Here is a 230,686-nt window from a genome sequence, read left to right as displayed (position 1 = left end):
GGGGCCGCGGCGACAGCACCGACACCGCGCCCTACGCCGTGCAGCGTGAGGTGGAGGACATCGAGGCGGTCATCGAGGCGGTGCGCCCGGGCGGCCGCGCGGTGCTGGCGGGCTTCTCCTCCGGGGCCGCGCTGGCCCTGCAGGCAACGGCGGCGGGTGCTCCGGTCAGCGGTGTGGCCCCCTTCGAGCCGCCCTACCGGCTGGCCGACTCACCGCCCCTGCCCGCGGACTACACCACCACGCTGGAGCGCCTCACCGCGGCCGGCGACAACGACGGCGCCTTCGAGTACTTCCAGCTCAAGGCCGTGGGCCTGCCCCAGGAGACCGTCGCGGAGTTCCGGGCCGGCCCGATGTGGGCGCGCTTCGCCGCCGTGGCCCCCACCCTCGCCTACGACGGACACTGCCTCGGCGGTGACGACCAGTCGTTGCCGACCGAGCTGATCGGCCGGATCGGCGTGCCCCTCCTGGCCCTGGCCAGCACCGGCAGCCCGCCGTTCCTGCGCAGGCCCGCCGCGGCAGTGGCCGAGGCCGCCGCGCAGGGATCGTTCGAACTGCTCGAGGGCGAGTTCCACACCGCCCCCGACGCGACCATCGCGGCCCGGCTGGCCACGTTCGTCACCGGACTCCCCGGATAGGTCTCAGAACGGGAAGGGCCCGCGCGGCGTGTGGGTGCGGCAGATCAGCGCCCACTCGTCCAGGCCCAGCATGTAGACCGAGGTCACGAAGGCCTGGTAGCCGGGCAGCCACTCGGCGTCCAGGCCGACCTCGTAGTGGATCACCAGGTTGCCGCCCTCCATCAGGGTGAAGGCGGGCTCCGAGAGCGTCCAGGTGCGGATGGCCGGACGGTCCTTCCAGCCGCTGATCAGGTCGTCGCGGGAGGCCACCCGGTTCGGCAGCACGATGAACCCGTCCGACGCCATGTACTTGGCGAACCACCCCCGCACGTCACCGTTCGCCGAGTTCTCCCAGAACTCCTGCTCGATCTGCCAAGCGCGGTCCATCGATCGCCCATCGTCGTGAGAGACATCCGTCCTGTCCCGGGGCATGCTAGCCAGATCGGGGCCTTCGGGACGCGAGTGTCCACGGCGGCCCCCGGCCCACCCCTCAGGCGACCCCGGTGAGCAGGAACGCCGGAGCCGACCAGTAGTCGTACAGCGCACGCACCTGCACGTCCCGGAAGCCGGCCGCCGAGACCTGCTCCTGCCAGCGTCCGCTGCTCTGTTCCCAGGTGACCCGCGGCGCGCCCGGACGCAGCTGCCCCACCAGCACAGGCATCAGGAAGCCCTGGGCCACCAGGTCGAACTGCTCGGCGTCGTGCACGTACTCGGCCAGGCCCTGTTCGTAGGTGCGGGCCAGGCGGGTCAGCTGCTCCGGGCCACCAGGAACCTCGTCCGGCACGTCGAACTCGACGATGGCCAGGCGGTCCACGCGGGTGCGGAGCCGGGCCAGGGCCTCCGAACGTTCGTCTGGAGGCAGCGTGTGCAGGGCGAACGTGGACTCGGCCAGCGACCACCGCACACCCTCGGGAAGGCCGGCGAGCGCGGCCTGGAGCGAACTGGGGTGGGTGTGCACCTCCACTGCGGCGGGCACCTGCGGCAGCACCTGCTCCAGCAGGGCCGCCGAGGGTTCCACCAGGTCCAGCCGGGAGGGCCGGTGCCAGGACTGCTGCAGCGCCGGGAGCAGGGCCCGGCCGTTGCCGCAGCCGATGTCCACCAGCGAATCCGGCCGGTGCTGCTCGTACAGCCCGGCCAGAGCGGCACTGGTCTTCTCGTAGAGCGGGAGGTTGCCGCCGCCGGAGATGAAGGCCTCGAAGCCCGCCGGGGTGGCGTAAACCCCGCCCTGTGCACCGCTCTCGAGGTAACGGGTCAGGGCGGGGCCGAGCAGGCTCCCGCCCTGGGCCGCCACCACCGCCCGGAAGGCCTCGACGGTCACGACTGCGAGCCCAGGAGTTCGGCCATGTCCGGCAGGTCGAAGAACTCGGCGATCTGCACCGCCGAGGGATCCCCGGCATGCGGGTCGGCCCCCGCCGCGAGCAGCGTCTGCACGATCGCCACTTCGCGGCGGAACGTGGCTGCGCCCAGCGCGGTCTGACCCCGGTCGTTGACCCGAGCCGGGTCGGCCCCACGCTCCAGCAACAGCTCCACCGTCGCCGGCTGCTTGTAGTAGGCAGCCAGGATCAGCAGGGTGTCGCCCGAGCCGTTGGTCAGGTTCACCGGCACTCCGGCCGCCAGCCGCTCGCCCAGGGCGCCGGTGTCGCCGCTGCGGGCCAGGTCGAAGGTCGCCTGCAGGAACTCCAGCTCGGCCTCGGTCAGGGCGCTGCCTACCGATGTCACGGGCTCACCTCCGTCGCGATGACGGGCCGTCCCCGTCCGGACCGACCGTAGCCAATCGCCGGAAGTTCGCACCGGCACCGGGCCACCCGATCCGGCCTACGCACTACACCTCGGCCCCCGACCGGCCGATGGGCAGGCACAGGAACCCGGGGGGAGCGTGCGGTGCCAGAGTCACGGGGGTGGCAGCGGTACACGGCGATCTGCGCCGTGGCCGCGCTCGTCTACCTGCTCATCCCCTGGCCGGTGGTGCAGGCCGTCTACTCCACCCTGCTGCACACCTCCGCGTTCGTCGCGATCGTCGTCGGCGTGCACCGCCACCGGCCGTCGGTGCGCTGGCCCTGGTACCTGCTGGCCGCCCGGGTGGGCCTGTTCGCAGCCGGTGACGTCGTGTACTGGGTGCAGACGGTCTGGTTCGAGGAGGACGTGTTCCCCTCGATCGCCGACGCCCTGTTCGTGCCCTCCAACCTGGCCATCATCGCCGCCCTGATCGGCTTCACGATGGCCCGGCACACCGGCTGGGACCGCCCCGGCATGCTCGACGCCGCCGTCCTGTCGATCGGCGCCGGCATGCTGTTCTGGCTCTACCTGATCGCTCCCTCCGCCGACGACTCCCTGTCCCTGTTCGCCCAGGTCGTCTCGCTGGCCTACCCCGTGCTGGACCTGCTGGCGCTGGCCGTGCTGGTGCGCCTGACCATCACCGCCGGCGACCGCTCGACCGCCTACCGCCTGCTGGTCGGCGGGGTCGCCTGCCTGCTGGTCACCGACGTCCTCTACACGTTCATGGAACTGGAGGGCATCTACCTGTCCGGCAGCCCGCTGGACGTCGGCTGGATGGCCAATCACGTGCTCCTGGCGGCCGCCGCCCTGCACCCCTCCATGCCCGCGATCTCCCAGTCCGCCGAGCCCGCCCGGGTCTCGGTGATCGGCCGTCGCCGCCTCTACGGCCTGGCCGCCGCCAGCCTGATGGCGCCGCTGGTCCTGCTGATCGAGTGGCTGCGCGGCGGCCCGATCGACGCCCCACTGATCGCCTTCGGCTGCATCGCCCTGTACCTGCTGGTCCTGGCCCGGCTGCAGGGAGTGGTGGGGCAGCTGGGCGAACTGCTGCAGACGGCCCAGTCGCAGGCCAACACCGACCAGCTCACCGGTCTGGCCAACCGCCGGCTCTTCCACAACCACTGGGAGAAGAACCTCACCGACCGCCCCGGACCGACCGCCCTGCTGTACGTCGACCTGGACGGCTTCAAGGCGATCAACGACACCCTCGGCCACGAGAGCGGCGACGCGGTGCTGCGCACCGTAGCCCAGCGGATCGTCGCGGTGGTGCGCTCCGGGGACGTGGTCGCCCGGCTCGGCGGCGACGAGTTCGCGGTGATCCTGCCGGGTGCCAGCGACGACCAGGCCGACGACATCGCGGCCCGCATCCTGGCCACGGTCAGCCGCCCGATCGACATCGACGGCAACCGGGTCGGGGTGGGCGCCAGCATCGGCGTGGTCCTGGCCCCGCAGGGCGCCGACCCCGAGCAGGAGATCAAACGCGCCGATACAGCCATGTACGCCGCCAAAACCGGCGGCCGGGGGCAGGTCCGACGGGTCTGAGAGGGGGTGTAGCCCGCCCCGGAGTGCTTACTTGCCAACCTTTGGCAATAAGGTGCGGCGGGTGACCTCGAGCCCGCCGATCCGCACCCCCACCCCGCTGGAGGGGCTGCGGCTGATGTGGCCCCTGGCCCGCCACGGCCGCCGCTACTTCCTCGCCTCGGCGGCACTCGCGCTGGCCGGCACGCTCTGCCAGCTGGTGCCCTACTGGGCCGTCTACCACGCGCTCGAGGCCGTGGTCGCCGGCACCACCGACTCCAGAGCAGTGCTTTTGGACGGGGTACTCGCCTTGGTCGGTGTCGTCGGGATGGCCGGGTTGCTGGGTGCGTCGACCTGGACCTCCCACCGGGCCGCCTTCGCCACCCTGGAGCACCTGCGCCTGAAGATCGGCGAGCGGCTGGGACAGGTGCCCCTGGGGCATCTCACCCGCCGCCGCTCCGGGGAGATCCAGCGCATCCTCAACGACGACGTGGAACGGCTGGAGTCCTACCTCGCCCACGCCGTACCCGACCTGATCTCCACCGCCGGCGTCCTGTTCGGCACCACGGCCTGGCTGCTGTGGGTGGACTGGCGGATGGGCCTGGTCTCCCTGTCGGTGGTGGTCGTCTCCCTGCCGCTGATGCTGCGCGGCGCTGCCCTGGGGGCCGAGCAGACCCAGGACTACGGCGCCGCGATGGCCACCATGAACGGCTCGATGGTCGAGTTCGTGCGGGGTCTGCCGGTGATCCGGACCTTCCACCGACGCGGCGACGACGCCGACCCGTTCGCCGAGACATCTGCCGCGATCCGGGCCGCCACCGGATTCCAGGCCGAGTGGGGACGCCGGCTGGTGCCCACCTACACGCTCTTCTACACGTTGCTGGCCAGCAACGTGGTGGTGATCCTGCCGGCCGGGCTGCTGCTGTGGCAGGGCGGCCGCCTGGGCACTGCCGACCTGCTGTTCTTCCTGGTGGTCGGGCTCGGCTACACCTCGTCGCTGATGAAGCTCATGCAGCTGACCACCCAGCTGGGCCGGCTCGGCCTGGGCGCCGCCCAGATCGTCGACCTGGGCCGCACGCCGGTGCTGCCGCAGCCGGAGCAGGACGCCGACCTGGGCGAGCCCTCGGTGCAGATGCACGACGTCCACTTCGCCCACACCGACCTGGACGGCCGCGCGCACCCGGCGCTCTCCGGCGTCTCGTTCCGCGCCCTTCCGGGAACGATGACCGCGGTCGTCGGCCCCTCCGGCGCCGGCAAGTCCACCCTGGCCTCGCTGATCTGCCGCTTCTGGGACGTGGACGAAGGACGCGTGGAGGTCGGCGGGGTGGACGTGCACCGGATGCTTTTCCGGCAGCTGATGTCGCAGGTCGCCTTCGTCCTGCAGGACACCTTCCTGTTCGACGACACGATCGAGGCCAACCTGCGCCTGGCCCGCCCCGACGCCACCACCGAGGAACTGCACGCCGCCGCCCGCGCGGCCCGCGCCCACGAGTTCGTCAGCGCCCTGCCCGAGGGCTACCACACCCGCATCGGCACCCGCGGGGCCCGGCTGTCCGGCGGTGAGCAGCAGCGCCTGTCGATCGCCCGGGCCCTGCTGAAGAACGCCCCGATCATCGTGCTCGACGAGGCCACCGCCTACGTCGACCCGGAGAACGAGGCCGCCCTGCAGGACGCCCTGTCCAGCCTGGTGCGCGGGCGCACCCTGATCGTGGTCGCGCACCGGCTCTCCACCGTGGTCGGCGCCGACCAGATCCTGGTGCTCGACCAGGGCCGGATCGCCGAGCGCGGCCGGCACAGCGAACTCCTCGCCGCCGACGGGCTCTACGCCCGCCTCTGGACCGCCTTCGAAGGCGGGCCCGACCTGCCCTCGGCCGAACTCCAGGAGCAGGCCCGATGAGCGCCCTCGGCACCCACGAGCACCGCCACATCTCCCCCACGCCAGAGACTGCCGAGGCGCCCGGAGTCTCCCCGATCCGGGCCCTCTGGTCCGTCTTCGGTGACCGCCGGCGTCCATTGGTTCTGGCGGTCGTCCTGCGCGCCCTGGCCGCCGCCTGCATGGGTGTGCCGGTGGCGGTGATCGCCTGGAGCGTCGAGCAGATCCGCACCGAAAACCTCACCCAGAACGACGCACTCGGCGCGAGCGCGGTGGTGGTCGCCGCCGTGGCCGGGCAGTACCTGCTCTGGTTCGGGGCCAACCACCTGGCCTGGGTGAGCACCTTCCACGCGGTCGGCGAGGGCCGCATCGACGCCCTGCGCCACGTGGAGCGACTACCGGTCGGCACGGTGGCCGCCCGTGGCTCGGGCGACATCAGCGCGGTGCTGGGCGCCGACCACGAGCAGATCGCCCTGTTCGCCCACGCCGGCCTGATGAACCTGGTCGGCGGGGCCGCCCTGCCGGTGGCCACCCTGGCCGGGCTGGCCGTGGTCGACCCCCTGCTGGCCGGGGTGACGGCGCTCAGCATCGTCGCCGCCGCCCCGGTGTTCGTCCTGGTCAACCGCGCCTTCGCCGAGCAGTCGCTGAGCCGCGCCGACACCCTGGCCGAGGCCAACGGCCGGATCGTCGAGTACGTCCAGGGCATCGCCACCGCCCGCTCCTTCCACCAGGTCGGGCCCCGGCTGATCTGGTACCGCGAGGCGGTGGCCCGGATGCGCGCGGTCAACGACGCGCTCGCGGTGAGGATCACCCCGCTGGCCTACGTCTCGATCGGGGTGGTGTTCCTGGGCGTGCCGCTGGTCGTCGCCGGGTGCGGGTACGGCTTGCTCGGCGGTCAGGTGGACGCCTTCACCGCCGTGGTCTTCCTGGTCGTGGTGCTGCGCGTGTACACCCCGCTGGTGCAGGTGGCCGTGGAGGCCGAGGCCCTCCGGCTGACCGATGCCTCGCTGCAGCGCATCGCCCGGCTGCGATCCCTGGCCCCGCAGTCTTTTCCCGCCCGCGAGACGGCCTGGCCGGTGGGTCACGAACTGACCTTCGAAAAGGTGCGTTTCGGCTACCGCGCCGACCAGCCGGTGCTCAGCGACATCGATTTCGCCGCCGCTCCCGGCACCACCACGGCCCTGGTCGGGCCCTCCGGCGCCGGGAAGTCCACGCTGCTGGCCCTGGCCGCGCGGTTCCACGACCCGGACGCCGGCACCGTGCGCCTGGGCGGCGTACCGCTGACCGACCTCACCCAGGACCAGCTGTTCGACGCGGTCACCGTGGTGTTCCAGGACGTGTACCTGTTCCAGGGCACCATCCGCGACAACATCGCCCTGGGCCGGCCCGAGGCCACCGACGAGGAGGTTCAGGCGGCGGCCCGGGCGGCCCGCTGCCACGACTTCGTCAGCGCCCTGCCCGACGGCTACGCCACCCGGATCGGCGAAGGCGGGCAGACCCTTTCCGGCGGCGAACGTCAGCGTCTGTCGATCGCCCGGGCCATCCTCAAGAACGCGCCGGTGGTGCTGCTGGACGAGCCCACCTCCGCCCTGGACCCCCTGAACGAGCAGGCGATCCAGGCTGCGCTCGGTGAACTGACCGCCGGGCGAACGGTTCTGGTGGTGGCGCACCGGCTGAGCACGATCCGCGACGCGGACCAGATCCTGGTGCTCGACTCCGGCCGGATCGCCCAGCGCGGCCGCCACGAGCACCTGCTGAGCCGGCCGGGGATGTACCGGCGGTTGTGGAGCGAACGTGAGCGGGCAGCCAACTGGCGGCTGAACACCTAGGCCGAACTCAGTGTGAGCTCTCCGGGGTGCGCGCCGCCCGGGGGCCCGGCACCGTGGGTCCTTCCCCCGGCCTCTCGGCGGGCCCGAGCACGGTCTGGGCGTACTGTCCGGCGGTCAGCGGGCGCGAGAACAGGTACCCCTGGCCGTAGTGAATACCCAGCTCCAGCAACTGGTCCCGCTGATCGGGGGTCTCGATGCCCTCGGCCAGGATCTCCAGGTCCAGGGTGGCCGCCATCGCGCTGACCGCGGCCACCAGCTGCACCTGACCGCTGTCCAGCGAGGTCACCACCGAGCGGTCGAGCTTGAGCATGTGCACCGGGAAGCGGTGCAGGTAGTCCAGCGAGGTGTAGCCGGTGCCGTAGTCGTCCAGGTAGACCAGCACCCCGGCGGCGTCGAGCACCGCCAGCGTGTGCTGGGCCGGGGTCTCCGCCGAGAGCTGGTCGTGCTCGGTGATCTCCAGGCGCAGCGCGCTGGTGGGCAGGCCGAGCGCCGACAGGGCGGCCAGCACCCGGTCGGCCAGGCGCGGGTCCTCCAGGCTGTCGCGGGTCAGGTTCACGCTGATCGGCAGGATCGGCAGCCCCTGATCGCGCCAGCGGGCCAGCTGGGTGAGCACGTCGTGCAGCACCGCGGCGTCGAGTTCGGCGTCCAGGTTGTTGCTGTTCACCAGCCCCAGGAAGGCGTCCGGAGCCAGCAGCCCGTGGTCGGGGTGCTGCCAGCGCACCAGCGCCTCACCACCGACCATCTCCCCCGTGCGCAGGTCCACCAGCGGCTGGTACTTGATCTCCAGCCGTCCCACATCGGGGTTGTCGTTGCCCAGCAGCTGGCGGATCTGGCTGCTCAGGGTGAAGCACCGGGCCACCTCGATCCGCATCTGCGGATGGAACACCATGGCCCGGGAACCACCGGCGGCCTTGGCCGCGTACATCGCCACGTCGGCGTGGGTGAGCAGCTCGGCCAGGGGCATGTCCTCGCTCGCCTCGGCGATACCGACGCTGGCTCCGGTGCGCAGCACCAGACCCTCGACCACCACCGGGTCCTGCAGCGAGTTCAGGAACCGCTCGGCCACCCCGGCCGCCTCGGAGGCCGGCGCCAGCACCACGAACTCGTCCCCGCCCAGCCGGGCGGCCAGACCCGAGCTGCCGGTGGCCCGCACCAGCCGGTCGCGCAGCTGCAGCAGCAGCGCATCCCCTACGTCGTGCCCGTGGGTGTCGTTGACCTGCTTGAACTCGTCGATGTCGATCAGCAGCAGGCTCAGGTCGCGGCCGGCCGGCGTCTCCTCGAACGCCCGGGCCAGCCCGCGCCGGTTGGCCAGATCGGTCAGCGGATCGTGCTCGGCCAGGTACTCGCTGGAGCGCAGCGCATCACTGCCGCGCAGCAGGCACAGTCCCGCGATCACCGCCCCGGCCCCCGGCACCATCCACGGCGGCAGATTCTCCGCCCCGCTGGCGTCCGCCACCCAGGCCACGCCCGAGGGCACCAGCACGAGCGGCAGCAGACCCAGAAGAGCCGTCGAAGGACGTCGGCGGCGGGCGAACGTACCTGAGCCGAACGCGTCCACCATCGACGGGTGGAGCGCGGCCGCCCCGAACATGAGCATGAACACGACCGCCAGGATCTGGCTGGTCTCCCCGGGCAGGGCCACCCGCCGCCCCTGCACGGCCGAGCTCAGGTCGTAGACGATCGCGACGAACGCGGCCGCCAGCACCAGCAGACTGGCCGGGCCCATCACCCGGCGCGACACCGCGAACCGCACCAGCATGCTCATCAGCGCGACGTCGACGCTGGCCACCACCACCGTGGTCCAGTTCGTGCTCCCGATCGTCTCCGCCGCCACGATCTGCACGCCCACCAGCAGGCCCACCGTGGCGATCAGGACCCCGTCCAGCCACGCCGTCGACGACCGCCCGGTCTGCTTCTCCCCGGTCACCACCGCGTGCACGGTGACCGCGGCGGCAATGGCCTGACCGAACCACACCAGCGCCACCGCCGGTGTCTCGATGCGTCCCTGCGCGTAGACCAGGACCGCGCTCACCGTCCAGGCCGCGATCATCAGGGCCAGGAAGGGCCAGGCCAGGGCCTTCGGACGGTGCCAGGCCACCCCGAGCAGGATCGCGCCGACCGACAGCACCCCCGCGGTCACGGTCGCCACCGAACGCAGCTGCGGCTGCAGGGCCAGCACGACGGCGGTGGCCAGGGTGAGGGCCAGGAGCAGCCACGCCGCGCCCGTGCGGGATGCAACGGGGCCCGAGGTCACCCTTCTGAGTCGGCCGCCGCAGCGGCCTTCTTGAGCCGTGGCACTCGTCCACAATGGGCGGATGGTCACGCTGCCGGAAGAACTGCTGAAGACCGCTGCCAACGCTGACGAGAAGTTCCGGGCCTGGGCCCTGGACCTGCCGTCGGTGGTGGCCGGCTACGCGGCCCGGTGGGACCTGCGGCTGGGCGAGCCCTACCAGCCGGGTGGGGCGAACTCGTGGGTCGCGCCGGCCAGTGACCAGAACGACCGGGCGCTGGTGCTGAAGGTCAGCTGGCGGCACTACGAAGCAGAGGACGAGGCCGCGGCCCTGGGTGCCTGGGCGGGCCGTGGGGCGGTGCGCGTGTTTGCACACGACACCTCGGCCACCACCACCGCGCTCCTGCTCGAACGCTGCGACCCGGGCACCCCGCTACGGGAACTGCCCGAGCCCGAGCAGGACGAGGTGCTGACCGGGGTGCTGCGGCAGCTGTGGCAGATGCCCACCGGCGAGCACGAGTTCCGGCCTTTGAGCCAGATGTGCCAGGCCTGGACCGCCGGCAGCGAGGCCAAGTTCGCCCGGACGCCGGGCCTGCTCGACGCCGGACTGGTCCGGGACGGTCTGGCCCTTTTCCGCCAGTTGCCCGCCGAACCCGTCGAATCCGTCTTGCTGTGCACCGACCTGCACGCCGGCAACGTGCTGGCCGCGCAACGCCGGCCGTGGCTGGTGATCGACCCCAAGCCGTACCGGGGCGACCCCTGCTACGACGTGCTGCAGCACCTGCTCAACTGCGAACGGCTGTTCACCGACCCCCGCGAACTGGTCCGCCGGGTGGCCGGGTTGGCCGGGCTCGACGCCGACCGGGTACAGACCTGGTTGTTCGCCCGCTGCGTGCACGAAGCAGCCGAACAACCGGCCCTGCGCCCGGTCGCCGCCGAACTGGCGCCCTAGCCCTCCAGCGGGGGCAACTCACCGCTCTTGACCACCTGGCTGTACCACTGGCCGGAGTCCTTCACCGTGCGCACCTGCGTGTCGTAGTCGACGTGCACCAGCCCGAAACGCTTGCCGTAGCCGTAGGACCACTCGAAGTTGTCCATCAGCGACCAGGCGAAGTAGCCGCGCACGTTCGCCCCCGCGTCCAGGGCCCGGCCCACCGCCTCGAGGTGGGAGTGCAGGTACGCCGTGCGGCGCTCGTCGTGCACCGCACCGTCCGCGCTGACCACGTCGTCGATCGCCGCCCCGTTCTCGGTGATGTACAGCGGCAGGCCGGGCCGGCGCTGGTGGATCTCCAGCAGCAGGTCGGTCAGGCCCTGCGGGTCGACCAGCCAGCCCATCTCGGTGTACTCGCCCTCCGGCCGCACCCGCATCACGCCGTCGACCAGGGTGGGCTGGAACGGGTCGCGGTCCGGGTCGTTCCCGGCCCGCACGGTGGCGGTGGAGTAGTAGTTCAGGCCGAGCGCGTCGAGCGGGGCGCTGATGATCTCCAGGTCGCCGTCCTGCACGAACGACCAGTCGGTGAACGCGGCCGTGGCCTCGAACAGGCCCTCGGGGTAGGCGCCGTCGAGCTGCGGGCCGAGCAGGATCTCGTTGTTGACCAGGTCGAGCTTGTGCTTCACGGCGACGTCTTCGGGCGCGTCGGTGTACGCCTTGTTCACCTGGAGGTTGTGCGAGATGGCGACCTTCGCCTGGCTGCCGGCCTTCTCGCGGATCGCGGCCGCGCCCAGGCCGTGGGCCAGGTTGAGGGTGTGCACCGAGGCCAGGGCCTGGGCCGGGTCCTTGATGCCGGGGGCGTGCTCACCCGAGAGGTAGCCGAGGTAGGCCGCGCACCAGGTCTCGTTCAGGGTGATCCAGAGGTCGATCCGGTCGCCCAGGGCCTCGGCCACCAGCCCGGAGTACTCGGCGAAACGGTAGGCGGTGTCGCGGTTCGGCCAGCCCCCGGCGTCCTGCAGCGGCTGCGGCAGGTCCCAGTGGTAGAGCGTGAGCGCCGGGGCGATCCCGGCGTCGAGCAGCTGGTCGGTCAGGCGCTTGTAGAAGTCCAGACCGGCCTGGTTGGCCGGGCCCGAGCCGGTCGGCTGGATGCGGGGCCAGGCCACCGAGAACCGGTAGGCGTTCAGCCCCAGGCCGGCCATCAGCTTCACGTCGTCGGCGAGGCGGTTGTAGTGGTCGATCGCGACGTCGCCGTTCTCACCGTTCACCACGGCGCCGGGCACGCGGGAGAACGTGTCCCAGATGGACGGCCCGCGGCCGTCCGCGTCGACCGCCCCCTCGATCTGGTACGACGAAGTCGCGGCACCCCAGAGGAAGTCGGCGGGAAAGTTCCGGGTCATGAGTTCTCCTGAACAGCATCGGTCGGGGTAGCTGGTGTCGCTGGTGCAGCAGTCGGGTCGGTCGCGGGGTTGCCGCTCGGCCGGATCGGCGCGGCCGGCCGGACGCCCACCGCGCGAAGGTCGTTGGCCGAACGCAGCACTCGGGCGCTGGTCAGCTCGGCCGGGTCGAGCTCGGCCGTGGTGCTGACGAAGAAGCTGACCTGGGCGCCGGCGGGCAGGCTGACCACGCCGTCGTCCACCGTGGCGTCGGGCGCCAGGCGGTCGGGGTGCACCGTGACGTCGGCGGCGAAGCTGCGGGCCCGCACGTCGAGCCGGTAGCCCCCCTCGGTCTTCTCCACCGTTGCCTCCAGCGGAGCCGGGTCCAGCTGCAGGGCAACGTCTTCGGCGAAGGTGTGCACGGCCCTCAGCCCGTCGGACTCGGCCACCAGCACCTCGGCGGACGCGTCCTTGGCCGTGCTCAGGTCGGCCTCCAGCGGCACGACCTGGACCGACCGGGCGGGCACCTCGAGCGCCGGGGAGGACTCGGCGTAGCGCTCACCGGCGAAGGTCTCGCGGCGCACCTCAGCGGTGGCACCCCAGATCTCGTCGGTGTCGTTGACCGCGACCAGGCTGAGCACACCGTCTCGCGGGGCCAGGTACAGGGCCCGCGGAGCCGAGGCGCGGCGCAGGGCGAACCAGACCGGCTTGGGACGCTCGGCGTGGTCGACCAGGGCCCAGGAGACCACCGGCCAGCAGTCGTTCAGCTGCCAGACGATCCAGCCCGCGGTACGGGGCCACCAGGAGCGGTAGTGCTGCACGGCGTGGCGCACGGCCCGGGCCTGGTTGAGCTGGGCCGCCCAGTGCCAGTCCTCGAAGTCGCGGGGCACACCGGTGTGCGGCTCCATGCCGCGGTCGAGCTTGCCGGTGCCGTCGTCGGCCTTCTGGTGGATCAGGAAGACCGGGTCGGCGCAGGGCTCCTCGAGCGCGGTCAGCGGACCGCCGTCGGCCGCGTGCACGTGATCGGTCAGCGTGCGCCAGGCCGGCGGGCCCTGGAAGCCGAACTCCGAGCAGAACCGCGGGATCTCGTTGCTGTAGGCGCTCCAGTCGATCCGGTTCCACACGTCCCACTGGTGGTGGGTGCCGCGGTCGGCGTCGTTGGGGTGCGCCTGCTCGGGCGTGCGCCGGGGCGTGAACGGGCTGTTGGCCGAGTAGGGACGAGTGGGGTCGAGTTCGGCGACGATGTCGGCAAACAGCTTCTCGGCGTACTCCTGACCCCAGGTGAGCTCGCCCAGCCGCTCCTTCCAGCCCCAGTCCTCGTGGCCCCAGAGGTTCTCGTTGCCGCCGTTCCACAGCACCAGCGAGGGGTGCGTCATCAACCGCACCACGTTCTCGCGGGCCTCGGCCTCGAACTCGGAGCGCAGCGGCTCCTCCTCGGCGTAGGCGGCGCAGGCCAGCAGGAAGTCCTGCCAGACCAGAAGGCCGCGCTCGTCGGCCAGTTCGTAGAAGTCGTCGGACTCGTAGATGCCGCCGCCCCAGACCCGCAACAGGTTCAGGTTCGCCCCGAGCGCCTGGTCGAACCGGCGCCCGAGCCGCTCGCGGGTGATCCGGGTGAGGAAGTGGTCGTCGGGGATCCAGTTCGCCCCCCGCACCTCGATCGGCCGGCCGTTGACCACGATCGTGAACTTGCTGCCGTGCTCGTCGTCGCCGGTGTCGATCTCGACGGTGCGGAAACCGATCCGGCGACTCCACCCGTCCAGAAGCTGTTCTTCGTGGCGCAGTTCCACGCTCAGCTCGGCCAGCGGCTGCTCGCCGTGCCCGACCGGCCACCACAGCGGGGCGTCGGGCACGCGCAGGGTGAGCACCGCGCCGTCCTCGTCGGCCGGAATGATCGCCGTGCCTTCGACTCCCAGAACCGAGGCGCGAATCTGCACGGGAGTGGCGGACTCTCGGCCGGAGCGCTCGATGTTTACATGTACGGCAGCGGTTCCGGCGCCGTCGGCAGCCACCCCGACCAGAGGACGTACCTGGGCCAGCCGGGCGGTGGTCCAGCGCTCGATCCGCACCGGCTTCCACAGCCCGACGGTACGCAGGTCGGGACCCCAGTCCCAGCCGAACGAACAGGCCATCTTGCGAACGAAGTTGAACGGGCGCGGCGAGTAGGCGCCGGGCCGGTCGCCGAGCCGGTCGCGCAGGGCCTCGGCCCAGGTGGTGGCCGAGGTGAGGTCCACCGTCAACGGCAGCTCGGAGCCGGCGAGAAGGTCGGTGACGTCGAACCGGTAACCGCGGTGCATGTTCGCGGTCTCGCCCAGCAGCGTCTCGCCCAGCCGGATCGCGGCGACCGTGTCCACGCCCTCGAACACCAGGTCCACCCGCTCACCCGGCGCCGCCGGGGCGGCCTGGGCCGGGGTGATCGTGGTGGCGTAACGCCAGTCGGTGCGGTGGAACCACTCCAGAGCGCTCTCGTTGGCGTCGTCGTACGGGTCGTCGATGGCGCCGACGGCCAGCAGATCCGTATGGACGCTTCCGGGCACCGTTGCAGCGAAGGTTCCCTGGGCGGTCACCGGCACCGAGCCGGCCGTCGCGGTGACCGTCCAGCCGGCGGTCACACTCTCGTGCTTCACAAAGCCCTCCCAGGCGTGATGGTTTGGTTCTCGCGCACGACCAGCACTCCCCCGGCGGGCACGGTCGCAGTCGGGCCGACCTTCTCGTCGGTCAGCAGGTCCACCCCGGCGGCCTCGACGTCTACCGCGTCGTCCCGGTGGTTGATCAGGAACAGGTACGACGCCTCCGGGCCGATGCGGCGCACGGCCTCCAGACCCGGCGGCGCCACAACGGTGCGCGGCAGCCCGGTCTCGTCGATCAGCCGGTCGACGATCGTCTCGATGCTGCTCTCCGGCAGGGCGGCCGACACGTACCAGGCCGCTCCGGAGCCCACCGCTCTCCGGGTCACGGCCGGGCCACCCGCCAGCGAACTCGTGGTGTAACTGAGCACCGTCTCGGCCCCGTCCAGAAACACCCGCTCCGTCCAGTCCCGAACGAGACCACCGTCGTCCAAAAGCACGTGTTCGTCGCTCTGGAGGGGGTAGAACTCGTCGGTCCAGGCGCCCAGGACGTCGCGGAAGGCGCCCGGGTAGCCACCGGTACGCACCCGCCCGGTCGGTTCACAGATGCCCGAGAGGTAGGTGACCAGCAGCGTGCCGCCCCGCGCGGGCACCGCCGAAAGGTGTTCGGCCACCTCGTCCTCGACCAGCATCAGCGTGGGCGCCAGCACCAGGTCGTACCCGTCCAGCTCGGCGTGCGGCGGAACCAGGTCGAGCAGCACCTGACGCTGCCACAGCGCCTTGTGCCAGGCCCGCAGCTCCCGCCCGTAACGCAGCCCCCGGTGCGGCTTCAGGCCGTGCTGCAGGTACCAGCCCGACTCGTCGTCCACCACCATCGCCGCCCGGGCCGGCTCCACCGGCGAGCCGGCCACCTCGCCCAGCGCCCTCAGGTGCCCACCGAGCTCGACCACCTCCCGCCAGATACGCGAACGCTTCCCGCTGTGCGGCAGCATCGCCGAGTGGAACTGCTCGGCCCCGGCGGTGGAGGCCCGCCACTGGAAGAACATCGCCCCGTCCGAACCCCGCGCCACGTGGGCCAGGGCGTTACGGGCGATCTCCCCCGGATCCTTGGCCCGGTTGCGCTGCTGCCAGCTCGGCCCGCCGGTGGAGTGCTCCATCAGCAGCCAGGGCCGGCGCCCGGCCGACATCCCGCGCATCCGGTCGCCCGCGCAGGCCAGCTCGATCGCCCGGTCCGGGTCGTCGACCAGGGTGTAGTGGTCGTTGGCGACGATGTCGGTGTGCGGGGCCCAGCGGGCGTAGTCGACGATCTGGGCGCCCGGCCCGACCATCAGGTTCGTGGTGACCGGACGGTCCGAGAACTGCTGCACCACCTGACGTTCGGCCTGGTAGTGCTTCAGCAGGGCATCGGAGGAGTAGCGCTCGTAGTCGAGGAACAGGCCCGGGTTGGGTGCGCCGTGCTTGCCGCGCGGGGGCAGAATTTCAGCCCACTCGCCGAACCGGTGACCCCAGAAGGCGCTTCCCCACGCCTGGTTCACCGCCTCGACGGTGCCGTACCGCTCGGCCAGCCACTCCCGGAAGGCCTGGGCCGAGACGTCGCAGTAGCAGCGGGCATTGCCGCCACCCAGCTCGTTACCCACATGCCACAGCCGCACCGCCGGGTGCCGGCCGTAGCGCTGGGCCAGCTGCTCGGCGATGCGCAGGGCGTAGAAGCGGAACACCGGTGAGCTCGGGCACCAGGCGTTGCGCCCGCCGGGTGGCTCCTGGTAGAGGTCGGCCAGGCGCGGCAGGATCTCCGGGTGGGCGGTGTGCAGCCAGCTCGGCGGTGACGCGGTCGGGGTGGCCAGGTTGATCCCGATGCCGTTCTCGTGCAGCAGCCCGACGATCTCGTCGAGCCAGCCGAAGTCGAACACACCGTCGGCCGTCTCGATCAGCCCCCAGGAGAACACCCCGAGCGTGACCAGGTTGACCCCGGCCTCGCGCATGAGCTCCACGTCCTCGAGCCAGGTCTGGCGCGTCCACTGCTCGGGGTTGTAGTCACCCCCGTAGACCAGCCCTTCGGCCAGATTCATGCGGCCGCCTCCTGGGTGCCGGTGGGCACCCATTCGCCCAGATGGTGGTCGTAGCCCACCGAGTCGTCGATCGAGTCGCGGTCGGGGGCGGTGGAGCGCACCACCCCGCCCACCCGGTTGGGGTCGGGGGCGGACAGGGCGAGCAGCTTGGTGTAGTCGTGGTGCGGGTCGAGGATGACCGCGTCGGACGGACCGCGTTCCACCACCCGGCCGTGGTGCAGCACCAGGATCTCGTCGGAGAAGTGCCGGGCGGTGGCCAGGTCGTGGGTGATGTACAGCACGGCGAGCTGGCTTTCACGCTGCAGCCGGCCCAGCAGGTTCAGCACGCCCAGCCGGATCGAGACGTCCAGCATGGAAACCGGTTCGTCGGCGATCAGCACCTGCGCCCCCGGAGCCAGGGCCCGGGCGATGGCCACCCGCTGGCGCTGACCGCCGGACAGCTCGTGCGGCCGGCGCTCGGCCATGTCCTCGGCCGGGGTGAGGTTGACCCGCTCGAGCATGGCCAGAACCTCGTTGTGCGTGGCCGCAGCGCCTTTCGTGCGGCGGTGCAGGCGCAACGGGCGGGCGATGTGATGGGCGACCGAGTGGAACGGGTTCAGCGAGGCGAACGGGTCCTGGAAGACCATCTGCACCTCGCGGCGGTAGGCCGAACCCTCGACCAGGTTCCCGTCGTCGGTACGCACCTCGATCCGGCCCGACGTCGGGCTCTCCAGCTTGTTGAGAAGCTTGGCGATGGTCGACTTCCCGGAGCCGGACTCGCCCACCAGGGCCACCGTGCGCCCCGGCGTCAGGTCGAAACTCACGTTGTTGACCGCCCGCAGCCGGCGCCGGCGCAGACCGTCGCGGATCAGGTAGTCCTTGGTCAGGTCGGTGACGTGCACGCTGCTCACGCGGCGCCCTCCTCGGTGCGGCCCATCCGGACGAAGTCGCTGCGCTCACCGGTCAGGCTCGGGAAGGAGCCGAGGAGCTTGCGCGTGTAGGGGTGCTGCGCGCCCTTGTGCACCTGCTCGGCGGTGTCCAGCTCGACGATCTCACCGCGGTACATCACCGCGATCCGGTCGGCGATCTCCAGCAGCAGCGGCAGGTCGTGGGTGATGAAGACGACGGCGAAGTCGAGTTCGTCGCGCAGCCGGACGATCTCGCGCAGGATCTCGCGCTGCACCACCACGTCCAGGGCGGTGGTCGGCTCATCCATGATCATGATCTGCGGCTGCAGCAGCATGGCCATCGCGATCATCACCCGCTGCCGCATACCGCCGGACAGCTCGTGCGGGTAGGAGCGCAGCCGCACCGGGTCGACCCCGACCCGGGTGAGCACCTCGGCCGAGCGCTCGCGGCGCCGGGCCTTCGACATCTTGGAATCGTGCGCCTTCAGCGTGTCGTCGAGCTGGTAGCCGATCGTGCGCACCGGGTTCAGCGAGTTCATCGCCCCCTGGAACACCATCGACAACTGCGACCAGCGGAACTGGCGCAGCTCCTCGTTCTGCAGGGCCAGCAGGTCGATGTCGCCGCCGTCGCGGTCGTGGAAGACCACCGAGCCCCCGGCGATCCGGGCCGGCGGCTGGTGCAGCCGGTTGATCGCGTAGGCCAGGGTGGTCTTGCCGCAGCCGGACTCGCCGGCCAGGCCGAGGATCTCGCCCCGGCCCAGCTGCAGCGAGGCGGAACGGACCGCGGTGACCGGCTGCTCGGTCTCGTAGACGACGGTCAGGTCGGTGACGGTGAGAACCGGACGCCGGTCGGTCGCCTTCGCGGCCGCCTGGTCGGCAGTGATCGTCATCAGGCTTCCTTCCTGAGCCGGGCGGCCGCCTTGCGGGCCCGCTTCCGGGCGGTGCGGGCGTTCTTCAGCCGGGGGTCGATGATCTCGTCGATCGAGAAGTTGATCAGCGACAGGCCCATCCCGAACAGGGCGATGATCAGGCCCGGCGGCACGAACCACCACCAGGCGCCGACCGGCAGCGCGAAACCGTTCTGGGCGTAGAACAACATGGTGCCCAGGGTGGAGGAGTTCGAGGCGCCCAGGCCGAGGAACGACAGGCCGGCCTCGCCCAGGATGGCGGCGATCACCGCGTAGACGAACTGCGAGGCCAGCACCGGCAGCAGGTTCGGCAGGATCTCCACCCCGATCACCCGCCAGGGCCGCTCCCCCGACAGCTGCGCGGCCGCCACGTAGTCGCGGTTGCGCACCGAGAGCGTCTGCGCCCGCAGCACCCGGGCCGAGGCGGCCCAGCTGGTCAGGGCCAGCACCAGGGCGATGGTCCACAGGCCCCGGCTCTCCGGCGGCACGAACCCGGAGATCACGATCACCAGCGGCAGGCCGGGGATGACCAGGAACACGTTGGACAGCAGGGAGAACGCCTCGTCGGCGAACCCGCCCAGATAGGCGCCGTAGATGCCGAAGAACGCCGACAGCACGGTGGCCAGGACCCCGACCAGCAGCCCGATCTGCAGCGAGCCGCGGGTGGCGTAGGCCAGCTGGGCCAGCACGTCCTGACCGGTCTGGGTGGTGCCCAGGAGGAAGTCGCCGGACGGGCCGGACAGGCCGATGTTGTTGATCGCGTCCGGGTCACCGACCAGGAACGGGCCGAACAACCCGAAAAGGCTGATCGCGGCGACCAGTCCGAGGCCCACCGCCAGCCAGGGGGTCATCGTCGGCAGCAGGGCCCGCCAGCCGCGACGGCGGGGCTGGGCGGCCGGGACGGCGGCCGGGGTGGGCGGCGGCGAGGCCAGCGGCCCGCCCGGGCCGGTGGCCGCGGCCGGCGCGGCGGGAGTCTCCTGGACGATCAGGGCCGCATCGGTGGTGGAACCCCCGGTGGGCCGGGCCTGCTCGGCCGGCGCCGGGGGCTGGACTCCTGCGGAGGCCGGGGTCTCGGAGTGCGAGGTACTCATCCGGTACTCCTCTCAGGCGTTCGCGCGGGTGCGCGGATCGATCAGGCCGTAGAGCAGGTCGACGACCAGGTTGGCGCCGAGCACGGCCAGGGTGATGTACAGGAAGATGCCCTGCATCAGGGCGTAGTCGTTGTTCTGCACCGCCGAGAGCAGTTTCGAGCCGATGCCCGGGTAGGAGAACACCTGCTCGGTGACCACCGAGCCGGAGACCACGAAGCCCAGCGAGATGGCGAAACCGGCGATCGAGGGCAGGACCGCGTTGCGGGCGGCGTAGTTGCGCAGGATCGTGCGCTCCGGCAGGCCCTTGGCCCGGGCGGTCAGCACGTAGTCCTCGGACAGCGTGGAGACCATCATGTTGCGCATCCCCAGCAGCCAGCCGCCGACCGAGGCCAGCACGATGGTCAGCGCCGGAACGAAGCCGTAGCGGATCGCCGACTCGATGAACGGGGCGTTGAAGCCGGGGTTGAGCACCACGTCGTAGCCGCCCTGGGAGGGGAACCAGCCCAGCACCCGGGCCAGGAAGTAGACCAGCACCAGGGCCAGCCAGAAGTACGGCACCGCGGCCAGGATGGTGGTGGCCGGAACGGCCGAGTCCAGCCAGGTCCCGGGCTTCCAGCCGACGATCGCGCCCAGCCCCACGCCGAGCACGGCCGCGATCACGGTGGCGATGCCGACCAGGGCGATGGTCCACGGCATCGAGGTGGAGATGACCTCGGTGACCGGCGCCGGGAAGTAGGTCACCGACGCCCCCAGGTCACCGTGCACCAGGTTGACCAGGTAGTCCCAGTACTGCACCAGCAGCGGGTCCTTGTTGTCGCCGCCGAGCAGGGCCACGAACGCGGCCCGCGACTCGGGGGTGACGGTGCCGCCCCGGGCCTGCAGCTTGTTCAGCAGGATGTCGACCGGGTTGCCGGGCAGCAGACGCGGGATCGCGAAGTTCAGGGTGATCGCGGCCCAGACTGCCACCGCGTAGAAGAGCAGCTTGCGCAGGACGTAGTTCATCTCGGAGGAACCGCCTTCCGGTGGACGAGGGGGGTCGCCCGGGCCCGGTGCTCAGGTCAGCACCGGGCCCGGGCCGCGAAAGGCGTTCTCAGGAGACCGGCTTGAGGTTCTTCAGGATGATGGTGAAGTCGTTGCGCGACCACACCGCCGGCACCGCGTACAGGTTGTCCTGGGTGGGCCAGCCGGTGAACTTCTTGACGTTCCACTCACTGGTGGTGCCACCGGTCAGGATCGGGATGTAGGGCATGTCCTCGACGATCGCCTTCTGGATCACGTCCAGGTGCGGCTGCCGGGCGGCCGTGTCGTCCAGGGCCAGACCGCGCAGGGCCTTGATCGCCTTGTCCACGTCCGGGTTCGAGAACCGGGAGACGTTGTTGCCCGCCATCTTCCCGACCTTGGCCGTGCCGGCCGAGTCGAAGAAGTTGTTGTACACGTAGTACGGGTCGGGCGCCGAGCCCTGGTAGAGCGAGTCGATGGCCAGCTGGAACTTGCCCTGGGCCTTCTTCTCGGTCCACTCGTTCCAGGACGACTGGGCCACCTTCAGGTCGATCCCGGCCGGCTTGAGCTGCTGGGCCATGGTCTGCACCGCGGTGATGTAGTCGGTCCAGCCGGTGACCACCTCGACCGTGACCGAGAGCTTGTCGCCACCCTTGGCGTAGATGCCGTCGCTGCCCTTGGCCCAGCCCGCACCCTCGAGCTCGGCGGAGGCGGCCGCCAGGTCCGGGGTGTTGGCGGTGACCGGCTCGGACACCGAGGAGGAGATCATCTCCTTCTGGTTGGTGGGCAGGGCGAAGGTCGGCGAGATCTCGCTGGCCGTGCCCTGGAACGCCAGCGCGTTCAGCTGCTCGCGGTCGAGGGCGCGGTAGATCGCCCGGCGCACGGCCGGGTCGGTCTGCGGCCCGGTGCACCCCAGCTCCTCGTTGGAGCAGGTGAGCAGCGCCATCTGGCTCTGGTTGACGGTGACCGCGTCGTAGCCGGGGTAGGTCTCGGGCACGTTCTGGATGTTCGGCACCGGGCCGGTCTGCCAGTCGATCGTGCCGGCCGAGATGCCGTCGGCGCCGGCCTGGTTGCCCGACAGCGACAGGAACCGGACGGTCTTGATCGCCGGGACCTCGCCCCAGTAGTCCTCGTTGGCGACGTAGGTGAACGCCTGGGCCTTGAACTCACCGAGCTTGTAGGGCCCGGTGCCGACCGGCTTCTCGTTGACGAAGGTCTCCGGGTCCACGTCGGCCCACAGGTGCTCGGGCACCATGTAGGTGTTGCCGAGGATGTCCGGGCCGAGGGTGAAGGCCGGCTCGGCGAAGGTGAACTTCACGGTGCCGTCGTCGACCGCCTCGGCCTCACCGTCGTAGCCGATGTTGTTGTACGCGGTGGTCTTCTTCAGCAGGTCGAAGGTGAAGGCGACGTCCTTGGCCGTGAACGGCTTGCCGTCGGTCCACTTCACGTCGGTGCGGAGCTTGACGGTGAGCTCGGTGCCCTCGTCGTTCCACTCGTACTCGGTGCCCAGCAACGGTTCCGGATCACCGGAACCGGCCTTGTTGATGAAGAACAGCTGTTCGTAGACCGCCCCACCGCCGCCGATCTGCGAAGGCGAGAAGGGGTTGAAGTTGATCTGGTAGTCACCGGCCTGACCGGTGTAGGCGACCAGGGTAGTGGTTCCCCCGCCGCCCGATCCCTCGCTGCTGCCACTGCTGCCGGAGCAGCCCGCCACCAGCATCCCCAGGGCGACCATTCCGGCCGACACCTGCAGCACCCGGGCCCGCTTCGACTGAGAGCGAGCCCTTTTCGCCGTAAGGAACATCCTTGGTCCTTCCCGTTGACCGCCTGCCTGACCGGCGGCTCGTCTCCCGCAACTTTGCGGTGGCGCAATTCTTACGTTGCTAAATTTAGTGTGTCAATATAGTCCTGGGACATCGCGACGGTGCTTGTTCACAGGCCTGGCCGTGCTCCCTGACCTGCGCCTTTGAACTCACTGACTGCGAGGGAGCGCTTTGGCGACACCGACACTCGCCCTCGTCCTCGACCTGATCCGGACCGCCGGCCCGATCAGCCGGGTGGAGCTGGCGGCCCACACCGGGCTCACCCCCGCGACCATCACCAACACCGTGCGCGACCTGCTGGCCGGGGGTCTCGTACGGGAGACCGGGCGCCGGCCGGTGGCGGTCGGCTCCCCCCGTCGGCTGCTGGATCTGGACCCGGACGCCTGGTACGCCGTGGGCGTCCAGCTGTCCCGTTCCGCCATCACCACGGTGGTCACCGACTTCACCGGCCGCCGTCTGGTCAGCGCCCAGTCGCCCGGGGTCGGCGACGGAACGCCCCAGGCCACCCTGACCACGCTGGCCGCGCACGTGGAGCACCTCCTGGCCTCGGCCGCCGTGCCCCGCGAGCGGGTGCTCGGCCTGGGCCTGGTCAGTCACGGGCCTCAGGACCGGGAACGCGGAATGATCCTCACCGCGCAACCGACCCCGGCCTGGCAACGTTTCCCCCTCACCTCCACCCTGGCCGAACTGCTGGCCCTGCCCGTGCTTCTGGAGAACGACGCCACTGCGGCGGCGGTCAGTGAGCAGTGGACAGGAGCGCTGGACGTGGACACGTTCGGCGTGGTCTGGGTGGGTGGGGGTATCGGCGGCGGCGTAGTGGTCGGCGGGGAGACCTTCGGCGGGCCGATCGCCAATCCCGTGGAGATCGGTCACGTGCCCCTCGACCCCGCCTCGACCGTGTGCGCCTGCGGAAATCGGGGCTGCGTGGAGGTCACCGCCGGGCCCGGCGCGGTGGTGGCCCAGGCCATGACCGAGCCGCTGGAGCGCGGGCGGCTGCGCCTCTCCGGCCGCCCTGAGGACACGCTGAACGACTTCGAGCGGCTGGCGGTGGCGGCCGACCGGGGCGACCGCTGGGCGAAAAGTCTGCTCGTAAGCTCGGCGGAGCGTCTGGCCGACGCGGTGGTGACCCTGATGAACCTGTTCGACCTGGACACCGTGGTGCTGTCCGGGCCGGCCATGGTGACCGCCGGGCCGCTCTACGCCGAAGCCGCCACCCGGGCCGCCGGGCGCGGGGCCCTGGCCCGATTACTGCGCCCGGTGCGGGTCCTGGTGTCTCCGGACGCCGGTACCGCCGCAGCCGTGGGCGGGGCGCTGGTCGTGCTGCGTTCCCCGTTGGCCCATGCGGAACCGGTCACCGCGGCCGGCACCAAGGTCGCACCCCTGACCGCCACCTGAACCCTGCCGCACCACCAGCCGAACCGCGGCATCGCCAGGCGAACCCGCGCGGCACCGCCAACCAAACCCGCAGCACCGCCAATCAAACCCGAGGCACCGCGAGCCGAACCCGCAGCACCACCAACCAATCCCGAAGCACCGCGAGCCCAACCCGCGGCACCGCCAACTAAACCCGCGGCGTCGCTGGCCGAACCCGCGGCACCGCTAGCTGAACCCCCGCTGCGCGCCGGCCCACCGAGCCGGCCGCACCCGACATCCCGTCAAGGAGCACCGTGGCTCTCTCACCCACCCGGCCCGCCGTCGAGACCGAGTTCGCCCCGGCGTCCGTGATCCGGCGCGACGGAGTCGCCGTCGTGGTGCGGCACCCCGCCGACGCACCGCCGATCGTGCAGCACTGGGGCGCCGACCTAGGTCCGCTCGACCCCGACGACCTGCTTGCCCTGACCGATGCCGACGAGCGCCAGACCCGGCCGGGCACCCTGGACGCCGCCTGGCGTCCAGGGGTGCTGCCGACCGAACCGGACGGCTGGCCGGGCCGCCCCGGTCTGCTGCTGGTGCGGGCCGGGGTGCCCCTGGTCCCCCGCTGGCAGGCGGTCGACGTCACCGTCACCGACCACGCAATGGTCTCGGAAGTGGCCGACGCCGAGGCCGGGCTGGTCCTGACCACCCGGCTGCACCTGGAACCCGGCGGCCTGCTGGGCGTGAAGCACACGCTCACGGCCGAGCACGAAACGGTCGAGGTGCACTGGCTGGAAGCCGTTCTCCCGGTACCCACCCGGGCCGACGACGTCACCACCTTCTCGGGCCGCTGGACCCGCGAGAAGGCGCCGCAGACCTCACCTCTGGGCCGCGGCTCCCTGGCCCGCCAGACCCGCCGCGGGCGGCCGGGCCACGACCAGCCCTGGCTGCTGGCGCTGTCCGAGGGCACCGCGAAGGCCCGCACGGGCGAGGTCTGGGCCGTTCACCTGGCCTGGAGCGCCGACGTCACCTACCGCACCGACCGCCTGCCGGACAATCCCACCCTGCTGGGAACCGGGGAACTGCTGCGCCCGGGCGAGATCGTGCTAGGGGCGGGCGAGTCCTACTCCTCCCCGACCGCCTGGTTCGCCTGGTCCCCGGCCGGTCTGGACGGGGTGAGCGCAAAGTTCCACACCTACCTACGTTCCCGTCCCCACCATCCCGGCACCCCTCGTCCTCTGGTTCTGAACACTTGGGAGGCGGTCTACTTCAACCACGACCCGGCCACGGTGGAGCGCCTGGCCGAGCGGGCGGCCGCCATCGGGGTGGAGCGGTTCGTCCTCGACGACGGCTGGTTCCTGGCCCGGCGGGACGACACCCGGGGTCTGGGCGACTGGGAGGTGGACCGCAGCGTCTGGCCGGAGGGCCTGCAGCCGCTGGCCGAGCGGGTGCGCGCGCTGGGGATGCAGTTCGGCCTGTGGTTCGAGCCCGAAATGGTCAGCCTGGACTCCGATCTGGCCCGCGCCCACCCGGACTGGCTGCTGCACGACGCGGCCCAGGTGCCCTCTCCGGCCGACCTCTCCTGGCGCACCCAGTTCGTGCTCGACCTGGCCCGTCCCGGGGCGTACGAGCACGTGCTGAACCAGATGAGCACCCTCGTGGCGGATCTCGGCCTGGCCTTCATCAAGTGGGACCACAACCGTGACCTGGTCGACGCCCGGCACGAGGGCCGGCCGGGGGTCCACGCCCAGACCCTGGGCGCCCTGCGGCTGATGGCCGAGCTCAAGGCCCGCCATCCCGGGCTGGAGATCGAGTCCTGTTCCTCCGGCGGGGCCCGCAGCGACCTGGGCGTGCTCGAGGTGGCCGACCGGGTCTGGGCCAGCGACTCCAACGACGCCCTGGAACGGCAGGACATCCAGCGCTGGACCGAACTGCTGCTGCCGCCCGAGCTGATCGGCGCCCACGTGGGCCCGCCGACCGCGCACAGCTCGGGGCGCACCCTGGACCTGTCCTACCGTCTAGCCACGAGCCTGACCGGGTCGTCCGGATTCGAGTGGGACATCCTGCAGTGCGACGATCAGGAGACCGAGCAGTTGCGCCGGTTCGGCGAGCTCTACCGGGAACTGCGGGGCCTGCTGCATTCCGGCACGGTGGTGCACGGCGACGTGCGTGATCCGGCGTTGCGGGTGCGGGGCGTGGTGGCGAACGATCTGAGCGCCGGGGTGTGGACGGTGGCCACGGTGGCCTCGCTGGAAGACGCACGGCCCGAACCGGTCCGCCTGCAGGGTCTGGCTCCCGAGCGCCGTTACCGGGTGCGGGTGCGCGAGGAGGTGGGGCAGGCTCGCTGGGGCTGGATCACGCCGGGCTGGCTCTCCAAGGGCGAAGTTGTGCTGCCCGGAAAGGTTCTCGAGACGGTCGGGCTGCAGCTGCCCGCGCTCTGGCCGCAGCAGGCGCTGGTGCTGCACGCCACCGCGGTCTAACTGGTGGGTGAACTGGGCGAACTCAGCGCACCGAGGTGAGCGGGGGGCCGGTGGAGGCGCGGGCGACGACCTGGGCGCCGGGCGAGGTCTGCACCACCGGCTCTTCCCCCCGCACGGCCCGCAGCAGCACCCCGGCGGTGATCACGCCCAGCTCGTGCACGTCCCGGCTGACCACTGACAGGGGCGGGTGGCAGATCCGGCTGTTCGCCGAGTCGTCCCAGGCCAGGATCGAAAGGTCTTGTGGCACAGCCAGACCCTGCTCCTGGGCGGCGGCCAGGCCGGCCACCGCCATCAGGTCGTTGTCGTACACCAGGGCGGTGGGCCGGGGGTCGAGGGCGAGCAGCTCGACGGTCAGGCCGCTGCCGGAGGCCGCGCCGTAGTCGCCCTCGCGCCGCACCCCCTCTCCCCCGGCTGCGGTGACGGTTTCGGTGAACGCGCCGGCCCGGGCCTGGGTGTGGCGGTAACGGTCGGGCCCGGAGACCCAGCCGATGTGCTGATGGCCCAGCCGGGTGAGGTATTCCACGGCCGAGCGCATCGCTGCGGCGTTGTCGTAGTCGACCACCCACGCCCCCGAGCCGGCCTCACCGCCGATGTGCACGGCGGGCAGCCCGAGCTCGGCGCACACCGCCGGCCGCGGGTCGCCCTCCACCAGGTCGGAGACCACCACCACGTCGACCAGGCCCTCGGCCACCCAGCGCCGGTAGGCCAGGATCTCGGCCTCCAGGTCGGGCACGATCTGCAGGAACACGGTGCCGCCGAAGCGGTCCAGCTCCTCCTCCAGCCCGGCCAGCAGACTGGCGTAGAAGGGCTCCAGGCCACCACCGTCGTCCATCGACAGGAGAGCCATCCCGACCCGTGGGCCTCCGCGGGGCGCCACCGCTGCAGTCATACCGTCCGGCATCCCGCCAATATGGCACGCGCCGGAAACCGGTGCGTCGGTGGACCGGCCGCGTGCCATGCTTGCCTGCGTGCACGGAGCGGATGCGGGACCTGAGACGCAGAAACGAGCGCGCCGGGCCCTGCGCACGCCGACCCGGCGGCTGGTGCTCGACCTGATCCGGACCCGGGCCCCGATCAGCCGGGTCCAGCTCGCCGAGATCACCGGTCTCACTCCGGCCTCGATCACCCACGCGGTGCGTTCGCTGCTCGACGAGGGGCTGGTGCAGGAGAGCGGCCTGCGCGAGCAGACCGGCGGCAAACCCCGGGTGATGCTGACCATCTCGGCCCGGGCCCGGTGCACGGTGGGGGTCCAGCTGGGCGCCGACTGGATCGTGGTGGTCCTCACCGACGCCCGCGGAGCGGTGATCGGGCGGATCCGGGTGCGCGGCGCCCGGCAGGACGAGCCGGCCGAGGTGATCGGGGTGGTCGCCGTGCACGTCGGCACCCTGCTGCGGGCCACCGCGATCGGCCCCGACCAGCTGATCGGGGCCGGCCTGGCGGTGCCGGGAACGATAGATCCGGAACTGGGGACGATCCGGGTGTCGCCGTCCCTGCCCCGCTGGAGCGGTTTTCCGGTGCGCACGGCGTTGTCCGAGGCGTTGGGTGTGCCGGTGGTGATGGACACCGACGCCACTGCGGCCGCCGTGGGCGAGTACTGGAGCGGGCGCCTGGCCGGGGCCGACGCGCACTGCACCCTCTACATGGGGGCCGGCATCGGGGCCGGGTTCGTCCTGGCCGGGGTGGTGCACCGCGGCGCCGGTGGCAATCCCGGCCCGCTGGGGCGACTGCACCTGCACCGCACCGGAAGGGAGCCCGGTCCGGCCCTGGAAGACCTGGCCGCACCGCATGCGGTGGCCCGGCGGGCCCGGCGGGCCCTGGATGACGGACGGGTGTCGGCCATCGCGCTGACCGAGGACGAGGATCCCTTCCGGGACTTCGGGACGATCGCCTCGGCCGCCGTGCACGACGACCCCCTGGCGCTGGAACTGGTCGAGGAGTCGGCGCACTACCTCGCCGATGCCGTGGTCACGGTGGCCGACCTGCTCGACATCGACTCCCTGGCACTGGCCGGGCCGTCGTTCAGCACGGCCGGTGCTCTCTACGTGGCGGTGCTCGAGCAACGGCTGCAGCCCGGGCGCGACCGGGTGAACGTCACCCTGGCCGCGCACGTGGCCGATGCGGCCGCGGTCGGCGCGGCCGCCCTGGTCTTCCACGAAGACCCGGTGAGCGCTCCCCCGTCGGTGCCCACCGACGTCCGTAATGTGCCGTCGGTCTACCAGGTACCTACGTCCTGATCCCCGCAAGAGCCTGCGCGATGATCTGCGCCGCCTCGGGGAAGCGCTCCGGATCGGGACCGCAGTAGTTGAGTCGTACGTAGGCGCCGGACGGCTCGGCGGGAAACCACTCGTCCCCCGAAGCGATGACCACTCCCCGCACCTCGCACGCCCGCACCAGCTCGTTCGGATCAGTCCCGTCGGGCAGACGCAGCCACAGGGACAGTCCGCCCAGCGGCACCTGCTCGAGGTGGGCGTCCGGAATGTGTTTATGGACGACCGCGGCCAGCTGGTCACGCCGGTGCCGCAGTTGTTGGCGCATCTGCCGTAAATGAGTACGCCAGGAAGGCTGAGTCACCACGTCCAGGGCCGCGTTCTGCAGAAGCCCACTGACGTACATGGTTTCGGTTCCCCGGTCGGCCGTGATCCGACCGTAGGCAGGACCCCGGGCTATGAGCGCGGCCACCCGTAACGCCGGGGAGACGCTTTTGGTCAGCGAGCGCAGGTAGATGACGTGTCCCGCGTCGTCCTGGGCGGCCAACGGGCTGGGGTCGGCGTCGATGGCCAGGTCATGGGCCCAGTCGTCCTCGATCAGGAAGGCGTTGTAGGTATGCATCAGCTCCAGCACCGTGCGGCGCAGTTCGCCGGACCACTGCCCGCCGGTGGGATTGGCGAACGTGGGCTGTGCATAGAAAGCCTTGGCACCCGTGCGTTGTAGCGCCTCCTCGATCTCCGCCGGGTCCGGACCGTGGGGACCGACGGCAACCGGTACCAACTGCACGCCGGTCTGGGCGGCAGCGACGATTGCCCCCCAGTAGGTCGGGGACTCGATCAGCATCGGCTCCCCCGTCCCCACCACCGCCCGGAAGATGGAGCTCAGGCCGCTCTGACTGCCGGGCAGGATCAGGACGTCACGCGCGCGGGGCGGCTGTACCCCGGGCGGGGTGTGCTGGGCCACCTCTCCCGCGAACCAGGCCTGAAGGGCGGGTTCTCCGTGCGCGTGCGAACGGGTGACCGCAGCCTCCGACCGGGCAGCACGGGTGATCGCCGCGCGCACCTGCCGTTCGGGGAGCAGTTCACGGTCGGGGTAGCCGGAATGCAGGATGATCGCGTCCGGGGCTGCCGCCCGCTGCGTCGACGACGTCAGCGGCAGACGGCGTTGCAGAGCACCAAGAGTGGACGTTTGCCAGCTGTAGTCGGCGGGTGGGTGTTCGCGTGCCATCCTCACGAACGTGCCTACCCCCGGGCGGCTCTCGATCAGCCCGGCCGAGGTCAGCGCGCGCATGGCCTTCTGCACCGTCAGGGGGCTGGCCGCATGCTGGGCACACAGGGCCCGGCTGGAGGGCACCCGGGTCCCCGGGGGCACGGTGGCGATCCATGCGCGCAGGTCGGCGACGATGCGCTCGCTGCTATCCTGACTCATGTCAGCAGACAGTAGCGTTATCGCTTCCCCGGCCCCGGTGCTATTGCCGGTGAGCGGCCTGCGGTGGGGGTTCGCCGGGGTGGTCGCGTTCTCCTTCACGGTGATCTTCACCCGGATAGCCGTGCGCGGGCTGCCGCCGCTGTTCATCGGGGCGGGCCGGGCCGTGGTCGCCGCCGTCCTGGCCGCCCTGGTCCTGTCCATCGCTACGCGTTACCAGCCCCGTTCCCAGTCTCGTTCCCGGCCACGTGGTCGGCAGTGGGCGCAGCTGGCGGTGGTCGCCGCCGGGGTGGTCCTGGGCTTCCCGGTACTCACCTCGTACGCGCTCAGCGAGGTCCCGGCCGGGCACGGAGCGGTGGTGATCGCGATCCTGCCGGCCGCCACCGCCGTGGCCGTGGTGGTGCGGACGGGTGAGCGGCCGGCCCGCTCGTTCTGGGTCTTCGCCCTGGTCGGGGCGGTCGCGGCGATCGGATTCGCCGCGCTGGGTTCCGGCGGGCTGGGCGAGCTGCACGGGGCCGACCTGCTGCTGTTCGGGGCGGTGGTGGCCGGAGCAGTCGGTTACGCCGAGGGCGGGCTGCTCTCGCGCCGGCTCGGCTCGTGGCAGACCATCTCGTGGGCCCTGGTGGTGGCGGCGCCGGTGATGCTCGCCCTGACCGGTCTGTCGATCGCCCAGCAGGACCCGCAGGCCCAGCAGATCACGCAGGCCACGGCCGGGCAGTGGGCGGCCTTTGGCTACCTCAGCGTGGTCAGCATGTTCCTGGGCTTCTTCGCCTGGTACCGGGGGCTCGCGATCGGGCCCATGGCGCAGGTGAGTCAGGTGCAGCTGGCGCAACCGGTGCTCACCCTGGCCTGGGCGGCCCTGCTGCTGGGCGAGACCCTGACCGCTCCGACCCTGGCCGGCGGCCTGGCCGTGGTGGGCTGTGCGGCGCTGGCCGTGCGCACCCGCCTTTCTCCCTCTTCCGGGTGACTGCGGCCGCAAGGTCTCGCCTGGTCCCGGCTCCGGCCGACAGCAGACGGGGTGCAGAAGCCGCCCACGTTGTGCCGGTGCGGCTCGAGAGACGGTTGACTGATGGTTGTCGGATGGGGGCTTCTGGCCACCGCGCTGTTGTTGTGCACGGCTCCCGTGCGCAGCAGTCGGGCGCGGCGGGAGGACTTCCAGCGCTGGCTCACGGCCGGCGCCGCCACGATCGTCGTCTCGGTCCTGCTCGCCTGTGTCCTCACCGGCCTGGTGGACTCCCGCCGGGCCGCGCTGGTGCTCTCGGTGGGCACCGGGCTGGCCTGCGGACTGCTGTACCAGGCGATGATCTCCTGGCTGCTGGCCCGCACCGGGATGCGGGCCAGCACCGAGAACGCCAACACGGCCGGCGCCCTGCTGGTGCTGATGGCGATCGGCAACCTTGTCCACGACCACCCCGCGGGGCCCTCGTCGCTGGCGTTCTGGCAGTTGCAGGCCGACATGTTCGCCGGCGGAACGGCCGTGACCGCCCTGGGCACCGCTCTGTGGATCGCCGTGCTGGCCCGTCTGGGCCGCGAGCGGCGGATGCGGCTCACGGTCTGGACCCTGACCTTCCTCAGCACCGTGAGCACCGTCAATCTGCTCTCGCCCGGCTTCGATCCGGTGCGGGCCGCGCCGGCCTGGCTGCTGGCCGCGGCCCTGCTCCTGATCGCCGCCCGGATGAAGGCCCCCGCCTGCTCGGCCGAGCCGGCCGTACCGCTGACCCGCTCCTCGATCTTCGGCTCGCTGATCGTGCTCTTCGCCGGAACCCTCACCCTGGCCGCGCAGATCGTGGTGGGCGGCGACGCCGGAGTGGCCGTGATCGTCCTCGTGGTCGGTGGCACCCTGCTGGCCGGGCAGCGCATGGTCGCGATGGTCGGCGAACTGACCGACCTCACCCGATCCCGCCACCAGGCCCTGACCGACGAGCTCACCGGCATCGCCAACCGGCGTTCGCTGCTGGCCGCGGTGGACGAGGCGGTCGAGCAGGGCGGCGCGGTGGCGCTGATGATCATCGACCTGGACCGGTTCAAGGAGGTGAACGACCGCTACGGGCACGCCACCGGCGACCAGGTCCTGCGGCACGCCACCCAGACCTTCGAACGCCGCCTGCCGCCGGAGGCGCTACTGGCCCGACTCGGAGGCGACGAGTTCGCGGTGCTCGTACCCGACACCCACCTGACCCCGGCCGTCGAGGTGGCCGAGCAGCTGCTCGCCGCGCTGACCCCGCTGCAGGACGACGGGCGACTGCTGGAGGTGGGCGCCAGCATCGGGGTGGCCCGCCTGGAGCCGGGCCTGATGAGCGGCGGAGAACTGCTGCGGCGGGCCGACGTGGCGATGTACCAGGCCAAGGTCTCGGGCCTGGGCGTGCGCGCCTACGACCGCGGGCTCGACGCCGCCGCCCGCGAGCGCCGCGAACTCCTGGAAGACCTGGGCGTGGCCCTGCGCGGCCCCGCCGACAACGGGCAGATCGTGCTGCACTTCCAGCCCCAGATGGACGTCTGGACGGGAGCGGTCGTCGGGGTCGAGGCCCTGGTGCGCTGGCAGCACCCCCGGCTCGGCCTGCTGTCACCGGACCGGTTCCTGGACATCGTCGAGAACAACGACCTCATGCCCGCCCTGACCGGCCGGGTGATGCGGATGGCGGTCGAGCACGGCCGTCACTGGCAGCAGGACGGCCGCCAGCTACGGATCTCGGTCAACCTCTCGGCCAGCTGCCTGACCGAGCCGGCCCTGCTGCCCACCGTCGACGAGATCCTCCTGGCCGGTCACGTCCGCCCCCAGGACCTGCTGATCGAGGTCACGGAGACCTCGCTGATGACCAACCGCGAGGACGCCCTGGCCGCCCTGCAGGCGATCAGCGCCCGCGGGGTGGGCCTGAGCATCGACGACTACGGCACCGGCTACTCCTCACTGAGCTACATGAACATCCTGCCCGCCACCGAACTCAAGATCGACCGCTCCTTCACCCGCAGGGTGGTCGAGGACGAGCGCACAGCGGCAATCGTCGCCGGCACCGCCGAACTGGCCCACCGCCTGGGCATGCGGCTGGTGGCCGAGGGTACGGAGGACGAGGCCGCACTGCGCCGGGTCCGGGAACTGGGCTGCGACATCAGCCAGGGCTACCTCCACAGCCGCCCCCTCCCACCAGAGGCCTTCGGCCAGTGGCTGACCGACCAGTCCAACCTCACCCAGGCCGCCGCCTACCCCAACGCAATAGCCCAGTAGCACGCTCGCACCAGCCACCAGCCACCAGCCATCAGCGACGAGCACCAGCCACCAGCCACGAGCCCCAGCGACGAGCACCCAGCCACCAGCAACGAGCCCCAGCGACGAGCACCCAGCCACCAGCACCAGTTACCAGCACCAGCCACCAGTTACCAGCACCAGTTACCGGCACCAGCACCAGCACCAGCACCAGCACCAGCACCAGCACCAGCCACGAGCTACCAGCCGACAAACCGCCGACGTCGAAGCAGTCGCGACCCCCACGCTGCCATTACGTTCTGCAACGGGGGTAATCCTGGGTGATCGCAGCCAAGACAACGGGAAGGATTTGCGAGGACGGTACGATCCGTAATGTGCAGTGGGGGATGTTTTATGGATCGTCCAGCCCAGCGCCAATGCTTGGCCCTTGTGATCCCGTGACCGGCACGATGAGCTTGCTCCGGCCCCGATCGGAGGTCTATCCGGGGTTCCGGGCGGCCGGGTCCTGGGCACTGCGCTTCGAGGCGTTCGATCACGTGCAGATCTGGGCCGTGGAGCGGGGCGAGTGCTGGCTGGAGTTCGAGGACGACCACGGGATCGCGCTCCTGAACGAGGGCGATGTCTTCCTGCTGGTCAACCCTCCGGCGTATCGGCTGTCCAGTTCTCTGACCGTGGAATCACTGCCGACGCAGGCTGTGTGGGAGAGCGCAGCGAACGGCCAGGTGTGTATCGGGTCCGAGGCGGATGTGGATTTCGGCCTGTTCGGTGGGCAGATCCGGTTCGACGAGGCCAATGCCGCAGTGCTGACCAACGTGCTGCCCCGACTGGTACACGTCCGGGCCGACGACGGGCGCAATGAGCAACTCGCCCAAGTGGCCGAGCTGTTCAGCACCGAAGTGAAGAACTGCAGCGTCGGTAGCCCTTTCCTGCTGGATCACTTGGTGCAGGTCCTCTTCGTGCACATGCTGCGCGCCCACGTCGGCCAGACCGAACATCCCCTCGGCTGGCTCGGAGCGCTCTGCGACGACGGCGTCGGTGCGGCCCTGCGCGCCCTGCACGGTGACGTGTCGCACCGCTGGTCCCTTCAGGAGCTGGCCGCCGTTGCCGGGATGTCCCGCTCCACGTTCGCGTCTGCTTTCAGGAAGCAGCTCGGCACAACGCCTTTGGAGTACCTGATCCAGTGGCGCATGAACCTGGCCCGCGACGCCCTACGCCGCAACACCCACTCCATCTCCGAACTCGCCGTCGCCACCGGCTACGAGTCCGAGAGCGCCTTCAGTACGGCTTTCCGGCGGGTGGTCGGCTCCTCACCCAAGCAGTACCGCGATGCCGCGTCCCGCCGGGAACCCGCCGGCTCACGGGCGGCCGGTTCAGGATGAACAGCCGCCGCTGTTCGACAGTCTCGGCGGTCTCGGCCGTCGGCGGTCTCGGCCGTCGGCGGTCTCGGCCGTCGGCAGTCTCGGCCGTCGGCAGTCTCGGCCGTCGGCAGTCTCGGCCGTCGGCAGTCTCGGCCGTCGGCAGTCTCGGCCGTCGGCAGTCTCGGCCGTCGGCAGTCTCGGCCGTCGGCAGTCTCGGCCGTCTCGGTGGCCGGCCGTCTCGGTGGCAGGCAGTCTCGGCGTCTCCGTGGCCGGCAGTCTCGGCGGCCGGCAGTCATCGGTCATTGGTCGGCTGTCGGCTGTCGGGGACAACCGCTCGGCGGTCAGCTCAGGCTGAGCAGCCGCAGCCGCTCGGCGGACACGTCGTCGGCCGGGGAGATGAAGTTGACTCGCTGCCCGGCGCCGTCGGGCACCCGCAGGCTCTCGTCGTTCAGGGTAAGCCGGCCTACCACCGGGTGGTCGAGCACGTGGACGCCGGCGGCGCACTCGGCCACCGGGTGCCGGGCCCAGATCCGGACGAAGTCCGGGCTCTTGATGCTGAGTTCGCCGATGATCGCCGCCAGGGCCGGGTCGTCCGGGTGCTCGCCGGTGGCCGTGCGCAGGTAGGAGGCCAGCTCGGTGGCCGCGCGCTCCCAGTCCACGTGCAGGTCGCGCATCGCCGGGTCGAGGAACATCCGCAGCACGCCGTTGGTGCGCCGGTCCGGGCGGAGGCCGAAAAGGGCGTTCCAGAGCCGGTTGCCGCCCAGATTGTCGAGGTGGCGGCCGATGATGCCGACCGCCTGCTCGGTGTTGGCCTCGACCATCGCCCGCAACGAGTCGCGCACCGTCTCGGGGCCGGTCTCGGAATCCGGGTCGCGGCGGGTGAACTGGGAGGGCCAGGCCAGCCGCTCCAGGTGCCGGCGCTCCCCCTCGGCCAGGCGCAGGGCCCGGGCCAGGGCGTCCAGGACGGAGTCGGACATCTGGTGGCTCTCGCCCTGTTCCAGCCGCGTGTAGTAGTTCACGCTCACCCCGGCGAGCATGGCCACTTCCTCGCGGCGCAGCCCCGGCACCCGCCGAGGCGTGCCGTAGGTGGGCACACCCGTCTCTTCCGGGCTCAGGGATGCCCGCCGGGTACGCAGAAAGTCGCCGAGGTCGTTCCTGAGTTCCGCCACCCGACCAGTATCGGCCGCCCCGCGGGCCCCAGCCATCCTCAGCCATCCCCTGCTGTTGGTACCCACCGGCTGGTGAGGTGCCGTCCCTGGTCGAAGGCGCAGGCTCGTCACCGCACCAGCAGGGCCAGCACAGCACGGCGCCGCACGGCCCGGCGCCGACGAGACCAGAGAAGAGCTGATCGAAGTGACCGACAAGAAGATCATTGCCGTGGTGGGGGCGACCGGGGCGCAGGGTGGGGGCCTGGCGCGGGCCGTCCTGGAGGCACCGGACGGGCCGTTCGTCCTTCGGGCAATCACCCGCAACCCCTCCTCGGCCAAGGCCCGGGCTCTGGCCGACGCGGGGGCCGAGGTGGTCGCGGCCGACCTCGGTGACGAGGCGAGCCTGCGGGCGGCCTTCGAGGGGGCCTACGGTGCGTTCGTCGTGACCAACTACTGGGATCCGGACGTCGCTCCCGGCCAGTCCCGCTCCAAGCTCGAACTGACGCAGGCCGCGAACGCGGCCCGGGCCGCCCGCGAGGCGGGGCTGAAGCACGTGGTCTGGTCGACCCTCGAGGACACCCGTCCCTATTTCCGGCACCTGGGGACCGACGTGCCGGTGCTGGAAGACGGTTACACGGTGCCTCACTTCGACGCCAAGGCCGAGGCGAACGCGTACTTCAACGAACAGGGCGTGCCCACCACGTTCCTGGAGACCACCTTCTTCTACGAGGCCTTCACGAGTGGGCAGGGGCCGCAGCGCGGGCCGGACGGCCGGCTGGTGCTTGCGTTGGCCATGGACGAGGCCGCGCTGTCCGCAGTGGCCGCCGAGGACATCGGCCGCACCGCGTACGGCATCTTCGCCGCCGGCCAGCGCTACGTCGGCCGGACGGTCGGCCTGGCCGGCACCCACGCCACCGGTGCCGAGATCGCCGGGCTGCTGGCCAAGGTGATCGGTGAACCGGTGGACTACCGGCCGCTGACCTTCGACCAGTTGCGCGCAGCCGGTTTTCCCGCCGCGGAGGAACTGGGCAACATGTTCCAGTTCTACGCCGAGGCCTCCGAGTCGTTCGTCGCGCACCGCGACCTGGAGCACCTGCGCACGCTCAACCCCCGGCTGCAGTCGCTGGAGGACTGGCTGCTGGCCCATCAGGAGGAACTCAGGGCCACGCTCTGACCTGGCCCCTGACCTGGGCCCGTACGCCACAGCACGGGCCGCATGATCGGTTCGCGCAGCAGAGCCGGCGGCACCAGGGTGTCGGTCATGGTCAAGCCAACGGATTCCACGGACAGCACCGACCCCATCGACCCCACCGACGCTGACGGGCAGGTGATCGACCCGGACAGCGACCCGGGCAACCTCAACCCGCGCGACACCCGGGACGAGGAGGCCTACGAGGGCGATCCCGACGGGGACCCGGGCAACCTCAATCCCCGCGACACCGGCGCCTGAGCGCTACCGCACGAAACGGCGATACAGGAGCAGCCCTACGACGACCACGACGATCAGGATCAGAAGCATGCGCATCGGGGCACCCAACGTAGAAGGCTGACGTCCGACCATCGTCACGGGCGGCCCGTCTTTCGGCAAGACGGGCAGCCCGTGGCCGGATCGTGCGGGATCGTGCGGGATCAGTGCATGGGGGTGAAACCGGTGCGGTCGGCGTCGGTCACCGGCCGTAACACCCGGGCCGGGTTGCCGGCCACGATCGTCCGGGAGGGGACGTCCTTGGTCACCACCGCGGCGGCGGCCACCACGGCCCCGTCCCCGACGGTGACTCCGGGCAGAATCGTTGCGCCGCCGCCGATCCAGACCTCGTTCCCGATCGTGATCGGCCGCGCTGTGCACGCGCCCGCCCGCCGCTCGGCCGGGTCGAGGGCATGGTTGGAGGTGTAGAGACCGACCTTGGGGCCGAGCAGGACGTGGTCGCCGATCCGGATCGGGGCGCCGTCGAGCATCACGCAGTCGAAGTTGGCGAAGAAGTTCTGCCCGAGGTGGATGTTCCGGCCGAACTCGCAGCGGAACACCGGCTCGAAGTTCGCTCCCTCACCGACCGAGCCCACCACCGAACGCAACAGTTCCTCGCGCTCGGCGGGCAAACGTCCATAAGAATCGTTGTAGGCACTGGTCGCCCTCACCGCCTCGATCCGGGCCTGGATCAGCTCGGGGGTGAGGTCGTCGTAGACGGCGCCGGTGGCCATGTGGGCGAACTGCTGCTCCAGGTTCACGAGCGGTCATCCTAGGTGAAAGTCGAACTCTCCTCGGCCCCGGAATCGGCCACCTGGGAAGTCTCTTCGCTGCGCCGGGGCCACGGGATGCGGGCCACCGCCGGAAGCTCACCCCGGCCGTCCGCGACCACCCGATTACGACCGTCGGCCTTCGCCCGGTAGAGCGCCTCGTCCGCCCGCTGGACCACGGCCGCAGGTCTCTCACCAGCCTCGGCGCAGGCCACTCCCGCGCTGATCGTCATCACGTCGTAGGGGTCGTTGCCGGGGTGGGCCAGCCGCTCCTGTTCCAGCACCTGACGCAGCCGGTCCACCACGGCGTGCGCCTGAGTCACGTCCACCCCGCGCAACAACAGCAGCAGCTCTTCGCCGCCGTAACGGTAGATCCGGTCCTGCCCCCGGCTGTTGCCGTCCAGCAGCAGCGCCAGCGACTTCAGGGCCAGGTCACCGGCCTGGTGCCCGAGGCGGTCGTTGTAGACCTTGAACCGGTCCAGGTCGAACAGCGCCACCGCGTACGTCTCCTCCCCCGCCTCGGACCGTTCGAAGGCCTCGCGCAGGTCGTCCTCCATCTGCAGCCGGTTCGCGATGCCCATCAGGGGGTCGGTGCGCGAGTCGTGCCGCAGCTCGCTGTTGGCCCGGCGCAGCACCGCTTCCCGGATGCCCAGCAACCCACCCACGATCGCGACACCACCGCTGAGCATGGCCAGGCGCAGGTCGCCGCTGGTGCCGATGAACAGCACCACGGCCAGCATCAGCAGCGAGGCGGTGGGCAGCACGACGCCCCGGTTACGCACCCCGCCCAGGTCGGCCCGGGCCTGTACGGGACGGACCGCCCAGCTGCCGACCCCGATCATCAGCATGCCCACGGCCCAGAACGCGTCGAGAACGCTCTCGCCCGCGACATAGGTGTTGTCCAGCAACGGCGGGGCCCAGGCGATGAAGGCGGCGGCCTCCACCATCAGCCCGAGCATGAGCGCCCCCAGGCCCCAGTTGTGGCGCAGCCGCAGCGAACCAGAAACAACCGCCTGCAGCATCACCGCCGCGGTGGCGACGTAGATGATGGGATACGCCAGGGCCGCCGCGACGGCCGGAGGGGCGGAGGTCGAGGCCTCGATGTCGCGCCAGAACAGCACCGGCAGGAGCACGGCGATCGCGGTCCACAGCGGTGCCAGCTCGAGCCAGGAGAGATCACGCCGCCGGGTCCGGCCATGCCCCAGACGGGTGATGCCCACCGCGGAGACGACCCCGGCGCTCAGCCAGCTGATGTCCGAGACGCTCGGCGAGGGCGGGTACGCGCCGGCCAGCGCGTCCTCGGAGTAGATCGTCACCGCCGCCAGCCAGAGCACGGCCCCGGCCAGCAGCAGTCGCCAGCCCTCACGATCGGAGGGACTGGTGGCGGCCGTGCACGCCAGCGCGGCGCCCGCCACCGCCACGATCCCCGAGGTCACCCAGTACCCGCAGGTCACCCACACGTCCAGGCGCCCGGAGACCCAGACGTCAGCCGCCAGGAGGGCCACGCTCAGCAACAGGCACAGAACGAGGGCGGCCGAAATCGCACGCCGCCCCCGTGTGCTGCGCCCACGTGCCCCTGCGCTCACCCGCGCCCCCTCAGGCCGGCCGACTCCTGCCACAAGATCGGCGATCATCGCCCGCCCCTTGAGCCACTTGCCCGGATCGACGGGTTCTCACTTCTCCAGCCGGCGGGTACCGGCCAGGGCAGCCACCAGGGTCAGCCCCGCGCAGGTGGCCAGCACGGCCGAAAGCGCCACCCACGGGACGGTGAACGGCTGCTGGGCCACGTCGGCCGCAGTGGCACTGCGGATGGTCCAGCCCACCACCACGGTGATGGTGGCGCCGGCCAGCAGCGCCGCCGACCCGATCAGCCCCGCCTCCCAGATCACCATCCGGCGCAGCTGCGCCCGGGTGGCCCCGAGCAGCCCGGCCAGGCGGGTCTGCGCGCGACGCTGGGAGGCGCCCATCAGCACCGAGTTCACGATGGCGATCGCGGCGTACAGCCCGGCCGGGCCGAGCAGCACCCACAACGCCAGGTTGTTGTTGGCCCGGACCTCGGCGTCGAGTTCGGCCAGGTAGGCGTCGGAGGTGAGCACCCGGGCACCGGTGCCGGACAGCTCTGCGGACAGGTCGTGATCGCCCGGGTCGACGAACCACACTGTGGGCTCCACGTCGCGCTGGCGCGGCGGGACCAGGTCCTTGCCGATCATCACGTCGCTGTAGAGGCCGGGAGCCTCCTGCACCACCGCGACCACCCGGCCGCCGAGCAGCCGGTCTCCCAGGCCGATCCCGGCGTCGGCCGACCAGCCGTCGGTGACCACCACCGCCTTGTCCACCCTCTTCAGCGACCCCTTCAGCACCGGCAGACTCCGCGCCGCAGCGGTGGTTTCCGGGTCGATGACGTCGATCGGCTCCGGCTCACGTTCGAGCCCGACCGGCAGAACGACCGTGACCCGGGGATCGACCAGGGGCAGACCGTCCAACCGGGCGGAGATATCCTCTCCAGCAGCATTTTCCACAACGTACGGGGTGTTGAGCTGCTCGCCGTCCAGCGCCGTCGTCCAGTCGGCGGTGAAGCTGAGGGTGACGATCAGCGAACCTGCGACGGCGGAGATGGCCAGGATCGGGGCGGCGATCGCGACGGGCGTGCGCACGGCGGTGCGGACGTGGTCGCGGGCCAGCCGGGCCGAGACGTCGCGTTCGGCGAATGGGCGGCCCAGCAGACCACTCAGAGCCGGAAACACCCACCCGCCGAAGCAGTACAGCCCCAGTACGATGATTTCGGGCAAGAGGACGCCCGCCACCAGCGCGAAGATCGGGTTCAGTTGGTGGGCGGCCAGCAGGGCGGCGGCCGAGCCGCCCAGGCAGGCCGTGCCGATCAGCAACTGCCATACGGTGGGACGGCGCCGCTCGACCCCGGCCTCCTGAAAAACCGCCACCGGCGAAACCTTTGCGGCTCGGCGGGAGGAACGCCAGGCTCCCAGGAGAGCAACCGTCATCGCACACGGCACGGCGATCGCCCAGGGCTGCCAGAGAGCGGGCATCACCAGATCGACGGTCAGTACACCGCGCCACTTCAGCAGGGCCAGGAAGGCCGGGGTGGCGATCGATCCGAGCAGACCACCGAGAACCGCTGCGAGCAGGGCCACCACCGTCGACTCCCCCAGCACCATCAGCCGGACCTGCCGGGGAGTGGCCCCCACCAGGCGCAGCAGTCCGAGCTGGCGCTGACGGGTGGCCACCACGAAGCCGAAGGTGCTGCCCACCACGAACACGGCCATGAAGAGCGCCACCGCGGCCATGATCCCGAACAGCGTGGAGAGACCCGAGATCTGCTCCCGTTCGTCCGCTCTCAACTCCGCGAGCTGCGCCGTTCCCTCCACCGCGGATCCGACGGTCACCGCGACGACCAGCAGGGCCACACCGAAGGTGAGTGCCACCAGCGCTCCGACGTACGGGGGCCAGGACCGGCGAACCGTCTGCCGGCTGAGCGTCAGCATGGTCATCATCGCTCCAGCTCGCTCATCGTGGCGGCGATCTGGGTGGCGTCCGCGCGGTCGAGACGGCCGACCACCCGGCCGTCCCCGAGGAACAGCGTGGAATGGGCGTAGGAGGCCGCGAGCGGATCGTGGGTCACCATCACCACGGTCTGGCCCCGGGTGTCCGACGCCTCGCGGAGCAGCTCCAGCACCCGCCGGCCCGAGGCCCGGTCGAGCGCGCCGGTCGGCTCGTCGGCGAAAAGCACGTCGGGCCGCAGATGCAGGGCCCGGGCGATGGCCACCCGCTGCTGCTGGCCACCGGACAGCTCCGGCGGCCGGTGCCGGGCCTTCTCCTCCAGCCCGACCTCGCGCAGGGCCTCCAGCACGGCGCCCTTGTCCACCCGGCGCCCGGCCAGCCGGGCCGGCAGGGCGACGTTCTCGGTCGCGGTGAGCGCGTCGAGCAGGTTGTAGGCCTGGAAGACGAAGGCCATCGAGGTACGCCGCAGCTTGGTCAGCTGGGTCTGGCTGAGCCGGCCGATCGGCACCTCGCCGATCCTGACCTCGCCCTGGGTGGGCCGGTCCAGCCCGGCCGCGATCTGCAGCAGGGTGGACTTGCCGGAGCCGGAGGGCCCCATCACCGCGGTGAAGGTGCCGCGCAGGAACGTGTGGGTCACCCCGCGCAGGGCGTCTACTTGTCCGGCCCGGGACCGGTAGGTGCGGGAGATGCCGTCGAGGGTGACGGCGACCGGGGGAAACGGAGCCGGCTGGTTCACCGGGCTGGTGATCGGGATCGTCATGGTTCGATCCCACCGCTCGCGGCGGGCTTTTTCAGTGGCCCGCACGCGAGAACGGGGTAGCGCCGACGCTACCCCGCACCAATCGTCCAACCTCTATTCTCGGGATCATGACTGACGCGGGAACGGCGCTCCGCCGCCACCCTGCGCGCTTTCTCGGCTCGTCCTGGCCGTGGCGCTCGATCGCCTACCTGGCCACCACCGTGGTCGCCGGCCTCGCGGTCTGGCCCCTGCTGGTGGTTTCGGCGCTGCTCGGCGGGGTGCCGGCCACGCTGGCCGGGGCGGTGGAACGCAGCCGCCTGCGGCTGGTGCAGCAGCGTCCGCCCGAGCCGATCGGGCTGCGGGCCCGGCTGCGCGCGCGGCAGCGGATGCCGGTCGACTGGCTGGAGATCGCCTACCTGCTCCTGCTCGGCACCGTGCTGTGGCTGGTCGACACCGTCGCACTGCTGTTCGCAATCATCACCCCGGCAGCCATGCTGGCCGCACCCTGGCTCGCCACCCGGGAGCAGATACAGGTCATCGGCTGGCAGGTCAGTTCCGGGGGCGAGGCCTGGCTGGCCTCCGGGCTGGGTGTGCTGCTCGCGGCCGCGGCGGCCTACCTGCTCACCCTCCTCGCCGCCGGTCAGTCACGGCTGGCCCGGGCCCTGCTCGACTCCCGGGCCGGCGACCTGGCCGCGACCGTGGCCGACCTGCGGCGTTCCCGGGTGGACCTGGTCGACGCCTTCGAGACCGAACGGCGGCGGATCGAACGGGATCTGCACGACGGCGTCCAGCAGCGGCTGGTCGCGCTGACCATGACGCTGGGCCGGGCCGAGCTCGACGTGCCCGAGGGCCCGGGCCTGGAGGCGCTGCACGACGCCCAGCGTCAGGCCGAGGCCGCTCTCGCCGACCTGCGCAGCACGATCCGCGGTATCCACCCCCGGGTGCTGGTCGACCACGGTCTGGCCGCAGCCGTGCACGAGATCGCCGACCGCTCGCCGGTTCCGGCCACCGTCGACGTCCGGCTCGAGGGACGGCTGCCCCCACCGGTCGAGCAGGCGGCCTACTTCGTGGTCAGCGAGGCCCTGACCAACGTGGCCCGGCACTCCCGGGCCCGCCGGGTCGGGGTGCACGCCTGGCGGCAGGGCCAGACCTTCGTGCTGACGGTGGAGGACGACGGGGTGGGAGGAGCCACCGCCCACGGCCCCGGCACCGGGCTGGCCGGGCTGCGGGTCCGGCTCGACGCCCTGGGTGGCACGCTGCGAGTGACCAGCCCGCCCGGCGGCCCTACGGAAATGAGGATGGAATGCCCGGTCTGAGGATCGTGCTCGCCGAGGACGCGGCTCTGCTGCGCGAGGGCCTGGTCGGCATCCTCGAGCGCACCGGCCACGAGGTCGTCGCGGCCGTCGAGAACGCCGAGGCTCTGCTCGCTTTCACCGCCCGGCACCAGCCCGACCTGGTGATCACCGATATCCGGATGCCGCCCACGCACACCGACGAGGGCCTGCGCGCCGCCGGCCGGATCCGCGCCGAGCACCCCGGCATCGCGATCCTGGTGCTCTCGGCCTACGTGGCCGAGGCCTACGTGCCCGAACTGCTCGACGCCACCGCCGGGCGGGGCGCGGCCGGGGTCGGCTACCTGCTGAAAGACAGGGTGGGCCACGTCCGGGAGTTCCTCGCCGCCCTCGAGCGGGTGGCCGCCGGCGAGACGGTGGTCGACCCCGAGGTGGTGCGGCAACTCCTCGGCCGCCGCCGCGACGACGGCCCCCTCGCCTCCCTCACCGAACGCGAGCGCGAGGTCCTGGGCCTGATGGCCGAGGGCCGGACCAACGCCTCGATCGCCCAGGCGCTGGTGGTCAGCGAGGCCGCCGTGCGCAAACACGTCGGCGGCATCTTCGCCAAGCTGTCCTTCGACCCGGCCTCCGACCGCCGGGTCTCGGCCGTGCTGGCGTATCTGCGAGGCTGATCCCTTCTGAAACCGCTCAGGGCAGACCGGAGCGGATCAGTGAGTCGACAACGAAGTCGACGTGATGTGCGGTTCCCAGTTCATTCCAGCGGGAGGCGCCACCCGGTCCGTCGAAATGGCTTCTGGGATCGGCGATGCACTGGTCGGCCGGGCCGAGGTCGGAGCAGAACTCCGGATGGTCACCGATCTCCTGGCAGATGTCGAAGAACTGCCCATTCCGCCGGGGGTCGCCCTTCTGCCGGCCCCGGAGAACCAGCCAGCTCCCCGTCGTGGTGTACCGCAGCTGAGGCGACGGCCTCACCCACGGTGGCCGAGGCGGCCTGGGGCCGGGATGGCTGATGGCGTAGTCGCCGTAGACGGGCAGCCGACCCGGCTGCGTGGACTTCAGGCATTCCCAGACGGCCGCGTCCGCTCGCGGAAGCCGGGTCAGTGACCAGGACCGGACCCGGCCCAGATCGGCCGGAAAGGCACCGGCCACCAGAACGAGACGGCGGTAGCTGTCCAGGCCCACCAGCCCGCCCAGGGCGCGACTCAGACGACTGCCGGCCGAGTGCGCATCGGCGTCGGTGGCCACGTAGGCGAGGTCGATGATCAGATCTACCTCGTCGGGCCGGGCGCCGACATCGCCCAGAAGGGCGCGCAGGCGGCCGGACACTGCCCCGCCGCGGGTGTCCAGGTCGTCCAGGTCGGCGCGAGTGAGCATGATCCGGACGGCCAGTCCGTTGCCCTGCTCGGAGAGGGCCTGAGCCGCATCGGCCCGGACCGCAGCGTGCGCGTCGAGTCTGATGACCGGGACCATGACCCGGAACAGACCGCGGGCCTCCTGTACCAGAGCCCGTAACGCGGTCCGGCCGCCGGTCTCTCGGACCGAGAGATGGGCACCGTCCACCATCACCGGCTTCGGCCAGCATTGGTCAAGTTTCGCGAACCAGCGCATCAGCCCGCCCGGCTCGTGCAGCCGGTAACCCTGGTCCGGCATGACTTCCAGGAGCGGGTAGCTACGTCTGCGCGCCTGCTGACCCATCCGGGCCAGGGCTGCGAGCTCACCTGCGTGCGCCTTCAGGACAGGAACGTAGACGGGTGGCGCCGGCCGGGCGCCCGGCGGGTCCTCGTCCAGGTCGAAAAATTCCACGCCACCTCCGGTGTCGGCACCGCACGACTTCCAGTGGGCGCCGAGGACGGGGTCGCGTCCAGCCCCTGTGCGACATCAAGACCGTGGTCGGCAACGATCCGTCTGTCAGGCTGAGGGCATGGAGGTGAACCGGGCAGCGGCGCGTGTGCAGATCGGGCTGATCGCCGTGGTCCAGGTGCTGGCCCTGGCGGTCTGGTTCTCCGCCACCGCTGTCGCCCCCACCCTGCGCGGTGAGTGGGGTCTGAGTTCGGCGGAGGCGGTGTGGCTGACCGCGACCGTGCAGATCGGGTTCGCGGTGGGCGCGGTGCTTTCCAGCGGGTTGGGCCTGGCCGACCGGTTCCCGCCCCAACTGCTTATGGCGGGCTCGGCGGTGGGGGCCGGGGCCTGCACGGCTCTGCTGGCGCTGACTGCGGACGGGCTGGCGCAGGCGGTGCCGTTGCGGGCGCTCACCGGGGTGTTCCTGGCCGGGGTGTATCCGGTGGGGATGAAGCTGACCGCCTCGTGGACGGCTCCAGCCGACCGGGGGCGGGCGTTCGGCATCCTGATCGGGGCACTCACCCTGGGCTCGGCCCTGCCCCAGGTCATTCTGGGCACCGCCACCCTGCCCTGGCGGGGCGTGATGCTGACTGCCGCGGCTCTGGCGCTGGTGGCGTCCGTAGTTGCCGCTCTGGCCGTGAAGCCGGGCCCGCTGTTGGCCGGCGGTTCCAGGCCGCAACTGCGGCATGTTTTCGACGGCTTCCGCCGGCCCCTGCCTCGTCTGGCCAATCTCGGCTACTTCGGGCACATGTGGGAGCTGTATGCGCTCTGGACGTGGCTGCCGACCTTCGTCCTGGCCAGTCAGGCCGCCCACGCCGGGCGGGAAACCCTGGGCTCGGTGCGCGATGTGGGCCTCACCTCGTTCGCGGCCATCGGCCTGGCCGGGGTGGTGGGCTGTCTGCTGGGCGGCTGGGCCTCGGACCGGTTCGGGCGGGCCACCGCGGCCGGTGCGGCTCTGGCGGTCAGTGGTCTGTGCTGTGTGCTCTCGCCCTTGGCCTTCGGGCGCTCACCGGCTCTGCTGCTGGTGTTCGTCTGCGTGTGGGGCGCTGCGGTGATTGCTGATTCGGGGGTCTTTTCCACTGCCCTGAGTGAGACGGCCGACCAGCGCTATGTCGGCACCTCGCTGACGGTGCAGACGGCCTGCGGCTTCTCGCTCACGGTGGTGACGATCCAGCTGGTGCCGGTGCTCGCCGCGGCCGTGGGCTGGCAGTACGCGCTGGCCGGGCTCGGATTCGGCCCGCTCGTCGGGGTGGTGGCCATGGTCCGGTTCGGTCGGCTGCAGCAACCGAGCCGCTGACCTTGCGGCTCCGGCGCTCAGGACCCGACCCGGCGGCCCGCTTCCAGACGCACCACCAGATCGGCGGTCTCGATGGCCTCGTCGTCATGGGTGACGCAGGCCACCGCCGCCCCGCGGGCGGCCTCCTGCGCGAGCATGGCCCGGGTGCGGGCCCGGCTGGCGGCGTCGAGCCCGGCCGCCGGTTCGTCGAGCAGGAAGATGCGGGCCTGGCGGGCGATGCCCTGGGCCAGCAGCGCGCGCTGACGCTGCCCTCCGGAGAGGGCCGAGAAGGGCCGATCGGCGAGATCATTCAGGTGCACGCGGTGCAGGGCCTCCTCGACCCGGCCCCGCCGCTGCACCTGGCCCGGCCGCAGAGCCCGCGGTGTGCGTGTGTGCCAGGTGCCCATCGTGACCACCTCTCGCACGGTGAGCGGCAGCGCCTCGGGAGCGGCCGGGCGCTGCACCACCAGCGCCACCTGATCTGCGCGTTCGACCGAGCCTGAGCCGGGCCGGAGCACCCCGGCGAGGATCTCGACCAGCGTGGACTTGCCGGCCCCGTTGGGACCGGCGATCGCGGTGAGCACCCCCCAGGGCAGGTCGAGGTCGACACCTCGCAGGACCGGGGTGTCGTCGTAGGAGAAGTGCAGGCTGCGCGCGCGGACGGCGGGGTCGGTGGTCATCTCCCTCACTCTAACCGAGATTGAGAACGGTTATCATTCGTGTGTAGTGTGCGGATCGTGCACTGGTTGACCGATCCGTTCAGCGTGGGCTTCGTCCTGCGGGCCCTTCTGGGGGGCTCCCTCGTCGCAGTGATCTGCGGCGTGGTGGGCACCTGGGTGGTGATCCGCGGGATGGCCTTCCTGGGCGAGGCGGTCGGCCACGGCATGCTGCCCGGGGTGGCCCTGGCCACCGTGGCCGGGGCGCCGGTGATGCTGGGCGGCGCGATCAGCGCGATCACCATGAGCGCGCTGATCGGGGTGCTGCAACGGCGCGGCCGGCTCTCGTACGACACCAGCATCGGGCTGCTGTTCGTGGGCATGCTCTCGCTGGGCGTGATCATCGTCTCGCACTCACGCTCGTTCGCCACCGACGCCACCGCCATGCTGTTCGGCGACATCCTGGCCATCGACCAGGGCGACCTGATGGTCCTCCTGGTCTCCACCGCCCTCACCCTGGCGATCGCGACCGGCTTCCACCGCAGCTTCGTCGCGGCCGCCTTCGACCCCCGTATCGCCCAGACCCTGGGCCTGCGCCCCCAGCTGGCCCAGCTGGCCCTGGTCGGGCTCGTCACCCTCGCCGTGGTCTCCTCGTTCCAGGCCGTCGGCAGCCTCCTGGTGGTGGGCCTGCTCCTGGCCCCCGCCGTGGCCGCCGGCCCCTGGACCAGAACGATCCCCACTCGCATGGTCCTGGCCACCGCCTTCGGCGTCCTCGCCGTGGCCACCGGCCTGCTCTGCTCCTGGTACGCCGGCACCGCCGCCGGCGCCTCCATCGCCGCCGCGGCCATCGCCTTCGCCCCGATCTCCGGCGTCCTCGCCCAGCTCAGCCGCCGGCGCCGCCCGGCACCCGTCGCCGAGCCGGCGGCCCCCGCCGCCTTCGCTCTCGACTCCCCCTCCGGAAAGTGAACATGCACCGCCGAACTCGACCAGCACTGCTAGCCGTCCTGACCATCCTGGCTCTGGCCGCCTGCTCCAACGAAACTCCCCCCACACCCACACCCACACCCGAATCGAGTGAAGGGCACGGCGCCGTCGCCGGCGCCGCCGAGGTGGCCGAACCGCAACTGCATCTCGTTGCGGTCGACGCCGAGGGCAAGAGCGCGATGCTCGATCTGCTCAACGGCACCGAAACCCCCCTCGACACCGTCGGCGCGGCCGAAACGGTCACCACCGAGGGCCGATACGTCTTCGCCGCCGACGAGTCCGGAATCAGCATCATCGACAGCGGCGTCTGGACGTGGGACCACGTGGACCACTTCCACTACTACCGAGCCGAACCACGCACCATCGGGAAGCTTTCCGGCCAGGGCGTGGCCACCGTCTCAACCGGCCCGCTCTCCACCGCCGGCACCACCGGCGTCTTCTTCCCCGACTCCGGCGAAGCCGTCCTCCTCGACAACAAGGCGCTCTCCGAGGGAAAGATCAGCAAATCCCTTCGTCTGAAGACCACCCCGCACGCCGGGCTCATCGCCCCACTCCCCGCGGGCGCACTGGTCAGCGAAGAGGCCACCCGACTGAACCTGATCGACCTCGAGGGCAAGAAGCTCGACTCGGTCGACTGCGAGAACCCGTCGGGCACCATCACCACTCGGGTGGGCCTGGTCGTGGGCTGCGCCGACGGCGCCGTCCTGGCCACCACCGAAGGCGAGAACACCGAACTGCAGCACATCCCCTACCCGTCCGGAGCAGCGGCTCCCGCCACCTCTTTCGAAGCCCGTAAGGGCCGCCCCACCGTGGCCGGGATCGGCGACGGTAAGGGGATCTGGTTGCTCGACACCCGTGAGAGCAGTTGGCAGTGGCTGAAGACCACCACCCCCGTGGTCGCCGCCGCTGCCGTGGATGACGCAGACCAGCACGTGGTGGCCGTGGGAGAGGACGGCACCGTGCAGGTGTACGACGCGGAGTCGGGTAAGCAGCTCGCCGTCACCGAGCCACTGCTGGCGAAGACCCTGGCCGACCCGGCCCTGTCCGGCAGCGTGCGGGTCACGGTCGACGGGCAGCGCGCCTACGTGAACGCCGCCGCCGGCGGTGTCGTGCACGAGATCGACTACGCCGACTCGGCCAGAGTTGCGCGATCCCTCGAACTTCCCGCCCAGCCGGTTCATCTCGTGGAGGTCGGCCGATGAGGCGCGGCGCACTGCTCACCCTGGCCCTGACCTTCGCCCTGAGCGGGTGTTCCCAGGCCTCGGGCAGCGACCGGCCCCAGGTGGTGGTCACCACGAACATCCTCGGCGACGTGGTCGAGCAGGTGCTCGGCGACCAGGCCGAGGTGACCACCCTGATGCAGCCGAACGCCGACCCGCACTCGTTCGAGATCTCCGCCCGGCAGGCCGCCGAGATGGACCGGGCCGACCTGGTCGTCTCCAACGGCCTGGGCCTGGAAGAGGGCCTGCAGCAGCATCTCGACCGGGCGGCCGAGGCCGGCGCCCCCACCCTGGTGGCCGGAGACGTGATCGAGGTGGTCCCCTACGCCTCCGGGGAGGCGGCCGGCGCGCCCGACCCGCACTTCTGGACCGATCCGGCCACGATGACCGCCGTGGTCGACGCCCTGGAGTCGTCGGCCGCCGAGATCGACGGTATCGACTCCGAGAAGCTGGCCGCCTCGGCCGAGGCCTACCGCGCCGAACTGGCCGCGCTCGACGCGGAGATGACCGAGGCGTTCGCCGCGATCCCCGCCCAGAGGCGCGCCCTCGTCACCAATCACCATGTCTTCGGTTACCTGGCCGAGCGTTTCGGCTTCCGCCTGATCGGGGCGGTGATTCCGGGCGGCACCACCCTGGCCGCCCCCAGTGCGGCCGACCTACGCGATCTGAGCAGCGCGATCGAACAGGCCGCGGTGCCCACCATCTTCGCCGAGTCCTCCCAGCCCGACCGGCTGGTGCAGGTTCTCGCCAGCGAGGCGAAGGTCCAGGTCGACGTGGTCGAGCTGTTCACCGAGTCGCTGACCGCTCCCGGCGAGGGCGCCGACAGCTACCTGCAGATGATGCGCGCCAACACCCAGCGCATCGCCGACGGCCTGAACCCCTGATTTTCAAGCAGTTCCGACAGAAAGAAGATTCACGATGACTGCGCCCCGCAAACTGCGTCTCGGCGGCCTGGCCGCCCTGGTCGGCCTCACCCTGATCGCCACCGGCTGCGGCTCGGACGACTCGTCCGTCTCCGCCGCCGCGGAGACCTCACCGGCAAAGACCACGGGCACCGAAAAGGGACGGGTGGCCGTCTCGTACGAGGGTGGCATCGCCGTTCTCGACGCGACGTCGCTCGAGATCGTCGAGCAGTTCGAGACCGAGGAGTTCACCCGGCTGAACGCCGCCGGTGACGGCAAGCACGTCTTCGTCACCACCTCCAAGGGTTTCCAGCTGCTCGACACCGTCACCCCGGCGCTGACCGGCCTGACCTCCGAGGCCACCACGGCCGGCCACGTGGTGCGCCACGCCGGCAACACGGTGCTGTTCGACGACGGCACCGGCAAGACGTCGATCCTGAAGACCGACGAACTGGCCGCGGCCACCGACGCGTTGCCCGAGGCGCAGACCTACACAGCCGAGAAGCCGCACCACGGCGTCTCGATCGTGTTGGAAGACGGCACCCTGGTCACCACCGTCGGCGACGAGACCACGCGCACCGGCGCCGTCGCTCTCGAGGCCGACGGCGAGAACTGGAAAGAACTGGCCACCAGCGCCGAGTGCCCAGGCATCCACGGCGAGGGCACCGCGGCCGACGAGGCCGTGATCTTCGGCTGCGAGAACGGCGCCCTGCTGTTCCAGGACGGCAAGTTCGAGAAGTTCACCGCCCCCGACGAGTTCGGCCGGATGGGCAACGCCTTCGTCTCCGAGACCAGCCCGGTCGTGGTCGGCGACTACAAGGACGACCCGGACGCCGAGGGCTACCTGCTGAACTCGGTGGCGCTGATCGACACCGAGAAGCGCGACTACAAGGTCGTCGAGCTCCCGGAGAACGTGCAGTACACCTTCCGCGACGTGGCGCGCGGCCCGGGCGATCTGGCCTACATCCTGTCCACCGACGGCTCGATCCACGTGCTCGACCCGGAGACCGGCAAGATCGAGAAGGAGTTCCCGGTCGTCGACGCCTGGGAGGGCCCGGTGGAGTGGCAGGACGCGCACCCGGCGATCATCGCCAACGGTGACGTCGCCTACGTCACCGAGCCGGCCAAGAAGACGGTGCACGCGGTCGACCTGAACACCGGCGAGACCACCGCCTCGGTCACGCTGGAGGGCACCCCGAACGAGATCGCCGCCACCCTCGGCGCACACTGATCCGAGCCGAGAGGCCGCACCGCCCCTCGGGCGGTGCGGCCTCTCGGTCACAGACCCACGGACTGTGCCGCCGCATCGACCGCGGCCCGCTGGTGCGGCTGCAGGGCCTGCCCGCCGAACCCGCCGACCAGCTGAAGATAGGGGTCGGCGAGAGTGGTCCGGCCGGAGAGCTGCTCAAGGATGGCCAACCCGCAGAACGGCACGTAACCCGCCGCGTAGCCACCCTCGTGGACCATCGCGATCCGCCCTTCGCACAGCTGCTCCGCCACCTGCATGAGGGTGCTGGTCAGCTGACGGAAGCCAGCCGACGAGAGCATCTGACGGGCCAGTGGATCCATGGCGTTGGCGTCCAGACCGGAGGCCACCACGATGAGTTCGGGCCCGAACCGCTGCAGCGCGGGCATCACCGCCCGTTCCATGGCGTAGGCGTACCCGCCGTCTCCGGTACCGGCCGGCAGCGGGACGTTGAGGATGCCCTCGGCGTTCTCGGCCAGGGATCCGCTGCCGGGCGGGAACACGTTGTCCTGGTGAAGCGAGATGGTCAGCACGTCGGGGTCGGCCGCGAACATGTGCTGAGCCCCGTTACCGTGGTGGGCGTCCCAGTCCACCACGGCGATCCGCGAGACCGCCCGGGTGCGCCTGACCTCGGTGATCGCGATCGCGATGTTGTTCAGATAGGCCATGCCCATCCCGGCGCCGGGCAGCGCGTGGTGACCCGAAGGCCGCACCAGCGCATACCCGTTCGTGACCCGCCCGGTGACCACCGCGTCCACTGTCGTGATCGCTGCCCCGGCCGCGCGCAGGAGGATGTCGAAGCCGCCCTTGCCCAGCGGCGAGATGCCGTCTCCGGCGTCGCCACCCGTGCCCGCACTGGCCGAGCGTAACCGCTCGAGGTAGGCCGGCTCGTGCACCCGCTCCACCTGAGCGAGGTCTGCGGGTTCGGAGGGCAGCCGGTGCAGATGGTCCACCAGGCCCGACACGACGATCAGCTCGTGGATGCGGCGTTTGGTGTCCGGCGAGTCGAGGTGCCCGAACGGCTGCAGGCCGGCTCCGGGGTCGGAGGGCAGCAGGGGTGCCGCGGTTCCGGTGTCGTGCCAGGCGAAGGCCTCGTGGTACAGGTACCCCGTGGTCATGCGTACGAACCTCCCAGAGGACGGCGCGGACAGGTAGCGCTCAGGACGGGTCGTCCTGGAACACGTCCGGCACGCCGTCCTGGTTCACGTCCACCCTCTCCTGTTCCGCCAGGCGGCGGTAGGTGCGGTTACGCAGCCGCAGCACCACCGCGGCGAGACCGGCGGCGATCAGCGAACCGGTGAGCACCCCGACCTTCACGTGCTCGTCCCGCACCGAACCGGCCCCGAACGCCAGCTCCCCGATCAGCAGCGACACGGTGAACCCGATGCCGCCCAGCAGGCACATCCCGAACACGTCCCACCAGGACAGGCTCTGGTCCAGTTCGGCCCGGGTGAACCGGGAGACGAGCGCGGTCGCGGCCAGGATGCCGACCGCCTTGCCCACGACCAGGCCGACGATGATGCCCAGGGCCACCCGGTCCTGCAGTGAGGTGGCCAGCCCGTCGAGCCCGCCCACGGTGACGCCGGCCGAGAAGAACGCGAACATCGGCACCGCGAACCCGGCCGAGAGCGGGCGCCACCGGTGCTCGAAGTGCTCGGCCAGCCCCGGCCCGGCCTCCGGGCCACCCTCGGCCGGCGACCGCAGCACCGGCACGGTGAAGCCGAGCAGCACCCCGGCGACCGTGGCGTGGATACCCGAGGCGTGCATCAGGGCCCAGGCCAGCACGGCCAGCGGGACCAGCAGCCAGCCGGAGCGCACACGCCGCTGCACCAGGGCCCCGAACACCGCAATCGCCCCGACGGAACCCAGCAGCGGCAGAACGGACAGGCCGCTGGTGTAGAAGAGCGCGATGACCACGATCGCCAGCAGGTCGTCGACCACCGCCAGGGTGAGCAGGAACGTCCTGAGCGCGGCCGGAAGATGGGTGCCGAGCACGGCCAGGACGGCCACCGCGAAGGCGATGTCGGTGGCGGTCGGGATGGCCCAGCCCTGCAGCGCACCGTCTCCGGTACCCAGATTGATCGCCACGAAGATCAGGGCCGGCACCACCATGCCCCCGACCGCGGCCACCACCGGCACCAGCGCCCGGCGCGGGTCCCGCAGGTCCCCGGCCACGAACTCCCGTTTGAGTTCCAGGCCGGCCAGGAAGAAGAAGATCGCCAGCAGACCGTCGGCGGCCCACTGGCCGAGGGAGAGGTCCAGGTGCAGGGCGTGCGGCCCGACCACCGTGTCGCGCAGCCCGGTGTAGGCCGCCGACCACGGAGAATTGGCCCAGACCAGGGCAATCACGGTGGCCACGAGCAGGAGGGCGCCGCCCACCGTCTCTTTGCGCAGCACCTGGGTGACGCGCTGGGTCTCGGGCCAGGAGCCCCGGCTGAACAGGCGGCGGGGCGGGACCGGAGAGCTGGTGTTCACGGGGATCTTCTTTCTGGTCGGGCGAATCAGGGGTCCCCGAAGGAACCGCCGACCAGACTTCCCGGCACACCAGGGGTCAATTTATCCGCTCGCCAGGTCTTCGGCAACAGCGGCCGCACCGGACCGGCGAAGCTCGGCCGTCACCTCGAGCACCTGGGCTCGGAACCACGCGTGCCCGGCGTCCCGCTCCCGGGAGGCGTGCCACCACATCGCCATCCGGGTGTTCATCGGACCACCCCACGGCGTGAGCACGCGGGCACCGCCCAGCGCGCCGAGACGCTCGGCGATGCGTCGTGGGATCAGCGCGACGTGCTGGGCGGAGCCGGCGAGAAGCATCGGCACCACGGCGTAACTGGGCAGCACGACCCGCACCCGGGGCTGGATGCCCCTGGCCTCCAGGGACGCGATCACCGAGGGGGCGTGGAACGAGCTGATCCAGTGCATCTCGCCGAGTCGCTGCGGCGTAGCATCTTCTGAGCTCAAGAACGTGTCATTGCCTGCCACGAGGACGATTTCGTCTTCCCAGAGATCGACTGCCGGATGCCCGGCCAGCTGCCCTCGGGGCATCAGGAGCACGTCGACGGCCCGCAGCGTGGCGTCGACGTCGTGCAGCGCGGCGTCGGTCAGCGCCACCAGCTCCAGGCCGAGGCCCGGAGTGTGCCCCAGCCGTGGGAGCAGCCGCTCGCCCAGCAGCACCATGGCTTCGTCGGCAGCCATCACGGTGAACACCCGGCGCGAGGTGGAAGGATGGAAAGTGCTGGCCAGAAGCACGGATTCGACAGCGGCCAAGGCCTCCTCCACTGCCGGCCGCAGGCCTGCGGCCAAGGGTGACAGCTCGTAGGCGGTGCCGTTGCGCACCAGCAGCGGATCGCCGAAGTGGGCCCGCAGACGACGCAGGGCCGCGCTGGCCCCGGACTGCCCCAGGGAGAGACGGGCCGCGGCCTGGGTGACGCTGCGCTCGCGCAGTAGGGCCCGCAGGGCGGTGAGCAGGTTGAGGTCGAGCGCGGCCAGTGCGTCGGGGCTTTCATCGCTGCCGGTGATGCCGCCATGCCCGGAATTCATGCCTTCTCCGTCCTTGCCGCATCGTCGCGGGCCCGCCTAACGTGCCTGCACCGGGCCCGCTTCCGCAAGAGGCCAGGAACGCCCTCGCACCCTATATGAAACGATTCACCCATCGTCTCTGGAGGATCCTCCGATGAGAGCGCGACAAAGACGTCAAGCGCCCGCCCGCCGCCGACTGGGCACGGCCGGTGCCCTGACGGCCAGCACGACCCTGGCGCTCGCCCTGTTCGGCCTTCCGGCCGAGGCCGCCGACCATCGTTCCCCCGCACATGATTTCGTGGCGGGCTTCAAGGCCGCCGACTCCTCCTACGGGGCGATGTTCCGCTGGTGGTGGCCCTCCTCGGTAGAGGCCTCGACCGCGGTCGAGCAACTGCGCGAGGTGGCCGAGGCCGGCTACAAGGGCGTCGAGATCGCCATGGTGATGGACGGCACCGACTACGTGGTCGACCCGGGTGAGCACGAGTACGGCGACGCGAACTGGCGGGCCGCCGTCCAGGCCGTGCTGACCGAGGCCCAGCGCCTCGACGTGCAGGTCGACCTCACCCTGGGCAGCCGCTGGCCGGCCGCGGTTCCCGGTCTGGACGTCTCCGACGACGCGGCCAGCCAGGAACTGGTCACCGGCAGCGCCGTGGTCGCGGCCGGCCAGGCCTACCGCACCGACCTGCCCCGACCCGCCGCCCGCACCTACGCCGAGCGCAGGGTCGAGAACGGCAAGGTCGTCACCACGACCAAGACCTCGGTGCCCACCTACGTCACGGCCACGGCCACCCGATGTGTCGCGTCCTGCACCGAGAAACAGCCCCAGCTGGACCTGACCACCGTCACCGACCTCAGCGGCTCGGTGAAGGCGGGCAAGGTCTCCTGGACCGCGCCGAAGTCCGGTACCTGGATGGTGACGAGCTACTGGAAGCGCGGTACCGCCCAGCGCAACGACGCCCCCTTCGGTGAGACCGTCTCGCCGCTGTCCGAGCCCGAGTCCCGGGTGGTCAACCACCTCGACAAGGCCGGCGCCGAGCAGTTCATCGCCTACTTCGACGGCCTGCTCGACCAGCGCACCCGCCAGCTCCTGAAGGCCAACGGCGGATCGATCTTCGAAGACTCCCTCGAGCTCAGCGGCGCCCAGTTGTGGACCCGCGACTTCCGCTCCGCCTTCCGCCGGGTCAGCGGCTACTCGCTGGACCCGTACCTGCCGGTGCTGGCCCGCACCGCCCCGGCCAGCCCGTTCGCCGCCCCCACCCCGGTGTACAGCTTCGCCGAGGGCCAGGACCAGGTCGGTGAGCGGCTGCAGCACGACATCGACGCCACCATCAGCGAGCTCTACCTGGGCAACCACGTCACCCCGATCCAGGCGTGGGCCAACCGGCTCGGCCTGAAGTTCCGGGCCCAGCCCTACGGTGAGCCGATCGACCTGGGCGACGCCGCCCAGAAGCTCGACATCACCGAGTGCGAGTCGCTGGGGTGCTCGGAGTCGCGGATGCGCACCTCGGCCAGCAGTGTCGCCCTGGCCGGGAAACGCGTGGTCAGCAGCGAGATGCTGCCCGGTGGCTTCGGCAACCTCTACGGACTCACCCAGGCCCAGATCGTCGCCCTGGCCAACCGCGAGTACGCGCTGGGCACCAACCAGATGGTGTTCCACGGCCTGCCCTACCCCACGATGCCGCCCAGCGCCGACGGTACGATCACCGACTCCGCCGCCTACTGGCCGGGTTTCCACGGTTTCGGCAGCAACATCGGTGAGGCGTTCGGCCCCCGTCAGCCCTCCTGGACGATGGAGAAGGAGCTCGCCGCCTACTACTCGCGCATGCAGCAGGTGCTGCAGACCGGCCGGGCCCGCTACGACATCGCCGTGCTGAACCAGACGTTCGGCGCCGACGAGCCCAGCCACGACGGCTCGTTCCTGGTCAAGGCCGGGTACACCTACGGCTACGTGACCCCCGGCGCCCTGGACCAACTGTCGGCCTCCGACGGCTACCGGGCCCTGGTGCTCGACGACTCGCCGATGTCGCTGGAGACCGCCGGCCAGGTGGCCCGGCTGGTCCGCTCCGGCCTGCCGGTGTTCTTCGTGGGCGGCACGCCCGAGCACACCATCGGCTACGCCGCCTCGGCCGCGAAGGCGGCGAAGGACGACGCGGCTCTGCAAGCGGTGTTCGAGCGACTGGGCAACCGGGTGACGGTCGTCGCCGACGACGCCGCGGTGACCGCCGGACTGGCCGAGCAGAAGGTCAGGCCCTCCGCCGACATCGCCGACCGGGCCGTCCACTCGGTCCTGCGCGCCGAGAAGGGCGTCAGCTACTACGTTCTGGTGAACACCGGCGACAAGGACGTCGAGACCACCGCCGATCTCGCCGGAACCGGCTCCCGCCGCTACGTCCTCGACCCCTGGACCGGTGAGGTCACGGCCGCGGGGAAGAAGATCGCACTCGACGCCGGAGCCGCCACCATCATCGTCCTCGCCGACCGCGACTGGGCCACCACTCGTCCTCAATCGACCCAGACCGAGGGCTCCGGGACCGAACTCGCGGACTGGACGCTCACCCTGGACGAATGGCTCCCCGGTGAGAGCGGCGACTCCTCAGCCACCACCCGCCACCGGGAACACATCATCAAGAACGTGCCCCTGGTTTCGTGGACCCAGATCCCGGAGATCAAGGACGCCGTCGGCGTCGGCTCCTACACCACCACCTTCACCGCTCCCTCCACCGGAAAGGCCGATGGAGCCGTCCTCGATCTCGGCGCCGTCGCCGGCTCGTACCAGGTGTTCGTCAACGGGAAGCAGGCTCAGCCGGCCGACCAGCTGAGCTCCCGGATCGACCTCGGCAACGCCGTCCGTCCGGGTCAGAACACGCTGACCGTCAAGGTCGCCGTGCCGTTGCTCAACCAGCTGCGCGTGCACCGGCCGAAGGAGTTCGGCGAGCGCAAGCCCACCACCAACGGCCTCCTCGGGCCGGTGACGCTCCGCACCACCTCCTCCTGATCCACCGACTGCGGGCAGGTCCCCGGCGCCATCGGCCGGGGACCTGCCTGCAGGTTTGCCGGAACTCGGAATGCCCGTTTGGGTATGGGAGGGCAGATCCTCTGCCGACGAGTCCGAGGAGGACCACGACGTGACGTTCCGGGTGAGGCCGAGGCAGTCCAGGACGGCGGTGGCGATCGCCCTGGCCGCCCTGCTCGTGACCGGGTGCAGCGGCGAGAAGGAGGAGTCGGCCGCTCCGGCCCCCTCGGCCGGTGCGCCGAGCCCGGCCGCCGACCGGGCCCAGCTCGAACAGGCCGGCGAACAGGCCGGGGCCGAGGGCTTCGGCGCGCTGCTGTGCGAGTCGGTGCAGAGCGCGGTGCAGGCCGGCCAGGCCACCGGCGATGCGCTGAGCCCGGTGCTGAACAGCATCCTCACCGGCGCCGAGCGCAGCAGCGACAGCGTGAAGGACGCCGACATCGACGCGACCATGACCGCGCAGTGCCCGAAGGTCCGTACCGACGCCCTGGCCACGGCCGAGGTGGATAGCCTGAAAGACCTTGTGAACAGGTGAGTATCAACTGGCTCGCCTTCCTGCCCACGGTCCTGCTGATCTCCCTGATCCCGGGGGCCAGTCAGCTGCTCGGGCTGCGTAACGCACTGCGGCACGGGGCGACTCCCGCAGCCGCGGGTCTGGCCTCCCGCCTGACCGCGTTCGGGTTGCTCATCGCCCTCGTGGCCGCGGGTTTCGGGGCGGCGGTGGCCGCCTCGGCCACCGCGCTGGAGACGATCAAGTGGGTCGGCGTGGTCTATCTGGCCTGGCTCGGGGTGACGTCGCTGTGGCAGGCGCGGCGTGGTGGCGGGGCCACCGAGTTCGGCGCGCCCCGACCGGTCCCCAGCGGGTGGCGGCCGGTGGTCACCGGCGAGTTCCTGGTCGCCCTGACCAATCCCAAGGCGCTGCTGCTGTTCGCGGCGCTCCTGCCGCAGTTCACCGGCGGTCAGGCCGACCGCGCCCCGCTGCAGCTGGGCCTGCTCGGCCTGGCCTATCTGGTCATCGAGGGCCTGGTCGGGCTGCTGTACATCCTGGCCGGGCGAAGGCTTCGGGGCGGCGGCATCTCGGCCCGGGTCCAGCGCCGGGTGGACGCCGGCTCCGGGGTGCTCTTCCTGGGCCTGTCCGGGCTGCTCGCGGCCGAGGACGTGGCCTGAGCGGGGACACCTCACATTGCCCGGTATGCGCCGCGGCGTGAACATTGCCCGATCGGATGGGGTTCACGTCACCCGGAGGCGCGAAGATGAGCCAGGCGCACGAGAACCGGACCACGAGCACCGAGGCACCCGAGCGGCTCACCGGATCGGTGGTCGTGGTCGCCCTGGTGTCGGCCGTCTCCGGCCTGCTCTACGGCTACGACACCGGCATCATCTCCGGGGCCCTGCTGCAGATCGGTGAGGACTTCGACATCGGCTCCGGCTGGGAGCAGGTGATCGCCGCGTCGATCCTGGTGGGCGCGGTGATCGGCGCGCTGAGCTGCAGCTGGCTGGCCGAGCGGCGCGGTCGCCGGGGCACCCTGCTGCTGGTCGGCGTCGTGTTCGTGGTGGGGGCGGTGGCCGCATCTCTGGCCCCCACCCCGTTCCTGCTCTCGATCAGCCGTCTGGTGCTGGGTTTCGCGGTCGGCGGGGCCACCCAGACCGCCCCGGTCTACGTGGCCGAACTGGCCCCCACCGCCTACCGCGGGCGGCTGGTGCTGTTCTTCCAGATCGCCATCGGCGTGGGCATCGTGATCGCCACCGTGGTCGGGGCCAGCGAGAGCGTGCCGTGGCGGCTGTCCATCGGGGTCGCGGCCGTCCCGGCGGCCCTGATGTTCCTGCTCATGCTCCGCCTGCCGGAGAGCCCGCGCTGGCTGTTGCGCAGCGGCGACGCCGATGCGGCCCGGGCCGCGCTGGCCAGTGTCCGGCCCCCGGAACGCGATCTGGAGCGTGAGTTCGGCGAGATCCGCGAGAACGTGGAGGCGGAACGGGAGGCCGGCACCCGCGGCTGGTCGGGCCTGCGGGCGGCCTGGGTGCGACCGGCCCTGGTGGTCGGGTGCGGGCTGGCGGTGTTCACCCAGCTGTCCGGGATCGAGATGATCGTCTACTACTCCCCCACGATCCTGACCGACAACGGCTTCTCCGACTCCACCGCCCTGCGCGTCTCGGTCGCCCTGGGCCTGACCTACCTGATCGCCCAGCTGATCGGCCTGGCCGTCATCGACCGGGTGGGCCGTCGCCGCCTCACCCTGATCACCCTGCCCGGGGCCGCGGCCGCCCTGTTCGTGCTCGGCGCCTTCTTCGCCACCGGCAACGACGGCAAGTCGATGATCCCGTGGATCGTCGGCACCCTGATCACCTTCATGGCCTTCACCGCCGGCGGCATCCAGCTGATGGGCTGGCTCACCGGCTCGGAGATCTACCCGCTGGCCACCCGGGCGGCCGGGGCCGCGGCCCAGTCGGCCGCCCTCTGGGGCACCAACGTCCTGATCACCCTGACCCTGCTCAGCATCATGCGCACGATCGGCACCGGGCCCACCTTCTGGATGTACGGCCTGTTCAACGTGGCCGCCTTCGTCTTCCTCTACCGCACCATGCCGGAGATGACCGGTCACAGCCTGGAGGAGATCGAGACCCGGCTGGAGGAGGGCCGGTTCACTCCAGCCGGTTTCGCCCGGTAGGACCTACGAACCGGGCGCCACGACAGCGACGAAGACACTGCTCGCGCTGATCCCGGCCACCGTGCGGCGTACCGCCTCACCGGCGGCTGCGGCCCCCCACTCGCCCTTCTGCAGCTCCTCCCCGCGCCGGTAGACCGGGCCGGACCACGGGATGTCCCGGTTCAGCTCGGGCAGGCTGCCACTGGCGAACAACAGGGCCCCCAGCGCGGCGGTACGGGTGTCCGGCTCGGCCCCGTCGACCAGGGCGGCCCGGACCGGGGCGAGCACGGCGGCCCGGCGCGCGGTGGGCCCTTCGGTGAGCGACGAGGTGGGCAGGATGCCCAGCACCCGGCGGCGCTCGCGGGTGATGTCACCGCGCTCGAGGACCCGCTCGAGGACCTGGCTGCGCAGGCCGGGCCCGAACTCGTTGATCAGCAGATGGACGTCGGTGGGCCGGTCGGCGACACGGTCCCACACCGGGCGCAGCAGCGGGTCGGCCGGCGGCTCGTCGCCGGCCGGGTGCACCTGCTGCCCCTTGAGCGTGGTCCGCCCGTCGATCTCGATCCGCTCCTGAACGGCGAGATCCACCAGCACTGCCCCGGCGAGCACGTGGAACAGCTTCTGCCCCTCCCCGGCGAAGGTGCCCGAGCGAGGGTCGAACAGCAGGAGCAACAGGTCCTCGGCGAGCGCGGGCGAAGTGGGCAGGCTCATCCGGTCGACCTCCGGTAGGCGGGACAACGTGGTCAAATCTGCCGGATGTGCCGCCGTCCGCACGTCCACAGACCGACAACTGATCGTTTAGCCTGCTGATCGGGAAAACTTTGGAAAACCGACTGCCGGAGGAGCCGCGCCAAACCGTTGCCAGCGCCGTCAGCCCGCCTATAAGCTGGCCAAAGTTACCCTGAAACGTTTCACCCGCTGGGCTCAAAGGAGAGTCGCGTGCAACCTGTTCAGTCCTCGCGCCCGGCCCCGCCCAGCGCGTCCGGTCACTGCTCCACCTCAGGCACCCTGCCACCCACCGGTGGCCCGCCCGAGCAGCAGTACCTTCCCCTCCCCCGCCGGCGAACCACGCTGTCCGCCGGGGAGCCATGCGTACCGGTAAGCCCGACCCGCCGGATTCGCGTAGTTGGCAGAAAGCCGCCGACGTCACGATCAGCCCGACCGGGGCCGACCGGGCGACCCGGGCCACATTCGGGCCCGCTCCCCCTGCACACGCGCGCAGCATAGGCGCGCGCCGCCCGCCGACGGTTGCTATTTCGTGACCGAAACCGTTGTCACACAGCTCTTTTCGCAGTACCGGCGAGGGAACCGCGTGCTATACAACAGATTCGGCGAATCCCGGCCCGCCACCCCCGCCCGCCGAACGATGCAAACCGTTGCTTGACAGCGGTTCACCCCGACCCTACTTTCAGCATTTGAATCCTTTCAACGAGGCAAGGTGCTCATGGACAGCCCATCGCAGGCCGCCCTGCAGTTAACGGAAGTGTCGAAGTCCTTCGGCCCCGTGGTCGCTCTGCGGTCCGGCAGCCTGAAGGTCGACGCCGGCTCGATCCACGCCCTGGTCGGCGAGAACGGCGCCGGCAAGTCCACTCTCGTCAAGATCGTGGCCGGCGTGCACCGCCGCGACGGCGGCGAGTTCCTGCTCGACGGCCGCCCCGCGGACTTCACCTCCACCGCCGAGTCCAAGGCGGCCGGCGTGGCGGTCATCTACCAGGAACCCACCCTGTTCCCCGACCTGTCGGTCACCGAGAACATCTTCATGGGCCGGCAGATCCTCGGCCGGATGCGGCGGATCGACAAGGCCGCGATGTACGCCGAGGCCGAGCGGCTGTTCCGGGGCCTGGGCGTGAACATCGACCCGCGCCGGCCCGCCCTCGGCCTCTCGATCGCCGACCAGCAGATCATCGAGATCGCCAAGGCGATCTCGCTGGACGCCAAGGTCCTGATCATGGACGAGCCGACGGCCGCCCTCTCCGGGGTGGAGGTCGAGCGGCTGTTCACCGTCGCCCGGCAGCTGCGCGACGAGGGCCGGGCCCTGGTGTTCATCTCGCACCGCTTCGACGAGGTGTTCGAGCTGTGCGACACCGTCACGGTGATGCGCGACGGCTCCTACATCGGCACCCGCCCGATCGCGGGGACGACGGTCGCCGAGATGGTCAACCTGATGGTCGGCCGCGAGGTCGCCGAGCTCTTCCCCAAGCAGGAGACCGAGATCGGCGAAGAGGTGCTGAAGGTCGAGAACCTGCAGTCCGCCGGGGTCTTCCACGACATCTCGTTCTCCGTGCGCCGGGGCGAGATCGTCGGCCTGGCCGGCCTGGTCGGGGCCGGGCGCAGCGAGATCGCCCGGGCCGTCTTCGGGGTCGACCGCTACGACAGCGGCACGGTCACGATGAAGGGCGAGGCGGTCGCCCCGAAGAACCCGCGGGCGGCGATCCGCTCCGGCATGGCCTTCATCCCGGAGGACCGCCGCAAGCAGGGCCTGGTCACCGAGGCCTCGGTGGCCGAGAACGTCGCCGGGGTCATCCGGCGCAACCTGGCCAAGGCCGGCCTGCTCACCCGGGCCGCCGAGAACAAGGCCGTCGGCCCCTGGGCCGCCCGCCTCGAGGTCAAGACCAACGCCCTGGACGCCCCCGCCCGCACCATGAGCGGCGGCAACCAGCAGAAGGTGGTCATCGCCAAGTGGCTGGCCACGAATCCCGACCTGCTGATCATCGACGAGCCCACCCGGGGCATCGACGTCGGCACCAAGTCCGAGGTGCACCGGCTGCTCTCCGAGCTGGCCGGGCAGGGCATGGCGATCCTGATGATCTCGTCGGAACTGCCCGAGGTGCTGGGCATGGCCGACCGGGTCCTGGTGATCAGCGAGGGCCGGCTCACCGCCGACCTGCCCCGCACCGAGGCGACCCCCGAACGCGTGATGCACGCCGCCACGTCCGGCGCCACGTCCGATGCCGCCAGCCAGGAGATGGCCTCATGAGCCCCACCACCTCCGAGCACACGGAGACCACGACGCTGCTCGTGGAGCCCAGCTCGATGTCCCACCGGGACCGGCTGATCCGCACGATCCTGCGCTCCCGGGAACTGTCGGTCGCGATCGTCCTGCTGCTGGTCGTCGCCGCTGCGGCGATCAAGAGCCCGGACTTCGTGTTCAGCTCCACCGGCTGGCGCGACCTGCTGCTGACCCCGTCGATCATGCTGCTGCTGGCGGCCGGGCAGACGGTCGTCATCATCACCCGCAACGTCGACCTGTCGGTCGGCTCGATCCTGGGCCTGACCGCCTGGCTGACCGGTGACCTGTTCATGTCCTACCCGGGCATGTCACCGGTGCTGGCCTTCCTGGTCGGCACCGCCGCCGGCGCCGGCCTGGGCCTGGTCAACGGCGTGCTGGTGGGCTACGGCAAGGTGCCCGCCCTGGTGATCACCCTGGGCACCCAGTACATCTTCCGCGGAATCGTGCTCACCTGGGCCGGTTCCAAGCTGATCAGCGCCTCGCAGATGCCCAAGGGCTTCCTCGACCTGGGCACGGCCCAGATCCTCACCATCCCGGTGCTGTTCATCGTGGCCATGGTGATCGTGGTGGCGGTGGGCTACTACCTGCAGACCGCCAAGTCCGGCCGCGAGCTCTACGCGGTCGGTTCCGACCCCGAGGCCGCGGTCCTCTACGGTCTGGCCGTGCGCCGCCGGGTGATCGGCGCGTTCGTGCTCAGCGGCGCCCTGGCCGGCCTGGCCGGCGTCATCTTCGCCGCCCGCTACGGCACGGTCAGCTCCAGCGCCGGCACCGGCATCGAGTTCCAGGCCGTGGCCGCCGCGGTGGTCGGCGGCGTGGCCATCTTCGGTGGCTCCGGCACCGCCTGGGGCGCCGGCATCGGCGCGGTGCTGCTGGTGACCATCAACAGCGCCCTGCCCATGGTCGGCATCTCCGAGTTCTGGCAGCAGGCCCTGGTCGGTGCCCTGATCATCGCCGCCATCGTGCTGGACCGGGTGCTCGCGGCCCGGCAGGCGCGCAAACTGATCGAAGCGAGGGACGAGGCATGAGCACCGCAGCTCCGGAAACCGCTCAGCGGACGTACCCCGCCTACTCGCAACCCCTCTGGCGCCGCCTGCTGGCGAGCCGGGAGGCCGCCGTCGTCGCGATGGTGCTGATCGTCTACTTCTACGGCTACAGCAACATCCCGTACTTCGGCGACACCCTGACCCTGACGTACATCCTGATCGACATGACCACCATCCTGCTCATCGCCCTGCCGATGACCCTGGTGATCATCACCGGCGAGATCGACCTGTCGATCGCGTCCGTGGTCGGCCTGTCCAGCGCCGTTCTCGGGCTCCTGGTCCAGGACGGGGCCCCGATGGGCCTGGCGGTGCTCGTCGCCCTGCTCGTCGGGGTGGTGTGCGGGGTGTTCAACGGGTTCCTGGTGGCCTACGTCGGGCTGCCCTCGCTGGCCGTCACGATCGGCACGCTGGCCCTGTACCGTGGCATCGCGGTCGGCCTGCTCGGCACCGAGGCGGTCACCGACTTCCCCGCGAACTGGACCGAGCAGACGTCCAAGGTCCTGGGTTCCACCGGGATCCCCACGTTCATGCTGGTGTTCGCCGTCCTGGCCGCGATCTTCGTGGCGCTGCTGCACTTCTCGCCGTTCGGCCGGGGCATCTACGACATCGGGCTCAGCCCCGAGGCCGCGGAGTTCTCCGGGGTGAACGTGCAGCGCACCAAGCTGATCCTGTTCGTCCTGACCGGTACCGTGGCCGCCCTGGCCGGCATCTTCTTCACCCTGCGCTTCGGCAGCGCCCGCGGCGACAACGCCACCGGGCTGGAACTGCAGGTCATCGCCGCGGTCCTGCTCGGCGGGGTGTCGATCTTCGGCGGCCGGGGCAAGCTGGCCGGCGTGATCGCCGGGGTGCTCCTGATCGGCGTCATCTCCAGCGCCCTGCGCCTGGAGGGCATCACCGTGAACGTCATCAACATCATCATCGGGCTGCTGCTCGTGCTGTCCGTGCTCTCCCCCAGTCTCCTGGCGTGGGTCTCCTCCGTGAGCAACCAGCGTTCCAGGCGCAACAGCTCCACCGGTCCCTCCCCTGCTCCCGCTTCACCCGCTTCACCCAATTCACACTGACGTGAAAGGAACCACCACCATGAGCACCCTCACCCGTCGTAGCACCCTGCTCGGTGCGATCGGCCTCACCTTCGCCATCGCGGTCACCGGCTGCGGCAAGGCCGACACCGGCGAGAGCGATTCCGGCAGCGGCGGTTCCGGCTCCGGCGAGAAGGCGCTGAACATCGTCTTCCTGCCGAAGAACCTGGGCAACCCGTACTTCGACGCCAGCGACGCCGGCGGCAAGGCCGCGGTCGAGGCCCTGGGCGGCAAGTTCTCCGAGGTCGGCCCGCAGACCGCCAGCCCGGACGCGCAGGTGCAGTACATCAACACCGCCGCGCAGCAGAAGGCCAGCGCGATCGTGATCTCGGCGAACGACCCGAAGGCGGTGGGCTCGGCGCTGACCCAGGCCCGCGACGGCGGCACCAAGGTCGTCACCTTCGACTCCGACACCGAGCCGCAGTACCGCGACCTGTTCATCAACCAGGCCTCGCCCGAGGGCATCGCCAAGGCCCAGGTCGACGGTCTGGCCGAGCAGATCGGCGACAAGGGTGAGATCGCGATCCTGTCGGCGGCGGCCAACGCCACCAACCAGAACGCCTGGATCAAGCTCATGGAGGAGGAGCTGAAGGCCAACCACCCCGACATCAAGCTGGTCGACACCGTCTACGGCAACGACGACGACCAGACCTCCTTCGACAAGACCGCGGCCCTGCTGCAGACCCACCCGAACCTGAAGGGCATCATCTCCCCCACCACGGTCGGCATCGCGGCGGCGGCCCGCTACCTGTCCACCTCCGAGGCCAAGGGCAAGGTCGCGCTGACCGGCCTGGGCACGCCGAACCAGATGCGCTCGTTCGTCGAGGACGGCACGGTCACCGAGTTCTACCTGTGGAACCCGACCGACCTGGGCACCCTGGCCGCCTATGCCGCGGCCGCGCTGGCCAACGGCGAGATCACCGGCAAGGAGGGTGACAAGTTCACCGCCGGCGACCTCGGCGAGTACACCGTGGGCGCGAACGGTGAGGTCCTGCTGGGCGAGCCGACCGGCTTCAACAAGGACAACATCGGCGACTTCGACTTCTGATCGTCGTCTGACCACCCCGGCCCGGGACCGTCGGTCCCGGGCCGGGGTATTTTGCGGGCCGTCCCCCGACGGTTGTCCGGAATCCGCCGCTACTGCGCCGAGAACCCTGATATACCGGGCAAAGAGGGGTAGTCGACCGGGCGGGGGCTGGGCGCATGAATTTACGGACGTTCGTGGCGACGATCGCGGTCGCGCTCACGTTGGGCGGGTTGTCGGGTGGGGTGGCCCAGGCCGACCCGACGCCGCCCGGAGTCTCGGCCGCGCCCGAGGTCTCGGGCCGCACGGCCGGGGCCGACTGGTCGGTGACCCGGCGCGGGCAGGGCGACACCTACACAGTGAGACTGCGCCTGGCCCAGCCGGTGGCCATCCGCGCGGCGCTGCCCCAGATCGCCGTGGACGGGCGCGTGGTCGGGGTGGCCGCCCGGGCTGCGGACGGGCACACGCTCACGTTGCGTACCTCGGACGCCCGGGTGGCCAAGGCCCGCAAGGTGCAGCTGGCCTGGAACGGCAAGGTCGCCGGACAGGCTTCCTCCCGCACCTATGGCGCTGCTCCTGAGGCCGAGGCGCCGACCGGCGAGTTGCTCGCTGAAGACCCGGCTGCCCCCGGCCCGTATACGGTCGAGCGGGCCGACTACGACCTGGGCGACAGCGCGGTACGTCTGCCCGGGCTCGGCGGTCAGGCCGTCGAGATGCGGGCCGCCGCCTACCTTCCGAAGGGGGCCGAGGGCGCCCGGCCGGTGGTGATCTTCCTGCACGGCATGCACGGCTGGTGCTACGGCGAGCCGAAGGGCAACCCCGCCTTCACCTGGCCCTGCACCAAGGGCCTGAAGCCGGTGCCGAGCTACCGGGGGTACGACGCGCCGGCCAAGGCCCTGGCCTCCAACGGCTATGCGGTGTTCTCGATCAGCGCCAACGGGATCAACGCGGCCCTGAACGAGTCGGCGCCCGATGCGGGGGCGCAGGCCCGCGGTGATCTCGTGCTGGCCCACCTCGACCGGTTACGACGGTGGACGTCCGACGAGGGCAACGCGTTCAGTGGTCGCCTCGATCTGTCGAACGTCGGGCTGATGGGCCACTCCCGAGGTGGTGAGGGCGTGGTGGCCGCGGCGCTGGCCAACGCGGCCCGGCCCTCGCCCTACGGCATCCGCGCGGTGCTGCCCCTGGCCCCGACCGACTTCACCCGCGCCACCCTGCCCGGCGCGGCGATGGCGGTGATCCTGCCCTACTGCGACGGCGACGTCTCCGACCTGCAGGGGCAGCGTTACTACGACGACACCCGCTACTCGGGGCCGGACGACGTGCTGCGCACGTCCCTGGTGATGATGGGCGCGAACCACAACTTCTTCAACACCGAATGGACGCCCTCCACCTCGAAGGGGGGTGCGGTGGACGACTGGTTCGATCGGGAAGATCCGCTGTGCGGGAGCAAGGCGCCGGGCCGCCTATCGCCCCGGCAGCAGCGCGCCGCCGGTGCGGCCTACATGGCCGGTTTCTTCCGGCTCAACCTGGGCGATGAGCAGCAGTTCCTGCCCCTGTTCGACGGCACGGACGGCCGCGCGAAGTCGGCCGGGCCGGCGGTCGTGCACACCCAGGCCCAGCAGCCCTCCTCGGCCCGCACCGACCTGGCCACCTTCTCCGTGGCCAAGCGGTCGGTCACCACGTCGGGAGCGGCCACCTACTGCACCGGTACCGGCGAAATGCCCGCCGGCTCCAAGAAGACCCCGACCTGCTCGAACGCCAGCGAATACTCCGCCTACCAACCACACTGGGTCTCCGCCTACTTCGCCCCCGACGTCCCCACCACATCCGTGTTGCGCCTGAGGTGGACGTCCAAGACCAAAGCCGACCCCCTCGCGTCCGTGAACACCAAACCGTCAACTGCCCATGAGGCACTCACCTTTCGCGCCGCCACCCAGAGCGGCAAGGCCGACCTCAAGGTCACGGTCAGCGACCGGGACGGCACGAAGGCGACCGTCAACGTGGCCAACTACAGCAACGCCCTGAAACCCTGGCCGAAGCTGCAGGGTTCGGCCCGTGTCGTCATGCGCACCGTGCGCATCCCGCTGGAGGAGTTCGACGGCATCGACCCGGCCGCGATCACCCGGGTCTCCTTCGCCCGGGCCTCCGTGCGCGGCGACGTGGTCCTGTCCGACCTGGCCCTCGACACCCCCACCAGCGTCCTGGGTGGGCCCACCGACCTGCCCTCGGCCAGCGTCGGCGACCAGATCGCCTACGAGTACGACCGCACGCAACGCGTCCGGGTGCCGGTCACCTTGTCCGAGCCGGCGCCGGTGCCGGTGGTCGTGAACATCAACACCGACGTGGCCGACACCGACGCCCGGGTGCCGACCCGGTGGATCAAGGTGGTCGTCCCGGCCGGAAAGACCAGGACGGTGGCCGAGTTCCGGATGCGGGGCAACCAGAAGGGCGAGCCCCTGGCCCGTCTGGACATCACCCTCTCGGCGCCCAAGAACGCCGTGGTGGGCGACGGATGGGGTGTGTTCACCGTCTACGACGACGACGAGGGCTGAGCGGTAGAGCTGGACTCGAGCTGGTCGCCGATCCGCAGGGCGGCGACCAGTTCGGCGTACAGCGGGCTGTCGCGCAGAAGTTCCTCGTGGGTGCCGCGGGCCACCACCCGGGAGGCCTGCATGACCACGATCTGGTCGGCGTCGAGCACGGTCGAAAGGCGGTGGGCGATGGTCACCACCGCCCCTTCCCGGGCCTGCTGGCGCACCGCGTCGTGGATGGCTGCCTCGGTGATCCCGTCGACCTGGGCCGTGGCCTCGTCGAGCAGCAGCACCGCGGGCCGGGCCAGCAGTGCGCGGGCCAGCGCGATCCGCTGCCGCTGACCGCCCGAGACGGTGGAGTCGCCGAGCCGGGTGTCCAGGCCGTCGGGAAGTTCGTCGATCTTGTCCTGCAGGCGAATGCGTTTGAGGACGTCGGTGACCTCCGAGTCGGTGGCGTCCGGGTTCGCGTAGAGCAGGTTCTCGCGGATCGTGCCGGGCACCACCGGAGTCTCCTGCTCGACGTAGGCCAGGTGCCGGCGCACCTCGGCGGGCCGGATCTGCTCGTAGGGAACACCGTTCAGCCGGAGCTGCCCGTGCTCGGGCTCCAGGAAACGCAGGATCAGCGAGAACACCGTGGTCTTGCCTGCACCGGACGGCCCGACCAGGGCGATGTGCCCGCGCGCCGGGATCACCAGGTCGAGCTCTCGCACCGCGGGAGCCACGCCCGGGGCGTAACGAGCCGTCACTCCGGCCAGTTCGACCACCGGGGCCCCTGCGTCCGGGCTCCTGGTCGGCCCGGCCTGCTCGAATTGCTGCTCCACCTCCAGGGACTCCACCTCACTGATCCGCCCGGCCGCGGCGAGCCCGGTCTGCAGCGTGGTGGCGTTCTGGCTGATCTCCATCACCGGGCCGATCAGGCCGAAGGCGTAGAGCAGGAAGGCGATCAGCGTGGGCACGTCCATCGCGCCCTGGTCGACCCGCCAGGCCCCCACGCCGAGGATGACCAGGATCGCCGTCTCCACCCCGGTCCAGGCGATGGTCCAGACCAGCGCCTCCCGCCGCACCGCGGTCAGGCTCTGGATGCGGGCCTGCTGGGCGTGCTCCAGCAGCCGCTGCACCTGACGCGGTTCAGCGCCTGCCGCCTTGACCGTCTTGATCGCCCGCAACGTGCCGTCGAGCTCACCCCCGAGCTCTCCCAGCGCGGCCTGCGACCGCCCCTGGGCCACCCCGATCGCCGGCATCAGCATCACGAACAGCACGGTGACCACCGCGATCGACCCAACGGTGGCCAGGGCCAGCACCAGGTCGAGCACGGCCATCAGCACCAGCGTGCCGATCAGCAGGACGAAGGCGTTGATCAGCCCGATCACACTGGAGGAGGCGGCCTCGCGCAGCAGCACCGAGTCGGAGGTGACCCGGGTGACCAGCTCGCCGCTGGGCCGGGCCAGCAGCGGCAGGACCTTCGCCTGCAGGTAGCGGCGGATCATGCCTTCACGCACGTCGTAGACCACGTGCTCGGCCATCGCGCCCAGCACCCGCCACTGCCACCAGCTCATCCCGGCCCCGACCACGATCAGGGCCAGGAGCAGCAGGATCGGGTCGGCTAGGGACTCGCCGCTGCCCAGGGCCCCGAGCACCTCACGGGTGGCCAGCGGACTGACCAGCCCCGAGGCGGACACCCCGAGCCCCAGCACACCGGCCAGCACGAGGGACCGGGCCTGGGGGCGGGCGTACCGCCAGAGCAGGGCGAACCGGTCCCGCTGCCCAGGCCCGGTGCCGGTGTCGGTGCCGGTGTCCGTGGCAGTGTCGGTGGCGGTCATGACTTTCCCTTCGGTCGGATCACCGGCCGACCGCAGGGCCCGAAGACGGTCAGGTGCCTGCGACTGGGCCGGGCGGGCGCTGGGCTGAACGCTCGGGACCCGCCGATGGTTCGATCACGATCGGGACTGACCGGTGGCGACCCCGGTCATCGGTCCGGCGAAGCAGAAACTGTTCCGCGGGAGAGCCTTTGAGCAGGCCACCCTGACGGCTCCCGTCCCTTCCCGAGCGACCGCTCACAGGTGGTCATCCTTAAGGATGACTGTGGCCCGCTCCGACGAAAAGCTGACGCCCCTTTCGTCACTTATTCGTAAGTTCTCCTGCAGCGAAACCGCCGCAACCGCGCGGCGAACACCCGCCGACAAGGGTTGCGGCGAGGTTCCTCTCGCACGCAGCAGGAGAAAGGACTCTGATGAGGTTCACACGCGCCGGATCGCTCGTGGCGGCCCTGGCCATGGCTGCCTCAGGGACGGTGGCACTGGCCGCCCCCTCGGCCAGTGCCACCACCACCAGATCGACAGCCCGCAGCGTGGCCGAGCCGGACCGGACGTCCGAGGCCGAGGCCCGGCGGATGGACAGGATCAAGACCCCCGAACTGGACTGGTACTCCTGCTACGCCCCGAACCTGCAGTGCGCCACCGCGAAGGTGCCACTGGACTACGACCAGCCCAAGGGCGCCAAGACCGAGATCGCGTTGCTGCGTTCGCGGGCCACCGAGCCGAAGAAGCGGATCGGCAGCCTGTTCGTCAACCCCGGCGGGCCCAGCGGCTCCGCCACCGACGTGGCCGCCAACGCCGCCGAGTTCTTCGATCCCGCCCTGCAGGAACGGTTCGACATCATCGGCGTCGACCCGCGCGGTGTCGGGGCCAGCGCCCGGGTCAAGTGCTTCACCAGCAACAAGGCCCAGAGCAACGGGCTGGAGGGCCTGAAGGCGGCCAACTACTACCCCGAGACCAAGAAGGAACAGCAGGCGATGATCGCCTCAGCCGAGCAGCTGGGGCAGAAGTGTTCCACCACCGGCAAGAAGCTGGCCGGGTCGATGTCCACCGTGCAGGTGGCCCGGGACATGGAACTCATGCGGCGCGCGGTGGGCGACAAGAAGCTGACCTACATCGGCTTCTCCTACGGCACGTTCCTGGGTGAGGTGTACGCCAACCTCTACCCCGATCGGGTCCGCGCCATCGCGATCGACGGCGTCCTCGACCCGATCTCCTGGACCGGCACCAAGAAGACCGGAAAGCTCAACCAGGACCAGCGTCTGCACTCCGCCGAGGGGGCCGACAAGGCGCTGCGCGAACTGCTGGTGCGCTGCGGCAAGGCCGGTGTCGAAGCGTGCCCCTTCGCCGCCGGCGGCAAGACCGTGGCCAAGTTCGACACCCTGACCAAGCGGCTGAAGAAGAAGCCCGTCGTCTTCCCGGACGGCTCCCGCTACGACTTCAGCAACCTGATCGACGACAGCCTCACCGGGCTCTACGACGTCTTCGGCGTCATGCTGCTGCCCCCGCTCCTGCAGAGCACGTGGGAGGCCACCGACCCGGGCGCCACCAAGGCTCAGCGCACCGCGGCGACCAAGCGACTGCGCAAGTCCCGCAACGCCACGCACGCGGCGGTGAAGCCGGCCCCCGGCCCCCGGCGCGGTTTCCCCTACGACAATCCGGACGAGGCGTTCTCCGCTGTCACCTGCACCGACGCCCGTCACCCGGCCAAGGCCTCGAGCTGGCCGGCCCAGGCCCGAGCGGCGGACAAGCGGGCCCAGTACTTCGGCGCCAAGTGGGCCTGGACCACCGTGCAGTGCGCCACCCAGACCTGGACGGTCAAGGACGAGGACGCCTACCGCGGCCCCTTCACCCGCAGGACCGCCGCCCCTGTCCTGGTCATCGGCAACACCTACGACCCGGCCACCAACCACGCCGAAGCCGTCTCCACCGCCCAGCTGATGCCCAACAGCCGCCTGATCAGCAGCGACAGCTGGGGCCACACCGCCTACAACTCCTCCGCCTGCGTCAACGAAGCGGTCTCGGCCTACCTGCTGACCGGGAAGGCCCCGGCCAAGAACCTCAGGTGCGTAGGGGATTTCCAGCCCTTCGTCACCGCGGACGAGCCGAGCGCCCAATCCACCCTGGCCGCCCGACCCAGCATCGTCTCGCCCCCGCCCAGCGTCTTCTCCCCCGAAGACTGATCCCTCAACCGGCCCTGACGGCCCGCCCGGTCGGCGCACCTCGCGTCCGGCCAGGTGGGCCGTCCGGCTGCCGTCTCCCGGATCGCCCGGCCCGCGCCTGGTCGAGCAGTTCCGGGTCCCGGCCCGGCCACGGCACCATCAGGGTTCTTCGTGTGGGATTCCCAGCGACTCGTCCACCGCCTCCTGGGGCCAGGTGTCGATCGGACCCAGGTTCTCCCAGACGAACTTCCGGTCCTTCTTCGACAGTTCGGTGCGCACTCCCCCGCTCCAGGCGATGCGGCAGGGACCGTCGTGCAAAAGGTCCGCGCCGCAGATCGCCGCGCCCACCACGTCCTGCAGGGCTATCGCCTGCTCCTCGGTGGCCAGGATCTCGAACCTCAGTTCCAGTGGCTTGCGCGGATCGTCCTTGGGCACGATGCGAACCTAGCCAGCCGTCGCCCGGCCCGAAACTGGTTTTCGAACGCTCCCCGACACCGAAGAGGACGTCTGTGGCCACGGTGCCCACAGACGTCCCCAAATTCTGTGACTAACTGACTTAGCTGCTGTACTCCTTCAGGAAGGCGAGCAGGTCGTCGCCGAGGCGCTCCTTGTGGGTGTCGGTGATGCCGTGCGGGCCGTCGGGGTAGACCAGCAGGCGGGCGTCCTTGACCAGGGCGGCCGAGGCCTGACCGCCGACCTCGATCGGCACCACCTGGTCGGCGTCGCCGTGCACGACCAGCGTCGGCACGTCGATCCGGGCCAGGTCCTCACGGAAGTCGGTGGCCGAGAACGCGGCGATCGACTCGTAGGCGTTGCGGTGCCCGGCGGCCATGCCCTGCGCCCAGAACGAGTCCCGGGCCCCGGCCGAGACCGGCTTCGTGGGGTGGTTGAAGAACGGGCCGTCGGCCAGGTCCTGGTACAGCTGCGAGCGGTCGGCCAGCGAGCCGGCCCGCAGACCGTCGAACACCTCGATGGGCAGCCCACCCGGGTTGTCCTCGCGGCGCAGCATCAGCGGGGGAACCGCGGAGACCAGCACCGCCTGGGCCACCCGGGCAGTGCCGTGACGGCCCATGTAGCGGGTGATCTCACCGCCGCCGGTGGAGAATCCCACCAGGGTGACCTCCTGCAGGTCCAGGTGCTCGATCACGGCGGCCAGGTCGTCGGCGTAGGTGTTCATCTCGTTGCCGGTCCAGCTCTGGGTGGAACGGCCGTGACCGCGCCGGTCGTGCGCGACGACCCGGTAGCCGTTCTCGGCCAGAAACAGCTGCTGGGCCTCCCAGCTGTCGGAGTTCAGCGGCCAGCCGTGGGAGAGAACGACGGGACGGCCGGTTCCCCAGTCCTTGTAGAAGATCTGGGTGCCGTCGGAGGTGGTCACGAAACTCATGGGTCTGCACTTTCGATATGGGACGTGCTGTGGGCGCCGTCGACGCTAGGGCCCGTGCCGCTCGGATCGCGTACGTCGAACTACGTACTCGGCAGAACCCGGCCGAGTTCCGAGCGGGAGCGGATGCCGAGCTTGCGATAGATCCGCGAGAGGTGGGTGGAGACGGTGCGTGGTGACAGGAACAGGCGCTCGGCGATCTCCCGGGTGCTGAGCCCTTCGGCGGCCAGCCGGGCGATCTGGGTCTCCTGCGGGGTGAGGGCGGTGACACCTTCCTCGTCGCGGCTGGTCCGGCGCAGCGACTCGCCGGTGGCGCGCAGTTCGTTACGGGAGCGCTCGGCCCAGGCCAGGGCGCCCAGAGAGTCGAAGGTGGCGGCGGCCGCGCGCAGCAGGGGACGGGATTCGGCGGGTCGGCGGTGGCGGCGCAGCCAGACTCCGTAGGCGTGCTGGCGGCGGGCCTGCTCGAACGGCCAGCCGGTCAGGTCTTCGCCGACTGCCTGGTCGTAGGCCTCGGCGGTGTCGGCCAGCACAGCCTCGGCGTAGCCCAGCCCGACCATCAGGGCCGGCGAACGCCCGAGCTCGGCGACCGGGGCGAGCCCGGCGACCAGCCGACGCAGCTGAGTGGTGGCGCCGCAACCGGCCGCTGCCTCCACGACGAAGCCCAGCAGATGGTGACCGGTGTAGGGGTGGAAGCCGTCGTCCGCCTCGTCGAAGATGCGGCACAGCTCGGAGAACGCCTCCTCGAAACGCCCGTCGGCCAGGGCCGCCAGCCCGCGCACCTGACGCACTCCGGCCAGCAGCGGGTTGCGGCCGTAGGCCAGCAGCATCGATTCGGCTGCTGCGGCCTGTTCGTGAGCCTCACTGACCTCTCCACGTAACGCGTGGGCGGCCCCCGCTGCCGTGCAGGTGGTCGGGATCCAGTTCGGCGCCCTGACGTCCCGGGCCAGCTCCTGAACCTCGGGCATCAACATCATGGCGGTGCGGGCGTCTCCCAGGTAGGTGGCCCCCACTGCCTGACTGATCCGGGCCCGGTAGAGGACACCCAGGCGTCCCTGTTCCCGCAGCCCGACCTGGGCCATCGCCTGCAGGGTGAACCCGGTGGGGGTGTCGCCGAGAACTGCGGCGGCCAGTCCCAGCTGGTGGGTGGCGTACGGATCAGTCCCGCCGCGGGCCAGCAGCTCCCGGATCAGCGGACGACAGTAGGGCCCCCGGGCCAGGGGCGCGATCAGTGCCAGGGCGCCGATGAGCAGCGGGTCGCCCGAGACCGACATGGCCCGGTCGATCGCCGCGACCAGACGCTTCACGGCGACCGGGTCAGGTTCGGAGTAGTGCGCGCGTAGCGAGATCCGGTCCACCAGTACTACCGCTCTGACCACATCACCGTTCTCGACCAACGTCTCGACCGCGTCCGCCGCCCTGATCAGCCGCTGCCCGCCGGACCAGTGGGTGGCGTACAGGGCTTCGACGTCGAGTTCGTAGACAGCCCGCTCACCTACCGACAGATCTTGCGGCCGGATCTCGGCCAGGAGCCGAGCGGTTGCGGCGAAATCGCCCTGTTCCAAGGCCATGTCGGAGGCAGCCATCAGGCGCTGGGCGCGCGCGGCGGGATGCTGACTGAGCCGGGCCGCCCGTTCGAACGCGGTCTGCGCGATCCCCGGAGCCTGTCGGTGCCGGGCCCGGGCCGCAGCGTCCTCGAGGGCGACGGCCAGCAACTCGTCGGGGCGGTCCGCAGCAGCCGCCCGGTGCCACAATGCCCGTTCTGGTTCAGCGGTGAGCACGTGAGCCAGAGCTGCGTGCACCTGCCGGAGCTGAGCGGTAGCCGCGGTGTGCTGTAACGCCGAGCGCAGCAACGGATGCCGAAACCTCAGGCGCAGCTGCTGATCGACCTGGACCAGGCGGGTCTGCTCAGCAGGCTCCAGATCCGCGTGATCGGCGGGACCGTTGATGACGACGCCGGTAGCCCGGACGATTTCGTCCACGTCGTCACCGTCGTCCAGGGCAGCGACCACCAACATGGCCCTGGTGGTCGCGGGTAGCTCGCCCACCAGCCCGGAGAAGGTTCTTTCCAGCCGCTCGCTCAGCGGAACGGAGCCGGACAGCGCGGCCGGGCCTACTGACCTCAGGGCAGCGCTCCCCAGCTCGACCAGGCCCAACGGGTTGCCGGCGGCGGTGTCGAGCACCTGGGCGCGCAGGACACCGGACAGCTGCGGCGCCACGTGCGTCAGAACTGTCTGCGCATCGGTCTCCGACAGTGGCTCGAGCCGTCGCTCCGGCAGAGCCACCGCATTCAGGCGCCGCTCGACCTCACCGCCGTCACGCGCGGTCAGCACCATCGCCGTCGGCACACCGTTCAGCCGACGGGCCACAAAAGCCAGTGCCACCCAGCTGCTCTCGTCAACCCATTGCAGGTCGTCGACGGTCATCAGAACCGGAACGCCAGCTTCGGCAATTGCGGCGAGCATCAGGGTCGCGACGCGGAACGGGACCGTGTCCGGCGCCTCCAGAATGACCTGAGCAGCATCCAGCAGATCGGGCGCCGCGTACAGCAGGCGATGCACCGCCGCGTACGGAATGTGCACTTCGGCCTGAACTCCAGCAGTGTTCAGGACGCGCAGCCCCGCCCGGCCGGCTTCCTCACCAGCCTCCTCCAGCAAAGTGGACTTGCCCACTCCGGCCTCGCCCCGCAAGATCAGCGCGCCACCGCGGCCCGCCGCAGCACCGTTCACTAGAGCTGACAGTGCCGCCAGCTCTGCGCCTCGCCCCACAATCACCGGCCGATTCTATTCAGTCATGAACTCAGCGACCCAAGACGGACGAAATGCCCGAAAAGGTTTGGGCGGTGGTGCCACAAGTGCGGCGGCACCGACAAAGAATCCGGATGCACTGTGGTGACGCAGTATGAGCACTTGCCACTGCCTGTTGTTCAGGACCGCAGTACCCCACTCAGTCATCCGGAACACGCGCTACTGCTGCTGGCGGCTGGGTCTCGCTGCATGCAACCGCTTCGACTCCTCGACCTGGGCCAACTGCTCAGGGGTCAGCTTCCGGGAGTCGTCGAGGTCCTCCGGTGGATAGATTCCCCAGCCGTCCTCGTTGCCCAGATCGTTGACGTAGACGCCCCCCTGGACGAATCCGCCGATCCAGCCGAACGACTCGTCCCCGGCCTCCGACGTCGTCTCGCCGATCCCCGTCGCTACTTGTCCCCGGATGATGACGGGTTGTCCGTGCGACAGCCACGGCGGGCGCTGGCTGCTGATGCAGGGCACCGCGGGGGCGTCACCGTAGGCCGCCGCAACCATGCGTGCGGCGGTCGGGCCCGACTCCCTCGTGCGGGCCAGCGGTTCGCTCGTCACCGGGCCGTCGGGGGTGTCCAGGCTGAGGCGGTAGCGGCGATCGGCGTCAAAGGTGTGTCGGACTTCGACGGTGAAGGTGTCTTGGGCTCGCTGAACGGCAGCGTTGATCTGGGCCCGCTGCCCGGAGGTCAGCTCGGCCTCGTCGCCCAGTTCGTCCGCTCCGAACAAGGCGTCCTCGCGACCTCCGACACCCATCACCCAGACACCGCCCTCCAGGAAGGCCCCGATCCAGCCCGGCGCGGCCTCACGACCGGGTTGCGTGCTGTCGGCGCGGACCAGGACCGGCTGACCGACCGACAGCCACGAGGGCTCCGGGGCGGTGATGTCGACCTGAACTCGGATCTCGGGCCCGACCTCGGGGAAGGGCCTGACGATCTCCTCCACCACATGCTGCGTCTGGGCGTAGCGGGTGTAGACCCTGCTGGTCACCGGGCCCTGCGGGGTACCGACAACCACCTGATACCGACGGTGCTCGTCATAGGACATCACGGCGTTGACGGCCACGAGTCCGTCGATGGGCGACAGGCCCGGAATCACCTCGAAGGGCTCGGGAAGGTTGATCCTGGATTCCTCGTGTCCCTGCATCTGGGCATTCTCCCGCAGAGCCCCACCTTCGTCCCGGTCCGGGTGGACCGGGACCTCTTCGCCTACGACGTCGACACCGGTCAACCGGCCTCCATATTCGTCCTGAGATCCACGACCCGCCGGGCCTTGCCGGTCGAGCGCTCCAGCCCACCCGGCGGCAGCAGGTCCACCTTCACCGACACCCCGATGCTTTCCTTCACCACCGAACTGAGAGTGGTTGCCCGCTGGGAACTCTGGGTCTCGTTCAGGGCGGTGCGGGCCTCGACGCGCACGGTGAGCTCGTCCAGGCGGCCCGGGCGCTGGAGCACGCACTCGTAGTGCGGGGCGAGGCCGGGCACGCGCAGAATGATTTCCTCGATCTGGCTGGGGAAGACGTTGACGCCGTGCACGATCATCATGTCGTCGCTGCGGCCGGTGACCTTGGCCATGCGCCGCATGGTGCGGGCAGTGCCGGGCAGCAGTTGGCTCAGGTCGCGGGTGCGGTAGCGGATGATCGGGAGGGCCTCCTTGGTCAGGGAGGTGAACACCAGTTCCCCGGCCTCGCCGTCTCCCAGCACCGAATCCGATGCCGGGTCGACGATTTCGGGGTAGAAGTGGTCTTCCCAGATGTGCGGGCCGTCCTTGGTCTCCACGCATTCCTGGGCCACGCCCGGGCCCATGACTTCGGACAGGCCGTAGATGTCGACGGCATGCATGTCGAAGCGTTCTTCCACCTCCCGCCGCATGCTCTCGGTCCACGGTTCGGCTCCGAGCACTCCTACCCGCAACGACGCTTTCCGGGGATCGAAACCCTGGCGGTCACACTCGTCCAAAATTGTGAGCAGGTAGGAGGGGGTGGCCATGATGACCTCGGGGCGTAGGTCGGCGATCAGCCGTACCTGGCGTTCGGTCATGCCGCCGGACACCGGAACTACGGTGCAGCCGAGGCGCTCGGCGCCGTAGTGGGCACCGAGGCCGCCGGTGAAAAGCCCGTAACCGTAAGCAATGTGCACCAGGTCGCCGGGGTGGGCGCCGGCTGCCCGCAGTGAGCGGGCCATCAGGTCGGACCAGGTGTCGATGTCGCGGCGGGTGTAACCCACCACGGTCGGCCGGCCGGTAGTACCTGAGGACGCGTGTACGCGGCTCAGTTGCTCACGGGGCACCGCCAGCATGCCGAAGGGGTAGGCCTGGCGCAGGTCTTCCTTGGTGGTGAAGGGGAAGCGGGCCAGGTCTTCCAGGGTGCGGCAGTCGTCGGGGTGCACTCCGGCGGCCTCGAACGAGCGGCGGTAGAAGGGCACGTTGTCGTAGGCGTGCCGCAGTGACCACTGGAGCCGGCGCAGTTGCAGGTCGCGCAGTTCGTCGCGGGAGGCGGTCTCGATCGGGTCCAGCTCCAGCGGATGAATCACGTGCGCCTCCCTTGGGCCAGCGGGGTGCTGAGGACGTGGCCGGGTTTCACCACCTTCTCGACGTTAGGCGAATCCGGCGGGCCCGCCGGGCGTTGTGCGGTGAATGGCGGGTGAAGGTCCCCGCAATGCCGAGGCTGTCAACGGCCGGGCGGCGCACTCGCAGCGGCCCGGACGCCGAACCACTGCTCAGAGCCGAATTTCTGATACCTCTGCACCTCGACGAAGCCGAGCCGGGTGGCCAGACTCAGCGAACGCTGGTTGGCGGTCTGAGTGCACAGCACCACCGGCTCACCCGGGAACACCTCGTCGAACCAGGTCAGGGCCGCGGTGCATGCCTCGGCGGCGAAGCCCATCCCCCAGAACTCGGGCAGGAAGAGGTAGCCCAGATCCACCTCGCCGTTCTCGGGCCGGACGCGGTCGGCCGGGCCCAGGTTGCGGCGTTCCAGCATCACCAGGCCGATCATGACTCCGTCGAGATCGACCACGAAGACGCCGGGACGCTGTCCGGGCACCTCGGGCAGTCGTTCCAGTTCGTCCGCCGGCTGAGGGCCGCCGACGTAGGCGCCCACCTCCGCCGAGCCGAACAGTTTCTGGAACCGCTCCCGGTCGGAGGGGCGGGACGCTCTTAGGAGCAGCCGTTCGGTGCTGATCGGGGCTGGCGGCCAAGGGTCGTAGGAGACGTTCACCACTGGCCCAGTGTGCCCGATTTGTCGATGTCGGGCCCCTCGCAGTCAGGTCCCGTTCAGGGTGTGCGGTGCAGGCTGGGGGTCATGCTGTCTTTTCTCGCCCCGGAGCACCTGATCTCCACCTTCGGGCTCCTGGGCATCCTGGCCGTCGTGTTCGCCGAGTCCGGCCTGCTGATCGGTTTCTTCCTGCCGGGCGACTCGCTGCTGTTCACCACCGGCCTGCTGGTGGCCGAGGGCACCTACCTGCACCAGCCGCTCTGGCTGGTCTGCCTGCTGGTGGCGGTCGCGGCCGTGGCCGGTGACCAGTTCGGCTACCTCTTCGGCCGCAAGTTCGGCCCGGCCCTCTTCCGCCGGCCCGACTCGCGCCTGTTCAAGCAGGAGAACCTGACCCGGGCCCACGAGTTCCTGGCCACCTACGGCGCCCGCTCGATCATTCTGGCCCGGTTCGTGCCGGTCGTGCGCACCTTCACCCCGATCGTGGCCGGAGCCGGCCGGATGGACTACCGCACCTTCCTGGTCTGCAACGTGATCGGCGGCGTGCTCTGGGGTGGCGGCGTCACCCTGCTGGGGCACCAGCTGGGACAGATCGCCGTGGTGAAGGACCACATCGAGCTGATGCTGATCGCCGTGGTCGCCGTCTCGGTGATCCCGGTCGCGATCGAGGTGCTGCGGGCGCGTCAGCAGAACCGCCCGCGTCACGTGGCATAGCAGGCGCACAGGAAACGTTCAGAACGCGTGGATCGGTGACTGCGACTGTCTTTCCATGACAACGACCCGGACCACTCGTCAGCGCAAGTCCCTGTCCTTCGCCTCGATGATCCTGGCCGGCGCGCTCGCCCTAGGCGGCTGCGCCTCCGCGGCCGACGCCACCACCACCTCAGCGGTCAGTTCCAGCTCGGGCGCTTCGATCTCGACGATCTCGGCGGCCGATGAGAGCACCGACTCCAGCACCACCGCGGAGACCATCGCCGAAACCACGGCCGCGGTGGAGGCCTTCCTGGAGACGCTCTCGGACGAGCAGCGCGAGACGGTGCTGTACGACTACGACGACGAGACGAAAACCACGTCCTGGTCGAACTTCCCGGTGACCTTCGTGCAGCGGGCCGGCCTGAACCTGAACGACCTCACCGAGGAGCAGCAGGCCGCCGCGATGAAGGTGCTCGAGGCCCTGCTGAGCGACGAGGGCTACGCAACCGTCACCGGCATCATCGGCGGCGACGAGTTCCTGGCCGAGAACAGCAGTTCCACCGAGGATTCGCTGGGCCAGTACTACATCGCCTTCTTCGGCGAGGCCTCCACCGACTCCGCCTACGAGATCCAGTTCGGCGGGCACCACCTGGGCATCAACGCCACCCTGGACGGCTCGGCCGACTCGGCCGGCGAGATCACCTTCGCCCCCACCCACCTCGGCTCCCAGCCCGCCGTGTACACCAACGAGGACGGCGAAGAGGTCCAGCCCCTGGCCGGGATGTACGAGGACGCCTTCGCCTTCTACGACAGCCTGACCGAGGAGCAGCAGGCCACCCTCTACCAGAGCGAGGACGTCTCCGACCTGGTCTGCGCGGCCGGCAGCACCTGTGACTACCCCACCGGCACCGGGATCTCCGGCGCCGACCTCACCGACGAGCAGCGGGAACTGCTGCTGCAGGTGATCGCCAACTGGGTCGGCCTGTCCGACGAGGAGACCACCGACGCGGCGCTGGCCGAGATCGAGGCCACCCTGGACGAGACCTACGTGAGCTGGTCGGGCGCGACCACCTACGACATGACGTCGGGCGGGGGGATCTACTACCAGATCTCCGGCCCGGACGTGTACATCGAGCTGGCCAGCCAGCAGGGCTCGGCCGGCGCCGACGTCGACGGGGTCACCACCGCCGGCTGGGGGCACATCCACACGATCTACCGCGATCCGAGCAACGACTACGCGGGCAGCGCCTCCCAGCAGGCGTCCACCGGAATGAGCGGGGGTGGCGCAACACCGCCGAACGGGGCGGGCACGCCGGCCACGGAGAGCTGACGTTCGTGGTTGCTAGGCTCGGGCGTCACTGTCGGGAACAGACGTACCGCGAAAGAAGTCATGGCCAGCACCGAGGAACCCGCTCCCTACGGCTCCGGAACACCGGCAACCGCCAGCACGTCCGGAACCCGGCCGGTGAAGCGGGTCCGCACCCACCACCTGCTCGAGATGAAGCAGCGTGGCGAGAAGTTCACCATGCTCACCGCCTACGACATGTACACCGCGCAGGTCTTCGACGAGGCGGGCATCGATCTGCTGCTGGTCGGGGACTCGGCGGCGAACAACGTCTACGGCCACCGCACCTCACTGCCGGTCACCGTGGACGAGCTGATCCCGCTGGCCCGCGCCGTCGCCCAGGCGGCCGGGCGGGCCCTGGTGATGGGTGACCTGCCCTTCGGCTCCTACCAGGGTTCACCGGAGCAGGCCTGGGACACCGCCGCCCGGTTCATGAAGGAGGCGGGGGTGGCCGCGGTCAAGCTCGAGGGCGGCGCCGCCATGGCCCCGCAGATCGAGCGGCTCACTCAGGGCGGCATCCCGGTCTGCGCCCACATCGGTTTCACCCCGCAGTACGAGCACGCCCTGGGCGGTTACCGCGTACAGGGACGGGCCGACGCGGCCGAACGGGTGCGACAGGACGCGCTGGCCGCCCAGGAGGCGGGAGCGTTCGCGGTGCTGATGGAGATGGTCCCGGCCGAACTGGCCGCGAAGATCACCCAGGAGCTGAGCATCCCGACGATCGGGATCGGCGCCGGCAACGGCACCGACGGCCAGGTGCTGGTCTGGCAGGACGCCTTCGGCCTGAACACCGGCAAGCTGCCCCGGTTCGTCAAGCAGTACGCCGACCTGCGCAGCGTCCTCTTGCAGGGGGCTGCCGCCTACCGGGACGACGTCAAGTCCGGTTCGTTCCCCGGCCCCGAGAACAGCTTCTGACGCACCAGCAGAGCCGCCACCCCGGCCAGCGCCACCAGGCCCACCGCACAGGCCAGCAAAGTGCCCTGTGCTCCCCCGTACTCGACGGCCAGCCCACCCAGAGCCGTTCCGGCCGGCACGGCCAGTAGCGCTACCGCGCTGTCGACGGCCAGCACCTGGGCCAGCCGTTCGGCCGGGGCCAGGCGCTGGTACAGCGCGATCGAGGTGGCCTGGTAGGGCGCCCAGCTCAGACCGACCAGTGCGAAACCGACAATGGACGCTGGTGTCGCAGCTCCCAGCCCCAACGGCAGCAGGCCCAGCCCGGCCGTCAGCACACCGGCCACGGTGATCAACCACGGCGAGAACCCGCTCAGGTAGGGGGTGATCAGGCCACCGAGCACCGCGCCGATCCCGAAGGCGCTGTAGAAGGTGGCCAGGGCGAGGGCCGTGCCGTCGGGCTGCTGCACGAGGGTGGGCAGGGCCACGTAGACCGGGCCGAACAGGAAGAAGAACACTGCGCTGAGAGCGATCAGGCCGAGCAGCGCCGGGGTCTGCCGGACCACGGCCAGACCGCTCAGACGGGAGGCGCTGGGCGGGGGCGCAATCCGGGCCGGGATCCGGACGAGGTAGTAGGACAGGGCCAGGACGCCGAAGGTCAGGGCGTCGAGCGCGATGGCCCCGGCCGGGCTCCAGAACACGAGCAGGAGCGCGGCCACCGGCGGGCCGGCGATCGTGCCGGCTTCGGAAAGGATGGCCAGCAGGGAGTTGCCGGCCAGGTGCTGGCGTTGCGGCAGGATCTCGGCGATCAGGGTGAAGCGGCCGGCCGAGCCCCACGAGTGCAACACCGACGAGGCCGCCAGCAGCCCGATGCACAGGCCGATGTCCAGCACCCCGGCCACGTGGGCCAGTGGGATCGAGCCCAGGGTGAGGAACCGCCAGGCTGCGTCCCCGAACGCCAGCTCCGCGCCGCTGCGCCCCTGCAGGAACCGCCCCAGCACCAGCGCCCCGACCGCGCCCGGCAACGACGACGCGGTGACCGCCAGCCCCACCAGTGTGGCGTTGGCGGTGAGTTCCTGCGCCAGAAGCACCACCGCCACCACCGCGATGCCGTCTCCCAGGTAGGACAGGGCCATTCCCGGCGCCAGACGCCGGAACGTGGGGTTGGACAGCACCAGCCAATGAGACAAGACTCCACCTTCCGCGAACCGGATGCCGACCATCCTGGTGCGCGAAATCGTCCTCTGGCCAATGGTTCTGCTCGTAGGCAACCGGGTTCTGCCGGTTGCAGAACCTCACGCGTCGGGAGTGAGCACGACCTTGCCCATCACCGTGCGCGACTCGGCCAGCAGCATGGCGTCGGTGGCCGCCGAGAGCGGGAACCGCGCGGCGATCTGCGGCTTTACCTCCTGGTCGGCCAGCAACTGCAGTAGCTGGGCCAGGTCTTCACGACGGCGGGCCCGGAAGGCCTTGGGGGTGATCGTCTTACCCGCCCAGATGCTGAAGAAGCTGGCCCCACGGCGGTTGGGCAGGTAGTTCCACAGCATGAGCCTGCTGACCAGCGCCATGGTGGGCCAGAAGTTGCCGCCCTCGTCGTTCACCGTGGCGGCGTTGCCGTACACGCACAGGTAGCCGCCCTTGCGCAGCAGCTTCCACGACTTGACCAGGTTCTCGCCGGCGATGTGGTCGAACACCGCATCCACCCCTTCGGGGGCCAGGGCCCGGATCTGCTCGTAGGCGTCCGCGTCCCGGTAGTCGACCGGGGTGGCCCCCAGGGCCCGCACCGCGTCGTGGTGGCGGGCCGCGGCGGTACCGATCACCGTCATGTTCGCCGCGCGGGCGATCTGCACCAGCACCGACCCGACACCTCCGTTGGCGCCGAGCACCACGATCGTGCCGCCGGGGCGGACCTTGGCGGTGCGGTGCAGCATCTGCCAGGCGGTGATGCCGTTGATGATCAGCGTCTCCACCTCGGCCGGGTCGAGGCCCTCGGGCACCGGCATCAGGTCGGCCGCCTCGATCAGCAGGTGACTGGCCCAGCCTCCGATCTTGGTGATGGCGGCGAAGCGCCGGCCGACCGTCTCGGCCGCAACCCTCGGGCCGACCGCCACCGCGGTGCCGACCACGTCGTAGCCCGGCACGAACGGGAAGGTGGGCTGGTCGTAGTAGCGGCCGCGGCGCATCTGCTGCTCGGCGAAGGAGACCCCGGTGGCCTCCATCCGCAGCAGCACCTGCCCGGCGGCGGGTGCGGGCAGGTCACGAGCCTGCACCTGCAGACCCGCGGGCTCGATCGGGCCGGGCATCACGACCTCGGTGGTGACGGTGCTCGTCCCGCTCGTGCCGCTCATGACTGACTCCTTGACTGCGCTGATCTCCATGGCCATGACATTACGTGCGTTAGTTAACGCATGCAAGCTTACGGCCCTAAGTTTGTGGCTGTAAGCTTCCGTCATGGACACCGCGAAACCCGCCCGGGCCCGTAACCGCCGAGGTGAGGGCCGCAAACTGCGCGAGGAGATCGTGGCCGCGGCGATCGCCCTGCTCGACGAGTCGGAGGACGAACGCGCGGTCACCCTCAGGTCGGTGGCCCGCAAGGCCGGGATCTCCGCCCCCTCGATCTACGCGCACTTCGCCGACCAGCCGGCGATCATGCTGGCCGTCGTGCAGCACGGCCTGGCCGAACTGGAGCAGGCCCTGCGCGAGGCCGCGCAGCAGGCGAGCGACCCGGAGCAGAAGGTGTGGGCGATCAGCCGGGCCTACCTGGCCTTCGCCGCCCAGCACCCGACCCGCTACCGCACCCTGTTCGGTGGGCTGTGGATGCCCGCGATCGACGGCCGGAGCTCGGTCACCGCACAGGACATGGAAGACCTGGGGGTGGGCAGTCTCGGCCTGCTGGCCGAGGTTCTGGCCGAGGCGGGGCAGGCCGGCGTCTCGGACTCCGACGACCCGGCCAAGGACGCGGTGGCCCTCTGGCTGGGACTGCACGGCCTGGCCCACCAGCGCGCCGCCACCCGGGTCTTCCCCGGGCCCGACGACATCGAGGAACGGATGATCCCGCGCCTGGCCCGGCTCACCAGGGCAGAGCACCCTCCTCGTTGAAGAAACCGCCTCGCGGCCCGTCGTCGGCCACCGTGGCCAGCCGAACCGCGATGGCCGCACCCTCGGCGGTGCTGCGGTAGCCCTGGTAGGCGGTGAAGTCGCTGGCCACGTAGCCCGGGCAGACCGCGTTGACCAGGATGTTCGTGTCGGCGAACTCCCGGGCGTACTGCAGCGTGACGGCGTTCAGCAGAGTCTTGGACGGGCCGTAGGCGCCGTCGATCGCCCCGGCGTACATCGAGGCCTCCTGCTGGTGCGCCAGCGAGGCCATCGACGTGGACAGGTTGACGATGCGGGGCGCGGCAGATCGACGCAGCAGGGGCAGGAAGGCGTTGGTCACCCGCATCACGCCGAACACGTTGGTGTCGATCACCCGGCGGAACCGTTCCAGATCGGTCCCGGACGGCAGCTGGAACGCCCCACCATTGATCCCCGCGTTGTTCACCAGCACGTCGAGCTCGGTGAAGGCGCCCACGGCCGCCTGAACGCTCTCGTCGCTGGTGACGTCGAGAGGGACTGCGAACACGTCCAGCCCTTCCGCCTTCAGCCGATCCACCGCCTCGGCCCCGCGTTCGCCGTCGCGCGAGCCCACCCCCACCCGGTACCCCAGCTTGCCCAGCTGCCGGGCGATCTCGTAGCCGATGCCTTTGTTCGCCCCGGTGACCAGGGCGGTCTTCGTTTCGCTCATGCCCAGGACGCTAGGTTTCGCCCGCCCGGATGGTCCAAGACCGCTCCGGTGCCTGCTCATACCTGCCGGGTATCAGCCCCGGGTTAGGATCCGGCGGTGGAGACCCGCGAGATGCGCTACTTCGTGGCCGTGGCCGAGGAGCTGAACTTCGGCCGGGCCGCCGAGCGCCTCGGTATGGCCCAGCCACCGCTCTCCCGCGCCATCCAGCAGCTGGAACGCCGGCTGGGCACGAAACTGCTGGAACGCGACCGGCGCGCGGTCGAGCTCACCCCGGCCGGAGCAGTCCTGCTGCGCGAGGCCCGCACCGCGCTCACCGCCGTCGAGGCAGCCGAACGGCGCACCCGCCGGGCCGGGGTCCAGCCCGACGGGATCACCCTGGTGGCCAAGACCGGTATGGGCAGCGAACGTCTGGCCAAGCTGCTCGACGCCTTCGCCGTCGAACACCCCGACGTGAAGGTCGACGTGGTGCTGGCCGCCCTGGGCGAGTCGGAGCCGATGCTGCACGACGGCCGCGCCGACCTCGGCCTGCTCACGCTGCCTTTCGACCGCACCACCGGGCTGGACTACGAAGAGCTCGACACCGAGAACCGGGTGGCGATCCTGCCCGGCGGGCACCCCTACGGCACCCGCGAAGGCATCACTCTGGCCGAGATGGACACGATTCCCGGCCTGCCGCAGGCCCGTTGGCGCCAGGCCGACGGCACCTACCTAGACGGGCCCGGGCCCCAGATCCGCGACCAGCTGCAACTGCTGCAGCTGGTCTCGCTGGGCCGAGCCAGCGCCGTGATCTGCGAATCCTGCCTGCCCACGGCCGCCGGGCTGGCCTCGGTGCCGGTGACCGACGCCGCGCCGGTCACCAACGTCATCGCCTGGCCGGCCCACAGCCGCTCGCAGACGGTGGCCGCCCTGGTGCGCACCGCCCTCAGCCGCTGAGGGCTTCGGCCACCAGTTCGACCGGATGCCAGGCCGTACGGCGGGTTCCGTGGAAGATCTGCTCCCGGCACGACGTACCGGTGGCCGCCACCACGGTGAGCTCGTCCTCGGCCTCGATCGCCGGGAACAGCCGATCTGCGCCCACCTTCATGGACAGTTCGTAGTGCTCGGCCTCGTAGCCGAACGAGCCGGCCATCCCGCAACAGCCCGCGTCCAGCTCCACCACCTCGGCGCCCGGAATGCGCCTCAGCAGGGCCATCGTGGCCGCAGTGCCGACCTCGGCCTTCTGGTGGCAGTGGCCGTGAAACAGGATGCGACGCCCGGCGAGCCAGGAATCCGGAGCCAGCCGCAACCGTCCTTCATCGATCGCCTCGGTGAGCAGCTCCTCGACCTGCCGCACCCGCCCGGCCACCGACACCACGTCCGGATCGCCGGGCAGCAGGCTCACGTGCTCGTCCCGCAGCGTGAACAGGCACGAGGGTTCACAGCCGACGATCGGGCCGGTGCCGGCGGCCAGCGTGTGCGCCATCGAGGCGGCCTTGGCCTGGGCGTCTTTCACCATTCCCTTCGAGAGCGCCGACCGGCCGCAACATCCCGCATCGGCGAGCGATACCTGCCAGCCGGACTTTTCCAGCAGGGTGATCGCAGCCTGACCGATCTGCGGCTCGGTGTAGGTGGTGAACGAATCGGCCAGGAAATTCACCACCCCCTCAGAGCTTTTGGACGGACGCGGCCGGGTTGCGTACCAGCGCTTCAGATTGCGGAAGCGAAACTTGGGTAAAGGACGCTGCGGCGAGATCCCGGCCAGACGCACCAGCGGCCGGCTCAGCCCACCCAGATTGGCCACCGGTGCGAGCGCCGACCCCAGCCGGTTCAACCGCCGGATCGAGGCGAACAGCCTGCTGCGGAATGGAATTCCGTGCTGCTCGTGGTAGTGCGACAAGGTCTCGCTCTTCAGCTTGGCCATGTCCACCCCCAACGGGCACTCGGCCTTGCAGGCCTTGCACATCAGGCACAGGTCGAGGATCTCGTGCAGCCGCTCGTCGCCCAGCGCCGTCGCCGGATCCGGTTCCGACAGCGCCTTGACCAGCGCATTGGCCCGGCCCCGGGTGGCGTGTTCCTCGTCGCGGGTGGCGATGTACGAGGGGCACATCGCGCCGGTGGTGCTCTTGCGGCACAGGCCGATGTTCATGCACCGGTCGGCCGCTCCCCGCATGCCGCCGACCACGTCGAACTGCAGCCGGGTGCGCAGTTCCGGGGCCGGAGGCAGGGCAGCGTCCCGCAGGTGGTCGGTCATCGGCGGCGCATCCACGATCTTGCCCGGGTTGAAAATGCCCTTCGGATCGAAAAGTTGCTTCACCGAGCGCATTGCCTCGTACAGCTCGTCACCGAAGAGTTCGCGGTTGAACTCGCTGCGGGCCAGGCCGTCGCCGTGCTCGCTGGAGTTGACCCCGCCGAACTCGCGCACCAGATCCTTGATCCGCTCGGCCACCGCGCGCATCCGGGCAATCTCGTCGGGACGCGAAAGGTCGACGAACGGCCGGATGTGCAGGCAGCCGACCGAGCAGTGGCCGTAGAAACCGGCCCGCATCCCGTACTCGTCGAGCACCTGGGCAAAACGCGCGGTGTACTCGGCCAGCCGTTGCGGCGGCACGGCCGTGTCCTCCACGAAGGCCAGCGGCCGGTTCGAGCCCTCGCTGGCCGCCATCAGCAGACCAAGGCTGGACTTGCGCACCTTGAGCAGCGCCTTCTGCTCGGCCGCGGTCTCCAGCTGCAGCGTGTGGTAGCCGTGCCCGTTCTCGGCCCACAGGCTCACCAGAGCCTGCAGTTTCGATCGAACGATGGACGCCTCGTCCCCGGCGAACGAGACGAACAACAGAGCCGCCGGGTCACCGACGAGATGCTCGCCCAGGTCGGCGTACTCGATCTTCTGGCGGGACAGGTCGAGGATGGTCTTGTCCATCAGTTCGACCTGGGCGGGTTCGCAGCTCAGGGCGTCGGTGGTGGCCTCGATCGCCTTCTGGGTGGTGTCGAAGTGGCCGACCGCGAACATGGTCACCGCGGGCCGGGGCACCAGGTCCACCTCGGCGTGGGTGACCACCACCAGGGTGCCCTCGCTGCCCACCACGAACTTGGCCAGGTCGAACTCCTGGGCCAGCCGGTCGAGGCGGTAGCCGCAGGCCCGGCGCCAGAACGGCGGGAAGCCGTTCGCAATCGCATCGGAATTGGTCTGCAGGATCTTCGGAAGCTCCTCGTACAGCCGGGCTTCCAGTGATTCCCGTCCCGGTTGGCTGAGGCGCCCGGGCTCGAGCCGGGCCGTCGAGCCGTCGCTGAGCACCACGTCGAGTGCCCGCACGTGATCGATCGTCATGCCGTAGCGCAGCGATCCGCTGCCTGCGGAGTTGTTGCCGATCATGCCGCCGATGGTGGCCCGGTTGCTGGTGGAGGTGTCCGGGCCGAACATCAGCCCGAACGGGGCGGCGGCCTGGTTCAGCTGGTCCTGCACCACTCCGACCTCGACCCGGGCCCGGCGCCGCTCCGGATCGATCCAGACGATCTGGTCCAGGTGCTTGGAGAAGTCCAGCACCAGGCCCGCCCCCACGGTCTGGCCGGCCAGGCTGGTGCCCGCCCCGCGAGCGGTGACCGGCACCCCGAACTCCCCCGCGATCCGCACCGCCGCGCACACGTCTTCCACCGAGCGCGGGAAGACCACGCCGAGCGGGGTGATCGCGTACATGCTGGCGTCGCGGGAGAAGAGGTGGCGGCTGTAGTCGTCGAAGCGCACCTCGCCGGCGATCTCGGCGCTGAGCCGCTCGGCCAGGCCAGCCGTCACTGGCTCTCGTCCCTCAGCGACTCCAGGGCCGCGTTCACTCCCCCGGTGTCGATCGGTAGCCCGGCCAGTTGCAGCCCCATCTGCACGCCGCCCAGCGTGCCGATCAGGGTCAGGTCCTCGAAGGCGCCCAGGTGCCCGATCCGGAAGACCTTGCCGGCCACCTTGGAAAGTCCTGCCCCCAGGGACATGTCGAACCGCTGCAGGATGATGCGCCGGATCTCGTCGGCGTCGAACTGCTCGGGCACCAGGATCGCGGTCAGCGAGGACGAGTACTCCCGCTCGTCCTGGCACAGCATCTCCAGCCCGCCGCCCCAGGCCCGGACGGCGGCGCGGGTGGCCCGGGCGTGCCGGTCGTGGCGGGCGAACACGTTCTTCAGGCCCTCTTCACGCAGCAGCTTCAGCGAGGCCTCGAGACCGTAGAGCAGGTTGGTGGCGGGTGTGTAGGGGAAGAACCCGTTGGCGTTCGTCTCGAGGATCGGACGCCAGTCCCAGTAGGACCGGCGTAGCCCGGCGTGCTCGGAGGCGGCCAGCGCCTTGTCGCTGATCGCGTTGAAACTCAGCCCGGGCGGCAGCATCAGGCCCTTCTGCGAGCCGGCCACCGTCACGTCCACCCCCCACTCGTCGTGGCGGTAGTCGATCGAGGCGAGTGAGGAGATGGTGTCGACCAGCAGCAGGGCCGGGTGGCCGGTGCGGTCGATCGCCGCCCGCACCTCGGCGATCCGGCTGGTGACCCCGGTGGAGGTCTCGTTGTGCACGCAGCAGACCGCCTTGATCTCACCTGCCGGGTCGGCGGCGAGCCGTTCCTCGACCTGGGCCGGGTCGACCCCGTGCCGCCAGTCGCCGGGCACGAAGTCGACCACCAGGCCCAGTTCGGTGGCCATCCTCTGCCAGAGGGTGGCGAAATGGCCGGTCTCGAAGCACAGTACGCGATCGCCCGGGCTGAGGGTGTTGACCAGCGCGGCCTCCCAGGCGCCGGTGCCGGAGGCGGGGTAGATCACCACCGGGTTGCCGGTGCCGAAGACCGGGCGGATGCCCTCCAGAACGCGTCGGCCCAGGGCCTGGAACTCCGGGCCGCGGTGGTCGATGGTCGGGGCCGCCAGTGCGCGCAGTACCTCGTCCGGGCAGTTCGTCGGGCCAGGGATCTGCAGGAAGTGACGCCCCATCGCAGGACCTCCTAGTTAGGGCTTGACGTGACCTGCGTTACACGTGATGGTGCAAAAGGTACACGAACGTCGATTCCGTCACGTGGAACTCAGCTCCGGGAAGCATCCGTCCACCCTGTCGATGACGTCAGCGGGAGCCGCCGTGTCCGAAGAGCTCATCTCGATACTCGTTCTGGCCCTGGTGTTCCTGGTGGCCACCGTGCTGCCGGTGCACATGGGGGCCCTGGCCCTGGTGGCCGCGTTCATCGTCGGGCCGCAACTGCTGGACGAGGACCTGGACGCGGTGCTCAGCGGCTTCCCGGCCGACCTGTTCGTGATCCTGGTCGGCGTCACCTACCTGTTCGCCCTGGCCAAGGAGAACGGCACGGTCGACTGGCTGGTGGAGAAGGCCGTGCAGTCGGTGCGCGGCCGGGTGGCGCTGATCCCCTGGGTGATGTTCGCCGTGACCGGCGCGCTCACCGCGGTCGGCGCGGTGGTGCCCGCGGCGGTGGCCATCATTGCGCCGATCGGCATGAATTTCGCCAAGCGGTACTCCATCTCGCCGGTCCTGATGGGCCTGATGGTGATCAACGGGGCCAGCGCCGGCGGGTTCTCCCCGATCAGCATCTTCGGCAGCATCGTCAACGGCGTGGTCGAGCGCAACGACCTTCCCGGCAACCCGACCGCACTGTTCCTGTCCTCCCTGGTCTTCAACGTCGTCCTCGGAGTGGTGGTCTTCATCCTCTTCGGCGGACGCAAACTGCTCGGACAGCGCGACCTGGGCGACGGCGTCCTCAATTCGACTGGAAGCCCAGAAAGCCCCGAAAACCCGCCCACAGCAGCAACTACGCCACCCGACCGCCGCGGAGACCGGGCCAGCACCACCGCCGTGCAGACCACCACGGTGGCCTCGCCACCCCGTACCGGGCACACCGATCTGGACCGCAACCGCCTGATCACCCTGCTCGGCATGCTCGGGCTGGCGGTGGCCGTGCTGGTGTTCGACCAGGACGTCGGCTTCACCGCTCTGGTGGTGGCGGTCGCGGTGACCATCCTGTGCCCCTCGAGCAACAAGAGCGCGGTCAGCGCGATCGCCTGGCCGACCGTGCTGCTGGTCTGCGGCATCGTCACCTACGTCTCGATGATGGAGCGGCTGGGCACGATCGACTGGCTGGGCGAGGGCGTCGCCGACGTCGGCACCCCGCTGGTCGCGGCCCTGCTGATCTGCTTCATCGGCGCCTCGGTGTCCGCCTTCGCCTCCACCACCGGCATTCTCGGGGCGCTGATCCCGCTGGCGGTGCCGTTCCTGCTGGCCGGTGAGGTGGGCGCGGTCGGCATGATCATCGCCCTGTCGATCTCCTCGTCGGTGGTCGACTCCAGCCCGTTCTCCACCAGCGGCGCCCTGGTGGTGGCCAACGCCCCGGACGACGAACGCGACCTGGTGTACCGGCGCCTGCTGCAGTGGGGCTTCTCGATGGTCCTGATCGCCCCGGTGGTGAGCTGGCTGGTCTTCGTCGTGCCGGGCTGGGGCTGAGCGACAGCCGCCCGTGTCAGGGCACGGGCGGCTCGTGTCAGGGGCGTGTCAGCGCCCACCTCCAGATTGAAGCCATGACGAACACCGCGATCGAGGCCTCCGGACTGAGGAAGGCCTACAAGGACAAGGCCGTGCTGGAGGGGATCGACTTCGAGGTCCCCGCCGGCTCGGTGTTCTCACTGCTCGGCCCGAACGGGGCGGGCAAGACCACCACCGTGAACGTGCTGACCACGCTGCTGCGGCTGGACGGCGGCAGCGCCCGGGTGGCCGGCTTCGACGTGGCCTCCGAGGCCCACCGGGTGCGCTCGGCGATCGGCGTCACCGGCCAGTTCGCCTCGGTCGACGAACTGCTCACCGGCCGCGAGAACGTGCAGATGATGGCCGACCTGCTGGGCCGGCGCGGGTCCGAGCCGATCGGGCCGCTGCTGCAGCGCTTCGACCTGGAGGAGGCCGCCGACCGGCGGGCCTCCACCTACTCCGGGGGCATGCGCCGCAAGCTCGACCTGGCGATGACCCTGGTGGGCCGGCCGCAGGTGCTGTTCCTCGACGAGCCGACCACCGGGCTGGACCCGCGCAGCCGGCGGATGCTCTGGCAGATCGTGCGGGACCTGGTGAACGACGGCATGACCATCTTCCTCACCACCCAGTACCTGGAGGAGGCGGACCGGCTCGCCGACCGGATCGCCGTGCTCGACCAGGGCCGCCTGGTGGCCCAGGGCAGCCCCGAGGAGCTGAAGCGCCAGATCCCCGGCGGGCACGTGGAACTGCGCCTCGCCGAGATCGCGGGCCTGGAGGCCGCCGCGCGGGTGCTGCCCGAGGCCACCCCCGACCCGGACAACCTGATCCTGCGGGTGCCGAGCGACGGCGGGGTGCGCTCGCTGCGCAGCCTGCTGGACCGGCTCGACGAGTACGCCGTGCCGGTCGAGGAGTTCACCGTGCGGCTGCCCGACCTCGACGACGTCTTCCTGGCCCTGACCGGCCAGTCCATCACCGCTACCGAGGAGACCGAAGCCCGATGAACAGCAACTCCGTGGTCATGCTGCGCCGCAACCTCCGCCACACCGTGCGCAACCCCGTCGCGGTCTTCAACGCGATCCTCTTCCCGATCATCCTGATGCTGATGTTCGTCTACGTCTTCGGTGACGCCTTCGACGTGGGCGGGGCCGACTACGTCGACTACGCCACCCCCGGCATGCTGATGCTGGCCATCGTCTACGGGCTCAGCGCCACCGTGATGGCGGTCAACTCGGACATGACCACCGGCGTGATCAACCGGTTCAAGGTCATGGACGTCTCCCGCAGCGCGGTGCTGACCGGGCACGTCTTCTCCACCGTGCTGCGCACCGGGCTGGCCCTGGCCGCGATCTTCGCCGTCGCCTTCCTGATGGGCTTCGACCCGCAGGCCTCGGCGGCCGAGTGGCTCGGCGTGCTCGGGGTGCTGGCACTGGTGGTGTTCGCGGTCAGCTGGCTCACCGTCGCCCTCGGCCTCTTCGCCAAGAGCCCGGAGACCGCCGCGTTCACCGTCGTGCCGCTGATCATGCTGCCCTTCTTCAGCAGCGCGATCGTCCCGGCCGAGGCGATGGGCACCGGCATCCGGCAGTTCGCCGAGTACCAGCCCTTCACCTCGATCATCGAGTCGGTGCGCGGTTTCCTGACCGGGACCCCCGACACCGGCCAGACCTTCGCCACCATCGCCTGGTCGGTGGCCATCATCCTGGTCAGCTTCTTCTGGGCCCGGGCGAACTACGGCCGGCGGGCCTGATTCATCTCAGAACGTGGCAAACTCGGCGCGTGCAGATCCTGCTGCTGGGCACGTTCGAACTCCGCACCGACACGGGCACCCCGGCCGATGTGCCGGGGGCCCGTCTGCGTGCGCTGCTGGCGGCCCTGGCCCTGCGGCCGGGCCAGCTGGTCACCAAGAGCACACTCATCGACTGGATCTGGGGCGAGAACCCGCCCGCCGAGGCCCCCAACGCCCTGCAGCGCCTGGTCTCCCGGCTGCGCAAGGCCCTTCCGGAAGGGCTGGTCGAGGGCCTGCCCGAGGGGTACCGGCTGGCCGTCGCCCCCGAGCAGGTCGACGCCGTCCGGTTCGAGCAGCTCATTCTCCAGAGCCGTTCTCGCACCAGCGATCCGGTCCTGCGCACCGAACTGCTCCGGCAGGCGTTGCCGCTGTGGAAGGGCGCTCCCCTGGCCGAGGTCGGCCTGCAGGACAGCCCGGCCTTCGAGGCCGCGGTCGCGCACCTCACCGAACTGCATCTCACCGCCGCCGAGGAATGGGCCGAGGCCGAGGTCGTTCTGGGGCGCGGCGCGGAGATCCTGCCCCGGCTGAACGACCTGGCCGCCGCCCACCCGCTGCGCGAGCGCCTGGTGGCCACGCTGATGCGGGCCCTGGCCGGCACCGGCCGGGCGAACGAGGCCCTCGCGGTGTTCGGGCGCACCCGGCGGGCCCTGGCCGAGGAGCTGGGGGCCGACCCGTCGGCCGAGTTGTCCGAGCTGCACCTGTCGCTGCTGCGGGCCCCGGCCCCGCCCGCCCGGCCCCGCGCCCACAACCTGCGCTCCGAACTCACCAGCTTCGTCGGCCGCGAGACCGAGGTCGGCCGGATCGGCGACCTGCTCGGCGAGTCCCGGCTGGTCACCCTGATCGGGCCCGGCGGGTGCGGAAAGACCCGGCTGGCCACGGAATCCGCGCGGGCCCACGCCTCGGCCTGGAAGGACGGCGCCTGGCTGGTCGAGCTCGCCTCCACCAGCGCCGGCGGCGACGTGGCCCAGGCCGCCCTGGCCGCCCTCGGCCCGCGCGACACGCTGCTCGCCGAACCCTCCGAGACCACCCTCACCGAGCGGGTCGTGGCCGTGGTCGGCGAACGCGAGATGCTGCTGGTGCTGGACAACTGCGAGCACGTCATCGAGGCCGCGGCCACCTTCGCCCACCGGCTGCTGGGCGAGTGCCGGCAGCTGCGGATCCTGGTCACCAGCCGCGAACCGCTCGGCATCACCGGTGAGGTGCTCTGGCCGGTCCTGCCGCTGGCGGTGCCGGATCCCGAGGCCGGTGCCGGGCAGATCGAGGCCTCCCCCGCGGTGCGTCTGCTGCTCGACCGGGCCCGCGCGGTACGCAGCGACCTGGCCCTTGACGAGGGCACCGCTGAGGTCCTGGCCGGGATCTGCCGCGCGCTCGACGGTATCCCGCTGGCGATCGAACTGGCCGCGGCCCGGTTGCGCACGATGACGCCCGACCAGCTCGCCCTGCGCCTGAACGACCGGTTCCGACTGCTCACCGGCGGCAGTCGCACCGCCCTTCCGCGCCACCGCACCCTGCACGCGGTGATCGACTGGAGCTGGCAACTGCTCAGCGACGACGAACGCCTGATGCTGCGCCGGCTCTCGGTGTTCTCCGGCAGCGTGAGCCTGGAGGCCGCCGAAGCCGTCCTGGCCCCGTCAGCACAAGCCCTCGACCTGCTCACCGCCCTGACCGAGAAGTCGCTGCTGGTGGCCCTCGGCGAGGGCGCGCCGCGCTACCGGATGCTGGGCACCATCCGCGAGTACGCGGCCCAGCGGCTCACCGAGGCGGGCGAGGCGGAGTCTGCCCGCCGCGCCCACCTGGCCTTCTTCACCGACCTGGCCGAGACCGCGCAGCCCCACCTGCGCCGGGCCGAACAGCTCACCTGGCTGGCCCGCCTGCACGATGAGCACGACAACCTCGGCGCCGCCGTGCGCGCGGCAGTGAGCGCCCAGGACGCGGCCGGGGCCATGCGCCTGGCCGCCTCCGCCGGCTGGTACTGGTGGCTGGCCGGGCACAAGGCCGAGGGCAACGAACTGGTGGTGGCCGCCAGCCGGATCCCCGGCGAGGTGCCCGCCCCCACCCGGGCCATGCTCAGCGCCCTGGTGGTGATGTTCCTGAACTCCGGGCGGGGCGACGAGCGCGACGCGGCCGAGTGGATCGAGCAGGCCTACGAGCTCACCCGGCGCATCCCGCAGCCCGACCCGCTGCTGGGCCTGGTCGCCCCGCTGCACCGCATGCTCACCGACCCGGGCGCCTACCTGTCCGCCTTCGAACCCCTGCTCGACAGCGAGGACCCGTGGGTCGCCGCCCTGGCCCAGCTGCACCTGGGCAAGGTCCGGGTGGTGATGGGCCACAGCGGCACCGAGGCCGACACCTTCCTGCACACCGCCCTCGAGCAGTTCCAGGCCCTCGGCGAACGGTTCGGAATCTCCTTCGCCCACACCGAACTGGCCGCCCGCCTGGCCCTGCGCGGAGACCGGCTCAGCGCCTGCGAACACTACGAGCAGGCCATCCGGGCGGTCACCGAGCTCGGCGCCCTGGAAGACGTCATCGCGCTGCGCGCCCGCCAGGCCCACCTGTACTGGCTGAACGGCGACATCGAGGCGAGTACGGCTGCCCTGGCCCACGCCCACCACCTCGCCGAGCAGGCCACCTGGTCGGTCGCCCTCTCCGAACTGGCCATCGTGGAGGCCGAACTGGCCCGCAGCACCGGCAACGCGCCCGAGGCCCGCCGCCAGCTCGACCGGGCCGCCGCCGTGCTCGGCGAAGAGGCCGGGCGGGCCGAGTTCCGCGCGGTACGCCACGACCTGCTGGCCTACCTCACCGACGACCGGGCCGAGGCGGGAAGGCACCGGAAGCTGGCCTACGAGGCGGCGAACGAGGCCGGCTACCCGCTCACGATCGCCCAGGTCCTCGTCGGCCTCGCCGACCTGGCCCAGCAGCAACGCGACGACGAGCAGGCCGCCCGACTGCTCGCGGCCAGCGCCGCGCTGCGCGGCCTGCCCTACGTGGAACATCCCGACGTGACCCGGATCGAACAGACCGCCCGCACCCGGCTCGGCGAGGCCCGCTACGCCGAAGTCAGCCGGGAAGGCACCCGGGACAACTGGCCCGAGCTGGCCGACGCCACCCTCAAAATCTAACCCGCCACCACCCCGGCCTGCCGCAAGGCTTCAATCCGGTCACCGTCGAGCCCCAGCTCGCCCAGGATCTCGGCGGTGTGCTGCCCCAGCACCGGCGCCGGGTGCCGCAGCCAGCCCTGCTCACTGCCCTCGACCTTGACCGCCTGCCCCAGAACCCGCATCTCGCCCAGGGATTCGTGCTGCACCGTCTGCACCATGTCCAGTCCGGCGGTGACCGGATGATCGAGCGCCTCCCCCACGTCGAGCACCGGACCGCACGGCACCCCCGCCTGATTGGCCAGCTCGATCCACTCCTCGGCGGGCCGGGCGGCCAGACGCTGCTCGATCAGCCGCCGCAACTGCCCCCGGTTGGCCATCCGCGCAGCATTGTCGGCATATTCCGGCTGCCCCACCAGCTCTTCCAGGTCGAGCACACCGCACAGACGCCGCCACATCCGGTCGTTGCCGCAGGCCAGGGTGATCGAACCGGACCGAGTGCGAAAGGTGCCCTGAGGGAAGATGATCGGATGGTCGTTGCCGTCCTGGATGGGCACGACGCCGAGACTGAGATACTTCTGCGCCTGGTACGACATCAGCGTCAGCGTCGACTCCATCAGCGACGACTCGACCACCGCTCCCCGACCCGTGCGCTCACGCTCGTGCAACGCCGCAAGCACACCCACCGCCGCGAAAACCCCGGTGGCCGAGTCACTGACCGCGATACCGACCCGCAGCGGGCCGGTCTGCTCGGTGCCGGTGACACTCATCAGCCCGGACATGGCCTGCGCGGTCTGGTCGAACCCGGGCAGGGCCTGACCGGGTGGGCGCTGACCGAAACCGCTGATGTCCACGTAGATCAGCCGCTCGTTACGCTCCCGCAGCACCTCGGACCCCAGGCCCATCCGGGCGGCCGTGCCCGGGCGGAAGTTCTGCACGAACACATCGCTACGATCGGCCAGCTCACGCACCAGGTCGATGCCTTCGGGGCGAGCGCAGATCGACCGCCAGCGAACGCTTGTTGCGATTGGAGGCCATGTAGTACACGCTCTCGTCGCCGTGGAACGGCCCGGACTCCCGGGCCGGGTCGCCGGCCGGCAGGGCCTCCACCTTGATCACGTCGGCGCCCAGGTCGGCCAGCAGCATGGTGAGCGTGGGCCCGGACAGGTAACGGCTCAGATCCAGCACTTTCAGGCCGGTCAGGGCCGCCACCGCTACGACCTTCCGGCCCGGAACACCGGCGGCCGGCGCTCGGTGAAGGCCGCCACGCCCTCGCGCAGATCCGGCCCGTCATAGGCCTCTTCGTGCAGCGCGCGCAGCAGTTCGTGCTGCTCGGTGGCCGACGGATCGGCCCCGGCCAGGTCGGTGACCTGCTTGGCCGCCCGCACACTGACCTCGGAGCCCAGGCAGATCGACTGCACCAGGGCAGCGGTGACCTCCACGACGCCCTCCTCCTCGACCACCTGCTGCACCAGCCCCCAGGCCAGGGCCTGCCGCGCATCGATCAGAGCACCGCTGAACAGAAGATATTTCAGGTTCGCGGCGCCGATCGCCCGGCTCACGGCCCGGGTCTCGGTCAGGCCCAGGGTGACTCCCAAGCGGGTGGCCGGAATGCCGAAGCGCGAGCCGACCGTGGCCAGGCGCACGTCACAGGCCGCGGCCAGCTCGCAGCCGCCACCAACGGCCAGCCCCTGCACCATCGCGATCACCGGAACCGGCACGGCAGCGGCGGAAGCCAGCGCCCGGGCGACCGATTCGTTGTAGCCGTCGGCCACTCCGGCGCCGATCCGGCGGGACGGGAACTCGGCAATGTCGGCCCCCGCACTGAACGCCCGCCCACCGCAGCCTCGCACCACGACCGCCCGCAGCGCCCGGTCCTGGGCAAATTCGCCCGCCAGACGGGCGATCTCGTGCCAGGCGGCCAGGTCGAGCGCATTGTGACGCTCCGGCCGGCCGAGACTGACCACGGCGACCCGCCGCCCGTCGACCTCCACCGTGGCACAGTGCACCGGACCGGCTCCTGGCACCGGATCTGCCCTCAGGGCGGCCGTGAGTGCTTCTGGTGAGGTGGACCCCATGCCGTTGGCCGCCTTCCGATCACAAAATCGATGGTGAGCGCGCGCCCATAGTTACATAATTCCGGACATGACCGCACTGCCCCTGGAAACCGCCCGCACGATCATCGCCGCTGCCCGGGCCCACGCCCGCGAGGCCGGCCTGCAACCGCTCACGGTCGTGGTGCTCGACGCCGGAGGGCACGTGCTGGCCGCCGAAAGGGAGGACGGCGCGTCGAACCGGCGCTTCGACATCGCCTTCGGCAAGGCCCACGGTGCGATCTCGATGGGGCTGGGCTCCCGGGCCCTGATGGCCCGGGCCGAGAACCAGCCGTACTTCGTCGCCGCGGTCACCTCGGCCGTCGGCGGCGCCCTGATCCCGGTGCCCGGCGGGGTACTGGTGCGCGACGCCGAGGGTGCGCTGATCGGGGCGGTAGGCATCACCGGCGACTCCTCGGACAACGACGAGGCAGCGGCCGTGGCGGCGATCGAGAAGGCCGGGCTGACCGCGCAGACGGAGTGATCGCAATAATCACCGCATGAGTTTCGACGTGGGGGGACAGCCCGGTCCGGGCCCAAGGGTGATCGGCGCGCTCCCAGAACTGCGCCGCCTGCTCGTGGACCTCTCGCGTTGCCCCAACTGCGCGGCCGCACTGACCGGCCCCCGGTGCCCGGTCTGCGGGATCGACCTGTCCGGGCCCGAGGCGGCCCGGGTGCAGACGATGAGCCGGGTCGCCGCCGAGGCCCTCGACCAACGCGAAGTGGCGCTGCAGTTCCTGCGTGCGCAGGCGGCCCGAGCAAGAACAGAGCCAAGAGCAGAACTGAGGACGCCGGCGAGCGCGGCTCCCAGCCCCGGCGCACCGCCCGTCCCCAGCCCACCACCACCGCCCGGCCCGGTCCAGCCGCCCTGGCCCGACCGCGGTCCCGAACGCGCCACCCCGTCCTGGCTCAGCGTCAACACGATCCTGGTCGGCGCGGGCGCCCTGCTGCTGGCCGTGGCCGCCATCGGGTTCCTGATCTTCTCCTGGCAGAGCATGCCCCTGGCCGGCCGGGCGGCCGTGATCGGTGGGGTCACCCTGGCCGCCCTCGGCACCGCCACCTGGCTGCGACCGCGCCTGCCCGAGACCGCCGAAGCAGTCGGGGCCCTGGCCGTCGTCCTGGTGCTCGGTGACACCTGGGCCGTCCGCAGCACCGGGCTCCTCGGCGCCGACGAGCCCGACGTGGTGCTCTACACCGGCAGCGCCCTGGTGGTGGTGGGCCTGCTGCTCGAGACCTGGGGCCGGACCACCAAGGTGCGCGCGGGCACCCACGCCAGCGCCCTCCTGCTACCGCTGGGCGCCTACTTCCTGACCGCCCAGCTCACCCACGACCTCGTCGACACCTGGCAGCTCGGCCTGATCGCCGGCGCCCTGGTCACCCTCTGCCGCCGCACCCTGCCGCCGACCTGGCAGAACGAGCGCATCATCGCGCGGATCACGGCCGCGCTCATGCTGGCCGCCGCCACCGTGCCGTCCTGGCTGGGTCTGCCCGAGCTCACCACCGCAGCTCTCGGAGCAGTCGCCGTCACCGCAGCCCTCGCCGCACAGACCTGGGCCGACCGCCCTCTGGCCCACACGCCGTCCTCAAACAAGCCGCAACCCACCAACGCGAGCCCGCCGCCCAGCCCTCACGCACTCAACCGGGCCTGGTCCCTGGCCGCCGGCGTCTCGATCGTCGCGGCCGCCGCGGTGGGTGGCGGCGCCGTCGCCGAAGCACTCTCGCTGCACGGCGTGACCACGCTCATCCCGGTCGTCGTCGAGGCCGGCCTGCTGCTGATCCCCTTCACCTTCCTCAGGCCCCACCCCGAGGCAGCCCTGCGCCGCACCGCGGCCGCCATCGGCGCCCTCGCCACCTACGGCCTGATCGCCCTGCCCACCCTGACCCTGACCGCCTGGCACCTCCTGCGCCCGATCCCCACCAGCGCCCGCGCCCACGACGCGGGCACCAGACTGGGCGACATCGGCGCCCAGCAGCCCGACCTCACCCGTCACTGGCTGAGCGTCCTGGCCGCCCTGGCCGTGATCATCGTGGTCAGCTGGGTGGTCGGCCGCGGCCAGGCCTGGCCCTCGGGCCCCTGGCCCAAACGAGTGCACCGGCTGCTCAACCGCCTTCCGCTCCCCCTCGCGGCGTCCGCAGTCGTTCTGGTGGCCCTCACCCCCGCAGCCCCCGTTGCCGCCGGCGTCGCCGCGCTACTCGTCCTTTCGTTCGTTGCGGTCGCGCTGGCCCTGCGCAGGTGGCAGCCCTCACTGACCTGGACCGCCGCCGTCCTCACCGGCACGCTCGCGGTGATCCTGGCCTGGGGCACCGAGCAACTGCCGGGCGCCGTCACGCTGCTCGCCGCGGTAGCGGTGCTGGGAGCCCGACGCCGCTTCCCCGGCACCGACGAGAACACCCGGATCGGCCGCGCCGCCCTGGCCCTGCTGGCGGCCATTCTGTTCCCGGTCGCCCTGGCCGTCCTGATCGAACAGCTCGGAGCCGACCAGAGGACGTCCGTGATCTGGACCGCTCTGATCAGCGGTTCGGGGGTGGCAGCACTGCTCACGATTGCCCGCCTGCCGATCCCCCGGCGCCCGGGCCGGGCCGACTGGAGCCCTCTCGACCGGCTGATCGCCACCGCACCCGGTCTCGTGGCACTCGGAATCGGCTACTTCACCGCCGTTTCCGACCCCGACCAACTACCGGCCGTCACCCGGCCCGCCCTGATCCTGGTCGCCCTGGTCATCGCCCTGAGCGGCGTACTGTTCATCCGGGCCGCCCTCGCGACCGCCTATCCGCAGCTGCCGCAACTGTTCGCCGGCCTGAGCACTCCCCTGCTCGGTTTCCTGGCCGCCACCTGCGCCGAGGTCTGGAACCCGGACACCATCTCGAACGGCCTGATCTGGTCGCTCTCGACCGCCGTGGGCACTGCGGCCGTCACCGTTGGCCTGGTCAGCGACCGGGCCGACGCCCCCCGCTGGAAACAGCGTCGGATCGGCGCCGAAATCGGTCTGCTGGCAGCCGGTCTGATCGCCGTCTCGGTGACCCTGAGCGGAGACGCCGACACCGAGCGGGTCTGGCTGACCCTGCTCATTCTCGGCGTCTCGGCCTCGGCGATCGCCTTGAACCCCGACCGCAGCGAGATCGGCTGGCTGGCCGGGCTGCTGCTGGCCGGCTCCTCGTGGCTGCGCCTGGCCGATGCGGGTGTGCAGGTGGTCGAGGCCTACACCGTGCCGCCGGCCCTCGCCCTGCTGGCGGTCCAGCTCTGGGCCCACCGCCGAAACCCCTCTCTCACAGCCACATCGAAGCCCAGCTCGTATCCGCAGTGGTACCAGGATCTCGGCGTGCTGGCCCGCCCGCTGCTGATCGGCGTGGTGCCCAGTGTGCTGGCCGTCGGCGTCCGCGACGAGATCTGGCGGCCCATCCTGCTCATGACGATGGGTGGGCTCCTGGTGGCGGGCACGCTCTACGCCCAGCGCAGCGGTCGGCTCACCCGGCCCGGTCTCGCCCGCGCCCTGGTATTGACCGGCATGGTCATCGCCGTCGCGACCGCCCTGCTGCGCACCATGCACCGCCTGGACGAACTGGCCCCGATGCAGGGCCGCCAGATCCCACTGACGGCCCTGGAAGCCTGGACCGTCCCGGCCGCGCTGATCCTGCTGACGTTCGGGCTCAACCGGTTCCAGCACCTCGAGAAGAGCACGCCCGCGCCCGACATTGCGCACTCCTGGCCCACCGTCGGGCCCGGCCTGCTGCTCCTGCTCAGCCCCAGCTTCCTGGCCACCCTCAGTGAGGCCGAAAGCCCCCTCTTCCGGCCCGTTCTGGTCCTTGTCGCAGCGGCCTTGGCCGTCGCGGCGGGTGCGGTCAAGCGGATGCAGGCCCCTCTGATCGGCGGAGCGGTAACGCTGGCGGCCCAGGCGTTGATTCTGATCGGGCCCTGGCTGCAGGAAGTCGGTCAGGCAGTGCCGCTGTGGGCCTGGGCCGCGATCGTCGGGCTGGCGCTGCTGGTGCTGGGCGGCGGCTACGAACGCCGCCTGGCCCAACTGCGCACCGTTCGTTCCCGGCTGGCCGCCCTCCGCTGAAATCTCAGTCCCACCAGAACGACCAGAGCGACTCCCCGACCAGCCCGTCTGCGTAGGCAGCCAGACCGTCCATCTGCCCGATGTTGTCGGGGCACAACGCGAAGTGCTCCGCAGCGATCGGCAGTGCCTCGGCGCGACTGGCGGGCGGGGCGGGCACGCTCACATAGAGATCGGCGAACCCCATCCCGACCAGTCGCGCCCCGAACCGGTCCTCCCACGAGCGCAGAACGGCCGAGACCTGGGCCGTGTCGTCGATGTAGTTGGCCGGGCCCTGCCAGCCCGTGACCGACGGAGCATCAGCACTGCGCTCGGCCGCCACCAGTCCCAGCCGCAGATGCGGCTTCTCGGCCAGCATCTGGACCGCACAGCGGTCCGCCTGCTCTTCCGGATCCACCGACAAGACCTGCGAGGGCACGAGACCCGGCCACCGACGTCCAAAAGGAGCCGTCAGCTCGTCGTCCTCGTCGTCCTCATCGGTTTCGGAGTACTCGTCCCACCACTGCGCCAGCAGAGTAGCCGCGTCGTGCTCTTCGGGACTGCTCATGTCGCCCGGCGCCAGCTCGCCGGTGTCCCACGGACGGTCTACGTCGTGGTCGTCGCTCTCCAGCAGGATCGGAACCAGGCCGGTGCGAAGGCGGTCGGCCCGGAGCGAGCGCCAGAGCTGAACGGTGGCCGGCCCCTGACTCACCCAGAACGCCGAATGCCGGGCTGACAAGAGTTCTTGCAGCTCAGGCGGAAGACCGGAAGGCATGCGCGCGAGCATAGGGGCTCACCCGATCGGCTTGTGCATCACCGTGCACTCCAGCCGCACCCCGTTGGGCGTGGCGAACGAGGTCTCCTCCACCACCACGAACCCCAGAGCGCGGTACAGCGGCACGCCCGGACGGGTGGCCATCAGCACGAGCTCGGCGAATCCCTCGGCCTGGGCGGCCGACTCGGCCGCCGCCAGGATCTGCCGGGCCAGGCCTCGGCGGGTCCGGTCCGGGCGCACGAACATCGCCCTCACACGGGCAGGCTCAGTGGCCGGGTCGAGCAGGCGGGCATCGTCGTCGTGCGTGTGCCCGGTGCCGGTGTGCAGCTTGGCCCGCCGGCTCCAGCCCCCGCAGGCCACGAGCTCGCCCTGCTCCTCGATCACGTAGTAGGTACCGTCGGCGACCAGGTCCCGGTCGAGGTCGGTGATGAACCGGGCAGCCGCCCCGGTCTCGGCCGGATCGTGAAAATCGGGGAAGAGCCCCAGCACCGAGGCCCGCATCAGCTCTTCCGTCGCGGGGATGTCCTCGGCCGTCGCGGTACGCAGCATGAACCGACGGTAGCCGTTGCCGGCTCTCCACGGCGACGTCATAAAGTCAGCTCTCGTGCAACTGAACCTCAGTGGAGTGCAGCCTTCCGGCCTCACCCGCCGGGCCCGGTCGTTCCTGGCCGGCAACGGTGTGAAGATCGACGTACGGCCGGTGGACGAGGTCCGGCAGTGGTGGCTGGAGCAGGACGTGCCCACCGACGTGGTGGACCGGATCGCCGCCTTCCACCAGCGCTGGGGCGGCCTGCTGCTGCCGCCCTCGTCCGAGTACAACGGCGGGCCCAAGTGGCTGGAGCCCGACCTGCCGGTTTTCGTCGACGGGGTGGGCTGGTACTTCGAGGCGGGCGAGGTGCGCTGGTCGATGAGCTACTGGTTCACGGTCGGGCCCCAGGGCGAGTTCGGGGTGCAGTCCGGCGACCGGCACGTGCCGCTGTACGGCAGCACCGAGGGCTGGGTGGAGTCGCTGGCCCTGGAACACCACGCCACCTCGTTCGCCCCGCAGATCTCCCGGATCACCGGCGACGACGTGGACGACCTCGACCTGGCCGGCTACCTGCCGGTGCCGGAGGTGCAGGGCCGGGCCGACACCTGGTGGCGCGGCCCGGACTCGCTGCTGTCGGTGCGCACCGGGGTGGCCGAGTGCCTCGACGTGCCCGCCTACCGTAAGGCGACGCTCTACGCCGGGCTGGACGAGTGGGACCTACGCAGCGAGGTGATTCCGGCCGACGCGGAGTGACCCCCGCGGCAACCGTTCAGGCTCCCTTACGGACCCGCCGGGTCACGGCCCGGCCGGTCTCCGGGGTGAGGGGACCGGTCACCTCGATGCCCAGGCTGGTGGCCAGCGACCCGCCGTACAGGTCCACGGCCGACTCGACCAGCTCGGCGTAGCCGTCGACGGCCTGACGGGCCGTGACCCAGCCCACCACCCAGGTCACCGCCCCGACGAGCGCGGCGGGCCACCAGATCAGGCCCAGCACCCCGGACATCAGGCCCCAGGCCGAGATCACGGCGGCCTGGTCGATCCGGGCCCGGGCGGCGCGGATCTCGGCGCAGGGGTGCTCGGGGAGAACGAGCCACAACCGGGGCCAGACCGTGGGAAGGTCCAGCCCGTAGGCGTTGCGGACCCGGATCTGCACCCCCGCGACGCGATCACCGGTCCACGTCGGGCGGCTGGGTTCGGCGCGGGCGAGGGCGTTGCGCCGGGCACCGAGCCGGGCGGCCTCGGCCGGGTCGGGGTCTTCGAGTGCCCTGACGAACTCGGCCTGGGCCTGCGTCCACCGTTGCCGCCGTCGGTCCGTCCGCCATGCCGACCAGGCCCGGGCCGGCCGAGGCCACGAGCCCAGCCACCACAGCAGCTGACCGACCCCCAGCAGCTGGGCGACGACCCCGGCGCCGGTTGCTGCGAGGGCGAGCGAGGCGATCAGGACGACGCCGCCCGCCGTGTCCCAGTCCTCGGCCCGGGCCCACTCGGCCAGCATCTGCAGGTCCAGGGCGTGCCGGTGGCCCTGAACGACCCCGAGCACCCCGGCCACCACGAAAAGGACTCCGGGAAGGGCGATCAGGGCGCTCCAGCGGTCGAGCAGCCGGCTGCCGAGCGGGCCGAGCAGCGGGGTCACGGCAGATCCACCAGGGTCAGGGTCTCGCCCCAAAGCGCGCACACCGGTTCCGGGCCGCCGGGTTGCCGCAGGTCGTAGCGGGAGCATCCGGCCGTCGGGCACCGGTACCGATCGACCGAGGCCGGGCCCGGCCCGGCCGGCAACAGCGAACCCGGGCCGGAGACCGTGGGCGGCCAGGCCCGTTCGGGGCCGGCCTCGGGGATGCCCAGCTGCCGGCACAGGTCGACCAGCCGGGCGGTCCAGCCGCCGTCAAGCCGGCCCTCGGCCGCCTCCTGGGCGAGCTGCTCGAGAGCGCTCAGGGCCCGGACCCCGGCGGCCGACGCACGAGCCCGCAGGAAGCCGAGGTCCTGGCAGAACCGCCCGAGCTGATCTTCGATGTCCATGACCGAGTCTCCCCGCTACGCGCCGATGTGGATGTGGGCCGACCACAGGGTGGGCACGGACGGGGCCGCCCTGCGTTCCTCCTGCACGGCACGGTGCAGGGCGTGGGCGACGTGGCCCGGACCGTCGCCGCCCATGGCCCGGTGGCTGTTCCCGGCCAGCCGCTGGGCCACGTCGTCCGCGGTCCGCCAGAGCGTGCCCACCACGTGCCGGAACCCGGCCACGTGGAAGGCGCTGGCCAGGTGCACGCCCTCGTCGGCGAGCGCCGGGGCCGCCCGGGTGGTGTCGCAGGCCGACAGGTAGGCGAACTCGGCCCCGCCCAGCCGCAGAGCCGCGATGTCGGAGACGGTGAGGGGCGCGTCCTGGTGGTCGTGCAGGAGCAGGTAGGGCACGCCGGCGGCATCGGCGCTGCTGCGGGCATGACAGGCGAAGTGCACCCGGCGGCATCCGGGCAGGGCCGCCAGCACGCTGCGGCGCGTGGCCGACTGGCCTTCGAGAACATCTGCCTCGGGCCAGATCTCGCGGTGCATCAGATCGGCCTCGGCGTGAGCTCCGGGAAGTGGCGGGGCCCCAGGGGTAGTGGGCATGGCGACGACGAGTGAAGAACCGGGGGCGCGCGCCGACGGGTTCTCCGAGCCACGGTGGTGCAGGAGCGTGCGCAGGGTCGGGGTGTAGGAGGAAACCACCAGATCGAGCACGCACCGCCCGGGCGGAACCGGGGCGAACGGCTCGGGGTACTCGCCCGCCGCATGCAGCGGCAGGAACGTCAGAGGGCCGGTGGGCACCCACCAGATCCGCGGAAGGGGTTCGGAGGCGTTCGGCCGACGGCGATCGAGACCCAGTGCGGTCAGGACGGGTTCGGCCACGGCGTGCCACAGCCAGCGCAGGACGGCGCGGGCGTCGTCTTCCGCGGCCGCGTGCTCGGCCCGACCCCGGGCCGGGTCCCGGCCTGCCGCCACGGCCTCGGCGAACGCCTGCGCCTGCTGGTGGGCCTCGGCGGCAGTGAGGTGGGGCAGCGGCGTGACCCGCATCCTGGTCGGCTCAAGAATGACTGCGTCGCACCGCAGAGGGCTGACCACGAGGATGACCACCGGACCCTCGCGGCCCGCCGTCAGCAGTTCGGCGACGGTGGGCGGGCGCAGGAAACCCTCGAAGCCGGGCTGCGCCCGGATCGTGTCCAGCAGGGCGTCCCACTGCCGCGCCCGGTCGCGGCGCAGCTCGGCCCGGGCGAAGCTGTCGCGCGGCGCGGAAGGGCTTTGGTCGTCGACCCGGATCAGCAGCCGGTGCAGGTCGGCGGCCAGCTCCGGGTGGGCCCGTTCCAGCGCGGCCGGGTCGACGGCGGTCTCCACGGCCCGGGCCAGCAGGATCCCCCGGCCCTGTTCCAGCAGCAGCAGGGCCAAGGCCGGATCACCGGCCGCCAGGGCGTAGGCCGCCGCGTCCAGCGCCAGCCCGGGGAACTGGGCGATCTGCACCTGCTGGTCGCTCCGGCCCAGGTGACGTCCCGGCAGCAGCGGGAACAGGTCGACGGTGCGCTCGAACGCCCACCGGGCCTCGGACAGGTCGGCGCCGGACAGCAGGGTCACCCCCGCCCAGGTCATGGCGGCCTGGATACGTTCGGCGACCGGCAGACCCGCGTTGTCGACGACGTGCCGTAACCACCTTCGCGACAAGGCCTCCGCCGCCTGGTTGCTGGCGGACCGGGCCCGAAGGTAGTCACCGGCGGCCCGCATCCGGATCGCGGTGGCCCGCAGGGGGTGCCCCTGTGGGGTGACGTTCTCGGCCTGCCGGCTCGCGCGCACGAAGTCCGTCAGGGTCGAGGGGTTCGGATCCTGCTGGTGCACCAGGTACAGGAGCCGGGCGTAACTGTTCTTGCGCTCGACCTCGTTCGGATGCCCGGCCGGGGTGGCGGCCAGCGAGGCCCACATCGCCTGCCGGGCCTGGGCCAGCACGGCCGGGTCGCGGGCGGCCGTCGGCAGGCTCATCAGGGTGAGGGCCAGGTTGGACTGGGAACGGGCGTACAGAGGATGCGTGACCTCGGCTGCGGCCGAACGGGCCAGATCCAGGGCCCGTTCCAGGACCTCCGGGTCGCGGCGCACCTGGTACTGCTCGCGCAGGCACTCGGCCAGATTGCCCCGGGTCACCGGTGAGGGCTCTTGGCGCAGGGCCACTTCGAGGAAGTCGGCCGCCTCGTCCAGGACCGACGTGTCCCGTGACCGGACGTAGTACTGCAGGAGCGTCACCCCTACGGCGGTCTGCCGGCCGACGTAGTGCGGATCCCCCGGCGCGGTGACCCCGGCCACGTCACGCGCCAGCTTCGCGGCCTCTCGCAGATCGTCCAGCGAGCCGCTTCTCAGTGACCGGGCCGCCAAAGCGCCGGCCAGGTTGGCCCGCAGGCTGTTCCTGGCCCCGGCCTCAGCGCCGGGCGCGCCCAGCCCCGAGCGCAACCGGTCGATGGCGGCGTCGAGGAGCTCGGGGTGGCCGAGCACGTCGTACCGGTCCCACAGGGCGACGGCTTCGTCGTTGAGGCTCCCCGGGTCAGGGTGTGCCATCGGAGCCCAGCGCCGCGTCCAGCATTGCCGCATAGTTCTCGATCACCGGCCGGTTGGGGTCGTCCGGCGGAGTGTCGGCCAAGGCCTCGTGGGCGTACTGCCGGGCCTCCAGCAGCACGGCGGGCGCCTGGGTCAGGAGGCCGAACTGCATGAGGGCCTGGCTGAGGGCCACAGCGGCCCGGCCCCGCTGCCGGTCCCGTTCCGGTCGCAGGCTCAGGGCCTCCCGACCGGTCACCACGGACTCGGCGAGCATGTCCCGGTCCTTCTCCGCGGCCCCCGCCACGAACAGCACGTTGGTCAGATTGCTCAGCGCCGAGGGGTACTCGGGGTCGTCGACGTCGAGAGTGGCCACGATCTCCCGGTTCAGCTGGACGGCCTGCGCCAGGTGCCCGGCCTCACCGCGCTGGTGCGCATCGAGCAGAGCGGTGGCCAGAGCGGTGCGGCAACGGGCTCGGTGCTGACCGCACGCGTCGGCCGCGTCGACGGCGGCCCGGCCGGCGGCAACGGCTGCGCTCAGGTCGGCCTGGCTGCCTGTGCGGGCGGCCCGGGTACGCAGCGAGACACTGAGCGTCGCCGCCGACAGCGCCCGATCGACCGAACCGGCCGCCGAACCGGCGACCACCTCGGCGGCGAAGTCGACGGCCATGTCCAGCAGTTCCGGGTCGCTGGTGGCCTGGGCCCTCAGCCGAAGGGCGTCGGCCGCCGCGACCGGATCGTCGAGGGGCAGCGTGAGCGGTTCCCCCACACCGGGCGGCTGGGCAGAAGGCCCGGAAGGGCCGGGCCGGTCGGCGACCTCGAGCATCAGCTCCCCGGCCGGGTGCCCGGCCCGGGCCGCCTGCCGGAACCACCGCTTGGCGGCGCGGACCTCGCCCTGCGAGAGCAGAACCTGCCCCAGGCTGAGCATCGCCTCGACGTGGCCCGCCCGGGCCGCCCGGGAGTAGGAGTCGATCGCCTCGTCGGTGCGCCGCAGCCCTCTCAGCACGTTGCCCAGGTTGTTCAGGGCAGCCCGGTCGCCGGTGTCGGCCGCGGCGCGCAGCCACCGCTCGGCCTCTTCCCACCGGTCGGCCTGCTTGAGCAGAACGCCGAGGTTGTTCATGGCGTCGACGTGGCCGGCCTGGGCGGCCCGTTCGTACACCCGCATCGCCTTGGCCGTGGCACCGATCTCGGCGAAGGAGAAGCCCACTTCGAACAACACCCCGGGATCGGTGGCGTCACTCGCGGCGGTGAGCCACTGTTCGGCCTGCTCCGGGTCTGCTGCTGCCAGGCGGGCCCGCCCGGCAGCAAGGAACCCGGCGAACTCCGAGTTCGACGGATCGACTTCCTCCGGCGGGGCGGCGCGCCTCTTCTTCCGACCGAACACTCGTCCCCCCAACGAATGAAGTGCACGAACGACACAAGAGCGACATCTTCACTGCAAAAATACCGGTTCGGACCGCCGGAAACGTCTCTGTATCCACAAGTGACCGAAAACCACCATCGGCCCATTGACGGCGAATCGCCGCGAATCCCCACGTACGCCGCTGACCTGCGCCGACGCCGTCCATAGTTTGCAAAAAGGTGACCCGGACACCTCCTTCTGGGCGCAAACATCAGTTACCGTCGACATTCGCTCGGTCACGGAGGGCCGAGCCGCCGCGGATCTTGCGAACCCGCTTCCCGGCGAAAAACGGCAGGAGGCCTGATGTCACGCCCGAGCACGCTCACCCCCGACTGGAGCCCCTGGGGCAGCATCCAGGAGAGCGAGCCCCTCGGCGAGGACGGCATCCTGCGGGTGCGCACGGCCACCAGCCGCGGCTACTTCATCCCCCGTCAGGCCAACGACCGCGTCCACCAGACCTGGCGGGTGCGCACGGGCTGGTACGGGCAGGGGGAACGCGACGACCAGTGGGCCATCGTGGTGATCACCTTCCCGGAGCTCTTCCCCCAGCGCACCGTGCACGACGCCCACGCCCTGCAGCGCAAAGCCCACCCGATCCAGTACGCGACCGTGGTCAAGCAGGCCCCCACGCCGGACATCGTCCTGCCCGTCGACGTGGTGCAGGCCCTGTCAGCCGTGACAACGACGGCAACCAGCCTGCCCAAGCCGGCCGCCCCCGCCTCCGCGCCTACCACTACCCCGGTGCTGTCGGTCAGCTCGTCCTCCGCCGGAGTGGTGTCGGTTCGCCGTACCCCCGCCGCGCCGCGTAAGGCCGGACCGGTCGCCACGCAGGTCTGGGGCGAGTGGCACGAAAGCGTTCCGGCGGGCTACGTCGGGGTGCTCGCAGCCCCCGACGCCGACCCGACCGACCTGTCCTGGCACCTGGTTCCCGTGCGGGAGTACAACACCCGGCCCGGATTCCGCTTCGTGGTCGACCCGGACCAGCACCAGCCCTGGCCCGACCACCCCTGAACCCAAGGATCAGGCCGGCAGCTCAACCAGCCTGCTCCCCTCCAACGCCCGCGGCGGATCCTCGGCAGTCGGGCAAGGGATTACTGAGCGACTCACAGCTCCCCCATCGCCGACCTTCCCCGACAGTCGGAAACAGGTGTGGAACTTCTCCCACTGCCCGGCGGCCACATACTTGCGCGATGCCCCACCGGCGAGGACTACGTCCCACTCCACCACGTCGGTGGACTTCACCCGGCTCTCCAACACCTCGAACGGGTGGGCATCGGCCACCTCGGCCCGAGCGTCCTCCGCATTGCCGTCCGAGTCGACCAGCGCGGTGGACGCCTCCTCGGTCAGGTCAACCGCCGAGGCCTGGAGCTTGTCCCGCACGACCTGCTCCGGGTCCGGCCGCTCCCAGGTGGTGAGCAGGTAGCCCAGCACACCGAGGATCAGTACCCCGGCAACCGCCGCGCTGGTCGTGGCCCGGCTCATCACCGGCATCTGTCTGTGCACCGCGACACCGTAGCTAGGCGGTGCGACCGGCGAACAGCCGGGCCCCGACCACGAAAGACACCAGCGCAAGGACGATTGCAACGGCGGCTCCGGTGTACACGGTGGCATCGACCACCCCGGCGAACAGGTCCCGGGTGGCGTCCAGCACATGGCGCAGCGGATTCAGCCGGGCCAGCCAGTCCAGCCAGGCCGGTGCACCCTCGAGCGGCAGCAGGATCCCCGACAGCAGCATCAGCGGGATCGCCAGGGTGTTCACCGCCGGGGCGAACAGGTACTCGTTGGGCAGGGTGAGCGCCAGCACGTACGACAGCGAGGCCAGACCGATACCGGTGATCAGGATCAGCCCGAAGGCGGCCACGACCCCCACCGGATCGGCCGCCATACCCAGCGCGTAGCCCAGCAGGATCAACGGAACCGCCTGCAGAACCAGGACAACCGCATCCTTGAGGACGCGTCCCAGCAGGATGGCCAGTCGGCTCACCGGGGTGACCCGCAGTCTTTCGACGAAGCCGGAGCGGATGTCCGGGATCAGGTTGAAGCCGGCGAACCCGGTGCCGAACAACCCCAGCTGCAGCAGCAACCCGGGCACGAAGAAGAGCCAGGGGTTCTGCCCGGCCGGCAAGGCACTGCCCAGCAACGGGCCGAACAGCAGCAGATAGACGAAGGGCTGGATCAGACCGATCAGCAGCCAGCCCTTCATCCGCAGGGCCAGGTCGAGCTCACCGCGGAAGACGACCGCGATGTCCTGGACGGTGGTGATCATCAGACCATCTCCTCCGGCTGGGTGACGGAAGCCGTGCCGACCGGTGGCCGACCGGTGAGTTCGAGGAACACGTCGTCCAGTGAAGGGTGCTCAGAACGTAGACCCCGCACCGCAATTCCCGCCCGACCGAGAGCCAGCACCAGCTCGGGCACCAGGGCGTCGGTGTTCTCACACCCGATGCGCAGCTCCCCCTCACCGACGTTGACCGTGCGCACCCCGTTCAACCCCAGGGCCACGGCCCGGGCCCGGGCGGCGTCCGGGCCGAGGTCCACCACCACCAGATCGCGCCCCAACTGCTGCTTGAGCCCGGCCGGGCTGTCCTGCGCGATCAGCCGGCCCCGGTCGAGCACCAGGATGCGGTCGCACAGCGCCTCGGCCTCGTCCAGATGGTGGGTGCTGAGCACGATGGTGGCCCCGCTGCGCCGGCGCAGGGCCCGCAGGTGCTCCCACAGGTCCAGCCGGCTGGGTGGATCGAGCGCCGCGGTCGGCTCGTCCAGAAAGATCACCCCGGGCGCGTGGATCAGGCCGATCGCCAGGTCGAGACGCCGACGCTGACCGCCGGAAAGCGTGTGGGTCGGCCGGTCCAGCACCTCTTCCAGCGCGAACGCCTCGACCATGGCGCGCACCCGCTGCCCCACGGCCGGCAAACGGTAGAGCCGGGCCTGCAGCACCAGTTCGTCACGGGCGGTGGCGGTCGGCCGGGTTCCACCGCTCTGGGCGACCAGCCCGATGCTGCGCCGCACCCCTCGCGGATCGCGCCGCAGATCATGGCCGGCCACCCGGGCGCGGCCGGCGCTCGGGTTCTCCAACGTGGCCAGCATCCGCATGGTGGTGGTCTTCCCGGCCCCGTTGGGACCGATCAGGCCCACCGCCTCCCCCGGAGCCACCTCGAAAGACAGGTCCGCCACCGCCTCCACGGTCGCGCTCCGGCTCGAGAAGGTCTTGCCCAGGCCCTGGGCCTCGATCGAGTTCAGCACGGCTCCTCCTAGTCGTATACGACTATCCGTATACGACTGTACCCTCAAACCATGCCGTTGCGCGCCACCGACAACCCCCTCGTCCTGCCGCTGCTGGGGCTCCTCCTGGAGCAGCCGCGCCACCAGTACGGGCTGCTGGCCGGGCTGCGTGAGCGCTACCAGCACCTGCGGGTGCGCACCGGCTCGGTGTACACGCTGGTCGGATCACTACGCGCCGAAGGCTGGATCGAGCCGGCCGACCAGACCACCGACCGACCCACCTTCCAGCTCACCGAGGCCGGGATCGCGCACTTCCGGGCCCGGGTGCAGGCCGATCTGGAAGACGCCGACCCGGCCAACGCGGCCCGCTTCGTCACCGCCCTGGCCTACGTCGGCATCCTGGAACGCAGCATCGCCGTCAGCGCGCTCACCAACCGCGTTCAGGCCCTCCGGCAGCGGGCCGCCGAGCTGGAAGAAGGGCTCGACAACGCCGGACTGCCGGCGATCTACATGAGCGAGACCGCGTTCTTCGCTTCCCAGACCCGGCACGACATCGCCTGGCTGGAGCGGTTCACCCAGGAGATCGCCGATCCGGGCTACGCGTGGCCCGCCGAGAACCTCTGATCCAGGGCACCCGCCTCGAGCACCTGCGTGGAGTTGTGCTCCCGCACGATCCGCCAGCCCGCCGCCGTCCTTCGCCAGACCAGTGAAGAGGTGGTGCGGATGTCGGTGACCGCCTCGGCGGTGGCGATCCGGGCCAGGAACACCAGGGTGGACGCGGACAGGTCGCTTCCGGCGACGACGTGGGGGCCGTCTTCCACCAGGTGATGGGCGTACTGCATGGCGTCGAAGGCGGGCGTGAAGTTCTGGCCGTACTCGGCTGCGGTGGTGGCCACCCGGTGCTGCGGGTCGAAGTCGTCGTACAAACGGACGCCCTCCCCGCCGAAGTCGTACAGGTCACCGAAGATGCGGGGAAAGTCGAAGGGAACGTCGCCGGAGTTGCGTTCCCAGCCGAACACCCAGCGCGTGTGGAGCTCGGCAATCACGGTTTCTTCACTCATGTTTCGACCGTAGGTACCCGCCGCGACCGGTGACAGGCCGGGCCGCACCCACCCTGAGGCACTGGGCGACGTCCGGGCGACGTCTGGCGGAGCGCCCGGACAAAGCGGACCATGGAGCCTTTCAGCACGGCCGTACCTGCCGCGACGAGCGACAAGGAAACCCGTATGACGAACCAGCCCGCCGCCACCGACGCCGGCGACTTCAGCCTGAAGACCGGGAACCTGCCCGGCCCCGAGGTCCGCGACCTGCCCGACCCGCCCCGGAAGATGTGGCGCCTGATCGGGCCGGGCATCGTGGCCTCCGGCGTCGGCCTCGCCTCCGGCGAGTTCATCCTCTGGCCCTACATCACCAGTCAGGTCGGCCTGGTCTTCCTCTGGGGCGCGGCCCTGGGCCTGACCATCCAGTGGTTCCTCAACATGGAGATCGAGCGCTACACCCTGGCCACCGGCGAGACCGCGCTCACCGGGTTCAACCGCTACTGGAAGCACTGGGGCGTGTTCTTCGTCGTCCTGGCCGTGTTCCAGAACCTCTGGCCCGGCTGGGCCACGGCGGCCGCCACCATGTTCACCTACCTGTTCGGCGGGGACTCCACCGTGGTAGCGGTGATCATGCTGCTGGTCATCGGCGCCATGCTCACCCTGGCCCCGGTGGTCTACACGCTGATGGAGCGCCTGCTCATCGTCAAGGTGGCGGCTGTCGGCCTGTTCTTCGTGGTCGCCGTGACCCTGGCCCTGAAGGCGGACACCTGGCAGGCCCTGCCGGACGCGGTCACCCACGTCGGGCGCTTCCCCTCCGACATCGAGTTCGCCGTGCTGATGGGGGCGATCGCCTTCGCCGGGGCCGGCGGCGGGCAGAACCTGTGCCAGAGCAACTGGATCCGCGACAAGGGGTTCGGGATGGGCTCCTACGTGCCCCGTCTGGCCAGCCCGATCACCGGTGAGAAGATCGCCGCCCCGGACGCCCGGGCGTTCGTCTTCGAGCCCACCCCGACCAACCTGAGCCGCTGGCAGCGCTGGTGGCGCTTCGCCAACCTCGAGCAGGCCCTCACCTTCGCCCTGATCACGTTCGTCACCATCCTGCTCACGTCGATGCTGGCGCACTCCACCGTGCTGGGCACGCCCGGCCTGGAGAACTCCATCGACTTCCTGGACGTGGAGGGCGAGGCGCTGAAGGGCGCCGTGGGCGGCTGGTTCGGCACGCTGTTCTGGGTGGTGGGCACGTTCTCGCTGTTCGCCGCGGCCGCCGGGATCGTCGACTACACCAGCCGACTGGTCGCCGACATCCTCAAGGGCACCTACCTGGGCCGCCGGAACGTCACCGAGAACCGGGTGTACTTCGCGGCCGTGTGGATCCTGGTGCTGACCGGCGTGGGCATCCTCGCCCTGGGCCTGGACCAGCCGCTGGTGCTGCTGGTGATCTCGGCCTGCGTGGCCGGGGTCAGCATGCTCTTCTACAGCGCCCTGCTGCTGTGGATGAACCGCCACGCCCTGCCCCGGGCGATCCAGGTCGGTGGTGTGCGCGCCGGCGTCCTGATCTTCAGCACCGGCTTCTTCGCGGTGCTGTCGGCGGTCACGATCTACCAGCAGGTGCAGAAGTTCTAAGAGCAACAACTTGAGGACGAGTGGGGGCGCCGCGGCTGCGCGGCGTCCCCACTGCATCTGCTTAAGTGAGGCGCATGGGCAACATTGAGCGCAGTGAGATCGGCCGGGGCGAGTGGATCGACCTCTACGCCACTGCGTGGCGCGAGCGCAGCCCGCAGGACGTGGTGCAACTGTTCACCCCGGACGCCCTCTACTACTTCTCCCCCACCGCGCCGCCCCGCCGCGGCCGTGAGGAGATCGCCGCGCACTGGAAGACGGCCACCGACTCGTTCGAGGAACTGATCCTGCGCTTCGGCACCCCGATCAGCGAAGGCGCCCTCACCAGCGTCGAAATGTGGGCCACCATGCGCGATCCGGCCTGGCACGAACGCCGTACCGGCACCGTGCCGGGGCCGGGCGAGGACTGGCTCACCTTTCCCGGATGCCTGGTGCTACGTTTCGACGAGACCGGGCTGTGCGTGGAGCACCGCGAGTACTACAACACCGTTTTCGGAATGCGCGTGGATCCGCCCGCGGGCTGGGGTGCCTGACATTACAGCGCCTCCCGCCTGACTTTCCCGCAGGCACCAGGCACACTGGTCAGATGTCCGAGACCGTGAGGGATTCCGCCGTGCGGTCGAGGCACGACCGGCGGGGTTCGGCCCGCCGGCGCATCGTCGAGGCGGCCACGGAGCTCTTCAGCACCCAGGGCTACGCGGCCACCACCACGCGAGACATCGCCGAGAAGGTAGGTATTCGACAGCCGTCGCTTTACTCGCACTTCGCGGTCAAGGCCGACATCCTGGTCGAGGTGGAGCTGCAGACCTTCCGCCCCACCCTCGAGCGCTTCGAGCAACTGCGCGCCGACCCCGCGCTCACCGCCACCCAGCGCCTGGGCCGGCTGGTCGAGTTCGACGTGAAGATGCTCTGCGACGGGCCGTACAACGTGGCTCTGCTCGGCTACCTGCCCGAGGTGCGCCACGAGGGCCTTGCCGCCGGCATGGCCGAGCACGGGCGCCTGCTGTACGCGGTCTACCGCGAGCTGGTGGGCGCCGCCCTGACCGAGAACGGCCGCAGCACCGACGATCTCGAGACCGTGACCGAGGTGGTGTTCACCATGGTCGAGGGCTGGATCCTGCGGCGGGTGCACAGCCGGGCGGTCGACGGCGAGCGCCTGGCCCCGGCGGTACGCGACGCCGTGCTCGCCGTGGTGCGCTGACTCACCAGCGCTCGACCAGATGCTCACGGCCGGCCGGGGGCTCGTAGGCCTCCGGCCAGAAGTCCGTGATGCGGCTGATCCGGCCCGACTCCGACAGATCGAGCCATACACAGGCGTCCACCTGTTCCGATCCGACCGAAACAGCCATCCAGACCACCGCGTTCAGGCCCTCGGCGACCACCCGCCGGACCGACAGGTGCCACTCACCCGGGTACTCCCGGTTGAAGCGCACGAAGCGCTCGCGACCCGAGATGCGCTCGCGGGTCTGCGGCATCTCGTACACCACGTCCTCGGCCAGCAGGGCCTCGAACGCGGCCCAGTCGCGCTGCTCGCACGACTCGACGTAGGCGACTGCGATCCGGCGGGTCTCGTCCATCCGGCCATCCTAGACGGCCACCGCCAGCCAGTTCAGCACGTCCTGCGAAGTCACCAGGGCCGAGGGCTGCAGGTGCTGGATCATCTTCAGCGCGTCGTCGTGCGCCTGCCGGCTGGACCCGGCCACCACGTCGCCGACCACGTTCAGCGTGAGGTCGCGCTGGTGCGCGTCGACCGAGGTGTACAGGATGCAGATGTCGGTGAAACCGCCGATCATCACCAGGGTCTCGACCTGGTACTGCTTGAGCACGATGTCCAGCTCGGTGGCGAAGAACGAGGAGTAGCGGCGCTTGCGGATGTGGTGCTCGGCGCCGACCGGCCCCAGTCCGGTGGCGATCTCGGTGGCCGGATTGCCCTCGATGCAGTGCGGCCCCTCGGAACCGTCCAGCTCCCGGCCGATGTCGGCCAGGTGCGGCTTGTGCACCTCCTGCACCCAGATCACCGGCACCCCGGCGGCCCGGCTGGCCGCGACCAGCGCCTGGGCCCGGTGCAGCTGCCCGTGGGCGTAGGCCGCCTTGGGGCCGGACAGGTCGCCGCCCTGGAAGTCGACGACCAGCAGAGCCGTGTTCCCCTTGATGTTCATGCGGACAACCAGCTTTCGACGGCGGCGAGGGTGACCAGCGAGTCACGCTGCAGGTACTTCATCGCGCGCAGGGCGGCCTGGTGCAGCTCGTCGTCCGAGCCGGTGATGAGATCGGTGACGGCCCGGAAGTGGTAGTCGAGCTGATGCGCGTCCACCGCGGTGTAGTGCACGGTCACATCGCTCGTGCCCCCGGCCAGGAGCACCGTCTGCACCTGGTAGCCGCGCAGGATCAGGTCGAGCTCGGTACCGAAGAAGGCCGAGTCGCGGTGCCGGCGCACCACGTACTCCTCGGGCCGGGCCTCGATCACCGGCACCGCGCCGAAGCGGCCGGCGAAGACGACCGGCACGTTCTGGTCCCGGCAGGCCCGGACCAGCGCTTCTGCACCGGTGTCGTCCAGCAGGACCAGCGCCACCGTTCCGACCGGTTTCAGCTCGCCCGACGGCGTCCAGTCCCGGACCCGCAGCGGCTCGTCGACTTCTTTCACGGAAAACCCTTTCAGGAAAGGCGGACGCGGGGGTCCAGCGCCGCCAGGCACAGATCGACAACGGTGTTGACGACGACGTAGACCGCGCCCAGCAGAAGGCTGATCGTGGCCACTGAGTTGGTGTCGGCCGCGCCGATCGCCCGGACCAGGTACTGGCCCAGGCCGTTCCAGGAGAAGATCTCCTCGACCACCACCAGGCTGGAGAGCATCATCCCGATCTGCACGCCGAGCAGGCTGATCGCCGGTCCGGCGGCGTTGCGCAGACCGTGCCGCCGCAGCAGCTGGGGCTCGGTCTCGCCCAGAGACCGCGCGGTGCGGGCATATCCGGAGCTCATGCTGGTCGACAGCCCGTCGGCCAGCACACGGGCCAGCGCCACGGCCGGGCCCAGGCTGGCCGCGGTGGCCGGCAGCACCAGGTGCCGGAGCGCGTCGAAGGCGTAGGCCAGGTTGCCGGTGATCAGCCCGTCCAGCACGAACATCCCGCTCAGGCCGCTGCTCGCCCCGTAGGAGGTGCGGCCGGAGACCGGCAGCCAGCCGAACTGCCCGAAGAAGAGCAGCAGACCGCCGGTGGCGATCAGGAACGCGGGGGCGCTGGCCGCGCTGAACAGCACGAACCGCAGCACGCTGCCCGCCCGGCCGCCCATGGTGTAGCCACGGGCCAGCACCAGCGCGATGACCACCGCCAGGACGATGGTGGCCAGCATCAGTTCCGCGGTGGCCGGGATGCGGGTGCCCAGCTCGTCCGCGACCGGGCGTTTGGTGCTCAGGCTCAGCCCGAGGTCGCCCTGCACCAGCCGGGTCAGGTAGTCCCAGTACTGCAGCACCAGCGGCTGGTCGAGGCCGAGCCGGGCCCGGGCCGCCGCGATCGCCTCCGGGGAGGCGTTGCCGCCGACGAAGGCCCGCACCGGGTCTCCGCCGCCGAACCGGCTGACCGTGAAGATCAGCACCGACAGCGCGAACAGCACCACGACCAGCGAACCCAACCGGGAAAGGGTGAACCGGACCATGACTCAGGCTCCTCTCGCCCGCAGCGTCGAGCGCAGGCCGTCGCCGAGATAGTTGAAGATCAGCGACAGCACGCCCACCGCGACGCCCGGCACCACCGCGATCCACCACGCGTCCAGCAGGAAGGGCAGCCCGGCGCTGGACATCAGGCCCAGTTCCGGGGAGGGCGCCGGCGAGCCGAGCCCGACGAAGGCCAGGGCGGCCAGCGTCATGATCACCCCGCCGATGTCCAGGCTGGCGGTGACCAGCACGGTCGGGAGCACGGTGGGCAGCGCGTGGCGCAGCATCAGCCGCGGCCCCCGGGTACCGGCCAGGCGAGCCGCCTCCACGTGCAGGCTCCCGGCCGCCCGGCGGATCTCGCCCCGGGCGATGCGGGCGTAGAGCGGCCACCAGACGATCGCGATGCCGATCATGGAACTGCGCAGGCCGGGCCCGAGCGCGGCGACGATCGCCATCGCGACGATCGTGGCCGGGAAGGCCAGGAACAGGTCGGTGACCCGCATCAGCACCGCGTCCACCCAGCCGCCCAGGAATCCGGCCACGGCCCCGATCAGCAGGCCGAGCAGGGCGCTGGCCAGGGTGACCACGAACGCGGCGAACAGGCTGATGCGCGCGCCCTCGAGCACGCGGGTGAGCAGGTCGAAGCCCAGGTTGTCGGTGCCGAGCAGATGCCCGCCGGACAACGGCGCCAGATAGGCGTCACCGGAGGGGATGTTGCTCTCGTAGGGCGAGAGCAACGGGCCGAACAGGGCCAGCAGCACCACGACCAGCAGGGCGGCCAAGGAGATCTGGGACCCCCGCCTGGTCTCAGTCGAGGACGGCATCCAGCAGCCTCCGTCCGTAGTCGCTGGTGATGGCGGTGCCGAGGTCGTCCGACGGCACGCTCTCGACGATCCGGCCCTGGCTGATCACGACCACCCGGTCGGCGATCACCCGGGCCGCGGCCAGGTCGTGGGTGACGAACAGCATCGGCAGGCCCAGGTCGTGCCGCAGCAGGTTGAGCAGGTTCAGCACCGAACAGGCCACCGAGACGTCCAGGGCACTGGTCGGCTCGTCGCACAGCAGCAGCGAGGGCGGCACCACCACCGCGCGGGCGATCGCCACCCGCTGCCGCTGCCCACCGGACAACTGCGCCGGCCGGGCGTCCAGCACCTCCTCCGGCAGAGCCACCCGCTCCAGCGCCAGCCGCACGTGCTCCTGCCGGCCGGCCTTGTCCAGGCCGGCCCCGGTACGGGTGTTGCCCAGCCGTTCCAGCAGGAGCGACCGCACGGTCAGCCACGGGGTGAGCGAGGCGCCCGCGTCCTGGAAGATGACCTGGACACCTTCACCCCGTCGGCGGTCCACCACCACGTCGCCGCTGTCCGCCTGCTCCAGCCCGGCGGCGATCCGCAGGATGGTGGACTTGCCCGAACCGCTCTCCCCCACCAGCGCCACGCTCTCGCGCGGGCCGACCCGCAGATCAACGCCGTGCAGGACCGCTTTGCGGGTGGGGCGGCCGAATCCACCCGTGGCGAACGACTTCTGCACCTTTGCCAACTCGAGCGCGAACGAGTTGACGCCGACCGCGGAGGCGACTGCGACGTCCTCTGTTCGGTTCTGACCGAAACGGCTCCACCGCAGAAGCCCGTCCGACCAGCTCTTGGTGAGTTCGGACGTCCCCTGTTCGCCCTGCCCGAGCGCTTCGGACATCGAGGCGACCACCGTCGCCTCCGGAAGCCCCACCGGACGTTCCCGGTCGGTGGCCAGGGTGAGCCGGGACGCCACCAGACGCCGGGTGTACGCGACTGAAGGTCGCTCGAAAACCTTTGTCGTGCGTCCGTACTCGACGATCTTTCCGCTGTGCATCACCGCCACCTCGTCACAGACCGACCGGGCCACCCCCAGGTCGTGGGTGACGAACAGGACACCGCAGCCGAGCTGTTCTCGTTCCCGGGTGAGCAGTTTCAGGATCTGCGCCTGGACACTGACGTCGAGGGCGGTGGTCGGCTCGTCGGCGACCAGCAGGGTGGGCCGCCGGGCCAGCGCCAGCGCGATCATCACACGCTGACGCATGCCGCCGGATAGTTGGTGCGGGAAGCTGCGGAGAACCGTTTCTGGCTGGCGGATCTCGACCTCCTCCAGCCAACGCCGGCTTTCGTTGGCGTTGCCGGTGACCAGGCCGAGCAGCCGGCCGATGGTCATGGTCGGGTCGAGCGAGGACATCGGGTCCTGGAACACGGTGGTGACCTGATGACCACGCACACCCCGCCAGCCTGCCTCGGCTCCCGGTTCCAGCGTCGTGCCGCCGATCTCGATCTGACCGGCGGTCGTGATCCCGGTGGCACCGCGCTGGTCGGTGAGCAGCCCCTGCACGGCCAGGCCGATGGTGCTCTTGCCGGAACCGGACTCGCCGACCAGGCCCAGGCAGCGGCCCGGCTCGATGACGAACGAGACGTCCTCCACGGCCCAGGTGCTGCGGCCGGGATAGCGCACGGAGAGGCCGTTCACGGTCAGCGCGATGACCATGTCAGGAACCCGCGGGGGTCAGGAGCTGCAGCTGCAGGTAGCCGGTGATCACCGGGTTGTACGACTTCTCGACACCGCCGATGCCCGACTGGAACACCGCCGTGCCAAGGCTCTTGGCGGCCGAGTACCAGTAGGCCGACTCGCTGACCTTCGCCGCGACCTCACCGTAGAGTTTCTCGTCGTCGGTCTCCGCAGCCTCGGCCAGCAGCTGCGCAACCCCGGGCACCTCGGCCCCGAAGAGGTCCAGACCGCCGTCGGGGGTGTAGAAGACGGTGCCCCAGGCGTCGGGGTGGGCAGTGTCGGGGAAGCCGGAGAAGAAGGCGATGTCCGGCCCGTCGGCGCCCTTCTCCAGAGCCGGGAAGAACGTACCGCTGGCGTATCCGGTGCTCTCGGCCTTGACCCCGGCCTCGTTCAGGCCGGCGGTGAGGTTGTCGCACAACGACTGGCCGGAGGCGCTGCTCTCCGGGTAGCCGCAGGAAATCGTTCCGCCGGAGAGCTTTCCCTCGGCCAGGTCGGGCAGGGCACCCGGCACCGGCTGGATCTTCTGCTGGTTGAGCTCGGCCGGGATCAGGTTTTCGGGAAACACCTGGGTGGTGGGGGCGCCGGTGTCGCCGAGCGCCTTCTGGGCCAGGGAGGGGAAGTCGATGCCGGCCATGAACGCCTTGCGGGTGGCGTCGTCGCTCAGCTCGGGGCTCTTCGGGTTCACGAACAGGGTGGGCGTCTGCATGCTCGGGAAGGTGTACCCGGTCAGGTTCTCCTTGCTCTCCAGGGAGGCGTAGGAGGCACTGTCGGTGTAGCCGATCAGGCCGTCCACCTCGCCCTTCTCGAGCTGGAGCTGCACCGTGGACAGGTTCGAGGCGACGGCGAAGTCGACGTTCGCGTAACCCGGCTCCTCACCCCAGTAGTCGGCGTACTCCTTCAGGCCGTAGGACACGCCGGGCTCGAAAGCGCTGTAGCTGTAGGGGCCGGTGCCGGCGTCGTTGGTGGCGAACCAGTTGTCCTCCTCACCGGTCCACGGGTGTTCCTTCAGCGCGGCCGGGCTGATCATCTTCGGCCCGAACGGTGAGGCGAGCAGGTCGAGGAAGGACGCGTTGGGGCTGGAGAGCCTGACCGTCACCTCGTTCTCGCCGGAGCTGGTCACGCTCTCGACGCCCTTGACCATGTAGGCGGGCCCGGCGTCGACCGCGAGACGGCGGTCGAACGAGGCCTTGACCGCGTCGGCGGTGAAGGGGGTGCCGTCGTGGAAGGTGACGCCCTCGCGCAGGGTGAAGGTGAACTCGGTGTTGTCGTCACTGGCCGTCCACTCGGTGGCCAGCCGGCCCACGAGCTCGGGCTCCGCCTGGCCGGGCCGGTAGTCGAGCAGGCCCTCGTACGCGCTGTTGACCAGGTTCAGTTCGTAGCCGTCGTAGGCGCTGTCCGGGTCGGGGGTGGAGATGCCACCGAGGAACGCCAGGCGGAGCGTGTCCTCCCCGCCGGCGGTGGTGCCGGTGTCGGCCCCCGGGGTGCTGCCGCTGCAGGCAGACAGGCCCAGGACCAGAGCAGCGAGGCCGGCGGACAGGGAGATCGTGGTGCGCGAGCGCTGAGGCATGGGCGGACGCTTTCTCGGGGACGGCCGGGGCCCCTATTAGCTATCGGGCGATAGTTACGCATGACGGCCGCCGCCGTTACCTGCACGTTTCTCCACCTTGGCAGACGAGCGTGACCCACATCACCCAGCCTCTCCCCCGCTGGGCGCCCGCTGCCGTCATGTACCGTCAAACCGCCCGGTCGGTTCGGCGAGACCGGGTGTTGTTCGAGATCCGCACCGATGAAGGACGAAGACCCGATGAGACAGACCAGCGTCGTGGACGACGTGATGCGGGCGGCCCTGGAGCTGTTCGCCGACCAGGGTTACGCCAACACCTCGGTGCAGCAACTGGTGGAGACCGCGGGCGTCACCAAAGGCGCTCTCTACCACTACTTCCAGTCGAAGGACGATCTGCTCTTCGCGATCTACGAGCGGATCCTGTCGGTGCAGACCGAGCACCTGCAGGCGATCGTGGACCGGGGCGCCGGGGTGCACCAGACCCTGCGTGAGGTCTGCGTCGACGTCGTCGAGACCTCTGTGGACTTCCTGCTCGAGGGCACCGTGTTCTTCCGCAGCCAGCACATGCTCTCGGCTCCCCGGCAGGCCGAGGTGACCCGGCGCCGGCGTGCCTATCACGACGTCTTCACCGGCCTGCTGACCCGCGGGCAGGACGAGGGGCTCTACCGCACCGACATCCCGGTCACCGTGATGGCTGCCCACTTCTTCTCCGACCTGCACTACCTCTCGTCCTGGTACTCACCGGCGGGCCCGGAGGACAAGACCACCCTGGCCGAGCAGCTCACCGACATGTTCCTGGTCTCGATCGCCGCCTCGTCCCAGCACCCCGCACCCAAGCCGTCCTCACAAACGTCCTCAAGATCGTCGCGGAACCAGAAGGCCAAGCCCCCCAACCCACAGGAGTGACCCCATGAGCCCCCAGCCCGACGTCAGCTACTCCCTGGAAGGAAGGGTGGCCCTGGTCAGCGGGGGCGCCCGCGGCCTGGGGGCGGCCTTCGTGCGCGGCCTGCACAATCAGGGCGCCACCGTCCTGATCGGCGACCTGCTCGAGGACGAGGGCCGCGCCCTGGCCGAAGAGCTCGGCGACCGGGCCCGTTTCGTGCCCCTCGACGTGACCAGCGAACCGGACTGGGCCGCCGCCACCGAGGCCGCCACCGGGCTCGGCGGCCTGCATGTCCTGGTCAACAACGCGGGCATCGCCAACGCCGGGCGGATCGAGAAGTACGAACGCCCGCAGTGGGACTCGGTGATCGCGGTCAACCTGACCGGCGTCTACCTGGGCGTGCGGGCCGCCGTGGCGCCGATGAAGGCCGGCGGGGGCGGGTCGATCGTCAACATCTCCTCGGTACAGGGCATGCGGGGCGGCGCCGCCCTTCACGGCTACACCGCCTCCAAGTGGGGCGTGCGCGGGCTGACCAAGTCGCTCGCGGTGGAGCTGGGGCCGGACCGGATCCGGGTGAACTCGGTGCACCCGGGGTTTGTCGAGACCGACATGACGGTGCACCTGGACGCGCAGCGCCAGATCATCCCCCTGGGCCGCACCGCCCGGCCGGACGATCTCGTCGGCGCGGTGGTGTTCCTGGCCGGGGACGCCTCGGCCTACGTCACCGGCACCGAGCTGGTGGTCGACGGCGGCATGATCGCGGGCGTTCCGCTTCGTTAGGTAAAAGACATACCGTCTGGTCGGTTTAGGTCGTACTCTGGCCTCACCCCCGACTCGATGAGGTGTCGATGGCCACGTATGACGCGGCGCGTGCACAACCTGGCGGTTCCCCACCCGGCGCCTCGGCGGTGCCCCGGTTAAGGGTGCAAGGGCTCGGCGTACGGTTCGGCGGTCTCGACGCCCTGGTCGACGTCGGCCTGGAGGTCGCCGACGGCGAGGTGGTGGGTCTGATCGGCCCCAACGGGGCTGGTAAGACCACCCTTTTCAACGCCGTGTGCGCCTTGGTCAAGCCCCGGACGGGCACGGTCGAGGTGGCCGGGGCACCGGCACCCGGCCGCCCCCACGAACTGCCCGACGTGGGCATCGCCCGCACTCTGCAGGGCCTGGGCGTACTGCCCGACCTCAGCGTGCTGGAGAACGTCCTGGTGTCGGTGCTGCGCCGACCCGACCGCGACGAACGGGCCGCGGTGGCGCTGAAGCGGGTCGGGCTGACCCACCGGGCCGGCGACCCGGTGGGAGCCCTGCCCTATCCCGAGCAGAAGCGCGTCGCCCTGGCCCGGGCCCTGGCCACCCGCCCCAGGCTGTTGCTGCTCGACGAACCGGCCGGCGGCCTGGGCCCGGTCGATGTGCTCGACCTGGGCACCACGATCCGCGACGTCGCCGCCGACGGCTGCGCAGTGCTGCTGGTCGAGCATCACGTCGACTTCGTGATGGGCGTCTGCGACCGGGTGGTGGTGCTCGACTTCGGCCGGGTGATCGCCACCGGCCGGCCCGACGAGGTGCGCCGCGACCCGGCCGTCGAGGAGGCCTACCTCGGCATCAAGGTGGCCCGATGAGCGCGGCCCTCGAAGTGCGCGGCTTGACCGCCGGTTACGGCGCCGGCCCGGTGCTGCACGATGTCAGTCTGCAGGTGCCCGACGGCCAGGTGGTGACCCTGCTGGGGGCCAACGGCGCCGGGAAGACCACCCTTCTCAGGGCCATCTCGGGGCTCCTGCCGACCAGCGGTTCGGTACTCCTGCGCGGAGAAGACCTGACCGGAGTGGCACCTGAACAACGGGTCCGGCGCGGCCTGGCCCACGTGCCCGAAGGACGGGGGGTGATCACCGAGCTCACCGTCGAGGAGAACCTGCGCCTGGGCGGTCTCTGGCGCCATGGCCGGACCGCACTGCGAGCCCGGATCGATGCCGAGTACGAACGCTTCGAACCCCTGGCCCGCCGCCGCCGTTCCCTGGGCCACCAGCTCTCCGGAGGCGAGCGGCAGATGCTCGCCCTGGCCCGGGCCCTGGTCTCCACCCCGGACGTGCTCCTTCTCGACGAGCCCTCGCTCGGCCTCGCCCCGCAGATCGTGCACTCGATCATGCAGACCCTGCGCGACCGGTGCGACGAGACCGGCCTGACCGTCCTGCTCGCCGAACAGAACGCTGCCAGCGCGCTTTCCATCGCCGACCGGGGTCTCGTCCTGCACCTGGGCCGGATCCGCACCGACGCGCCGGCCGACGCCCTGGCCCGCGACGCCGTCCTCCGACACGCCTACTTGGGGTACTGATGGAACGCTTCGTCTTCCTGCTGACCGCCGGGGTGGCCGACGGCGTGGTGTTCGCCCTGTTCGCCCTCTCCCTGGTGCTGATCTGGCGCTCCACCCGGATCATCAACTTCGCCGCCGCCGCGATGGCCGTGGCCGCCTGCTACCTCGCCCTCGCCGTGACCAACCTGACCGGCAGCTACTGGGTCGGCCTGATCACCGCCGTGCTGGCCGGGGCGGCCTTCGGCTGGGCGGTGGAACGAGGCATCATGCAGGCCGCCCACAATCCGCTCTCGGGCGTCATCCTGGCCATCGGCACCGTGATGGTGCTGCAGGCCCTCACCGGCATCATCGCCGGCCCTCGATACCGGCCTGTGTCCATACCTTTCGACGACCGCCCGCTCACCGTGGGAGGAGTGTCCACGCTGTCCCCCTACGACCTGTTCACCATCACCGTCGCGGTCGCCCTGATGGCCGGGTTGCGCCTGTTGTTCGCCCGCACCTCCCTGGGCCTGCAGATGCGTGCGGCCGCCTTCGCCCCCGAGATGTCCCGGCTGCTGGGAGTTCAGGCGGCCCGGATGCGCACGATCGGCTGGGTACTGGCGGCCTCGGTCGGCGCGCCGGCGGTCATGCTGGCCGTGCCGGGCGAACTCGGACTGCACCCGCACGCGGGTGACACCCTGTTCGTCAGCGCCTTCGCCGTCGCCGTGATCGGTGGTCTGGACTCCTCCGAGGGAGCCGTGATCGGCGGCCTGCTCGTCGGCATCCTGATCAGTCTGGTCACCGGCTACCTGGGCGCCGGGGTGGCCCCGCTCGGCGTACTGGCCCTGCTGGTCCTGGTTCTCCTGGTCAGACCGGCCGGCCTGTTCGCCTCGGTGAAGGCGAGGCAGGTGTGAACCGCCCACCCGCCCGGCCCGACCTGCGGCGCATCCTCCTGTTCACGGTCGGCGGCCTGGTCGCCGCCGTCGCCGGCACCTTCCTGCTCGACCCCTACCGCAACTACCTGCTCGCCCTGGTCGCCGCCCACCTGTGCGCGATCGCCGGGCTGAGCCTGCTGATCGGGCGCACCGGCCAGCTGTCACTGGGGCACGCCGCCCTGATGGCCTCCGGCGGCTACGGTTACGCGCTGACGGTGAACGCGGGCGACGCCGCCCTGCCGACCGCCCTGCAGCCGGTCGTAGGCCTGATCGCCGCGGTACTCACCGCAACAGTCGTGGGTCTCCTGCTGGGCCTGGCCGGGGCGCGCCTGCACGGCCCCTACCTGGCCGGGCTCACCCTCGCCGTGGTGATGGCCCTTCCGGCACTGACCACCAAAGTCTCGGCCCTGGGCGGTGACCAGGGACTGATGGTGCCCTTCCAGTCGGTACCCGAGGCCCTGGACGCACTGATCGCCCTGGAGCAGTGGCAGGCCTGGGTAGCCCTGGCCGTGCTCGCCGTCGTGCTGGCCGTACTCGTCTTCGTCGACAGCGGCCCGACCGGCGTACGGATGCGGGCGGTCAAGGACGACGAGGTGGCCGCTTCCTTGGCCGGAATCCGTCCCGAGCGCACCAAGGTGCTGGCCTTCGTGCTCTCGGCCGGGGCCGCCGGAGCGGGCGGCGCGGTCCTCTGCTTCGTCGACTCCGGCGTCCGGCCGGGCGGTTACGGGGTCACCCTCTCGCTGCTCCTGGTGGTGGGCGTGGTCGTCGGGGGCACCGGCCGCCTCGCCGGGGCCGCCATCGGTGCTGCCCTCGTGGTGCTGCTGCCCTGGCTGATCGGGCTCGCCACGTCCCAGTTCGCGCTGCCCGCCGACGTGGCGCAGCGGTTGGACGGCAACCTCGCCGTCCTGGTGTTCGGCCTGCTCCTGATCTGTCTCACCGTGCTCGCCCCGGGCGGGGCGCTCGGCCTGCTGTCCCACGTCCGGATCCGGTCCCGCCCCGATGCAACCCCGCCCCCCTCCCCGCCCCCACCGTCCGTACAAACGTCCTCACAAACGTCCGTAAAAACGTCCCCTCAACCGTCAAAGGACTGACAATGACGTCGCTCTCCCGACCCAGCGTGCGCCGCCCGGCCGCGTTCCTGATCGCCACTGCTCTGCTCGGCGCCGGACTGGCCGCCTGCAGCACCCCCGAGGACGAGGACTCCGGAACCGCGACCAGTCCCGGGGTCAGCGAGACCTCCGTCAAGATCGGCACCCATACCCCGCTCACCGGGCCGGCCGCGGCCGGCTACTCCTCGATCTCCAAGGCCGCCTCGGCGTACTTCTCCTACCTGAACGACAAGGGTGGCGTGAACGGCCGCAAGATCGAGTACGTGGTCCGCGACGACGGCTACAACCCGGCCACCACCTCCACCGTGGTCCGTGAACTGGTCCAGCAGGACAAGGTCTTCGCGATCGTGAACGGCCTCGGCACCCCCACCCACTCGGCCGTGGTCGACTACCTGGCCCAGCAGAAGGTGCCCGACCTGTTCGTGGCCTCCGGGGCGAGCCTGTGGAACCAGCCGGACAAGCTGCCCCAGACCTTCGGTTTCAACGTCGACTACGTGCGCGAGGGCAAGATCCTGGCGCACTACCTGAAGGAGGAGAACCCCGACGCCAAGTTCTGCGTCCTGCGCCAGGACGACGACTTCGGCGCGGACCTCACCAAGGGGATCACCCAGGTGCTCGGCGAGCTCACCGCCGAGGAGGAGTACGCCGTCTCCAACGAGTCGCTGACCGCCCAGATCGGTGCCCTGCAGGCGGCCGGCTGCACGGTGAACATGCTGGCCACGGTGAACGGCTTCACCGCGCTGGCGCTCGGCACCGCGGCCCAGATGGGATACCGCGCCTCGTGGGCCACCTCGTCCTCCGGCGGCGACTACCCGACGCTGGTGGAATACCTGGGTGAGGACGTCGGCCCGCAACTGCTGGAGGGACTGGTCGCGGCGAACTACCTGCCCTTCAACGCCGACGACGAGTGGGTGAAGCTGTTCCAGCAGATCAACACCGAGTACAACTCCGACGCCCCGTTCACCGGCAACACCATCTACGGGATGTCGGTGGCCTACACCTTCGCCGAGGCGCTGAGCCGCGCCGGTGAGAACCCCACCCGCGAGGGCGTCATCGAGGCACTGAACTCCGGTGCGGTGAAGTCGAACGGGATCGTCCCGGCGACGTTCTCGGCGACCAACCACGACGCCTTCGGCGGCGCCGGGATCACCGTGGTGAGCAAGGGAGTCCAGGCCTACCTCGACGGTCAGGTCTTCACCACCGACACCGAGACCGGCCCCGTCGAGCCGTTCACCGGGTCGGCCGTCCCGCTCAGCGGCGAAGGAATTCCTTCCGCCTCCTGAGCCGGTCTGCTCCTTGTTCAAGACTGTCGGTGGCTTGGTCTAGCTTTGTCTCATTGGAGTTGAGACGGCGAAAATCATTGCCACCGGGGGGTGTTGATGTGAGCAGACTGAGCGAGGGGACGTTTCTGGTCGGCAAGACTGTCATCGCACCTCGAACGGTGGTCACGCCCCAGCCGGCTGGTCCGGCTGGGGCGAGCCCTTCAGCCCACGCGGTCGCCGAGGCAGCCACCTTCCCCACGCAGGTCGCGATCGACCTCGGCAGCATCGATCTGACCGGTCTGGACGACACGTCATTGGCAGAGACGGTGCTGGAGTGCGAGCGCCTGATGCGGCAGGCCGCGGCCATCCAGGTCGAGGCGGTGACGCTGATGACCGCTCAGACCACCCCGGCCCGCCGTGGGCAGCGCCGCGGCCGTAAGGATCCAGCCGGCCAGGAGAGTCAGGACGGTCAGGACAGCCCAGAGAGTCCCGAGAGTCCCGAGAGTCCAGACAGCGATTCTCCGTCCCAGATCGGTTCTTCCACGCTGGTCGCCGCGCGACTGGCCCCCGAGCTCACGGTCTCCCCGCAGTGGGCGAACAGCTTGGTCAGGTCCGCCTGCGAACTGGCCACCAATCTGCCCCACGTGCTGACCCTGCTGCGTGACGGCCGGCTGGACTGGGCCCGAGCCCGGCTGATCAGCAACAGGATGCACCATCCCCGCGCGGGCCTGGAATGGTTCGGCCCGCGTTGCCCCCAGTGGGCCGTTCTCCAGGCCGCACTGGTCGACCAGTCGCCCTCCCTCACCTACCCGGCCCTGGAAAAGCTGATCGACCGCTTCTTCCTGAGCCTGATGCCGAAGGATGCCAACGCCGCTCACGCCCGCGCCAAGGCCGACCGGCGGATCTGGGGGCAGGTACTGCCCGACGGCATGGCCGCGCTCGGAGCGATTCTGAGCGCCGACGTCGTACAACTGATCGAGGGCGTCCTGGACGCCATGGCCGACGCCTGCCGCGACGCTGCCCTGGCAGAGGGCACACCTGATCCCCGCACCCACGAACAACGACGCGCAGATGCCTTGGCCGCCATCTTCCGTGCCCTGGCCGAGGGGATCGACGTACCCCTGGCCCAGGACCCCCGTCAGTACGTTCGCGAAGACCACGACTACGACACCCGCGAGCCCCGGGCGGCACGGACCCCTGACGCCGGCGCTCCGCGCACTGCCACCGAACCCGACGCCGCGGGGGCTAAGAGCTCGGCCACACCAGCAGACTCAAGCACCAGCACCCCGGCAGCAACGTCATCAACAGATCCGCAGCCCGAGCAGGGCACTGCAGACGCGGCAGAGACCGACTGCCCACCCTGCCGTCAGGACGAACCTGCAACTGCGGGCGATAGCCTCGGCCGTGCCCCTGATGAAGGCAACGCCGAGGCTGAAGCAACGGCGGAGGCTGAGGCGCACGAGTACACCCAGTTCGGGCTACAGCCACTCCCTGCAGGGCACATCCCTGCCTTCTGGAAGCTGCCCACGCTCCCCCGCCGCAGGGGCCGAGGCCCACACCTCGTCGTCACCATTTCCGACGCTACGCTCCTGGGCCTGAACGACACCCCAGGCCTCCTCCAGGGCTACGGGGCCATCGCAGCCGACTACGCCCGCCAACTGGCAGCCATGGCCGGCAGCATCACCCTGCTCCCCGCATCTCCCATCCCCCCGGGCAGCTTCCCACCCGCCGGATGCCCGGAGGGCAACGATCACGCCTCACCCGAGGCCAATCGCTACCGCCTCAGTTCAGCCGTGATCCGCCAGATCGTCTCCCGCCACCAGCACTGCACCTACCCTGGCTGCCCCCAGCCTTCCAGCAGATGCGATCTCGATCATGTGAGACCTTTTGACCAGGGCGGGTATTCGTGCACCTGCAACATGAGGCCGGCCTGCCGCCGGCACCACCGCCTGAAGACCTTCGGAGGGTGGCAAGCCCGCCTGACCCGCCCCGACGAGCCTTACCCCTACGGCACCATCATCTGGACCACGCCGGACGGAACCAGCCACAACAGCGCACCACCCTGCCTACCCGGAATGAAGGGCTGGACTCTGCCACCTGTCCCCTCGACGAAACCCCGTCAAGGAAGCAGAACTACCGGCGCCGCTCAGGGACCGACGCCCAACCCACCCAACCCGTCCGGCCCCGATTCCGACGCGGCGCGGGCAACGACGTCCGCCGCAAGAGTGCCCAGGCCTGCCTCGCCCAGATCCGCCTCACGTGGGTCAACTGCGCCGTCCGCGGCCAGTCCAAGCGCCGCAGCATCGGCGGCAACTGACTCCAGCTCCGACACCGCCAGCTACCAAGACACCTACCGAGACACCCACCAAGACACCCTGCCCGCCAACACCCGCACGTCCCGCCGAACCCGCCGCTGGCAGCAGAGGCTCGACCGCCAAGCCGTCCATGACCTACGCCGCATGCTGAACCTGCGCAGTCTCCCGTCCCTACCCCGCCCGCCGCACGCCCCCCGGGGCGAAAGCACCAGCCAGCACCCCGGGGACGGCGAACCACCCTTCTGATCAGACGTTGCCCGCCGTTGCCTGCTCAGCAACCAGTTCCCGCTTGAGCAGCTTGCCGCTGGCGCCGGTGGGCAGCGACTCCCGCACGTGCACCACCCTCGGATACTTGTAGGCCGCCACCCGCTCCCGTACGAACTCCAGAAGTTCCTGGCCGGGCAGCGACTTTCCGGGCGCCAGCACCACTGCCGCGTGCACTTCCTGGCCGTGCACGGCATCCGGTACCCCGAAGACAGCGGCCTGAGCGACGTCCGGGTGGCGCAGGATCACGTCCTCCACCTCACGCGGGTACACGTTGTACCCGTTGCGCACGATCATGTCCTTCTTCCGGTCGACGATGGTGACGACGCCGTCCTCACCCTTCGTCCCCAGGTCGCCGGTGCGGAACCAGCCGTCCACCATGACCGCCGCGGTCGCCTCGGGATTGCCCAGGTACCCCTTGAACAGGTTGTGCCCACGCACAACGATCTCGCCGAGCTGGCCGGCGTCCAGAAAGACGATCGCGTCGTCCACCGCCGGGTCCACGATCTCCACGTCGACACCCCACAGCGCCCGGCCGACGGTCCCCGGCCGGGGCGGCTCGCCCACGTAGTTGAACGACACCGTGGGAGAGGTCTCGGTCAGGCCGTAGCCCTCGTGCACCGCCGCGCCGAACGTCTTCTCGAACGCCTCGAGCAGGGGCACCGGCAACGCGGCCCCACCGGAAACCGCGTACTTGAGCGGCGGAACGCCCTCAGCACGCGTCGCCGCCTGCACCAGCCCCAGGAACATCGTGGGTACGGCAGTGAAAATGGTGGCACCGTGGCGCACCATCAGACTCAGGGCCTCGTCCGGATCGAAGCGGGGCAGCAGAAGCACACAGGCCCCGCGCCGGAACCCGATGTTCAGCACCGAGGACTGGCCGAAGGTGTGGAAGAACGGCAGTCCCCCGAAGATCACGTCGTCGGAGGTGATCTCGGCGGTGTCGATCAGGGCGACGTGCACCTGCTCGACCAGGGCCAGGTGGCTGGACACGGCCCCCTTGGGCCGGCCGGTGGTACCGCTGGTGTACAGGATCGTGGCCGGCGCCAGCGGGTTCACCGATACGTAGTGGCGGATCGGCTCACTGGCGCGGGCCTCGTCCTCCAACCGGCTCGGGCCCTCCGGACCACCAGCACCCTCGGGCAGCAGCACCGTCACCACCGGCACCCCGGCCGATGTCGCCGCGGGAAGTCCGTCCGCCAGCGCGGGGGCCGCCAACACCAGCAGGGATGCACCACTGTCGCGCAACACGTGCTCGATCTCTTCGGCCTTGAACAGCAGATGCACCGGAACCACGACGGCCCCTAGCGACAGCACGGCGTAGTACACACGAGCGAAGTCCGGCACGTTAGGTATCAGCACAGCCACACGGGTTCCCGGGCCGACCCCCCGCGCAGCCAATGCCCCGGCGTAAGCGCGAGTCTGGTCCCAGAGAGCACCGTAAGCGATGGACTGCTCCCCCATCACCAGCGCCGTGCGCTCGGGGGTACGGCGGGCGGTCTCGGCCAGGATGGCGGCCACGGAGAGGGTGCCGTGCCCAGCTCCGGTCAGTGCATCGTCATGGTGCGGGTTCATCGTGGATCCCCTGTCTCGTCGCTGAGCGGGTGCCTTGCCAGTGAAAAAGCTTCAGAACAATGGACGTTTGTGCCTCAGAGAACGGGAGCCCGCCGGAACTCGGCGCGGCCCAGTGAGGACAGATGCACCTCGTCGGGTCCGTCGGCCAGGCGCAGGGCACGGGCGCCGGCCCACAGGGCCGCCAAGGGCACCTCGTCCGACACCCCGGCCGCGCCGAACACCTGGATCGCGCGGTCAAGGATCTCCTGGACGGCCCGGGGCACCGCGATCTTGATCGCCTGGATCTCGGTCATCGCGGCCTTGTTGCCGACCGTGTCCATCAGCCAGGCGGTCTTGAGCACGAGCAGGCGCAGAGCCTCGAGCTGGATCCGGGCCTCGGCCATCCACTCACGGATCACCCCTCGCTCGGCCAGGGGCCGCCCGAAGGTGGAACGCGCCGTGGCCCGCTCGCGCACCAGGTCCAGGGCCCGCTCGGCCGCCCCCAAGGACCGCATGCAGTGGTGGATGCGCCCCGGGCCGAGCCGGGCCTGGGCAATCGCGAATCCCTCACCGGCACCGCCCAGCACGGCGTCGGCCGGCACCCGGACCTCGTCGAACGCGACTTCGGCGTGGCCACCGTGGTCGCGGTCGTCGTAACCGAAAACCGTCAGCGGCCGCACGATCTGCACGCCCTCGGTCTCCCGCGGCACCAGCACCATGCTCTGCTGCCGATGCCGGGGCGCGTCCGGGTCGGTGACTCCCATGACGATCAGCAGGCGCGCGTCCGGACTCATCGCCCCCGTGGACCACCACTTGCGTCCGGTGATCACCCACTCGTCGCCCTCCCGGCGGATGCGGGTGGCGATCTGGGTGGCGTCGGAGGAGGCGACGCCGGGTTCGGTCATGCAGAACGCCGACCGGATCTCGGCCCGCAGCAACGGGTGCAGCCACCGCTCCTGCTGCGCCGGAGTTCCGAACTGAGCCAGCAGCTCCATGTTCCCGGTGTCGGGGGCCGCGCAGTTCATCGCCACCGGGGCCAACTGCGGCGAGTGTCCCGTGAGCTCGGCGATCGGCGCGTACTGCAACTGGCTGAGCCCGGCGCCGTGCGCGCCCGGCAAGAACAGGTTCCACAGCCCGGCCGCCTGCGCCTTTTCCTGCAGTTCCCGCACCACCGGAGGTGCCGACCAGCGATCCGGTTCAGCGGCGAGCTGCTGGTGCAGAACCGGTTCGGCCGGCAGGACGTGGCCGGCCAGGAAGGCCCGGGCCTGGTCGGTGAGTTCCCGGGTGCGTTCGTCCGGTGCGAAGTCCACGTGGTCTCCTCAGCTGGTGGCTGCGCCTGACAGATGGGCCAGGCCGTGCTCGGCGAGGGGTCGGGCATAGTCGCCGATGCTCTCGAAACCCCCGCCGACGGTTTCTCCGGCCTGGTGCCGGAAGTGGACCCCCTCGAGGATCACCGCCAGCTTGAAGGCGGCGAAGGCGCGGTACCAGGCAAGGTGGGCGACGTGGGTGCGCAGGATCTCGCCGTACGTGTCCAGCAGTTCCTCGAACGAGGGGTAACCGGCCGCCGGGTCGACGGCGCTGAAGGCCCGGCCCGGCACGATCGCGTTGATCTCCCAGTACAGCCCCAGCAGACCGATGTCGACCGCGGTGTCTCCCAGCGAGGACAGCTCCCAGTCGAGGATCGCGCTGATGGGCGAAGCCCCGCCGGTGGGACGGACGAGCGCATTGTCCAGACGGAAATCCCCGTGCACGAGTCCACTACGGACGGTCTCCGGAACGCCCTCCCGCAGTCGTTCCTGCAACAGGTCCAGCCGGGGCAGATCGCGCGAGCGCGAGCCGTCGTACTGCAGACCCCAACGGCGCAACTGGCGGCCCAGATAGCCCTCGGGACGGCCGAAGTCGCCCAGCCCGACGCTGTCCGGGTCGAGCCGGTGCAGTTCGGCCAGGAGCCGGACGAGTTCGAAGCTGACTTCCCGGAGCTCACCGGGCGTGTACCCCGCGTTCTGCCCCCGGTGCGTGAGCACGTGGCCCGGAACCCAGGACATCAGGAAGAACGGGGAGTCCAAGCCGGTGGAGACGTCGGCCGTGGGGTTGAGAGCGAGCGCCTGAGGTACGGGGACCGAGGTTCCGGCCAGCGCGCTGATCACCCGGTGCTCGCGGGCCATGTCGTGGGCGGTGGCCTGGACGTGCCCCAGCGGGGGCCGGCGCAGCACCATCGGCTGGGCAGCGCCTGCGATGCGATAGGTGACGTTGGAGCGACCGCCGGGCATGAGTGTGGCGGTCAGTTCACCGGGCCCGGCCAGGTCGGGATGCGCCCGGCGCAACCAGCTCTCGAACCGGGGGACGTCCAGGCCCGGGGTCGGCGGGGACGCCGCACCGGAGCGTGAGTCTTGGGTCATCCGTGTTCCTCTCGCCCAGAACCTGCGACTTCCGGCAGCATACCGCTCGGTCGGTTTGTCGTGCAGGGGTGTGGGCGACGGGTTTTTGGGGACGGGTGGTGGCAGCTTTGCGGGGACGGTCGGAGAACGAGGTGGCCGGCTTGCGCGAACTAGGGACGAGTGTGGCGGCCTGGGGCGCGTCAGCGCGCCTGAGGGGGCCTCCCGTCGAACATCAGACGAGCAGATCCCGCTCGATCGCGGCCCGCAGATCGGGCGGAATCGGCACCGGCCGACGGCTCTCGGCATCTACGAACACGTGCACGAAACGCCCGACCGCGGCCGGCTCGTCCCCCGCACCTGCCGTTTCCTCCGCACCCGGAACCCGGTGGATCTCCAGCTCCCACGTGACGCTGGAGCTACCCACCCGCCCCGCTCGCAGGCCCACCCGCATCACGTCCGGGAACGAGATCGGCGCCCGGTACTCGCAGGCCGAGGACACGCAAACCGCGATCTCGCTGCTTCCGACCGGCCGCAGACCCCCCACCGTGATCAGCCAGGTGTTGATCGTGGTGTCCATGGCCTCGTAGTAGACCGCGTTGTTCACGTGCGCGTACTGGTCGTTGTCGTTCCACCGGGTCGGGAACAGACCGTGGTAGCCGCCGGCCGGTTCACTCATCGGGCGTCTCCGGCCGGCCGCACCACGAACTCGAAGGCCGTGCGCACCCGGTCGAAGCTCGGGGTGTCTCCGGTGATCAGGTCCGCGTAGGTGTGCGACTCCGAGATCCGCACCAGCAGATAGGCCAGCTCGCCCGGGGATATCGCGGTGCCGAACGGGTGCTCCCCCAGCTCGGTCCGCACCAGGTGCTCGACCACCGCGACGTAGCGCCGCTGGATCTCGCTCTCCTGCGTGGTCAGCAGCCGCAGGGCCCGGGCCGGTTCGCGGCGCAGGAAGGTACGGAAGTACTCCGCCGAGATCAGGTCCTCGGCGAACGACGTGAGCACCGCCACCACCCGTTCGGGCCCGCGCAGCCCGGCGTGCGCCTCGTCGGCCTGGGACAACGTGGGCACGGCGAGCGACCACAGCACCTCCGACAGCAGGCTGTCCCGGTTGCCCACCCAGCGGAACAACGATGTCCGGTCGATCCCGAGGCGGGCCGCCAGACGTCCCATGTCGATGCGCTGACCAGCAATGAACGTCTCGCGGGCCAGCCGGAAGGCGGCCGCCGTGTCGGGGTGCTCACCACTGTGCAGGCGCTGCGACAGCCAGGAGGGCGCACTGGCCGCGCCGACCAGGGCCAGGGCGGTGCCGTGCGATCCGGGCAGGTCCTCGCCGGCGAATGTGGTTGCGGCGTTCGGCATGAGGGAACTGTAGACCGGGCCCCGGGTCGTGGTGCAACATTCTCGGAAGTGATGCACGAGCTCGGCCGACGACGATCGAGGGAGACCATGACCGAGACGCTTGGCGAAGTCCGGCCCGCGGGAAGTGCGGGCGATCGCCTCGACACCCCGGTTCCGGCCACACTGAAGGCCGACTTCTACAACTTCCAGGCCGACCTCAGCCCGGTGGAACAGCAGGCGGTGCTGCGGCTGCGCACCTTCCTGGAACAGCAGGTACGCCCGATCGCCGACGACTACTGGGACCGGGCCGAGTTCCCCCGCGAGATCATCCGGCCGCTGGCCGACCTGGGAATGTTCGGCCTGCAGATCCCCAGCACGGCGCGCTTCGAGAACAGCTCGGTCTTCCGGGGCTGGGCCGCGCTGGAGATGGGCCGGGTGGACGCCTCGACGGCGACGTTCGTGGGGGTCCAGAGCGGCCTGAGCATGAACTCGATCGCCCTGGGCGGCTCGCCCGAGCAGCAGCAGACCTGGCTGCCGCCGATGAGCCGGGGCGAGCTGATCGGCGCGTTCGGCCTGACCGAACCGCTGTCCGGCTCGGACTCGGCCCGAGGGCTGCGCACCACCGCCGAGCGCCGCGGTGACACCTGGGTGTTGGACGGCGCCAAGCGCTGGATCGGCAACGCCACGTTCGCGGACGTCGTGGTGATCTGGGCCCGTGACGTGGCCGACCAGCAGGTCAAGGGCTTCCTGGTGCGGCGCGGCACGCCCGGCTTCAGCACGTCCAAGATCCAGGGCAAGCAGTCGCTGCGGATCGTGCAGAACGCCGACATCGTGCTGCAGGGCGTGGAGGTTGACGAGGCCGACCGGCTCCCCGAGATCCGGTCCTTCGAGGACGTCGCCACCGTGCTGCGGCTGACCCGGGCCGGGGTGGCCTGGCAGTCGGTCGGGGTCGCGATCGGCGCCTACGAGGCGGCCCTGCGCTACGTCGGCGAGCGTGAGCAGTTCGGCAAGCCGATCGCCTCGTACCAGCTCGTCCAGGACCGGCTGGCCCAGTGCCTGGGCAACATCACCGCCTGCATCGCCCTGTGCGTGCAGGTGTCGCGGATGGAGGACGAGGACCGGCAGAGCCACGCCCACGCCGCCCTGGCCAAGTCGTACGCGACCAGCCGGATGCGCGAGGTGGTGGCCTGGTGCCGGGAACTGCTCGGCGGCAACGGGATCACCCTGGCCGGCGGGGTGGCCCGTTACTTCGGCGACGCCGAGGCGCTGTACTCGCTGGAGGGCACCCGGGACATGAGCAACCTGATCGTGGGCCGGGACATCACCGGCGTCTCCGCGTTCGTCTGAACTCACCGACCACTGCAGAAGAAGGAGGATCCGATGGCTGAGGCCTACATCGTCGCCACCGCCCGGTCGCCGATCGGGCGGGCCCACAAGGGCTCGCTGAAGGGGGTGCGGGCCGACGACCTGGCCGCCGACATGGTCCGGGCCGCGCTGGCCAAGGTGCCGGGGCTCGATCCGGGCCGGGTCGAGGACCTGATGCTCGGCTGCGGCATGCCCGGCGGCGAGCAGGGCATGAACCAGGCGCGGGTGGTCGCGGTCCTGGCCGGGCTGGACGACGTGCCCGGCACCACGGTCAACCGGTACTGCTCCTCCAGCCTGCAGACCACGCGGATGGCACTGCACGCGATCCGGGCCGGCGAGGGCGACGTGTTCATCTCGGCCGGGGTCGAGTCGGTCAGCCGGATGCAACGCGGCAGCAGCGACTACATCCCCGGCGAGGACCTCACCAACCCGCGCTTCGCCGACGCCGTCGCCCGCAGTGCCCGCGCGGCCGAGGGCGGCACCACCTGGCACGACCCGCGCGAAGACGGTGAACTGCCCGACATCTACATCTCGATGGGGCAGACGGCCGAGAACGTGGCGCAGCTGACCGGGGTCTCCCGCGAGGAGCAGGACGCCTACGCCGCGCTCAGCCAGGGCCGGGCCGAGGCGGCGATCGCCAGTGGGTTCTGGGCCCGGGACATCACCCCGGTCACGTTGCCCGACGGCACCGTGGTGGCGGCCGACGACTGCCCGCGCCCGGGCACCACGGCGGAGACCCTGGCCGGGCTGGAGCCGCGGTTCCGGCCGGACGGCACGGTGACGGCGGGCAACGCGTGCCCGCTCAACGACGGCGCCGCGGCCCTGGTGATCGCCAGCGACCGGGCGGTGGAGGAGTTCGACCTGACCCCGCTGGCCCGGATCGTCTCCACCGCCGTCACAGCCTTGTCGCCGGAGATCATGGGCCTCGGGCCGGTCGAGGCCAGCCGCCGGGCGCTCACCCGGGCCGGCCTGACCATCGGCGACATCGACCTGGTGGAGCTGAACGAGGCCTTCGCCGCGCAGGTGCTGCCCTCGGCCAAGGAGATCGGGGCCGACCTCGACAAGGTCAACGTGCACGGCGGGGCGATCGCGGTCGGCCACCCGTTCGGCATGACCGGCGCCCGGATCACCACCACGCTGGTGCACGGTCTCCAGGAACGTGACGGCACGTTCGGCCTGGAGACGATGTGCGTGGGCGGCGGTCAGGGCATGGCCATGGTGCTCGAACGGGTGAGCTGACCGCCACCTGCGCCGGGAGGTTCAGGGCGAGGGCACGACCAGCGAGATCGACCGGGCCACGATGGCCGGCCGGTCACCGCCCTCGACCTGGACCTCCACGTCGGACGTCAGACGGGTTCCGCGGGAGCCCGGTTCGGCCGAGACGATGGTGGTGTGGGCCCGCACCCGGGATCCCACGCTCACCGGCGTCACGAAACGCACCCGGTCCAGACCGTAGTTGACGATCATGGACACGCCCTTCACCTCGACCAGGCCGGCCACCAGCCGGGGCAGCAGCGAGAGGGTCAGGTAGCCGTGGGCCACGGTCGCGCCGAACGGCCCGGCCGCCGCCTGCACCGGATCGGTGTGGATCCACTGATGGTCTTCCGTCACCTCGGCGAACCGGTCGATCCGGTCCTGCTCGACGGCGAACCACTCCCCGGTGGCCGAACGCCCCACCGCCTCCGGAAGCTGCTCGGGAGAAGCGATCTCGATGCTCATGTGCGGGGACCGCCTGCCACGTAGAGAACCTGACCGGAGACGAAAGATGCGTCCGGAGAACAGAAGAAGGCGACCGCGGCGGCCACGTCCTCGGGCCGGCCGCTGCGGCGGACCGGGATCTGCGCGGCCGTGGCGGCGGCGAACTCCTCGAACGCCACGCCCACCCGAGCCGCGGTGGCCCGGGTCATCTCCGTCTCGATGAAGCCCGGCGCGACCGCGTTGGCGGTGACCCCGAACGGCCCCAGCTCGATCGCCAGCGTCTTGGTGAAACCCTGCAGCCCGGCCTTGGCCGCCGCGTAGTTGGCCTGCCCGCGGTTGCCCAGGGCCGAGGTGCTGGACAGGTTCACCACCCGCCCCCAGCGGGCGGCGACCTGGTGCTTCTGCACCGCCCGGCTCATCAGGAAGGCGCCCCGCAGGTGAACCCCGATCACGTCGTCCCAGTCGCCGGCCGCCATCTTGAACAGCAGGTTGTCCCGCAGGATCCCGGCGTTGTTGACCAGGACCGTGGGCGCGCCCAGTTCGTCGGCGACCCGCTGAACGACCTGCGCCACAGCATCTTCCGCGGAGACGTCGGCGCCCACGGCGATCGCCCGGCCGCCCGCCGCGGTGATCGCCTCGACCGTGCCCTTGGCCTGGGCCTCGTCGAGGTCGACGACGGCGACGTGGTGCCCGTCGGCCGCGAGCCGCTGGGCCGTGGCCGCGCCGATCCCGCGGGCGGCGCCGGTGACGATGGCCACGCGGGTCTCCGGCGGGACGGCGACGGACGGGGTGGTCGCGCTGGATTCAGTGCTCACCAGTGGATCCTCTCGGCATTGAGGAGAACTACAACCGACCGGTCGGTATGAACGAAATCTAGCTCATTCGAGCAGTTTCCGGAAGCGTAACGCCGGACCCACCTCGTCCGAACGGCCAGTGACCGACGAGTACGGCATAACCGGCCGCCACAATTCGTTGGACGACTTCGGCGACGGCGCCAGCTCCTGTCCCTCCCCTTCCCGAAAGGAACCCCGTGCTCTCCGCAACATCCGTCGTGTCCGACGCCGCCCGACCCGGCCCGGACACAACGGCCAGCGCCGACCCTGCCCAACTGTGGAACGAGGTGTCCGACGCCGCCCAGGACGGCCCGGACGCCCTGACCCGCCTTCTGCTCGACATCGGTGACACCGCAGCGCATCTCGCCCTCAAGGCCGTACTCGTGGTGGCCGGCCTGCTGGTGGCCCGGCTGGTCCTGCACCGTCTGATCGACTCGGTGGCCGACAAGATCGCCACCAGTGCCTGGTCCGGACGCTGGGACGCACTGACCATCTGGCCCGGGCAGCGCGCCTGGCCGCGGCTGTTCCCGCGCACCCGGCGCCGCAGCGAGTCGCACATCGACGAAATGGCCCGGCGCGCCACCGAACTGAACGAACGCCGGCGCCAGCGGGCCAAGGCGATCGCCTCGCTCCTGGCCCACCTCACCTCGGCCGCACTGGTGGTGGCCGGGGTACTGATCTTCGTCTCCGGCACCGGGCTCTCCCGGGCCGGGGTGTTCACCGCCGGGCTGCTCGGCGTGATCGCGGCGGTGAGCGTGCAGGGGCTGGCCAAGGACATCGTGGCCGGGCTCTTCGTCCTGGTCGAGGACACCTACGGGATCGGCGACTACGTGGACACCACGTTCGGCGCGGCCGGGGTGGTGGAGGAGATCGGGCTGCGGACCACCCGGCTGCGGGGCAAGGACGGCACGATCTGGCACGTGCGCCACAGCGAGGTGGCCCGCCTCGGCAACCGCACCCAGGCCCAGACCCACCTGACGCTGGACATCCGGGCCGGCTTCCCGGACTCCCCCGAGTCCGCCCTGCCGCCCACCGCGGCCGGCCGGCTGGCCGCGGCCGAGCGGGTGGTGCGGATGAGCCTGGACCGGCTCGACCGTGACCTGGCCTCGGCGGCCGGCGAGAACCCGATCGACCGCGGCGAGGTGCCCGGCACCCTGGTCGAGATCCTGCCGGTGCTGGTACCCCGCGCACCCCGCAAGGCGCTGGCCGCCCTGGCCGCCGCCACCTCCAGCGCCGACCTGGTCGACACCCAGCCGCTCGCCCTGGCCCCGGGCACGCTCGACGACCTGGAGCGACTCGGCGACATGCTCGAGGACGCGCAGGTGCCGGTGCTCACCCGCACGGTGCTGAACGGCCTGATCAACGCGGGCGACGACCACGTGGTGCTGCGGGTCACCGGCCGGGTGGCCGACACCTCGCTGGAGCAGGCCCTGGCGGTGCTGCGGCGCCGGCTGTACCTCGACCTGAACACCGCGGGTTTCACCGCCTCGTTCAGCGTCCCGAAGGCCGAGGAACTGTAGACAGCCCGGGAGCCCGCTGCCTGCGAATCCTGCGAATGTGACGAATTCGTACTTTTTCTATTTCAATCACGCAAAGGGGATTCCCTCTGGCAACGTCAGTCACGTCATCCCTGACCTTCGGAGGAATCTGCATGACTCTGCGCCGTAACCGCGTGTCCGCTCTCGTCGGCACCGCATCGATGCTCGCTGTCGGCTTCTCCCCGCTGCTGCTCACCGGGACGGCCCACGCCGCCGACGCCAACTCCGTGGTCTGGGCGTCCGACAAGGGCTTCACCTACGACGGGAACATGGGTATCAACAACCAGCTCGACCTGACCCTGTCCGAGACCGAGGAGAAGTTCGTCTTCACGGCCGACGACAGCGTCCCGATCGTCGCCTACGACGACTGCACCCACCCGGACAGCGCCGACCTGACCAAGGTGGTCTGCGAGATCCCGAAGACCGCCCCGGTCGCCGAGGTGCGGCTCGGCAACGGCGCCGACCGGGTGACCTACACGAACACGACCGGGGCCGCCAACTTCACCGAGATCAACCTCGGCGTGGGTAACGACGTCTACGTCACCGGCAGGCCCGAGGCGAACGACGCGGTCGTCTACGGTGGCGAGGCGAACGACGACATCACCCTCGGCACCAACGGGATCGCCTACGGCGACCACGGTTACGACACGATCAACCTGGTCGGCGGGACGGCCAAGGCCTACGGCGGCGACCACAACGACCAGATCAACGGCGGCGGCGGCAACGACGAGCTGTACGGCGACGCCGGCGACGACATCATCTACGGCAACGACGGTGACGACAGCATCACCGGCGGCACCGGCAACGACGAGCTGTACGGCGGCCGGCACAACGACACGCTGTACGGCAACAGCGGCGACGACACGATCTTCGGCAACAGCGGGGACGACTACATCTCCGGCGGCGCCGGCCTCGACACGATCTCCGGCGGGGCGGGCAACAACACCATCGTCGACATCTGAGTGATCTGAACCCGGCAGCCCCGGGCGGCGGCGACTCCTGGAGTCAGGAGGTCAGACCGTCGTCCGGGGCTCTCTCAGGTCCAGACTGGCTGACGTGGCGACCGTCTGCCGGCGCATGTGGTGCCGGCGGCAGAGCACCTCGTAGGCGACCGCACCGGTGGCCCCGGCGCTCACGTCGCCCACCACCACCTGCTGACCGGCCACCACCATCACCCCGTCGACGGTGCGGGCGTTGTGCGTGGCCCGGGCCCCGCACCAGCACAGGGCCTCGGCCTGCGAACCCACGATCCGGTCGGCCAGTTCCACGAAGCGGGCGGACGCCGGGAACAGCCGGGTCCGGAAGTCCGACATCAGCCCGAACGCGAACACGTCCACCCCGTGGTCGTCGACCAGCAGGGCGAGCTGCTCGACGTGCTCGGGCGTGTAGAAGTGCGCCTCGTCACAGACCACGTAGTCGACCGGGTGCCCGGCGCCGATCCGGGCGGTGACCAGGGCGTGCAGATCGGTCTCGTCGTGCACCTCGTTGGCCGCCCGGGAGAGCCCGATGCGGCTGGAGATCACCGCCTCGCCGGAACGGTCGAACCGGGAGAACAGCAGGCCCTGACGGCCGCGGATGCGGTGGTTGTGGTCGGTCTGGAGCGCCACGGTCGACTTGCCGCAGTCCATGGTCCCGGAGAAGAAGACGAGTTCTGGCACCCCGGTATCTTGCCAGTTGCCCGGCCCTGCTCCGGGCCTCAGCCACGGCGGCGCAGCAGGACGGCACCGCGGTAACCGCCGTCCCCGTAGGCCGCCATCTCGTCGAGCGCCGCGAAGGCGATCGGCAGCAGGTGACCGTCGACCCAGCTCTCCCCCGAGGCCGGGTCCACCGCCGGGTCGTCGATCAGCACCGCGTCGCCGGCCACCCCGCAACAGCGCACCCAGTGCGGCACCGGGAACCCGCGCATCAGCTGGATCGAGATCAGCAGAAGCACCTCGGTCCCCTCCTCGAGCGCGGCCGCGATCTCGGCGACGGTGAGCCGCCGGGAGACGACCGGAATCCCGAGTTCGGCCGCCGCCCGGCGGGATTGACGCTGCAGGTCGGCCCGCCACGCGCCTTCCTCGTCGCTCAGGTGCTCCACCACCACCGGCTGGTCGGTGTCGAGGGCGATGGTCACTGCCAGGTCCGGCCGGCGGCGGGCCAGGGCCACCCCGAGCCCGACCGGTTCACAGGCCGGGTGATTGGTCGCCTCGGCCCAGAAGGCCATCTCGGCCTCGGCGTCGAGCACCGCCTGATCCCCCGCCGACGGCGCCAGGGCCGCCGAGGCCGAGAGCCCGGTGACCGCGCCACAGGTGTACATGGTGGTCTGGCCGTAGTAGCGCACCGGGCGCACTGTGACTTCGGGCACCAGCCAGTGCACCGAACCCGTGGCCGGGAAGCTCGTACCGGGGCCGGAGACCAGCGGAGGCTCCAACTGGGTGAAACCCGCGCTCCAGCCACCCTCCCACTTGACGGCGACCGCTCCGGCGCGCCGGGCGTCCTCAAACACCGCCTCCACCACCGCATCGACACCGGCTGAGGTGCCCACCACGTCCACAATTTTCTGGTAGGAGGTGTGCGGGCGGGACGTGACCAGGGCGGCTGCCACCCACTCGTCCGCATTGCCCTCGTGCGTGGCCACGACCAGGCGCGGCCCCCAGGCCGAGCGGTCGACGTCACGCCAGTGCGCCCGGGACGCCGGTGGCACGAGCCGCTCGAACGATTCCGGGAGCGTGGCCCAGTCGAAGGGGTGGAAGCGGACAGCCGGCGGGTTGTTCATGGCGCCATCATGGACTGTGCTCGACGATCTCGACCTCCAGCTGCTGAACGCCCTGCAGTTCGCCCCGCGGACCTCGTGGACCGCCCTCGCCCCGGTGCTGCGCAGCGACGCCTCGACCCTGTCGCGCCGGTGGATCCGGCTCACCGAGGCGGGGCTGGCCTGGACCACCTGTTACGTGCTGCCGGAGCGGATCCGGGTGTACTCGGCCGACGGGCAGCCGCTGCGCTCCAGCTTCGCCGTCATCGAGATCCGTTGCGAGGCAGGCCGACGGGCCGAAGTGATCGCGGCCGTCGCCCAGAAGCCGGCGGTGCTCAACGTCGAGTGCACCTCGGGCCCGCGCGAGCTCACGGTCAACGTGCTGGCCGACTCCCCCAGCGCCCTGGACCGTTACGTGGCCGACCACGTCGCCGCCGTGCCCGGGGTCGTCTCCACCAGCACCCGGTTCGTCCGGACCATCTACCGGGAAGGCTCGGAGTCGGACCTGATGGCCCTGACCTCGGCCCAGCGCAGCAGCCTGGAAGGCCTGTTGCAGCAGGACCAGGGCGAGCGCGCCGAACGCCCCGAACTGGAACCTTCGCCGCTCACCGAGCGGGTGCTGCGGGCGCTGCAGCCCGACGTGCGGCGCTCGGCGGTCGAGGTCGCCACCGAGGCCGGCATCCCGGTGGCCCTCGCCCGGCGCACGATCGCCCAGCTCACCCGGTCGCCGTGGGTGCGGATGCGGGCCGACTTCGCGCACGACCGGATCGGCTGGAACGCCTCGGTGCAGCTGTGGATGTCGGTGCCGCAGGACTCGCTGCCGGTGGTCGCGGCCGCCCTGTCCCGGCATCCGGCGGTACGGCTGTGCGCCTCCACGGTCTCGCCCGACAACCTGGTCGCCACCCTGTGGATGCGTGAGCTGGACGACCTGGACGCGATCGAACTGTCGCTGCAGCGGCGTTTTCCCCAGGCCCGGGTCACCGATCGCTGGATGGTGACCCGGGTGGTCAAGCGGATGGGCACGCTTTTCGACGACAGTGGCCGCCGCTGCGGTTACGTCCCGGTGCCGTTGCCCTGCGGTGATTCCTAGGTGACTCGCGAGCGCTCGGCCGCGAATGCCTCGTACTGCCTGCTTTCCACCACCTCACGCAACCGGTCGGCCGCGTCCCACACGTCGGTGAAGCGGGTGTACAAGGGGACGGGGGTGATCCGGATCCGGCTCGGCACCCGGAAGTCGGTGATCACCTTGGCCTTCTCGGCCAGGGCCCGGCAGATGCGCCAGGCCTCGGCGTGTTCCAGCGACACGTGCCCACCCCGCCGGCCCGGCTCGGCCGGGATCGCGGCCCGGAACCCGAGCGGTTCCAGCCACTCCCGGGTCAGGTCGAGCAACAGTTGGCACTGGGCAACACTCTTCGCCCGCAGAGCGGCCGGACCGGCCTGCTCGAACGAGGTCAGCGACGGGCCCAGCGGGGCCATCGCCAGGATCGGCGGGGTGCTGACCAGGAAGCGGCCGACATCGTCCACCGGGTCGTAGTCGGCGCCCATGCCGAACTGGTCGCGCTGGCCGAACCAGCCCCAGATGGGTTGACGCAGAGCGGTTTGCAGTTCCTTACGCACGTAGAGGAAGGCTGGGGCGCCCGGTCCGGCGTTGAGGTACTTGTAGGTGCACCCCACCGCCAGTTCCGCCCCAGTGCCGGTGAGGTCGATCGGCACGGCGCCGGCGGCGTGGCACAGGTCCCACAGTACCTTCGTGCCGGCCTCGCGGGCCAGTTCGTTCACGGCGGCCATGTCCTGCACCGCGCCGCACCGGTAGGAGACCATCGAGAGCACCACCAGGGCCACGTCCTGATCGATCACCCGGCCCAGGTCGTCCGTGCTCAGCCCCTCGTCCAGATCGCTGGAGACCACCCGCAGGCGCAGGCCCCGAGCCTGCGCCAGGCCCTGCACGATGTAGCGGTTGGTGGGGAACTCCTCGGCGTCGAGGACGATCACGTCGCGCCCCGGCCCGGCCGCGTCCAGCGCCGCGACGGCCAGCTTGTAGAAGTTGACCGACGTGGAGTCCGACACCACGACCTCGCCCGGCCGCGCCCCCAGCACCGAGGCCGCCAGCCGGTCGCCCAGAGCACCGGACCACTCGATCCAGTTGCCCCACGAGCCGATCAGCTGGTTGCCCCACTGCTCGGTGACCACTGCGCTGACGGCGGCGGGCACGTCCCGGTGCAGTCGGCCCAGCGAGTTGCCGTCCAGGTAGATCGTCTCCTGGTCGGCGAACACGAAATCGTCCCGGAAGCGGGCGAGCGGATCCGCCGCGTCCATCTGCTGTGCATCGGACCTGCTGATACCCGAAAGCTCGTCGCCCACCATGGGCAGATCCTCTCAGGAAGCGACCATTCGTTACCGTGGAGCCCAATGGAGCCCATCGTCCTGCCCGGTGTCGTCGAACTGTCGGCCGACCAGACCCGTCCTGGGCTGGTGGTCTGCACCTTCCTGGGCGGGCCGGCGCTGTCGGTGGTGATCCCCCGGGCGAAGGTGCAGGAGATCTTCGACTGGTGGCTGACCATCGCCCCGGAGCTCGCCGTGGACGGGTATCTCGAGGAAGCCACCCTGGAGCAGTTCCGCAACGACATCATCGCCGCTGCGGTGCCCGACGACCTGTCCTGACCGTGATGTTGCGCTCCCGGTATTCACTCGGGCGGCCTATCTGCCGATGATGGGCTCGTGCCCATGCCCACACCCGCCCTCACCCCCGAGGAATTCATCGCTGCCGCCGTCCGCGAGCTGGACGAGGCCGTCGATGCTGCCGGGTGGGACGAAGAGGCCAAGGCCGAGCTGCACAAGGGCATCGACTACGGCGTGCGGGCGCACACCGGGCAGGACCGTAAGAGCGGCGAGCCGTACATCACGCACCCGCTGGCCGTAGCCACGATCGTGGCCGGGGTAGGCGCACCACCCGCAACGGTCATCGCGGCGGTGCTGCACGACACCGTCGAGGACACCGAAGTCACACTTGAAGACGTCGAGCGCACCTTTGGTCCGCAGGTGGCCCTTCTCGTGGACGGGGCCACGAAGGTCGCGGCGGTACGCGGGGACGACCCGGACCGCGTCGAGGCCGCACGCCTGCGCAAGCTCTTCGTCGCTCTGGCGGCCGACCCGCGGGTGGTCACGATCAAGCTGGCCGACCGCCTGCACAACCTGCGCACCATCGGCTCGCTGCCCGCCGCCAAGGCGGCCCGGATCGGGCGGGAGTCGCTGGCGATCCACGGGCCGCTGGCCCACCGGCTGGGCTTCGCCCTGATGAAGGCCGAGATCGAGGACCGGGCGTTCGCGGTCGCCTACCCGGACGAGTACCTGGAGCTGCGGGCCGAGCTGGTCAACCGCCCGCACCTGGAAGAGACCCTGAACGAGGCGATGCAGCGCCTCGGCGAGCACCTGGACGCCGCCACCGGCACCCAGGGCGGGCACGACATCAGCGGCCGGATCAAGCACCTGTGGAGCATCTACCGCAAGACCGCGGCCACCGGCCGCGACCTGGAGACGCTGCACGACCTGATCGGGGTGCGGGTGATCGTCGAGGACGTGGAGGACTGCTACCGGGTGCTCGGCCTGGTGCACGCCCTCTGGGAGCCGGTGCCCGACCGGTTCAAGGACTACATCGCCCGGCCCAAGTTCAACGCCTACCGCTCGCTGCACACCACCGTGCTGCTGAACGGGCGGATGGTCGAGGTGCAGGTCCGGACCCGGCAGATGCACACCGACGCCGAGAACGGCAGCGCCGCCCACCACGCCTACAAGCAGGGTGGCGACGCGGCCGAGCCGCAGTGGCTGTCGCGGGTGCTGGCCTGGCACGACGCCGACGACAGCGAGTACCTGACGGCGATCGCGGGCGAACTGCAGGCGCAGGAGATCTGGGTGCTGACGCCGCGTGGTGACGTGCACTCGCTGCCGGTCGGCGCCTCGGTGGTGGACTTCGCCTACGCCGTGCACTCCGAGGTGGGCGACCGTTGCTCGGGGGCCCGGGTGAACGGCGCCCTGGTGCCCCTGAACACGCGTCTGACCAGCGGAACCACGGTCGAGATCATCACCCGCCGGACCACCGGGCCCTCGCTGGACTGGCTGCAGTGGACGGTCACCGCCCGGGCCCGGCAGCGCATCCGTGCCTGGCACACCCGGGCCCGGCGCGACAACGACCGGGCCAACGGCGAGGCCGCCCTGGTCACCCTGCTCTCGCGCCGCCGGCTGCCCCGGGCCCAGGCCGAGGCCGCTCTGCTGCGGGCGGCCGGCCTGGACTCGCTCGACACCCTGGCCGAGGAGGTCGGCGCGGGCCGGATCGACATGACGATGCTCGCGAACGCCCTCTCCAGCGCCGCCCTGGCCCCGCCCTACGCACCCAGCCTGCATGCCCCCGTCCCTCCGCAGCCGGTCACCCATACCCGCCCGGAGCCCGCGGACGAACCTCCGGGCCCCGCCCCCTCCCCCGCCGGTGTGCCGCCCATGCACGTCACCGCGCCCGGGCTCAGCGGCGTCAGCCTGACCTGGCCCGGCTGCTGCCACGCGGTTCCCGGCCAGGGGCTGCTCGGTGTGCTCTCCCGCACCCGCGGCATCGTGGTGCACGCCGCCGACTGCCCCCAGGCGCTCTCGTCGCTGGCCAAGGACCCGGACCGGGCCACCCGCCTGACCTGGGTGCGGGCCGGTTCCAACCTCTCCCAGATCGAGCTGGTCTGCGAGAACGCCCCCGGCATGATCGCCCGGGTCACCCTCGCGCTGGTCGAGAACGGCTGCGACATCGAGGCTTCCAGTTCGTACATCGGCGAGGACGGCGCCGGCCACCAGACCTACGAGGTGGTGCACCCGGGCAGCCGGGCGGAGCTGGCCAACCGGCTGCGGGAAGTGCCCGGGGTGCGCTCGGCGCTGGTGCGCTGATCCGGCTCGGTGGGGCCCGGTCGAGTGGTGACCGGGCAGCGCGGATTGCAGGCTTGGGCGTGCGAGGCACCTGGAACCAACGGGCGCGCTCGTGATCGGAACCAAGGAGCCTCTCTGATGACCGACGGCGCGCTGCTCGACCTGCTCACCCTTCTCGCTGAGAACGGGTACGAATTCGTCACCGTCACCCCGGAGACCCACAGCCGGGTGAACCGCCGGGTCGGCAACGCCTGGGCCCAGGACCTGCGCGGAGTCTTCGGCTGGAGCCGCCCCTTCCGGCCCGGGATCCTGCCGGAGCGCCTCCTGGGGGCCATGGAGGCCGCCGGCGTACTGGAGGGCACTCCCTCGGAGGGATTCCGCAGTACCGTTCGGGTTTCGAGCCTGGACGGCCGGCTGTACGTGCACAGCGCTTTTCCCACCCTGGCAGCTGATGCGGTCTTCTTCGGACCCGACACCTTCCGGGCGACTACGGCCGCCTTGGCTCATCTGGAACACCGCCGGAACCCGGTGCGACGCATCGTCGACATCGGTTGCGGCAGTGGGGCGATCGGCATCACGATGGCCGCCCGCCGCCCCGAGGCCGAGTTGGTGATGGTCGACATCAACGACCGGGCCCTGCGATTGGCCCGGATCAACGCCGCCGCGGCCGGTCTCGCCGACCGGGCCACGGCGCAGCGCAGCGACCTGCTGAACGACGTGGACGGCGAGTTCGACCTGGCGGTCTCCAATCCCCCGTTCATGATCGACCCGCTGGGCCGGCGCTACCGGGACGGCGGGGTGGGCGGCCACGGGCTACCGGTCAAGGTGATGCATGCCGCGGTGAACCGGCTGGCCCCGGGCGGCAGCCTGGTCCTGTTCTCCGGCACCGGCATCGTCGACGGGGAGGACCCGTTGCGCGCGCAGGTCGAGAACCAGCTCGCGGGAACGCCGTTCGACTGGTCGTACGTGGAGGTCGACCCCGACGTGTACGACGAGGAACTCGACACCCCGGCCTACCAGCACGCCGACCGGATTGCCCTGGCCGTGCTCACCGTGCAGCGCCCGGTCAGTTAGGCGTTCGGTGTCGGCGGGGTGAGGAAGACCTCGAGAAGAGCGGCCAGCTGCTCGCTCTGCGGCTGGTCGAGGCGGGCGAAGGCCGGGCCGAGCAGTTCACGCACCCGCGCGTACATCACTGCGGCCAGCTCGAGGCCGGCTTCGGTGATCACGACGTCCACACCCCGCCGGTCTTCGGGGTTCTTCCGACGGGCCAGCAGGCCCCTTCGCTCCGCCCGCTCGACCAGCCCCGACATCGTGGACTTGTCCAGGCCCATGTAGTCGGCCAGTTCCGTCACCCGCACCCGGCGGTCGCGCAGGATGCCCAGGACCCGGATCTGGGTGAGCGAGAGGTTGTGTTCCGCGCCGACCGCGCTGAGAACCCCCGCCACCTGGAAGGTGGTGCGCATCAGGGCATCTTCCAGGGGGCTCTCCGGAGGGTCCCCGGGGTCGTTCAGCCGGTTCACGTTGCGCCTTCCTGCTCGCGGTCACCCAGATCGTACTTGATTTAGATGGCAATACCCACGACTATGAAGTCGTTGGGATTACCATCTATCTCTCGGAGGTCCTCATGCACGCCGCCCTCGTCACCGGCCCCGACGCCGTCCCGGTCTACGGGGAACACCCCGAACCGGTCGCGCAGAACGCCGACGAGATGGTCGTCGAAGTCCTGGCCGCAGGCCTGCACCACCTGACCCGGGCCAAGGCGACCGGCTCGCACTACAGCAGCAGCGGCACCTTCCCGCTGATCCCCGGCGCCGACGGCGTGGTCCGCGACCCTTCCGGCCGCCTGCGCTACGCGGCCCTCGAAGACGCGACGGTGGGAATGTTCGCCGAGCGCACGGTCATTGATCCTCGGCGCAGCATCCTGCTTCCGGACGACGCCGACCCGGTACTGATCGCCGCGGCGATGAACCCCGGCATGTCCTCCTGGGTGGCGCTCAGCCGGCGGACCGCCTTCCAGGAGGGGCAGCGCGTCCTGATCCTGGGCGCCACCGGCAACGCCGGGCGGATGGCGATCCAGGTGGCGAAGCTCTTCGGGGCGTCCCAGGTGATCGCGGCCGGCCGGGACGCGAGCCGGCTGGCCGGCCTCACCTCGCTCGGGGCCGACCGGACGATCACGTTCGACCAGGCCGAACAGGCCGCCGACGTCGACGTGGTCCTGGACTACGTCTGGGGCGAGCCGGCCGCCTCGATGATGCTTCCGATGCTGCAGGCCCGCCGCGACCGGAGTGCCCCGCTGACCTGGATCGAGATCGGGTCGATGGCCGGCCGCACGGCCCCGGTCCCGGCCGCTGCCCTGCGCGCCGCCCAGTTCCAGATCATCGGCAGCGGAATAGGTTCGGTCAGCGCCCGCGACCTGATCGCCGTGCTGCCCGATCTGGCGGTCGCGGTCACGAAGGGCCTGATCGACGTGCGCGCCCGGGCCGTGCCCCTGGCCCAGGTCGCGCAGGCCTGGTCGGCCACCACGAGCGAGCGGATCGTCCTGGTTCCCTAGACCGCGACTTCCGCGACTTCCGCGGGTTCCGTGAGTTTGTCGGCCCGGCGCATGCGCCCGGTGCGGGCTGCGTAGGTGAGCAGGGCCAGCGTGGGCAGGCTGAGGACGGCCAGTACCACCACGCTGGCCTCCGGCCCGAACTCACCCCCGGTGAGCCACTGCGAGCCGTCCAGCGTGGTGTGGAACAGCGAGTTCTCCTGCTCGGTGCCGGACGAGCGGACGCCGAACACACCGGCCTGCAGCAGGTTCCAGCCGAAGTGGATGCCGATGGGCAGCCAGAGAGAACGGGTGGCCAGGTAGGCGGCTCCCAGCAGCAGGCCCCCGGTCAGGCCGATCGCGAGCGCTCCCTGCACCGTGGCGTGCTCGTTGACCAGGTGCATGGCCCCGAACAGCACGGACGAGACGGCGAGCGAGACCCAGCCGCCGAACCGTTCGGCCAGGATCCGGACCAGGACCCCGCGGAACACCAGCTCTTCACAGGCCGCCACGCAGGCCATGATCCCGGCCGTGACGGCCAGGCCTTCCAGAGAACCGTCGGTCTGTCCGCCCCAGCCGCCGAGCAACCGGATCGCGAGCATCAGTGTCCCGAAAAATGCAGCTCCCAGGACGATCCCGGGGATCAGCCAGCCCACACTCCGGGCTTCCGGTACGGGCCTGCCCTCCACCCAGCGGGTCAGGCCGGCGTAGGCCAGCACGGCCAGGACGGCGCTGCTCACACCGGCCGACACCGCCCAGGTCAGGTCGTCCTGGCGGGCCGCGGTGGTGCCCTCGGCCACCGCCAGGATCAGGAAGGTCCCGACCAGCAGGATCGGAAATCGGAAACGCCTCCTCCAGGTGCCGGGCATGGCTGGTCCTCCTACACATCGATGTCGAAACAGACATCAGGACCCTAGGAGCCCGATGGGCCACAAAACGTCACCCTGGGGTGGACATTCGAGGTGTAGCTCGCGCGGGGGACTATCGCGCGCTCACTCTCCGCTGCCGACCAGCCCGTTCTGATACGCGTACACCACGGCCTGGACCCGGTCGCGCAGGCCGAGCTTGGACAGGATGCGCGAGACGTACGTCTTCACCGTCTCGCTCCCGATGCCGAGCTCGGCCGCGATCTCGGGGTTGGACAGACCCTGGGCGATCAGCAGCAGCACCTCCGACTCGCGTGGGGCCAGGACCGTGGACCGCGGCGGCGAGGCCGATGGCGCCCGCACCCGCGACCCGAAACTGCCGATCAGACGCCGCGTCACGGCCGGCGCCACCAGAGCCTCGCCCCGGGCCACCGTGCGCACCCCGGCGACCACCTCGTCCGGTTCGGCGTCCTTGAGCAGGAAGCCCGAAGCCCCGGCCCGCAATGCCTCGTACACGTACGAATCCAGATTGAAGGTGGTCACCACCAGCACCTTCAGCGGCTCGGGAACGCCGGGCCCGGCGAGCCGGCGGGTGGCCTCGATGCCGTCGAGCAACGGCATGCGGATGTCCATCACCACCACATCGGGGCGCAGCTCACGAGCCAGCTGCACGGCCTGCTCACCGTCCGCGGCGGCGCCGACCACCTCGAAGCCCGGCTGCAGACCCAGGATCGTGGTGTAGGCCGTGCGGATCAGGGCCTGGTCGTCGCAGACCAGAACGCGGATCACGCCGGAACCCCGGCCCGCGGCAGGAAGGCCCGGACCCGGAACCCGCCCTCCGGGTCGGGCCCGGCCTCGAAGTCCCCACCGAGGACGGTGGCCCGCTCGGACATCCCGGCCAGTCCGTGACCGGCCCGGACCTCGTCGTCTGCGCGAGCGGACTTCTCGGTGACCACCTCCACCGCGACCCCCGCCTCGGCATAGGAGACCACCACCCGGGTGGGGCAGCCCTGGGCGTGTTTGACCGCGTTGGTCAGTGACTCCTGCACCACCCGGTAGACGGCCAGGTCCACTGCGCCGGAACCGGTTTCCGGGCTGCCGTTGACCTCCAGCCGCACCGGCTGCCCCACCGACCGGGCGCGTTCCACCACGTCCTCGACCTGCCCGCCGGCCGGTTCACGTTCGGCGGCCGAAGCGTTGAGCACGTGCAGCAGATGCCGCAGCTCGGTCAGGGCCTGCCGCCCGGTGCCGCTCACGGCCGCCATGTTCTCGCTCGCGCGGTCCGGATGCACCGGGGCCAGCATGCGGGCGGCATCCGCCTGGAGCACCATGGCCGTGACGTGATGGGTGACCACGTCGTGCAGCTCCCGGGCGATGAGGGCGCGTTCGGTGGCCAGCGCCAGCGTCACGCTGTCCTGGCGGCGTCGTTCGGCCGCTGCCCGTTGTTCCCTCATCCACCGGCCGGCGACCCAGACCCCGGCCAGCACGAGGTAGAACTCCAGGTACTGCAGCGCATTCTGGGTGGAGCCGAGCTCGTGCAGCACCAGGGCGAAGATCAGGAACCCGACGGAGAGCAGCACGGCCAGCTCGCGTCGCCCCCGGTTCTGGTAGGCCCCCAGGCCGTAGAGGGCGAACGGAAAACCGAGGCTGGCGGCGGTGATCGGGTACGCCAGACCCTGATACAGCACGAAGGCGATGCCGGTGGCCAGGGCGCAGACCACCGGCAGACGGCGCCGCAGGGCGAGGGGCGCGCACAGGCCCAGCAACAGCAGCGCGCCGAAGGCGTCGAGCGGCTGCTCGGGGAACTCCGGCAGATCGGCCCCGCTGCCGTCCATGCCCGGCACCAGCGAGACCACCAGCAGCGCGCTCGCACCGATCGAGTCACGAACGGTGACATTCAGTCGCCTCCAGCGCTCGAAGGGCACGAATCCGGTCATGCCGGGGAGCATAGGCGCCTAGACCCCGAAGGCGCCGCCCTCGACCAGGATCAGGACCCCGACCGCGATCAGGACCACCGGCAGCAGGATGTGCCCCCAACGGGAAAGGGCGGCGGCGACGGAGGGACGGGTGGCGAAGAAGCAGCCGGCAGCTACCCAGACGGCGACCAGGACGAGGAACACCGCCACGTAGACCGTCGTCCCGCTGAGCCCTGCGTTGGCGAAGACCGGCACGTAGACGCCGATGTTGTCGCCGCCGTTGGCGAAGGTGACAGCGGCCAGTTCCAGGCTGCTGGGCACGGTGCCGCCATCGGTCTGCGCGTCGTCGGGCTCATGACGATCGCGCCAGGTCTGCACGGCAGAACGGAGGCCGAGGAACAGAGGAAGCAGACCGAGGTACGGAAGGACGCTCTCGGGCAGCAGACTCGCCCCCGACGCAGCGGCGACGGCCGCCACCAGAATGCCGAGGAATCCCAGGTACTGGCCCACGGCGATGGCCCGGGTGGTGCCGCGCTGCCCGGCTCCCCGGGCGAAGAAGAGCGCCAGGATGAGCAGGTCGTCGATGTTGGTGACGGCGAACAGGCCGATCGCTGAGCCCACGATTCCGATGTCCACAGTCATCGGCCGCAGCATCCCACAGCGGCGGACGAGCGAAATTGCGGCCCTCCGAGCGCATGGCCAAGACTGACCGAATGACCCTCTACGAGAGGATCCGGCGTCGGCGGGCCAGCGGGCCGTGGCTCCTGGGCCCGGTCCTGGTCCTGATGCTGGCCGGTGACCTGATCGTGGCCGACAACCTCGATCTGCCCCGCAAGTGGTGGGTCGTGCCCGGCGCGCTCCTGCTCTGCCTGTGCGCCCTGTGGGTCGGCCGGGCGCCGGTACGGGCCGCCGTCGCTGCGACCGTAGTTTTGGTCGGCGGGTCGGAGGCGCTGCGGCTCCTCGAGGTCCAGGTGCTGACGGCCAACGGCGCCCTCCTGGCGGCCGAGATCACCGCCCTCTCCTTCCTCGTCATGGTCCTGACCCGGCAGACCGACTCCGCCACCGCCGTCCGTACTTTGCTGGTGGTCCTGTTGAGCTGCGCCGCAGCCAACTTCCTGCGCCCCCAGTTCGGATTTCTGCCGGCCGATCCGTGGTGGCAGGACTACGTCGAGAACGGCCTGGTCCTGAGCGCGGCGGCCGGCGTGGGGCGGTTCCTGCGTCACTGGGATGCCGAACGGGCCGGTCTGCTCCGGAGCGCGGTGGCGGCGGCCCGACAGCGTGAGCGGCTCGGAATGGCCCGTGAACTGCACGATGTGGTGGCCCACCACGTCGGGGGGATGGTCGTGCAGGCCCAGGCCGCCCAGCAGGTTTCCGGCACCGACCCGGGGGCGACGGCGCGGATGCTGCCCGGTATCGAGAGCAGCGGCCAAGAGGCCCTGCGGGCCATGCGGCAGGTCGTGGCCACCCTGCGCGAGAGCGACCCCGAGGGCGTCACGCACATCTCCACGACAACGTCCGACCTGATCGCGGATCTGCGGGCGGTGGCGTCCACGCCCGGACCCGAGGTGTGCCTGACCATGGACCTGACCGAGCCGATCCCCGCTCCGGTCGCTGCGTCGGTCTTACGGGTGGTCCAGGAGAGCGTGATCAACGCACGGCGCCACGCCCGCGATGCGGGCCGGATCGAGGTGTTCGTGCGCTCGGGCGACGGTGTCGTGCGTCTGCGGGTCAGGGACGACGGCCGGGGCCAGGATCAGCCCGGCCAGACAGGGTCCGGGTACGGGCTGATCGGCATGCGCGAACGTATTGGTCTGCTGAACGGGCATTTCGCTGCCGGCCCGCTGGCGGGAGGGGGTTGGCAGGTGGCAGCGGAGGTGCCGTTGTGTTGAGCGCGTCCGCCGCCTGGTGAACCGGGATCATGGTGCGGGTTGGCGATGCGGTGACCGAGGTGTCAGCTACCTCTTCTCTCTCAGGCCCAGACGAACTGGCTGTTGGTGGCCCGCTGCGCCGCGCTCAGCGCGTGAACGCCATCGCCACCCACTCGGCGTTCCAGGCCAAGGTCAACGCGCTGTAGGTTAGTCCGTCGTCGACGCGCCCCGCCTCTTCGGCGACTCTGCCCCGCTCACCTGCCAGCTTCCTGTGGGCTGCTGGCGAAGACGAACACCGAATGCGGAGGCTCCCCCATGGTCCTGGACGGCGGATGATGCCGCGAGGACTGACCGCTGACCGACCCCGGGGTGCGTCGACGAGAAGACGACGGACGACGTCTTTGGTCAGGGGTGGGTTTGGGTGAGGGACAGGGACTGGGGTCCAACGACCGGTGAAGCAGGTGCTTCGTTTCTGCTTCGCGATCCGTTCGGCGTCGTTCGAGGTCTTGGTGCAAGCAGCCCGAGATGCATGAGCCTGAGCCACTGTTCCCGGTTCCACACAATTGCCTCGCACTGAGCGAGAACCCTGGCGCCTGGCGGCGCTGGGGGCGACGCCATGTGCTCCCGTAGCGCCCGTGCAGAACGGCGTCGATGAGGGGGCGATGGTCCGCCCGTAGCCGCGCCTCGGAGCCAGTGGCAGTTGAGGCCGGGGAGATCAGGACGAATGCGCTGACGATGCCACCCACGCCAGGGGTTCCTGGCTGCTCACAGCGCGAAGGTGAGGACTCGGCGGCGGGGTGATCCTTGAGTCCCGCGATGCGGGGTGCGAGGGGCGGTGATCAAGCATGTGCAGCTCCCAGCTGAGGAGATGAGGGGCGCTATTGCCCGCACAGTTGACCGGTCATCTGTTCCGCACCTGCGTCCAGCTGCTCTGACCTGCAGTCCCGGCAGCCACCTTCCCGGGACTTGGCAGTGCTGGGGGAACTGGGCCAGCCACCTGGGTTTCGGGGTCGGTCCGGAGCAGTGCAGGGCGACCGCAGGAGAGCCTCGACGAGGTTTCCCGAGTTTCTCCCCTGGTACACCACGCAGGCCCGGGGCGACGGGCCGAACAGCGTGGCGAGCCGGCGGGCGTGCATTGCCGTGTGCTGCGCCGTGTACGGCACCCCCTCTAGGGGTATCTCCCTCAGAGATAGTCGGACCTGGCTGCACTCCCGGCGAGACCTCACCATTGGCCTCTGACCTGCTCTGTTGGTCTTGTTGGAGCGAACGCGCCTGGCCCAGGCACGTTCACCCCCGTGAGAAGGGGTTTGAGAAGGGGTCTGTTGAAGGGTTTGAGAAGGGGTGTGAACGCGCCGGTAGGCGCAGCCTCGCGCTCGCATCATCACTGCTGCGGCCTACCTTCTGGGGCCGTGCGCTGCGGGCGCGGGCCAAGTGTTCAGGGGCGGCATTGGGCGACGTGTTCGGGCCAGCGCCAGCAGGCCCCGAGGTGGCCTCCCCCATCGGCACTGCGCTCATCGCGAACGGCTGTTCGGCGGCGTTTAGCGTGCCGAGGATGGCGTCGTTGCGGGTGCCGATGGTGGGGCTCGGGTCGTCGGCCTCGTGGTGGTTGGGTCGGCCTGGTGATGGTGTCGTCGGCATGGTGACGGCTGGGTGCAGCCAGGTAGGGGCCGCAAGCGGCGCAGATCTCAGCCTGGGCGGGCGGCGGGGATGAGCTGGCCTCGGGCGATGGCACCGATCAGTGTCCAGATGTCGGTGGCTAGCGCGGGCAGACGTCGGCGTATGGCCAGGGCCGCGGTGGCCAGGACATTCAGCGCTTGACGCAGGGGCTGCAGCGCGGTTGGGCCGTGATCGGTGGGGGTCAGGTCGATCGTGTTCGGCAGGTCGAGGTCGATCGCTGCAAGGGCTTGGACGCCCTGCTGACGCAGCCACGTCAGGTGGGTGGGGCGAGCGGCGCGTAGCCATCGCCGGACGGTGCAGGGCGGGCGGTTCAGGTCAACCGCGATATGCCGGTATCCGCTCTTAGATACTTTGGCGCGCAACGCGGTTGCGATGACTTCGGTGGCGTCGGCCGGCGGGGCAGGCACGCGGAGGACAGGAGCACCTGGGTACGCGTGCAGTCCTGACAGCGGGCCCGCCGGGGCCGGATGGTGCGGGTGCCGGCGCCCAGCAGTCGCACGGTGCGTGAGCGTGCCCCGGACCAGGCGCGTAAGCGTTCACCACAGGCCGGGCAGGCCAGGGACCCGGCCTGCGGGTCGGCCTCGGCCCGGTCCGGGCCCGCAGTGATGATCACGACGGGCGGCTTCTTCATGGGCGACACCCTTGCCTACCAGGCGACGCCTCGCCCCAGGGCCAACTCGTGTTGATCAGCCGAGACCGCCCGGTGCGGAGAAGGACAAGAGCACGCCAGCGCCGGGGCACCACCGCCCGGACCGGCGTCTGGACCCAACACCGAAGTTCTGAGCACGGTCGGTGCAGGTCGGGACGGTGGCGGTGGCGGTGGCGACCAACAACCTTCAACTTCTGCGGCATCGGCAATCTCAGTGCCGGACCCCGGTCATTTCGTCGGCATCCTTAGCGGTGCCTGACAAACGGCTGCGCCCGCAAACTTGGATTGATAGAGCAAGCCGGAAAGTCGAGGCAGTGATCTGGTCAGTTGACCAGTGGGCACCGTTGCACCTGTTGGCCAGTGGATGCTGTTGGCTGGTTGGCCCGGCGGACGCTGTTGAAAGCTGAACGCGGTCGCTCACAAAGCGCTTGTGGACGCTGTTGGTCCCTGGATCTGTCGGGTACCCGCGGGCGTTGGTCCGGTTGCCGTGGTGGACGCTGTTGGTCTCGTTGACCGGTAGATCCGCCGTGTCGCGCGAGTCCCGAGGTGGGGCGGCAGCGATCGGGTGTCCCAGGGCTGAGGCGCCCGTCTCGACCGGTACCCGCCCGTCGGTCATCAGCAGTCCCTGCACCGACGGGCCGTGGTGCGGAACCGGGCCTCCCAGGCTGTGCGCACAGGCCTGCACGAAGACACCGGTGGCCGGCGGACGCAGGGGCAGGGGCAGGGGCAGGGGCAGGGGCAGGGGCAGGGGCAGGGGCAGGGGCAGGGGCAGGATGCTCGCAGCGTCGACGAGGGTCACCTACCCCAGGTCGCCGGCCACCACCCCCGGCGGGCGCCGCCGACTGCGTGCCTCGTGGGTCAGGGGCACGGGAGGCACCGAATGCGGCCGTCGAGCGGGCACGTGCTTCTGGGAACCCGCGAGCTCCCCACCATTACCCTCGTGGGCACGTGTACGTGCCCACCGACGTCCCTAAGTTTTGGTCTGTGGGGGCCGCCTCGAGCGGTTGCTGCTGCTCGGCGGTCGACCGACGGCCAGATCACGTACAGGACAGGGGCATCCCGGCGGGCGCAGTTCGGCCAGCAGGCGGGTGGACCCACACCACCAAGTGCTCCTTGCCCGGGGCGGAGTGCCCCTGCCGGAGGTGCCCCTGGAGGGGCGGCTCCAGGGGCACCTGGGCTGGGCCCCGTTCAGCGGCGGGGCTTGGGCAAGTCATCCCTAAGGGCACGCACTATGGGGGCCGGGTTGCTACATGGTGCCCGGGGCACCTGTGATGCCTGTCGGACGCAGGCACTCCGCGTCCCTCGTCCAGGAGAGCGCGCTCGTGTGGGGGCAGGGGCACGCCGAGCGCGACGACAACGGGGCCAGATCACTTGACGACACTCACCGCGGTGTCGGCCATGTGGGCTGCCCAGATCCACTCACCCCGAAGTGTCGCGCAAGCTCGAGGCTCTCAGCCTCTCCCCCATGCTGGAAGCCGGCAACGGCTTGTCCCAGAAATACCCTTGCCCCGCGGAACAGCCCAGAAGTTCCAGCTCGTCCGCCTGCTCGGCTGTCTCCACACCCTCGGCCACGACGGTGAAGTTCAGCGCCCGGCCCAGGCGCAGAACCGAATCGATCAGGACGGCGTGCTCGGGGGTGCCGTCCAGTTGGCCGGTCAAGCTCCGGTCGATCTTCACCACGTCGATGGGCAGACTCGTCAGGTATCGGAGCGAGGAGTAGCCGGTACCGAAGTCGTCGATGGAGATGCGCACACCCCTCGCCCGGAGGTTCGACAGAAGCAGCTTCGCGGCCTCCTCGTCGACGATGGCCGACTCGGTCACCTCCAGGGCCAGGTGGCGGGCCGCCAGCCCGGTCCGCTCCAGGACGGCGAAGACGTCCTGGACAAAGCCGGGGTCCTGCAACTGCACCGGAGAGACGTTGACGCTGGCGTAGAGGTTCTTCTTCCCGGGGTTCTCCTCGTGCCAGCGGTGCACCTGCCGGCAGGACTGCTCCAGTACCCACAGACCGATCTCGACGATGTACCCGGTCGACTCGGCCAGCGGGATGAACTCGAGCGGGGAGACGGTTCCGAAAGACGGGTGGTGCCAGCGGATCAGGGCCTCGACCCCGATCGCCTCACGGGTCCGCAGGTCGACCAGGGGCTGGTAGAGCACCTCGAACTGTTCCTCGGCGACGGCTTCGGGAAGGGCCGCGGCCAGGTTCACCAGGCGCTCCCGCTGGTGCGACAACAACGTGCCCTTACGACTCGCCTTGACCGCGTACAACGCGGCGTCGGCCGCTCGCACCGTGGCCTCGCTGGTCTGGCCCTCCTTCCACAACGCCAGACCTGTGCTGATCCTCGGGGTGAGGACCTCGCCGTCGAAAACCGTAGGTTGCTCGAGCGCCTCGGTCAGATCTTCCCCCAGCCGCTGCAGGGCCTCGGCGGTGACCACCCCGCCCGGTTCGGCCGGCCCTTCCAGGAGAACAGCGAACTCGTCCCCTCCCAGCCGGGCAACGGTGCCCGCGGTCCCGACCACCTGCGTCATCCGCTGGGCGGCGACGATCAGCACATGGTCACCGGCTGCGTGCCCGTGCCGGTCGTTGACCTGTTTGAAGTTGTCCAGGTCGAGCAGCACGATCCCGAAGGCCTGCCCCACCGTGCTGGCCTCCTCCGCCTCCAGCAGGCGGCGGCGCAGGAGCGCGCGGTTTCCCACCCCGGTCAGGCTGTCGTGGTTGGCGCGGTGCTCGATCTCTCCGAACGTGCGCTCCAGGATGGCCATGGTGTCGTTGAGGGCCGCACCCATCCGGCCGATCTCGTCCTTACGCCGGAAGGTCACCTTCTTGCTCAGGTCACCTCCGGCCGCCCGGGTCACCACGTCCATCACCTCCGCCAGCGGCCGGGCCAGGCTACGCGCGACCAGGAGGGCGCTGGCCAGAGCCACGGCCGCGCTGGCCAACCCCAGCACCAGCATCAGTTGCGCGGTCCTGCCACTGGCCTGCGAAGCCCGCTTGGTACCGGCGGCGACGCCGGTCACGAGCTCCTGCATAAGTCGGTCGGCGGACTGCTTGGCCGCCGCGACGATCGTGTTCAGCCGCTGGACCGTGTAGATGACCCCGGCACGGTCAGCACCGTTGGCCGCCTCCGCCAACGAGGTGTCCCGGGCCCTTCTCCACACCCCTATGTCGATGTTGACCGCCCGCCGTTGCCTCTGTATGTGGTCCGGCAGGTCGACTGCGGCCAGGGCCGCCAGCTGTCTGTTGAGGATCTCGTCGGACGCGGCGATGTCCTGGCGGTAGGTGCGGCGGTACGGGCCCGGATCAGCCAGGACGTACGACAGCACGGCCTCCTGCTGTCCTCCTATGGCCGACCTGACCTCTGTCATGTAGATCAGCGCCTGGACGTTGGTGCTGTACGCGCGGTCCTGCTCGGCAGCCAGGGTCCGCAGCCGTATCGCACCGGCCAGGCCGAGGGCGGCGAAAAGCATCGAGCCGGCCACTGCGGCGGCAACGATCTTGAGTCCGAGGGGCAGGTCGCGCGCCCTCCAGACCAGCGTTGACCCCATCGTCACCACTTCGGCCAGGCTCACTCACCCCTTGAGCTCTCCGCCGCGGTCTCGGCCGACCCTTCGTACGCAGAGGGTTAGGACCGGGTCCCTCCCCCTCAGCTGGTGGCCACGGCGACCGCAGGGTCTTCTTCGGCGACCACAACGGTTCGCCGGTCGATCCGGGTCCGGGTGGGCACCAGCAGGGCCGCGCCCACGGCCACCGCCGCCAGCACCGTCATCAGGATGAAGGCGCTGGTGAAACCGGACTCGGCGGGCAGGCCGCCGGATGTGGTGTGGGAGGCGATGATCGAGCTGACCACCGCAGTGCCGATCGATCCGCCGATCGTGCGCAGGTTGGTGTTCATGCCCGAGGCCACCCCGGTCTGCTCCGGCGGCACCCCGTTGACCACGAGGTTGACCATCGACGAGAAGGCCAGCCCCATGCCGACTCCGGCGATACCGGCGGCCAGCGACACCTGCCAACGGGCATCGTGCGCGAGGACCAGGATCAGGCCGGAGAGCGTGAGTAGCACCGCGCCGCCGACCAGTTGCGTCTTGGCGCTGACCAGTCTGCTGATCGGCCCGCTGGCGAAGCCGAGCACCGCCATCCCGACCAGCATCGGCAGCAGCAGCAGGCCGGCGCCGGTGACCGAGGCGCCGAAGCCGTACCCGGTGGACACCGGAACCTGCATGTACACCGGCAGGAAGGCGTAGGTGACGAACATTGCCGCGCCGAAGAGCAAGGCCACCAGGTTGGTGGTCCAGACCGCGGGCAGGCGCATCATCCGCATGTCGATCAGTGGGGTGGACGAGCGCAGCTCCACCCAGATCCAGGTGGCCAGCAGCACCGCTGCCAGGGCGAGGCCGCCAAGGACCGAGGCCGAGGTCCAGCCCCAGGCGTTGCCCTTGGTGACCGGCAGCAGCAGGCACACCAGCCAGCCCGAGAGCAAGGCAGCAGCAACGACGTTCACCTTGCCCGGGGTGCGCACCGCTGATTCCGGGACCAGCCGCAGGGCCAGCAGCCAGATCACCGAGGCAGCGATCGCCGGGATCCAGAAGAGCCAGCGCCAGCTCAGGTTCTCCACGACCGGGCCGGCCAGGACGACGCCCGCGCCGCCGCCGGTGGCGATCACCGCGGCGATCGCGCCGACCGCGCCGGGCAGGCGGTGGGGTGGGAACTCGTCGCGGATGATGGCGAAGGTCAGGGGGAAGACCGCGGCCCCGATGCCCTGCAGCACACGCCCGAGGATGAGCACGCTCACCGAGGGGGCGGCTGCGGCTACCGCCGAGCCGATGGCGATGGCGGCCAGGGCGATCAGCAGGGTGCGCTTCTTGCCGGCCATGTCACCCACCCGGCCCAGCAACGGGGTGGCCACCGAGGCGGTCAGCAGCCAGGCGGTGATCACCCAGGTCACCGTGGTGGTGGAGGTGTTCAGGTCGGCCTGGATGGTCGGCAGTACCGGAGTGACCAGCGACTGCAGGAGCGAGATCGAGGCGGTCGCGCTGGCCAGCACGGCGAAGATGACCAGCGGCGAGACGCGCCGGTCGGTGGATCGAGGCATGAGTGATCCTTCGTACGCGACGGAGAAGGATGTGCAGGAATTACCCCTGGGCCTGGACAGGCTGCGGTGACTGTTAAAGTGGAGGGGTGCCTCCACCGTAGCGGAGGGGGCCCTCCGGAATCAAGACGAAGGGACTCGCGGTGACCGAAGCACCCGGCCCGGCCCATCACGTCTCGGTGCGCCGGCCGCAGCGGGCTGATGCGCGCCGCAACTTCGACGCCCTGCTGGGCGCAGCCCGTGAAGTCTTCGCCGAGGAGGGCACGTCCGCCTCGCTGGAAGAGGTCGCCCGCCGCGCCGGGGTGGGCATCGGCACCTTGTACCGTAATTTCCCGACCCGGCAGGACCTGTTCGAGACCGTCTACGTCGACGAGGTCGAGGCCCTGGCCCGCCGCGCCGAGGAACTCACCGGACTGGAGCCCTGGGCGGCCCTCGTAGCCTGGCTGCGGCAGTTCGTCAGCTACGCCACCACCAAGCGGGCCATCTACGAAGCACTCAACCGCGACTCGGCCATGTTCGCCGCCTGCCGGGAGATCATGTACTCGGCCGGGCGCCCCCTGCTGCAGCGCGCCCAGGCCGACGGCCAGGCCCGGCCCGACGTCTCCTTCGAGGACGTGCTGCGCCTGATCAGCGGCATCTCCGGATCCGCGTACAGCGACGACGAGCAGCGCGAACGGGTGCTGACCATGGCCCTGGACGGCATCCGCCCACGGGCCTGAGGCCGATCCACTCGGCCGGTCCGAACCCTGTCCCTGGGAGAGGGTCCTGAGCTCGACCCTCCCGTATCGTGAGGCCACCCGGGGGGGCACAGCGCCTCGTCGTTCCTCACCGAGGATGCCGTGGTCTCACCGAACCGAATCTCAACTTCCTGGCAGAGCAATACGTGAGGACGAGCCCGCGGGTACCGCAGGATGATCCGCCCGATCGCTGCCCACCCTAGAGTGCGGTCGTGCATCCCTTCGGGCGGGTCCTCCTGTACACCGTACTCACTGTACTCAGCGCTTTTTCGAGCCTCGCCATCTGGTTCGCCTGCGTTTTTGCCTTCGACGGGGGCCTTCAGGGCATCGAGCACACCTGCGGTTGGGCGCCGTCCGCCCGCCCTCTGGAACTGCGCACCGAGCTGTTCCCGCTGAGGGCCGAGTGCCGTTATACAGACGGAAGCAGCAAGAGCTTGGTACCTGACGCCGTCAACGTAGTGATCTTCCTGGCCGCCGGCGTGACCGCTGCCTTCTTCGCGCTACTGCTACGGGCGATCTGGAGGCTGGGCACCTACATGGTGTCGGTGAGATGACGTCGTCCTGGTCCAGGAACCCCATCAACAGGCTCAGCACGCCGGGCGCCGATTCGTTCGAGCCAGCGCACGAGTTGCTGGTGCACGCTGCCCGCGCCGTAGAGCATCTCCTCACCGGGAACACTGCGGTCCAGGAGGTCCTCGTCGATCTCCCAGCCGGCGGGGTGCACCAGCACGGCCTGGTTCTGCCAGCCGCCCAGTCCACCGTGCGAGCCGACCAGTTCCTCGAACGCATGCACCTCGCCGGTGCGCGCATGCAACGTGGAATGCACGTAAAGGTCTGGTGCCACCTTCATCTCGGCCACCCTCAGAAGGTCTGCGGCGGCCCGCGGGCCGAAGCCGGACAGCGGATCGTGCCCCTCTACGACGTCTTCAAGCAGAACTCGTACACCCGAGCGGCCCAGCACGAGGGGACCACGCGCGCTGTCGGCCACCACGAAGGCGATGCCGGGCTCGGTGAGGAGGCCGGGGATCAGGCCGGGATGCTGTTCGGTGAACGTCTCGACGGTGACGCGGCCGGGAAGGCGGGGGAACCAGACCAGGCCGAGGTTGCCGGAGCCGACCACGACCAGTTCCGGGCGCTCACTGAGGTCGGCCGGGCCGGAACGCTGGGGGCCGACGATGACACCGGCCTCGTCGGCGCGGTCCATGCGTCTCAGCGCCCGGCGGGTCTTGGGACGAGCCGTGGCCAGGACGTCGGTGAGGAGGGCGTTGAGTGGGCCCCAGCCTTCGACGTCCCCGGTCTCGGCGACCGCCGACGCGGCTCCGGAGTGTTCCCGCACCGCGGCTTCCAGGGTGCGCCCCGTCAGTTGCCGGAAGGTGGCGCCCTGGCTCTGGCCGTGGTCGGAGAGCACGACGAACTCGTAGTTGCGCGGGGCGGCGTCGGCGACCCGCTGCAGGGTGTGCAGCACCAGGTCGATGCCGGCCAGGGCGTCCATCGACTCGGGGCGCATCACCCCGGCGTGGTGGGCGATCTCGTCGTAGTCGACGAAGTCGACGTAGATCACCGGAGCCCCGGCCATCATGTGCTCGGCGACCAGCGCGACGTTGAGGTCGCGCAGGACGACGTTGGTGAGACCGCGCAGAGCCACGTACGAACCGCGCCGCCGGATCCGCGGCTCGATCCCCCGGACCCGTTGCTGGCGGCCCTGGTACAGCTCCTTCACGATCTCCGCCACGGTCAGCACCAGCGCCCGGGCCAGGACGAAAGGGCTGAAGAAGAAACGGATGTAGGAGCTGCCCGGTCCGAGGTCACCGCGGCGGGCGGCCCGGCTCATCACCATCAGGGCGGTGGGCGCGTCCCCGCTGAACATGTTCGAGACGCTGACCCCGCCGTCGGCCAGCAGCCCGTGCCCGTCGGACAGGCGGGCCTCGATGGTCGCCGCGTCGTCCGGGCGGTTGGCCACCACGAGCCGTCCGGTGTCCTTCTCGTACCAGCGGAAGGCCGGGATGCCGTCGTTGCGGCCGTGCAGGATCCCGGCCTGGCTCGCCGGGGTGGTCGAGGGCACCTGGGCCCACCACGGCGTCATCTCGTGCGAGCCCGAGCGCACCCACCGCGAAAGCGTGGGCAGCACACCCGAGACGATCCCGTTGCCCAGCAAAGGGTAGGGCAGGCCGTCGATCTGGACGATGACCACACCACAGGGGTCATCCTCGTCGACCGGCCGTCCTCTGCGGCGCCGACGGGACTCCCCGCGCCGGATGAGATCGGCCACGATGTAGGAACTGTCGTTGACGCCGACCAGCCAGCGGGTGACCGCGGCGAGCAGGGCGACCAGGAGCAGGGCCTGGGCGGCGGCCTCGACCCCGCTGACGTAGACCCCCGGCACCAGCACCAGGGCCGCCGTGATCAGGGCCACCTGGGCGCTGAGGCCGAGCACCAGCGCGGTGATCGCCCCGGCGAACCCGGCGATCAGGCGCAGGGTGGGGCGGACCAGCGCGTCGAACCCGGCCGTGACCGCCGCCACCGCGAAGGCCCACCACCAGTGCGCGATCTCCAGCCCGGCGAGGATCCACGACGAGACCAGCAGCGCCGCCGCGTTCGGGACCAGACCGATCAGGGCGTCGCGCAGGTCACGGCTCGAGATGCTCAGCCCGTTCGGCACCGCACGAGGCTAGCCGCTCGCGCGCCCGGTCCGGCGGCGTGCCTCAGGTCACCTTGATCACCAGAAATACTTGAAGCTTCAATTAGCTTGTCCTCGGTAAGCCCGGTCACCGACAGGCACCGGACATCGAGCACGAGGAGCACGACATGACGCACGTGAGCATCATCGGGACCGGCACCATGGGCACCGTCATCGCGGAGCTGGTGACCAGGGGCGGCAACACGGCCCAGTCGCTGGGGCGGCACAACGCGAACCCGGCCACCGGCGACATCGTCGTGCTGGCCGTGCCGCACGGCGCGCTCGCCGAGATCGTGGCGGCCCGCAAGGAAGAGCTGGACGGCAAGGTCGTGGTCGACATCAGCAACCCGCTGAACTTCGAGACCTTCGACTCACTGACCGTCCCGGCCGACTCCTCCTCCGCCGCCGCCCTGGCCGCCGCCCTGCCCGGCTCACGGGTGCTCAAGGCGTTCAACACCAACTTCGCGGCCACCCTGCAGAGCCAGGCCGTCGGCTCCCAGCCCACCACCGTGCTGATCGCCGGTGACGACCAGGACGCCAAGCAGGCCCTGTCCGCCGTGGTCGGCGCGGGTGGGCTGAAGGCCGTGGACGCCGGTGCGCTCAGCCGGGCCCGTGAACTCGAGGCCGTCGGTTTCCTGCAGCTCACCCTGGCGGCGAGCGAGAAGATCAGCTGGACCGGAGGGTTCGCGATCGCCGGCTGAGCTCCCGCCGGAGGCCCTTCCCCTGGCGAGGAGGGCCTCCTGCGGCGGGCTAGATTGCTGGCGACAGGCCAGACGAAGAACGGAGCCCGGAAGTGACCATCCCCCTGGTGATCGACACCGACACCGCGCAGGACGACTGCGTGGCGATCCTGGCCGGTCTGCTGACCCCCGAGGCCGATCTGCGGGCGATCACCATGGTGGCCGGCAACGTGGGCTTCGACCGTCAGGTCAAGAACGCCTTCATGACCTTCAACGTGGCCGACCAGCAGGTGCCGATGTACCTGGGCAGCCGGCTTCCCCTGGTGCGCCCCTGGGCCTCCGCCGAGAACGTCCACGGCGACGGTGCGGGCGGTCTGGACATGGACTTCACCGGCTACTCCCCCGAGACCGAGCACGCGGTGGACGCCCTGCTGCGCCTGGCCGAGGAGGCCGAGGGCGAGCTGAACATCGTGGCGATCGGCCCGCTCACCAACATCGCCCTCGCCGTGCGCAAGCGTCCCGAGTTCGCCTCCCAGGTGAAGCACCTGGTGGTGATGGGCGGTTCGAACAACGCGCGCGGAAACATCACGGCGGCGGCCGAGTTCAACTTCTACGTCGACCCCGAGGCCGCGAAGATCGTGTTCGACGCCGGTTTCCGGATCACCGTGGTGCCCTGGGCCCCGCTCACCCTGCAGCAGGCCGTCTTCGGCCGGGACGTGCTCGAGCGGATCGCCGCCATCGACACCCCGCTGGCCCGCTTCTTCACCAGCGTCTGCTCGGCCACCCTGGCCTTCGACGAGAGCGTGGGCATCCCCGGCACCACCCACCCGGACTCGCTCTCGGTGGCCGTGCTGCTGCGGCCCGAGCTCATCACCCGCTCGGCCGAGTACAACGTCGACATCGAGACCGGCTCGGAGCTGACCCGGGGCTACGCGGCGATGTCGTGGGGCGTGCACGGGCTGGCGCCGAACGCCACGGTGATCGAGGAGATCGACGCCGCCGGGTTCCAGAAGTACCTGCTGGACATGCTCTCGCTGAGCACGACCCCGCCGCGCGAGTTCCGCACCGCCGGCTGATCTCAGGCCGGGTGCTCGTCGGTGGAGCGGGAGTCGGTCAGGGTGAGCGCGCCGCCCGCCGCGATCAGGCCGACCACCACCGCGAGCACCGAGTAGGTGATCTGCTCGCCGTGGAAGAACGAGGCGATCAGGCTCTCGCTCCAGCGGCCGGCCGGCAGCTGGGTGGTGACCAGGGCGGCGATCAGGGTGCCGACCAGGGCGGTGCCCACACTGGAGCCGACCTCCTGGGCGGTGTCGTTGAGCGCGGCGCCGATCGAGGTGCGGTTGGCGGGCACGGCGTCGATCAGGGCCACCGCGCAGATCGTCATGACCGTGCGCAGGCCGATGGTCATCGCCACCATCGACACCGCGATGGGCAGGTAGCCGTGCCCGACGCCCCAGGCCAGCCCGGCCAGGGAGCCGGCCAGCAGCGCCGCCGCGATCAGGCAGGCGATGCGGTGCCCGAAGCGCTTGGCCAGCGTCTCGGACAGCGGGGAGGCGGCCAGCATGGTGACGATGATCGGCAGGTTGGCCAGGCCGGCCCGCACCGGGCTCCAGCCGTAGGCGTACTGGAAGTGCAGGATCAGCCCGAACATCACGCTGGCCATGGCGATCGAGGTGCCGAGCTGGGCGATCACGGCGCCGCGCACGGTGCCGCCGGAGAACAGACTCAGGTCGAGCATCGGGGCCGGGGTGCGGCGTTCGTGCCGGACGAAGGTCACCGCGGCGATCACGGCCCCGAGCACCGAGGCGATGGTGACCAGCGAGTCCCAGCCGTACTCCACGCCGGCGGTCAGTGAGTAGCAGGCCAGGCCGATGGTGGCCACGCTGAGCACGGCGCCGGTCAGGTCGAGCTTGTCGTCGGTGAGGTCCTCGCGCCGGTCGGCGGGGACCCCGAGGCGCACCCCGATGAAGGCGATCAGGGCGATCGGGGCGTTGATGATGAGCAGCCACTGCCAGTCGAAGTGGGCCAGGGCGGTGCCGCCGAGCAGCGGGCCGAGGACGAAGCCGGACAGGCCGACGGTGATCATGACGGTCATCGCCCGCATCCGCAGGGCCGCATCGTCGAAGAGCCGGAAGACCAGCGAGTTGGTGATCGGCGCCATCGCCGCGGCGGCCACGCCCAGGCAGGCGCGCAGGGCGATCAGCTGGCCGGGCCCGGTCACCGCGATCACGGTCAGGCTGAGCAGCCCGAACACCGCCAGGCCGACCAGCAGCACGCGCCGGCGGCCGAGCCGGTCGGCCATCGAGCCGGCGGTGAGCAGCAGCCCGCCGAAGGTCAGGGAGTAGGCGCCGGTGACCCACTGCAGCGCGGTGGTGCCGCTGCCCAGGTCGCGGCCGATGGTCGGCAGGGCGATCGAGAGCAGCGTGTTGTCGACCATCTCGACGAAGAAGGCCAGACAGAGGGCGGCCAGGGGGATCCAGGCGGCGCGTAGGGAGGTGTAGGTGCGGCTGGGCGAGAGGCCCGCGGTCAAGGTTTCAGGCGTAGTAGAGGTCACGAGAGTCGAGATTCGGGGCAGAGACTGTCAGCCGACGCACGCGCCGCTGTCATTCTCTGAGATGCGCTGTCAGGGGACGCTGACAGTTTCGCCGGGAGCAAGAACCCAGGCCCGGCAGTCGGGGGCATGCCGACTCAACGCCTGCTGGAAGAGCGGGCCGCCCAAGTCCATCCACCCTCGGGGGAACCGACCCACCACCGGCGCGTGAAGCGTCCCCCAATGCACCGGAATGGCCGCCCTCGCGCCGATCAGGGCACACGCGCGGGCCGCTTGTTCGGCGTCCATGTGCCCACCCGAAAGACGGGGGCCCCAACCACCGATGGGGACGATCGCCACGTCGATGGGAGCCTCGGCCAGCTGGGGTAGATCGGACATCTCGCCGTAAAGGCTGGTGTCGCCCGCGACATAAACAGTGAACCCCGGCTTTTGGACGAGGTGTCCGCCGGCTGAGTTGGGTCGGTGCGGCATTGGTCGGTGGCCGTGGTCGGCCCGGACCAGACGCACCCGCACGTCGGTCCCGGGCAGGTCGTACCACTTGCCCTCCGCGTCGAGCCCGTTCAGGCCCTTGCGCCGGAGCCAGACCGCGTTCTCGGCAGCGGTCAGCACGGGGACGTCTCTCAGCAGCCGCAGGGAGGGCAGCTCGGCGTGGTCGTGGTGCAGGTGCGACAGGAGCACCAGATCGGGCTGAGACCACGAAGCCGTCGCTGGGCGCCCACCCCTTCGGCGTAGCGGCCAGTTGTGCTTACGCAGCAGCGGATCGGTGATCAGTCGGGCCCCGCCGATGTCCAGCACGACGGTCGAGTGCCCCAGCCAGGTAATGCTGGGGGTCGGCAGTTCGGGTGTCACCGTGCAAGCATGCTCCCCGCCCAGCAACACGCGACCGACGACGTCCCCCGGAGGAATTCACGGTGCCCGCCACCACCAGCCTGACCGACGGCACCGTCGACGTCTCCACCTCGCTGGGGGTCGCCGCCCTGCTCGGCCTCTTCCTCACGGTGACCCTGGGCGCGATCGTGCCCATCGTCCCCACCGGGGCGGCGGTCAGCGGTGTGGCCGCCTTTGCCTGGCATCACGAGCCACTGGTGCTGATCGTGGTGGTGGCGATCGGGGCGGCCGGGGCATACCTGGGCGATCTGGGTACGTACGGGTTGTGCCGCGTAGGTGGCAAGGCGCTGGCCAGGCGGCTGCGCTGGCTCCGGGACGAGGAAAAGCTCGGCGCAGTGGAGGACCGACTGCGGGAGAACCGCGTCCAGACCCTGCTGATCTCCCGCCTGATCCCCGGGGGCCGCATTCCGGTGCTGCTCGCGGCGGCGTTCCTCGGCCTCGAGTGGCGCACGTTCCTGGTGGCCAACGCCCCGGCCTGTGCCCTGTGGTCGGTGGTCTACGTGGCGCTCGGCACCGTCGGCGGCAGCGTGTTCCCCGAACCGTGGCAGGGTGTGCTCGCCGCGGTGGTCCTCGTGCTGCTGGTCACGCAGGTCACCGGTCTGGTCAACCGCCGGCGTCAGCCCGCCGGGTAACGTGAGTGGTCACATGAGTACAGACCGGGCCGACCTCGCCGAGGTGTTCAAGGCGTTGAGCAACCCTGCCCGCCTGGAGATCCTGAACTGGCTGCGCGAGCCCGACAAGAACTTCGCCGAGTGGGAACCGATCGCCGACCGCGCCGAGTTCGGTGTCTGCGTGACCCACATCCAGGCCAAGTCCGGCCTGGCCCAGTCGACCACCTCGGCCGCGATGGCCCTGCTGGAGCGGGCCGGCCTGGTGCGCTCGGCCCGGGTGGGCAAGTACCGGCACTACCGCCGCGACGAGGAACGCATCGCCGGGTTCGTCGCGGCCCTGGGGCGCGACCTGTAGAAAACATAGCGTCAGATCGCGATATGACGATATGTTGGTCCGCATGCCGCCGACCGCGCTGATCGTGCACGCCCATCCCGAGCCCGGGTCGTTCACCACCGCCCAGATGCGCGAGGCCGAGGCCACGCTGGCGGCCGGCGGCCACCAGGTGAAGGTGCTCGACCTCTACGCCCTGGGCTGGAACGCCACCCTCGACCGGGCCGACTTCCCCGGCTCCGAAGGCTATTTCAAGCCGCAGGCCGAACAGGCCCGGGCCCTTGCCGCAGGCACTCTCCCTTTGGACATCACCGGGCATCTGGACGCACTGCACCAGGCCGACCTTCTGGTGCTGTCGTTCCCGCTGTGGTGGTTCTCCGTGCCCGCCGTGCTCAAGGGCTGGGTCGACCGGGTCTTCGTGATGGGCAGCGTCTTCGGCGGTGCGTACGGCATCTTCGACCAGGGTGCCCTCACCGGGCGACGGGCCGTGCTGCTGCTCACCACCGGCGGCGCGGCCGGCCACTTCGGGGCGGACCAGCCGTACGGCGACCTCGACCGGCACCTCTTCCACATCCACCACGGCATGCTCGGCTTCGTCGGCTACGACGTGCTGCGCCCGATCGTCACCCACGCTCCGGCCCGGCAGACCGACGAGGTGCGCCGGGCCGCCCTGAGCTCGGTGCGGCAGGCCTTCGAGAAGATCGAGGCCCGCGACCCGGTCTCCGACCACGGGATGACAACCTCCTTCTGAGGGACAGCAAGATGGCACCTGGGCATGACGCGCCGGCCTGAGAGCCGGGCCAGGATCGTCGGCATGGCCTTCAGCAACACCGGCAACAGCACCGCCACCTCGGTGATCACCTCGGACGACGCCACCTCGGACATCGCCGCGGCCACCGGGGTGGCCGCCCTGAGCTTCTTCGCCGGCGCCCTGACCTCCTACGCGCAGGGGTTCCTGCCCGACTCGCTCAGCTCCTTCGCCAACTCGGCCAGCGGCTGGACCCTGGTCACCGTGCTGCTGATCTGGAGCGTGCGGGCCCGGCCGGTGCTCGCCGCCATGCTCGGCGCGGCCGCCTTCGTGCTGCTGACGGTCGGCTACAGCGCGGCCTCGGCGGTGCGGGGACTCACCTACGACCCGACCCTCTTCAGCATCGTCGGCCTGGTGGTCGGGCCCTTCGTCGGCATCGCCACCGCCTGGCTGCGCGAGCGCGACCTGCGGGCCGCCCTGGCCACCGCCACGCTGAGCGGCATCGCCCTCGGCGAGGCGGTGTACGGGCTGACCGTGGTCAGCCAGAGCACCAGCCCGGTGTACTGGACGCTGAGCGGCCTGGCCGGGCTGGCCCTGCTGGGCGGCATGGTGACCCGGCGCCTGCAGGGGTCGGTGGACATCACCCTCGCCCTCGGGCTGACCGCCGTGGTGACGGCCGGGTTCGTGCTGGCCTGGGGATAACCCGGGTCCCCCGGCCGGGGGTCGACTGGGTAGAAATGAGCCCATGAGCGAACCCGAGTTCTGGTGGCGTGACACGGTGGGCCCGGAGTGGGCCGGGCACAGCTGGCCCGCGCTGGAGGCCGCGTTCCAGGTGGCCGGGCCCTCGCCGGTGCTGGAGGAGGCCCGCCGGTGGTCCGACGAACCGGCCCACGTACTCTACGTACGCTCAGCCTCACTGCGGCGGGCCTACGGGTTCGCCGTCTCGGTGGCCCAACGCGCCGCCCGCACGATCGCCACCGAACGTGGCTACAGCCGTCATCTGTTGGCCGTAGGTGTTCTCGACGAACTGTCGATGCCGGCCGACCCGGAACCGGCCGCCACCGCCGAGGCCCAGGCGAATCCCCGCCGCCAGCAGTGGACCGCCCTGGACACTCGCCGGCGCTACCTGGACGACTACGCCAAACCCCTGGAGCGCGCCGACCTCACCCTGCTGCGACTGCCCGCCCAGGGCGATGCCGAGCAGGTGCTGGACCAGATCGCCGACCGTCGCCGCAACTACCTCCGGGCCACGATCCTGGCCGGAGTGGTGCTGCCGCACGAGTTCGCGAGCACCTACGGCGACGGGATCGCGGCCCGGTTCGGTTTCCCCCGCGGGGACGAGACCGAGCCCTCGGCCCGGCTGACCGTGCTCGACCTCGACACCCGAGGCGGCTTCACAGCGCGTTGAGCGTCTTCAGCCCGGTGGCCTGCAGCGCCGCGGTGCGCACGTCGGGGCAGGTCTTGAGCATCAGCCCGTCCACGTCGGCCCCGGCCAGCGTCTGGTTCAGCTCACCGGTGGCGTTGCGCACGATCACCTTCAGGGTGTTGCCCAGCCCCACCCGCACAGCGGCCGGCTCGGCTCCCTGGGCGCCGGAGACGATGCCCACCGCCATCTGGCAACTGAACGCCCCCAGCCCTTCCGGGCCGTAGGCGGCGGCCGCCCGGGCGGTGAGCTCGTTGGCCCGGTTGAGGTACTCGTTCGTGTCGAGCGACTCGCGTTCGGCGTTCAGCGCCTGCATCGACTCCTCGACCTCGGACAACGCCTTCGGATCGGCCACCTCGACCTTGATCGACGAGGTGGGCTCGGGGGCCTGCGAGGTGGCCTCGGGCGTCGTGGTGCTCACACTGACCGAGGGCGTGGACGCAGCAGCCGGTTCGTCGTTGTCGCCGCTGCAGCCGGCCAGCCCCAGCATCAGCACAGCCACGGCGAAATGCCTGGACCTCAAACCCGCTCCTTGTCCGGACCCGCCCGGGCGATCCGGACCCCAGTCAGCATGTCAGAAGGTCGCAGTCTGCCGGACCGGCGGGAGAACTGCCGACACACTGTCGGGCCCACGGATGCCGGTGAGGAGGCAGCATGGCCCCATGACCTCCGAAATCGTGCACTGGGCGGACGGCGCCCGGTTCGCCGGCTCCTCCGGCCTGTGGGCCGACGTCACCAACCCGGCCACCGGCCAGGTCAGCGGCCGGGTGGCCCTGGCCGGCGAGAGCGACGCCGCCCACGTCATCGCCTCGGCGGTGCGGGCCCAGGCGGCCTGGGGCGAGACCTCGCTGGCCCGGCGCACGCAGGTGCTCTTCGCCTTCCGCGAGCTGCTGAACGCGCGCAAGGGTGAGCTGGCCGAGCTGATCACCGCCGAGCACGGCAAGGTGCTGTCCGACTCGGTCGGCGAGATCGCCCGCGGCCTCGAGGTCGTGGAGTTCGCCTGCGGGATCTCGCACCTGCTCAAGGGCGGGCACAGCGAGGGCGCCTCGACCGGCGTGGACGTGCACTCCAAGCGGGTCCCGCTGGGCGTGGTCGGCATCATCAGCCCGTTCAACTTCCCCGCCATGGTCCCGATGTGGTTCTTCCCGATCGCGATCGCGGCCGGCAACGCGGTGGTGCTCAAGCCCAGCGAGAAGGACCCCTCGGCCTCGATCTGGCTGGCCGCGCTGTGGAAGGAGGCCGGTCTGCCCGACGGCGTGTTCAACGTGCTGCAGGGCGACAAGGTGGCCGTCGACGCGCTGCTCACGCACGACGACGTGGCCGCGATCAGCTTCGTGGGTTCCACCCCGATCGCTTCCTACGTGTACGAGACCGCTTCCCGGCACGGCAAGCGCGTGCAGGCCCTGGGCGGCGCCAAGAACCACATGCTGGTCCTGCCGGACGCCGACCTCGACCTGGCCGCCGACGCGGCGGTGAGCGCGGGCTACGGCAGCGCGGGCGAGCGGTGCATGGCGATCAGCGTTCTGGTGGCGGTGGACTCGATTGCGGACGATCTCGTCGCCCGGGTCGCCGAGCGCACCAACACGCTGGTGATCGGGGACGGTGCGGCCGGGTCCGAGAAGGAGGCGGACATGGGTCCGCTGGTCACCCGGGCGCACCGTGACCGGATCGCCGGGCTGATCGACAGCGGCGAGGCGGCCGGGGCCAAGGTCGTGATCGACGGGCGGACGGTCGAGGCCCGTGGCGCGGCTGACGGTTTCTGGCTCGGGCCGACGCTTTTCGACAACGTCACGCCGGACATGGAGATCTACACCGAGGAGATCTTCGGGCCGGTGCTCAGCGTGGTGCGGGTCTCCTCGTACGCCGAGGGCGTGGAGCTGATCAACGCCAACGCCTACGGCAACGGCACCGCGGTGTTCACCAACGACGGCGGCGCCGCCCGGCGGTTCGAGAAGGACGTCCAGGTGGGCATGATCGGCGTGAACGTGCCGGTCCCGGTCCCGGTGGCGTACTACTCGTTCGGCGGGTGGAAGCGCTCGCTGTTCGGCGACACCCACGCGCACGGCACCGAGGGCGTGCACTTCTTCACCCGGGGCAAGGTGGTCACCACCCGCTGGATCGACCCGGCCAACCGACCGACCGACGGCCTGCAGCTGGGATTCCCGCGCAATGTCTGATCTCGAGAACACCCAGGACCCGCAGCGCGCCTACGAACTCGACCGGGCGCACGTCTTCCACTCCTGGTCGGCGCAGGCCACGCTCGACCCGATGGTGATCACCAAGGCCGAGGGCCCGTACATCTGGGACGGGGCCGGGCAGCGCCTGCTCGACTTCACCTCCCAGCTGGTCTACACCAACCTCGGCCACCAGCACCCGCGGATCGTGGCGGCGATCCAGGAGCAGGCGGCCACGCTCTGCACGGTGGCCCCGGCCTACGTCAACGGCGCGCGCTCGGAGGCCGCCCGGCTGATCGCCTCGCACACCCCGGGCGACCTGGACCACGTGTTCTTCACCAACGGCGGCGCCGACGCCAACGAGCACGCGATCCGGATGGCCCGCCTGCACACCGGCCGCCACAAGGTGCTCTCCACCTACCGCTCCTACCACGGCGGCACCCAGCTGGCCGTGAACCTCACCGGTGACCCGCGGCGCTGGCCGAACGACAACGGCTCGACCGGAACCGTCCATTTCTTCGGGCCTTTCCTCTACCGCAGCGCCTTCCACGCGAGCACGCCGGAAGAGGAGAGCGAACGGGCCCTGGCCCACCTCGAGCAGGTGATCACTCTGGAGGGCCCGGCCACGATCGCCGCGATCGTCCTGGAGTCGATCCCCGGCACCGCCGGCATCATGGTCCCGCCGCCGGGCTACCTGGCCGGCGTGCGGGCCCTGTGCGACCGGTTCGGCATCATGCTCGTGGCCGACGAGGTGATGTCCGGGTTCGGCCGGGCCGGCAAGTGGTTCGCGATCGAGCATGCCGACGTGGTGCCCGACCTGCTCACCTTCGCCAAGGGCGTGAACTCCGGCTACGTGCCCCTGGGCGGGGTGGCGATCAGCGACGCCATCTACGAAACCTTCGCCCAGCGGGTGTATCCCGGTGGTCTGACCTACTCCGGCCATCCCCTGGCCTGCGCCGCGGCGGTGGCGACCATCCGCACCATGGAGGACGAGGACGTGGTGGGCAACGCCGCCCGCCTCGGCTCCGAGGTGATCGGCCCGGCGCTCGGCGAACTGGCCGAGCGGCACGAGTGGATCGGCGAGGTGCGGGGCACCGGCGCCTTCTGGGCCGTGGAACTGGTCTCCGACCGGGCCACCCGTGAGCCGCTGGCCCCCTACGGCGGCAGCAGCCCCCAGATGGCGGCCCTGCTCAAGGCCTGCCGGGCCGAGGGGTTGCTGCCCTTCGCCAACTACAACCGGATCCACGTCGTGCCGCCGCTGAACACCCCCGACGACGTGGTGCGCGAAGGCCTGGCCATGCTCGACCGGGCGTTGACCTCAGCGCAGGGCCTGTAACCCGTCGAGGAACACGTTCAACGCGTGCGGGTAGGCGCTGACCCGCATGGTGCGGCCGAGCGCCCCGGCGCTGGCGGCGATGTTGGGGTGGCCCTGCGCGTCGAGGTGGGCGTAGACCGTCTCCCAGGCCAGCACGTCCGGGTCGGCCTCGGACTGGGCCAGGGTGAGGGCGGTGGCGTCGAGGGCGGCGAAGCCCAGGGTCAGGTCGATGAACGCGTGGTAGTGGCGGGCCGCCACGTCGGGTGGGAAACCGGCGGCCCGCAGCACGCCCAGGCCGGTCTCGATGATCCGGATCTCGTTGGGCCGGCCGGTGACCCGGGCGGCGGTGAGCGAGGCGATGCGGGGGTTGGCCACCAGCGCCGAGTAGACCCGCACGCCCAGGTCCCGCAGCGCCTCCGGGAACGGCCGGTCGCCGTCGAAGCCGTCCAGGCAGCGGCCCATCAGGTCGTCGGCCATCGCCCGGACCAGGTCGTCGGCGCTGCGGAAGTAGCGGTAGATCGAGGTCGGGTCGGCGCCCAGCATCGCCCCGAGACGGCGCATGCTCAGGCCGGCCGCACCGTGCTCCTGCACCAGCCGCACGGCGGTCTGCACGATCAGCTCGTGGCTGAGCACCACCCCCGAACGCGTGGGGCGTCGGCGGCGGTTGGTCACCAGGCGCTCGTCGGCCACCGAGTCTCCCCAGCCTCTCCTCGTAAACTTATGACAACACCATTGACGAGAATGCCACGTCCCGGGTTCCATTGCCAGATAACCGATTCGGGAAAGGACCGCGCACCGTGGCCGATGCAGATCTGGTGTTCACCGGCGGCACCGTCGCCTGCCTCGACGCGGCCCGCACCCGCACCGGCGCGCTGGCCGTGCGCGGCGGGCGCATCGTGGCCCTGGGCGCACCGGCCCAGGCCCTGATCGGCTCCCGCACCGAGGTGGTCGACCTGGCCGGCCGGCTGCTCCTGCCCGGGTTCCAGGATGCCCACGTGCACGCCGTGTTCGGCGGGCTCGAACTGGCCCAGTGCGACCTGACCGGCACCACCGACGTGGCCGAGTACCGCCGCCGGATCGCGGCCTACGCCCAGGCCCACCCCGAGGTCGAGTGGATCACCGGCAGCGGCTGGTCGATGGAGAGCTTCCCCGGCGGCGTGCCCACCGCCGACCTGCTCGACGACGTGGTGCCCGACCGGCCGGTGTTCCTCTACAACCGCGACCACCACGGCGCCTGGGTGAACACGAGGGCCCTGCAACGGGCCGGCCTGGACGCGGGCACCCCCGACCCCGCCGACGGCCTGGTCAACCGCGACGCCGAGGGCCGCCCGGTCGGCGCCCTGCAGGAGGGCGCGATCTCGCTGGTGGCCGATCTGGTGCCCAAGCCCACCGCGCAGGACCGGCTGGACGGCCTGCTGCGGGCCCAGCGCCTGCTGCACTCGCTCGGCATCACCGCCTGGCAAGACGCAATGCTCTGCGGCCGCAACGGTTTTCCCGACGTCTCCGACGCCTACCGCACCGCCGCCGAGCGTGATCTGCTCACCGCCGACGTGGTCGGGGCACTCTGGTGGGACCGTGACCGGGGCGGCGAGCAGATCGCCGAACTGGTACACAAGCGCGAGATCTTCACCGTGGGGCGGCTGCGCTCGTCCACCGTGAAGATCATGCAGGACGGCGTCGCCGAGAACTTCACCGCCGGCATGACCGTGCCCTACAAGGACGCCTGCGGGTGCTCCACCGGCAACGCCGGGCTGAGCTTCGTCGAGCCGGCCGCCCTGCGGGAATACGTCACGGCGCTCGACGCCCTCGACTTCCAGATTCACTTCCACGCCCTCGGCGACCGAGCCGTGCGCGAGGCACTCGACGCGGTCGAGGCGGCGCGAAAGACCAACGGGCACAAAGACACCCGGCCGCACCTGGCCCACCTGCAGGTGATCCACCCCACCGACGTGGCCCGCTTCGGCGCGCTCGGGGCCACCGCCAACCTGCAGGCGCTGTGGGCCGCCCACGAACCGCAGATGGACGAGCTCACCATCCCCTTCCTGGGCGGCGACCTGGCCCGCCACCAGTACCCGTTCGGCGACCTGCTGCGGGCCGGGGCCCGGCTGGCCGCCGGCAGCGACTGGCCGGTCAGCGACGCGAACCCGATCGCGGCCGTGCACACCGCGGTCAACCGCCGCCCCCACGGCGAGCAGGCCCCGGTGTTCCTGCCCGAGCAGCTCATCGACCTGCACTCCGCTCTGACCGCCTACACGGCGGGCAGCGCCTACGTGAACCACCGCGACGACACCGGCACGCTCGCCGTCGGCCACCGCGCCGACCTCGTGGTCCTCGACCGCGACCTGTTCGCGCTCCCGGCCGACGAGATCGGCGCCGCCACGGTGGATCTCACCTTCATCGACGGAAATCCGGTTCATCAGGGCTCTTCCAGCGGATAAGAGAAAAAGATGACGATCGTGGCACCCGCAGCTCAGCGCACCGCCTACGAACGACACGCCCCCGACCCCCGTCTGGTCGAGCAGGCCCTGGCCGGCAGCCGGCACGCGGTCTTCTGGCTCGAGGACGCCCCGGGCCCGCACCACGAACCCCTCACCGCCGCCACCACCGCCGACCTGGCCGTGGTGGGCGGCGGCTACCTCGGCCTGTGGACCGCCGTGCAGGCCAAGCGCCGCGACCCGGGCGCCCGGGTGGTGCTGCTGGAGGCCGAGACCATCGGCTGGGCCGCCTCCGGCCGCAACGGCGGTTTCTGCGAGGCCAGCATCACCCACGGCGAGGACAACGGGCGCTCGCGCTGGCCCGGTGAGTACTCGGCCCTGGAGCGGCTGGGCCGGGAGAACCTGGACGGCTTCGAACGGGACGTGCGCGAGCTCGGCCTGGACTGTCAGTGGGAACGCACCGGCACCCTGGCCGTGGCGGTCGAGCCGCACCAGGTGCAGTGGCTGGGGCCGGACGCGCTCGACGCCGGCCGGGTGCGGGGCGAGATCGCCTCACCGCTGTTCCTGGGCGGCACCTGGAACCGGCGCGACACGGCCCTGGTGCATCCGGCCCGGCTGGCCCACGAGCTGGCCCGGGTGGCGGTCGAGCTGGGCGTGGAGGTGCACGAGCACTCGCCGGTGGTCGACCTGGCCGGCGGGCGCCGCGGGCCGGTGGTCCTGCACACCCCGCGCACCACCGTGCGGGCCGCCAAGGTGGCCCTGGCCAGCAACGTCTTCCCCTCGCTGCTGCGCCGGACCCGGCCGATGACGGTTCCGGTGTACGACTACGTGGTGATGACCGAGCCCCTGACCGCCCAGCAGCGGGCCGCGATCGGCTGGGAGCACCGCCAGGGGCTGACCGATCTGGCCAACCAGTTCCACTACGCCCGGCTCACCGCCGACGGCCGGATCCTCTACGGCGGCTACGACGCCGTCTACCACCGGGGCGGCCGGCTGAGCTCGGCCTACGAGGACCGGCAGGCCACCTACGCCCGGCTCACCTCGCACCTGCTGGCCACCTTCCCCCAGCTGGCCGGTGTCCGGATCAGCCACCGCTGGGCCGGGGCGATCGACACCTGCACCCGGTTCACGGCCTTCCACGGCCTGGCCCGGGGTGGGCGGGTGGCCTACGCGGCGGGCTTCACCGGGCTCGGGGTCGGGGCCACCCGTTTCGCCGCGAATGTGATGCTCGACCGGCTGGCCGGCGAGCAGACCGAGCGCACCCGGCTGTCGATGGTGCGGCGCCTGCCCCTGCCGTTCCCGCCGGAGCCGCTGGCCGGGGTGGGCATCGAACTGACCCGTTGGTCGCTGGACCGGGCCGATCACCGCGCCGGGAGGCGCAATCTGTTCCTCAGGACGCTCGACGCCGCTGGACTGGGCTTCGACTCCTGAGAGCGCATGAGATCCTCCTGAACTCCCCTGTTCCGGAAAGGCCCCCATTGACCAGTCCTGCCGCGAAAGAGCACCCGCCCGAGCTGAACCACTCGGCCATCGGCTTCGTCGACGCCGTGGTGATCGGCCTGGCCGCCACCTCCCCGGCCTACTCGCTGGCCGCGATCATCGGCGCGATCACCGCCGCCGTCGGCATCTACGCGCCCGGCGCCCTGCTGGCCTCGTTCGTGCCGATGGCCCTGATCGCCACCGCGTTCCTCTACCTGAACCGGGTGGACCAGGACTGCGGCACCACGTTCAGCTGGGTGACCCGGGCGATGGGCCCGTGGTTCGGCTGGATCGGCGGCTGGGCGATCACCATGACCGGCGTGCTGATCATCGGCTCCCAGGCGGACGTCGGGGTCGGGTTCTTCCTGCGGATGATCGGCCAGGACGGGGCGGCCGAGAACAACTGGGTCCGGATGCCCCTGGCGATCGCCCTGATCCTGTTCCTGACCTGGCTGTGCGTCCTCGGCACGGACCTGTCGGCGCGGGTGCAGAACGTGATGATCCTGATCCAGGTGGGCGCCCTGCTGGTGTTCGCCGCGGTCGCCCTGGGCCGGGTCTACGGCCTCTTCGGCGACGACAGCCCGCTGCAGCCGCTGCACCCGGAGCTGTCGTGGTTCAACCCGTTCGGCGCGGGCGGGGCCCCGCTGACCACCGCCCTGCTGCTGGGCGTGTTCGCCTACTGGGGCTGGGAGGCCTCGGTGAACCTCAACGAGGAGACCCGGGGCGGTCCCTCCACCGCCGGCCGGGCCTCGCTGCTGTCCACCTTCATCCTGCTGCTGACCTACCTGGGCGTGGCCACCGCGGTGGTCGCGTTCGCGGGCACCGCCTGGCTGACCGACAACGCCGACGAGGAGGAGGCGGTCTTCGCCCTGCTGGCCGGTCAGGTGATGGGCGGCTGGGACTGGGTGCTGCTGGCCTCGGTCGCGGTCTCGGCGATCGCCTCCACCCAGACCACGATCATCCCGGCCTCGCGGACCGGCCTGTCGATGGCCCGCCGGCACGCCCTGCCGCCGGGCTTCGGTCGGATCCACCCCCGCCACCGCACCCCCGACGTGAGCACCTGGTGGGTGGCCGGCATCGCGATCGCCTGGTACGTGGCGATCTACCTGCTCAGCGAGAACGCGCTGTACGACTCGGCCACCGCGCTGTCGCTGCTGGTCGCCTTCTACTACGCGCTCAGCGGCATCGCCTGCGCCGTCTACCACCGCAAGCACCTGCTGGAATCGGCCCGCAGCCTGATCCTGATCGGGGTGGCCCCGCTGACCGGTGCCGTCCTCCTGATCTGGCTGCTGGTGCTCTCGGCCCGGGACATGGCCGACCCGGAGAACTCCTACAGCGGGGCGGCCTGGCTGGGTGTCGGCCCGCCGCTGGTCATCGGCGTCGGTATCTTCCTGGTCGGCGCGGTGCTGATGCTGGTGTGGCGGGCCCGTGACCGGCGTTACTGGCACGAGCGGCCGAGCCTGCCCGACCCCGACGTGGTGCACGGGCTGAAGTCCGCCGTACCGGATCCCGATGGAATGGAACCCTGATGAGCATCGTGCTGGGCTACGACTCCTCGCCCGCCGCGAACGCCGCCCTGGAAGTCGCGATCGACCTGGCCAAGCGCCTCGACGAGAAGCTCGTGCTGGTCTACGGCGCGGGGGTGCCGGGCGGGGTGAGCGAGGAGATGTCCTCGCACCGGGCCGCCCTGGAGGAGATCGGCCACCGCGCCCTGGACGAGGGCGTGGCCCGGGCCCGTGAGGCCGGCGCCGAGGCCACCGTCGAACTGCTGCCGCGCAAGCCGGTCAAGGCCCTGCTGGAGGCCGCGGAGAATCACGACGCCGGCTTCATCGTGGTCGGTGCCACCTCGGAGAGCCCGATGCGGGCGGCGATGCTCGGCGCCGTGCCGCACAAGCTCCTGCGCCGCAGCACCCGTCCCGTGCTCTGCGTGCCCGCCCCTTCCTGAAAAGCAACCACCAACTAAAGGACGCCGGCCCGCCTACCCGGGACCGGCGTCCTTTAGTTGGTGGTCGGGTTGGTCGCTCAGGCGGAAACCCGGAACTCCCGCGGCATCTCGGCCGTGCCCAGCACCACGTCGGCGGCCAGTTCGCCCAGCACCGGAGCGAACTTGGCGCCGTGACCGGAGCAGGCCGAGAGCACGGTGACGCCCTCCATCCCGTCGATGACGAAGTTCTCGGTGGGTGTGTTGGTGAACAGGCAGGTGGTCTCGGCGTAGGGCTCGGGCTCCAGGCCCGGCATAAACCGGCGCACGTGCTCGACCACGCGGGCGCGGTTGGCCGGGTCGATCAGCCCGGTGCGGGCCGAGGCCGAGGAGAGCACCCGGCCGGCGTTGTACTCGGCCACCTTCTGCCCACGGAACTGCGCGTCCCGGCCGCCGGGCAGGGCGTACACGCAGATCTCCGGGCGCTTGTGGATGAGCGTGGGCCAGTTGTCGGCGCCTTCGCGGTAGGGGAAGTGAAAAGCGTTCTCCTCGCGCACCTCCAGGTCGGGGAACGCCTTCACGAACGCTTCCGGCAGGGCGAGCCGGCCCAGCACCTCGGGCAACCACCCACCGGCGCTGACCACCACCCGCCCGGCCTCCACCACCCGTCCGTCGTTCGAGATCGCCCGGAAACCGGCCCCCGAGCGCTCGAGCCGGGCCAGCGGCCAACCGGTGAGGATCTGCGCGCCCAGAGCCTCGGCCGCCGCGATCATCGCGCGGACCGTGTTCTCCGCGTCCAGCACCCCACCCTCGGGGTGGAACAGCACGTCGGTGTCGAAACCAATCTGCGGCCAGCGTTCTCGCGCAGCCTCCAGCTCTACCAGCTCGTGCTCCACATCACGCTCGGCCAGCACCCGGGCCAGGCCGTGCGGGTCGCGGTCGGTGCCGAAGTCGAGGGCGCCGGTACGGGTGACCAACGGGGCGCCGTGCAGCGCCGCCAGTTCACCCCAGCCCGCCACCGACGCCTTGACCAGATCCACGTAAAGGCCCTCGGGGTAGGCGAACCGGAAGATCCGGGCCGAACCGTGCGAGCTGCCGTGCGCACTGGCCGGCACGTCCCGCTCGACGAGGGTGACGTCGAGGCCGCGCTGCGCCAGCCGCCAGGCCGCCGAAGCCCCGGCCAGACCGCCGCCGACCACCAGAACCGAACCGGAACTCATGAGATCTCCTCCACCACGACCACGGGGCCGATCACCGGCACGTCCGGGCCGTCCGGGCCGTCCGGGCCGGGCACGTCCAGCCAGGCGTCTCCGGTGGCCGGATCGACCACAGCCACCGCCCTGCTCTCGGGCCAGGTACCGAACCGCACCCGGGCCCGGCCGGGCCGGTGCGTCATCACGTTCACGGCCGTGACCGCGCCCTGCGGAACCGCCGACACTGCCGCTTCCCCAGTGAAGCCGAGCATCTCACCCGCCGTCAGCCGGTGCCGCTGCCCGTCCACGGTGAGTTCGACCACGCCCCGCCCGACCACGAAGACCCGGTCGAGGCCGGGGAACACCGAGAACGGGCCAGGCGTGGCGATGGTGGCCACACTCAGCCGCCACCGCTCGTCGCGGAACAGCTCGCGGGTGACTCCCCTACCGTTGCGCCACCGCTGCTCAGCAGCCTCGGCGTACCGCACTGTCGGCACGATCTCTCCAGGTTTCACATCAGGGAACGACGTCAACCCATAGTGGACAATCACCGGGTTGCCGAACAATCCTTCCCCACCCGGCGTGACCCACACCACGGCCGAAGGCCTCTATCTCTCCCGGCCCCGACTTATCCTGCCCAACGACGCTACCCCCGGCACCAAGCTGTTAAGAGGCAGGGAGATCGCCCGTGTTCTCGAAGATTCTGGTGGCGAACCGCGGCGAGATCGCCGTTCGTGCCTTCCGCGCCGCCTACGAGGTGGGAGCCCGCACCGTGGCGGTCTTCCCCTACGAGGACCGCTGGAGCGAGCACCGGCTCAAGGCCGACGAGTCCTACGAGATCGGTGAGCGCGGCCACCCCGTGCGCGCCTACCTGGATCCGGAGGCGATCGTCGCGGTCGCGGTCCGATCCGGCGCCGACGCCATCTACCCCGGCTACGGATTCCTCTCCGAGAACCCGGCGCTGGCCGAGGCCTGCAACCGGGCCGGGATCACCTTCGTCGGCCCCGGCTCCGACGTCCTCGAACTGACCGGCAACAAGGCCCGCGCGATCGCCGCGGCCCGGGCCGCCGGCGTCCCCACGTTGGCCAGCGTTCCCCCTTCGAGAAACCCCGAAGAGCTTGTGGACGCCGCTGGGCACCTTGCGTATCCCCTGTTCGTCAAGGCGGTGGCCGGGGGTGGCGGCCGCGGCATGCGGCGGGTGGACCGGCCCGAAGACCTGCGCGAGGCGATCGAGACCTGCATGCGTGAGGCCGACGGCGCCTTCGGTGACCCGACCGTGTTCCTCGAGCAGGCCGTGGTCGACCCCCGGCACATCGAGGTGCAGATCCTGGCCGACGGCGAGGGCGACGTGATGCACCTCTTCGAGCGGGACTGCTCGGTGCAGCGCCGGCACCAGAAGGTGGTGGAGATCGCCCCGGCGCCCAACCTGGATCCCGATCTGCGCGAGCGGATCTGCTCCGACGCAGTACGTTTCGCCCGCGAGATCGGCTACCGCAACGCCGGTACGGTGGAGTTCCTGCTGGCCCCCGACGGCTCGTACGTGTTCATCGAGATGAACCCGCGCATCCAGGTCGAGCACACCGTCACCGAGGAGATCACCGACGTCGACCTGGTCCAGTCCCAGCTGCGGATCGCCTCCGGCGAGACCCTGGCCGACCTCGGCCTCTCGCAGGACACGGTGGCCATCCGCGGGGCCGCCCTGCAGTGCCGGATCACCACCGAGGACCCGGCCAACAACTTCCGCCCCGACACCGGCGTGATCACCACCTACCGCTCCCCCGGCGGTGGCGGGGTGCGCCTGGACGGCGGCACCGCCTACACCGGCGCCGAGGTCAACGCCCACTTCGACTCCATGCTGGCCAAACTCACCTGCCGGGGACGCACTTTCGACAAGGCGGTGGAGAAGGCCCGGCGGGCGGTGGCCGAGTTCCGCATCCGCGGGGTCTCCACCAACATTCCCTTCCTGCAGGCGGTTCTGGACGACCCGGACTTCGCCGCCGGAAGGGTGACTACGGCGTTCATCGAGACCCACCCGCACCTGCTGCAGGCCCGCGGCTCCGGCGACCGGGGCAGCAAGCTCCTGTCCTACCTGGCCGACGTGACCGTCAACCAGCCGCACGGTGCGGCCCCGGTGACCATCGACCCGGCCCGCAAGCTACCCACCACCGACCTGAACGCGCCCGCCCCCGAGGGCACCCGCCAGCTTCTGAAAGCCCTTGGCCCGGAACAGTTCGCCCGTACGCTGCGGGAGCAGAACCGCGTCGCCGTCACCGACACGACGTTCCGCGACGCTCATCAGTCGTTGCTGGCCACCCGCGTCCGCACTCGTGATCTTCTCGCCGTGGCCCCGCACGTCGCCCGCACCACCCCCGAACTGTTCTCGATCGAGGCCTGGGGCGGCGCCACCTACGACGTGGCGCTGCGCTTCCTGGCCGAAGACCCCTGGGAGCGCCTGGCTTCCCTGCGTGAAGCGGTACCCAACATCGCCCTGCAGATGCTGCTGCGCGGGCGTAACACGGTGGGCTACACCCCCTATCCCACCAAGGTGACCGACGCGTTCGTGGCCGAGGCCGCCGCCACCGGCATCGACGTGTTCCGGATCTTCGACGCACTGAACGACGTGGAACAGATGCGCCCGGCGATCGAGGCGGTGCGCGCTACCGGGACGACGGTGGCCGAGGTGGCGCTCTGCTACACCGGCGACCTGTCCGACCCGGGCGAAAAGCTCTACACCCTCGACTATTACCTGCGCCTCGCGGCCCGCATCGTCGAGGCCGGGGCGCACGTGCTGTGCATCAAGGACATGGCCGGGTTGCTGCGCGCCCCCGCCGCCGGCCGCCTGGTGAAGGCGCTGCGCTCGGAGTTCGACCTGCCGGTGCACCTGCACACCCACGACACCGCCGGCGGTCAGCTGGCCACCCTCACCGCGGCCATCGCCGCCGGGGTGGACGCGGTCGACGCAGCCAGCGCCTCGATGGCCGGAACCACTTCTCAGCCGCCGCTTTCGGCGCTGGTCGCGGCCACCGACTTCGGCGAGCGGGAGACCGGGCTGTCACTGGCCGCGGTGAACGCCCTGGAGCCCTACTGGGAGGCCGTGCGCCGGGTGTACGCGCCGTTCGAGTCCGGCCTCAGCTCGCCGACCGGGCGGGTCTACCGGCACGAGATCCCCGGCGGGCAGCTGTCGAACCTGCGCCAGCAGGCGATCGCCCTCGGGCTGGGCGAGAAGTTCGAGCAGATCGAGGACATGTACGCCGCCGCGAACGACATCCTCGGCAACGTGCCCAAGGTGACCCCCTCGTCCAAGGTCATCGGCGACCTGGCGCTCTCCCTGGTCGCCGCCGGCGCCGACCCGAAGGACTTCGCCGAGCAGCCGGGCTCGTTCGACATCCCGGCCTCGGTGATCGGCTTCCTCAACGGCGAACTGGGCGACCCGCCCGGCGGCTGGCCGGAGCCGTTCCGCAGCAAGGCGCTTCAGGGCCGAAGCTGGAACGCCCCGGCCGAGGAGCTCACCGCCGAGCAGACCGAGGCGCTGGCCGCGAACCCCCGCCAGACCCTGAACGAGCTGCTCTTCCCGGGCCCCACACGGATTTTCGCCGAGGCCCGGTCGACCTACGGCGACACCTCGGTGCTGCCCACCCTGGACTACCTGTACGGCCTGCGCCGGGGTGACGAGCACGTGGTCGAACTGGACGAGGGCAAGACGCTGATCATGGGGCTGCAGTCGATCAGCGAACCGGACGAGCGGGGTTTCCGCACGGTGATGGCCCGGCTGAACGGCCAGATGCGGCCGATCAGTGTGCGGGACACCCGGATCGCCGACGAGATCCCGACCGCCGAGAAGGCCGACCCGGCGGTGCCCGGCCACGTGCCGGCGCCGTTCCAGGGGGTGGTGACCGTGGTGGTGGCCGAGGGCGACAAGGTCTCGGCCGGTGACACGGTGGCCACGATCGAGGCGATGAAGATGGAGGCCTCGATCACCGCCCCGGTGGAGGGTGTGGTGCAGCGACTGGCGCTCACCGGGGTCCAGAGCGTGGACGGTGGCGATCTGGTGCTCGTGCTCGGCTGAGTGGGTGTTTCGGTGCGAACCGACCAAAGGACGCTTGTCCCGGGCGCCGGGACAAGCGTCCTTTGGTTGGTGGTTCAGTCGGTTTCGAACGCGTTGACGCCGGTCAGCTCGGCCGAGAGGTCCCAGAGCCGGGCTGCGTCCTGCGGGTCGACGGCCCACGTGGCCAGTCCGGCGACCTGAGCATCGAGCAGGTCGTCGGGGCCGACGATCCCGGCCACGTCGACGTCTTCGAGGTAGAGGCCGCCCCGGCCGTCCAGCTGCGGTGAGGTGGCGGCCCAGAGCCCGGTCGCCGCACCCTGTTCCGGAGTCTTCATGGTCTCCGGGTGCGCCCACGTGCCGTCTGCGTTCATCCAGCCGAGGGCCACCATCTCAGACTGCTCGAGGTGCCGCACCAGGCCGGTGTCGATCGTGCCCGGCTGCAGGGCGAAGGCCCGCACCCCCGAGCTCGCCCCGAGCGCGTCGAGGTGCACCGCGAACAGCACGTTGGCGGTCTTGGCCTGGCCGTAGGCGATCCACTTGTCGTAGTCGCCCGAGTCGAAGTGCGGATCTTCCCAGCGGATCCCGCCGAACCGGTGCCCCAGCGACGAGAACGCCACCACGCGGGCCCCGCTCCCGGCCCGCAGGGCCGGCCAGAGCCGGTTGGTCAGGGCGAAGTGGCCGAGGTGGTTGACCGCGAACTGAGACTCCCAGCCCTTGCCCACCCGCTGCAACGGCGCCGCCATGATGCCGGCCGCGTTGATCAGAATGTCCAGTTCGCGCCCGGAGGCGAGGAACCGGTCGGCGAAGCCGGCCACGCTGTTCAGGTCGGCCAGGTCCAGCTCGTCGATCTCCACATCCGGGAGACCGGCCAGGGCCTGCCCGGCGAGCTGGGGGCGCCGGGCCGGGACCACGACGTGGGCGCCGGCGTCGGCGAGGGCGCGGGTGGTGGCCAGCCCGATCCCGGAGTATCCGCCGGTGACGATCGCCACCCGGCCGGTCAGGTCGATCCCGGCCAGCACCTCGGCCGCGGTGGTGTTCCGGCCGAACCCTGAGTCGATCTTCTTCTGCACTGGGTCTCCTGCTGATAGGTGTGTCGGATCAGCAGATCGCAGGGACCGGGAGGGGTGACAGATTCTGCTATCGGGGTACTGCGGGTGACTGTCTCGGCCTGACCCGCCCGCCTATCGTCAGGGGCATGGGAAGTGGTCCTCATGTTCAGGCCGACATGCGCCGCCGGGTCCGGGAGTTCCTGTCCACGCGGCGGGCGCGGCTCACTCCGGAACAGGCGGGCCTGCCTTCGGTGGGCGGGCGGCGCCGGGTCAAGGGCCTGCGGCGGGAAGAGGTGGCGGCGCTGGCCGGGATCAGCGTGGAGTACTACATCCGGCTCGAGCGCGGAGACGCCGGAAACGTGTCCGGCAGCGTGCTGGAGGCCATCGGCCGGGCCCTGCGGCTGGGCGCCGCCGGGCACGACCATCTGCTCGACCTGCTCCGCCCGGCCGACGGTTTCGAGTGCCCGGTGGTCGACCGGCCGGCCCTGCGGCCGCCGGTGCAGCGGATCCTCGACTCGATGGGCACCACGCCCGCCCTGGTGCACAACTGGCGTCTCGACGTGATCGGCGCCAACGCACTGGGCACGGCCCTGCTCGAACCGGTGCGAACCGGGAGCGAAGCCGTCAATCTGGCCCGCGCCGTGTTCCTGGGTCCGGCCGCCCGGGACTTCTGGCCCGACTGGGAGCCGGTGGCCACCGAGACCGCGAACCGGCTGCGCGTCGCGGCCGGCAGCAAACCCTGCGACCGGGCCCTGGCCGACCTCGTCGACGAGCTGTCCACCCACAGCGCCGACTTCCGCGAGCACTGGGCCCGGCACGAGGTGCGGGTGCCGGCCAGTGGCGTCCGGAGGCTGCGGCACCCGGTGGTCGGCGAGCTGGTGCTGCCGTTCGAGAGCACCCCGCTGGTCGCCGACCCGGGACAGACCCTGCTGATGTTCACCGCCGAGCCGGGCAGCGCCTCCGACGACGCCCTGAAGCTGCTGGCCAGCTGGTCGGCGGTGGCGCGGCGCTAGGGTTGGGTCCATGACCGAGAACCTCGCCAGCTACATCGACCAGACCCTGCTCAAGCCCGAGTCCACCCCCGACGACGTGCGCAAGCTCGTCGCCGACGCGCGGGAGCTGCAGGTGTTCGGGGTCTGCGTCTCCCCGAGCCTGGTCACCGTGGCCAAGCAGGCTGCGGCGGGCTCGGAACTGGCCGTGGTCACCGTCTGCGGCTTCCCCAGCGGGGCGGTCAAGGCCGAGGTCAAGGCCACCGAGGCGGCCCTGTCGGTGTCCGAGGGGGCCGACGAGGTGGACATGGTGATCAACGTCGGCGCCGCCGTGTCCGGTGACTTCGCGCTGGTCGAGGCCGAGATCGCGGCCGTGCGGGCGGCCGTGCCGGCGCCGGCCCGGCTCAAGGTGATCGTCGAGTCGGCCGCCCTGACCGACGAGCAGCTCACCGCCGTCTGCCAGGCCGCCACCCGGGCCGGGGCCGACTTCGTCAAGACCTCCACCGGATTCCACCCCAGCGGCGGCGCCACCGTGCACGCGGTCGAGGTGATGGCCGCCGCGATCGGCCCGGACGTGAAGATCAAGGCCTCCGGCGGCATCCGCACCCGGGAGGACGCCGAGGCGATGATCGCCGCCGGGGCCTCCCGTCTGGGCCTGTCCTCGGCCCGCGCCGTTCTCGAGGGCAGCACGGCCACCGGCAGCTACTGAGCTCCCAGCACGCCGCGTTCGTAGGCGGCGGCCACGGCCGAGGCGCGGTCCTTCACCCCGAGCTTGTCGAAGACGTGCCCGAGGTGCGTCTTCACCGTGGCCTCGCTGACGAACAGCGCCCGGGCGATCTCGCGGTTGGTCCGGCCCCGGGCCACCAGGGTGAGCACGTCGATCTCGCGCGGGCTGAGCGCCTCGGCCCCGGCCGAGCGCACCCGCGAGATCACCCGGGTGGCCACCGCCGGGGAGAGCACCGACTCCCCGGCCGCGGCCGCCCGGATCGCCCCGGACAGTTCCTCGCGGCGAGCGTCTTTCAGCAGATAGCCGGTGGCCCCGGCGTCGAGCGCGGCCATGATGTCGCGGTCGGTCTCGTAGGTGGTCAGCACCAGCACCCGGGCCCGGGCGCCGCGCCGGGTGAGGGTGGCGATCGCCTCGGCCCCGCCCCCGCCGGGCATCCGCAGGTCCATCAGCACCACGTCCGGATCGAGCGAGAGGGTGAGCCGCACCGCCTCTACGCCGTCCCCCGCCTCACCGACCACGCTGAAACCGGGCACCGCAGCACACATCCCCCGCAGGCCGTCGCGCACCACCGGGTGGTCGTCCACGATCAGGATGCGGATCGGCTCAGGCACGGGCCGCCACCCAGTCGGGCCCGGCCGGCACGCGCAACGAGATCGCCGTCCCGCCGCCGATCTCTGATTCCACCACCAGCACGCCGGAACACCGCTCGGCCCGTTGCCGCATACCGTCCAGCCCCATTCCCCCGCTCTCGGGTGACCGGCCCGCCTGAGTGACCGCCGCCGGGTCGAACCCGGCGCCGTCGTCGCGCACGTCGAGCACCAGTTCGCCGTCCATGTACGACAGCGTCACCCCGACCCGTTGTGCTGCTGCATGTTTCGCCACATTGGCCAGGGACTCCTGGGCCACCCGCAGCACCGTCGCCTCCAGCTCGGCCGACAGCGGGACCGGATCGCCGGTGACGGTGAACTCCCCGGCCACCGCGCTGCCCAGCGACCACTCCTCGACCAGCCGTTTCAGAGCCGCCCCGAGCGTGGCCTGGTTCAGTTGCGCCGGCCGCAGCCCCTGCACCGAACGCCGGGCTTCGCCCAGCGCCTCGCGCGCCAGATCGGCTGCCCGCCGCCGGTGTTCGCCCGCCGCGTCGGGTTCTGCCGAATCGTCGGCCGCCTGCAACTGGGTGACCACCCCGATCAGACTCTGGGCGATCGTGTCGTGGATCTCCAGGGCCAGCCGCTCCCGCTCGTCGCGGACCCCGGTGCGGCGCGCCTGGACCAGGAGTTCCTCCTGCAGGCGGGCGTTCTCGGTGAGCGCGGCCTGCAGGGCGGTGTTGGCCCGCTCCAGCTCGGCGATCGTGCCGTCCCGTTCGGCGGCCAGGTTCTGCTCCTTCTCCGCGATCCGCGAGAACACCGTCACCAGGCCGAGGTTGAGCAGCAGCAGCACCCCGAACGCGCCCCACTGCCAGGGGTTGCGCGGCGGAAAGCCGCCCGACTGCGAGCCGGCCATCGTCACCGCCGTGCCCGTGAGCGTGACCAGCCCCCACCGGCGCGACACGTAGAGGTGCTGGTCGAAGTAGCCGACGGTGGCGAAGACCGAGAAGAACGGGTTGAGGGCGGTGGCCAGGAAGGCCAGCACCGTGCGCACCACCAGATAGGTGCGGCCGGTGGCGTCGTTCAGTTCGGTGCGCTGCCAACGGCGATCGGCCAGGGCATAGTGCAGGAGGCCGAGCACCACGCTCAGCCCCAGCAGATACGGCAGCCCCTCCTCGACCTCGAGCGCACCCGCGGTGACCACGCTCAGCACCACGGCCAGGACGAGCAGCAGGTACGGCCCCCGGCGCAAGGCCAGCGATTCCGGCCCCAACGGCATGCCCGTCACCTCCCGCCCGACGACCCGCTCGATCACTGCCATCTGAAGTATCGCGTGGCCAGGCCACCCAGGCCCAGCGTCCACAGCAGCAGCACCGCGATGTGCGTCAGGTCGGGCCACTCGCCCAGAGCCGCCTGATCCATCCCCCGCGCTGCTGCCCCGAACGGAGTCGCCTGCACCACCATCCGCATCGGATCGGGCATGGCCTGCACCGGGAACCACACCCCGGAGGTGAACATCATGGCGATGAACACGGCGCTGCCCACCGCCGCACTGCCCTTGGCCGTGCGGGACAAGGACGACACCAGCCCACCGATGGTCAGGGCCGCAGCCAGGGCCAGGCCGAGCACCAGCAGATAGGGCACCACCGCCCCCGGCAGGCTCACGTCGAAGGCCAGGCCGCCGATCAGCAGCACCAGCGCGGTACCCGCCACCACCGCGCCCCCGTGCAGCACGAACTGGGCCGCCAGCACGTGCCAGGGCCGGGCCGGCGTGGTCGCGATCCGGCGCAGCACCCGCTGCTCGCGGTAGGCCGAGAGTACCGCGGGCATCGACTGCACCGAGGCCATGATCGCGGTGACCAGGATGGTGATCGGCACGTACAGGTCGATCACCCGGGCCCCGCCGTACTCCGGCACCGGTTCCCGGAAGGACGGGATCAGACCCAGGATCACGAACAGGACGGGCGGGAAGGCGACCGTCCAGAACAGTGCCCCGGGCTCACGCAGGAACAGCCGGAACTCGGTGCGCAGCACCGCCCGGGCCGGGCTCGCCATGTCAGATCTCGCTCTCGTCGGTGCCGACCAGGCTCAGATAGGCCTCGTCGAGGGTGGACTGGGTCACGCGCAGTCGTTCCGGCCGGACGTCGAGCCGGGCCAGCAGGCCGAGCACGGCCAGCACCGCAGCGTCGTCGGCCAGCAATTCGAGCCGCCCACCCCGCTCCCGCACCTCGGCGACCCCCTCGACCGAACGCAACCGGGCCACGTCCACCGGCGCGTCCGGGCTGAACGACATCGCCGTGGGGGTGGCCGAAGCGGCGATCAGCCCGGCCGGGCTGTCCAGGGCCACCACCCGGCCACGGTCGAGCAGGGCCAGCCGGTCGCACAGCCGCTGCACCTCGGGCATCAGATGACTGACCAGGACGATGGTGGTGCCCTCGGCCCGGACCTGCTCGACCAGCTGCCACACGGTGCGGCGCGAGGCCGGGTCGAGACCGGTGGTCAGCTCGTCGAGCAGCGCCACCCGCGGTCGGCCGACCAGGGCCAGGGCGATGGCGAGCCGCTGCTGCTGCCCGCCGGAAAGACTGGCGTAGCGAGCATCGAGCTTCTCCCCCAGACCGAGCTGCCCGGCCATCGCCAGGCCGTCGGCCGGATCCGGGTAGAACGCGGCGAACAGCTCCAGCGCCTCCCGGACGGTGAGCTTGGCCTGCAGTCCGGCCTGCTGCAGCTGCACACCGATCAGGCTGGTCGCCGCCACCCGGTCGGCGTACGGATCGATCCCGGCCACGCGCACCGTGCCCGCGCTCGGCCGGGTGAGGCCGGCGATGCACTCCACCGTGGTGGTCTTGCCCGCGCCGTTCGGGCCGAGGAGCCCGAAGATCTCGCCCTCGGCCACGTCCAGGTCGATGTGCTCGACCGCGGTCACCTCGCCGTAGGTCCGGCGCAGCCCGCGCACCTCGATGATCGCCATGGCAGCCAGTCTTCGCCGGTCTCACCGCGCCGGGATCAGCCGATGCGCTGCCGTGCACCAGCCGATCGGCCAGCCGGCGGTCCGCTCAGAGGTGATAGAGGCGGTTCAGCGACACCGACTCGGCGGGTTCGGAGGTGACCGGTTCGCCGTCCACGGTGACCAGGCCGCCGGGTGAGACCCGCACCGACGCCAGCCGCGAGTTCAGCTTCATCGACCCGAGCCCGATCCCGCGGGTGTTGCGCACCCCTACCCGGCGGCGCCGCGTCGTCATCGAGTCGTTGCCCTGTTCCGCCGCGGCCTGGGAGGTGAACGCCACCGACAGGTCGGCCGCGGTGGCGCCGTGCGCGCCGAACTGCGGCCCGTAGACCAGGGGCTGGGCCCGGTCGATGGCCGCGTTGGGGTCGCCGGTGACCCCGTAGGCCGGGAACCCGGCCTTGAGCACCAGGTCCGGCTTGGCCCCGAAGTAGGCCGGCTGCCAGAGCACCACATCGGCCAGCATGCCCACCTCCAGGGTGCCGACCTCGTGCGAGAGCCCGTGCGCGATCGCCGGATTCACCGTGAGTTTGGCGATGTAGCGCAGTACCCGGGCATTGTCATCGCCGTCACCGTCGCCGTCGGCCCCCAGTTCGGCCTTCATCTTGCCGGCCATGGCGAAGGTGCGGCGCACCGTCTCTCCGGCCCGGCCCATGCCCTGGGCGTCGGAGGAGGTGATCGGGATGATCCCGAGGTCGTGCAGCACGTCCTCGGCGCCCATCGTGCCGGCCCGGATGCGGTCGCGGGCGAGCGCGGCGTCGGAGGGGATGTCCTCCTTCAGGCCGTGGGCGGCGACGATCATGTGATAGTGCTCGGCCACCGCGTCACGGCCGAACGGCAGGGTCGGATTGGTCGAGGAGCCGATGACATTGGGCTCACCGGCCATCCGCAGCACGTTGGGCACGTGTCCCCCGCCGCAGCCCTCGATGTGGAAGGCGTGGATGGTGCGGCCTTCCAGCACGGCCAGTGTGTCCTCCACCGACAGGGACTCGTTGATCCCGTCGGTGTGCAGCGCGACCTGCACGTCGTGGTCCTCGGCCACCCGCAGCGCGGTGTCCAGCGCCCGGGCGTGCGCCCCCATGTCCTCGTGCACCTTGAACCCGCAGGCCCCACCCTCGACCAGCGCCTCCACCGACGAACCGGGGTCGGAGGCCGAACCCCGGCCGAGGAAGCCGATGTTCACCGGCCAGGCGTCGAAAGCGTTGAAGGCGTGCCGCAGCGCCCAGGGCGAGTTGACCCCCACGCCCCAGACCGGGCCGAACTCCTGGCCGATGATCGTGGTGACCCCGGCCGCCAGAGAGGCCTCCATGATCCGAGGGCTGAGCAGGTGCACGTGGGTGTCGATCGCCCCGGCGGTGGCGATCAGGCCCTCACCGGAGACGATCGTGGTGCCGGTGCCGACCACCACGTCCACCCCGTCGAGCGTGTCCGGATTGCCGGCCCGGCCGATCGCACTGATCCGCCCTTCCCGGATCCCGATCGAGACCTTGCGGATGCCGAGCGCGGCGTCGATCACCACCACGTTCGAGATCACCACGTCACAGGTCTCACTCACCCGGGCGGCCTTGAGATGCATTCCGTCGCGGGCGGTCTTGGCGAACCCGGCCAGGAACTCCTCGCCCGGGTGCTGCGCGTCGCTCTCGACCCGGATCACCAGACCGGTGTCACCGAGCCGGATCCGGTCTCCGGCGCGCGGCCCGTAGGTGCCGGCGTAGTCGTTCCCGCTCAGACTCACGACTGCTCCCCGGTGTTCTCGGTGTTCTCAGCGATTTCGGTGTTTTCGGTGTTCTCGGTGTCCAGGTAGCCGCAGGCGTGGGCTTTCCGCAGAGCGTCGTCCAGGGCGCCCGGTGCGTCGAGCGGGCCGTCGACCAGACCCGCGAAACCGATGACGACGCGGTCCCCGCCGATCGGGGTCAGCTGCACCTCGAGGGTCTGGCCGGGTGCGAACCGCACGGTGGCGCCCGCGTCCACCGCCAGCCGCCTTCCGTACGCCGCCCGCCGGTCGAAACTCAGCCGTGGGTTGACCTCGAAGAAGTGAAAATGCGAGGTGACACTGACCGGGACCGACGCGGTGTTGGTGACCACGAGCGTCCTCAGATCTGTGAACTGCACCGGCTCGGCCGGGCCGGGCAGCAGGGCCCCGGGAGCATCCGAGCCCATCGAGGCGCCTCCGAACGGGTCGGTGACCACGATCAGCCGGCTGCCGTCGTCGAAGACCGCCTCCACCTCGACCTGACCGACCACCTCGGGCACCCCCGGCAGCACGTCGTCCACCCCCAGCACCGCCCGCCCGGCCTGCATCGCCTCGGCCAGCCGGCGGCCGTCCCGGGCCGCCTCGCAGACCGTGTCGGCGATCAGCGCGGTCGCCTCGGGCACGTTCAGCCGCAGACCGCGGGCGCGCCGGGCGCGGGCCAGCTCGGCGGCGGTGAAGATCAGCAGCCGGTCGCGTTCGGTGGGCGTCAGTCGCATGCCGCGGAGACTAACCGGCCGGGGCGAGGGCCGGGCGCAGGCCGACACGAGAACGGATCAGCGACGAAACACGATGGATACACACGCCGAGCACCATAACCGAAACCATTTCGGTTATGGTGCTGTCAGTGCAGCTCAACGAGGTGCAGCACCCGCGTCCTGGAGGAATCGCATGGACTCCGCCCCGCCCACCCCCCTGGCCGGCCCGGCCGCGAGCGACGACCCCGGGCTGAAGGCCGGTGCGATCGGCGCCCCGGGCATCACCGCCCTGGTCGTGGCCGCCGCCGCCCCGCTCACCGTGATGACCGGGATCGCTCCCCTGGCGATCAGCATCGGCGGGATCGGCGCCCCGGCCGGCTATCTCGGGGCGGCCGTGGTGCTGGCCCTGTTCGCGGTCGGCTTCACCACCATGACCCGGCTGACCGGCGGTTCGGGCGCGTTCTACTCGTACATCACGCTGGGCCTGGGCCGCAGCGCCGGAGCCGGGGCGGGCATCCTGGCCGTGGTCTCGTACAACGCCCTGCAGATCGGGGTCTACGGCCTGCTGGGCACCCAGTTCCAGGCCGCCTTCGCCCGCTTCACCGGCGCCGACCTGCCCTGGTGGCTCTTCGCCGGAGCCGCCGTGCTGATCGTCTGGGCCCTCGGCCGACGCGGTGTGGACGTGAGCGCCCGGCTGCTCGGGGTGCTGCTGGTGGCCGAGACCCTGATACTGGTCGTGCTGGTGGCCGGGGTGCTGCTCAGGGGCGGCCGGGACGGCCTGCACCTCACCTCGTTCACCCCGTCTGCGATCACCGCCCCGGGCATGGCCGGGATCCTCGGCTTCTGCTTCGCCGCGTTCGCCGGATTCGAGTCCACCGCCCTGTACCGGCGCGAGGCCCGCGACCCCGACCGCTCCATCCCCCGCGCCACCTACGCCGCGGTGGCCTTCCTCGGCCTGTTCTACGCGCTCGTGGTGTGGGTCGTGGTGCAGGCGCTGGGCGAGGCCGGGGCCCCCGCCGCGGCCGGGGTGGACCCGGTCAACCTGTTCTTCACCGTGATGGACGCCTACGTGGGTACCTGGGCCAGCGACCTCATGTACGTCCTGGTGCTGACCAGCGTCCTGGCCTCGCAGATGGCCTTCCACAACGCCATCACCCGCTACTCCTACAGCCTGGCGCAGGACGGCCTCCTGCCCTCGGCGCTGGCCCACGCCCACCCGCGCTACGGCTCGCCCTCCCGGGCCGGCGCCGTCCAGAGCCTGCTCGCGGTGGCCGTGGTCGGCGCCTTCGCGGTGGCCCAGGCCGATCCGTACCTGCAGCTGGTCCTGTTGGTGAACACGCCTGGGGCGATCGGGGTGCTCCTGCTGCAGCTGATCACCTCGGTGGCCGTGGTGGTCTACCTACGCCGCCAGAGCGGCACCCGCCCCGGCGTGCTGCTGGCCGCCGGCGCCGCCACCGTGCTGCTGGTGGTGGTCCTGTACTACCTGATCCGCAACGTCGCCTACCTGACCGGCGCCGAGACCTCCACCAACGAGGTCCTGGTGGCCATCGTCCCGGCCGTGTTCGCCGCCGGGGTGCTCGCCGCCCGATACCTGCGGGCCCGCCGACCGGAGCAGTACGCCCGGATCGGTTCCGAGTCCTGAACCCCCGAAACCATTACCCAGCACCGAGGAGGGCAGCGTGCCCGCAGCCGACCTGATCCTGATCGCCCGCCACGTGCACACCCTTGACCCGGCCCGCCCGGCCGCCCAGGCGGTGGCGATCTCCGGCGGGACCATCACCGCCGTCGGTGACCGCGACGACGTGTCCGCCTGGCGCGGCAACCACACCGAGGTCCTCGACCTGGGCGCGGCCACCCTGACTCCCGGGCTGGTCGACGGTCACGTCCACCCGGTGATGGGCCTGGACCTCACCGCGGGCATCGACCTGACCGGGGTCCGCTCGCCCCGTGAGCTGGTGCAGGCGCTGCGCACCGCACTTCCCACCGAAGGCTGGGTGCGCGGCTGGGGGCTGGACCCCAACGCCTTTCAGGGTGCCCCGATCACCAGCGCTCCCCTGGTCGAGGCGCTCGGGCCCGACGTACCCGTCTATCTGGTTCTCTTCGACGCCCATTCGGCCCTGGTCTCGCCGAAAGCCCTGGAGCTGGCCGGGATCCGTGGCCCCCAGGAGTTCCGTTCGGGCGCCCAGATCGTTCTGGGCCCGGACGCGACGCCCACCGGCCATCTGCTCGAACTGGAGGCGATGGGCCTGGTCTCCCGGCTGCTGCCGGCCGAGAGCGGCCCGCAACGCCGCAAACGTCTGCTCGGCCTGCTGCAGGACATGGCCGCCAGCGGGCTGACGGCGGTCAACGCGATGGACTTCGAGGGCGACTCCGAGCAACTGTTCACCGCGCTGGAGGCGGAGGGCGACCTGCCGCTGCGCCTGCGGTTCGCGCCGTTCGTGCTGCCCGAGCACGGCCGCGGGCGGCTGGAGCACGTGGTGCAGCAGCAGCGCCTGCGGGGCCGGCGCTGGGCCGTCGAAGGGGCCAAGTTCATGATCGACGGCACCATCGACGGGGGCACCGCCTGGCTGGACGAGGCCGACACGCACGGCGGGTCGACCGCCCCGTTCTGGCCCGACCCGCAGGAATACCGGGATGCGGTGCGGTATCTCGCCGATCGGGACGTGCCCACCGTGACGCACGCCATCGGTGACGCCGGGATCCGCTACGTGCTGGAGACCGTCGCCGGCCTGCGCACCGGGCCGCGGGTCCCGCACCGGATCGAGCACATCGAGACGCTGCCGGACGACCTGGTGCCACGGTTCCGCCAACTCGACGTGACCGCCAGCATGCAGCCCACCCACTGCACGCACTACACCCGGGCCGACGGCAGCGACAACTGGTCGGAGCGACTCGGGAAGGACCGGGCGGCGCGCGGTTTCCGCACCCGCGACCTGCGTGAGGCCGGCGCCCGGCTGGCCCTCGGCTCGGACTGGCCGATCGCCCCCTTCGACCCGCGCGCGATCATCGCCGACGCCCGGCTGCGAAGGATCGCCGGCGACCTGCACCACGAACCGGTGGGCTTGGACCAGGCGCTCACCGCACGGATGGCGCTGGAGGGCTACACCAGCCAGGCCGCGCAGGCGGCGGGCCTGGCCGGACGGGCCGGGGCGGTGCGGCCGGGCCTGCGCGCCGACCTGTCCGCCTTCGCCCTCGACCCGCTGACCGCCGACCCGGACGAGTTCGCCCAGAGCCCGGTGCCGCTGACCGTCGTCGACGGCTCGATCGTGCACCGCGGCTGAGCCACAATGCCGGTGGACCCCGACGACCCGAGGACGAGGAACCCGTGACCCAGAACCGTGCGACGGCCCGGCACATGCCCGCCGAGTGGCAGGCCCACCAGCGCACCTGGATGGCCTTCCCCACCGCCAACCCGACGTTCGGCGAGGAGGGCGGGCCCGACCTGGCCCGGGCGCGCGCGGCCTGGGCCGCGGTGGCCAACGCCGTGGTGGCCTTCGAGCCGGTCACGGTGCTGGTCTCCCCCGGTGACGGCGCCGCCGCCGCGGACGTTCTCGATCCCCGCATCACCCGGGCCGAGGTGCCGCTCGACGACGCCTGGCTGCGCGACTCCGGGCCCACCTTCGTCACCGAGGGCGGGCAGGCGCGGGCGGTCGACTGGATCTTCAACGGCTGGGGGGCCCAGTCGTGGGCCCGCTGGGACCGCGACGCTCTCGTCGCGCAGGCCGTGGCCGGGCTCACCGGCACGGCGGTCAGCTCCTCCTCACTCACCCAGGAGGGCGGGGCCTTTCACGTGGACGGGCACGGCACCGTTCTCCTCACCGACACCGTGCAACTGGACCCGGACCGCAATCCCGGCTGGACCCGTCCTCAGGTGGAGACCGAGGTGCACGCGCAACTGGGCACCAGCAAGGCGATCTGGCTGCCGCGCGGCCTGACCGCCGACTACGGCGAGTTCGGCACCCGCGGGCACGTGGACATCGTGGCCGCGTTCACCGCCTCCGGCGCCGTGGTGGTGCACACCCAGCCCGATCCGGGGCACCCCGACCACGAGGTCAGCCGCGAGGTCACCGAACTGCTGCGCGAGGCCGAGAACGCCCGGGGCGAGCGTCTGGAGGTCGTCGAACTGCTCGCCCCCGAGCAGCACGAGGTCGACGGCGAGCTGGTCGACCACTCCTACGTCAACCACTACGTGGCCAACTCGGTGGTGATCGCCTGCGCCTTCGACGACCCCCGCGATCAGCAGGCCGTGGCGGTGCTGGAGAAGGCCTACCCGGGGCGCCGGGTGGTGCCGGTGGACGCGCGGGACATCTTCGCCTTCGGCGGCGGTATCCATTGCATCACCCAGCAGCAGCCGGCCTGATGGCCCGCCCGAAGAGCCCGCTGCTGTCGCGGGAGCAGATCCTGCGGGCGGCGCTGGCCCAGATCGACGCCACCGGTTCGCTCGGGCTGCCCAAGCTGGCCCGGGACCTGAACGTCGGCACCTCGTCGCTCTACCACCACTTCAAGGGCGGCCGCGAGGAGGTGGTCGAGTCGATCCGGGGCCTGCTGAGCAGCGAGGGCATGCCCTGCGAGCGGGAGCCGGGCGAGAGCTGGCAGGACTTCACCCGCCGGTGGGCGGGCGCCTACCGCACGGCCTTCGCGGCCCACCCCGCCGCGGTGCCGCTGATGACGGCGCAGACCGTCAGCCATCCGGCCACCCTGGCCTCCTACGAGGTCCTGGCCGAGGTGCTGCACGAGGCCGGCTTCGGTGACGACGAACTGCTGCACGCGGTCACCGTGCTGGACTGCTTCATCCTGGGCTCGGCGCTGGACGCCGGGGCGCCGGTGGAGGTCTGGGCCGCCCGCGGCGACGGGGAGTCCCGGTTGGCCCGGGCGATCGCGGCCGCCCGGGCCCAGCCCGGTGACCGCGCCGAACGGGCCTTCCGCCTGGGGCTGGAGAGCCTGCTCAGCGGCCTGAGCGCGCTGCTGGAGCGGGATTGCGCCGAGCGGGTGTTCGGCTAGCCGACCGCTGCGCGCTGGCCGAACCTGTTTGGCATGTCGGTGAACAGCGTCGGGGGCCAGGACCTGGCCGGCCGGGATCTGCGGCACGCCCGGCTCAAGGACTACCAGCTCAACGGCGCGAACCTGAGCCGCTGCATCCTGCAGGGCACGGACCTGCGCGGCACCGATCTGCAGGGTGCCGACCTGACCGGGGCGAACCTGGAGGGCGCCAACCTGGCCGGGGTGGACCTGACCAGCGCCACCCTGGCCTCCACGGTGCTCACCTGGGCGATCCTCAAGGGCGCCCAGCTGAGCGGGGCCGACCTGCACGAGGGACACCTGCACGGGGCCGACCTGTGCAATGCGGACCTGCACGACGCCGACCTCGACCACGCCGATCTGGGTGATGCCGCCGTTCGGGGGGCCGACCTGCGCGGGGCCCGGCTGACCTGGGTGCGGCTGGCCGGGGCCGATCTGAAGAAGGCCGAGGCCTCGAACGCCGACCTGGAGCACGCCAGCCTGGCCGGGGCGCACCTGACCGAGACCAACCTCTCGGCCGTCCGGCTGAGCGAGGCCGACCTGACCGGGGCCACGTTCGGCGGTACCGATCTGAGCGGTGCCGACCTCCGGGCCAGCCGGATGCGCGGGGTGATGATGGGCCGCTCGGCCCGGTCGGGCAACGTGCACCTCGACCGGGCCGACCTCAGCGGTGCCGACCTGCGCGACGCCCAGCTCTCCTCGGTCGACTTCACCGGCGCCAACCTCTGCGGCACCGACCTGACCGGGGTGTCCGCGTTCAACGTCGAACTCACCTCGGCGATCTGGGACCTGCGCACGCGCTGGGACTACCACCACGAACTGGCGATCCAGGACGCTTCGGTGCAGCAGGAGGACGGCACGTTCCGGGTGTGGAAGCGCTACCTGATGCGCTGACCGTAGTCGGGGACAGAGCTTGTTCAGGATCCTTCGACCAGGGTGAACGACTCCCACGGCCCGATCGCGTCGCGGTTCGGGATCAGCGGCTCTTTCCCGGAGTTCTCGGCGCACACGTAGCGGCCGTTGGCGCCGGAGCGCAGGCTCACCGTGCCGTCGGAGTTCTCCATCAGGGCAAAGGTTTCCCATCCGCCGATCGCGTCCCGGTCGACCGTGAGGGCCACCTTCCCGGCGTCTTCGGCGCACACGAACTTGCCCGAGGCCTTGACCTTCAGCGCCACGTTGCCGCCGCCCAGGTCGATCAGGACGAGCTTCTGGGCCGCGCCGTCGGTGGCCGCCGAGGCGACGAGGCCGTTCCCGGTGACGGTGACGAACTTGTCGTTCGCCTTCGCCCGCAGGGCCACCACCCGGTTCGGCTCGTCGCCGCCGCCCGGTGCGGCCCCGACCAGGGGCGAGGTGGGACGCTGGTCGGTCAGCGCGATCTCGCCCCTGAGCATCTTGCCGCCGTCGTCGGTCAGGCGCAGGTAGTAGTCGGAGGAGCAGGCGGTGCCGTCCTCGTCCAGGGCCAGGAAGCCCGAGCCGACCGGCACGGTGGCGGCGGTGGGCGTGGTCTTGGCGATCTGGTTGCCCTCGTTGTACTCGTCGAACATCGAGATGTAGAGGCCGGCCGAGCCCAGCCGCACCAGGTTGTAGAACTGCCGCCACATGAAATCACCGTGCGCCCGCTGCCGTTCGCTCAGGTCGCCGGGCAGCACGCAGGGCTGGTAGTCGATCCCGTGCTGCTCGCAGTCGGCCTGGTCGGCACGGTTCACGTTCTGGTAGAACCAGTCCGAGGCGGCCGCGTCACCGATCCGGCCGACCATCCACGGCGAGATCATGTCGAAGGCGTGGTAGACGTCCGAGAAACCGGCCCGCGAGTCGTTCTTGCCCTCGCGCCAGTAGGTGGGCACCCCGCCGATCACGTAGCACCCCTGTTCCTGCAGCCAGGTGATCACCTTGAGGCAGTCCTGCGCGGGCCAGTCGTGGGCGTCGTCGTCGAACCCGAAACCCCAGATGCAGACCACGGGTTTGCCGTTCTGCACCGCGTAGGCCCCGGACGAGGTGTAGGCCTTCATCTTGGCGGTCCAGTCCTGCGGCAACTGGGTGGCCATGTCGTCCCAGTTGGTCACGTCGTACATGACGTAGAACTTGGTGCCGCTCTCCTCGGCCGCCTTTCGCACCTTCTGCGTCATCGCGTCGCGGGTCGGGCCCTCACCCCCGGTGGGGTTGAACCGCTGCAGAGCCGCCGTGTGGCAACCGTTCTCGGCCATCCAGGCGAAGTGCACGTCGACCGTCTGCTGGTCGTACGAGGAGAACAGGGTGGCCGGCTTACCGTTGCCCAGGGCCGAGAACCTGGTCTCGTAGGCGTTCTCGTACTCGCTCATGTCCGGCCACGCCTTGATGCCGTGATTGGCCGCCGAGGGCGTCTTCTGCGCATCGGGCGCCCAGTGCCACCAGGCGTTGATCGGCGCACCGTCGCCGGTGCAGGCGAACCAGCCCTGGTACCCCACGGTGATCTTGCCGACCACGTCACCGGCCCCGGAGGCGGCCTTGGCCGCGCCTTCTTCCGGTTCGGCGGCCGCCACCCGCTGCACGCCCACAGCGGTGGCGACGAGCGGAACGGCTACGGCGGAGGCGATGAACGTACGGCGACGCGTGGTACCCACTGCGGAAACTCCCTAGGGACGGGGCTGAACGGGGCGCGACGTTACTCGCCGCCCCGGCCTCACCGGATCAACCGTTCCTCAGCCCCAGATCAAGATCAGGGACGAGCGTCCCGGCTGAGTGCCCGGGTGCCCGCCCCGGCTGCGAGGAAGGCACCGCCGAGCAGGAGCCACCCGGGCAGCCCGTACGCCAGTGCGCTGGAGGTGATCACGGCAGGGGCGAGCGCCGCGCCCACGGCCGCACCGGTCTGGCTGACGCCCTGATAGGCGCCGGGACGGGCCGGGTCGGCCAACTCGAAGGCCAGTTCCCAGCCCCCGGCCTCGGACAGCACCTCCCCCAGGGAGTGCACCACCACCGCGGCCACCAGGACGGCCGTGGCGGTCAGGGCTCCCAGAGCGCCCGCGACCGGGTACAGGACGCAGGCCAGGGCCAGCATCCCGGTGGCGCCGAAGACGGTGCGCCCGGCCCGGTCCACGTCGGTGACCCATCGGGTGGCCGGGACCTGCAGCATGGTCACCACCACGGTGTTGAGCACGATCAGCCCTCCGATCAGGGCCTCCGGGGCCTCGGTGTGCCCCGCCACCCACAGCGGCAGACCCAGAGTGAGCACCTCGAACTGCACGTGGATGACCCCGTTGAGAGCAGTGACGGCCAGATAGCGCCGGTCGCGCAGCGGCGCCGAGCTGCTCGGGGCGTGGGCCGGGGTCACCGGCGCGGCGGCCTCCATGGTCAGTGAGGCCAGCGGCAGGATCGAGCCCAGCACCAGGAGCGCCGCCACGACCAGGCCGGTCCGGTAGGCGGACGCGGTGCCGATGGCCAGCACGATCGCCCCCAGACCCGAACCCGCGGCCACGAAGACGTTCGTGACCACCCGGATCCGGGCTCGCGTCGCGGTCCGGTCGCCACCGGAGAAGGCCTGGGCGACCAGCGTGACCTTGGCCGTGCCGTGGACGCCCTGGGCGCCGAGCAGCGCGGCGGCCAGCAGCACGAACGCGGCCACATTGCCGTCCAGCAGGCAGTACCCGGCCAGGGCGGCGGACTGGACCAGCGCCGCCCCGATCATCACGGCCCGCGCTCCGTACCGGTCGCTGAGCCTTCCGGCCAGGAAAGTGGTCGCAATGGCGAAGACACCGGCCACGGTGAGCCCGACTCCGACCGTGCGGGAGGGGATTCCGGCTACCCGGGTCAGGTACAGCGCGCTCAGGGTGAAGCCGAGCCCCAGAGCCGTGGCCGTGGCGGCCGAGGAGAGGAACAGCGCCGACAGGACCGGGTCCCGCTGCCCGGCCGGCGCTTTGAGTCGGGACGAGAGCAGGGGCAACGAGAGCATGGGCACAGTGCAGCGGGGTCGGCCCGCGGCCGCGATCGATGTAGCGTTCTGCTTCATGGTGGTGGGCTACGAACTGACCGGCTCGGCCCTGGGCGACGTCCGGTTCGGCATCTCGCCCCTGAACGAGCTGGTGCTGTCGCTGCGCAGCTGGCGCGATCCGGGGCGGTACCCGCTGCACCTGCCCTGGATCCGGCGTACCCGGCCGCTGCACGAACAGCTCGACACCGAGGTGCTGCAGGCACTGGTCTCACCGCGCCGATGGGTGCCGGACTTCCTTACCCCGCAACCGGATTCGCCGCTGACCCGCTTCGAGGACGAACTGCCCCGGCTGCAGCGTGTCCCGGCCTCGACGGTCCGCCACGACCTGAGGGCGGCCTACCAGGGCGACGCCGGAGTTCCGGCCGTGCTGCGGGGACGCCAGGCGGTGCAGCGGGTGGTCCGCGCCCTGGAGGACTACTGGCGGCTGTGTTTCGCCCCGGACTGGCCGCGGATGCGAGCGGTGCTGGAGGCCGATGTCACCTACCGCGGGCGGCAGATCGCCCAGCACGGCCTCTCGGGCATGTTCGCCGACCTGTCGGACCGGGTGCGGATGAAGGGGGACAAGGTCGAGGTCAGCTCACCTTCCGGGTCGGGCTGGGTCCGCCGGGCCGACCAGGGTCTCACCCTGGTTCCCACCCTCTGGACCAGCGCGGCGTGCGTCCCGGTCTCCCCCGCGGAACCCCCGACCATCATCTACCTGGCCCGCGGCAGCGCCACCGTTTGGGAGAGCGCTCCCCCACCCGCCCCCGAAGCCCTTGCCGGTGTCCTTGGTTCGCACCGGGCCGCCCTGCTGCAGCGGCTGGCGGCACCGGCGTCCTCGACCGAACTGGCGGTGGGCCTGGGAGTCACCCCCACCGCCGTCAACCAGCACCTACGGGCACTGCGAGCAGCGGGCCTGCTGGTCGCGGTCCGGCACGGCCGCTCGGTGCTCTACCGGCGGTCGGAACTCGCCGAGCAACTGCTAACCACCGCCCGCCCTTAGGCCGGTAGCTCCTCAGGCACGTCGAACTCGGCCGGGAAACTGAGCAGACCGCTGACGTCGCCGGAGATCTCTTCCGGTTCACCGCCGCGGCGGAACAGGATGGCCGGGCCGGGCGCGTGTGCAGACACGGCCTTGCCGCCGATCTTCGCGGTGTCGCCGGAGACCCGCAGGTAGGTACCCTCGCGCAGCCCGAGCACGGCCACGTCGTTCTCCTCGCCGAACTCCCGCAGCCGGGTCTCGCGCGTCTCGCCCATGTGCCGACTGTCCGGGTCGGCGTCGACGTAGTGCGGATTGATCTGGAACGGAACCAGTTCCAGGGCTCGGAAGGAGTCGGGCTCGACGATCGGCATGTCGTTGGTGGTGCGGATGGTCGGGGCGGTGATGTTCGTGCCGGCGCTGGCGCCGACGTAACGGGCCCCGCCGGCCACTGCCTGACGCAGGGGCTCGATCAGCCCCGAACGCTGGAGCGCGCGCAGCAGGCGGAAGGTGTTGCCGCCCCCGACGACGATGAACCGGGCCGCGGTCACGGCGGCGACCGGGTCCTCGGCGGTGTGCAGCCCGGTCAGCTCGACGCCAGCGGCAGCGAACGGCTTGGCCACCGCTTCGGTGTAGGCGTCGTGGTCGGCCAAGGCGTAGGGAACGAACACGCCGGCGCCGGTGTCGGCCCCGGCCGCGAACTCGGCGAGCTCGGAGGCGGCGTGGGCCCAGGGACGGCCGCCGTGATTGGTCGAGTTGGAGAGCAGGAGGAGTTCCACGGCGAAAACCTTAACCGGCCTGGAACAGCCGGGGCGGGACCCCGGACCTCTAGGGGAGCGGCTCGAGCCGGGCCCGCAGCAGGCAGAACTCGTTGCCCTCGGGGTCGGCGAGAACGTGCCAGTTGTCCTCGTCGCCCTGGCCGATGTCGGCCCGGCGGGCGCCGAGCGCGAGCAGACGCTCCAGCTCGGCGTCCTGGTCGCGGTCGGTCGCGTTGATGTCGATGTGCAGCCGGGACTTTCCTGGTTCGGGCTCGGCGCGAGCGCTCAGGATGATCGTGGGCTGGGCGCCGCCGAAGCCCTCCCGCGGCCCGATCTCCAGCGTGCCGTCGTGCTCGCGGTCGAGGATCACGAAGTCGAGGACCTCGCACCAGAACCGCGCCAGCAGTTCGGGATCGCGACAGCCGAGGACCAGTTCGCTGATACGGGAGGCCATGAGCACCGAATGTACCGGATGTGACGGACATACCGAGGTACTGGACGGCGCGTGGCAGCCGAACGCAATCGGCAGTCACCCGGGGTGGCGCCTCCGTTCCGGACCCCTCGCGACGTGTACACCTGGTACCAGGTGGACCATCTGTACACGTTCAACTCGAGCCTCGACCCATAGGCCGGCGCGGAGCGCTTCCTGCGTACCTACCCGGCCCGCGACCCAAAGGGGTCGTTCGACGGTGGTCCTGACTCGCGTCCATTGTTCTGTCGGGCCACCGCGCGATCCGGCAGCCAGATGACGAAAGTGCTGCCCACTCCCACTTCGCTGAACACCACCAGGCGCCCGCCGTGGCTCTCCACCACCTGCCGGGCGATCGGCAGCCCGAGCCCGGTGCCGACGTGGTGGCCATTGCCGTTGGAACCGTCGGTGCCGTTGGAGCCGTTGGTACCCCGGACGAACCGGTCGAACACCCGCTCCTGTTCGTCTTCGGGGATGCCGGGCCCCTCGTCGCGCACCGCGATCCAGGCCCAGCCGGCCTGGCTGCCGGCCGCGGTGGTGACCGTGGAACCCGTTGGGGCGAGGCGGATCGCGTTGGACAGCAAGTTGCCCACGGCGCGGTTGAGCATGCCGGGCTCGCCGTAGGCGGTGGGGCCGGTGGCCAGGCGCTCGCGTAGGTGCAGCGAACGGCCGGCGGCCAGGACCCGGTGCTCGTCGAGCGCGTCGGCGGCCACCGCGGCCAGGTCGACGTCCACGTCCTCGAAGGCTCCGGAACGGCGGCGGGCGGTGGCCAGCAGGTCTTCGAGCAGGCGGGACATCCGGTCGGTGGCGCGGGTGACCACGGCGGTGGCCTCCTGGCGCTGCTCGGGGGTGGAGCTCTCGTCGGCCAGGACCGCCTCCACGTTGGCCCGGATCACCGCCACCGGGTTGCGCAGCTCGTGCGAGACGTCCTCGACGAAGTCACGTTCGGCCCGGAAGGCGTCGTCGAGGCGGCCGAGCATCGCGTCGATCGTGTCGGCCAGACCCCGCAGCTCGTCGTGCGGGCCCTGGGCACCGATCCGGCGGGTCAGGTCGGTGGCGTTGATCTCCCGGGCGGTGGCCGTGATCCGGCCCACCGGGCGCAGCGTGCGGCCCGCCACGAACCAGCCGATCACCAGGCTGAGCAGGAACATCACGGCCAGGGCGAGGAACGAGAAGGTGCGCAGCCGCTCCAGGGTGTTGTAGTTCACCGCGCGCTGCAGGTCGGCGATGTCGGCGGCCTGGAACTCGGCGCCGGGCTTGTAGTGGTACTCGCCGTCGGCCGAGCGCCAGTACTTCTTCACCGTGACCGGGTCGAGCGGCTCGGCGTCGATCGTCCAGGACAGCACCAGGTACACGGCCAGCAGGATGACGGCGGTGGCGAGCACCAGCAGGGCCGAGGTGAGCAGGGTGATCCGGGCGCGGACGGTGCGGCTCCAGGCGGGAAGGGCGGGGCGGGCCATCAGGCGGCGCCGGGTGGCTCTTCGCGCAGCCGGTAGCCGCGCCCGACCACCGTCTCCAGCAGCTGGGGTTCGCCCTCGGAGGAGAGCTTGCGGCGCAGCGTGCCCACCGTGACCCGCACGGTCTGGGTGAACGGGTCGGCGTTCTCGTCCCAGACGTGCTCGAGCAGTTCCTCGGCGGCCACCAGGTGCCCGGGCTTGCTCATCAGGTAGCGCAGCAGCGCGAACTCCTTGCGGGTGAGCGGGAGTTCGCGTTCACCGCGGCGGGCCAGCTGCCGGGCGGTGTCGAGCCGCACGTCGGCCACCTCGATCACCGACGAGGACACGGCCCGCACCTCCCGGCGCAGGATGGCCCGCAGCCGGGCGCTGAGCTCGGCCAGGGCGAACGGCTTGACCAGGTAGTCGTCGGCGCCCGAGTCCAGGCCGCGGACCCGGTCGGGCAGGCGGCTGCGGGCGGTCAGCATCAGGATGCGCATGTCCGGGCCGGCCACCGACCCGGCCTGGCCGGCCCGGATCTGCTCGGCCAGGGTGAAACCGTCACCGTCGGGCAGGTTGATGTCGAGCAGCAGCACGTCGTAGTCCCAGACCGAGAGCTTCTCGCGGGCCTGGGCGCAGGAATCGGCCAGGTCGACGGCGTAGCCCTCGCGCTCCAGGCCGATCCGCAGGGCGCCGGCCAGGCCGGACTCGTCCTCGACGATCAGCAACCTCACCGGGTCAATCTAACTTTGCTCCGGTACGGGGGGCGACCTCGCTTTCGGTCCGCTTTCGTCCCGGCTTACCGGGGTTTTCGCCCCTTCTTGATGAAGTGCGGTCACCGGGTTCTCCACGACCGCTGCTCCGGCCGGGCGGACCCGGTGCCACCCGGGCCGCACTCTCCCCTCCGGAGCCGCCTCCGCGGCCCGGGTGGTTCCCCTGGAGCCCGAACGAGGAGACCGAATCAGATGCCTGCCCCGCAGCCTCGGACACGACAGATCCTGCTGGTCACCGCGGTCACCGCGGTGCTGACGGCGGGCGGAACCGGCCTGGCGTTCGCCTACGCCGAAGACACACCGGAGCCGGTCGAGAGCGGCTACATGATCGTGGACGGCGCCACCCGGACGTACGACTGCCCGGAGAAGGGCACCGCCACCCTCACCTATCCCCGGGCCGAGCTGTGAGCGCCCTGGCCCAGCCCGGCCCCCTGCTGGAGCAGGCCCTGTTCGAGGTGAAGAAGGTGGTGGTCGGGCAGGACCGGATGGTCGAGCGGATGGCCGTGGGACTGCTGGCCCGCGGGCACGTGCTGCTCGAGGGGGTGCCCGGGGTGGCCAAGACGCTGGCCGTGCGCACCCTGGCCGAGGTGGTCGGCGGCTCGTTCCACCGGCTGCAGTTCACCCCCGACCTGATGCCCGGCGACATCGTCGGCACCCGGGTCTGGCGGCCCTCGACCGAGAGCTTCGACACCGAGCCCGGCCCGGTGTTCGCCAACCTGGTGCTGGCCGACGAGATCAACCGGGCCCCCGCCAAGGTGCAGTCGGCGCTGCTCGAGGCGATGGCCGAGAAGCAGGTCAGCATCGGCGGGGTCACCTATCCCCTGCCCGCGCCGTTCCTGGTGCTGGCCACCCAGAACCCGATCGAGACCGAGGGCGTGTACGAGCTGCCCGAGGCCCAGCGCGACCGGTTCCTGCTGAAGGTCGACGTGCCGCACCCGGACGAGCTGGAGGAACTGAGCATCCTGCAGCGGATGAGCGTGCGCCCGCCGTCGGCCCGGCCGGTGCTCTCACTGCCCCAGGTGCTGGCCCTGCAGGAGGCCGCCGACGACGTGTTCGTGCACCACGCCCTGGCCCAGTGGGTGGTGCGCCTGACCATGGCCACCCGCCGCCCGGCCGAGTACGGGCTGCCCGGGCTGCAGAACGTGCTGGAGCACGGGGTGAGCCCGCGCGGCACGCTCGGCCTGGTCGCCGGGGCCCGGGCGCTGGCCCTGCTGCGCGGCCGCGACTACGTGCTGCCCTTCGACATCGCCGACCTGGCCCCCGACGTACTGGCCCACCGGCTGGTGCTGACCTTCGACGCGCTGGCCGACGGCGTGGAACCGCGGGACGTGATCGCCCAGGTCGTGGCCAGCCAGCCGGTGCCCGAGGTGGCGCCGCTGCAACAACACCAGCAGGAGGTGGCGTGAGCAGTTTCGGCGCCTTCCGCCGGCTGGACCTGATGGTGCAGCGCCGGATCGACGGCCCGCTCGCCGGGGAGCATCGCGGGCTACGGCTGGGGCCGGGCAGCGAGACCGAGGAGCTGACCCGCTACCGGCCGGGCGACGACATCCGGCGGATCGACTGGAACGCCACCGCCCGGGCCTCGGAGCCCCAGGTCTGGCGGACGCGGGCGGAGCACGCCCTGGACACGTGGCTGCTGCTGGACCGCACGGCGAGCATGGCCTTCGGCACCGCGCAGGCCGAGAAGGCGGACCTGGCCGGGCAACTGGCCGCCGCCGTGGGGTTGCTCGCCGACCAGCCCGGGAACCGGATGGGCACGCTCGCCTTCTCGGCCCGAGGTCCGGTGTGGACGCGTCCGGTCGCCGCGCGGGTGGCGGCGCGGCGGTTGATGCGGCTGGCCTCCCAGGACGAACCGGAACGCCACGGCACGCCGGCCGACGGGCTCGCCGAGATGATCGATGCCCTGGCGCGCCGAGCGGCCCGGCCGGGCCTGTGCGTGGTGGTCAGCGACCTGCTCTCTCCCGAGGGTGCTTTCAGCCGGCCGTTCGACTGGGAACAGCCTCTGCGCCGGCTCGCCTCCCGGCACGACGTGATCGTGCTGGAGGTGGTGGATCCCCGTGAACTGCAGCTGCCCGACGTCGGGCACGTGGTGCTGCAGGATCCGGAAACCGGACGTCGAAGAGACGTTTACACCGGCGATCCCCGGCTGCGGGCTCGCTATGCCGAGGCCGCAGCGGCCCACCGCGCAGCCGTGGCCGAGGCCGTGCGGCACGCCGGGGCGGTGCACCTGCAACTTCGCACCGACCAGGACTGGCTCGCCGACCTGTTGCGGGCCGTCCGCTCCGGCCGCTTCCGGAGCCGGGGCAGAAGGAGGTCGAACAGATGACGTTCTTGTCGCCGTGGTTTCTCCTGTTGCTGATTCCTCTGGCGGGCCTGGTGATTGCGGCCGCGCTGATGCGGCGTCGCCGCAATCGCTACGCCGTCCGGTTCGCCGCGTTGCCGCTGCTCGACCGGGTCGTCCCCGAAAGGCCGGGCTGGCGGCGCCATCTGACCGGCGGACTCGGGCTGCTGTCTCTGGCCATGCTGGTGATGGCCGCGGCGCGCCCCGAGGCCGACGTCCGGGTACCACGCGAACAGGCCACCGTGATGGTGGTGGTCGACCAGTCGGTCTCGATGGAGGCCACCGATGTGAGCCCGAGCCGGCTGGAGGCCGCGATCGAGGCGGGCACCCAGTTCGTCGACGGCCTGCCGGACAACTTCCGGGTGGGGCTGGTCGGTTTCGCCGGCAACGCTGAGGTTCTGGCCACTCCGACGAACGACCATCAGGCAGTCAAGGACGCCCTGACCGGGCTGACTCTGGAGCCGATGACGGCGATCGGGGAAGGCGTGTTCGCCTCACTGGAGCAGGTGCGCGAATCCGCCACCGGCGAGGACGTCCCGGCCCGGATCGTGCTGCTCTCCGACGGTTCCAACACCACCGGCCGCTCCCCTTCAGAGGCAGCCGCGGCGGCGAGCGAGGCCGGGGTTCCGGTCTCGACGATCGCCTACGGCACCCCCGAAGGCGTGGTGGACGGCGGCACCGGACGCCCGATCCGGGTGCCGGTCGACGCCGAGGCCCTGGCCGCGCTGGCCGAGTCCACCGGAGGCACCGCCTACCAGGCCGAGAGCAGCGACGAGCTGCAGGCAGTCTACGAGGACATCGGCTCCTCGATCGGCTGGGTGGCCGAACCCCGCGAACTGGCGCCCTACTTCGCGGCCGCCGCCTTCCTGTTCACCCTGATCGCGGCCGCGCTCTCGCTGCGCTGGTTCGCCCGACTGGTCTGAGGTCTGCATGCCCACGACGCCGTCCAGCAACGGATCGTCCTCCGGAACCACCGACTGGCAGGCCACCATGGCCCGGACCTGGCCGGGAATCGGTACACCGCGGGGACCGGACTTCAACCCCGGCCGCAAACCCCCGTTGCCGCAGAGGGAACCGTCCCCCGAAAGCCCGGCAACGACGTCCTCAATCGAACCGAAGCCGCGAACCGCCAGAGCCGCACCGCTCCTGCTCGCCGCCGTTCTGGCCGGTGGCACCACCGGTGGCGCGATCGCCTGGGCCACCACCGAGACCGCGGTGCCCACGATCGTGCAGCAGGACGCGGATCCGGCCCCGCCGGGCAACCAGGCCGGCACCGAGAGCGCGGCCGCGGCGATCCTGCCCAGCGTGGTCCAGGTCCGGGCCGGCCGCGGCACCGGATCCGGTTTCGTGTTCGACGACCGGGGCCAGGTGATCACCAATCATCACGTGGTGGAGGGTGTTTCCCAGGTCGGCCTGCAGCTGGCCGACGGCCGCACCGTGCGCGCGTCAGTGGTCGGCAGCGACGAGGAGGAGGACATCGCCGTGCTCCAGATCACCGGCTCCGCCCCCGACGCGGCCCCGCTCGGCACCAGCCGGTCGCTGCGGATCGGCCAGCCGGTGATCGCGGTCGGCTCCCCGCTGGGCCTGTCCGGCACGGTCACCTCGGGCATCGTCAGCGCGGTGGACCGCACCTCCCGGATCGGAGGTGCGGCCCGGCCGATGGTGCAGACCGACGCCTCGATCAACCCCGGCAACTCCGGCGGGCCGCTGGTGGACCTGGCCGGACGGGTGGTCGGGGTGAACACCGCGATCGCCACCACCTCGGCCTCGGCCGGCAACATCGGCATCGGGTTCGCCGTCCCGGTCGACCGGGCGCTGGAGGTCGCGCGGGAGATCATCGCCCAGAACTGACCGGCTACTCCTCGCCCGGCCACTCACCGGTCAGGCGCTCGAAGGCCCCGGCGCCGGCGCGGTCGACGGCGGCCTTGACCGCAGCGAAGATCGCGCCCTGGATCGCGGCGGCCAGCAGGACCTCGGTCCAGCTGTGCCGGCGGTCGTTGGCCTCCGGGGCGTCCTCGGCGTCGGCCACCCGCTTCCACACCTGTTTGAACACGATCCCGGCCACCAGACCGGCGCCGACGCTGCCGGCCAGACCGAACGGTTTGTACAGAATGCGCGCCGAGGTGTTCGCCACCGGAGCCTCCTAGCAGGTCAGAGTGCCGTTTCCGGTCTCTACCGTGGCCCGCCGCCGGGGATCGGCAACCGCAGCGTCCCCCAGCTCGTCGGGGGGTGTAACACTTCTGCGGCCCGTGTCGTTGTAATTCGAGGTGCCTGCAGGGCGGCAGGCACCTTCGAATCTGCTCATTCCGGTTCATCAGTCTTGAGGTCTGCTGTGTTCGCCCCTGTCCGCCGGCATGTCCCGCTGGCGTTGGTCTTCCTCTGTGTCGGTCTGGCCAGTGCGATGGCCGTCCCCTTCCTCACCCTCTTCCTCACCGACGCGGTCCGGGCCTCGGCCCTGCAGGTCACGATCTTCCTGATCGCGGCCCCGCTGTCCTCGGTGGTCGTCTCGATGGCGATGGGCCACTGGTCCGACCGGCTGCCCTCGCGGCGCGGCCTGATCATCGCCACCGCCGTGATCGGGGCGGTGGGCGCACTGCTCACCGCGTCGGTCCGGGACTTCTGGATCCTCCTGGCGCTGACCGTCACGGCCACCGCCGCGGCCAGTGCCCTGGTTCCCCAGGTCTTCGCGCACGCCCGGGTCAGCCTGCAGGGCTCACCCCACGCCGTGATGACGATGACCACCCTGCGCACGATCCTGTCGCTGTCCTGGGTGGGTGGCCCGTTCCTGGCCACCGTCCTGCTCAGCCTGGGCGACTTCGTCGCCGTCTACGGCTTCGCCACCGCCATGTACGTGATCGCCGCCCTGGTGGCCTGGCGGATGATCCCCGCCAACGTCCCGGCCGCGGTCGGCGCCACCGAGCCCGGCTCGTCCTCGGTCACCGTCTCACCGGGCCGGGACGAGGGCCGCCGGGTGATCGTCCTCACCATCGCCGCCTTCGTGCTCCTGCAGTGCACCGGCAACCTCTCGCTGCAGGCGCTGCCGTTGTTCCTGCGCGACGAGGTGCAGGGCGGGCTGGGCGAGGCGGGCCTGATCCTGGGCCTGTGCGCAGCGATCGAGATCCCGCTGATGCTCGGCTTCGGCCTGCTCGCCGCCCGTTACCGGCTGCGGCTGCTGATCCTGGCCGGGCCGCTGCTCAGCCTGGCCTACGCGCTGGTGGTGGCCACCGCCACCGACACCTGGCAGATCGCCGCCGCCCAGCTGATCAACGCCTCGGCCATCGCGCTGCTGCAGGGCCTGGGCATCAGCTACGTGCAGGACCTGGTGCCCAGCCGGCCGGGGCACGCCTCCACCCTGTTCACCAGTGCCGGCCCGGTGGGCGCGATGCTGGCCGGGCCGATCCTGGGCGCCGCCCAGGGCTTCGGCTACCGCGAGACCTACCTGATCGGGGCCGCGCTGGCGGCCGTCGCCTTCGTTCTCTTCGTCCTGGCCCGCCCGACGCTGACCGGGCCGCGGATCATCCGCACCACCACCGTTTCGTCCCGCCGGCCGGTGGAGCACCCTCAGCCTGAGCCCCAGCAGGTGGGCTGACATAGCGGTGATCTCTACCAACCATCACAAACCGCGATGCCTCGCCGGTGTGGCGTACATTGTCCTGCCAGGTCGGCCGTGCCAGCCTGAGAAACCCTGACCCGCACGCCTGCTCAGACGTCGGGATTTTCTGCGGCGGGTGACCGTCGCGTGGACGACGGAAGGGCCATGGCGGAATTCGAGGCCGGGCGGCACGTACTACCGGTACCTGAGCGCAAGCAGACGGTCGTCACGGCGGTCGGGATCCACGACCAGAACCAGCCGTTCGAGGCGATCGGCCCGATCACCCCACCCCCGGCGGCGCCGAACGTGGTCATCGTGGTGCTGGACGACCTGGGCTTCGGCTCGTCCAGCGCCTTCGGTGGCCCGATCAGCATGCCCACCTCGGAGCTGCTGGCCCAGCAGGGCCTGCGGTACAACCGCTTTCACGTCAACGCCCTGTGCTCCCCCACCCGGCAGTCGCTGATGACGGGCCGCAACTGCCACTCGGTCGGCATGGGCGGCACCACCGAGATGGCCACCGCGGCCCCCGGCTACAGCGGCTTCCGCCCGGCCAGCGCCGCCACCCTCGCGCAGATCCTGCAGGGCAACGGCTACAGCACGGCCGCGTTCGGCAAGTGGCACCAGACCCCGCCGCGCGAGATCAGCGCGGTCGGCCCGTTCGACCGCTGGCCCACCGGTGAGGGCTTCGACACCTTCTACGGCTTCATGGGCGCCGAGATGAACCACTGGTACCCGCAGCTGTACCGGGGCACCACGCCGTTCGAGCCCACCCGTCGTCCCGAGGACGGGTACCACCTCTCCGAGGACCTGGTCGACCAGAGCATCGACTGGATCCGCACCCAGCGTGCCCTGACCCCCAATCGTCCGTTCTTCACCTACCTGGCCATGGGCGCCTCGCACGCGCCCCTGCACGTGGCGCCCGCGTGGCAGAAGAAGTACGAAGGACGATTCGACGCGGGTTGGGACGTCGAACGCGAGCGCATCCTGGAGCGTCAGAAGGAACTCGGCGTGGTCCCGCCCGAAGCGGCCATGGCGCCCTGGGCCGAGGGGCTTCCGCACTGGGACGAACTGAGCCCGGTCCAGCGTCGCCTGGCCGCCCGGTTCATGGAGACCTTCGCCGGTTTCACCGAGCACGCCGACACCCAGGTCGGCCGTCTGGTCGAGGCCCTGCGGGAGCTCGGCGAACTGGACAACACGATCTTCGTGTACCTGCTCGGCGACAACGGCGCGTCCGGTGAGGGCGGGGTCGAGGGCACGCTGAACGAGCACCGCCTGGGCCACGGCATCGCCGACGACCCGGAGCAGATGATCGAGCAGATCGACCTGATCGGCACCCCCGACAGCTACCCGATCGGCCCCGCCGGGTGGGCGATGGCCCTGAACACCCCCTACCAGTGGACGAAGCAGGTCGCCTCGCACTTCGGCGGCACCCGCGACGGCCTGATCATCCACTGGCCCGGCGGGATCGCCGGCGGCGGTGGCGTGCGCCAGCAGTTCCACCACGTCATCGACGTGCTCCCGACCATCCTCGACTGCGTCGGCGTGCCCGCGCCGGTGCTGGTGAACGGGGTGCACCAGCAGCCGGTCGAGGGCACTTCGATGCGCTACACCTTCCACGACCAGAGCGCGCCCGACCGCCGCACCACGCAGTACTTCGAGATGTGCGGCAACCGCGGCATCTACCACGAGGGCTGGATGGCGGTCACCCGTCACGGCATCCCCTGGCAGATGATCCCCGACCCGGAACGCCGCTTCGAGAACGACGTCTGGGAGCTGTACGACCTCACCACCGACTGGACCCAGTCCAACGACCTGGCCGCCTCGGACCCGGCGAGACTGCGCCGCCTGCAGGACCTGTTCCTGGTGGAAGCAGCCAAGCACCAGGTGTTCCCGCTCGACGACCGGGTCACCGAGCGCGAGAACCCCACCGTGGCCGGGCGGATCGACCTGCTGGGCGGCCGGCGGACGATCACCTACCACGGCGGGATGCGGCGGCTCACCGAGGAGACCACGCCGAACATCAAGAACCGCTCGCACACGATCACCGCCGACATCGAGGTGGTCGAGGGCAGCAGCGGCGTGATCATTGCCCAGGGCGGCAGTTTCGGCGGCTGGAGTCTCTACCTGGTCGAGGGCCGCCCGACCTACCACTACAACTACTTCGGGCTGCAGCGATTCACGGTGCGCACCGAGACCCCGCTCACCACAGGCCGTCACGAGATCCGGATGGGTTTCGTCTACGACGGGGTGGGCGCCGGTCTGGGCGGTTCGGTCGAGCTCTCGGTCGACGGGGTCACCGACGGCAAGGGCCGGGTGGAGGCGACGATCCCGTACTACTTCTCCTTCGACGAGACTCTCAACGTGGGTGTCGATCTAGGGACGCCGGTGAGCACGGAGTACGCCCGGCTCGACAATGCGCTGGCTGGGTTGGTGCACTCGGTACGGTTCGACCTGGGCGAGGACCAGAGCGGTCAGGACGGCGACGGGCAGAAGTATCAGAGGGTCATGAGCGCCCAGTAGTCCTGGGTGGGCCGGTTCGGCCCTTGGAGGAACGGCGTCACCGAGTCCCGGGTCAGGGTGCGTACGGTGACGCCGTCGTCCAGGCCGGTGCTGCTGCAGCCGCCGTAGCGCAGGCTGATGGTGCCCGACGTGGCCGCGTCCACCTGGAGCACGAGCTGTTCGATGCCCTCGGCCTCGACCTCGACGGGGACGCAGGAGGCAGCCGGGTGGAACGGCCCGCCGCCTTCGGGGGCCCGGCCGATCGCTGCGAGTGCGTCTGTGGCCTGCTCGCCGGTGAGCCGCAGGGACGAGACCAGTTCGGCGTCGGCGTACCGACAGGCTGAGATGCTCCGGATTTCCTGGTACTTCGTGACGTCGGGCCCGTCCGGACGCCAGCCCGGGTCACCGGCGTAGGGGGCCTGGGCCGGGCAGCTGTTGTGGTCGATGTCGGTGAATTCGATGCTGTCCAGAATCTGCTGACGGATGGGCTCGGGCGCTCGTACGTAGACGCGGACCATGCCCACCTGGATCGCCGCCCGGCCGCGGTGAACGACAGCTCTACCTTTCACCTTTTCGAGGCGCACGACCTCCATGGCCGGCTCTTCCACGCCGAACCAGACGAACTGACCAGTGCTGCCGTACCTCTCGTCTGAGGTTTCGCAACGGCCGCCTTCGGGGTTTACGACGGGACGTCCAACATGGGGCCTTGTTTCGGTCTTGCCACGACACATCCGGCTCGGTGTGACCCCGTAGCCCCAGTCAGCCGGTACGGCCAGACGGACGTCCCGATAGGACTCCCAACGCCATCCTTCGGGAGGGCTGTCGATGGGCTCGCCACCCTTTGGCGTGCTGACGGCGGAGTGCTCGTCGGCCACCCGTGCGCCCACCTCCTGGTGGGCCGACGTTGAGCATCCGGCCAGGAACAGCACCAAAAGTGACGCCGCCAGCCGTCCATTTGTTGTTCGTCTTGTCCCGGCCATGTTTCTCAGACGCACCCATCGACGTTCCGGCTCCCGGATTCGTCAATGATTCGGCCCGAGCCGTAGCCGACCTGATCGGCAGTTCGGCCAAGGGGAAGGTTCAGGGCAGGAGGATCCGGGCCATCCGCGAGCCGCCGGTCCACGAGGTGATCCGGTTGGGCCCACTCACGAACGGAAGCACCGCCGCGCGGGTCAACCGTCGCACCGTGGTGCCGTCGTCCAGACCCCGGTGCCGGCAGCCGTCCCAACGCAGCCCGATCATGCCCGACTCGGCCGCGTCGACCATCAGCACGATCTGCTCCATTGCCACCAGATCCTCCGGCTGGGAGCAGTTCGCGGCAGGCGTGTAGGGGCCGCCGCCCTTGGGAGCCGCCGCGATCGCCTGGATGGCCCGGGCAGCCTTCGCCCCGCTCACCTTTACCGAGGATGCGAGCTGGGCACCGCCGTAGCGACAGGCCGATACCGACCGCACCTCGCCCATCTCGGTCACCGCCGCCCCCCGGGGACGCCATTGCTGGTCGTTCTGGAAGGGCGCCGCCACGGGACAGCCGTTCTCGTCGACTTCGACGACCCGCACCGTCTCGAGAATCTCTTCGCGCAGCGGTGCCGGCGCCTGGATCGCTATCCTCTGGCCGGCCAGCTCGAAGGTGACCCGGTCGCCCTCGGTGACCCAGGACGTCAATTGTTCCCGTTCGGACGCCGCCCGGGTCTCGCCGTCCTCGTGTACGTGGAACCAGACGAACTGCCCGCCGGAACCGAGCGCGGTGTCGCCGATCTGGCCCTGTTCGTTGAACTCGGCACAGCCCAGCATGGTCAGGGCCCCGGGCCGACCCACGAAGGGCTGCTCGTTCTTCGGCCGGGAGCACCACTGCCGGTTCGTGGTGCCGTAGCCCCACTGGCGCGGAACAGCCAACTGCACCCGCCCCGAGGTCTCCCAGCGCCACCCCCGTGGAAGTTGCTCTACGACCTGGATCATCCATGTCATTGGCGTAGTCGGCGGGGCTGCTGACGGGACCGATGGGGAGGGTTCGGCTACCGGCGGGGCCGACGAGGTGCCACACCCGGCCAGCACCAGAATGAGGCAAAAGGCCGCGATGCGCGGGATTCTCACAGCGGCTCCAGTGGTCGTCAGGTAACTGACGGCCACTATCCCGGTGTCCGGCGTCGAGACGGGCGCGGCTCACCGGAGTTGCGCTGGAGTGCACTCCAGTTCCTAGGGTTCCCGGCATGACCACGACAACCGGCTACGCAGTTCTGACGCCCGGCGGCCGACTCGAGCCGTGGACCTTCGAGCGCCGTGACCTACGCCCCGACGACGTCCGTATCCGCATCACGTTCTGCGGGGTCTGCCACAGCGACCTGACCGCGATCACTCACGCCTCCGATGTGCCGCTCGTTCCGGGGCACGAGTTCGTGGGTGAGGTGGCTGCGGTCGGCTCCTCGGTGACGACCTTCCAGCCCGGCGATGCGGTGGCCGTCGGGAACATCGTCGACTCCTGCGGCGAGTGCGTGGCCTGCCAGGACGAAGAGGAGTCGTACTGCCTGGAGTTCCCCACCCTGACCTACGGCGGTGTGGACCGGCGCGATGGCACTCCCCGCCACGGTGCGTACTCGCGGGAGATGGTGGTGCGTGACCGTTTCGTCTATGCACTCCCCCAGGGTCTCGATCCCGCGGGGGTGGCGCCGCTGATGTGCGCGGGCATCACGGTGTGGCAACCGCTGAAGCGCTACGGCGTAGGTGAGGGCACTCGGGTCGGCGTAGTCGGCCTGGGCGGGCTCGGGCACCTGACCGTCAAGTTCGCCAAGGCGCTCGGTGCCCAGGTCGCAGTGTTCACCACATCCGAAAGCAAGCGCGCCGATGCCCTTGCCCTGGGCGCGGACGAGGTCGTGCTGTCCACCTCGGCCGACCAGATGGCCGCCCACGCCAACGCTTTCGACGTCGTCATCGACACCGCCTCGGGCCCGCACGACATCAGCCCCTACGTGCTGACCCTGGATTTCGACGGAACGCTGTGCATGCTCGGCATCCCGCCCCGCTACGAGGTCGACTCGATGGCCCTGCTGCGGGGCCGTCGCCGGATCACCGCCTCGGGCTCGGGCGGTGTGCGGGACACCCGGGAGATGCTGGCCTTCGCCGCCGAGCACGGGATCACCGCCGACGTCGAGGTGCTGCCGGCGGAGCGGGTCCAGGAGGCCCTGGACCGGCTGGCCAAGAACGATGTGCGCTGGCGGTTCGTGCTCGACCTGCGCTGACCTACGCTGCGCCTATCGTTGCCGGGTGACCGCAGAAACCGTCGCCATCGGCATCCGTGAGGTCTCCGAACGCACCGGCATCAGCATCGACTCGCTGCGCTGGTACGAGAAGGAGGGCCTGATCCCCGACGTGGAGCGCGGCCCGGACGGAAGGCGCCGCTACTCCCCCGGCCTCCTGCGCTGGGTGCGCACCGTGCAGGCGCTGCGCCGCACCGGCATGCCGGTGGCCGAGGTGCGCGAGTTCGTGCAGGCCGGCCCGGACACGGTGGAGCGCCAGGAACACCGGATCGGGCTGCTGGAGCGGCAGGCGAGCACGATCGACGCCCAGCTGGCCCAGCTGCAGGAGGACCGGGCGATGATCCAGGCCAAGCTGGAGAGCTACCGCCTGATCATCGACGCCGGGTTGGACTGCGAGGACCCGGCGGCCGACCGGCTCGCCGACGAGGTGCTGGCCCGGCACTTCCCGGTGAACGGGCCCTAGCGACGCTGAGCCCGGGCTCCCACCCGGCGCGGCCCCAGGTCGTCCAGCGTCCAGCCGTCCGGATATTCGGTGTTGGCCTCGCCCATGCGGAAGAACGGTGCCGGCGGGCCGAGGCGACGCCGCCGCACCGCGCGTACCTTGACCGCCACCGCAACCACGGCCCGGGCCCGCAGACTCGGGCGCGCGAGACCCAGGGCCGTCCGGGCCGGCTCTTCGATCAGCACCGGGGCGAGCGCCAGCACGGGCCGCCGCATCCGGCGCGGGATCTGCGAACCGACCACCTCCAGCGCAAGGCGCAGCAGTTCCTCGCCTGCGTCGGTGCGGCGCAGCATGCGGGCCTCGTAGGCCGTGAACCAGGCATCGAAGGTGGCGTGGTCGGTGGGGATGTCGGTGATGCCCATCCGGGTGCCGAGCTCGACGTGCCAGTCGATGACGGTCTGCTTCTCGGCCTCGGTGATCGCCCGCCAGCCGATCCGCTCGATCGTGCGCACGCTCATCACCGCGAAGGTGCCCAGCACCCAGAGGTAGTCGTCGTTGGTGATGCGCCAGCGCCGGTGCATCTCGTTCAGCCGGGCAACGGCGTGCCGGCCCGTCGGTGACTCCAGGCCGGCCTCGATCAGCGCGTACATCATGAGCCCGGTGTCGTACGCCCGCCGCCGCGGTTCGGCCTGCATCTGCCCGGTGTGGGTGAGCAGCCCGGCGATCCGCGGGGAGGCGAACGTGCGGAAATAGCTCAGCCGGTGGGTGAGACGCGTCTCGAACACGAACGTGGACATGGCCAGTTCGCGATACGCCCGGTCGAGCTGCCGCACCCGTTCCCCGTCGTTGAGCATCAGCCGAATGTAGCCCGAAACCCTCAAGTAAGGCCGTAAAGCCCGAATTGTGGACGTTTGCGGGCGGCAAGGCGCCCACGTGCCGGGACGTCGGTGGAGACGAACGCCCAGTCAGTTCCATGACCATCCCCCCTTGCTGCCACTGCTCACCTGGAACCCCGCAACGCACCTGACTCGGGCCGCTCGTCGCTGAGGCAGACTGGCCTCATGCCGCAGGCGCCCCTCAGCACCGCACGCCTCCTCCTGACTCCCCTGGCCCCCGAGCACCTCGACCACGAGATCGAGCTGGACACCGATCCCCAGGTCATGCGCTACCTCTTCAACGGCCGTCCGCGTCCGCGCGCCGACATAGTCGAGGCGCACCACCGGCGGCTCGTAGTAGCCCAGGACCACCCGGGCCTCGGCTACTGGACGGGCTTCCTGGACGGCGCCTTCGTGGGCTGGTGGGTGCTGCTGCCGGTACTCGACGACGGCGTTGCCCGCCCGGACGAGGCCGAGGTGGGTTACCGCCTGCTGCCCCGTTTCTGGCGCCAGGGCCTGGCCAGCGAGGGTTCCATCGCCCTGCTGCACCAGGCCTTCACCGGCCTCGGTCTGCAGCGGGTGATCGCCCAGACCATGGCCGTGAACGAGGCCTCCCGGGCCACGATGTCCAAGATCGGCCTACGCTACCTGCGCACCTTTCACGAGACCTGGGACGAACCCATTGCCGGCTACGAACACGGCGAGGTGGAGTACGCCGTGTCCCGGGACGAATGGCTGGCGAAACACCCGGCCTGAGACTCCTGGCTACCCCACCGCCCTGGCGATCACATAGGCCTGCGACTCACGCTCCCCGTTCGACGGGGCCACCACCGTGCTGCTGAACACCTCGAACCCGGCCTCGGTCAGCAGCGGCGCAAAGTCTTCGGCGGTTCGCCGGTGCAGGTCCAGCGAGAGGTCGTCGTACCCGTAGGCCGATTCGATGTGCCGCACCTGCTGCCCGTGCTGGAAGGCCAGCATCAGATGCCCACCGGGCCGGACCACCCGGGCGAACTCGGCCAGGGCGACCGGCACCAGGTGGTCGGGCAGGTGGATCAGTGAGTACCAGCCCAGAGCACCGGCCAGGGAGTGCGTGCCGAGCCCCAGTGCCGTCATGCTGCCCACCTCGAACCGCAGTCCGGGATGCTCCCGACGGGCCACCTCGATCATGCCCGGCGACAGGTCGACCCCGAACACGTCGAGCCCGAGCCCGGCCAGGTACGGCGTGATCCGGCCCGGCCCGCAGCCGATGTCAGCGACGGGGCCGGGGCCGGCCTCGCGCACCAGGTCGGCGAAGAGCCGGAGCATGGCCTGATTGGCCCAGTTGGTGGCCAGGTTGTCGCGCAGGAGATCGGTGTAGGCGGGGGCCACCCTGTCGTAGTCGGCGCGGACGGAGAGCAGGGCCGGATCCAGCTCGACCTCGGCGCCGGTGTCGGTGTCGGTGTCGGTGTCGGTGTCGGACCCGACGGTGGCCCGGGCTTCGTTCTCAGCAGTGGTCACGGCACAACTCCTCTGGTCGGCTGTCCGGCCAACCTAGCCGCGGGGTCCGACATAAACCCATCGGCCCTGTTCACGACGGAAAAGTGAGTCCTCGTGCTGGGCTTCGCGCCGGCCGTCGTAGCGGTACCAGGCCTGGAACTCCACGGTGCCCTCGTCGTCGAACGGCCCGCCCCCGGTACGCTCCAGCACCACCAGCCGCTGCCAGTCGATGTCCTCGTCGAGATCCAGGTCGTCCGGGCGGCTCTCCGGCGCCCAGGTGCGCAGCAGGTAGTCCTCGTCGCCCAGCACGAAGGCCGAGTACCGGCTTCTCATCAGCGCTTCGGCTGTAGGCGCGGCCTCACCGGCGTGGTACCGGCCGCAACACTGGGCGTACGGGTCTCCCCAACCACAGGGGCAGCGATCGACATTCATGCTCGTACACCTCCGGCGGGCACCACGAACGGCGTGTACCCCGCCTCAAGATCAGCGACCGTCAGGTCGGAGAACAGCAGTTGCAACTCGTGGCAGTTGCCCTCGAGCGTTACTTCGTAGAACGGGACCCCCAGCCGGGACGACCATCGTCTGGTCTCGCGGCTGGTCTCGAGCCGACCCGCGCCCGGGTAGAGCACCTGCCAACGCACACCCCAGGCATACGCCCCGCCGTCGGGGACCGCGGCCTGAAGCAGACGTTCGTCGAGAGATCTGGGCCAGACGTCCTGCCCCACGGTCGAGGTCACCGTGACGCGCGGGCAGATCCTGAACAGATAGCGCCGGTAGCTTTGCGGCGCTTCGCCATGGGCACTGCCCTGCACGGCCACGATCAACTCGTAGTCGCGCATGTAGTCGGTGTACCCGTGGTACACGAGGGCATGGTCGAAAAGGTCGTCCAGCGCCCGTTCGATCTCGTCCGCGTTCACGACCGTCATCCCATCACGGCCCGAGGCCGCCGATCACGCCGACGCTTCGCAAGACCCCCACGAACCACCGGCCGGCCGCCCGCCGACGTCCGCGATCCGGCCCGCCAAGAT

203 protein-coding genes (1 of these 203 cut by a window edge) are annotated in these 230,686 nt (G+C 70.8%); 100 read left to right on the top strand and 103 right to left on the bottom strand.

Annotated elements, in window-relative coordinates:
* On the top strand, positions 1-635 hold the 3' portion of the coding sequence (locus tag LWF15_RS13415; RefSeq protein WP_232810960.1) for an alpha/beta hydrolase family protein. It extends 193 nt beyond the left edge of the window; 635 of the gene's 828 nt are visible here — the last part of the coding sequence; its start codon lies beyond the left edge, outside the window; it ends in the stop codon at positions 633-635.
* 3 nt (positions 636-638) lie between these two features.
* Here LWF15_RS13415 and LWF15_RS13410 read toward each other — a convergent pair whose 3' ends face one another.
* From LWF15_RS13410 to LWF15_RS13400, 3 genes are all read right to left on the bottom strand, one after another.
* A complete protein-coding gene (locus tag LWF15_RS13410) occupies positions 639-1,001 on the bottom strand; it encodes a hypothetical protein (RefSeq protein ID WP_232810958.1) in 363 nt (120 codons plus the stop codon).
* A gap of 103 nt (positions 1,002-1,104) precedes the next feature.
* On the bottom strand, positions 1,105-1,932 hold the full coding sequence (locus LWF15_RS13405) for a class I SAM-dependent methyltransferase (RefSeq protein WP_232810956.1): 828 nt from the start codon (positions 1,930-1,932) through the stop codon (positions 1,105-1,107).
* Complete coding sequence (locus LWF15_RS13400) at positions 1,929-2,333, bottom strand: ankyrin repeat domain-containing protein (protein ID WP_232810954.1); 405 nt, start codon at positions 2,331-2,333, stop codon at positions 1,929-1,931. Before LWF15_RS13400 ends, LWF15_RS13405 begins: the two co-directional genes overlap by 4 nt.
* Before the next feature lie 162 nt (positions 2,334-2,495).
* Here LWF15_RS13400 and LWF15_RS37495 point away from each other — a divergent pair, with 162 nt between their 5' ends.
* The 3 genes from LWF15_RS37495 (at position 2,496) to LWF15_RS13385 (ending at position 7,607) form a co-directional block, all read left to right on the top strand.
* Positions 2,496-3,929, top strand: a complete 1,434-nt coding sequence (locus LWF15_RS37495; protein ID WP_232810952.1) for a GGDEF domain-containing protein — start codon at positions 2,496-2,498, stop codon at positions 3,927-3,929.
* Between the two features lie 61 nt (positions 3,930-3,990).
* Complete coding sequence (locus LWF15_RS13390; RefSeq protein ID WP_232810950.1) at positions 3,991-5,802, top strand: ABC transporter ATP-binding protein; 1,812 nt, start codon at positions 3,991-3,993, stop codon at positions 5,800-5,802.
* Complete coding sequence (locus LWF15_RS13385; protein ID WP_232810949.1) at positions 5,799-7,607, top strand: ABC transporter ATP-binding protein; 1,809 nt, start codon at positions 5,799-5,801, stop codon at positions 7,605-7,607. Before LWF15_RS13390 ends, LWF15_RS13385 begins: the two co-directional genes overlap by 4 nt.
* 7 nt (positions 7,608-7,614) lie before the next feature.
* On the opposite strand, the gene LWF15_RS37490 is transcribed toward LWF15_RS13385, so the two are convergent.
* Positions 7,615-9,861 carry a putative bifunctional diguanylate cyclase/phosphodiesterase gene (locus LWF15_RS37490; RefSeq protein WP_232810947.1) on the bottom strand — a complete coding sequence of 749 codons (2,247 nt, stop codon included), beginning with the start codon at positions 9,859-9,861 and terminating at the stop codon, positions 7,615-7,617.
* A gap of 61 nt (positions 9,862-9,922) precedes the next feature.
* Between LWF15_RS37490 and LWF15_RS13375 the strand changes: the two genes are divergently transcribed.
* Positions 9,923-10,789, top strand: a complete 867-nt coding sequence (locus LWF15_RS13375; protein WP_232810945.1) for an aminoglycoside phosphotransferase family protein — start codon at positions 9,923-9,925, stop codon at positions 10,787-10,789.
* On the opposite strand, the gene LWF15_RS13370 is transcribed toward LWF15_RS13375, so the two are convergent.
* The 8 genes from LWF15_RS13370 to LWF15_RS13335 all read right to left on the bottom strand — a co-directional run bounded on the left by LWF15_RS13370 (position 10,786) and on the right by LWF15_RS13335 (position 22,463).
* Positions 10,786-12,165 carry a GH1 family beta-glucosidase gene (locus LWF15_RS13370; RefSeq protein WP_232810944.1) on the bottom strand — a complete coding sequence of 460 codons (1,380 nt, stop codon included), beginning with the start codon at positions 12,163-12,165 and terminating at the stop codon, positions 10,786-10,788. The two genes, LWF15_RS13375 and LWF15_RS13370, sit on opposite strands and share 4 nt — an antisense overlap.
* Positions 12,162-14,765: a glycoside hydrolase family 2 protein gene (locus tag LWF15_RS13365; RefSeq protein ID WP_232810942.1), complete on the bottom strand. Its 2,604-nt coding sequence runs from the start codon at positions 14,763-14,765 to the stop codon at positions 12,162-12,164. The genes LWF15_RS13370 and LWF15_RS13365 overlap by 4 nt, the downstream gene beginning before the upstream one ends.
* Positions 14,762-16,774, bottom strand: a complete 2,013-nt coding sequence (locus LWF15_RS13360; RefSeq protein ID WP_232810940.1) for a beta-galactosidase — start codon at positions 16,772-16,774, stop codon at positions 14,762-14,764. Before LWF15_RS13360 ends, LWF15_RS13365 begins: the two co-directional genes overlap by 4 nt.
* Positions 16,771-17,664 carry an ABC transporter ATP-binding protein gene (locus tag LWF15_RS13355; protein WP_232810939.1) on the bottom strand — a complete coding sequence of 298 codons (894 nt, stop codon included), beginning with the start codon at positions 17,662-17,664 and terminating at the stop codon, positions 16,771-16,773. The genes LWF15_RS13360 and LWF15_RS13355 overlap by 4 nt, the downstream gene beginning before the upstream one ends.
* Complete coding sequence (locus LWF15_RS13350) at positions 17,661-18,551, bottom strand: ABC transporter ATP-binding protein (RefSeq protein ID WP_232810938.1); 891 nt, start codon at positions 18,549-18,551, stop codon at positions 17,661-17,663. Before LWF15_RS13350 ends, LWF15_RS13355 begins: the two co-directional genes overlap by 4 nt.
* Complete coding sequence (locus LWF15_RS13345) at positions 18,551-19,660, bottom strand: ABC transporter permease (RefSeq protein ID WP_232810935.1); 1,110 nt, start codon at positions 19,658-19,660, stop codon at positions 18,551-18,553. Before LWF15_RS13345 ends, LWF15_RS13350 begins: the two co-directional genes overlap by 1 nt.
* Positions 19,661-19,672: 12 nt before the next feature.
* The gene (locus LWF15_RS13340; RefSeq protein ID WP_232810934.1) at positions 19,673-20,662 is read right to left on the bottom strand and encodes an ABC transporter permease; all 990 of its coding nucleotides are present in this window, start codon (positions 20,660-20,662) and stop codon (positions 19,673-19,675) included.
* An 88-nt stretch (positions 20,663-20,750) separates the two neighbouring features.
* Complete coding sequence (locus LWF15_RS13335; RefSeq protein WP_232810932.1) at positions 20,751-22,463, bottom strand: ABC transporter substrate-binding protein; 1,713 nt, start codon at positions 22,461-22,463, stop codon at positions 20,751-20,753.
* 190 nt (positions 22,464-22,653) lie between these two features.
* Between LWF15_RS13335 and LWF15_RS13330 the strand changes: the two genes are divergently transcribed.
* Positions 22,654-23,877, top strand: coding sequence for an ROK family transcriptional regulator (locus LWF15_RS13330; protein ID WP_232810929.1), 1,224 nt, complete (start codon positions 22,654-22,656; stop codon positions 23,875-23,877).
* 272 nt (positions 23,878-24,149) lie between these two features.
* Positions 24,150-26,315, top strand: a complete 2,166-nt coding sequence (locus LWF15_RS13325; RefSeq protein WP_232810927.1) for an alpha-galactosidase — start codon at positions 24,150-24,152, stop codon at positions 26,313-26,315.
* A gap of 22 nt (positions 26,316-26,337) precedes the next feature.
* On the opposite strand, the gene LWF15_RS13320 is transcribed toward LWF15_RS13325, so the two are convergent.
* Entirely contained in the window at positions 26,338-27,216 is an 879-nt protein-coding gene (locus tag LWF15_RS13320; RefSeq protein WP_232810926.1) for a LacI family DNA-binding transcriptional regulator, read from the bottom strand.
* A gap of 67 nt (positions 27,217-27,283) precedes the next feature.
* Between LWF15_RS13320 and LWF15_RS13315 the strand changes: the two genes are divergently transcribed.
* Entirely contained in the window at positions 27,284-28,549 is a 1,266-nt protein-coding gene (locus LWF15_RS13315) for an ROK family transcriptional regulator (RefSeq protein ID WP_232810924.1), read from the top strand.
* Here LWF15_RS13315 and LWF15_RS13310 read toward each other — a convergent pair.
* Positions 28,539-29,951, bottom strand: coding sequence for an aminotransferase-like domain-containing protein (locus LWF15_RS13310; RefSeq protein WP_232810922.1), 1,413 nt, complete (start codon positions 29,949-29,951; stop codon positions 28,539-28,541). The two genes, LWF15_RS13315 and LWF15_RS13310, sit on opposite strands and share 11 nt — an antisense overlap.
* Here LWF15_RS13310 and LWF15_RS13305 point away from each other — a divergent pair.
* Together LWF15_RS13305 and LWF15_RS13300 are read left to right on the top strand one after the other, a co-directional pair.
* A complete protein-coding gene (locus LWF15_RS13305; RefSeq protein ID WP_352396517.1) occupies positions 29,950-30,915 on the top strand; it encodes a DMT family transporter in 966 nt (321 codons plus the stop codon). The two genes, LWF15_RS13310 and LWF15_RS13305, sit on opposite strands and share 2 nt — an antisense overlap.
* Before the next feature lie 102 nt (positions 30,916-31,017).
* Positions 31,018-33,171 carry a putative bifunctional diguanylate cyclase/phosphodiesterase gene (locus LWF15_RS13300; protein ID WP_232810918.1) on the top strand — a complete coding sequence of 718 codons (2,154 nt, stop codon included), beginning with the start codon at positions 31,018-31,020 and terminating at the stop codon, positions 33,169-33,171.
* 31 nt (positions 33,172-33,202) lie between these two features.
* Here LWF15_RS13300 and LWF15_RS13295 read toward each other — a convergent pair whose 3' ends face one another.
* Positions 33,203-33,403, bottom strand: a complete 201-nt coding sequence (locus LWF15_RS13295; protein ID WP_232810917.1) for a hypothetical protein — start codon at positions 33,401-33,403, stop codon at positions 33,203-33,205.
* 133 nt (positions 33,404-33,536) lie between these two features.
* Between LWF15_RS13295 and LWF15_RS13290 the strand changes: the two genes are divergently transcribed.
* Positions 33,537-34,529, top strand: a complete 993-nt coding sequence (locus LWF15_RS13290) for an AraC family transcriptional regulator (RefSeq protein ID WP_332879899.1) — start codon at positions 33,537-33,539, stop codon at positions 34,527-34,529.
* 320 nt (positions 34,530-34,849) lie between these two features.
* On the opposite strand, the gene LWF15_RS13285 is transcribed toward LWF15_RS13290, so the two are convergent.
* Positions 34,850-35,677: a helix-turn-helix domain-containing protein gene (locus tag LWF15_RS13285; protein WP_232810915.1), complete on the bottom strand. Its 828-nt coding sequence runs from the start codon at positions 35,675-35,677 to the stop codon at positions 34,850-34,852.
* 184 nt (positions 35,678-35,861) lie between these two features.
* Between LWF15_RS13285 and LWF15_RS13280 the strand changes: the two genes are divergently transcribed.
* Positions 35,862-36,830 carry an NmrA/HSCARG family protein gene (locus tag LWF15_RS13280; RefSeq protein ID WP_232810913.1) on the top strand — a complete coding sequence of 323 codons (969 nt, stop codon included), beginning with the start codon at positions 35,862-35,864 and terminating at the stop codon, positions 36,828-36,830.
* An 87-nt stretch (positions 36,831-36,917) separates the two neighbouring features.
* The gene (locus tag LWF15_RS13275) at positions 36,918-37,106 is read left to right on the top strand and encodes a hypothetical protein (protein WP_232810911.1); all 189 of its coding nucleotides are present in this window, start codon (positions 36,918-36,920) and stop codon (positions 37,104-37,106) included.
* A 179-nt stretch (positions 37,107-37,285) separates the two neighbouring features.
* On the opposite strand, the gene LWF15_RS36320 is transcribed toward LWF15_RS13275, so the two are convergent.
* The 4 genes from LWF15_RS36320 to LWF15_RS13250 form a co-directional block, all read right to left on the bottom strand.
* Positions 37,286-37,882: a sugar O-acetyltransferase gene (locus tag LWF15_RS36320; protein WP_285618838.1), complete on the bottom strand. Its 597-nt coding sequence runs from the start codon at positions 37,880-37,882 to the stop codon at positions 37,286-37,288.
* Between the two features lie 11 nt (positions 37,883-37,893).
* Entirely contained in the window at positions 37,894-39,477 is a 1,584-nt protein-coding gene (locus LWF15_RS37485; RefSeq protein WP_232810909.1) for a GGDEF domain-containing protein, read from the bottom strand.
* 87 nt (positions 39,478-39,564) lie between these two features.
* Positions 39,565-41,397, bottom strand: coding sequence for an FtsX-like permease family protein (locus LWF15_RS13255; protein WP_232810908.1), 1,833 nt, complete (start codon positions 41,395-41,397; stop codon positions 39,565-39,567).
* Positions 41,397-42,167, bottom strand: a complete 771-nt coding sequence (locus LWF15_RS13250) for an ABC transporter ATP-binding protein (protein WP_232810906.1) — start codon at positions 42,165-42,167, stop codon at positions 41,397-41,399. Before LWF15_RS13250 ends, LWF15_RS13255 begins: the two co-directional genes overlap by 1 nt.
* A 107-nt stretch (positions 42,168-42,274) precedes the next feature.
* On the opposite strand from LWF15_RS13250, the gene LWF15_RS13245 reads away from it, so the two are divergent.
* Both LWF15_RS13245 and LWF15_RS13240 read left to right on the top strand, forming a co-directional pair.
* Entirely contained in the window at positions 42,275-43,462 is a 1,188-nt protein-coding gene (locus tag LWF15_RS13245; RefSeq protein ID WP_232810904.1) for a sensor histidine kinase, read from the top strand.
* Positions 43,450-44,109, top strand: coding sequence for a response regulator (locus LWF15_RS13240; RefSeq protein WP_269810069.1), 660 nt, complete (start codon positions 43,450-43,452; stop codon positions 44,107-44,109). Before LWF15_RS13245 ends, LWF15_RS13240 begins: the two co-directional genes overlap by 13 nt.
* A 16-nt stretch (positions 44,110-44,125) precedes the next feature.
* Here LWF15_RS13240 and LWF15_RS13235 read toward each other — a convergent pair whose 3' ends face one another.
* Positions 44,126-45,241 carry a beta family protein gene (locus LWF15_RS13235; RefSeq protein ID WP_232810902.1) on the bottom strand — a complete coding sequence of 372 codons (1,116 nt, stop codon included), beginning with the start codon at positions 45,239-45,241 and terminating at the stop codon, positions 44,126-44,128.
* 118 nt (positions 45,242-45,359) lie between these two features.
* Here LWF15_RS13235 and LWF15_RS13230 point away from each other — a divergent pair, with 118 nt between their 5' ends.
* Positions 45,360-46,574 carry an MFS transporter gene (locus tag LWF15_RS13230; RefSeq protein WP_232810900.1) on the top strand — a complete coding sequence of 405 codons (1,215 nt, stop codon included), beginning with the start codon at positions 45,360-45,362 and terminating at the stop codon, positions 46,572-46,574.
* Positions 46,575-46,591: 17 nt separating this feature from the next.
* Here the strand turns inward: LWF15_RS13230 and aztA are convergent, their stop codons facing one another.
* On the bottom strand, positions 46,592-47,233 hold the full coding sequence (aztA, locus tag LWF15_RS13225) for a zinc ABC transporter ATP-binding protein AztA (RefSeq protein WP_232810898.1): 642 nt from the start codon (positions 47,231-47,233) through the stop codon (positions 46,592-46,594).
* Between the two features lie 57 nt (positions 47,234-47,290).
* On the opposite strand from aztA, the gene aztB reads away from it, so the two are divergent.
* Genes aztB through aztD form a run of 4 tightly spaced genes read left to right on the top strand, consistent with a single transcriptional unit; the run spans position 47,291 to position 51,546 of the window.
* A complete protein-coding gene (gene aztB, locus LWF15_RS13220; protein ID WP_232810896.1) occupies positions 47,291-48,175 on the top strand; it encodes a zinc ABC transporter permease AztB in 885 nt (294 codons plus the stop codon).
* Positions 48,176-48,177: 2 nt separating this feature from the next.
* The gene (locus tag LWF15_RS13215) at positions 48,178-49,395 is read left to right on the top strand and encodes a YncE family protein (protein WP_232810894.1); all 1,218 of its coding nucleotides are present in this window, start codon (positions 48,178-48,180) and stop codon (positions 49,393-49,395) included.
* Complete coding sequence (gene aztC / locus LWF15_RS13210; protein ID WP_232810892.1) at positions 49,392-50,297, top strand: zinc ABC transporter substrate-binding protein AztC; 906 nt, start codon at positions 49,392-49,394, stop codon at positions 50,295-50,297. Before LWF15_RS13215 ends, aztC begins: the two co-directional genes overlap by 4 nt.
* A 34-nt stretch (positions 50,298-50,331) precedes the next feature.
* On the top strand, positions 50,332-51,546 hold the full coding sequence (gene aztD, locus LWF15_RS13205) for a zinc metallochaperone AztD (protein ID WP_232810891.1): 1,215 nt from the start codon (positions 50,332-50,334) through the stop codon (positions 51,544-51,546).
* Positions 51,547-51,593: 47 nt separating this feature from the next.
* Here aztD and LWF15_RS13200 read toward each other — a convergent pair whose 3' ends face one another.
* The 3 genes from LWF15_RS13200 to LWF15_RS13190 form a co-directional block, all read right to left on the bottom strand.
* Complete coding sequence (locus LWF15_RS13200; RefSeq protein WP_232810889.1) at positions 51,594-52,679, bottom strand: class II histone deacetylase; 1,086 nt, start codon at positions 52,677-52,679, stop codon at positions 51,594-51,596.
* Positions 52,680-52,719: 40 nt separating this feature from the next.
* Entirely contained in the window at positions 52,720-54,036 is a 1,317-nt protein-coding gene (gene nhaA / locus LWF15_RS13195; protein WP_232810888.1) for a Na+/H+ antiporter NhaA, read from the bottom strand.
* Positions 54,037-54,117: 81 nt separating this feature from the next.
* Positions 54,118-55,098 carry a LysR family transcriptional regulator gene (locus tag LWF15_RS13190; RefSeq protein ID WP_232810887.1) on the bottom strand — a complete coding sequence of 327 codons (981 nt, stop codon included), beginning with the start codon at positions 55,096-55,098 and terminating at the stop codon, positions 54,118-54,120.
* Positions 55,099-55,231: 133 nt separating this feature from the next.
* On the opposite strand from LWF15_RS13190, the gene LWF15_RS13185 reads away from it, so the two are divergent.
* From LWF15_RS13185 to LWF15_RS13170, 4 genes are all read left to right on the top strand, one after another.
* Entirely contained in the window at positions 55,232-58,072 is a 2,841-nt protein-coding gene (locus LWF15_RS13185; protein WP_232810885.1) for a glycosyl hydrolase, read from the top strand.
* A 70-nt stretch (positions 58,073-58,142) separates the two neighbouring features.
* Positions 58,143-58,622 (top strand): hypothetical protein, encoded by a 480-nt coding sequence (locus LWF15_RS13180; protein WP_232810883.1) that lies wholly within the window; start codon positions 58,143-58,145, stop codon positions 58,620-58,622.
* The gene (locus tag LWF15_RS13175) at positions 58,619-59,254 is read left to right on the top strand and encodes a LysE family translocator (RefSeq protein ID WP_232810881.1); all 636 of its coding nucleotides are present in this window, start codon (positions 58,619-58,621) and stop codon (positions 59,252-59,254) included. Before LWF15_RS13180 ends, LWF15_RS13175 begins: the two co-directional genes overlap by 4 nt.
* An 86-nt stretch (positions 59,255-59,340) precedes the next feature.
* A complete protein-coding gene (locus tag LWF15_RS13170) occupies positions 59,341-60,753 on the top strand; it encodes a sugar porter family MFS transporter (protein WP_232810879.1) in 1,413 nt (470 codons plus the stop codon).
* Positions 60,754-60,756: 3 nt separating this feature from the next.
* Here LWF15_RS13170 and LWF15_RS13165 read toward each other — a convergent pair whose 3' ends face one another.
* Positions 60,757-61,443 carry a GOLPH3/VPS74 family protein gene (locus LWF15_RS13165; protein ID WP_232810875.1) on the bottom strand — a complete coding sequence of 229 codons (687 nt, stop codon included), beginning with the start codon at positions 61,441-61,443 and terminating at the stop codon, positions 60,757-60,759.
* 733 nt (positions 61,444-62,176) lie between these two features.
* On the opposite strand from LWF15_RS13165, the gene LWF15_RS13160 reads away from it, so the two are divergent.
* The 5 genes from LWF15_RS13160 (at position 62,177) to LWF15_RS13140 (ending at position 69,443) form a co-directional block, all read left to right on the top strand.
* Positions 62,177-63,709 (top strand): sugar ABC transporter ATP-binding protein, encoded by a 1,533-nt coding sequence (locus tag LWF15_RS13160; protein WP_232810874.1) that lies wholly within the window; start codon positions 62,177-62,179, stop codon positions 63,707-63,709.
* Entirely contained in the window at positions 63,706-64,767 is a 1,062-nt protein-coding gene (locus LWF15_RS13155; protein WP_232810872.1) for an ABC transporter permease, read from the top strand. The genes LWF15_RS13160 and LWF15_RS13155 overlap by 4 nt, the downstream gene beginning before the upstream one ends.
* Entirely contained in the window at positions 64,764-65,846 is a 1,083-nt protein-coding gene (locus LWF15_RS13150) for an ABC transporter permease (RefSeq protein WP_232810870.1), read from the top strand. The genes LWF15_RS13155 and LWF15_RS13150 overlap by 4 nt, the downstream gene beginning before the upstream one ends.
* Positions 65,847-65,865: 19 nt before the next feature.
* Positions 65,866-66,912: a rhamnose ABC transporter substrate-binding protein gene (gene rhaS, locus LWF15_RS13145; protein ID WP_232810868.1), complete on the top strand. Its 1,047-nt coding sequence runs from the start codon at positions 65,866-65,868 to the stop codon at positions 66,910-66,912.
* A gap of 155 nt (positions 66,913-67,067) precedes the next feature.
* Entirely contained in the window at positions 67,068-69,443 is a 2,376-nt protein-coding gene (locus LWF15_RS13140; protein WP_232810866.1) for an alpha/beta hydrolase, read from the top strand.
* Here LWF15_RS13140 and LWF15_RS13135 read toward each other — a convergent pair.
* Positions 69,422-71,242, bottom strand: coding sequence for an ABC transporter ATP-binding protein (locus LWF15_RS13135; protein ID WP_232810865.1), 1,821 nt, complete (start codon positions 71,240-71,242; stop codon positions 69,422-69,424). The two genes, LWF15_RS13140 and LWF15_RS13135, sit on opposite strands and share 22 nt — an antisense overlap.
* A 410-nt stretch (positions 71,243-71,652) precedes the next feature.
* Here LWF15_RS13135 and LWF15_RS13130 point away from each other — a divergent pair, with 410 nt between their 5' ends.
* Positions 71,653-73,419: an alpha/beta hydrolase gene (locus tag LWF15_RS13130; protein ID WP_232810863.1), complete on the top strand. Its 1,767-nt coding sequence runs from the start codon at positions 71,653-71,655 to the stop codon at positions 73,417-73,419.
* 138 nt (positions 73,420-73,557) lie between these two features.
* Here LWF15_RS13130 and LWF15_RS13125 read toward each other — a convergent pair whose 3' ends face one another.
* From LWF15_RS13125 to LWF15_RS13100, 6 genes are all read right to left on the bottom strand, one after another.
* Positions 73,558-73,833, bottom strand: coding sequence for a hypothetical protein (locus tag LWF15_RS13125; protein WP_232810861.1), 276 nt, complete (start codon positions 73,831-73,833; stop codon positions 73,558-73,560).
* A 121-nt stretch (positions 73,834-73,954) separates the two neighbouring features.
* Positions 73,955-74,782, bottom strand: a complete 828-nt coding sequence (locus LWF15_RS13120) for an alpha/beta fold hydrolase (protein ID WP_232810859.1) — start codon at positions 74,780-74,782, stop codon at positions 73,955-73,957.
* A gap of 80 nt (positions 74,783-74,862) precedes the next feature.
* Positions 74,863-77,550, bottom strand: coding sequence for an AAA family ATPase (locus LWF15_RS37480; RefSeq protein WP_232810857.1), 2,688 nt, complete (start codon positions 77,548-77,550; stop codon positions 74,863-74,865).
* A gap of 192 nt (positions 77,551-77,742) precedes the next feature.
* Positions 77,743-78,801 (bottom strand): hypothetical protein, encoded by a 1,059-nt coding sequence (locus LWF15_RS13110; protein WP_232810855.1) that lies wholly within the window; start codon positions 78,799-78,801, stop codon positions 77,743-77,745.
* Positions 78,798-80,102, bottom strand: a complete 1,305-nt coding sequence (gene paaK, locus LWF15_RS13105; protein WP_232810853.1) for a phenylacetate--CoA ligase PaaK — start codon at positions 80,100-80,102, stop codon at positions 78,798-78,800. The genes LWF15_RS13110 and paaK overlap by 4 nt, the downstream gene beginning before the upstream one ends.
* Before the next feature lie 137 nt (positions 80,103-80,239).
* The gene (locus LWF15_RS13100) at positions 80,240-80,791 is read right to left on the bottom strand and encodes a GNAT family N-acetyltransferase (RefSeq protein ID WP_232810851.1); all 552 of its coding nucleotides are present in this window, start codon (positions 80,789-80,791) and stop codon (positions 80,240-80,242) included.
* An 81-nt stretch (positions 80,792-80,872) separates the two neighbouring features.
* Here LWF15_RS13100 and LWF15_RS13095 point away from each other — a divergent pair, with 81 nt between their 5' ends.
* The 3 genes from LWF15_RS13095 to panB are packed head-to-tail and all read left to right on the top strand — an operon-like array spanning position 80,873 to position 83,735.
* Positions 80,873-81,496, top strand: coding sequence for a DedA family protein (locus tag LWF15_RS13095; RefSeq protein WP_232810849.1), 624 nt, complete (start codon positions 80,873-80,875; stop codon positions 81,494-81,496).
* A gap of 55 nt (positions 81,497-81,551) precedes the next feature.
* A complete protein-coding gene (locus LWF15_RS13090; RefSeq protein ID WP_232810847.1) occupies positions 81,552-82,805 on the top strand; it encodes a DUF3500 domain-containing protein in 1,254 nt (417 codons plus the stop codon).
* Positions 82,806-82,865: 60 nt separating this feature from the next.
* A complete protein-coding gene (gene panB / locus LWF15_RS13085) occupies positions 82,866-83,735 on the top strand; it encodes a 3-methyl-2-oxobutanoate hydroxymethyltransferase (protein WP_232810845.1) in 870 nt (289 codons plus the stop codon).
* Here panB and LWF15_RS13080 read toward each other — a convergent pair.
* Together LWF15_RS13080 and LWF15_RS13075 are read right to left on the bottom strand one after the other, a co-directional pair.
* Positions 83,681-84,901: an MFS transporter gene (locus LWF15_RS13080; RefSeq protein WP_232810843.1), complete on the bottom strand. Its 1,221-nt coding sequence runs from the start codon at positions 84,899-84,901 to the stop codon at positions 83,681-83,683. The two genes, panB and LWF15_RS13080, sit on opposite strands and share 55 nt — an antisense overlap.
* Positions 84,902-85,006: 105 nt before the next feature.
* Positions 85,007-86,059, bottom strand: coding sequence for a medium chain dehydrogenase/reductase family protein (locus LWF15_RS13075; RefSeq protein ID WP_232810842.1), 1,053 nt, complete (start codon positions 86,057-86,059; stop codon positions 85,007-85,009).
* A 103-nt stretch (positions 86,060-86,162) separates the two neighbouring features.
* On the opposite strand from LWF15_RS13075, the gene LWF15_RS13070 reads away from it, so the two are divergent.
* Positions 86,163-86,810: a TetR/AcrR family transcriptional regulator gene (locus LWF15_RS13070; RefSeq protein ID WP_232810840.1), complete on the top strand. Its 648-nt coding sequence runs from the start codon at positions 86,163-86,165 to the stop codon at positions 86,808-86,810.
* Here LWF15_RS13070 and LWF15_RS13065 read toward each other — a convergent pair.
* On the bottom strand, positions 86,782-87,495 hold the full coding sequence (locus tag LWF15_RS13065; protein ID WP_232810839.1) for an SDR family oxidoreductase: 714 nt from the start codon (positions 87,493-87,495) through the stop codon (positions 86,782-86,784). The genes LWF15_RS13070 and LWF15_RS13065 overlap by 29 nt on opposite strands.
* A 96-nt stretch (positions 87,496-87,591) precedes the next feature.
* Here LWF15_RS13065 and LWF15_RS13060 point away from each other — a divergent pair, with 96 nt between their 5' ends.
* A complete protein-coding gene (locus LWF15_RS13060; protein WP_232810838.1) occupies positions 87,592-88,428 on the top strand; it encodes a LysR family transcriptional regulator in 837 nt (278 codons plus the stop codon).
* Here LWF15_RS13060 and LWF15_RS13055 read toward each other — a convergent pair.
* Both LWF15_RS13055 and LWF15_RS13050 read right to left on the bottom strand, forming a co-directional pair.
* The gene (locus LWF15_RS13055; protein ID WP_232810836.1) at positions 88,418-91,261 is read right to left on the bottom strand and encodes an FAD-binding and (Fe-S)-binding domain-containing protein; all 2,844 of its coding nucleotides are present in this window, start codon (positions 91,259-91,261) and stop codon (positions 88,418-88,420) included. The two genes, LWF15_RS13060 and LWF15_RS13055, sit on opposite strands and share 11 nt — an antisense overlap.
* Positions 91,258-92,424, bottom strand: a complete 1,167-nt coding sequence (locus LWF15_RS13050; RefSeq protein ID WP_232810834.1) for a pyridoxal-phosphate-dependent aminotransferase family protein — start codon at positions 92,422-92,424, stop codon at positions 91,258-91,260. Before LWF15_RS13050 ends, LWF15_RS13055 begins: the two co-directional genes overlap by 4 nt.
* A 142-nt stretch (positions 92,425-92,566) precedes the next feature.
* Here LWF15_RS13050 and LWF15_RS13045 point away from each other — a divergent pair, with 142 nt between their 5' ends.
* The 4 genes from LWF15_RS13045 to LWF15_RS13030 all read left to right on the top strand — a co-directional run bounded on the left by LWF15_RS13045 (position 92,567) and on the right by LWF15_RS13030 (position 98,857).
* Positions 92,567-93,937 (top strand): SLC13 family permease, encoded by a 1,371-nt coding sequence (locus LWF15_RS13045; RefSeq protein WP_232810832.1) that lies wholly within the window; start codon positions 92,567-92,569, stop codon positions 93,935-93,937.
* 74 nt (positions 93,938-94,011) lie between these two features.
* Entirely contained in the window at positions 94,012-94,956 is a 945-nt protein-coding gene (locus LWF15_RS13040) for an ATP-binding cassette domain-containing protein (protein ID WP_232810830.1), read from the top strand.
* Positions 94,953-95,699, top strand: coding sequence for an ABC transporter permease (locus LWF15_RS13035; RefSeq protein WP_232810828.1), 747 nt, complete (start codon positions 94,953-94,955; stop codon positions 95,697-95,699). The genes LWF15_RS13040 and LWF15_RS13035 overlap by 4 nt, the downstream gene beginning before the upstream one ends.
* Before the next feature lie 29 nt (positions 95,700-95,728).
* On the top strand, positions 95,729-98,857 hold the full coding sequence (locus tag LWF15_RS13030; RefSeq protein WP_232810826.1) for a BTAD domain-containing putative transcriptional regulator: 3,129 nt from the start codon (positions 95,729-95,731) through the stop codon (positions 98,855-98,857).
* Here LWF15_RS13030 and LWF15_RS13025 read toward each other — a convergent pair.
* The 3 genes from LWF15_RS13025 to LWF15_RS13020 are packed head-to-tail and all read right to left on the bottom strand — an operon-like array spanning position 98,854 to position 100,827.
* Positions 98,854-99,804 (bottom strand): CaiB/BaiF CoA transferase family protein, encoded by a 951-nt coding sequence (locus LWF15_RS13025; RefSeq protein ID WP_332879898.1) that lies wholly within the window; start codon positions 99,802-99,804, stop codon positions 98,854-98,856. The genes LWF15_RS13030 and LWF15_RS13025 overlap by 4 nt on opposite strands.
* The gene (locus LWF15_RS36300; RefSeq protein ID WP_332879897.1) at positions 99,797-100,045 is read right to left on the bottom strand and encodes a CoA transferase; all 249 of its coding nucleotides are present in this window, start codon (positions 100,043-100,045) and stop codon (positions 99,797-99,799) included. Before LWF15_RS36300 ends, LWF15_RS13025 begins: the two co-directional genes overlap by 8 nt.
* Positions 100,046-100,047: 2 nt before the next feature.
* Entirely contained in the window at positions 100,048-100,827 is a 780-nt protein-coding gene (locus LWF15_RS13020) for an enoyl-CoA hydratase/isomerase family protein (RefSeq protein ID WP_232810824.1), read from the bottom strand.
* Positions 100,828-100,978: 151 nt separating this feature from the next.
* Here LWF15_RS13020 and LWF15_RS13015 point away from each other — a divergent pair, with 151 nt between their 5' ends.
* Positions 100,979-101,410 carry a GlcG/HbpS family heme-binding protein gene (locus LWF15_RS13015; RefSeq protein ID WP_232810822.1) on the top strand — a complete coding sequence of 144 codons (432 nt, stop codon included), beginning with the start codon at positions 100,979-100,981 and terminating at the stop codon, positions 101,408-101,410.
* A 16-nt stretch (positions 101,411-101,426) separates the two neighbouring features.
* Entirely contained in the window at positions 101,427-104,984 is a 3,558-nt protein-coding gene (locus LWF15_RS13010; protein WP_232810820.1) for an SCO7613 C-terminal domain-containing membrane protein, read from the top strand.
* Between the two features lie 4 nt (positions 104,985-104,988).
* Here the strand turns inward: LWF15_RS13010 and LWF15_RS13005 are convergent, their stop codons facing one another.
* Entirely contained in the window at positions 104,989-105,735 is a 747-nt protein-coding gene (locus LWF15_RS13005; RefSeq protein WP_232810817.1) for a DUF4253 domain-containing protein, read from the bottom strand.
* 18 nt (positions 105,736-105,753) lie between these two features.
* Positions 105,754-106,284: a GNAT family N-acetyltransferase gene (locus LWF15_RS13000; RefSeq protein WP_232810815.1), complete on the bottom strand. Its 531-nt coding sequence runs from the start codon at positions 106,282-106,284 to the stop codon at positions 105,754-105,756.
* A 55-nt stretch (positions 106,285-106,339) separates the two neighbouring features.
* Between LWF15_RS13000 and LWF15_RS12995 the strand changes: the two genes are divergently transcribed.
* Positions 106,340-107,017, top strand: a complete 678-nt coding sequence (locus LWF15_RS12995; RefSeq protein WP_232810813.1) for a hypothetical protein — start codon at positions 106,340-106,342, stop codon at positions 107,015-107,017.
* Between the two features lie 16 nt (positions 107,018-107,033).
* Here the strand turns inward: LWF15_RS12995 and LWF15_RS12990 are convergent, their stop codons facing one another.
* The 4 genes from LWF15_RS12990 to LWF15_RS12975 are packed head-to-tail and all read right to left on the bottom strand — an operon-like array spanning position 107,034 to position 112,187.
* Positions 107,034-107,897 (bottom strand): hypothetical protein, encoded by an 864-nt coding sequence (locus tag LWF15_RS12990; RefSeq protein ID WP_232810811.1) that lies wholly within the window; start codon positions 107,895-107,897, stop codon positions 107,034-107,036.
* A complete protein-coding gene (locus LWF15_RS12985; RefSeq protein ID WP_232810810.1) occupies positions 107,894-108,280 on the bottom strand; it encodes a hypothetical protein in 387 nt (128 codons plus the stop codon). Before LWF15_RS12985 ends, LWF15_RS12990 begins: the two co-directional genes overlap by 4 nt.
* 15 nt (positions 108,281-108,295) lie before the next feature.
* A complete protein-coding gene (locus tag LWF15_RS12980; RefSeq protein WP_232810808.1) occupies positions 108,296-110,827 on the bottom strand; it encodes a CHAT domain-containing protein in 2,532 nt (843 codons plus the stop codon).
* Positions 110,814-112,187: a tetratricopeptide repeat protein gene (locus LWF15_RS12975; RefSeq protein WP_232810806.1), complete on the bottom strand. Its 1,374-nt coding sequence runs from the start codon at positions 112,185-112,187 to the stop codon at positions 110,814-110,816. Before LWF15_RS12975 ends, LWF15_RS12980 begins: the two co-directional genes overlap by 14 nt.
* Positions 112,188-112,508: 321 nt before the next feature.
* On the opposite strand from LWF15_RS12975, the gene LWF15_RS12970 reads away from it, so the two are divergent.
* The gene (locus LWF15_RS12970) at positions 112,509-113,216 is read left to right on the top strand and encodes a DUF7007 domain-containing protein (protein WP_232810804.1); all 708 of its coding nucleotides are present in this window, start codon (positions 112,509-112,511) and stop codon (positions 113,214-113,216) included.
* A 9-nt stretch (positions 113,217-113,225) separates the two neighbouring features.
* Here LWF15_RS12970 and LWF15_RS12965 read toward each other — a convergent pair whose 3' ends face one another.
* Genes LWF15_RS12965 through LWF15_RS12955 form a run of 3 tightly spaced genes read right to left on the bottom strand, consistent with a single transcriptional unit; the run spans position 113,226 to position 115,448 of the window.
* Positions 113,226-113,708, bottom strand: coding sequence for a hypothetical protein (locus LWF15_RS12965; RefSeq protein ID WP_232810803.1), 483 nt, complete (start codon positions 113,706-113,708; stop codon positions 113,226-113,228).
* Positions 113,709-113,721: 13 nt separating this feature from the next.
* A complete protein-coding gene (locus tag LWF15_RS12960; protein ID WP_232810802.1) occupies positions 113,722-114,471 on the bottom strand; it encodes an ABC transporter permease in 750 nt (249 codons plus the stop codon).
* A complete protein-coding gene (locus LWF15_RS12955; protein ID WP_232810801.1) occupies positions 114,471-115,448 on the bottom strand; it encodes an ABC transporter ATP-binding protein in 978 nt (325 codons plus the stop codon). The genes LWF15_RS12960 and LWF15_RS12955 overlap by 1 nt, the downstream gene beginning before the upstream one ends.
* Before the next feature lie 51 nt (positions 115,449-115,499).
* Here LWF15_RS12955 and LWF15_RS12950 point away from each other — a divergent pair, with 51 nt between their 5' ends.
* On the top strand, positions 115,500-116,051 hold the full coding sequence (locus LWF15_RS12950; RefSeq protein ID WP_232810800.1) for a PadR family transcriptional regulator: 552 nt from the start codon (positions 115,500-115,502) through the stop codon (positions 116,049-116,051).
* On the opposite strand, the gene LWF15_RS12945 is transcribed toward LWF15_RS12950, so the two are convergent.
* Positions 116,024-116,488 carry a hypothetical protein gene (locus LWF15_RS12945; RefSeq protein WP_232810799.1) on the bottom strand — a complete coding sequence of 155 codons (465 nt, stop codon included), beginning with the start codon at positions 116,486-116,488 and terminating at the stop codon, positions 116,024-116,026. The two genes, LWF15_RS12950 and LWF15_RS12945, sit on opposite strands and share 28 nt — an antisense overlap.
* Positions 116,489-116,653: 165 nt before the next feature.
* On the opposite strand from LWF15_RS12945, the gene LWF15_RS12940 reads away from it, so the two are divergent.
* The 3 genes from LWF15_RS12940 to LWF15_RS12930 all read left to right on the top strand — a co-directional run bounded on the left by LWF15_RS12940 (position 116,654) and on the right by LWF15_RS12930 (position 119,288).
* Positions 116,654-118,090, top strand: coding sequence for an Nramp family divalent metal transporter (locus LWF15_RS12940; protein ID WP_232810797.1), 1,437 nt, complete (start codon positions 116,654-116,656; stop codon positions 118,088-118,090).
* 74 nt (positions 118,091-118,164) lie between these two features.
* Positions 118,165-118,620, top strand: a complete 456-nt coding sequence (locus LWF15_RS12935) for a nuclear transport factor 2 family protein (protein ID WP_232810795.1) — start codon at positions 118,165-118,167, stop codon at positions 118,618-118,620.
* Between the two features lie 53 nt (positions 118,621-118,673).
* A complete protein-coding gene (locus tag LWF15_RS12930; protein ID WP_232810793.1) occupies positions 118,674-119,288 on the top strand; it encodes a TetR/AcrR family transcriptional regulator in 615 nt (204 codons plus the stop codon).
* Position 119,289: 1 nt separating this feature from the next.
* Here the strand turns inward: LWF15_RS12930 and LWF15_RS12925 are convergent, their stop codons facing one another.
* From LWF15_RS12925 to LWF15_RS12895, 7 genes are read right to left on the bottom strand one after another with little or no spacing between them, the layout of a single operon-like run.
* Positions 119,290-119,664 carry a nuclear transport factor 2 family protein gene (locus LWF15_RS12925; protein WP_232810791.1) on the bottom strand — a complete coding sequence of 125 codons (375 nt, stop codon included), beginning with the start codon at positions 119,662-119,664 and terminating at the stop codon, positions 119,290-119,292.
* A 9-nt stretch (positions 119,665-119,673) separates the two neighbouring features.
* Complete coding sequence (locus LWF15_RS12920; protein ID WP_232810789.1) at positions 119,674-120,246, bottom strand: cysteine hydrolase family protein; 573 nt, start codon at positions 120,244-120,246, stop codon at positions 119,674-119,676.
* Positions 120,243-120,731 (bottom strand): cysteine hydrolase family protein, encoded by a 489-nt coding sequence (locus LWF15_RS12915; RefSeq protein WP_232810787.1) that lies wholly within the window; start codon positions 120,729-120,731, stop codon positions 120,243-120,245. Before LWF15_RS12915 ends, LWF15_RS12920 begins: the two co-directional genes overlap by 4 nt.
* Before the next feature lie 11 nt (positions 120,732-120,742).
* Positions 120,743-121,738: an ABC transporter permease gene (locus LWF15_RS12910; RefSeq protein WP_232810785.1), complete on the bottom strand. Its 996-nt coding sequence runs from the start codon at positions 121,736-121,738 to the stop codon at positions 120,743-120,745.
* A gap of 3 nt (positions 121,739-121,741) precedes the next feature.
* Positions 121,742-122,560, bottom strand: coding sequence for an ABC transporter permease (locus tag LWF15_RS12905; protein ID WP_232810782.1), 819 nt, complete (start codon positions 122,558-122,560; stop codon positions 121,742-121,744).
* Positions 122,544-124,241 (bottom strand): ATP-binding cassette domain-containing protein, encoded by a 1,698-nt coding sequence (locus LWF15_RS12900; RefSeq protein WP_232810780.1) that lies wholly within the window; start codon positions 124,239-124,241, stop codon positions 122,544-122,546. Before LWF15_RS12900 ends, LWF15_RS12905 begins: the two co-directional genes overlap by 17 nt.
* A 1-nt stretch (position 124,242) precedes the next feature.
* The gene (locus tag LWF15_RS12895) at positions 124,243-125,829 is read right to left on the bottom strand and encodes an ABC transporter substrate-binding protein (protein WP_232810778.1); all 1,587 of its coding nucleotides are present in this window, start codon (positions 125,827-125,829) and stop codon (positions 124,243-124,245) included.
* 237 nt (positions 125,830-126,066) lie between these two features.
* Between LWF15_RS12895 and LWF15_RS12890 the strand changes: the two genes are divergently transcribed.
* The 8 genes from LWF15_RS12890 to LWF15_RS12855 all read left to right on the top strand — a co-directional run bounded on the left by LWF15_RS12890 (position 126,067) and on the right by LWF15_RS12855 (position 134,860).
* Positions 126,067-126,732, top strand: coding sequence for a TetR/AcrR family transcriptional regulator (locus tag LWF15_RS12890; RefSeq protein WP_232810776.1), 666 nt, complete (start codon positions 126,067-126,069; stop codon positions 126,730-126,732).
* 4 nt (positions 126,733-126,736) lie between these two features.
* Complete coding sequence (locus LWF15_RS12885) at positions 126,737-127,489, top strand: glucose 1-dehydrogenase (RefSeq protein WP_232810774.1); 753 nt, start codon at positions 126,737-126,739, stop codon at positions 127,487-127,489.
* Positions 127,490-127,557: 68 nt separating this feature from the next.
* Positions 127,558-128,325: an ABC transporter ATP-binding protein gene (locus tag LWF15_RS12880; RefSeq protein ID WP_232810772.1), complete on the top strand. Its 768-nt coding sequence runs from the start codon at positions 127,558-127,560 to the stop codon at positions 128,323-128,325.
* A complete protein-coding gene (locus LWF15_RS12875; RefSeq protein ID WP_232810770.1) occupies positions 128,322-129,035 on the top strand; it encodes an ABC transporter ATP-binding protein in 714 nt (237 codons plus the stop codon). The genes LWF15_RS12880 and LWF15_RS12875 overlap by 4 nt, the downstream gene beginning before the upstream one ends.
* The gene (locus LWF15_RS12870; protein WP_232810768.1) at positions 129,035-129,907 is read left to right on the top strand and encodes a branched-chain amino acid ABC transporter permease; all 873 of its coding nucleotides are present in this window, start codon (positions 129,035-129,037) and stop codon (positions 129,905-129,907) included. The genes LWF15_RS12875 and LWF15_RS12870 overlap by 1 nt, the downstream gene beginning before the upstream one ends.
* Positions 129,904-131,019 (top strand): branched-chain amino acid ABC transporter permease, encoded by a 1,116-nt coding sequence (locus LWF15_RS12865; RefSeq protein ID WP_232810766.1) that lies wholly within the window; start codon positions 129,904-129,906, stop codon positions 131,017-131,019. Before LWF15_RS12870 ends, LWF15_RS12865 begins: the two co-directional genes overlap by 4 nt.
* A 2-nt stretch (positions 131,020-131,021) precedes the next feature.
* Positions 131,022-132,320 carry an ABC transporter substrate-binding protein gene (locus LWF15_RS12860; RefSeq protein WP_232810764.1) on the top strand — a complete coding sequence of 433 codons (1,299 nt, stop codon included), beginning with the start codon at positions 131,022-131,024 and terminating at the stop codon, positions 132,318-132,320.
* Positions 132,321-132,418: 98 nt separating this feature from the next.
* Entirely contained in the window at positions 132,419-134,860 is a 2,442-nt protein-coding gene (locus LWF15_RS12855; RefSeq protein WP_232810762.1) for an HNH endonuclease signature motif containing protein, read from the top strand.
* On the opposite strand, the gene LWF15_RS12850 is transcribed toward LWF15_RS12855, so the two are convergent.
* From LWF15_RS12850 to LWF15_RS12830, 5 genes are all read right to left on the bottom strand, one after another.
* On the bottom strand, positions 134,861-136,453 hold the full coding sequence (locus tag LWF15_RS12850; protein ID WP_232810760.1) for a long-chain-fatty-acid--CoA ligase: 1,593 nt from the start codon (positions 136,451-136,453) through the stop codon (positions 134,861-134,863).
* 74 nt (positions 136,454-136,527) lie between these two features.
* Complete coding sequence (locus LWF15_RS12845) at positions 136,528-137,742, bottom strand: acyl-CoA dehydrogenase family protein (protein ID WP_232810759.1); 1,215 nt, start codon at positions 137,740-137,742, stop codon at positions 136,528-136,530.
* A gap of 9 nt (positions 137,743-137,751) precedes the next feature.
* Entirely contained in the window at positions 137,752-138,831 is a 1,080-nt protein-coding gene (locus LWF15_RS12840; protein WP_232810757.1) for a phosphotransferase family protein, read from the bottom strand.
* A gap of 211 nt (positions 138,832-139,042) precedes the next feature.
* Positions 139,043-139,486 (bottom strand): acyl-CoA thioesterase, encoded by a 444-nt coding sequence (locus LWF15_RS12835; RefSeq protein WP_232810755.1) that lies wholly within the window; start codon positions 139,484-139,486, stop codon positions 139,043-139,045.
* Positions 139,483-140,169, bottom strand: coding sequence for a QsdR family transcriptional regulator (locus LWF15_RS12830; RefSeq protein WP_232810753.1), 687 nt, complete (start codon positions 140,167-140,169; stop codon positions 139,483-139,485). The genes LWF15_RS12835 and LWF15_RS12830 overlap by 4 nt, the downstream gene beginning before the upstream one ends.
* 87 nt (positions 140,170-140,256) lie before the next feature.
* On the opposite strand from LWF15_RS12830, the gene LWF15_RS12825 reads away from it, so the two are divergent.
* Both LWF15_RS12825 and LWF15_RS12820 read left to right on the top strand, forming a co-directional pair.
* A complete protein-coding gene (locus tag LWF15_RS12825) occupies positions 140,257-141,495 on the top strand; it encodes an acyl-CoA dehydrogenase family protein (RefSeq protein ID WP_232810752.1) in 1,239 nt (412 codons plus the stop codon).
* 33 nt (positions 141,496-141,528) lie between these two features.
* Complete coding sequence (locus LWF15_RS12820) at positions 141,529-142,752, top strand: acetyl-CoA C-acetyltransferase (protein ID WP_232810742.1); 1,224 nt, start codon at positions 141,529-141,531, stop codon at positions 142,750-142,752.
* 21 nt (positions 142,753-142,773) lie between these two features.
* Here LWF15_RS12820 and LWF15_RS12815 read toward each other — a convergent pair whose 3' ends face one another.
* Together LWF15_RS12815 and fabG are read right to left on the bottom strand one after the other, a co-directional pair.
* Positions 142,774-143,232 carry a MaoC family dehydratase gene (locus LWF15_RS12815; RefSeq protein WP_232810741.1) on the bottom strand — a complete coding sequence of 153 codons (459 nt, stop codon included), beginning with the start codon at positions 143,230-143,232 and terminating at the stop codon, positions 142,774-142,776.
* On the bottom strand, positions 143,229-144,026 hold the full coding sequence (gene fabG, locus LWF15_RS12810; protein WP_232810739.1) for a 3-oxoacyl-ACP reductase FabG: 798 nt from the start codon (positions 144,024-144,026) through the stop codon (positions 143,229-143,231). The genes LWF15_RS12815 and fabG overlap by 4 nt, the downstream gene beginning before the upstream one ends.
* 215 nt (positions 144,027-144,241) lie before the next feature.
* Between fabG and LWF15_RS12805 the strand changes: the two genes are divergently transcribed.
* Positions 144,242-145,564 (top strand): mechanosensitive ion channel family protein, encoded by a 1,323-nt coding sequence (locus LWF15_RS12805; protein WP_232810737.1) that lies wholly within the window; start codon positions 144,242-144,244, stop codon positions 145,562-145,564.
* Positions 145,565-145,695: 131 nt separating this feature from the next.
* A complete protein-coding gene (locus LWF15_RS12800) occupies positions 145,696-146,544 on the top strand; it encodes a calcium-binding protein (RefSeq protein ID WP_232810736.1) in 849 nt (282 codons plus the stop codon).
* Positions 146,545-146,595: 51 nt separating this feature from the next.
* Here LWF15_RS12800 and LWF15_RS12795 read toward each other — a convergent pair whose 3' ends face one another.
* The gene (locus tag LWF15_RS12795; protein WP_232810735.1) at positions 146,596-147,240 is read right to left on the bottom strand and encodes a thymidine kinase; all 645 of its coding nucleotides are present in this window, start codon (positions 147,238-147,240) and stop codon (positions 146,596-146,598) included.
* 38 nt (positions 147,241-147,278) lie between these two features.
* On the bottom strand, positions 147,279-148,340 hold the full coding sequence (locus LWF15_RS12790; protein ID WP_232810734.1) for a peptidase C39 family protein: 1,062 nt from the start codon (positions 148,338-148,340) through the stop codon (positions 147,279-147,281).
* Here LWF15_RS12790 and LWF15_RS12785 point away from each other — a divergent pair.
* The gene (locus LWF15_RS12785) at positions 148,339-149,406 is read left to right on the top strand and encodes an Lrp/AsnC family transcriptional regulator (RefSeq protein WP_232810733.1); all 1,068 of its coding nucleotides are present in this window, start codon (positions 148,339-148,341) and stop codon (positions 149,404-149,406) included. The genes LWF15_RS12790 and LWF15_RS12785 overlap by 2 nt on opposite strands.
* Here LWF15_RS12785 and kynU read toward each other — a convergent pair.
* The gene (gene kynU / locus LWF15_RS12780) at positions 149,403-150,680 is read right to left on the bottom strand and encodes a kynureninase (RefSeq protein ID WP_232810732.1); all 1,278 of its coding nucleotides are present in this window, start codon (positions 150,678-150,680) and stop codon (positions 149,403-149,405) included. The two genes, LWF15_RS12785 and kynU, sit on opposite strands and share 4 nt — an antisense overlap.
* Before the next feature lie 45 nt (positions 150,681-150,725).
* Between kynU and LWF15_RS12775 the strand changes: the two genes are divergently transcribed.
* The 3 genes from LWF15_RS12775 to LWF15_RS12765 all read left to right on the top strand — a co-directional run bounded on the left by LWF15_RS12775 (position 150,726) and on the right by LWF15_RS12765 (position 154,289).
* On the top strand, positions 150,726-150,977 hold the full coding sequence (locus LWF15_RS12775; protein ID WP_232810731.1) for a hypothetical protein: 252 nt from the start codon (positions 150,726-150,728) through the stop codon (positions 150,975-150,977).
* Positions 150,978-151,040: 63 nt separating this feature from the next.
* Entirely contained in the window at positions 151,041-153,236 is a 2,196-nt protein-coding gene (locus LWF15_RS12770; protein WP_232810730.1) for a RelA/SpoT family protein, read from the top strand.
* A 117-nt stretch (positions 153,237-153,353) separates the two neighbouring features.
* A complete protein-coding gene (locus tag LWF15_RS12765; RefSeq protein WP_232810728.1) occupies positions 153,354-154,289 on the top strand; it encodes a N5-glutamine methyltransferase family protein in 936 nt (311 codons plus the stop codon).
* Here the strand turns inward: LWF15_RS12765 and LWF15_RS12760 are convergent.
* A complete protein-coding gene (locus LWF15_RS12760) occupies positions 154,286-154,678 on the bottom strand; it encodes a MarR family winged helix-turn-helix transcriptional regulator (RefSeq protein ID WP_352396536.1) in 393 nt (130 codons plus the stop codon). The two genes, LWF15_RS12765 and LWF15_RS12760, sit on opposite strands and share 4 nt — an antisense overlap.
* Before the next feature lie 161 nt (positions 154,679-154,839).
* Between LWF15_RS12760 and LWF15_RS12755 the strand changes: the two genes are divergently transcribed.
* Positions 154,840-155,766, top strand: coding sequence for a quinone oxidoreductase family protein (locus LWF15_RS12755; RefSeq protein WP_232810724.1), 927 nt, complete (start codon positions 154,840-154,842; stop codon positions 155,764-155,766).
* Here the strand turns inward: LWF15_RS12755 and LWF15_RS12750 are convergent.
* The 4 genes from LWF15_RS12750 to LWF15_RS12735 form a co-directional block, all read right to left on the bottom strand.
* The gene (locus LWF15_RS12750) at positions 155,763-156,611 is read right to left on the bottom strand and encodes a CPBP family intramembrane glutamic endopeptidase (RefSeq protein WP_232810702.1); all 849 of its coding nucleotides are present in this window, start codon (positions 156,609-156,611) and stop codon (positions 155,763-155,765) included. The two genes, LWF15_RS12755 and LWF15_RS12750, sit on opposite strands and share 4 nt — an antisense overlap.
* 123 nt (positions 156,612-156,734) lie before the next feature.
* Positions 156,735-157,397 carry a response regulator gene (locus LWF15_RS12745; protein WP_232810700.1) on the bottom strand — a complete coding sequence of 221 codons (663 nt, stop codon included), beginning with the start codon at positions 157,395-157,397 and terminating at the stop codon, positions 156,735-156,737.
* Positions 157,394-158,545 carry a sensor histidine kinase gene (locus LWF15_RS12740; protein WP_232810698.1) on the bottom strand — a complete coding sequence of 384 codons (1,152 nt, stop codon included), beginning with the start codon at positions 158,543-158,545 and terminating at the stop codon, positions 157,394-157,396. Before LWF15_RS12740 ends, LWF15_RS12745 begins: the two co-directional genes overlap by 4 nt.
* 18 nt (positions 158,546-158,563) lie before the next feature.
* A complete protein-coding gene (locus LWF15_RS12735; protein WP_408623192.1) occupies positions 158,564-159,160 on the bottom strand; it encodes a cadmium resistance transporter in 597 nt (198 codons plus the stop codon).
* A 77-nt stretch (positions 159,161-159,237) separates the two neighbouring features.
* Between LWF15_RS12735 and LWF15_RS12730 the strand changes: the two genes are divergently transcribed.
* Both LWF15_RS12730 and LWF15_RS36290 read left to right on the top strand, forming a co-directional pair.
* Positions 159,238-160,413 (top strand): sensor histidine kinase, encoded by a 1,176-nt coding sequence (locus LWF15_RS12730; RefSeq protein ID WP_232810695.1) that lies wholly within the window; start codon positions 159,238-159,240, stop codon positions 160,411-160,413.
* Positions 160,414-160,472: 59 nt separating this feature from the next.
* Positions 160,473-160,598 (top strand): hypothetical protein, encoded by a 126-nt coding sequence (locus LWF15_RS36290; RefSeq protein ID WP_269810067.1) that lies wholly within the window; start codon positions 160,473-160,475, stop codon positions 160,596-160,598.
* Between the two features lie 1,479 nt (positions 160,599-162,077).
* On the opposite strand, the gene LWF15_RS12725 is transcribed toward LWF15_RS36290, so the two are convergent.
* The 3 genes from LWF15_RS12725 to LWF15_RS12715 form a co-directional block, all read right to left on the bottom strand.
* Positions 162,078-162,476, bottom strand: a complete 399-nt coding sequence (locus LWF15_RS12725) for a hypothetical protein (protein ID WP_232810693.1) — start codon at positions 162,474-162,476, stop codon at positions 162,078-162,080.
* Positions 162,477-164,137: 1,661 nt separating this feature from the next.
* Positions 164,138-166,285: a putative bifunctional diguanylate cyclase/phosphodiesterase gene (locus tag LWF15_RS12720; protein ID WP_232810691.1), complete on the bottom strand. Its 2,148-nt coding sequence runs from the start codon at positions 166,283-166,285 to the stop codon at positions 164,138-164,140.
* A 74-nt stretch (positions 166,286-166,359) separates the two neighbouring features.
* Entirely contained in the window at positions 166,360-167,805 is a 1,446-nt protein-coding gene (locus LWF15_RS12715; RefSeq protein WP_232810689.1) for an MFS transporter, read from the bottom strand.
* 140 nt (positions 167,806-167,945) lie between these two features.
* On the opposite strand from LWF15_RS12715, the gene LWF15_RS12710 reads away from it, so the two are divergent.
* Both LWF15_RS12710 and LWF15_RS12705 read left to right on the top strand, forming a co-directional pair.
* A complete protein-coding gene (locus LWF15_RS12710; RefSeq protein WP_232810688.1) occupies positions 167,946-168,521 on the top strand; it encodes a TetR/AcrR family transcriptional regulator in 576 nt (191 codons plus the stop codon).
* Between the two features lie 230 nt (positions 168,522-168,751).
* Positions 168,752-169,093, top strand: coding sequence for a hypothetical protein (locus LWF15_RS12705; RefSeq protein ID WP_232810687.1), 342 nt, complete (start codon positions 168,752-168,754; stop codon positions 169,091-169,093).
* Here LWF15_RS12705 and LWF15_RS12700 read toward each other — a convergent pair.
* Positions 169,072-171,198, bottom strand: a complete 2,127-nt coding sequence (locus tag LWF15_RS12700; protein ID WP_232810686.1) for a phage holin family protein — start codon at positions 171,196-171,198, stop codon at positions 169,072-169,074. The two genes, LWF15_RS12705 and LWF15_RS12700, sit on opposite strands and share 22 nt — an antisense overlap.
* A gap of 146 nt (positions 171,199-171,344) precedes the next feature.
* Here LWF15_RS12700 and LWF15_RS12695 point away from each other — a divergent pair, with 146 nt between their 5' ends.
* Entirely contained in the window at positions 171,345-171,917 is a 573-nt protein-coding gene (locus tag LWF15_RS12695) for an NADPH-dependent F420 reductase (protein WP_232810684.1), read from the top strand.
* Positions 171,918-172,009: 92 nt separating this feature from the next.
* Positions 172,010-172,972 (top strand): nucleoside hydrolase, encoded by a 963-nt coding sequence (locus tag LWF15_RS12690; RefSeq protein ID WP_232810682.1) that lies wholly within the window; start codon positions 172,010-172,012, stop codon positions 172,970-172,972.
* Between the two features lie 2 nt (positions 172,973-172,974).
* On the opposite strand, the gene LWF15_RS12685 is transcribed toward LWF15_RS12690, so the two are convergent.
* Together LWF15_RS12685 and LWF15_RS12680 are read right to left on the bottom strand one after the other, a co-directional pair.
* Positions 172,975-174,426, bottom strand: coding sequence for an MFS transporter (locus LWF15_RS12685; protein WP_232810681.1), 1,452 nt, complete (start codon positions 174,424-174,426; stop codon positions 172,975-172,977).
* 93 nt (positions 174,427-174,519) lie between these two features.
* Entirely contained in the window at positions 174,520-175,296 is a 777-nt protein-coding gene (locus LWF15_RS12680) for an MBL fold metallo-hydrolase (protein WP_232810679.1), read from the bottom strand.
* Between the two features lie 62 nt (positions 175,297-175,358).
* Here LWF15_RS12680 and LWF15_RS12675 point away from each other — a divergent pair, with 62 nt between their 5' ends.
* The 5 genes from LWF15_RS12675 (at position 175,359) to LWF15_RS12655 (ending at position 178,433) form a co-directional block, all read left to right on the top strand.
* Positions 175,359-175,967: a DedA family protein gene (locus tag LWF15_RS12675; protein WP_232810677.1), complete on the top strand. Its 609-nt coding sequence runs from the start codon at positions 175,359-175,361 to the stop codon at positions 175,965-175,967.
* A gap of 13 nt (positions 175,968-175,980) precedes the next feature.
* Positions 175,981-176,301: an ArsR/SmtB family transcription factor gene (locus tag LWF15_RS12670; protein WP_232810675.1), complete on the top strand. Its 321-nt coding sequence runs from the start codon at positions 175,981-175,983 to the stop codon at positions 176,299-176,301.
* A 43-nt stretch (positions 176,302-176,344) separates the two neighbouring features.
* A complete protein-coding gene (locus LWF15_RS12665; RefSeq protein WP_232810673.1) occupies positions 176,345-177,028 on the top strand; it encodes an NAD(P)H-dependent oxidoreductase in 684 nt (227 codons plus the stop codon).
* A 63-nt stretch (positions 177,029-177,091) separates the two neighbouring features.
* Entirely contained in the window at positions 177,092-177,727 is a 636-nt protein-coding gene (locus tag LWF15_RS12660; protein ID WP_232810672.1) for a DUF6518 family protein, read from the top strand.
* Between the two features lie 43 nt (positions 177,728-177,770).
* Positions 177,771-178,433, top strand: a complete 663-nt coding sequence (locus LWF15_RS12655; RefSeq protein ID WP_232810670.1) for a hypothetical protein — start codon at positions 177,771-177,773, stop codon at positions 178,431-178,433.
* Here LWF15_RS12655 and LWF15_RS12650 read toward each other — a convergent pair.
* Positions 178,420-178,971 carry a hypothetical protein gene (locus LWF15_RS12650; RefSeq protein ID WP_232810668.1) on the bottom strand — a complete coding sequence of 184 codons (552 nt, stop codon included), beginning with the start codon at positions 178,969-178,971 and terminating at the stop codon, positions 178,420-178,422. The genes LWF15_RS12655 and LWF15_RS12650 overlap by 14 nt on opposite strands.
* 139 nt (positions 178,972-179,110) lie before the next feature.
* Between LWF15_RS12650 and LWF15_RS12645 the strand changes: the two genes are divergently transcribed.
* Together LWF15_RS12645 and LWF15_RS12640 are read left to right on the top strand one after the other, a co-directional pair.
* Positions 179,111-180,625 (top strand): CoA-acylating methylmalonate-semialdehyde dehydrogenase, encoded by a 1,515-nt coding sequence (locus LWF15_RS12645; RefSeq protein ID WP_232810667.1) that lies wholly within the window; start codon positions 179,111-179,113, stop codon positions 180,623-180,625.
* On the top strand, positions 180,618-181,958 hold the full coding sequence (locus LWF15_RS12640) for an aspartate aminotransferase family protein (RefSeq protein WP_232810665.1): 1,341 nt from the start codon (positions 180,618-180,620) through the stop codon (positions 181,956-181,958). The genes LWF15_RS12645 and LWF15_RS12640 overlap by 8 nt, the downstream gene beginning before the upstream one ends.
* On the opposite strand, the gene LWF15_RS12635 is transcribed toward LWF15_RS12640, so the two are convergent.
* Complete coding sequence (locus LWF15_RS12635) at positions 181,941-182,627, bottom strand: TetR/AcrR family transcriptional regulator (protein ID WP_232810663.1); 687 nt, start codon at positions 182,625-182,627, stop codon at positions 181,941-181,943. The genes LWF15_RS12640 and LWF15_RS12635 overlap by 18 nt on opposite strands.
* Before the next feature lie 107 nt (positions 182,628-182,734).
* Between LWF15_RS12635 and LWF15_RS12630 the strand changes: the two genes are divergently transcribed.
* The 4 genes from LWF15_RS12630 to LWF15_RS12615 are packed head-to-tail and all read left to right on the top strand — an operon-like array spanning position 182,735 to position 187,796.
* Positions 182,735-184,375: an amidohydrolase gene (locus LWF15_RS12630; protein ID WP_232810662.1), complete on the top strand. Its 1,641-nt coding sequence runs from the start codon at positions 182,735-182,737 to the stop codon at positions 184,373-184,375.
* Positions 184,376-184,384: 9 nt separating this feature from the next.
* The gene (locus LWF15_RS12625) at positions 184,385-185,803 is read left to right on the top strand and encodes an NAD(P)/FAD-dependent oxidoreductase (RefSeq protein ID WP_232810661.1); all 1,419 of its coding nucleotides are present in this window, start codon (positions 184,385-184,387) and stop codon (positions 185,801-185,803) included.
* A 47-nt stretch (positions 185,804-185,850) separates the two neighbouring features.
* On the top strand, positions 185,851-187,380 hold the full coding sequence (locus LWF15_RS12620; protein WP_232810660.1) for an APC family permease: 1,530 nt from the start codon (positions 185,851-185,853) through the stop codon (positions 187,378-187,380).
* On the top strand, positions 187,380-187,796 hold the full coding sequence (locus LWF15_RS12615) for a universal stress protein (protein ID WP_232810659.1): 417 nt from the start codon (positions 187,380-187,382) through the stop codon (positions 187,794-187,796). The genes LWF15_RS12620 and LWF15_RS12615 overlap by 1 nt, the downstream gene beginning before the upstream one ends.
* Before the next feature lie 77 nt (positions 187,797-187,873).
* On the opposite strand, the gene LWF15_RS12610 is transcribed toward LWF15_RS12615, so the two are convergent.
* Together LWF15_RS12610 and LWF15_RS12605 are read right to left on the bottom strand one after the other, a co-directional pair.
* On the bottom strand, positions 187,874-188,992 hold the full coding sequence (locus LWF15_RS12610) for an FAD-dependent oxidoreductase (RefSeq protein ID WP_232810658.1): 1,119 nt from the start codon (positions 188,990-188,992) through the stop codon (positions 187,874-187,876).
* On the bottom strand, positions 188,989-189,462 hold the full coding sequence (locus LWF15_RS12605) for a HutD family protein (protein ID WP_232810657.1): 474 nt from the start codon (positions 189,460-189,462) through the stop codon (positions 188,989-188,991). Before LWF15_RS12605 ends, LWF15_RS12610 begins: the two co-directional genes overlap by 4 nt.
* Positions 189,463-189,653: 191 nt before the next feature.
* Here LWF15_RS12605 and LWF15_RS12600 point away from each other — a divergent pair, with 191 nt between their 5' ends.
* A complete protein-coding gene (locus tag LWF15_RS12600) occupies positions 189,654-193,031 on the top strand; it encodes a pyruvate carboxylase (RefSeq protein WP_232810656.1) in 3,378 nt (1,125 codons plus the stop codon).
* Positions 193,032-193,105: 74 nt separating this feature from the next.
* Here the strand turns inward: LWF15_RS12600 and LWF15_RS12595 are convergent, their stop codons facing one another.
* Positions 193,106-194,080: an SDR family NAD(P)-dependent oxidoreductase gene (locus LWF15_RS12595; RefSeq protein WP_232810655.1), complete on the bottom strand. Its 975-nt coding sequence runs from the start codon at positions 194,078-194,080 to the stop codon at positions 193,106-193,108.
* A 125-nt stretch (positions 194,081-194,205) separates the two neighbouring features.
* Between LWF15_RS12595 and LWF15_RS12590 the strand changes: the two genes are divergently transcribed.
* Positions 194,206-195,072 (top strand): helix-turn-helix domain-containing protein, encoded by an 867-nt coding sequence (locus tag LWF15_RS12590; RefSeq protein WP_232810654.1) that lies wholly within the window; start codon positions 194,206-194,208, stop codon positions 195,070-195,072.
* Between the two features lie 10 nt (positions 195,073-195,082).
* The gene (gene deoC, locus LWF15_RS12585) at positions 195,083-195,757 is read left to right on the top strand and encodes a deoxyribose-phosphate aldolase (RefSeq protein ID WP_232810653.1); all 675 of its coding nucleotides are present in this window, start codon (positions 195,083-195,085) and stop codon (positions 195,755-195,757) included.
* On the opposite strand, the gene LWF15_RS12580 is transcribed toward deoC, so the two are convergent.
* From LWF15_RS12580 to LWF15_RS12555, 6 genes are all read right to left on the bottom strand, one after another.
* Positions 195,751-196,386, bottom strand: a complete 636-nt coding sequence (locus tag LWF15_RS12580) for a response regulator (protein ID WP_232810652.1) — start codon at positions 196,384-196,386, stop codon at positions 195,751-195,753. The two genes, deoC and LWF15_RS12580, sit on opposite strands and share 7 nt — an antisense overlap.
* A complete protein-coding gene (locus LWF15_RS12575) occupies positions 196,379-197,680 on the bottom strand; it encodes a sensor histidine kinase (RefSeq protein WP_232810651.1) in 1,302 nt (433 codons plus the stop codon). The genes LWF15_RS12580 and LWF15_RS12575 overlap by 8 nt, the downstream gene beginning before the upstream one ends.
* Positions 197,671-198,414 (bottom strand): ABC transporter permease, encoded by a 744-nt coding sequence (locus tag LWF15_RS12570; RefSeq protein WP_232810650.1) that lies wholly within the window; start codon positions 198,412-198,414, stop codon positions 197,671-197,673. The genes LWF15_RS12575 and LWF15_RS12570 overlap by 10 nt, the downstream gene beginning before the upstream one ends.
* 1 nt (position 198,415) lies before the next feature.
* A complete protein-coding gene (locus LWF15_RS12565; RefSeq protein ID WP_232810649.1) occupies positions 198,416-199,327 on the bottom strand; it encodes an ABC transporter ATP-binding protein in 912 nt (303 codons plus the stop codon).
* An 85-nt stretch (positions 199,328-199,412) separates the two neighbouring features.
* The gene (locus LWF15_RS12560) at positions 199,413-201,095 is read right to left on the bottom strand and encodes an urease subunit alpha (RefSeq protein WP_232810648.1); all 1,683 of its coding nucleotides are present in this window, start codon (positions 201,093-201,095) and stop codon (positions 199,413-199,415) included.
* Positions 201,092-201,829 carry an urease subunit gamma gene (locus tag LWF15_RS12555; RefSeq protein WP_232810647.1) on the bottom strand — a complete coding sequence of 246 codons (738 nt, stop codon included), beginning with the start codon at positions 201,827-201,829 and terminating at the stop codon, positions 201,092-201,094. Before LWF15_RS12555 ends, LWF15_RS12560 begins: the two co-directional genes overlap by 4 nt.
* Before the next feature lie 172 nt (positions 201,830-202,001).
* Here LWF15_RS12555 and LWF15_RS12550 point away from each other — a divergent pair, with 172 nt between their 5' ends.
* From LWF15_RS12550 to LWF15_RS12530, 5 genes are all read left to right on the top strand, one after another.
* Positions 202,002-203,450 carry an APC family permease gene (locus LWF15_RS12550; protein ID WP_232810646.1) on the top strand — a complete coding sequence of 483 codons (1,449 nt, stop codon included), beginning with the start codon at positions 202,002-202,004 and terminating at the stop codon, positions 203,448-203,450.
* Positions 203,451-203,487: 37 nt separating this feature from the next.
* Positions 203,488-205,089, top strand: coding sequence for an amidohydrolase (locus tag LWF15_RS12545; protein ID WP_232810645.1), 1,602 nt, complete (start codon positions 203,488-203,490; stop codon positions 205,087-205,089).
* A 74-nt stretch (positions 205,090-205,163) separates the two neighbouring features.
* The gene (locus tag LWF15_RS12540; RefSeq protein WP_269810085.1) at positions 205,164-206,168 is read left to right on the top strand and encodes an agmatine deiminase family protein; all 1,005 of its coding nucleotides are present in this window, start codon (positions 205,164-205,166) and stop codon (positions 206,166-206,168) included.
* On the top strand, positions 206,168-206,809 hold the full coding sequence (locus LWF15_RS12535) for a TetR/AcrR family transcriptional regulator (RefSeq protein ID WP_232810643.1): 642 nt from the start codon (positions 206,168-206,170) through the stop codon (positions 206,807-206,809). Before LWF15_RS12540 ends, LWF15_RS12535 begins: the two co-directional genes overlap by 1 nt.
* A gap of 33 nt (positions 206,810-206,842) precedes the next feature.
* A complete protein-coding gene (locus tag LWF15_RS12530) occupies positions 206,843-207,721 on the top strand; it encodes a pentapeptide repeat-containing protein (protein WP_232810642.1) in 879 nt (292 codons plus the stop codon).
* Between the two features lie 23 nt (positions 207,722-207,744).
* On the opposite strand, the gene LWF15_RS12525 is transcribed toward LWF15_RS12530, so the two are convergent.
* Together LWF15_RS12525 and LWF15_RS12520 are read right to left on the bottom strand one after the other, a co-directional pair.
* A complete protein-coding gene (locus LWF15_RS12525) occupies positions 207,745-209,427 on the bottom strand; it encodes a hypothetical protein (RefSeq protein ID WP_232810641.1) in 1,683 nt (560 codons plus the stop codon).
* A gap of 95 nt (positions 209,428-209,522) precedes the next feature.
* Positions 209,523-210,752: an MFS transporter gene (locus tag LWF15_RS12520; RefSeq protein ID WP_232810640.1), complete on the bottom strand. Its 1,230-nt coding sequence runs from the start codon at positions 210,750-210,752 to the stop codon at positions 209,523-209,525.
* Here LWF15_RS12520 and LWF15_RS12515 point away from each other — a divergent pair.
* Positions 210,751-211,773 (top strand): ArsR/SmtB family transcription factor, encoded by a 1,023-nt coding sequence (locus LWF15_RS12515; RefSeq protein WP_232810639.1) that lies wholly within the window; start codon positions 210,751-210,753, stop codon positions 211,771-211,773. The two genes, LWF15_RS12520 and LWF15_RS12515, sit on opposite strands and share 2 nt — an antisense overlap.
* Here LWF15_RS12515 and pepE read toward each other — a convergent pair.
* From pepE to LWF15_RS12495, 4 genes are all read right to left on the bottom strand, one after another.
* Complete coding sequence (pepE, locus tag LWF15_RS12510) at positions 211,770-212,528, bottom strand: dipeptidase PepE (RefSeq protein WP_232810638.1); 759 nt, start codon at positions 212,526-212,528, stop codon at positions 211,770-211,772. The genes LWF15_RS12515 and pepE overlap by 4 nt on opposite strands.
* Before the next feature lie 49 nt (positions 212,529-212,577).
* Positions 212,578-212,961, bottom strand: coding sequence for a VOC family protein (locus LWF15_RS12505; RefSeq protein ID WP_232810637.1), 384 nt, complete (start codon positions 212,959-212,961; stop codon positions 212,578-212,580).
* A 200-nt stretch (positions 212,962-213,161) separates the two neighbouring features.
* Complete coding sequence (locus LWF15_RS12500; protein WP_232810636.1) at positions 213,162-214,436, bottom strand: sensor histidine kinase; 1,275 nt, start codon at positions 214,434-214,436, stop codon at positions 213,162-213,164.
* Entirely contained in the window at positions 214,436-215,143 is a 708-nt protein-coding gene (locus LWF15_RS12495) for a response regulator transcription factor (RefSeq protein ID WP_232810635.1), read from the bottom strand. Before LWF15_RS12495 ends, LWF15_RS12500 begins: the two co-directional genes overlap by 1 nt.
* 231 nt (positions 215,144-215,374) lie before the next feature.
* Here LWF15_RS12495 and LWF15_RS12490 point away from each other — a divergent pair, with 231 nt between their 5' ends.
* The 5 genes from LWF15_RS12490 to LWF15_RS12470 are packed head-to-tail and all read left to right on the top strand — an operon-like array spanning position 215,375 to position 219,374.
* The gene (locus LWF15_RS12490; RefSeq protein WP_232810634.1) at positions 215,375-215,590 is read left to right on the top strand and encodes a hypothetical protein; all 216 of its coding nucleotides are present in this window, start codon (positions 215,375-215,377) and stop codon (positions 215,588-215,590) included.
* Positions 215,587-216,588: an AAA family ATPase gene (locus LWF15_RS12485; protein WP_232810633.1), complete on the top strand. Its 1,002-nt coding sequence runs from the start codon at positions 215,587-215,589 to the stop codon at positions 216,586-216,588. The genes LWF15_RS12490 and LWF15_RS12485 overlap by 4 nt, the downstream gene beginning before the upstream one ends.
* Positions 216,585-217,508, top strand: coding sequence for a DUF58 domain-containing protein (locus LWF15_RS12480; RefSeq protein ID WP_232810632.1), 924 nt, complete (start codon positions 216,585-216,587; stop codon positions 217,506-217,508). The genes LWF15_RS12485 and LWF15_RS12480 overlap by 4 nt, the downstream gene beginning before the upstream one ends.
* Entirely contained in the window at positions 217,505-218,446 is a 942-nt protein-coding gene (locus LWF15_RS12475; protein ID WP_232810631.1) for a VWA domain-containing protein, read from the top strand. The genes LWF15_RS12480 and LWF15_RS12475 overlap by 4 nt, the downstream gene beginning before the upstream one ends.
* Positions 218,447-218,453: 7 nt before the next feature.
* Complete coding sequence (locus LWF15_RS12470) at positions 218,454-219,374, top strand: S1C family serine protease (RefSeq protein ID WP_232810630.1); 921 nt, start codon at positions 218,454-218,456, stop codon at positions 219,372-219,374.
* A gap of 4 nt (positions 219,375-219,378) precedes the next feature.
* Here the strand turns inward: LWF15_RS12470 and LWF15_RS12465 are convergent, their stop codons facing one another.
* Complete coding sequence (locus LWF15_RS12465; protein ID WP_232810629.1) at positions 219,379-219,657, bottom strand: DUF4235 domain-containing protein; 279 nt, start codon at positions 219,655-219,657, stop codon at positions 219,379-219,381.
* Positions 219,658-219,855: 198 nt separating this feature from the next.
* On the opposite strand from LWF15_RS12465, the gene LWF15_RS12460 reads away from it, so the two are divergent.
* Both LWF15_RS12460 and LWF15_RS12455 read left to right on the top strand, forming a co-directional pair.
* The gene (locus LWF15_RS12460; RefSeq protein WP_232810628.1) at positions 219,856-221,112 is read left to right on the top strand and encodes a sugar efflux transporter; all 1,257 of its coding nucleotides are present in this window, start codon (positions 219,856-219,858) and stop codon (positions 221,110-221,112) included.
* 168 nt (positions 221,113-221,280) lie between these two features.
* The gene (locus tag LWF15_RS12455; protein ID WP_232810627.1) at positions 221,281-223,635 is read left to right on the top strand and encodes an arylsulfatase; all 2,355 of its coding nucleotides are present in this window, start codon (positions 221,281-221,283) and stop codon (positions 223,633-223,635) included.
* Here LWF15_RS12455 and LWF15_RS12450 read toward each other — a convergent pair.
* Complete coding sequence (locus LWF15_RS12450; RefSeq protein ID WP_232810626.1) at positions 223,611-224,207, bottom strand: hypothetical protein; 597 nt, start codon at positions 224,205-224,207, stop codon at positions 223,611-223,613. The two genes, LWF15_RS12455 and LWF15_RS12450, sit on opposite strands and share 25 nt — an antisense overlap.
* Positions 224,208-224,694: 487 nt before the next feature.
* On the bottom strand, positions 224,695-225,570 hold the full coding sequence (locus tag LWF15_RS12445; RefSeq protein ID WP_232810625.1) for a hypothetical protein: 876 nt from the start codon (positions 225,568-225,570) through the stop codon (positions 224,695-224,697).
* A 251-nt stretch (positions 225,571-225,821) separates the two neighbouring features.
* Here LWF15_RS12445 and LWF15_RS12440 point away from each other — a divergent pair, with 251 nt between their 5' ends.
* Together LWF15_RS12440 and LWF15_RS12435 are read left to right on the top strand one after the other, a co-directional pair.
* Positions 225,822-226,847, top strand: coding sequence for an NAD(P)-dependent alcohol dehydrogenase (locus LWF15_RS12440; protein ID WP_232810624.1), 1,026 nt, complete (start codon positions 225,822-225,824; stop codon positions 226,845-226,847).
* 25 nt (positions 226,848-226,872) lie between these two features.
* Positions 226,873-227,328, top strand: coding sequence for a MerR family transcriptional regulator (locus LWF15_RS12435; protein ID WP_232810623.1), 456 nt, complete (start codon positions 226,873-226,875; stop codon positions 227,326-227,328).
* Here the strand turns inward: LWF15_RS12435 and LWF15_RS12430 are convergent.
* Positions 227,325-228,161 (bottom strand): oxygenase MpaB family protein, encoded by an 837-nt coding sequence (locus LWF15_RS12430; RefSeq protein ID WP_232810622.1) that lies wholly within the window; start codon positions 228,159-228,161, stop codon positions 227,325-227,327. The genes LWF15_RS12435 and LWF15_RS12430 overlap by 4 nt on opposite strands.
* A gap of 207 nt (positions 228,162-228,368) precedes the next feature.
* Between LWF15_RS12430 and LWF15_RS12425 the strand changes: the two genes are divergently transcribed.
* Positions 228,369-228,938 carry a GNAT family N-acetyltransferase gene (locus LWF15_RS12425; protein ID WP_232810621.1) on the top strand — a complete coding sequence of 190 codons (570 nt, stop codon included), beginning with the start codon at positions 228,369-228,371 and terminating at the stop codon, positions 228,936-228,938.
* 9 nt (positions 228,939-228,947) lie between these two features.
* Here the strand turns inward: LWF15_RS12425 and LWF15_RS12420 are convergent, their stop codons facing one another.
* Genes LWF15_RS12420 through LWF15_RS12410 form a run of 3 tightly spaced genes read right to left on the bottom strand, consistent with a single transcriptional unit; the run spans position 228,948 to position 230,575 of the window.
* Positions 228,948-229,679: a class I SAM-dependent methyltransferase gene (locus tag LWF15_RS12420; protein WP_232810620.1), complete on the bottom strand. Its 732-nt coding sequence runs from the start codon at positions 229,677-229,679 to the stop codon at positions 228,948-228,950.
* A gap of 33 nt (positions 229,680-229,712) precedes the next feature.
* Positions 229,713-230,090 (bottom strand): YchJ family protein, encoded by a 378-nt coding sequence (locus LWF15_RS12415; RefSeq protein WP_269810063.1) that lies wholly within the window; start codon positions 230,088-230,090, stop codon positions 229,713-229,715.
* Entirely contained in the window at positions 230,087-230,575 is a 489-nt protein-coding gene (locus LWF15_RS12410; RefSeq protein WP_232810618.1) for a YxiG-like protein, read from the bottom strand. Before LWF15_RS12410 ends, LWF15_RS12415 begins: the two co-directional genes overlap by 4 nt.
* Positions 230,576-230,686 lie beyond the last annotated feature (111 nt).

The sequence above is a fragment of the Kineosporia rhizophila genome, from assembly GCF_021277265.1.
Taxonomy (GTDB): domain Bacteria; phylum Actinomycetota; class Actinomycetes; order Actinomycetales; family Kineosporiaceae; genus Kineosporia; species Kineosporia rhizophila.
Note: the sequence above shows the minus strand (reverse complement) of the source record. Positions and strands in the feature narration are given on the sequence as shown.

Excerpts from the sequence above, each read along its gene's own strand:
- LWF15_RS13410 (WP_232810958.1), bottom strand. The coding sequence starts at position 1,001 with ATGGACCGCGCTTGGCAGATCGAGCAGGAGTTCTGGGAGAACTCGGCG.
- LWF15_RS13385 (WP_232810949.1), top strand. The coding sequence starts at position 5,799 with ATGAGCGCCCTCGGCACCCACGAGCACCGCCACATCTCCCCCACGCCA.
- LWF15_RS13375 (WP_232810945.1), top strand. The coding sequence starts at position 9,923 with ATGGTCACGCTGCCGGAAGAACTGCTGAAGACCGCTGCCAACGCTGAC.
- LWF15_RS13370 (WP_232810944.1), bottom strand. The coding sequence starts at position 12,165 with ATGACCCGGAACTTTCCCGCCGACTTCCTCTGGGGTGCCGCGACTTCG.
- LWF15_RS13360 (WP_232810940.1), bottom strand. The coding sequence starts at position 16,774 with ATGAATCTGGCCGAAGGGCTGGTCTACGGGGGTGACTACAACCCCGAG.
- LWF15_RS13350 (WP_232810938.1), bottom strand. The coding sequence starts at position 18,551 with ATGACGATCACTGCCGACCAGGCGGCCGCGAAGGCGACCGACCGGCGT.
- LWF15_RS13345 (WP_232810935.1), bottom strand. The coding sequence starts at position 19,660 with ATGAGTACCTCGCACTCCGAGACCCCGGCCTCCGCAGGAGTCCAGCCC.
- LWF15_RS13340 (WP_232810934.1), bottom strand. The coding sequence starts at position 20,662 with ATGAACTACGTCCTGCGCAAGCTGCTCTTCTACGCGGTGGCAGTCTGG.
- LWF15_RS13335 (WP_232810932.1), bottom strand. The coding sequence starts at position 22,463 with ATGTTCCTTACGGCGAAAAGGGCTCGCTCTCAGTCGAAGCGGGCCCGG.
- LWF15_RS13320 (WP_232810926.1), bottom strand. The coding sequence starts at position 27,216 with ATGCCGGACGGTATGACTGCAGCGGTGGCGCCCCGCGGAGGCCCACGG.
- LWF15_RS13305 (WP_352396517.1), top strand. The coding sequence starts at position 29,950 with ATGTCAGCAGACAGTAGCGTTATCGCTTCCCCGGCCCCGGTGCTATTG.
- LWF15_RS13310 (WP_232810922.1), bottom strand. The coding sequence starts at position 29,951 with ATGAGTCAGGATAGCAGCGAGCGCATCGTCGCCGACCTGCGCGCATGG.
- LWF15_RS13300 (WP_232810918.1), top strand. The coding sequence starts at position 31,018 with ATGGTTGTCGGATGGGGGCTTCTGGCCACCGCGCTGTTGTTGTGCACG.
- LWF15_RS13290 (WP_332879899.1), top strand. The coding sequence starts at position 33,537 with ATGTTTTATGGATCGTCCAGCCCAGCGCCAATGCTTGGCCCTTGTGAT.
- LWF15_RS13275 (WP_232810911.1), top strand. The coding sequence starts at position 36,918 with ATGGTCAAGCCAACGGATTCCACGGACAGCACCGACCCCATCGACCCC.
- LWF15_RS13255 (WP_232810908.1), bottom strand. The coding sequence starts at position 41,397 with ATGACCATGCTGACGCTCAGCCGGCAGACGGTTCGCCGGTCCTGGCCC.
- LWF15_RS13250 (WP_232810906.1), bottom strand. The coding sequence starts at position 42,167 with ATGACGATCCCGATCACCAGCCCGGTGAACCAGCCGGCTCCGTTTCCC.
- LWF15_RS13245 (WP_232810904.1), top strand. The coding sequence starts at position 42,275 with ATGACTGACGCGGGAACGGCGCTCCGCCGCCACCCTGCGCGCTTTCTC.
- LWF15_RS13240 (WP_269810069.1), top strand. The coding sequence starts at position 43,450 with ATGCCCGGTCTGAGGATCGTGCTCGCCGAGGACGCGGCTCTGCTGCGC.
- LWF15_RS13230 (WP_232810900.1), top strand. The coding sequence starts at position 45,360 with ATGGAGGTGAACCGGGCAGCGGCGCGTGTGCAGATCGGGCTGATCGCC.
- aztA (WP_232810898.1), bottom strand. The coding sequence starts at position 47,233 with ATGACCACCGACCCCGCCGTCCGCGCGCGCAGCCTGCACTTCTCCTAC.
- LWF15_RS13215 (WP_232810894.1), top strand. The coding sequence starts at position 48,178 with ATGCACCGCCGAACTCGACCAGCACTGCTAGCCGTCCTGACCATCCTG.
- aztC (WP_232810892.1), top strand. The coding sequence starts at position 49,392 with ATGAGGCGCGGCGCACTGCTCACCCTGGCCCTGACCTTCGCCCTGAGC.
- aztD (WP_232810891.1), top strand. The coding sequence starts at position 50,332 with ATGACTGCGCCCCGCAAACTGCGTCTCGGCGGCCTGGCCGCCCTGGTC.
- LWF15_RS13200 (WP_232810889.1), bottom strand. The coding sequence starts at position 52,679 with ATGACCACGGGGTACCTGTACCACGAGGCCTTCGCCTGGCACGACACC.
- LWF15_RS13190 (WP_232810887.1), bottom strand. The coding sequence starts at position 55,098 with ATGAATTCCGGGCATGGCGGCATCACCGGCAGCGATGAAAGCCCCGAC.
- LWF15_RS13185 (WP_232810885.1), top strand. The coding sequence starts at position 55,232 with ATGAGAGCGCGACAAAGACGTCAAGCGCCCGCCCGCCGCCGACTGGGC.
- LWF15_RS13180 (WP_232810883.1), top strand. The coding sequence starts at position 58,143 with ATGCCCGTTTGGGTATGGGAGGGCAGATCCTCTGCCGACGAGTCCGAG.
- LWF15_RS13170 (WP_232810879.1), top strand. The coding sequence starts at position 59,341 with ATGAGCCAGGCGCACGAGAACCGGACCACGAGCACCGAGGCACCCGAG.
- LWF15_RS13165 (WP_232810875.1), bottom strand. The coding sequence starts at position 61,443 with ATGAGCCTGCCCACTTCGCCCGCGCTCGCCGAGGACCTGTTGCTCCTG.
- LWF15_RS13160 (WP_232810874.1), top strand. The coding sequence starts at position 62,177 with ATGGACAGCCCATCGCAGGCCGCCCTGCAGTTAACGGAAGTGTCGAAG.
- LWF15_RS13155 (WP_232810872.1), top strand. The coding sequence starts at position 63,706 with ATGAGCCCCACCACCTCCGAGCACACGGAGACCACGACGCTGCTCGTG.
- LWF15_RS13150 (WP_232810870.1), top strand. The coding sequence starts at position 64,764 with ATGAGCACCGCAGCTCCGGAAACCGCTCAGCGGACGTACCCCGCCTAC.
- rhaS (WP_232810868.1), top strand. The coding sequence starts at position 65,866 with ATGAGCACCCTCACCCGTCGTAGCACCCTGCTCGGTGCGATCGGCCTC.
- LWF15_RS13140 (WP_232810866.1), top strand. The coding sequence starts at position 67,068 with ATGAATTTACGGACGTTCGTGGCGACGATCGCGGTCGCGCTCACGTTG.
- LWF15_RS13135 (WP_232810865.1), bottom strand. The coding sequence starts at position 71,242 with ATGACCGCCACCGACACTGCCACGGACACCGGCACCGACACCGGCACC.
- LWF15_RS13130 (WP_232810863.1), top strand. The coding sequence starts at position 71,653 with ATGAGGTTCACACGCGCCGGATCGCTCGTGGCGGCCCTGGCCATGGCT.
- LWF15_RS13120 (WP_232810859.1), bottom strand. The coding sequence starts at position 74,782 with ATGAGTTTCGTGACCACCTCCGACGGCACCCAGATCTTCTACAAGGAC.
- LWF15_RS13095 (WP_232810849.1), top strand. The coding sequence starts at position 80,873 with ATGCTGTCTTTTCTCGCCCCGGAGCACCTGATCTCCACCTTCGGGCTC.
- LWF15_RS13090 (WP_232810847.1), top strand. The coding sequence starts at position 81,552 with ATGACAACGACCCGGACCACTCGTCAGCGCAAGTCCCTGTCCTTCGCC.
- panB (WP_232810845.1), top strand. The coding sequence starts at position 82,866 with ATGGCCAGCACCGAGGAACCCGCTCCCTACGGCTCCGGAACACCGGCA.
- LWF15_RS13075 (WP_232810842.1), bottom strand. The coding sequence starts at position 86,059 with ATGAGCGGCACGAGCGGGACGAGCACCGTCACCACCGAGGTCGTGATG.
- LWF15_RS13070 (WP_232810840.1), top strand. The coding sequence starts at position 86,163 with ATGGACACCGCGAAACCCGCCCGGGCCCGTAACCGCCGAGGTGAGGGC.
- LWF15_RS13065 (WP_232810839.1), bottom strand. The coding sequence starts at position 87,495 with ATGAGCGAAACGAAGACCGCCCTGGTCACCGGGGCGAACAAAGGCATC.
- LWF15_RS13050 (WP_232810834.1), bottom strand. The coding sequence starts at position 92,424 with ATGGGGCGTCACTTCCTGCAGATCCCTGGCCCGACGAACTGCCCGGAC.
- LWF15_RS13040 (WP_232810830.1), top strand. The coding sequence starts at position 94,012 with ATGACGAACACCGCGATCGAGGCCTCCGGACTGAGGAAGGCCTACAAG.
- LWF15_RS13035 (WP_232810828.1), top strand. The coding sequence starts at position 94,953 with ATGAACAGCAACTCCGTGGTCATGCTGCGCCGCAACCTCCGCCACACC.
- LWF15_RS13015 (WP_232810822.1), top strand. The coding sequence starts at position 100,979 with ATGACCGCACTGCCCCTGGAAACCGCCCGCACGATCATCGCCGCTGCC.
- LWF15_RS13010 (WP_232810820.1), top strand. The coding sequence starts at position 101,427 with ATGAGTTTCGACGTGGGGGGACAGCCCGGTCCGGGCCCAAGGGTGATC.
- LWF15_RS13005 (WP_232810817.1), bottom strand. The coding sequence starts at position 105,735 with ATGCCTTCCGGTCTTCCGCCTGAGCTGCAAGAACTCTTGTCAGCCCGG.
- LWF15_RS13000 (WP_232810815.1), bottom strand. The coding sequence starts at position 106,284 with ATGCTGCGTACCGCGACGGCCGAGGACATCCCCGCGACGGAAGAGCTG.
- LWF15_RS12985 (WP_232810810.1), bottom strand. The coding sequence starts at position 108,280 with ATGGACATCGAAGATCAGCTCGGGCGGTTCTGCCAGGACCTCGGCTTC.
- LWF15_RS12980 (WP_232810808.1), bottom strand. The coding sequence starts at position 110,827 with ATGGCACACCCTGACCCGGGGAGCCTCAACGACGAAGCCGTCGCCCTG.
- LWF15_RS12970 (WP_232810804.1), top strand. The coding sequence starts at position 112,509 with ATGTCACGCCCGAGCACGCTCACCCCCGACTGGAGCCCCTGGGGCAGC.
- LWF15_RS12960 (WP_232810802.1), bottom strand. The coding sequence starts at position 114,471 with ATGATCACCACCGTCCAGGACATCGCGGTCGTCTTCCGCGGTGAGCTC.
- LWF15_RS12950 (WP_232810800.1), top strand. The coding sequence starts at position 115,500 with ATGCCGTTGCGCGCCACCGACAACCCCCTCGTCCTGCCGCTGCTGGGG.
- LWF15_RS12945 (WP_232810799.1), bottom strand. The coding sequence starts at position 116,488 with ATGAGTGAAGAAACCGTGATTGCCGAGCTCCACACGCGCTGGGTGTTC.
- LWF15_RS12940 (WP_232810797.1), top strand. The coding sequence starts at position 116,654 with ATGACGAACCAGCCCGCCGCCACCGACGCCGGCGACTTCAGCCTGAAG.
- LWF15_RS12935 (WP_232810795.1), top strand. The coding sequence starts at position 118,165 with ATGGGCAACATTGAGCGCAGTGAGATCGGCCGGGGCGAGTGGATCGAC.
- LWF15_RS12930 (WP_232810793.1), top strand. The coding sequence starts at position 118,674 with ATGTCCGAGACCGTGAGGGATTCCGCCGTGCGGTCGAGGCACGACCGG.
- LWF15_RS12925 (WP_232810791.1), bottom strand. The coding sequence starts at position 119,664 with ATGGACGAGACCCGCCGGATCGCAGTCGCCTACGTCGAGTCGTGCGAG.
- LWF15_RS12920 (WP_232810789.1), bottom strand. The coding sequence starts at position 120,246 with ATGAACATCAAGGGGAACACGGCTCTGCTGGTCGTCGACTTCCAGGGC.
- LWF15_RS12910 (WP_232810785.1), bottom strand. The coding sequence starts at position 121,738 with ATGGTCCGGTTCACCCTTTCCCGGTTGGGTTCGCTGGTCGTGGTGCTG.
- LWF15_RS12905 (WP_232810782.1), bottom strand. The coding sequence starts at position 122,560 with ATGCCGTCCTCGACTGAGACCAGGCGGGGGTCCCAGATCTCCTTGGCC.
- LWF15_RS12900 (WP_232810780.1), bottom strand. The coding sequence starts at position 124,241 with ATGGTCATCGCGCTGACCGTGAACGGCCTCTCCGTGCGCTATCCCGGC.
- LWF15_RS12895 (WP_232810778.1), bottom strand. The coding sequence starts at position 125,829 with ATGCCTCAGCGCTCGCGCACCACGATCTCCCTGTCCGCCGGCCTCGCT.
- LWF15_RS12890 (WP_232810776.1), top strand. The coding sequence starts at position 126,067 with ATGAGACAGACCAGCGTCGTGGACGACGTGATGCGGGCGGCCCTGGAG.
- LWF15_RS12885 (WP_232810774.1), top strand. The coding sequence starts at position 126,737 with ATGAGCCCCCAGCCCGACGTCAGCTACTCCCTGGAAGGAAGGGTGGCC.
- LWF15_RS12880 (WP_232810772.1), top strand. The coding sequence starts at position 127,558 with ATGGCCACGTATGACGCGGCGCGTGCACAACCTGGCGGTTCCCCACCC.
- LWF15_RS12875 (WP_232810770.1), top strand. The coding sequence starts at position 128,322 with ATGAGCGCGGCCCTCGAAGTGCGCGGCTTGACCGCCGGTTACGGCGCC.
- LWF15_RS12870 (WP_232810768.1), top strand. The coding sequence starts at position 129,035 with ATGGAACGCTTCGTCTTCCTGCTGACCGCCGGGGTGGCCGACGGCGTG.
- LWF15_RS12860 (WP_232810764.1), top strand. The coding sequence starts at position 131,022 with ATGACGTCGCTCTCCCGACCCAGCGTGCGCCGCCCGGCCGCGTTCCTG.
- LWF15_RS12850 (WP_232810760.1), bottom strand. The coding sequence starts at position 136,453 with ATGAACCCGCACCATGACGATGCACTGACCGGAGCTGGGCACGGCACC.
- LWF15_RS12840 (WP_232810757.1), bottom strand. The coding sequence starts at position 138,831 with ATGACCCAAGACTCACGCTCCGGTGCGGCGTCCCCGCCGACCCCGGGC.
- LWF15_RS12835 (WP_232810755.1), bottom strand. The coding sequence starts at position 139,486 with ATGAGTGAACCGGCCGGCGGCTACCACGGTCTGTTCCCGACCCGGTGG.
- LWF15_RS12830 (WP_232810753.1), bottom strand. The coding sequence starts at position 140,169 with ATGCCGAACGCCGCAACCACATTCGCCGGCGAGGACCTGCCCGGATCG.
- LWF15_RS12825 (WP_232810752.1), top strand. The coding sequence starts at position 140,257 with ATGACCGAGACGCTTGGCGAAGTCCGGCCCGCGGGAAGTGCGGGCGAT.
- LWF15_RS12820 (WP_232810742.1), top strand. The coding sequence starts at position 141,529 with ATGGCTGAGGCCTACATCGTCGCCACCGCCCGGTCGCCGATCGGGCGG.
- LWF15_RS12815 (WP_232810741.1), bottom strand. The coding sequence starts at position 143,232 with ATGAGCATCGAGATCGCTTCTCCCGAGCAGCTTCCGGAGGCGGTGGGG.
- LWF15_RS12800 (WP_232810736.1), top strand. The coding sequence starts at position 145,696 with ATGACTCTGCGCCGTAACCGCGTGTCCGCTCTCGTCGGCACCGCATCG.
- LWF15_RS12785 (WP_232810733.1), top strand. The coding sequence starts at position 148,339 with ATGGCGCCATCATGGACTGTGCTCGACGATCTCGACCTCCAGCTGCTG.
- LWF15_RS12790 (WP_232810734.1), bottom strand. The coding sequence starts at position 148,340 with ATGAACAACCCGCCGGCTGTCCGCTTCCACCCCTTCGACTGGGCCACG.
- kynU (WP_232810732.1), bottom strand. The coding sequence starts at position 150,680 with ATGGTGGGCGACGAGCTTTCGGGTATCAGCAGGTCCGATGCACAGCAG.
- LWF15_RS12775 (WP_232810731.1), top strand. The coding sequence starts at position 150,726 with ATGGAGCCCATCGTCCTGCCCGGTGTCGTCGAACTGTCGGCCGACCAG.
- LWF15_RS12770 (WP_232810730.1), top strand. The coding sequence starts at position 151,041 with ATGCCCACACCCGCCCTCACCCCCGAGGAATTCATCGCTGCCGCCGTC.
- LWF15_RS12765 (WP_232810728.1), top strand. The coding sequence starts at position 153,354 with ATGACCGACGGCGCGCTGCTCGACCTGCTCACCCTTCTCGCTGAGAAC.
- LWF15_RS12760 (WP_352396536.1), bottom strand. The coding sequence starts at position 154,678 with ATGCGCACCACCTTCCAGGTGGCGGGGGTTCTCAGCGCGGTCGGCGCG.
- LWF15_RS12755 (WP_232810724.1), top strand. The coding sequence starts at position 154,840 with ATGCACGCCGCCCTCGTCACCGGCCCCGACGCCGTCCCGGTCTACGGG.
- LWF15_RS12750 (WP_232810702.1), bottom strand. The coding sequence starts at position 156,611 with ATGCCCGGCACCTGGAGGAGGCGTTTCCGATTTCCGATCCTGCTGGTC.
- LWF15_RS12740 (WP_232810698.1), bottom strand. The coding sequence starts at position 158,545 with ATGACCGGATTCGTGCCCTTCGAGCGCTGGAGGCGACTGAATGTCACC.
- LWF15_RS12730 (WP_232810695.1), top strand. The coding sequence starts at position 159,238 with ATGACCCTCTACGAGAGGATCCGGCGTCGGCGGGCCAGCGGGCCGTGG.
- LWF15_RS12715 (WP_232810689.1), bottom strand. The coding sequence starts at position 167,805 with ATGCCTCGATCCACCGACCGGCGCGTCTCGCCGCTGGTCATCTTCGCC.
- LWF15_RS12695 (WP_232810684.1), top strand. The coding sequence starts at position 171,345 with ATGACGCACGTGAGCATCATCGGGACCGGCACCATGGGCACCGTCATC.
- LWF15_RS12670 (WP_232810675.1), top strand. The coding sequence starts at position 175,981 with ATGAGTACAGACCGGGCCGACCTCGCCGAGGTGTTCAAGGCGTTGAGC.
- LWF15_RS12665 (WP_232810673.1), top strand. The coding sequence starts at position 176,345 with ATGCCGCCGACCGCGCTGATCGTGCACGCCCATCCCGAGCCCGGGTCG.
- LWF15_RS12660 (WP_232810672.1), top strand. The coding sequence starts at position 177,092 with ATGGCCTTCAGCAACACCGGCAACAGCACCGCCACCTCGGTGATCACC.
- LWF15_RS12655 (WP_232810670.1), top strand. The coding sequence starts at position 177,771 with ATGAGCGAACCCGAGTTCTGGTGGCGTGACACGGTGGGCCCGGAGTGG.
- LWF15_RS12645 (WP_232810667.1), top strand. The coding sequence starts at position 179,111 with ATGACCTCCGAAATCGTGCACTGGGCGGACGGCGCCCGGTTCGCCGGC.
- LWF15_RS12640 (WP_232810665.1), top strand. The coding sequence starts at position 180,618 with ATGTCTGATCTCGAGAACACCCAGGACCCGCAGCGCGCCTACGAACTC.
- LWF15_RS12625 (WP_232810661.1), top strand. The coding sequence starts at position 184,385 with ATGACGATCGTGGCACCCGCAGCTCAGCGCACCGCCTACGAACGACAC.
- LWF15_RS12615 (WP_232810659.1), top strand. The coding sequence starts at position 187,380 with ATGAGCATCGTGCTGGGCTACGACTCCTCGCCCGCCGCGAACGCCGCC.
- LWF15_RS12610 (WP_232810658.1), bottom strand. The coding sequence starts at position 188,992 with ATGAGTTCCGGTTCGGTTCTGGTGGTCGGCGGCGGTCTGGCCGGGGCT.
- LWF15_RS12590 (WP_232810654.1), top strand. The coding sequence starts at position 194,206 with ATGGGAAGTGGTCCTCATGTTCAGGCCGACATGCGCCGCCGGGTCCGG.
- deoC (WP_232810653.1), top strand. The coding sequence starts at position 195,083 with ATGACCGAGAACCTCGCCAGCTACATCGACCAGACCCTGCTCAAGCCC.
- LWF15_RS12575 (WP_232810651.1), bottom strand. The coding sequence starts at position 197,680 with ATGGCAGTGATCGAGCGGGTCGTCGGGCGGGAGGTGACGGGCATGCCG.
- LWF15_RS12570 (WP_232810650.1), bottom strand. The coding sequence starts at position 198,414 with ATGGCGAGCCCGGCCCGGGCGGTGCTGCGCACCGAGTTCCGGCTGTTC.
- LWF15_RS12565 (WP_232810649.1), bottom strand. The coding sequence starts at position 199,327 with ATGGCGATCATCGAGGTGCGCGGGCTGCGCCGGACCTACGGCGAGGTG.
- LWF15_RS12555 (WP_232810647.1), bottom strand. The coding sequence starts at position 201,829 with ATGCGACTGACGCCCACCGAACGCGACCGGCTGCTGATCTTCACCGCC.
- LWF15_RS12550 (WP_232810646.1), top strand. The coding sequence starts at position 202,002 with ATGGACTCCGCCCCGCCCACCCCCCTGGCCGGCCCGGCCGCGAGCGAC.
- LWF15_RS12540 (WP_269810085.1), top strand. The coding sequence starts at position 205,164 with ATGCCCGCCGAGTGGCAGGCCCACCAGCGCACCTGGATGGCCTTCCCC.
- LWF15_RS12535 (WP_232810643.1), top strand. The coding sequence starts at position 206,168 with ATGGCCCGCCCGAAGAGCCCGCTGCTGTCGCGGGAGCAGATCCTGCGG.
- LWF15_RS12530 (WP_232810642.1), top strand. The coding sequence starts at position 206,843 with ATGTCGGTGAACAGCGTCGGGGGCCAGGACCTGGCCGGCCGGGATCTG.
- LWF15_RS12515 (WP_232810639.1), top strand. The coding sequence starts at position 210,751 with ATGGGCACAGTGCAGCGGGGTCGGCCCGCGGCCGCGATCGATGTAGCG.
- LWF15_RS12520 (WP_232810640.1), bottom strand. The coding sequence starts at position 210,752 with ATGCTCTCGTTGCCCCTGCTCTCGTCCCGACTCAAAGCGCCGGCCGGG.
- LWF15_RS12505 (WP_232810637.1), bottom strand. The coding sequence starts at position 212,961 with ATGGCCTCCCGTATCAGCGAACTGGTCCTCGGCTGTCGCGATCCCGAA.
- LWF15_RS12500 (WP_232810636.1), bottom strand. The coding sequence starts at position 214,436 with ATGGCCCGCCCCGCCCTTCCCGCCTGGAGCCGCACCGTCCGCGCCCGG.
- LWF15_RS12490 (WP_232810634.1), top strand. The coding sequence starts at position 215,375 with ATGCCTGCCCCGCAGCCTCGGACACGACAGATCCTGCTGGTCACCGCG.
- LWF15_RS12475 (WP_232810631.1), top strand. The coding sequence starts at position 217,505 with ATGACGTTCTTGTCGCCGTGGTTTCTCCTGTTGCTGATTCCTCTGGCG.
- LWF15_RS12470 (WP_232810630.1), top strand. The coding sequence starts at position 218,454 with ATGCCCACGACGCCGTCCAGCAACGGATCGTCCTCCGGAACCACCGAC.
- LWF15_RS12455 (WP_232810627.1), top strand. The coding sequence starts at position 221,281 with ATGGCGGAATTCGAGGCCGGGCGGCACGTACTACCGGTACCTGAGCGC.
- LWF15_RS12450 (WP_232810626.1), bottom strand. The coding sequence starts at position 224,207 with ATGGAGGTCGTGCGCCTCGAAAAGGTGAAAGGTAGAGCTGTCGTTCAC.
- LWF15_RS12445 (WP_232810625.1), bottom strand. The coding sequence starts at position 225,570 with ATGATCCAGGTCGTAGAGCAACTTCCACGGGGGTGGCGCTGGGAGACC.
- LWF15_RS12440 (WP_232810624.1), top strand. The coding sequence starts at position 225,822 with ATGACCACGACAACCGGCTACGCAGTTCTGACGCCCGGCGGCCGACTC.
- LWF15_RS12430 (WP_232810622.1), bottom strand. The coding sequence starts at position 228,161 with ATGCTCAACGACGGGGAACGGGTGCGGCAGCTCGACCGGGCGTATCGC.
- LWF15_RS12425 (WP_232810621.1), top strand. The coding sequence starts at position 228,369 with ATGCCGCAGGCGCCCCTCAGCACCGCACGCCTCCTCCTGACTCCCCTG.
- LWF15_RS12415 (WP_269810063.1), bottom strand. The coding sequence starts at position 230,090 with ATGAATGTCGATCGCTGCCCCTGTGGTTGGGGAGACCCGTACGCCCAG.